The organism is Pasteurella sp. XG20 (assembly GCF_018968665.1).
GTDB classification, from domain to species: Bacteria; Pseudomonadota; Gammaproteobacteria; order Enterobacterales; family Pasteurellaceae; genus Pasteurella; species Pasteurella multocida.
In genome coordinates, this window is sequence record NZ_CP076656.1 from 1,153,429 (window position 1) to 1,384,114 (window position 230,686).

Below are 230,686 nucleotides of genomic sequence, written 5' to 3' on the forward strand. Positions count from 1 at the left end.
ATTACTGTGGGGCATTTTTTCCGCCCTCAGTTATGGCATATTAGCGGTCATCAATCGCAAAAACGTCAGCACAATATCAGGTTCACAATCCAGTTGGTGTCAATATTTAGTGGTCGCCATTATGCTGTTGCCCTTTTCTGCACACCAGTTACCTGATGTGTCTTGGCAAGATTGGTTTTGGATCGCTTGTATTGGCTTACTTTGCACAACCTTGGCTTATACCCTATTTGTTTCTAGCTTAGATACGATCAATGCGCGCACTGCTGCGATGATCATTTCTCTTGAACCGGTATATGCCATTGCGATCGCGTGGATTTGGCTAGACGAAGAACCGAGTCTGCGTATGTTACTCGGTGGAGCATTAATTATTGTCTCCGTCGCGATTGTCAATTTGAAAAAATAGATAACCTTAAAAAAACAGACCGCACTTTTACATGGGATTTATACATCACTTGATAAACACCTCCCTCAACGTGCGGTCATTTTGGAAAACGTTTTCTATTTTGGTTCGAGTACTTCATGTAAACGCTGCGTTAAGCATTGTCGCTGTTCAGCCGTTAAGGCGCGATCTTCACTGTTTGTCAGAATAAAGAAATCCTCTGCCTTTTCGCCGATAGTCGTAATTTTGGCATTCAACAAATTCAGTTTTAACTCACTAAACACCTGACTCACTTTGGCAAGTAAACCAGTCTGATCTAAAGCAAACAATTCCATTTCCGTTTGATCAGTTCGCTGTTCTTTTAAAAAGCGCACCTCTGTTTTGACATGGAAATGTTGTAATTTAGGGTTGTGAGTCGCACGAAATGTTGGCAATTTGCTCGTATTCAGTGCCTGCATTAAGGCTTTTTCTAAGCTACGACGACGATCAAATTTCACTAACTTGCCATCTAATTCAGTAATAATAAAACTATCAAATACATAACCATCATGACTGGTGATGATTTGTGCATCATGAATACTGAACTTCTTCGCGCCAATCGTCGTCACCACTTTATGAAACAAGTTGGGTTGATCTTGGCAATACACAAAAATCTCGGTTCCCCCTTCTGAAAAACGATTACTGATTTTAACCAATAATTCTGTTTGGTTATCTGCCAGTAATTCTGTATGCCAAGCAATTTGTTTCGGGGTATTACGTAAAAAGTACTCTTCAGGACAGCGCTGCCAAATTTCTTCAATTTGTACCGCACTTAACAGGCTATTTTGCGTTAATAATGTCAAGGCTTGCTGACGATGATTTTCAATTTTCTCCACATGATCCAAGAGGCAATCCATACCTTGTGCAAATTGTTGCGTGGTAAATTGATAGAGGGTAGCAATTAATGTACGTTTCCAACTGTTCCATAACGTTTCATTTGTTGCACAAATATCCGCTACCGTTAAACAGGTTAAATAATCTAAACGCACGTTATTTTGTACGGCTTCCGCAAAATGTAATACTACTTCGGGATCATGAATATCGCGCCGTTGCGCAGTAACCGACATGAGCAGATGCTGCTCAACCAACCAAGTCAGTGTGTGAATTTCGCGTTGATCAAAACCATGTTGCTGCGCAAACTGAGCAACATCAACAGCCCCTAATTCGGCATGATCACCGCCACGTCCTTTCGCAATATCATGGAATAAGGCTGCAATATAGAGCAATGTGCGGTCGGTTAAGCGCGAAAAAATCTGACTACAAATCGGATGGGGGACCACACTTTCTGCCTCAAGAAAATATTCTAGTTTCAACAAGGTTCGCACAATATGTTCATCTACGGTATAACAATGAAATAAATCAAATTGCATTAAGCCTTCAATATGGTGCCATTGGGGTAAATAGGCTTTTAATACACCGTATTTATGCATAGGAACCAGTGCTCTCGCGATTGCACCTGGTTGATTGAATAAACGTAAGAAGCGCTCTCTTGCTGCCGGCAATTCAGACAAATAACCGCTGCGCTGTTCAAGGGCAAGATGTAACTGACGTAACGTAGAAGAATGAATATCAAGCTGATGATCTTGCGTTAAATGAAAAAATAAGCTTAGGATTTGTTCGGGTTGTTCTACAAACAAATTTGCTTGGCGTAAACAAATGGCATTATTTACACACTGGAACTCCTTATCTAATAATCTGACTTGTACGGGTTCATTGGTTTGTAAAAAGTGCTCGCGATAATGTTTGACTAGCAAATCACTGAGTAAGGAGATCGTTTGTAGCGCTTGGAAAAATGATTTCATCATTTTTTCCACACCTTGATTACCCGGTCCGACAAATTCAAGTAACTCAGCGACACGAATTTGACGTTCAAATAACAAGCGGTTGTCATAACGTTTTAAAATTAAATGCAATGCAAAGCGCACTTTAAACAAAAATTGCTGACTTTCCAGTAACTGCGCATATTCTTGAGGATATATAAAGCCCGAATTCAAAATATCCGTTAGATTTTTCGCCCCAGTATGACGTAAGGCGATCCAATATAACAAGTGAAGATCACGTAATCCGCCCGGACTGTGTTTAATATCAGGCTCTAAGTTATAGCTGGTATTATGATAACGTTGATAACGTTCAACTCGCTCTTGATATTTGGCTTGGAAAAATGCCTCACGTGGCCAAAAATCGGCTTTTTGCAATACGTTGTCCAACTGCTGAAATTGTGAGAAATTCCCTTCTAAATAACGCGCTTCTAATAAGTTCGTTGCAACCGTAATATTGTCACGTCCAGCTTGTTCACACTCTGATAAGGTCCGCACCGCATGCCCAACATCAAAACCACAATCCCATAAAAATTGCACGAATTGACGAATTTTTTGTTCAGTTTGCGCCTCTACCTGCTCGCTTGTTAAGATCAAGAAATCCAAATCGGACAAAGGAAACATTTCTTCACGACCATATCCCCCCACCGCGATCAAGGTGAGTGTGTTATCTTTGACTAAGCCAAATCGTAGCCAAAGATCCCGCAAGAGATGATCACAAAATTGCGTACGGTTAGTAATCAGATCATAGATTTCATAGTGTGCAAATTGCGTTAACTCGAATTGCTTTAAATTTTCTTTCTGAGTTCGTACTGCACTGACATCAAGCTCACTTAAGGGAAAATAAGGAAAAAGCATTATGCCCTCTCAATATCAATAAAAAAATGGCTGAAAAAATTCAGCCATATTTAATTTGTATTAGACATTCACCATGATTCGTTGAATGCGTCCTGCGGCGACCTCTTCTTCTCGAATAGTCATCACTTCACAACCCGTTTCCGTGACGACTAATTGATGTTCATATTGCGCAGAATGGCTACGATCTTTGGTTTTAACAGTCCAGCCATCTCCCATTAAACGCACTTCTTTTTTCCCCGCATTAATCATCGGTTCAATCGTAAACACCATACCCGGTTGTAAAATGACACCACCATCGTCTGCGTAGTAATGTAGCACTTGTGGCTCACAGTGGAATTCTGAGCCGATGCCATGTCCACAATATTCACGTACTACGCTAAACCCTTGATTTTCGGTGTATGTTTGTATTGTTCGACCAATCTCATTTAAACGGATCCCCGGTTTTACTGTACGTAATCCGACATAGAGAGCTTCTTGTGCTGCTTCGCATAATTTTTGGCTACGCACATTGGTTTCACCTACAATATACATCTTCGAATTATCGCCAAAATAACCGTCTTTAATCACTGTCACATCAATATTGACAATATCGCCATGCTTTAATATTTTGTCGTCACTGGGAATGCCGTGACAAACGACTTCATTAACAGAAATACAGGTCGCTTTTGGAAAGCCATGATAACCTAAACAAGCTGAAATAGTTTTTTGTTCGTTCACCATATACTCATGGCAAATACGATCCAACTCACCTGTACTCACGCCCGCTTTAACATAAGGTTCAATCATCACTAAGACATCTGAGGCTAACTTACATGCCTCACGTAACTTCACAATTTCGTCTTCCGTTCTTAATGGAATTGCCATAAAAAAATTTCTCCAGAAAATGCATTCGTTCGCGAATTATAACATTATCCAACATAAAAATCCTTGATAAATTCTTGAACGAATTAGTCGGTTATTAGATAATACGTCAATTCAGTTGAAATTATAGCGAGATAAATTATGACAGAGATTTCCGTGCCACTGATCTTTACTGATGCGGCTGCCAACAAAGTAAAAGCCTTAATCAGTGAAGAGGAAAACCCGAATTTGAAATTACGCGTCTATATTACCGGCGGTGGGTGTAGTGGTTTCCAATATGGTTTTACTTTCGATGAAAAAGTAAACGACGGTGATTTAACTATTGAGAAATCTGGCGTGCACTTAGTGATCGATCCCATGAGTTTACAATATTTAATTGGGGGAACCGTGGACTATACTGAGGGCTTAGAAGGTTCTCGTTTCGTTGTGAATAATCCAAACGCCTCAACTACCTGTGGTTGTGGTTCATCTTTCAGTATTTAATATGGATTTCCAATTCACATCTCATTTAGGTTCGATAATGGCGAAATGTTCTATGGGACATGAAGCCATTGCAAACTGGTTTAATAGCGAAGTGCGGTCAGATTCTGCCAAAATTCAAACAGTACTTCAGCAACTCCAAACAGGCAAAACACAACAAGACATCACACTCATTGGGACAGAATACAGTGTATTTATCAATCAGGAAGAAGTCATGGTTCGCGCTAATAATCTAATGCTTGAACATGACCAACCGCTTGAAGATGATTTCCACTATTACGATGAAGAAAGTATTGCCTTTTGTGGCACAGATGACTTTATCCATTTCTTACAATCTGCACTAGCTTTCATCCAATCCTAATGAAATTACGCGAGTTTGAGTAGGTCATATGCCAAAATCCAACAAAACCAATGTAAGCCGAAAAAAATCTTCTTGGCTCCTCTTATGTGCCAAAGTGAGTTTTACATTAATCTGTATGTTGGCGTTTTATGGATTGTATTTAGATTGGCAAATACGCTCTAAAATGGATGGGCAGATCTGGCGACTCCCCGCAGAAGTCTATAGCCGTATTGAACGTATCAGTCTTGAAGAACAACTGAGCTTTGAACAAGTCAAACAACGTTTATTAGACAATGATTATCGTCAAACCACCCTAGTAGCAGCCCCTGGCGATTTTAAAGTAGAAGGTGACACCCTCGTTTTGCTACGACGCGCGTTTCCCTTTCCTGTGCAACCAGAAGCACAACGTGTCTTTCGCCTACGTTTTAAACACAATCAATTGGCAGTAATTGAAGATTTAATCAACCAACGTACCATTCCTGAGTTTCGTTTAGCGCCAAAATTAATCGCTATGCTACAGTCAGAGAAAGAAGAGCGTTTAGCGATCCCACTCCATAACTATCCACGTTTATTAATCGATGCATTATTACTTACCGAAGATCGTCGCTTTTACCAACATGAAGGGATCAGTTTACTCGGCATTGCACGTGCGATGATCACCAATATTCAAGCAGGTCATACTGTACAAGGTGGCAGTACCTTAACGCAACAATTAGTCAAAAACCTGTTTTTAAGCAACAAACGAACCCTAAGCCGTAAAGTCAATGAAGCCTTGATGGCCGTGATTTTAGATTGGCGTTACGATAAAAATCGTATTTTAGAAACCTATTTAAATGAAATTTATTTAGGGCAAAATGGCGATACTCAAATTCATGGCTTTGAACTGGCTAGCCACTTTTATTTTGGGCGCTCAACCAACGAAATTAGTTTGGATCAAATCGCCTTATTAGTTGGCATGGTCAAAGGTCCTTCTCTTTATAATCCTTGGCGGAATCCGAACACCGCATTAGAGCGCCGTAATGTGGTACTGCGTTTACTCCTCGATCATCAAGTCATTGGGCATGAACTGTATCAAATGTTAGTCCAGCGTCCATTAGGCGTACAAGAACGTGGTCAAATTACGCGCAAGTACCCTGCCTTCATTCAGACCTTACAAGCTGAATTACGTGAGCAATTAGGCGAAAACAAAGCCACGAATTTATTAGGAGCACGGATTTTTTCAACCTTAGATCCTAAACAACAAACCCATGCAGAAAATGCAGTAGTCAGTGCGACATCTACCTTACAAGCGAAACACAAAAACCCCCATTTACAATCTGCGATGGTAATTGCTGATTATCGTTTAGGCGAAGTGCGGGCCATTGTTGGTGGTTTACAAACACAATATGCGGGCTTTAATCGTGCCTTAAGCGCCAAACGCCAAATTGGCTCTTTAGTAAAACCCGCCATTTATTTGACCGCACTTTCAGTACCTGACAAGTTCCGTCTTAATACAGCGATTCAAAATCAACCGATTACCATTCAAATTAAAGGCAGCCCACCGTGGCAACCGCGTAACTATGATCGCAAATACAGCGGTTCCGTGATGTTAATGGATGCCTTAGCTCGTTCCTTAAACATCCCAACAGTAAATATTGGGATGCAAGTGGGATTAGAGAAAGTGATTGAAACACAAAAGAAAATGGGTTGGGATAAAGTACAAATCCCCAAGGTACCCGCCACCTTATTGGGCGCTTATGCGATTTCCCCTTACGAAGTCACGCATTTATATCAAGTGATCGCCAATCAAGGACAAAAAATCCCGTTGGCGACCATTGACAGCATCACAGACCAACAAGGAAATCTCTTATATCAACGCCGCTTAGAACCTGAGCAAGTGGTACCGGCTGAAGCCAGTTATCAAACACTGTATGCCATGCAACAAACCGTAACGCGAGGCACTGCGCGCAGTTTGCAAAACCAATTTAGTCACTTACATCTTGCCGGAAAAACAGGCACTACCAATGATGCACGTGATACCTGGTTTGTGGGCATTGATGGTGAAAACATCGTGACGGTTTGGTTAGGGCGTGATGATAATGGCGAAACCAAACTAACCGGCGCTTCTGGTGCCTTGCAAATTTATCAAAATTATTTACAGCGTCATCCAGCAACTGTACTTCACTTACCTTCTCTTAACAGTATTCAATGGGTGGGGATTAATGATTATGGTAGTTGGGATTGTTCAAGCGCACGTCAAATTCCCGTTTGGATAAATCATGCTCAGTCTTTTTGCCAAGCACCTGAAATCAGCAAACAAGAAAGCGTATGGGATGTGTTATCGCCGGGTGCTCCATCAAACCAACCGGCACCAGTAGAAGATGCTATTGCTAACTGAGCAAACAGCATAAACAAAAAGTGCGGTCAATTTTTTTGCTTTTTTGACCGCACTTTTCTAAGTGAATATGAAGATTAGAGAGTTTTTAATTTCTCTAATGACGGCGCAAAATAATAGCTCCCAGTTACTGCCTTAGTAAAGCCTAGTAAACGATCGGTTTTACCGTCTTTTTCACCAAACATATTGAGTAACTGTTGCTCAATGTTATACAGGGTTGCACAGTAAGCAACAAAGAATAAACCGTGTTTCTCACTGGCTTTACCATAAGGTAAACTATGACGTAAAATTTTTAATCCCACGCCATTTTCTTTTAGATCAGTTCGCCCTACATGTGAGGTATCCACTTTATTTTCTAACTCAATACTGTCCGGCTTAGTCCGCCCAATTACCATTTCCTGCTTCGCAGTAGTAAGCTTTTCCCATTTGGTTAAATTATGCTCATAGCGTTGTGTAAAGACATAACTTCCATCCGTATCGTCACCTTGTGCAATGAGTGCGACCTCTGCGCGTTTTGTTGCTTGTGGATTTTCTGTACCATCAATAAAACCAGTAAAATCACGTTCTTCTACCCAGCGAAAACCATGAATTTCTTGCTCAACCTGAATCGCTTTACCAAAGCAGTTCATCGCGGCTAAGGCGACAGAAAAATTCACATCAGGACGTAAAGATTGAATATGAATCAACAGATCCCATTGGGTGGCAGGTGCGGAAGCATCACCTTTACCTAATGTCACAAAAGGTTTGAGCTCTTTTGCGCTGTTCTCTCCTGCTAATTGTTTCCACACCTTATCGCCAAAGGCAACAACCGCGCCGAGTCTAGCATCAGGATAGGTTTGTTGTAATTGTGCTAATTTGTCACAGAATTGACGACTTGCTTCAGGAATCACCGTCAGATCCGTGATGTTTGCTTCTAAATAAATTGCAGCTTTGCAATGCTCTAATAATACGCCACTTTGCGCTGTCATTTTGTTCTCTCTCTTATTAATCAAAAAGCAGTACAGATTATAAGTCTTTCTGATCTTTTCACCAAACAAAGTTCACAAAAAGACCAGAAAGCGAGATTAATAATCAAATACGCTATTCACCGGCAAGGTCGCTAATTGCATATTTTCACTGAACAATAACACATCATGTTGACCCAATACACGCGCTTGCTGACCTTGAATATGCAGTGCGGTTCCTTCTGGCAAGGCATAGACGTTGGCAGTTGGGTTGACAATTAAGAATTCCGCTAAGCGTTCTTCGCGACTTTCCCCATTATGCCCAGCAGGTTTACCCGAAATAAAATGCGGATTTAGTTGGTGTGGAAATAAATTTAAAGCGTCAAAAGATGGCGGATAGGTAATCGGCATATCATTGGTGGTCATAATAGAGCGACCGGCCACATTTGCCCCCGCACTCCAACCAAAATACGGTGTACCCGACTGAACTTTTTCGCGAATCAATGGCAATAAATGATGTTCATACATGCCTTTTAATAAACAAAACGTATTACCTCCCCCAATCGCAATAACATCCGCTTTTTCAATGATTTCTGCATGTTTTTCTGCACGGTGAACCGAAAGAATCGCCACATTTAATTCAGCTAATGCTTTTTGGACTTTTAATTCGTACTCATCATAACTTTGACGAACACCAGCATAAGGTACAAAAGCAACGGTTTTCCCTTGATAGTCTGCCAAAAAATCCTGTAGCCAAGGCAGCGTATGCACTAAATAGTCTGTATTTTGATATTTCGAACCGCTCATTAATAACATGTTTTTCATCGTTTTCCTCACTGAACTCATGGTCATATTTCTCTCATTATGCAATGCACCGCCCTAAATAAACAGCTGGCATTGTTGATTTCGTGACTCACATCACAGTATTCCATTACCCCAACGACTTTGAAAAATACCCTGCATATTTGTAATAAAATTTGTGCTTTTTATCACATTTTTATCATCAAAGCAGGATTTCTTGTTGCGAAAAAAAACGATAAGAGGATAATCATACTAACGAATATAATAATCACTATCATTTGGGTGAGTGTATGTTTTACGTTAATCAACTTCGATATTTAGTGCTCATTTTCAGCGTGTTTTTCTGTGCCTTCACACAAGCTAAAGACAATTATGCCGAGTGGATTCAAGACATTGAACACCGTTTAGACAAAACGGCGCATCTATATCAACAAGGCCAAGCTGACGAAGCACGTACGGAAGTGCAAATGGCGTATTTTGAAGTGTTCGAGAACTTAGAAGGTCCGATTCGTATTAATTTCTCAGCACAAAAAAGTTACCAAATGGAAGCGACGTTTGCTGAAATTCGCAAAATGATTGGTGAAGGAGTTTCATTAGAAACAATACAAACAAAAATCAATGGGCTCAAATCCGAACTGCAAGAAGTATTACCTGTATTAGCGGACGGACACCAACTCAATGCCTCTGCCCAACATGACGTGTATAGCAATCAAACTATTGCCCAACACTGGCAACAAAGTTTTAAAATTATTGATGATCTGCTTGCCCAAGCGATCAGTGCTTATGAACAGGGCGAATTTGCTCAAGCGAAAAAATGGGTTCAGCAAGCACAATACGATGGTTTTAAAAATGCGGAAATGGAAATGGCTATTCGTCAAAATCGTTCTGCCTCCATTTCAGCTAGCATTAATCAACAATTTTATGATCTCATTCGTCTTAGCGAAAAACCGGATCAACTCAATAACTTAGGCTACCAAATCACGTTGTTGTTACAAGAGATTGAAGAACAGCTACCAAATCTTCCGACTACGCGTGAAACACAAGTGGTGCAAGCACAAGTCAACTCAACAGACAATACGCCCGATCAAGACTGGCAGAAAGTAACGAATGAGATTAATCAACGCATTCAACAAGCGATGAACTTATATCAACAAGGTGAACAGAAAAAAGCAATGCTTGCTGTACAAGATACCTATTTTGATGTCTTCGAAAGCAGTGGGATGGAAAACAAAATAGGCGCACGGGACAGCAATATGAAAGCTGAACTCGAAGGCTATTTCACCCGTTTAGTAAGTTTGATCAAAGCCAATGCCTCCTCCGATCAACTACAACAACAAGCAAATCAGCTCGCTCAAGGCTTAAGCAAAAGTGTCGAGATGTTACAAGGAGGAAAACAAAGTCATTGGTCAATGTTCCTCTATAGTCTGTTAATTATTCTACGTGAAGGGTTAGAAGCCTTGCTCATTGTTGCTGCGATTGTGACTTATCTGATCAAAAACCAACATCAAGATAAGCTTCCCGTTATTCGCCAATCTGTCTATGTTGCCTTAATCGCTAGCCTGATTACCGCCGTGATTTTTCAATTCGTGTTTGCTAATGCAGGCGCCAGTCGAGAGCTGCTAGAGGGTTTTACAATGATGATCGCTGTAGTGATGTTATTTATGATGAGCTACTGGCTATTATCCAAAGTAGAAGCGCAAAATTGGCAACGTTATTTAGAAGGCAAATTGTCTAGCGCACTCACAACGGGTTCATTGATTGGGCTATGGCTCACCAGTTTTCTCGCTGTCTATCGTGAGGGGGCGGAAACGGTGTTGTTCTACTACGCGTTGGTTGCTGATGCCACAAGTGCGGTCAGTTATCTCTACCTTTTCGCAGGGTTGGTAGTGGGTATAGTCATTCTCACCATCTGTTATTTGATTATGCGCTATACCGTGGTGAAGCTGCCATTAAAACCCTTCTTTATGTTTACTGGCACCTTTATGTATCTGATGGCCTTTGTTTTTGCCGGCAAGAGCGTATTAGAGTTAATTGAAGGTAAACTTTTTGAACCAACTTTAATTGTGGGTGCTCCCGAGATCAGTTGGTTAGGTATTTATCCTTACCTAGAAACCTTGATACCACAAGTGATATTACTTATTGCAGCCCTTTTTGCCCTGTTCTATATGAAATATCAGAACCGCAAAGCAGTTTAGTTTCACAATCTATACTTAAATAGTCAGAGGAGATTAAGTATGAAAAAAGTACTCTTAGCCACCACTTTACTCGCCAGCATTTTAGCTGCACCATCCGCGCTGGCATTTAAAGAATATCCAATTGGTGAGCCTATTGAAATGAACGGTATGGAAATTGCAGCCGTATATTTGCAGCCCGTTGACATGGAACCGCGTGGTATGGGGCTGCCAGCAGCCAAATCTGATATTCACTTAGAAGCAGATATTCATGCGATTAAAGGTAACGTGAATGGCTTTGGTGAAGGAGAATGGATGCCATATCTCACCATTAACTATACTTTAGTCAATACTGATACTGGTGAGAAACAAGAAGGTACCTTTATGCCGATGGTTGCGGCAGATGGTCCACACTATGGCTTAAATATCAAAATGATGGGCGTAGGCAACTATAAATTAACTTACCATATTGAGCCACCACCAAAAGCGGGGATGCACCGTCATACCGATGAAGAAACTGGTGTGGGTCGTTGGTGGAAACCATTTGATGTCAGTTATGAATTCAAATATACCGGTTTGAACTAAGTCGCTTTAAGGTGCGTAAAAACGCACCTTTACACCAATTTTCGATACGCTATTTCCAATCGTGGCTTTTCTGACAAAGTGCGATTGGAAATAGTAGCATTTTAAAGCAAACAAAAGTTATGCCTTATCGTATCTAATCAACTATCACAGCATTGCGGACAACTTATGAATTACTTTTTTACGTCTTTACTGCAAACGCTTCTGCCTTTTGCCCTCTTGCTTGGCTGTGCGTGGTCCTACCATCCGCAAGTGAACATGAAATCACGCCTGTGGCTAGCGCTACTTTGTTTCGTAGCTGGGGCAATTCTGAGCATCTATTTACCAAAAAGTCAGCGCATTAATTTAGTGCTCAGTGCGTGGATTATCACCAGCCTACTTTTATTCTGTCTCAGCCAATATTGGCATAACAAAACATTAACCTCTTTTTGGCACGTCCTGTTAAGCTTTATCGCAGGACTTTTATGGGGTAAAGATCCCAATCTTTCGGCTATCACACACACCGACGTCATCAATACCGATTTTATCTTACACAGCAGTGCGATCATCTTAGCGATTTTACTTGCCATTTTTGTCGCAAGCTGGCTCAGTCTTTTATTACAACAAAGTAAAATTCAACACAAACTGACCGCACTTGCTCCTCTCCTCACTTACCTGATAGTGATTTTATTACTGATACCACAGAGCGCTGAGCTGCTGTTAAGTTTAATGAAACTCCAACTGCTCGACTTAACCAAAGCAAGGCTCAGCTTTGTTGCGAAAGCTGGCAACCTCACCAATTTCTTTAATTATCTCCAAAGTGCTATTTTACTGATTATCATGCTGAGTTTCTGGTTCCGCGTCCATTTAGCTCGTCAACATGCTGTAGAACAAGAAGCACACCCAATTGAAAAACGCAAAAAACGTGCCACGCTACTGACGTCATCCCGTCTCTTACAATGGGGAGGCGTTTGCGTATTGTTCATTTTCACGGCACAACTGTACTGGGATAAAGTGGCCTCTCAACCGCCTCGCTTATCCGAAGCCATCCCTGTACATATGGATGACAAGAACCAAGTTTATATCCCTATCGAACAAGTAAAAGACGGCAAATTACATCGCTTTGTATGGATAGCAGATGACGGAAAAGCAGTACGCTTTTTTTTAATTAACCGCCTGCCTGACCGTTTAAGTTTAGCCGCGGTCTTTGATGCCTGTATTCTTTGTGGCGATCAGGGTTATGTCATGGAAGGCGATCAAGTGATTTGCGTAGGTTGCGGTGTCAGAATGTTTATTCCGTCTATCGGTAAACCCGGTGGTTGTAATCCTGTTCCGATTGAAAATTGGGAACAAACGGACACTCAGGTGATTATTCACAAAAAAAGCTTAGAAGACGGCTTACATTATTTTTCAACTGTCGTTGAGATTGACGTGATCGATCCTGTGGATCACAGTCAACTGAAGAATACCCGTACTGAGCACAAATACAGTTACGAAGGCAAAACGTATTTCTTTGCTACGGAAAAAAATCTTCATTTATTCCGAGATGCCCCAGAAAATTACCTCAATGCAGAAGGAGGCAAGTAATGTTAGCCAGAATGTTATATCAATCTTGGCGCTTTGGTTTAAAACGCAAACTTCTCGCAATCATAACTCTTTTTCTTGCCGCAGGTTTAGTCTCCGCACTCCTCGCGGTTTCCATTGATATTGGTGACAAAATGGCGCGTGAATTAAAATCCTATGGTGCCAATATCTTAATTGAACCCGCTAGCCGTGCGATTTTACCCGAGGATGTGAATGGCGCCAGTTCATTAACTAGCCAAGACTTTCTTGATGAAAAAGAATTACCTAATGTAAAAGACATTTTTTGGCGAAATAACATTGTCGGCTTTGCGCCGTTACTAAGTGCGAACGTACAAGCACAAAAAGCTAATCAGAATACACTACAACCGATTCAGATTTTAGGCACATTTTTTGATCGTCAGATCGCCATTCCTGATGAAGCAGATTACCATACGGGACAAAAGATTATCAGCCCATATTGGAAAGTACAAGGTGAGTGGGTCAATGATTTACAGGATCAATTTAGCACAATCGTGCCTGCCTTAGCCGGAGAACAACTTGCCAAAACCTGGTCGCTCCAGCCTGGTGAACAGATTCATCTCGCTTACCAAGACGAGGAATTTCAACAACAGCTTACAGTAGAAATCAAAGGGATACTTGCCACTGGTGGCAGCGAAGAACAACAACTGGTGCTACCGTTAAGTGCAGTACAACAATTACTTGGACTCGAAGGTAAAATCCAAGCGATTAAAGTGTCCGCTTTAACCGTGCCAGAAAATGAACTTTCGCGCAAAGCACGCGCCAATGTTGAAGGACTAGATGCTGAAGAATATGATCGTTGGTACTGTACGGCTTATGTATCCTCTATTGCTCATCAATTAGAAGAGGCGATTTCAGGCGCAATTGTTCGCCCTATCTGGCAAGTCGCAGCCTCTGAAGGCGTAGTGATTGAAAAAATCCAATTATTACTGGCGGTGGTCACCGTAGCGGCAGTGATTGCTGCGGCAATGGGGATAGCCTCCTTGATGACCAGTACGATTATTGAACGAAGTAAAGAGATCGGTTTGATGAAAGCGTTGGGGGCATACCAATGGCAGATTGTCCTGCTCTTTTACTGTGAAGCCACTATTAGCGCATTATTTGGTGGTATATTAGGATGCTTAGCGGGTTGGGGACTAGCAAAATTTATTGGTATCACACTTTTTGGTCTCCCTTTAGATTTTACCTGGATAGTGGTGCCTTGTGTATTAGTGCTCTCTATCTTGATTGCTTTAATTGGTACTTGGTTCCCGGCACATCGGATTGCCAATCTCTACCCTGTTGAGGTGCTGTATGGTCGCCAATAAACCCAAATCCATGTTCTGGCGTTTAGTTTTTCGTGCCTTACGCTTACGTTTACAACGCGTCTTGATTATTTTTGCCGCACTCACTGTTGGCGCCAGTATTGTCACAGCAATGGCCGCTGTCTATTTTGATATCAATACCAAAATGAGCCAAGAGCTACGTACCTTTGGTGCCAATTTTTATATTGGCTCAAATAGCCGCGGACTGATCCAAGAACAGCAACTGCAACAAATTTTAGCCCAAGCACCATCCGGCTTAGTCACCGCAGCAAGCCCTTATTTGTATGGTGTCACACGCAGTGAATTGGAAAAAATTGTGATTATGGGTGTGTGGTTTGAAGACATGAAAACCCTCTCTCCTTATTGGCAAGTCACAGGATCGCAAATTGGCGTCAATTTTGATGATCGAAATGCGATGATTGGCAAAACCCTAGCAGAACGCTTACAACTCAATGTTGGCGATAGCATTACTTTAAGTAAAAATGCGGTGGAAAAACATCGTTTCCATATCAAAGCCATCATTGAAGCCGGCGATGCCACTGATAATATGTTGATTGTAAATTTAGAATTTGCGCAACATTGGCTAGAAAAAGAAGGGCAAGCCACTAATGCTTTACTCAATGTCAAAAATGATCAAGGACAAGTGGAACAATTTGCCACCTCACTGCAACAAACATATCCCGATTTAGAAATTCGCCCGATTCGTAAGGTGTCAGCTTCAGAAGGGCAAATCTTAGAGAAAATAAAAGGCTTAATGGGCTTAATTTCTGTGGTAATCCTGATCCTAGCAACCCTTTGTGTAAACACCACATTGATCGCCATTGTGGGAGAAAGAGCAAAAGAATTTGCACTACAAAAAGCCTTGGGAGCAAAAAAGCAAGATATTATCCAGCAAATCGGCACAGAAGCCTTCATTATTACGATTTGTGCTATTTTCACGGGTTTAGTGATTGGTTATTTATTGGCACAAGTTCTTGGACTCACTGTATTTAAAGCCTATATTGATATGCGTTTACCCGTTATCCCAATTACGATATTGTTATCCTTACTGGTGGCATTTATTGCCGTGATCATCCCAACACGTCGAGCATTAGCGATCCAAACTGCCAATGTATTAAAAGGCGAATAAGATCAATTCATTAGCTTGTTTGCGGATTTAAAAAAAGGAAATGAAAAAATGCCAAATTATGTGATTGAAACACAACATTTATACAAAAGATTCGGTCAAGTGACCGCACTTGAAGACATCAACATTCAAATTAAAGAAGGCGAATTTGTAGCAATCATGGGCGCCTCAGGTTCAGGTAAAACAACGTTAATGAATATTCTCACTGGTTTAGACACTGCCAGTGAAGGAAAAGTGATCCTAGACGGTGTCGATGCCGCACAACTTGATGAAATCGGCAGACAGCGGTTCCGGGCGGAGAAGATCGGTCTGGTCTTTCAGCAATTCCACTTAATCCCTTATTTAACTGCCTTGGAAAATGTCATGTTAGCACAACATTATCACAGTGTAATTGATGAAGATGCAGCCAAGGCGGTGTTACAACAAGTCGGTCTGGCGCATCGTTTTGACCACAGACCAAGCCAACTGTCTGGCGGAGAACAACAACGTGTGTGTATTGCGCGCGCCTTAGTTAATCAGCCGCCGGTGATTTTTGCCGATGAGCCGACAGGAAACCTAGATGAAAAAAATGAGCAACTGGTGCTCGATTTACTCGTCGCATTAAATCAACAAGGACGTACAGTCGTGATGGTCACCCATAATCCTGAGCTAAGTAAACTGGCCGACCGCACTATTTTCTTACAGCATGGTAAATTCCTACGAGAAGCCTCAAATGAAAACAAGCGTATTGTTAACCGCACTTTTTAAGCCATTGTTTCTTTGCACAATCGTTCTAAGTTGTATTGGATGTAAAGAAGACATCGCGGTCATTGGTAAGCAAGCCCCCGAAATTGCCGTTTTTGATTTAGCGGGCACACAACGTTCTTTAAATGAAGGGAAAGGAAAAACCATTCTCCTCAATTTCTGGTCAGAAACCTGTGGCGTATGTATTGCAGAATTAAAAACCTTTGAACAACTTCTCCAGTCTTACCCACAAAATAATTTACATATTATTGCGATTAACGTTGATGGAGACAAAGCAGATACACAAGCGCTTGTAAAAAAAAGAGAAATTTCCCTTTTGGTGGTGAAAGATCAATTAAAGATCACCGCTGAACGCTACCAATTAGTGGGCACCCCCACCTCTTTCGTTATTGACCCCGAGGGCAAAATCCTTTATAAATTCGAGGGCTTAATTCCTGCTCAGGATTTACACTTATTTTTTAAAGGTTAACGAATGAAAAAATACGACTCTGCTTTATGGATTTTGCTGGCACTTGTTCCAATCGCACAAGCAAATGTCAGCGTTGAACGCGGTCAACAACTTTTTAAACCCTGTTCCTTCTGTCATGGTAACCAAGCGGAAAAATCCGCTTTAAACCAATCACGTCCATTAAAAGATTTACCGGCAAATGAAATTGTCAATGCCCTCAAAGCGCGTAAAGAAGGACAAATTATCGGTGCCGGAAATGCCGCGAAATCTCGCTTATCTGAAGAAGATATGCAGAGTGTGGCAAAATTTATCGAAACACTGAAATAAACCACCCACAGAGAAATGGCATCATTGATGCCATTTTCACAATACAGTCTTGGATTTTCATGACACGGATTAATCTCATCGCCCCTGCTGAACTTTGTGATCAACATCTGTTAGCAGAACACAGAGAACTGACACGTATTCCCAATACTGTGGCAAAAGGGAAATTTAGCCTCCTCGGTCAGCCAGAAGATTATAAATTAGGTACAGGGCATGTACGCTTTTTCTTTAATAAGCTCCAGTTTCTCAAAAAACGTTATGACTTATTGCATCAAGAATGCCGAGCTCGGGGGTTTAATGTGCAATATATTTGGCCCGACAAGTTGCCGGAGGACGATAACCTCTGGTTAGACTACATCCCTACTGAGCATGCCTTAGCCGCCAATAGAGCACGTATTTTAGAAAGAATGCCTGTCAAAGCACGCTTTACACCAAGTAAAGCTACAACTTAAATAGCCAGTCATCCTCTTTTGGCATTTGTAAATAAAAACCTTGTGTTTCAATTTGTTTACGGACTTCGGCTTTCTCCGCATTAACTAATGCTTTCTCGCCAGCGAGATTAAACATCATCACAAAAATAGGGGGACCAAAAGCATTTCTTAATACCTCAGGAACCGCATCAAATTGATCACGTTTTGCCACATAAAGATATGTCCCCATTTTTCTTGTACTTTTATAAATCGCACATAACATTGCTTTAACTTCCAATTCGAACAAAAAAGATTTGCCGATCCTAGCACAATTCTTTATGATTGGAACAAGTAATTTGTTTATTTGGATAGAGTTATGGCACAGGATATTGTAGCGTTTCGTACAGGGCAATTTTCATCAATTTTTCTTACTCTTCATAGCTCTAGCCTCAGCGTGATTAAACGTGCCTTAAGCAAAAAAATCAAATCCTCCCCTTCAATTTTTCAACATATTGCTGTCATTCTCCAATTCACGCCTGAACTTGAAAAAGTCAATCTACAAGCACTAAAAAGTCTCTGTGAAGAATTTAATATTCATATTATTGGAGTTTCAGATTGGACAAATCATCTGCAAAAAGAATTAATCATGACATCAGGCTTAGCCTTGTTGGGTAAGAGCGGTGAATTTACCGAGATTTTGCCAGAACCACGCTGTTTACCCGTCAAAATCATTCATCAACATGTTGCAAGCAAGCAAGTGATTTATGCCAAAAACAGCGATCTGATTATTCATGGTAATGTAGAACCCGGTGCAGAAGTGGCTGCCGACGGTAATGTACATATTTATGGCAAGCTATTAGGACGTGCCATGGCTGGCGTGAATAACAATGTGGGTTCAATTTATACCCAATATCTTGATGCGGAATTCATTGCTGTGAGTAGTCGCTTTTTATATAAAGACAACTTACCTCATGAATACCAACATGAAGCCGTACGTATCTTTGCCGACAAAGACAAATTGCGTTTTCACTTCTTGTTAGAAAAAGAAACTTAAACGATAAAAAATAGCGGAGAATATCTCCGCTATTTCTATCCGTGCATTATTGTGCTTTAGGCACAATCACTTCTTTTACTTCTTCTGTTTTTTCACTCATTGCATCCGCTGCTTTATTCACTTCTGCTTTCATCGCATCTTTCATCTCTGTCGCTTTTTCTGTTACCATTTCTTTGGCTTCTGAGCTAGCAACTTTCGCGTCTTCCACTTTGGCTGCTGCAGCGTCTTTCATTTCAGCACTTTTCTCTGCAACGGCGGCTTTGGCTTCTTCCGCTTTGGCTGCTGCAGCGTCTTTTACTTCCGCTGCTTTTTCTGCAACATCGTTTTTCGCGTCAGCAACTGCCGCTTTCATTTCTTCCATCTTTGTCGCCGTAGCAGCTTTAACTTCTTCCATTTTCGCTGCGCTGGCTTCTTTCATTTCTTCCACTTTAGCCGCGGTAGTTTCTTTCATTTCTTCTACTTTAGCGGCAGTAGCGGCTTTCACTTCTTCCACTTTAGCTGCTGTTGTTTCTTTCACTTCTTCTACTTTCGTGGCAACCGTTTCTTTTGCTTCTTTCGCTGCTTCAACAGCAGAGTTTTTCACTTCATTTGCTGCATTAACAACAGCTTCTTTGGTTTCAACAACACTCGCTTTCGCTTTTTCCACTTCTTGACCAGCTTTGCTCTCTTTATCAAAGCAACCTGTGACGCTTAAACTCGCCCCTAATACTAATGCGGCTAATACTGATTTTTTCATCATTTCTCCTAACTTTTACGAGGTTTTTAAACTCAATACCTACAAAGTATCATACTTTGTTCAATATAGTGTGTATTAAATTCCATGAAAAAGAAATGATTATTTACATTATTTACTAAACATCATGTGTTTTGGGATCATAAAAAACGCCACAGTATGATTCTAACTTATTGAATATAAGCTAAAAATACTTTTACATCAGATGGCGTTTGTGAATTAATGTAAATGATTGAACTTTTCATTTTGATGAAATTTAACACAAATTACTTCCATGTTTATTTACTCTGGATATTTTGCTTGCACGATATTGCCTATTTTTCCATCCCATTGGACATGCGCAATCGTCGAAGGATAAAAGCTAACGGAATTCCGTCCACAAAGTGTTACCACAATTTCTCCTACTAAAGGCAGATGTGAAACAATCAAAACAGACTGGATACCTTGTTTCGCCAAAACATCCAAATACCCTACTACCGTATGTGAATTACCGTAAGGGGTTATCCCATCCCAAGTTTCTACCTTCTCGGCTAATTGATTAGCATAGACACCGTTAATCTGTTCGAATGTTTGTTGAGCGCGTGCATAAGAACTAACTAGCACTTTATCTACCGTCATCGTCGATTTTAACCACTCACCTTGTGAAATTGCTTGCTGAATACCACGACGATTTAAGTGACGTTCTCTGTCTGATTTCGCCATCACTTCGGCTTCGCCATGGCGCATAACAAAAATATCCATAATTGACTCTCAATATTAAAAAAATAAACTGAGCCTTATCGACTCAGCTTACTCAAAAAAACATTAGTTAGCTCGCACAACATCCGCAATCTGTTCTGCACATTGTTGAGCTAATGCACCATCTTCACATTCTACCATGACTCGAATTAAAGGTTCCGTCCCCGACTTACGTAATAAAATACGCCCTTTACCTGCCAAACGTTTTTCAACCTCTGCTGCAACTGCTTTTACCGCAGCGCTTTCGAGTGGATTATCTCCCCCGGCAAAACGCACATTAATTAACACTTGTGGGAACAGTGGCACCGCACTGGCTAACTCATTTAAAGATAAGTTATGCTGTACCATCGCACTTAATACGGCTAAGGAAGCAATAATGCCATCTCCAGTGGTGTTTTTATCTAAAATAATAATATGCCCGGAGTTTTCCCCACCCAATAACCAGCCTTTTTCTTGCATTTTTTCCAACACATAACGGTCACCCACATTGGCACGAACAAACGGAATGCCTAACTGTTTTAACGCAAGTTCAAGACTCATATTGCTCATTAAGGTGCCCACCACACCACCTTTTAAATGACCTGCACGTAAAGCTTCACGCGCAATAATAAATAAAACTTGATCACCATCGACTTTATTGCCTAAATGGTCAACCATAATTAAACGGTCTCCATCACCATCATAGGCAAGTCCCACATCGGCTTTCACTTCAAGCACTTTCTCTTGCAGTGCTTTGATATCGGTGGCACCACATTTCTCATTGATATTCAGCCCATTTGGCTTAGCACCGATTTCTATCACTTCTGCGCCCAGCTCACGCATTACATTCGGTGCAATGTGATAGGTTGCACCATGGGCACAATCTACAACAATTTTATAGTTTTCTAAACTCAGGTGAGCGGGAAACGTTCCTTTACAAAACTCAATATAACGTCCTACCGCATCATTAATCCGACTTGCTCGACCAAGCTCCGCAGATTCGACACAATCCATCGGTTCATCCAGCATAGCTTCAATCGCTTCTTCTACATCATCTGGTAATTTTGTCCCTTGGGCAGAAAAAAACTTAATGCCATTATCATAATAAGGGTTGTGCGATGCCGAGATGACGATCCCCGCTTCTGCACGAAATGTGCGTGTTAAATAAGCAATAGCCGGCGTTGGCATCGGTCCGGTGAACGCTGCTGAAAGCCCTGCCGCCGCTAAACCCGCTTCAAGTGCCGATTCCAACATATACCCCGAAATACGTGTATCTTTACCAATTAATACGGTTCTTGACCCTTGCGTCGCCAAGACTTTTCCAGCAGCCCAACCCAATTTTAAAGCAAAATCAGGGGTAATCGGGAATGTTCCCACTTTGCCACGAACACCATCTGTACCAAAATACTTACGTTCTGCCATATTTATCATCCTTCTTTATTTAAGCATTCATTGTTGCTTGCCAAATTTTGAGCGCATCCGCTGTGTGTTCGACATCATGCACACGTACAATTGCTGCACCATGCATCACTGCAATTAACGCACCAGCAACACTCCCAACAACACGGTCTTTTACCGCTTTATCTAACACATTCCCAATCATAGATTTTCGGGATAAGCCCGCTAATACCGGAAAGCCTGCAGCACAAAAGTGCGCTAAGTTTTGCAATAATTTATAGTTATGTACAACGTTTTTACCAAAGCCAAAACCCATATCCCAAATAATATTTTCTTGCCGAATGCCCGCGCTTATACATTCTGCAGAACGCGTTTGTAAAAAGGCGAAAACTTCAGCTACGACATCCTCATAATACGGATTCTGCTGCATAGTACGGGGTTCTCCTTGCATATGCATAATACATACTGGTAAATCCAGTTCCGCTGCAGTGAGTAATGCATTTGGCTCACGTAGTGCACGAATATCATTGATCAGATCCATTCCTACTTGGGCGGCTTCTTTCATCACTTCGGCTTTCGACGTGTCCACAGAAATCCAGCAATCAAAGTTCTGGCGCACCGCTTCAACCACAGGAATAACACGAGCTAACTCTTGTTCAAGCGTTACTTCTTCTGCCATAGGGCGCGTTGACTCACCACCAATATCGATGATCGTCGCCCCTGAATTTAACATGCTCTCTACATGAAAAAGGGCTTTGTCTAATGCAAAGAATTGACCACTGTCTGAAAAGGAATCCGGCGTGAAATTTAAAATCCCCATGATTTGGGGCATAGATAAGTCTAATACTTTATTGTTTGCGTATAATTTCATTGATGATTACCACGATGAAAGGTATGGCTAATTATAGCGAAAGATTGCCATAGAAAAAATAACTTATTGTCAAAACGCGTCAAGAGGGAAATAAAAAACCCTTTAACATTCGATTAAAGGGTTTTGAGAGGCTTATTTATCCGAAGGCGATTGATGATCGGAATCTTGTTCCGTTTCTACCGCACTTTTCGCTTCTGGAGAAGCTTTTGTCCCCGCTTTAGTTTGCGTAGTCGGTTCGTTTTCGTCCCAGCCCGATGGCGGTGTAACAGGTTGACGTTTCATCAGCTGCTCAATCTGTTCTTCTTCAATGGTTTCATATTTCACTAACGCATCTTTCATGGCATGTAAAATATCCATATTATCAATCAGAATCTGTCTTGCACGTTCATAGTTACGTGTCACAATGGCACGGACTTCCTCATCGATAAGATGTGCGGTTTCATCTGACATATGTTTTGCTTTTGCCATTGAACGTCCTAAGAATACTTCACCATCATCTTCTGAATAAAGAATTGGACCTAATTTTTCTGAGAATCCCCATTGGGTTACCATGTTACGGGCAATATTAGTTGCCACTTTAATATCGTTTGAGGCTCCGGTTGAAATATTCTCTTCACCATAAATCAAATCTTCCGCCAGACGTCCTGCATACAATGTGGAAAGTTTACTTTCTAATTGTTTTTGACTGATACTGACTTGATCGCCTTCAGGTAAGAAGAAGGTCACTCCCAATGCACGACCACGAGGAATAATCGTGACTTTATGTACGGGATCATGTTCTGGCACGATATAACCGACAATGGCGTGTCCCGCTTCATGATAAGCAGTCGATTCTTTCTGCTTCTCCGTCATAATCATAGTACGGCGCTCCGGTCCCATATTGATTTTATCTTTCGCTTTTTCAAACTCAAGCATAGTGACCAAACGTTTATTCGTACGTGCTGCAAATAACGCGGCTTCGTTGACTAAGTTTGCCAAATCCGCACCAGAATAACCTGGTGTACCACGCGCAAGTGTCATCGCATCGACGTCTGGTGCTATCGGAACACGACGCATATGTACTTTTAAGATTTGTTCACGACCACGCACATCAGGTAAACCTACTACTACTTGACGGTCGAAACGTCCTGGACGGGTTAATGCTGGGTCAAGGACATCTGGACGGTTCGTCGCCGCAATCACGATAACGCCTTCATTCCCCTCAAAGCCATCCATTTCCACCAACATTTGGTTTAACGTTTGTTCACGTTCATCGTGTCCACCACCTAAACCTGCACCACGTTGACGACCAACGGCATCAATCTCATCAATGAAAATCAAACAAGGTGCATTTTTCTTCGCTTGTTCAAACATATCACGGACACGCGACGCACCGACACCCACGAACATTTCAACGAAATCTGAACCTGAAATAGTAAAGAAAGGTACTTTAGCTTCACCTGCGATCGCTTTAGCTAATAAGGTTTTACCCGTGCCCGGTGGTCCTACCATTAAAATCCCTTTAGGGATTTTACCGCCAAGTTTTTGGAACTTACCTGGATCACGTAAGAAATCAACAATTTCGCCCACTTCTTCTTTGGCTTCATCACAACCCGCAACATCAGCAAAAGTGGTTTTAATTTGCTCTTGCGTCATCATTCGAGCACGGCTTTTACCAAAGCTCATGGCTTTACTGCCACCGCCTTGCATCTGACGCATAAAGAAGAACCAAACCCCGATGAGTAAAAGCATTGGGAACCAAGAAATTAAGATTTGTGAGAATAAACCCCGTTTTTCTGGTAAGGTTCCTTCTACCTTAACTTTCTTATTGAGCAAATCATTGAGTAATTTATCGTCATTTAACGGCATGACTGTCGTATATTTGCTGCCATCGGTTTTGGTAACAAAAATTTCATTGTAATCAAAACGGGCTTGACGAATTTGATCGTTACCTAAATCTGTAATGAAGGTTGTATAGTCAGTGGTATTTCCTGACGAACTTGAATTAAAGCCTTGGTATGCGGTCATCATTACCACAGCTACCACAATCCAAAGGACTAAATTTTTTACCATATCGTTCAAGGTTTGACCTCTTTTTGTTTAACGTTAATAATTTGTTGCTAAAGATTACTATATCTGTAATGAAATTGGAAATTATCCCATCAATAGTCATTAACGAATAAACTTACTCAACGTAAGTAAGCCTATCCTTTATAACCGGTTGCAACAATATACACCTCACGAGAACGACCTCGAGAAGCCTCAGGTTTCCGCACTTTTACAACACTAAAGAGAGAACGAATTTCTCTCAAGTATTCATCAAAACCTTCACCCTGAAAAACTTTTACGACAAAACTGCCTTTTGTCGCAAGCACTTGTTTACACATATCCAGTGCCAGCTCAACTAAATACATCGCACGTGGAATATCTACCGACGGCATACCACTAAAATTAGGCGCCATATCTGACATCACCACATCCACTTTACCTTCACCAACACGCGCTAATAACGCTGCTAACACCTTTTCATCTCGAAAGTCGCCTTGTAAAAAATCGACGCCTACAATCGGATCCATTTCCAAAATATCACAGGCGATAATGCGTCCCGCACCACCTATTTGGCTAACGACATATTGTGACCAGCCGCCCGGCGCTGCACCTAAATCGACCACGGTCATACCGGGCTTGAATAAACGGTCAGTTTGTTGGATCTCATCTAACTTAAAATAGGCACGTGAACGCAATTTTTGTTTATGTGCTTTCTGGACAAACGGATCTTTAAAATGCTCATTTAGCCAGCGAGAAGAACTCGCTGAACGTTTTTTCTTTCCCATAAACTTCTTCTATTGCTTCGATGTTTTTTCAATATGGGGCATTATACACAAGTTTCAAGGCGAATTTGGTAGAAAAAATGAATTGAATCAATATTGGCTATAAAACAATCTACCCGCCTTGCCTTTTTCAAAAAATCTGTACAAAAACAACCGCACTTTTTGCACTGCAAACTGTCATTCGCCTGTCATCAAACTGTCATATTTGTTCATTACAATCACTTTCACTACCACATGGTAGTGATTGACAAGACACTCAAAGGAGTAACATCTATGACAAAACGTGCAATGCTTTTGGCTATTCTATTCAGTACATTTGCTTTGACGACGCAGGCACAAACCATTACTGGCGCGGGCGCTTCTTTTCCTTATCCAATCTATGCCAAATGGGCATCCATGTATGAAAAACAAACAGGTAACAAAGTCAACTATCAATCAATTGGCTCAGGGGGCGGTCAGCAACAAATTATCGCCAAAACCATTGATTTTGGTGCCTCAGATGATCCGATGAAAGCAGAACTTTTAGCACAACATCAATTATTACAATTTCCAGCCATTATCGGTGGCACAGTGCCTGTCGTGAATTTACCAGAAATCACCGCCGGACAACTTAAACTTTCTGGTGAAGTTCTCGCCGATATTTTCTTAGGCAAAATTAAAAAGTGGAATGATCCCGCTATCGCCAAATTAAACCAAGGGGCTAATTTACCCGATAAAGCCATTATCGTGGTACATCGTTCTGACGGTTCAGGCACCACATTCGGTTGGACTAATTATCTTTCTAAAGTATCGACTGAATGGAAAGAAACAGTCGGTCAAGGTAAATCAGTCAAATGGCCTACGGGACAAGGCGGCAAAGGTAACGAAGGCGTGGCTGCTTATGTCAGCAAAATCAAATATTCGATTGGTTATGTGGAATATGCGTACGCGAAACAAAACCAGCTCGCTTGGGCGTCATTACAAAATAAAGCCGGGCAATTTGTACAGCCTTCAGCAGAAAGTTTTATGGCAGCTGCTGCCAATGCACAATGGGAAAGTGCGGTCGGTATGGGCGTTATTTTAACCAATGAAGAAGGCGATACATCTTGGCCAGTCACCGCAGCAAGTTTCATCTTGTTACATAAGCATGCAGAAAAGCCAGAAATCACCAAAGCTGTCTTTGAGTTCTTTGATTGGGCATTCAAGCAAGGCAAAGTCGCAGCAACGGAGCTTGATTATGTGCCTCTGCCTGAGGAAGTCATTCAGAAAATTCAAGCGCAATGGAAAACCGATGTGAAGTCCAGTGATGGCAAAACACTTTGGCAATAAATAAACGCAGAGGGCAGAAACACCGCTGCCCTCTCTATACAATAATGACAAGAGGGTGACCATGCTACGACGCAAAACCCAAGCGGAAACAAACCGCTTAAATCATCATATTATTGAACTTCTTTTTAGGCAAACTACACGTTTTTTCGCCATATTTGTGTTTTTACTGCTTGCTGCAGTGATGACCTCTTTGGTCTTTGGCAGTTGGGATTCGATCTCAACATTTGGTTTTTCTTTTTTATGGCACAATGATTGGAATCCTGTTCAAGAAAGCTACGGTGCCATTATTCCTATTGTAGGTACCTTAATTACCTCTTTCTTAGCTCTCATTATCGCCGTGCCTATTTCTTTTGGTATTGCGATTTTCTTAACTGAATTAGCACCAGAGTGGTTACGACGTCCTGTGGGTACTGCCATTGAAATGCTCGCCGCAATTCCGTCTATTATTTACGGCATGTGGGGACTTTTCATTTTTGTACCACTTTTCCAAGAACACATCCAACCGTCTTTAATCGAATGGTTTGGCGATCTCCCTGTACTCAGTTATTTATTTTCTGGTGCGCCTTTTGGTATTGGTTTATTCACCGCCGGACTGGTGCTAGCCATTATGATTATTCCCTTCATCGCTGCCGTGATGCGCGATGTATTCACTATCGTTCCCGCCATTTTGAAAGAGTCCGCTTATGGACTGGGCTCAACCACGTGGGAAGTGATGTGGAAAGTGGTGTTACCTTATACTAAAACTGGCGTTGTTGGCGGCATTATGCTCGGTTTAGGTCGTGCACTGGGCGAAACCATGGCGGTCACGTTTGTGATTGGCAATGCCTTCCATTTACCGGAATCCTTATTCTCCCCATCCACTTCGATCGCCTCTGCCATCGCGAATGAGTTTAACGAAGCCAGTGGATTGCAAAAATCCGCTTTAATGGAATTAGGCTTAATTCTCTTCTTCATCACCACTGTCGTACTATCCATTTCACGTTTATTAATTATGCGTATTGAGAAAAAAGAAGGACGGAAATAAATGAGTAACACCCATTTTCACTGTCGTAAACTTAAAAATAAGCTGATGCTCACCCTTTCATTTTTAGCGGTTTTCTTTGGCTTATTTTGGCTATGTTGGATTTTGTTTACCTTAATTACAAAAGGTATTCCCGCGTTATCCTTGGAACTTTTCTTAGAAAAAACACCGGGACCGGGTGAAAAAGGCGGCTTACTGAATGCCATTATTGGTTCAACTCTGATGATTACTGTCAGTACGTTAATTGGTACCCCGATTGGTATTCTCGCCGGCACTTACCTCGCAGAATACGGACGTTATAGCCAATTAACCAAAGTGACGCGGTTTTTGAATGATGTATTACTTTCCGCGCCATCTATCGTGATTGGTTTGTTTATCTACGCCATTTATGTGTCACAAGTGAAACATTATTCTGGCTGGGCAGGTGCCTTTGTTTTAGCCATCATCATTATTCCTGTCGTGGTACGGACAACCGATAATATGCTCAATCTCGTACCAAACAATTTACGGGAAGCCGCCGCCTCCTTAGGCTGCCCACAATGGCGCGTGATTACGATGATTTGTTATCGCTCTGCGCGTGCAGGGATTTTAACCGGAGTATTACTGTCAATTGCCCGTATTTCAGGGGAAACGGCGCCGTTGCTCTTTACCGCGCTATCCAATCAGTTCACTTCCTTTGATATGAATGGACCAATGGCAAATATCCCGATCGTAATCTATCAATTCGCGGCAAGTCCATTCCAAGATTGGAACGAGCTTGCTTGGGCTGGTGCAACCTTAATTACCTTATTTGTTTTACTACTTAATATTTTTGCACGTATTTTCTTTCCACAGAAATCCAAATAAAAATGGGAGAAATCTGAATGAATACTCAAATTATCCAACTTGAAGATACAAAATTAGAAGTGAACAACCTCAATTTTCACTATGGTGATTTTCATGCGTTAAAAAATATCAATATGCGTATTGCGAAACACAAAGTGACGGCATTTATTGGTCCTTCTGGCTGTGGTAAATCGACCTTGCTTCGTTCCTTTAACCGAATTTTTGAGCTGTATCCAAATCAATACGCTACAGGCGAGATTAAATTAGATGGTGAAAATTTATTAACGTCACCGATGGATATTTCACTGATTCGCGCCAAAGTCGGTATGGTATTCCAAAAACCTACCCCTTTCCCGATGTCTATTTATGACAATGTGGCATTTGGGATCCGTTTATTCGAGAAATTAAGCAAAGCTGATCTGAATGATCGCGTGGAATGGGCATTAAGCAAAGCGGCGTTATGGAATGAGGTGAAAGACAAATTAAATCAAAGTGGCGACAGCTTATCGGGCGGTCAACAACAACGCTTATGCATTGCGCGTGGCATTGCGATTAAACCAGAAGTGTTACTGTTAGATGAACCTTGTTCCGCACTCGATCCTATTTCAACAGCCAAAATCGAAGAATTGATCTCAGAACTCAAGCACGATTATACCGTGGTGATGGTTACTCATAATATGCAACAAGCCGCGCGTTGTTCTGATTACACCGCGTTTATGTATTTAGGTGAATTGATTGAGTTTGATGAAACCGCCAAAATCTTTGACAAACCACGTCTGCAACGCACAGAAGACTATATCAAAGGACGCATGGGATAAAAATAAACAAAATCAAATTGCATCCCGTATCATTTTGATTAAAATCAAACGAATTATGGACTTCTCCTCACGCTCTGATGAGGAGAAAGTTCGCTACTCCTATACGGTGTATAAAGTGAGGTACAAATGACCAAAATACTGGTGGTTGAAGATGAAAGTGCGATTCGAGAAATGATCAGCTTATTTTTAACTCAACAAGGTTATGACATTATTGAAGCTGCTGATTATCAAAGTGCGGTCAAAAAATTAGTAGAAAAGCCACAACTCATTTTATTAGACTGGATGTTGCCCGGTCGTTCTGGTATCCAATTTATTCAGTTTTTGAAAAAACACGAAGACACCGAAAACATCCCTGTCATCATGCTGACTGCTCGTAGTGAAGAAGAGGATTGTATTACCGGCTTAAATACAGGCGCGGATGATTACATCACTAAACCTTTCTCACCTAAAATCTTACTTGCCAGAATTGAAGCCATGCTCCGACGTGTTTATGAACAAAGCCAGAATAGCATTGAAATTGACGGACTAATTTTAGATCAAAATGCCTTGCGGGTGAGCTATCAAAAAAATGTGATTAACCTTAGCTCGACTGAATTTAAACTGCTTAAATTTCTCATGACTCACCCTGAAAAAGTCTATACACGCGAACAGCTATTAGATTGTATTTGGGGAAATGATATTTATGTGGAAGATAGAACGGTGGATAGCTATATTCGTCGCTTACGCAAAAGCCTTGAGCAATATGGTTTTGATCGCTATATCCAAACGGTACGTGGGGCGGGCTATCGTTTTTCGCCTCATTTTCAGGACGAGATGAAATGAAAAGAACCTTTTCAATTAAGTATTTTTTTATTGAATTAGCGATAAGCCTACTGATTGCCAGTCTTTTTTCCTATTTTACTCAATCCTTTACATTCTGGTTTATTGCAGTGCTCCTCTGCTTTCTGATTTTTCATCATTACAATGAATTTAAGTTGTTGAAAATGCTCCATCCAGATGCGACTGACACACTGAAAAAAACGCATCTGCTGGATAATATTTCTCAAACCACTGCCTACTATAAAAGTAAAAATCGAAAAGAAAGAATTAAAACGTTACGTTTACTTTCGAAATTAAATAAAAATATTCAATACCTCCCCGATGCCATTATCATTTGTGACAATGAAGGTAATATCTCTTGGTGCAATAACGCCTCGCAAGAAATGTTCATGTTTTATTGGAATAAGAAAATAAACAGTAAAAATCTCTTCAATGTCATTTTCTATAACGAATTTAAGCACTACTTTTATCAATCCATGAGAAAACGCCCTTTGGTGTTACTCACCAATGAAAACCGCTACATTGAGATCAACATTAATCATTATGACAACGAATCACGTGTGATTATTGCACGCGATGTCACTCAAATGATCCGTTTATTACATTCTCGCCAAACCTTTTTATCGAATATCAACCACGAACTACGCACGCCGTTAACAGTATTACAAGGTTACTTAGAGTTGCTAGAAGCAGAAAAAGATCACAGTGCACTGGCACAAAAAGCCATTCACGCCATGCAAGCACAAAGTCAGCGGATGGCAAATTTACTGCAACAACTCAATGTGTTGGCGAAAATTGAAAGCTCGTCTAATCAAGAACACGAACCAGTTAATCTGTCGCACTTGATCTTAAACTTAAAAGAGAATACACACTTTTTAAATCACTATCATCATCAAATCCATTTTGATATCGCACCAGATATTTATGTATTCGGTGATGAAAATCAGCTACAAAGTGCGGTTTCCAATCTCATTTATAATGCGATAAAACATTCTGGTGAGAATTGTCAAATCAACGTCAGTTGGCAACCTTGTGCAGAGGGTGCTAAATTCAGTGTGACCGATAATGGAATAGGTATTGCTGCACACCATTTATATCATTTAACTGAGCGTTTTTACCGTGTGGATGAATCCCGCAGTAACCAAACTGGCGGTCATGGTTTAGGTTTAGCAATCGTTAAACATGCCCTTGAACAGCATCACGCCCAACTGGAGATTGAAAGCAAAGAAGGCGAAGGAAGCTGTTTTTCTTTTATTATTCCGAAGAAGTTATTGTGTGAGAGCGCTTCAGCCTAACAGCACTAACATAAGAAAAACACATCGTTTTTCTAGCAAAATGTCATCATGCCTTACCAAAAAACGCCAAAATATTCTCCCGAATCGCACGTACAGGGAATTTAATAAACAGCTGCCATCTGGCTTCTGAATAAAAAGGCTGATGGAACGGTCTTAATCGTTTATACACCTCAAACGCTTCCTCTCTACGCCCTAGACGATATAACGCCTCCGCCCAAATCAGCTGGGCTTTGGCATACATATGCATATCATCGTCAGCGGAAACCAGCGTACAAGTGCGAATACATTCTTGGTAGCGTTTTAAGTTTTTGAGGATAAGTGCCGCATTAGTTTTTGCCGTAGCAAAAATAGTAGCGCCCTCACGATGTGTTATTGAATCCAACATCTTTAGCGCCTCATCGAGTTTATTGAGGCTAATCAACACAGAACTTAAAAACAATTTATCTTCGCCATCTAATTTTTGTTGTGCTACGAAATCTTGATAAAGTTGTTCAAGCTCATCAACGCGTTTCAAATTAATCAACAGATTAGCTAATTGCATTTGCGCAGAACGATACACTGTTTTATTGTCCATCGGCACAGCACGATACAACATCAAAACCGTATCAAAATTACGCAACATCTTTGCCGGTTTCTCTTTTTCCAATAGCTCCAAGAGTGCCGCTTTTTGAATTTCGACAAGATGATAGAGATCTGGTTCAAGCGCTTGATCGATGTCCACTTTTTCTAAGGTTAATAAAGCTGCTTTGGTCTTTTTCTGTTTGGCTAATTCAATCGCCGGTCCTGCAACTGCCAAAAAACGTTGACTTAATTGTTCATCTAACATAATTAATTTGCTTTATTGCACCTCAAAAAAATGTTCACGTAATTGTTGTAATTGATCCCGCACAGCCGCTGCTTTTTCAAATTCAAGATCCTGTGCATATTTATACATTTGTTGTTCTAATTTCTTAATCTGTTGCTGATATTCTTTCGCCGTTTGTGGTACAACATAAAGTGCGGTCGGTTCTGCCACTTTTTTCGCGTTTCTATTCGCTTTAGCTTTTTGATTCGCCCCTTGACCGATGTCTAATAATTCTCCCACTTTTTTATTCAATGCTTGTGGCACAATACCGCGTGCTTCATTATATTTCATTTGTTTTTCACGACGGCGATTGGTTTCGGTGATGGCTTTTTGCATAGAATTGGTGATGCGATCCGCATATAGAATCGCTTTCCCTTTTAAGTTACGTGCTGCGCGTCCAATTGTCTGAATTAAGGAACGTTCTGAACGTAAGAAGCCTTCTTTATCGGCATCTAAAATCGCCACCAAAGACACTTCTGGAATATCCAATCCTTCACGCAATAAGTTGATCCCAACTAACACATCAAATTCCCCTAAACGCAGATCACGGATAATTTCTACCCGCTCAACCGTATCAATATCTGAATGTAAATAACGGACACGAATACCGTGTTCATCTAAATAATCCGTCAGATCTTCCGCCATTTTTTTGGTTAAGGTAGTGACTAAAACTCGTTCATTTTGATCCGCCCTTTGACGAGCCTCAGACAATAAATCATCCACTTGAATCGCGACAGGACGAATTTCAATTTCTGGATCCAATAAGCCTGTTGGGCGCACCACTTGATCAATAATTTCACCACCCGATTTCTCTAATTCATAAGGACCCGGTGTGGCGGAGACATAAATTGTTTGCGGGGCTAAACGTTCAAACTCCTCAAAACGCAAAGGACGATTATCTAACGCAGAAGGCAAACGAAAACCATATTCCACCAGTGTTTCTTTACGAGAACGATCACCACGATACATACCACCAATTTGCGGCACCGTCACATGAGATTCATCAATAATAAGTAGTGCATCTGAAGGCATATAATCAAATAAGGTTGGCGGTGGCTCGCCTTCGTTACGCCCTGATAAATAGCGTGAATAGTTTTCGATACCTGAGCAATATCCCAATTCATTCATCATTTCAATATCGAATTGGGTGCGTTGTGTAATGCGCTGTTCTTCGAGTAATTTGTTATTTTCCAATAAGAATTGGCGACGCTCCGCCAGTTCTTGTTTGATTTTTTCAATGGCATCTAAAATCCGCTCTCTTGGTGTGACATAGTGCGTTTTCGGATAAATAGTATAACGAGGGACAGGACCAAAACTTGAGCCAGTTAGCGGATCAAATAAACTTAATCGCTCGATTTCATCGTCAAATAATTCGATCCGTATCGCTTTGTCATCAGATTCTGCGGGGAAAATATCAATGATTTCACCGCGCACACGAAAGGTACCACGCTCAAACGCCTGATCATTGCGTGTGTACTGCAATTCAGCCAATTGCGCTAAGATTTGACGTTGATTAATAATCGCACCCGTTTGTAAATGGAGCATCATTTTTAAATAAGAATCTGGATCGCCTAAACCATAAATAGCGGATACCGAGGCAACCACAATAGTATCTCGACGCTCTAAAAACGATTTAGTGGCAGATAAGCGCATTTGTTCGATTTGATCATTAATCGATGCATCTTTCTCAATAAAAGTATCGCTACTTGGCACATAAGCTTCTGGCTGATAGTAATCATAGTAAGATACGAAATATTCAACTGCATTTTCTGGAAAAAATGCTTTCATTTCAGCATAAAGCTGTGCTGCGAGGGTTTTATTCGGGGCAAGTACCATAGCGGGACGATTTAATTTTGCAATCACATTAGCAATCGTAAAGGTCTTACCCGACCCTGTTACCCCTAACAAGGTTTGATGAGCAAGCCCATTTTCAAGCCCCTCAATCAGCTGCGTAATTGCTTGCGGTTGATCACCAGAAGGAGAAAAATCCGAATGCAAAATAAATGATTTAGTATGCATTTTATACGCCATAGTCTTATACTCAATTCTATTCAAAGTGCGGTCAATTTTATCACAATTTTGTAACAGTTTTGGATTTAAAAAATGTAAGTTTTACACAGAGTTATATTTGTCAAGATTCAAACTTCTCAAATTTAAAAAAAATTTCCTATTTTTTTATGGATTTTTATTAACTAATTGAAAAATAAAGAAATGTCATTTTACAACCAATTGTATAACGAAGTCCGATCATACCAGTTATTCTCTAGCTTTAGCGATTTTTTTTAATAAACATTCACAGACTTATCCACAGGCGCTGTGGATATAAAAATAAGTTGTAAAAAAGAAAATTTTTTTGCTTTTTTAAGGTTGACAAGACAGATCAAGCACATTATCATACGCGACCTAAATTCCTTGTGATACAGAATTTTTCCTCCTTAGTTCAGTCGGTAGAACGGCGGACTGTTAATCCGTATGTCGCTGGTTCAAGTCCAGCAGGAGGAGCCAACTTTTTCTTTTGGTGAGCTTTTATTTGTCTCCTTTTATAAAAGTTTCATTTTTTAACCAAAAGATTTTAAGCCCATATCCTCCTTATGGGCTTTTATTTTTTCTTTTGCGCTCTTCTCTTTCCTGATTTTTGCATATATTATACGCGACCATATTCTTTCCTTCTTATTTGTTTATAGGATTTCAGATGTTATTAGAAGCCTCACTCGCGATTCTTGTTGGGTTGATTATTTTGGTATGGAGTGCCGATCGTTTCGTGGATGGTGCTGCGGCATTAGCACGTTATCTTGGTATGTCGCCACTGTTAATTGGTATTTTGATTATCGGTTTTGGTACTTCAATGCCAGAAATGGTGGTTTCAGCCTTATCCGCTTTAAATGGCAGTCCGGGGATTGCTTTAGGCAATGCTTATGGTTCCAATATTACTAATATTGCCCTGATTCTTGGTTTAACCGCATTGATCAAGCCTTTAACAGTACATGGCAGTGTGATCAAAAAAGAATTGCCTATTTTATTGATAGTTACTCTCCTCTCCGCTTATTTCCTATTCGATATGCGCATAGCTCGCTTAGAAGCCATCGTGCTATTAGCTCTTTTTATTGGTTATGTAGTTTGGACAATTTGGTCAAGTAAAAAACAGCGTGCATCTGTTCAAGCAAATTATGAAGAAGATAAGCATGAAACCTGTCTTTCTTTTAAAGCTGCCTTATTTTGGCTCATTGTGGGCTTAGCTTTACTGATGGTCAGTTCGCAGTTACTTATTTGGGGAGCAGTAAAAATTGCTCATTATCTGGGTGTCAGTGATTTAGTGATTGGATTAACCGTAGTGGCTATTGGAACATCTCTGCCCGAAGTTGCTGCCTCAATTGCCGCCGCACGCAAAGGCGAAGTGGATTTAGCGGTCGGCAATATTATTGGCTCAAACTTATACAACACCCTGGCGGTTGTGGGACTGGCTGGTGTAATCATGCCAATTCAAGCCGAACATGAGGTACTCTCACGTGACATGCTAGTTATGCTCTCATTAACGCTCGCCCTCTTTATTTTAGGCTTTATTGCTTACAAAAAACGAAGCCAAATTGGGCGCTTAACAGGATTCTTATTTCTCAGCAGCTACATCGGCTATACGCTATTCTTAATTCAAACTGCGCTCTAACTATCCAAAGAGCGCAGCCCCCCCACGCACAGCGATCGTCGTACCATATAATAAACTCGTTGCAAAAAAGATCAGTAGTATCCCCGCAACGAGTTTCAATAATCTCCCCCAACGTTGTTGTACTGTTGGTGAAAACTGATACCACTTGCCGACCTTCATCGCTGTATTTCGTGCATAAAGGACTATGAGCGCAAACCCCGATAACGTCATTCCTGTCCCCACTGCCATCGCAAAAGTTGCGATAATTCCCCAAAAATACAGATCAAGCATATAGGCTAAAAACAAAATAAAAATTGCCCCAGAGCAAGGGCGCATGCCAATGCTGAAAATCACTAAAAGCTGAGATTTCCAGTCTCGTGCTTGTGTTAACTGTGATGGATTGGGCGCATGCTGATGACCACAACCACAAGCAATTGAATGAGTATGTATTTGTTCAACGCGAGGTTGTCCTATTTTGCTGGGTGAATGATCAAACTGAAGGGTATAAATTTTTAGTGGTGAGTTTTGTCGTGTTTTCACATAATCGAGATATAATTTTCGCCCATTTTGATAACACCATGTAATACCTAAACATAACAATAACAAAAAAGCGATACGTTCTAACCAGAGCTGACTTAACTTAAAATACGCAGAAGACAGGTTCAGTATGACTACAACGAATGACGTCAAACACACCGCAACGCTCCCCTGAACAAGCGAGGACAAAAACGTGAGTTTCATGCTCGTTTTGAGCTGCGTTTGGTGAGTAGATAAGTAGGTCGCAATAATAAACTTACCATGTCCCGGACCGATAGCATGAAACACGCCATACAAAAAACTTATCGCGATTAACCACATGCCCGCATGGGTTTTATCCGTTTGAATTTGATGTAAATAATCAGACATTAACTGATTAATATCACGTTGCCAAAGAGCAATCTTAAAAAATAAATAGGGAAATAAAAAATACGCGCCAATACCAAGTAGTAGCAGAAGAACAACATATTTGACAGGAAACACTATTCGCATATTAACATCACTTTTTGTGCAAAAATAACCCCTAAGGAATCGTCTTCATTACGTTGTGTTTGATCCAACGAACTGGCATATTCACGAATTTTGGCATCGACTTGTGGCTCAATCACACGCCCTTGACAATGTGCTGGAAGCGCTGAAAAATCAAGCGCACTTTGATTTTCTTGATCATAATACATTGCCACATAATAGGTCGGATCGTAGGTCAGCAAAGTCAATTCATCTTTTGCTAAGGTTCTCGGTTGCGATAACAAGAAATCAAAATAATATTGCACCTGATTCTGATTTGATTTCATGCCATAGTTCTGCGGTTTTGAGCGGTATTTTATTTTCTTTCCAGCTTTATCGTAGAGATAACTAAAATAATGTTCATGTACAATGTTGCCCATCACTTCTTCCACTAACGCCTGTAACGCTTGTTTGTCCCCTCGTGTTTGACGCATATCATAAAGCACCGTCGCAGAGCTCGCTTCATCTAACGTCCATTCCATCGAAAACCCAATAAGTTGTTGCTCTTGTACCAGTATTTTGGTTTTCATATCAATAAAGGCATGCGGATGCGTTGACGCTGCGACCGAAAAGAGCAAGCATACTATCCCCAAAACAGAGCGAGAAAACGTTTTCATTTTAATAACCTTAATCTTAAAAATACTTTTGTCCATTTTATAGCAGGCAAGTTCACGTAGATGTGCTTAAATCATAATCAAAGTGAAATAATAGCTCAATTTTCTGACTAAACCGCTTCCAAATAGAGTGAAAAATGTGCATTTTTGTTTTTTTTTGTGATTTACTTCAAAAATAATGTAAAAATTGTTTCTCTTCAATGTAAATTTATGTAAAATAAGCAGCGTCAAGTGATTGCTTGATATTCATAAAGTTCCTAAATAAAATAATCATAAATAGCTAAACTACTTTCCTACCCTCCACTTCGGAGGGTTTTTTTTATCCAGTTTCAATCAGTTATGATTTTACTCTAATTGGAAAGTGGCTGTTTAGTGGCGACGACCGTGCGTGAATATTTAGCCAATCACGACTTGTTAGCTGACAGTCGTCCTAAGAGCCGTCACTTTACGTCAAACTCACTCGGCGTATTTTTTTACTTGTTAGTTAGCTAATCTACCAAATTTCAAGTAAAATAACCGCACTTTTTTATTTATCGCATAACGAGAGAAATTATGTCATCACAATTTGTTTATACGATGCATCGCGTGGGCAAAATCGTACCACCAAAGCGTCATATTCTAAAAGATATTTCCTTGAGCTTTTTCCCGGGTGCAAAAATCGGCGTACTAGGTCTGAATGGTGCGGGTAAATCCACTTTATTACGCATTATGGCAGGCATCGATAAAGAAATCGAAGGGGAAGCGCGTCCACAACCGGGGATCAAAATCGGTTATTTACCACAAGAACCTAAACTCGATCCACAACAAACCGTGCGAGAAGCCATTGAAGAAGCCGTTGGCGAGGTGAAAAATGCGCTCACGCGTTTAGATGAAGTATATGCCCTTTATGCCGATCCTGATGCGGATTTCGACAAACTAGCTGCAGAACAAGCTGAATTAGAAGCGATTATCCAAGCACATGACGGTCATAATCTCGATAACCAACTCGAACGTGCGGCAGATGCCTTACGCTTACCAGAATGGGATGCCAAAATTGAGCACTTATCAGGGGGTGAACGTCGCCGTGTGGCACTGTGTCGTTTATTACTCGAAAAACCGGATATGTTGTTATTAGACGAACCAACCAACCACTTAGATGCAGAATCAGTGGCGTGGTTAGAACGTTTCTTACATGACTATGAAGGCACCGTAGTGGCAATTACTCACGACCGTTACTTCTTAGATAACGTGGCAGGCTGGATCTTAGAACTTGACCGTGGTGAAGGGATTCCTTGGGAAGGTAACTACTCTTCTTGGTTAGAACAAAAAGAAAAACGTTTAGCCCAAGAACAAGCGGCAGAATCTGCTCGCCAAAAATCCATTGAAAAAGAATTAGAATGGGTACGCCAAAATCCAAAAGGTCGCCAAGCGAAAAGTAAAGCACGTATGGCACGTTTTGAAGAATTAAACAATGGCGAATATCAAAAACGTAATGAAACGAACGAACTCTTTATTCCACCGGGTCCACGTTTAGGGGATAAAGTGATCGAGGTACAAAACCTCACTAAAACTTACGGCGATCGCACCTTAATTGACAATCTTTCCTTTAGCATTCCAAAAGGGGCAATCGTGGGGATTATCGGTCCAAACGGTGCGGGTAAATCCACTTTATTCCGTATGCTATCCGGTCAAGAACAACCAGACTCAGGCACGATTACCTTAGGGGAAACCGTGGTATTGGCTTCGGTAGATCAGTTCCGTGATGCGATGGACGATAAAAAAACCGTGTGGGAAGAAGTATCTAACGGACAAGATATTTTACGCATTGGTAATTTTGAAATTCCAAGCCGTGCTTATGTGGGACGCTTTAACTTTAAAGGTGTCGATCAACAAAAACGTGTGGGCGAATTGTCTGGGGGTGAACGCGGTCGTTTACACCTTGCTAAACTGTTACAAGCTGGCGGTAACGTGTTGTTATTAGACGAACCAACTAACGATCTTGACGTAGAAACGTTACGTGCGTTAGAAAATGCGATCTTAGAATTCCCGGGCTGCGCGATGGTCATCTCGCACGACCGTTGGTTCTTAGACCGTATCGCCACACATATTTTAGATTACGGTGATGAAGGGAAAGTCACCTTCTACGAAGGTAACTTCTCTGACTATGAGGAATGGAAGAAGAAAACCTTTGGCGCAGAAGCCACCCAGCCACACCGAATGAAATACAAACGTATTGCAAAATAACAAAAAAAACCGCACTTCAATGTGCGGTTTCTTTTTGAAAAATTTTATTTACTTTTTTGTGTTTTTTAAACGCCATAATTGATAAATATGAATTAAGACTAAAAACGCATTTAATCCAGCCACGGGATAAGCATCAATACGCAACGCGTAAATCACAAATAAAATTGCCCCAATACCGTTAATGACCCGTATAAAAATGATATTTTTAAATAGGAATGATATTGCAACTAGCAATCCCGCTGCATAACCTAACAGTTCATTTACATTAAATTCCATATTGCCTCTTTAAAATAAATTATTGATTTCGTTAGTAGCGCAATAATAAATTATTTTTTATTCCACTCAAAGAGTACAATTAGTAAGCAAACGGTTGCAAAAAAGAAATTTATTTATTTTTTTTCACTAAATAAATTTAAGCGATTTTTTAGAAATTTAAATAAACACAGCCTGTACTAAAAACATATATAATCCTGTTCCAACAGCAATAGAAAGAAACATATTTCTGCGCCAAAAATGCAGCGCTAATACAACAGCACCCGCAATAAAATCAGGTATCCCATGATGTCCACTCAATACATCAACATCTTTATAGCAATATACGACTAACATACCAAACATCGCTGCGGGTAAGACTTTACCTAAATATTGTATATAACTCGGAATAGGGCGATGAGCAGGAAATACCCAAAAAGGTAGCCAACGAAAAAGCTGTACCCCCACAACCCCCATTAAGATCGTAATAATTTGTTCAACGAATGACATGTGCTACTCCACTTTCGCTAACTTAGCGCTCAATTTAACGCGACGTAATGTTAAAGCAAACCAAATCCCAATTAATGTCGGTAATAGAAAATAGGTTTTCCCCACAACTACCAAGGCAGTAAATGCAATACCAAGCCCTAATAATGCACTTTCATGTGAGCGTTCTTTACACCATTGCTCTGCGAAAATCACTAAAAACAACGCCGTCATGGCAAATTCAATCCCGCTTAAATCAAAAGGTAAGATTGAACCAAATAATGCGCCAATTGCTGCCCCTATAACCCAATACAATTGCAAATAGAAACTCACAAAGAAAAAATACCAACCGCGTTCGATCCCTTCCGGCACTTTCGCCATATAATTTAATGAAAAAGCTTCATCCACTAAGGTACTAATCAAATACCAGCGCTTTTTGCCTAAATAAGCGCCGTATTTTTCTAACATGGAAATCCCGTAGAAAATTTGACGACCACTCACCATTAAGGTGATTAACAACACATTCAAGGGGGAAAATGGCGCAACCAAAAGCCCTGCGACAATAAATTCCACAGAGCCTGCATAAATAAATAGTGCCATTAAAATCGGATAGAGCGCTTCAAAGCCTAGCGCCTTCATATAAACACCATACGCGATCCCTAAAAACAGAAAACCAGACAAAATGGGTAAACTATAAGGAAATGCGGCTTTAGCTGCCCTAAAAATAGGGTGCTTATTAACATCTAACATCTTGATTATTCCAGTACGGATAGTGCAGGTAGCGTCGAAAAACTCTGTGCTTTTACGGTTTCATAAAAATCATCGACAAACGCTACATTGGCATCAATTTCACGAATTGCCGCATATAAATTACTGTATAAGCCTTGTTTGGTAATTTTACGCGCCACCAAATAGCCACGATCTAAATAGGGTTTGGCTGCCCAAAATGGCAACGCCGCAATCCCACGTTTGCTTGCCACCAGCTGAATAATCGCAATGGTTAATTCACTGGTACGGCGCAGAGGATTAATCCCATTCGGGTGTAATACTTTGCGTAATAAATCCAACATATCATCAGGGACAGGGTAAGTAATCAAGGTTTGATCAATAAAATCTTCAGGTTCCCAAATCTCTTTCGTTGCTAAAGGGTGATCTTTGGCGCACAATCCCACCATTTCATAAGAAAACAAGGGCTTATGGATAATACCTGCGGTTTCTTCAATCTCAGATACCACCGCCCAATCGGCACGGTGCGTTAATAATAAGCCCACTGGATCAGTATGAAAGCCCGAGACAATATCTAATTCCACTAAAGGCCAATTTTGACGCAAGGAATCCATCGCTGGCATCAGCCAGTCGAAGCAAGTATGACATTCCACCGCAATGCGTAGCTCCCCTGCCTCCCCTTGTTTCACCCGAGCCAGATCGCGCTCCGCTTCTACTACTTTCGGCAAAATTTCATTAGCAAGCTGAATCAACCTTTCCCCCGCGGGAGTAAAATGTAACGGTTGCGTTTTACGTTCAAATAAAGGAAGCCCATATTGTTCTTCCAGTAATTTCAACTGGTGTGACAGCGCAGACTGAGTTAAATACACACGTTTTGCCGCTAAAGACACACTGCCAGTTTCTTTTAACGCCAGTAACGTTTTTAAATGACGGAGTTCTAAAAAAATAGGTTTCATTAAATAGGTTTCATTAAAAAGATTCATCGAAATAAGGGAAAGAATTGAACGTTATCATATACCAAAATCGCTATTGGATCACTAAAAGCAAATAAAAGTGCGCTCAGTTTTATCAAAATTTCTAACGACAACAAGGTGTTAGCCCAATGTACTCTTCTCTCTTGACCTGTCTTTATGTGTATTAAAAATTTTCATGTTTATTGTGAAAATTATGATATTGCATAATGGTCTAAAATCCTTCATTCTATATCCATATAGACGTTTAGCCGTCTATTCAGAGAATAACAACATCAATTTGAGTGAGGTATAACTATGACAACATTTCATGTAGCAGGCTTTCCGCGTGTGGGTGCAAAACGTGAACTAAAATTTGCCCAAGAGCGTTATTGGCGTGGCGAAATTGCCGAACAGGATCTGTTAGAGATTGCACAAAAATTACGTGAAATTAACTGGAAACACCAAGCAGCAGCCAATGCGGACTTCGTGGCAGTCGCCGATTTCACATTCTACGATCATATTTTGGATCTGCAAGTAGCAACAGGCGCTATTCCAGCCCGTTTCGGTTTTGATAGCCAAAACTTAAGTTTAAGTGAATATTTCCAACTTGCACGCGGTAACCAAACCCAATTTGCCATTGAAATGACCAAATGGTTTGATACAAACTACCACTATTTAGTACCAGAATTCACTAAAAATACCGAATTTAAAGCGAACCCAGCACATTACGTACAACAAATCCGTGAAGCGAAAGCCTTAGGTTTCAAATTTAAACCAACAATCGTGGGACCATTAACGTTCCTTTGGTTAGGTAAAGAAAAAGGCGAGGCCTTTAATCGTTTTGAATTACTGGCAAAACTCGTACCTGTGTATGTAGAAATCCTCAATGCCTTAGTAGCAGAAGGCGCAGAGTGGATCCAAATTGATGAACCGGCTTTAGCGGTGGATCTACCAACAGAATGGATTGAAGCTTACAAGGCTGTTTATACGACACTGAAAGAAAAAGTAAAAGCAAAACTCTTATTAGCGACTTATTTCGGCTCTGTCGCAGAACACGCGCCACTGCTTAAAGGTTTACCAGTTGATGGTTTACACATTGATTTAGTGCGTGCACCTGCACAGCTTGCTGCCTTTGAAGATTACAACAAAGTGCTTTCTGTTGGGGTAATTGACGGTCGTAACATTTGGCGTGCAAACCTCAACCAAGTACTCGATGTAGTTGAACCATTGAAAGCAAAATTCGGTGAAAATCTATGGATTGCACCAAGTTGTTCATTGCTTCACACCCCGTATGATTTAGAAGTGGAAACGCAATTAAAAGCGAATAAACCGGAGCTGTACAGCTGGTTAGCCTTCACGTTACAAAAAGTGCAAGAATTGCGTGTCATTAAGACCGCACTTGAGCAAGGTCGTGGCGCAGTACAAGCTGAACTTGATGCAAGCCAAGCAGCTGCTGACGCCCGTGCAAACAGCAAAGAAATTCATCGTCCAGAAGTGGCAGAACGTTTAGCAAACTTGCCGACGGATGCGGACAAACGTAAATCGCCTTTTGCAGAACGTATTGCAAAACAAAATGCGTGGTTAAATTTACCGTTATTACCAACCACGAATATCGGTTCCTTCCCACAAACCGTTGAAATTCGCCAAGCCCGTGCGAAATTCAAGAAAGGCGAACTTAGCGTCGCAGATTATGAAGCGGCAATGAAGAAAGAAATCGAATTTGTGGTACGTCGCCAAGAAGAACTGGATTTAGATGTGTTAGTGCACGGCGAAGCAGAGCGTAACGACATGGTGGAATACTTCGGTGAGTTACTCGACGGTTTCGCTTTCACAAAATTCGGTTGGGTACAAAGCTACGGTTCACGTTGCGTGAAGCCACCAGTGATTTACGGTGATGTCGTACGCCCAGAACCAATGACAGTACGTTGGTCACAATATGCACAAAGCCTCACCAACAAAGTGATGAAAGGCATGCTGACAGGACCGGTTACGATTCTACAATGGTCATTTGTACGTAATGACATTCCACGTTCAACGGTATGTAAACAAATCGGTGTAGCACTGTCCGATGAAGTGTTAGATTTAGAAAAAGCCGGCATCAAAGTGATTCAAATTGATGAACCAGCGATCCGTGAAGGTTTACCACTGAAACGTGCAGACTGGGATGCGTACTTACAATGGGCAGGCGAAGCCTTCCGTTTAAGCTACATGGGTGTACAAGATGATACGCAAATTCACACACACATGTGTTACTCTGAGTTTAACGATATCTTACCTGCGATTGCGGGCTTAGATGCGGACGTGATTACCATTGAAACCTCACGTTCAGATATGGAATTATTAACCGCCTTTGGTGATTTCAAATATCCAAACGATATTGGTCCGGGCGTGTATGATATTCACAGTCCACGTGTGCCAAAAGCAGAAGAAATTGAACGCTTATTACGTAAAGCATTAAATGTAGTGCCAAAAGAGCGTTTATGGGTGAACCCAGACTGTGGTTTAAAAACCCGTGGCTGGCCGGAAACTATCGCTCAATTAGAAGTGATGATGGAAGTCACCAAAAAACTCCGTGCAGAATTAAACTAATTCTCACACCCATTTCTCTTATAACAATAGCAAACCACAACACAACGGCACTTGATTTCAAGTGCCGTTTTTTATGCAAAGTAAATTTCATTGACCTTGACAACATTTCTGCCCAAAATACAGGCTATTTTCGAAGAATGAAAAGGCAAACGCATTATGGATTCAGTTACGCAATTTGTACTTGGTGCCGCCGTGCAAGGGGTTGGCATGGGAAAATATCAAGGAAGAAAGGCCTTGCTCTATGGTGGACTACTCGGCACTTTGCCCGATCTGGATGTTTTTATCCGTTATGCCGATCCCATTTCCTCCATGACTTACCACCGTGGGTTTAGTCATTCTCTTTTTGTCCTCACTGCATTGGCGTTTTTTATCACATGGCTGACCTTTAAACGTCATACGAACTTACCTTTTTCATTTCGAAGGTTATTTATTACCCTGACGCTAGCATTAATTACCCATCCTCTGATTGATGCGATGACAGTTTACGGCACCCAACTCTTTTGGCCTATTCCTTCTCCACCCGTGGTGTGGTCCACGGTTTTTGTGATCGATCCGATTTATACGTTACCGCTGATTTTTACATGCCTTTGGGCATATTGGCGAAAGCTAGATCCTCGTGCAATACGTTATCTTTTTACTGCTTTATTGTTTGGTTGCGTCTATTTTGCAGTCGGTTTTATGAGTCGCGCTTATCATGAACATCGGTTCGAAAGTGTTTTAACACAGCAAGGAATTGAGGTTGATGACGTGTTAGCGACCCCGACGCCTTTTAATATTATTTTGTGGCGTGTGATTGCGAAGGATAAGCAAGGCAACTTATACGATGCGGTCAGTGGTTGGCTAGATAAAAATGTACCTGAATTTATCAGAATTCCATTAAACCAAACACTGAAACAGAATGTCATTGCGGCCTCACCACAACTACAACGTTTTGAATGGTTTACTTCCGATTGGGTACATTATGAACAAATTGGCAATCAATTAGTGGCTAGCGATACCCGAATGGGCTTAGCTGGACAGTTTAATTTCCGTTTTATTGTGGCAGAAAAACATCAAGGCGAATGGCAAGCCGTACTGCCGAAGGCTTATCCAACGATCAAAAGTCATCTAAATAAGAAAGTTCTGCTCACCTTCTGGCAACGGATTTGGTCAGATGATGCCCCTTTACCATTAGCAGAATGGGCAACACGCTAACATTCAACCCGAGGCAATAAACAAGGGCAAAGCCATCGCTTTGCCCTTAACTGAAAGGCATCCTTGCTCATCGTGTCTTCCGTGCCTGTAACGAATAAATGCATGAGGGTTAACAAAACAAGTGTGTATGATAGTCTTCTTGCACTTACTTTCGTCCAAAACAGGGGGGCATGTAAAAAGAATGGGGAAATCAAATTGCGTTTAGCAAATTAATTAAAAGGATGAAATGCGTTGACTATTGGCATGAGCTGATGTTGTGTCAGGTTAATCCATTAAATACAAATCAACCTAAAACATACATTCTTTTATTTTTTCATGCGTTAAACGCAAACATCCTTATCCATGTTTTTACATAAAAAATAAATGTGATATGTCGTTTAAATGCCCTTTGCGAGCGCCAATATTTTTCTGATGAAGTGATTTCTTTTCTATCCAATTTTGAATAAAGAAAGATTCATCATGTTTTATTACAAAAATCTAATAACGTTCTGGCCATATCTCCTGAACAGGTACTCCGATAAAATCAGCGATAATTTTTTCGCCTTTCGGATACTTCCTATCTAATGCATTATTCAATGTTCTGGGGTGTAGTCCCGCTTGAACAGAAAGTTGTGCGAGTGAGCTACCTTTTTCCTTAATGGCAGCAATAATATATGCGCGGTGCATATTCTTTTTACTCTTTTTCATAATGTGATTTCCTTACTACTTGGATTAATACATTTTTTATTAGGTATGTGAGTAACTAAAAGGAACTATACAATTATTTTTAAAGGAACTCAATAGTTCTTTTTAAGAAAATTTACTTTCTATTTATAATTAAATATAAATCAATAAGTTAAACACTCACAAAAGTAAAACACATCGAGTTCCTTAGAAGGTTTTTTATGCAGAACTATCAAGAGTGGTTTTCAATAAAAGAACTCATGGAAAAAAACTTATATTTACCAGGATCAGATAAAGGTATTGTCAAAAAAGCCGCCCGAGAAGGTTGGCAAAAACGCCAAAGACAAGGCGTGAAAGGCAAAACGTTTGAATATCACTATACGTCATTCCCTATTGCGGTCCAGCAACAACTTGGATTATATCAAGCAGAACAGCCTCATTCTCAAGTGAATGAACCTTGTCGTCACTATACGACAGAAGTCAGTTCTATTGAAAATACACAAACAGAAGATCACATTCCGATCCCCTTTTACGCCTGTTTTAGTGCCTTCACGTCTTCTGCAAAAGCAAACCAACACATTACGTTAATGAAAGATTGGTTAACAGGAAGAGGCATAACAGCAGATAAACTCGTTTTTGTCAGCGCTACCGGTGACAGCATGCTACCAACCATTCATCATGGTGATTTACTTCTGATTAATCGTGAGGTGAACAGTACAAAAGAGGAAGGCATTTATGTGATACGTTCAGGTAAACAAATCTGGATTAAGCTTATTCAAGGGCTTCCCAATGGCATTCGCTTAATGAGTGACAATAAGACACTTTATCCGCCGATTGATCTCTCCTTTGAGCAATATCATGCCCTTGAGATTATCGGCAAAGTGATTTTTATTGGTCATCACTTAATTTAGTAAGGCTGTAGAAACCATACGACATGGTGCACTCACACACAAAAAAAGTGCGGTCATTTTGACCGCACTTTTTGTTCTTTCGCTTAACGCCATTGTTTATATTGGTTAATTAAGCCATTAGTTGAACTGTCATGAGTTGTAATCGTTTCGCGGTTTGCTAGCTCTGGCAAAATACGATTCGCAAGTTGTTTGCCCAACTCAACGCCCCATTGGTCAAAGCTATAAATATTAAACATTACCCCTTGTACAAAAATCTTGTGTTCGTACATCGCAATGAGGGCACCTAAAGTAAATGGCGTAATTTTTTGGACCAAAATCGAGTTGGTTGGTTTATTTCCCGTAAACACTTTAAATGGCACAACCTCTTTCACCTCATCTAAAGATTTACCTGCTTTCACGAATTCCGCTTCTACTTCTTCTTTCGTTTTACCAAAAGCCAACGCTTCGGTTTGTGCAAAGAAGTTTGAAAGTAATTTTTCATGATGATCCGCTAATGGATTATGGGTTTGTGCTGGCGCGATGAAATCACAAGGAATCAAGGTAGTGCCTTGGTGAATTAATTGATAGAACGCATGTTGACCATTGGTACCAGGTTCGCCCCAAATAATCGGTCCCGTTTGGTAGTTATCGATCACTTCGCCATTACGATCAACATATTTCCCATTGGATTCCATATTGCCTTGTTGGAAATACGCTGCAAAACGGTGTAAATATTGATCATAAGGTAGAATCGCTTCGGTTTGTGCACCTAAGAAATTGGTATTCCACAAACCAATTAACGCTAATGTGGTCGGAATATTTTGCTCAATTGGAGCGGTACGGAAATGTTTATCCATTTCGTGTGCACCCGCTAAAAGCGCTTCAAAATGCTCAAAACCGATTGAAAGGGCAATAGATAAACCAATCGCTGACCATAATGAATAACGCCCCCCTACCCAATCCCAAAATTCAAACATATTATTGGTATCAATACCAAATTCAGCAACGGCTTTACTGTTTGTGGACAGTGCTGCAAAGTGTTTTGCCACATGACTTTCGTCTTTTGCCGTGGCTAAGAACCAATTACGCGCAGAATGCGCATTGGTCATAGTTTCTTGTGTGGTAAAGGTTTTTGACGCAACCAAAAATAGCGTGGTTTCTGGATTAACTTTCTTTAAGGTCTCCGCAATATGTGTACCATCTACGTTAGACACGAAATGTAGATTCAAATGATTTTTATAAGGACGTAAGGCTTCTGTTACCATATAAGGTCCTAAATCAGACCCACCAATTCCGATGTTCACCACATCTGTAATCGCTTTACCCGTATAACCCTTCCATTCACCAGAAATCACACGATGGCAAAAATCTTTCATTTTGGCTAAAACCGCATTCACTTCTGGCATCACATCTTTCCCATCAACCAACACGGGCGAATTAGAACGATTACGAAGTGCGGTATGTAATACGGCGCGATCTTCCGTTTTATTGATTTTTGCCCCACTAAACATCGCGTCCACTGCCTCAGGCAATGCACATTCTTGCGCTAACTGGCGCAATAATTCTAAGGTTTCTTTTGTCACATTGTTTTTGGAGAAGTCCACTAACACTTCATTGTTAAAAGACAAGGAATAATCCGTAAAACGATCTTTTTCTTGCGCAAAAAGTTGTTGAATTGTCACCGCACTTTGCGTTTGATGATGTTGTTGTAAGGCTTTCCACGCGTTTGTTGTTGTAGGATTGATGTTTTTCATTATTGTTTTCCTTTTTTATAATATCGAATGGGAAAATAATATACTAAATTGGCGTGTAGGTTAAGGGGCAAACTTTGAGGCAGAACAACTTTCGCTTTTATAAATTCATTAATTGCATAATATACAAAATGCATGTAATCATTTTGTTAATAAATCATCGTTTGAGATTCATTTATATTCGCGCATTCTGAATTAAATTTCCCCCTTGTAAGTCAATCCATGTTTATACGACCTAGCCAAAATCTAGCACTTTATCTGGCACAGAGGTACTCCATTCATCTTTATTGACAATAGTTTTTTTTAAATGAAAAAAGGGAAACATATTAATAAGGTGTCGCCCGGTGGGACTCGAACTTCCCCACATATCAATCCCTGCGCAATGCATTCGTTAGCAGTTGTCGAGATTTACTGCGACGGACGACGTTGGTGAACACTATACTCATCATTAAAATAGAAAACAATATAGATGAGATGACATAAATGCTTAGAAAGTAATGAAAGGCTAAATGCGCTCATTGCACGCAAAAAGTGCGGTCAATTCCTGACAGATTTTTTACGCCATTATGCCAACAACAAAACCCCAAATAGCTGTAAGTGGATAATGAAACACAAAATATAAAAATATCGCAACAAGATGTGTCATAAAACCCCAGAAGAAAACTTGACCAATTGTTGCACTATCAAAAATCGCAAAGAACAAACCGATTGCATAAGGTAACAAGACGAGAAACCAATCAAGCCGTGTTGGCTGAACGTTTTTCATCGTGAATTTCTTACTCATTAGCAAATTTATCGCTGAGAACGTCATACTTATAGCGAGAATAAAAGTAAACCATAACAATACGTTGAACAATGCTAAAACACTTAAAAATGAATTATAACGCACGCTGTGTAGGGGAATGACCTACATCGGTGTATTCTTGTTCACTTAAACTCAAAATACGTCAAATAAACTCAAAGAGATATATACATATTTAAAGAATCTGTCTATAGTGAGGTTTATAAAAATAAAAACATAAACTCATTTATTGAAATGAAGGGGAAAAAAAGAGATGACTCAAAAACAAATGACTAAAAATCCACCCCAACATGAAAAAGAAAATGAACTCAACACCTTTAAAAATAAAATTGATAGTCTAAAAACAACTTTAAACAAAGACATTATTTCTCAACAAACTTTATTGGCAAAACAGGACAGTAAACATCCGCTATCCGCATCCCTTGAAAACGAAAATAAACTTTTATTAAAACAACTCCAATTGGTTCTGCAAGAATTTGAAAAAATATATACCTATAATCAAGCATTAGAAGCAAAGCTAGAAAAAGATAAGCAAACAACATCAATAACAGATTTATATAATGAAGTCGCTAAAAGTGATTTAGGGTTAGTCAAAGAAACCAACAGCGCAAATCCATTAGTCAGTATTATCATGACATCTCACAATACAGCGCAATTTATCGAAGCTTCTATTAATTCATTATTGTTACAAACATATAAAAACATAGAAATTATTATTGTAGATGATGATAGCTCGGATAATACATTTGAAATTGCCTCGAGAATAGCGAATACAACAAGCAAAGTCAGAGTATTTAGATTAAATTCAAACCTAGGAACTTACTTTGCGAAAAATACAGGCATATTAAAATCTAAAGGTGACATTATTTTCTTTCAAGATAGTGATGATGTATGTCATCATGAAAGAATAGAAAGATGTGTAAATATATTATTAGCTAATAAAGAAACTATTGCTGTTCGTTGTGCATACTCAAGACTAGCACCAGAAACACAACATATCATTAAAGTCAATAATATGGATTATAGATTAGGTTTTATAACCTTAGGTATGCACAAAAAAGTATTTCAAGAAATTGGTTTCTTCAATTGTACGACTAAAGGCTCAGATGATGAGTTCTTTCATAGAATTGCGAAATATTATGGAAAAGAAAAAATAAAAAATTTACTCTTGCCGTTATACTACAACACAATGAGAGAAAACTCTTTATTTACTGATATGGTTGAATGGATAGACAATCATAACATAATACAGAAAATGTCTGATACCAGACAACATTATGCAACCCTGTTTCAAGCGATGCATAACGAAACTGCCTCACATGATTTCAAAAATCTTTTTCAATTCCCTCGTATTTACGATGCCTTACCAGTACCACAAGAAATGAGTAAGTTGTCCAATCCTAAGATTCCTGTTTATATCAATATTTGTTCTATTCCCTCAAGAATAGCGCAATTACAACGTATTATCGGCATACTAAAAAATCAATGTGATCATTTTCATATTTATCTTGATGGCTATGTAGAAATCCCTGACTTCATAAAAAATTTAGGTAATAAAGCAACCGTTGTTCATTGCAAAGATAAAGATAACTCCATTAGAGATAATGGCAAATTCATTTTACTGGAAGAGTTGATTGAAAAAAATCAAGATGGATATTATATAACCTGTGATGACGACATTATCTATCCGAGCGATTACATCAATACGATGATCAAAAAGCTGAATGAATACGATGATAAAGCGGTTATTGGTTTACACGGCATTCTCTTTCCAAGTAGAATGACCAAATATTTTTCGGCGGATAGACTGGTATATAGCTTCTATAAACCTCTGGAAAAAGACAAAGCGGTCAATGTATTAGGTACAGGAACTGTTAGCTTTAGAGTCAGTCTCTTTAATCAATTTTCTCTTTCTGACTTTACCCATTCAGGCATGGCTGATATCTATTTCTCTCTCTTGTGTAAGAAAAATAATATTCTTCAGATTTGTATTTCAAGACCAGCAAACTGGCTAACGGAAGATAATAGAGACAGCGAAACACTCTATCATCAATATCGAGACAATGATGAGCAACAAACTCAGCTGATCATGGAAAACGGTCCATGGGGATATTCAAGTATTTATCCATTAGTCAAAAATCATCCTAAATTTACTGACCTTATCCCCTGTTTACCTTTTTATTTTTTATAATGATTCGTCAGATTAGCTCTGATTTTATAAATAATACTAAAAAGACAAAAAGTGCGGTAAATTCTACCGCACTTTTTCATCGCTAATTAATTAATCAATATATTCCGTTAAAACACGTGGCGTTAATTTTGTGATCAATTCATAACTAATCACGCCACTAATATCCGCGATTTCTTCAATGGGCAATTCTTTGCCCCAAAGAATGACTTCATCGCCAACTTTGTCTTGTGCTTCTGCACCGAGATCGACTGTCAACATATCCATCGAGACACGTCCCACAATGGGCACACGACGACCATTGAGGTAAACCGGTGTGCCTGTTGGTATGTCACGCGGATAACCATCGCCATAACCAATGGCAACCACACCAATTTTCGTGTCTTTATCACTGACCCAAATCCCGCCATATCCTACTGGCTCCCCTTTTTTATGCTGTTTAATTGCAATAAGAGAGGAGGTTAAGGTCATCACAGGGGTTAAATCATATTCTTGTGCCGGTACATTAATCGGTGAAATCCCATACATAATAATGCCCGGACGAATCCAGTCTAAATGGGAATTTTCCCAAAATAAGATCCCACCTGAGGCAGCAATACTTTTTTCGCCCGCTTTATTTTGCGTAGCATTTAAAAAACGTGTCAATTGTAACTTGGTATAGTCACATTCCAATTCATCCGCGCGACTAAAATGGCTGACAAAACCAATCTGTGGTTCAACATTCTCTGAATCGCGGAGCGCTTGGTAAAAATACTCAACGTCTTCTAGTGCTACCCCTAAACGGTGCATACCAGTATCAATTTTTAGCCAGACTTTAATCGGATTAGGAACTTTAGCTGCTTTTAACGCTTCCAATTGTTCGACGTTATGCACCACAGTTTGAATATTATTTATCGCAATCACCGGTAAATCTTTATCGCAAAAAAAACCTTCTAAGAGCAAAATAGGTTTCGTAATCCCATTTGAGCGTAAACTTAAGGCTTCTTCTAAACGGGCGACGCCAAAACAATCGACCAACTCTTCTACGGCAGCGGACACAAACACAACACCATGACCATAGGCGTTGGCTTTCACAACAGCAATAATTTTACTTTGCGGGGCTTTTTGTTTAATCGTTTGAATGTTGTGTTTTAATGCCACAGAACTGATTTTTGCTGTGGCAGGTTTCATATTCATTAATAATCGTCTCTTATATCTCGTTGTTCGGCTAAGTTATCAAAGCGTGAGAATTGTCCTCTAAACGCCAATCTCACGCGTCCAATCGGACCATTACGCTGTTTGCCAATAATAATTTCTGCCACGCCTTTATCTTCCGAGTTTTCGTTATACACTTCATCACGATAAATAAACATAATTAAGTCCGCATCTTGTTCAATGGAACCAGATTCACGCAAATCAGAATTCACTGGACGTTTATCAGCACGATTTTCAAGGGTACGGTTTAACTGGGATAAGGCAATCACTGGCACTTCTAATTCTTTTGCTAAGGCTTTTAGTGAACGCGAAATTTCAGCAATCTCTAAGGTACGGTTATCGGCAAATCCCGGTGCCCGCATTAATTGCAAATAGTCCACCATAATCAAACTTAAGCCGCCGTTTTCACGATATACTCGTCTTGCACGTGAACGTAATTCCGTTGGGGTTAAGCCGGATGAATCATCAATATATAAGTTGGGCTTATTAGCGAACAGCCCCATTGTACTCCCAATCTTCGACCAGTCACTTTGATCTAACCCTTGTCCAGTACGAATTTTGGTTTGATCCACACGCGATAATGAAGCAAGAGAACGCATCATAATTTGTTCTGCTGGCATCTCTAAACTGAACACTAAAACCGGTTTATCACTTTTGAGTGCTGCATTTTCACATAAATTCATTGCAAAAGTCGTTTTACCCATTGAAGGACGGGCTGCCACAATGATGAGATCGGAAGGCTGTAAACCGGCGGTTTTCTTATCGAGCGCATCAAAACCGGTACTGACACCTGTGATACCATTATGCCCTTCGGTTTTACTCAATAATTCAATACGATCAATGGTTTTTTCTAAAATCGCACAGATATTTTGTGGTCCTTCGTTTGAAGTGGTGCGTTTCTCCGAAATGGCAAAGACTTTTCGTTCTGCCTCATCCAGAATATCTTTCACCTCCATCCCTTTTGTCGTGTAACAGCTTTGCGCCACATCATTACTGACACTAATCAAATCACGCAAAATAGCACGATCACGCACGATAGCGGCATACGAAACAATATTGGATACACTTGGTGTATTTTTGGATAATTCAGCTAAATAGGCAAAGCCACCAACATCTTCACTGAGATTCTTTTCACGTAAAAATTCGTAGAGGTTGATCAGATCAATTGGCTTGCCTTGACGGAGTAAATTTTCCATTTCTTGGAAAATGACACGATGGGCAGCTAAATAGAAATCATCGGCAATGAGCATGTCACTAATGCTATCCCAATGAGCTGGGTGAATCAAAATACCGCCTAAAACAGACTGCTCCGCTTCTAAAGAATGTGGCGGAACAATGCCTTGTTCAAGAGGTTTACTTGGAATTTGGGCGTTCTTTTTTGCCATAAGAATGGGTCTATACGTAAATTCAAAAATTAGCCTATATGATATACCAATTCTTCTTTTAATTTAAGCGCGAATTCTGTCAAAAATAAAGGGATAAAAATCGCCCCATGTAAAAAACGCAGGCTATCTAGCGTACTTCCACACGAGGTTGTACATCCCTTTAACGAATTTTTTCTAATTTGGCTAAATGGGCAATCAGCCATTTAATCCCTTGATTTTGGAATGCAATTTGTAAGCGAGTATTATTCTCCGCCCCTTCCACATTAATGATCGTACCTTGCCCAAATTTGCTATGTAGCACTTTTTGCCCCATTTTCCATTCACTTTCCTGTAAACTCGGTGCAACCGATCCGACTTTCTGCTGATTCATGGCACGTGTCACCGTACCACGTAAGCGAATTTCTTGAATACATTCCGTAGGTAATTCAGCAATAAAACGGGAAGGAAGATGACGTTCTTCTTTGGCATATAGACGGCGACTTTCCGCATAGCAAATCGTCAACTTTTGTTTTGCGCGCGTGATCCCAACATAAGCTAAGCGACGCTCTTCTTCTAAACGCCCCGGTTCTTCAAAAGATCGGAAACTTGGAAATAGCCCTTCTTCAACCCCCACCATAAATACCCGAGGGAATTCCAATCCCTTTGCAGAGTGCAATGTCATCATTTCAACATAGTCTTGATGTGGAGAAGCTTGTTCCTCCCCTGCTTCTAAGGAGGCATGAGTTAAAAAGGCTGTTAAATCAGATAACTGTTCTGCCTCATCTGGCTTAATAAATTCTTTTGTGGCAGTCACTAACTCTTCTAAGTTTTCGATCCGCACTTCGCCTTTTTCCCCCTTTTCCTGTTGATACATGGCATATAAACCAGAATGCTTAATCACAAAATCGGTTTGCGCAAATAAGGGCATTTCACTGGTATCCTGCTGTAAGGAATTAATCAACTCTAAAAAGCGTTGTAGTGCGGTTGCTGCTCTCGCCGTCAGTAAATTTTCATGAATGGCTAATTGGGTGGCTTGCCACAAAGTCACTTCACGTTCGCGGGTCACACTACGTAGCATATCTAACGTTCGTTCACCAATACTACGAGGTGGCGTATTGACCACGCGTTCAAACGCGGCGTCGTCTTGACGATTGGCAATAAGACGTAAATAAGCAAGGGCATCTTTAATCTCTTGACGCTCGAAGAAACGCATACCGCCATAAATACGATAAGGTAATTGAGAACGAATTAACGCCTCTTCAATCACACGGGATTGGCTATTACTGCGGTATAAAATGGCACAATCTTTTAGCTTACCGCCATTTTCTATCCATTGTTTAATTTGTGAGGAAACAAATAAGGCTTCATCTAATTCATTAAAAGCCGCATAGATTCCTACTGGCTCACCTTTTTCTCCGTCCGTCCACAAATTTTTACCAAGGCGATTGCTGTTATTGGAAATAAGCTGGTTGGCACTTGCCAAAATATTCCCCGTGGAACGATAATTTTGTTCAAGACGGATGGTTTGCGCATTGGAAAAATCATCTAAAAAGCGTTGGATATTTTCAATTTTTGCCCCGCGCCAACCATAAATCGATTGATCGTCATCTCCCACGATCATCACCTTGCCTTGTTCCCCCGCAAGCAATTTTACCCAAGCATATTGGATCTTATTAGTATCTTGGAACTCATCGACCAAAATGTGCTGAAAACGTTGTTGATAACGCTGTAAAATCACAGGCTTTTTCAGCCATAATTCGTATGCACGTAATAACAATTCCGCAAAATCCACTAAACCAGCACGATCACAAGTATCTTGATAAATCTGATAAATTTTTATCCATTCCCGCTCATGTCGATCATTATTGTCATCAATTTGGTGCGCTCTTAACCCGTCATCTTTTTTATTATTGATATACCAGCAGACTTGTTTAGGAATAAAAATTTTCTCATCAAAATTATGTAATTTAAGTAAGCGCTTCACCAAACGCAATTGATCGTCAGAATCGAGGATTTGGAAATCTTGTGGCAAGTTCGCATCAAGATGATGGGCGCGCAATAAGCGGTGGGCAATGCTGTGGAACGTGCCCACCCACATACCAAATAAACGTTGAGAAGCATGATTAGCTAAGGTGCTTTCGATACGATGACGCATTTCAGCCGCGGCTTTATTGGTGAAGGTTACTGCCATGATACTCCCTTCCGAAACCTGTTCCACTGCAATTAACCAAGCAATACGATGTGTTAACACACGTGTTTTACCACTCCCTGCCCCCGCCAATACCAAGTAATTGCCGAGTGGCGCGGCAACCGCATCACGTTGTTTATCATTTAACCCATCTAATAATGCTGAAATATCCATTCTGTCATCTGCCTTCTGTTTTCATCTCAGTTCAGGAATGCTATGTTTTTGTCGCTTAGCAGCCGTCATAAAAGCAACAAGGCAGACTATGCCTACCTTGCTTACGCGATTTAGACCCACCAAACTGTTTTTTTATACAGTGGGATTATAGAGAAAATTCTCAAAAAAACAACCGCTCTTTTCCTGTATAGATTGTTGCTCTGCCTTCTCGCGCAAAGCCAACTAAGGTTAATTGGTATTGTTCTGCCATGTTCACTGCGAGTTCAGTCGCTGCAGAAATGGCAATTAGCATTTCAATGCCACAGGCTGCTGTTTTTTGCACCATTTCATAACTAGCTCGACTGGTCACCAATACAAACCCTTTTGTGGCAGGCTGTTTCGCATGCCAACCTAATAATTTATCTAATGCCACATGACGCCCGACATCTTCACGTAGGCACAGCAAATTTCCTGCGAGATCAAAAAAACCCGCGGCATGCGTTGAACCGGTTTGTTGCCCTAATACTTGTGCTTGTTGCAGTTGAATTAAGCAAGCATCTAGGCGCTTTAAATCAAACTGGATAGTGCGTTCTAACGGAGGTAAATTTTTGTGCACCTGCTGTAATTGCTCAGTACCACAAATACCGCAACCAGTCCGCCCCGCTAATGTACGTCGTTGTGCTTTGAGGCGCACAAAACAACGGGTGGCAAGTTCAATTTGAACTTCAATCCCCTGGCAGGCAGGAACCACATCAATACCATAAATATCACTTGGCTTATCAATAATACCTTCTGCCAACGAAAATCCCATGGCAAAATCCGCTAAATTTTCCGGTGAACACATCATCACCGTATGAGAAATCCCATTATAAACAAGGGCAACAGGAACCTCTGTTGCAAGATTTTCTTGTTTTGCTTCATAAGTTATTGTTTTGTTTTTTATTTGTTGCTTTTTTGTTAATTTGCAAAAAAAATCAACTGTGAATTTTGTGATCCAGTTCAAAATATTTTTCCTTATTAATGGTAATTGGTTATAGATTTACCACTAAAAAATCGGTATCCTAAAAGGTGTTTTAATTGCTGGTAATTTACTTCGTAAGACGCATATCAACAATTCAACGCTTGTGGCGATTGTAATACAATTTTAACAAGTGAAAAACAAGTCAAAATATTTAATTATCTATTTAACGTGTTTACGACTATCAAATGCTAACAAAATTTTTGTTACGCTAAGGAGTATTATCTATGCAGGTCAGTAGAAGAAAGTTCTTCAAGATCTGTGCAGGGGGAATGGCGGGGACATCTGCGGCAATGTTAGGCTTTGCGCCAACAGAAGCGTTAGCAGCGCCTCGCAATTACAAATTATTACGCGCCAAAGAAACGCGTAATACCTGTACTTATTGCGCTGTTGGTTGTGGTATGTTGTTGTACAGCTTGGGTGATGGCTCAAAAAACAGCAAAGGCAAACTCTTTCATATCGAGGGCGACCCCGATCATCCAGTTAGTCGCGGTGCCTTATGTCCAAAAGGGGCAGGTGCTTTAGACTATGTCAATAGTGACCGTCGTGTTAAATACCCTGAAGTGCGTGAAGCCGGTTCAAAAGAATGGAAACGGATTTCATGGCACGAAGCCATTGAGCGTATTGCTCGTCACATCAAAGATGACCGTGATGCTAACTTCGTTGAAAAAAATGACGCAGGTGAGCCAGTCAATCGTTGGATGACAGCAGGCTTCTTAGCGGGTTCGGCATGTAGTAACGAAACCGGTATTCTTACACAAAAATTTGTGCGTTCTCTCGGTATTATCTTTACCGACAACCAAGCGAGTATCTGACACGGACCAACGGTAGCAAGTCTTGCTCCATCATTTGGTCGCGGTGCGATGACCAACCACTGGGTTGATATTAAAAACGCAGATTTAGTGATTGTTATGGGCGGTAACGCAGCAGAAGCACACCCTGTTGGATTCCGTTGGGCGATTGAAGCCAAAAAACAAAACGGTGCCAAACTGATGGTGGTCGATCCTCGTTTTAACCGTACTGCAGCTGTCGCTGATATTTATATGCCTCTTCGTCCAGGTACGGATATTGCGTTTCTGTCTGGGGTGATTCGCTATTTGTTGAAAAACGATAAAATCCAACACGAATATGTGAAACACTATACCAATGCCACCTTCCTCGTGAATGAAAACTTCAAATTTGAAGACGGGCTATTCTCTGGTTATGACGAAGCCACACGCAAGTATGACCGCTCCACTTGGGCTTACCAATTTGATGAAAATGGTCAGCCAAAACGTGATATGGATATGCAAGATCCACGCTGTGTGATCAATATGCTACGTGAACATGTGGAACGCTATACACCAGAAATGGTAGAACGTATTACCGGCACACCACAGAAAGACTTCCAAATCTTCTGTGAAGAAATTGCTAAAACCTCTGCGCCAGATAAAGCAGCAACATTCCTTTATGCATTAGGTTGGACTCAACATACCGTTGGTTCACAAAATATTCGAACCATGGCGATGATCCAATTATTGCTCGGTAACATTGGTGTATCGGGTGGTGGTGTGAATGCATTACGTGGTCACTCAAACGTACAAGGGATTACAGATTTAGGCTTATTCCCAAATCGTTTACCTGCATATATTCCATTACCAACAGAAGCTGATAAAAGCTTACAAGCGTTCTTGGATCGTATCACACCAAAAACCATGATGAACGATCAGGTGAACTATTGGAAAAATACACCAAAATTCATGGTCAGTATGCTGAAATCCTTCTATGGTGATAAAGGTACGCAAGATAACGAATTTGGTTATCACTATTTACCAAAATTACCGAAAGGTGGTACCGACCAATTCCGTTACATCGAAGACATGTATAACGGTAAAGTGAATGGTTTCTTCTGCCAAGGGATGAACCCAGTTGCCTCTTACGCTAACTCACAAAAAATCATTAAAGCCTTAAGTAAACTAAAATATTTAGTGATTTTTGACCCATTAATCACCGATACCTCTGAATTCTGGAAAAACTACGGTGAATTTAATGATGTGAAAACCGAAGAGATTCAAACTGAAGTATTCCGTTTACCAACAACCTGCTTCGTCGAAGAAGATGGTTCCATTGCGAACTCTGGTCGTTGGCTACAATGGCACTGGAAAGGTGCGGAGCCACCGGGTGAAGCCAAAACTGACGGTGAAATTCTTTCTGAATTGCGTGCTGAGCTTATCCACCTATATAAAACAGAAGGCGGAAAAGCCCCACTTGAGCCACTAGAAGCAATGAGCTGGGATTATGCAAACCCACTTGAGCCAAAAGCGGAAGAAGTCGCAAAAGAGAATAATGGTTACGCATTAGAAGACATCAAAGATGCAGACGGCAACATTATCTTGAAAAAAGGTCAGTTATTGTCGAGCTTTGCACAAATGCGTGATGATGGTACAACATCAGGGGCTTGCTGGATTTACACGGGACAATGGACCGAAAAAGGTAACCAAATGGCAAACCGTGATAACGCTGATCCATCGAACTTAGGAAATACGCTAGGTTGGGCATTTGCTTGGCCATTAAACCGCCGTATTCTTTATAACCGTGCAGGTGCAGACTTAGCCGGTAATCCATTTAACCCGAAACGTCAGTTGATCAAATGGAACGGTAAAAACTGGAACTATGTGGATGTTGCCGACTACGGTACTGCCCCACCTAATAGCCCGGTTATGCCATTTATCATGCAACCAGAAGGGGTAAGTGGTTTGTTCGTACGTGAACGTATGGCTGATGGTCCATTCCCAGAACACTATGAACCAATGGAAACACCAATTGGTACTAACCCACTTCATCCAAATGTGGTATCAAGTCCAGTTGCACGGATTTTAGCCAGCGATAAAGAAGATCTGGGAACAAGTGCGGATTTCCCATATGTGGGTACGACTTACCGTTTAACCGAACACTTCCATTATTGGACGAAAAACGTATTACTGAACGTGATTGCACAACCAGAACAATTTGTTGAGATTGGTGAAGCCTTGGCGGCTGAAAAAGGCATTAAACATGGCGATATCGTGAAAGTCAGCTCAAAACGCGGTTATATTAAAGCCGTTGCTGTGGTGACCAAACGTATCCGTGCTTTAGTGTCTGACGGCAAGCCAATTCATACCGTCGGAATTCCTATTCACTGGGGCTTTGCCGCAACGACTGGTGCGAAAAAAGGTTTCTTCGCCAACAACTTAACCGTTCGTACTGGTGATGCGAATACACAAACACCAGAATCTAAATGTATGTTAGTCAATATTGAGAAAGTGGGGGCGTAAAATGGGTGTAGTACAATCTCAAAACATTATTAAAGCCTCTGCAACATCAAGCTTAACGCCACCACCACAAGCGCGTGAGCATCAAGTTGAAGTGGCAAAACTGATCGATGTCACCACCTGTATCGGCTGTAAAGCCTGTCAGGTGGGGTGTTCAGAGTGGAACGATATCCGTGCTGAGCCTGAAGCCTGTGTCGGTGTTTACGATAACCCGACCGATTTAAATGCCAAAGCTTGGACGGTGATGAAATTCAACGAAGTGGAAGAAAACGACCGCTTAGAATGGCTAATCCGTAAAGATGGTTGTATGCATTGTGCCGAACCGGGTTGTTTAAAATCCTGTCCAGCACCAGGTGCCATTATCCAGTATGCGAATGGTATTGTGGATTTCCAATCGGATAAATGTATCGGCTGTGGCTATTGCATTGCGGGTTGTCCATTTAACGTACCACGCATGAATCCAGACGATAATCGTGTCTATAAATGTACACTTTGTGTGGACCGTGTCACCGTGGGTCAAGAACCCGCTTGTGTGAAAACCTGCCCAACCGGTGCGATTCGTTTTGGTAGCAAAGAAGAGATGAAAATTTATGCAGAGCAACGCATTGCTGACTTAAAATCTCGTGGCTATGAAAACGCTGGACTTTACGATCCGGAAGGTGTGGGTGGCACACACGTCATGTATGTGTTACATCATGCAGATAAACCAGAACTTTATTCTGGTCTGCCGAAAGATCCATCAATTGATCTCAGCATCAAAGTTTGGAAAGATGTGTTAAAACCAGTGGCAGCGGTTGCAATGGGCGGTATTATCCTCAGTGAAATTGCTCACTACATCACCATCGGTCCAAATACCGAAGAATTCGATGAACACGAGGAGCACGAAGAGCACGAAGAGCATACAGGAGGCAATCATGAGTAAGATTCAGATCAGTAACGATCGTAAAATCGTACGCCATAAATTGCCAGCTCGCCTTAGCCATTGGTTACTGGTTATCTGTTTCTTTATTACTGGTTTATCGGGGCTGGCATTCTTCTTCCCGGATTTTTCCTGGTTAACGGAAATTCTAGGTACACCGCAACTGGCACGTTTTGTACACCCATTTACGGGAATTGTCATGTTTGTCGCGTTCCTGAATCTTTGCCGTATTTACTGGCGTCACAACTTCCCTGAGAAAAACGACTGGGTTTGGCTCAAAAATATTGGTGAAGTATTAAAAGGCAACGAGCATGCGGTTTCTGATAATGGCAAATATAACCTTGGTCAGAAAATGTTGTTCTGGACCTTGATTCTTGCCATGATCACCTTACTTGTAACCGGCATTATTATGTGGCGTCAATATTTCTCCCATAATTTCTCAATCCCGGTTATCCGTATTGCGATCTTGTTACATTCTACCAGTGCCTTCTTGTTATTCACTGGTATTATGGTACACATCTATATGGCATTCTGGGTCAAAGGGTCTATTCGTGGTATGGTCGAAGGCTGGGTGACGGTTCGCTGGGCGAAAAAACACCACCCTCGTTGGTATCGTGAAGAAGTCCTACCTGAACTAGAAAAAGAAGAATTGGCAAAACAACAAAACCAAAGCCAACCATAAACACGACTCTGTGAATAAAAGTGCGGTCAAATTTTCAGAAATTTTTCTAAAAGCGACCGCACTTTATTTATTCAAAAATAAGGAAACATGATGAGTATCCGAATTCTTCCCGACTCTGAAATTAAAGCGGCAGCCAGTTCATTTCATGCACCGGCACTCCTGTTTGCAAACCCGAAAAATCTCTATCAACGTCGTATTGCACGTTTCACTTCGCTTTCAAATGCACATCCATTGGAAGACTATCTTCACTTTGCAAGCCAAGTTGCCGAAGCGCAATTAGCTGTCTTGCAACAACAACCAATTGCGCAAGACCCGCGTTTAAGCGCAGAAAAACTCTCTGCCGAAGATCTTGCTAAACAACCACTTAACACTCAACGCTGGCAGCGCGATCCTGTTTGGCAAACCTTATTAATGGCAATTTTGGCGGAAATGAAACCCAAAGCCAATGAGACGATTCTCAATACGATTGAAACCTTAGAGAAATACTCAAAAGCGGAACGAGATAGCATCGCGGATAAACTCTTAGCTCAAGAATTTGAGCAAATTAGCAGTGATCAAGCTGTTTTCATTTGGGCGGCACTTTCCCTTTACTGGCTTCAATTAGTACAACAAATTCCACATTCAAGTCATAAAGAAAGCGGAGAAAACCTTCATGTTTGCCCAATTTGTGCCTCTGCACCTGTCACTAGCGTGATTCATTTTGGCGCTGAACAAGGCTTACGTTACTTACATTGTGCCTTGTGTGAAACTGAGTGGAATATGGTTCGTTCAAAATGTACAAATTGTGACCAAACGGGTAAATTAGATTATTGGTCTCTTGATTCTGAAATGGCGGCAGTGAAAGCAGAAAGTTGCGGTGATTGTCATAGCTACTTAAAAGCACTATACCAAGAACGTGATCCTAAAGTAGAAGCCGTAGCCGATGATCTTGCTAGTATTTTCCTAGATGTGGAAATGGAAGAAAAAGGCTTACAACGCAGTGGCTTAAATCCTTTCCTCTTCCCAAACTCAGAAGCCTAATCTTAATCTATAAACAAAAGCAAGGTTATCCTTGCTTTTGTTATTTGTCTCATTCAAATTGGCTAAAAAATCTCCTATGTTAAATAGCATATATTATTAGCGACAATAAAAAACTTTATAAATCATATTATTAGATAATACTTATCATCTTACTTCTTCCACTGGCTTTAGTATCACGCTGGCAAAAACTGTCTTTTATAAATCATCCGACATGATACGAATTGGCATCTCATTCAAATCATCTTGCAGGGTGAAATAACGGATAATATATTGTGCTGATTTTGTCACATACCTGCATTATTTAGCTTCCTCTTTTTTCTTCAATTTTGACCCGCTTACCAATATCTTTAATCTGCGAGAATTGCTCTAATAAGCGTGGGATATCGTCCAAACTCATAGCAAACGTCCACAGATAGCTGATGACTGCATAAATATGACCCGCACTGACTTCATGTGTGAAAGTCAAAATCGTCATAGTGACACCAAACAAGATAGCCATCGCAATACCAACTAGCAAATAGCTGAGCGCTTCTCGGTTGGAAATAATGATCCGCAAACGCGAAATAAAATCGTAATGGCGTGTCAAATGCGGTGTATGCGAACGCTCGATCATCTTCACATCGTTTTCCAAGTGGTTATTGAGCTTAAAATAAAGCCGGTCGTTAGTGTGAGTGTAACGTGGTGCCAATAAGGCAAAAAACAACAGAATCACGAGTGCCGTTAAACCTGACCAAAATTCGATAACCAGTAACATCAATACAGCCCCAGCAATAGAAATCACTGAAGTAATTAACACCGGCAAATGTTGCTCGAAGAAATCGACAAACTCACGCGACAATGCTACTCGAGCAGATACGGTTGAGGTAAGCTCGCCTTGTTGTCGCTGTTGTACAATGAGCGGGACTACTATCGCTGCATAAATACGAGTAAAGGTTCGGGTATCCACAGCACGGCGTGCAGACCCGATCAGCCACATCACCAACACCACAGCGGAATACGTCAAGGCTTGGGACAAATTACCCGCCACCACACCATTGATGGCAAACCCCCCGAAAATCGGGTAAGTCATCAGCATTAGATTTTCTAGCAACACAAGGGTAAATGTGCCAATAAGCTGTTTCTTATGTTGTATGCCAATATGTTTTAAATTATGAATTGCACTCATTTAGTAAAATTTCCTTACAATAAAATTATTGCTTTATCTGTTGTAATGCTGTCAAACACCACTCAACATTGGAAGCCAACCCCTATCGTCGTGGGTGCTTTAGACGCTTGAACGTTGATTACTTGTAATACAAAAAACGCGTCCATTTCTATGTGTAAACTTCCTCATCACCATTTTAAACTACAGCATTCATACTCAATGTTAGAGTATGGTGCGCTTGCTAATGATCTGGAATAAAACCTCTGCATTAGGCTGCTCTCCTTAAAATGAAGCGTATTGTAAAAAGAAAATATTGCTATGAAAAATCAATGGCTATCTATTTTTCAGATAGCAAAGATTAAAATCAAACGATAAAATAGATAAAAAGGAGGAGATATGTATAATTTGGAACAACTCAAAGCTTTTGTCGCAGTATGTGAAAATGGCTCGATATCAGCAGCCGCCCGCAAGTTAGGTAAGGCACAATCAGCAGTTAGTAGTGCTGTGGCAAATTTAGAAATCGCGCTCAATCAAACCTTGTTTGATCGTAGCAAAAACGCAGCCCATCTTACGTCTAATGGCGCTGCTTTACTGCCTATGGTAAAACATGTCTTACAGCAAATACACTATTTCGAACAAAAAGCGACCGCTCTTTCTGAACCTCAGGAATATCGGTTGAGTATTGCTTTTGAAGACACTTTGTGGGATGAACAACTCACAAAGATCTTTGTTAAATTGCACCAACGCTTTCCACATACCCAGTTGGATTTACAACTTTCCACCGCGGCTGAAATTCGCTCAAAAATAGAACAAGGTGAACTGAATATCGGTATCCTCTACCAAAATCAAGTACAATCTGATCTTCCTGTGCAGTTGCTCGGTCAACAGCGTTTTGTTGCTGCAGCGGCCCCCTCTCACCCATTATCTCAACTTACTGAGGTAAACAATGCCGATTTAGCACACTTCGTCCAGCTCATCCACCGCAACACTGACATTACACCGATTTCTCCACAATATTGGCAAGTCAATAGTTATTACTTGATGATGGACTTAGTGAATCAAGGGATCGGGTGGGCTATTATGCCAGAGCAGCTCTTAGTAGATGAGTTTCTTGGCTCACAACTTAACAGGTTACCATTAACTGCGTTACTCCACCCCAAACCTCTAGACATTACTGCTATGACTGCATTTAATCATTATCATGGCAAAGTTACGCAATTTGTACTGGCAGAACTTAAAGAGGTATTTCATACGCAAAGAAGTTAAAAATATCCAAACCAAATATAACAATGAGGAGGAGGTTGTGAGGGCAAACAAAGAAGGCGTAGAAAATGTTGTTACTAACGTAAACTCATTACTACCTTGCTAATATACGTATACGCAATCAAGAAAAGCAAGCCAAGCTAAATGCACTGACCTTGATAAAAGCAAAGAACAAAAAAGTCATCGTGTTAGCACCTGATATGATGAATTACATCACTCGTAAACAAGTGAAGATACTCAACGTGGCACCCTACTTATTGTATAAACGCATTAGGCAGTTGGGAGACAAAGGAAATAGTTCAAAAATACACACACTTGAATGCTAAGCATTGATTGAATTACATAAATCAAGTCAACTTTCGTCACACACATTCTTGGATTATGTCAAATGTGGTAGCAAGTAATAATAGTAACAGTGGATTTTTAGCAAATAAAAAACCGTAAGTTACTGATTTTACATATCCTTAACTTACGGCTACGACATTCTATGGCGGAGGAAGTGAGATTCGAACTCACGGAGGGCGTAAACCCTCGCCGGTTTTCAAGACCGCTGCCTTCAACCACTCGACCATTCCTCCGTGATGTAGACCAGTGCACTATAATATAGTTAATGAATTGAGTAAATGAAAAAATACCGACCTAGTTCACAAATGCTGAGATTTCAGTCATATTGCATTTTATTTATTCAATTTTTACAAATTTGTTACGTTTTAACATTGACTTTTCAATGATGAACCAGTACTTTATCGCCATCGTTTTATCTTTATTCCATTGCTAAAGGAGCCTTCATACCATGGAATCTCGCATTGTTCTAGATAGCAGAGAAACATCTCTACTTAACACCCACAAAGTGTTACGCAATACTTATTTCTTATTAGGTTTAACCCTCGCTTTTTCAGCAGTGGTCGCTTACATCTCAATGAGCCTAAACTTACCACGCCCAGGTCTCATTTTGATGCTAGCAGGCTTCTACGGTTTATTATTTTTAACTTATAAATTATCCAACAGTGGTTTAGGGATTCTTTCTACGTTCGCATTTACCGGCTTTTTAGGCTATACATTAGGACCAATTTTAAATGTCTATGTCAGTCACGGTGCAGGTGATATTGTCGTCTTAGCCCTTGCCGGCACAGCGGCAGTGTTCTTTGCTTGTTCAGCTTATGTGTTAACGACAAAGAAAGACATGTCTTTCCTTTCTGGTACCATTTTCGCTTTATTCATTGTCCTTTTACTCGGTATGGTTGCCAGTTTCTTCTTCCAATCACCAATGCTTTACATTGCTATCAGTGGTTTATTCGTCGTGTTCTCTACTTTGGGTATTCTCTACGAAACCAGCAATATTATTCATGGCGGAGAAACCAACTATATTCGTGCAACAGTCAGTATTTTCGTATCACTGTATAACTTATTTATTAGCTTACTCAATATCTTCTCGATTTTATCCAATGAAGATTAATCTAAAATACGAATCCATTTAATAGATAAATTAAGCGCCCCATTTTTGGGGCGTTTTGCTATAATGACGCCGTAAAAATAAGGTCAATTGAGAAAAAGATGATAGAAGTCAATCAACAACAAATTGAAACCGATGCGCATGGTTATTTACTCGACTTAACACAATGGGACGAAGATGTCGCGCGTGCTATCGCCCAACAAGAAAATATCGACTTAACGGATGCCCATTGGGAAGTGATTTATTTTGTCCGTGCATTTTATCAAGAATATAAAACCTCACCAGCCATTCGTATGCTAGTCAAAGCCATGGCTCAGAAGCTGGGGGAAGACAAAGGCAACAGTCGTTATTTACAACGTTTATTTCCAGACGGACCGGCAAAACAAGCGACAAAACTAGCTGGCTTACCTAAACCAGCAAAATGTTTATAAATCAAAAAGTTAAATTTTTAAATTTGAGAATCATTTTTATTTACAAAGTTATTTTTTAAGCATAGAATAGCGAGGCGACTTTATTAACCAACAACATTAAGGAGAAAATGATATGCGTCGCTTAACTGTTATTTTAAGTGCAATTATGTTAGGTATTTTTACATCGCCTGCGTTTGCAAAATTCAAAGTTGTCACTACGTTTACTGTGATTCAAGATATTGCTCAAAATGTTGCTGGTGATGCAGCCATTGTTGAGTCAATTACCAAACCGGGTGCGGAAATTCATGATTATGAACCGACACCAAAAGATATCGTCAAAGCACAACATGCCGATCTCGTCTTATGGAATGGCTTAAATCTTGAGCGTTGGTTTGAAAAATTCTTCGAAAACGTGAAAGATAAACCGGCTGTCGTTGTGACAGAAGGAATCACGCCAATTTCAATTTATGAAGGTCCTTACAAAGATGCACCAAATCCACATGCTTGGATGTCAACATCAAATGCCTTAATTTATATTGAAAATATTAAAAATGCATTGGTGAAATATGATCCGAAAAATGCCGACATCTATGTCAAGAATGCGGAAAATTATGCAAATAAAATCAAACAATTAGACCAACCATTACGTGAAAAACTCGCCAAAATTCCTGAAGGTCAACGTTGGTTAGTAACCAGTGAAGGCGCCTTCAGCTACTTAGCAAAAGATTATGGCTTACAAGAAGCGTATTTATGGCCAATTAATGCGGAAGAACAAGGCACACCACAACAAGTGCGTCATGTAATTGAAACAGTACGCAAAAACAATATTCCTGTGGTGTTCAGTGAAAGTACCATTTCGGATAAACCTGCAAAACAAGTTGCCAAAGAAACGGGAGCAAAATACGGTGGTGTACTTTATGTAGATTCCTTATCTACTGCTAAAGGACCAGTACCAACCTATATCGATTTATTAAACACCACTGTTTCCACTATTGTTAAAGGATTTGAAAAATAATGCCCTCTCCTACCATTGCATCCATTTCAGTCAATGATGTCACTGTTCGTTATAACAATGGACACCTTGCAATTTATGATACGACCTTTAACTTAGAAGGCGGTACAACTTGTGCTTTGGTAGGTGTGAATGGCAGTGGAAAATCCACCATTTTCAAAAGCCTAATGGGATTGGTTAAGCCACAAAAAGGCGAAATTCAACTTTGTGGCTTGCCAATTTCAGCAGCGTTGAAACAAAATCTCGTTGCTTATGTGCCTCAATCAGAAGATGTTGACTGGCAGTTTCCCGTTTCCGTCTATGATGTTGTGATGATGGGACGCTATGGTTATATGAACTTTTTACGTATGCCAAAAGCGATTGACAAACAAAAAGTAAAAGAAGCCATGCAGCGCGTCAATATTGAACATCTTGCTGATCGCCAAATTGGTGAGTTATCTGGTGGTCAAAAAAAACGGGTGTTCTTAGCACGTGCCCTTGCCCAACAAAGTAAAATTATTCTGTTAGATGAACCCTTCACTGGCGTTGATGTAAAAACGGAAAATGCGATTATGGCATTGTTGGATCAACTACGAAGTGAAGGGCATTTAATTTTAATTTCTACCCATAACTTAGGTACTGTACCTGATTTCTGTGATCAAGTGGTGATGATTAACCGCACTGTATTAGCGGCAGGTAAAACGGAAACAACCTTTACACAACGAAATCTCGAATTAGTCTTCGGTGGGGTGTTACGTCATATTAAATTACTTGGAAAAGATATCCACGATGATGAGGATAGCCGCTCCGTTACCGTATTAAGTGATGATGAACTTCCTGCTGTCTTCTATGGTGAAACGAAAAATGATCCGCCCGCACCTATTACTAAACATCCTCAACGAAAAGGCGAACAATAATGTGGGATTTATTGCTTGAACCTTTCCAATATAATTATATGGTAAAGGCAATTCTTCTTTCCGCAGCAGTAGGCGGAATTTGTGCTTTTATGTCTTCCTATTTAATGCTAAAAGGCTGGTCTTTAATTGGTGATGCCCTCTCTCACTCTGTCGTCCCCGGTGTTGCCATTGCCTATGCCCTTTCCTTACCTTACGCACTTGGTGCCTTTTTTTCTGGTATTTTAGCCGCACTTTCGATTTTGTGGATCAAATCAATTACTAAATTACGTGAAGATGCGGTAATTGGTTTTATCTTTACCACATTCTTTGCCTTAGGGTTATTGATTATCTCGCTTAACCCAACATCAGTTAATGTGCAAGATATCATCTTGGGCAACATTTTAGGCATTGCAGATGAAGACGTAACGCAAGTCGCCATCATTATTGTCATTACATTAAGTTTACTGCTGTTATTTTGGAAAGATCTCCTCTTAGTGTTTTTTGATGAAACCCATGCGACTTCTGTTGGGCTTTCCCCCTTGCGCTATAAAGTACTGTTTTTCACTTTACTCAGTGCTTGCGTCGTGGCTGCGTTACAAACTGTCGGTGCCATTTTAGTGATTGCTATGGTGATTACCCCTGGAGCAACCGCTTATTTGCTAACCGACCGATTTGGAAAATTAGCGACGATTGCAGTAATATTAGGAACAACAACTAGCATCGTTGGGGTTTATCTAAGTTATTATCTAGATGGAGCAACAGGCGGTTTAATCGTGTGTCTGCAAACTGCAATTTTCTTGCTCGCCTTTTGTTTTTCACCGAAATATGGTGTCTTACGCCGGCAAAGTGCGGTACAAAATGGGAAAAATCAGGAGGCAAACCATGGCTGATATCATCAATTGGTTTGTTGAACCTTTCTTGTATCCTTTTATGCAAAATGCCCTCTTCACCGCACTGATCGTTGCGATTATATGTGCAGTGCTTTCCTGCTATTTAGTCTTAAAAGGTTGGTCATTAATGGGCGATGCAATTTCACATGCTGTCTTGCCGGGAATTGTCATTGCATTTATGCTTGGTTTACCACTCACTTTTGGCGCATTTGGTGCAGGCTTATTTTGTGCATTAAGCGTCGGTTATCTGAAAGAAAATAGCCGTATTAAAGAAGATACCGTAATGGGGATTGTTTTTTCTGGGATGTTTGCCTTTGGTATCGTTTTATTTACTAAAGTCGAAACAGAACAGCACCTTACCCACATTTTATTTGGTAATCTGTTGGGTGTTAGTCGTGCTGAGTTAGTGCAAACTTTTATTATTGCAACAATCATTTTTGTCATCATGATGCTTAAACGTCGTGACTTCTTGCTTTATTGTTTTGATCAAAGTCATACCCGCGTCGCAGGGCTTTCACCTCGGCTATTACACTATGGCTTACTGGTCTTACTTGCCTTAACCATTATCATGGCGATGCAAGTGGTCGGGGTGATTTTAGTGGTTGCTATGTTAATTTCACCGGGTATCACTGCATTTTTATTAAGTAAGCGTTTCGACATCATGCTCCTCATTGCAATTTGTATGTCTGTCATCACCAGTATTTTTGGGACGATTATTAGTTATCATATTGACGCAGCAACAGGACCTTGCATTATTTTATTACAAGCCATGTTCTTTACGCTCGCATTAGGATATCAAAAATTAAAATGGCACATACAAAAGCCAATTTAAGCTAATATCGCACAGAAAAATCAGTAAATTCGCGAGAATCGGCATACTCTTGTTCAATCACTTGTTCAACCGATGCCGTTCTCGGTCCTTGTGTTAACCATGTATGTAATTGCGCTAATTGTGTCGTAGAACCAACAGCGACGACCTCAACACTACCATCATCACGATTACGCACATAGCCTTTAACCCCTATTTGCATGGCGGTTTTCCAAGTAAAATAACGAAATCCCACGCCTTGTACTAAACCATAAACAATAAACTGTTTTTTCAACATATTCTCACCTCTCATCCCTTCCACTGAAAAGTTTTAAGCTCATCACATTTTTTTCAATTAAAATAAACTTTTCTATTTCCATTTAACTGAATTTAGCATAGCATACAACCTAGCACTTTCATGAATAAAGTGTTTTCGTTCCAAACTTATTTCCTTTACCAAGACAGGAGCAAATATGAAATTTCGTTTCGCTGCATTAGCTAGCGTCGCTCTATTAACAAGCACTGTAAGCGTTGCAGGTGTTGTGACAAGTTCATCAAACATTGATTTTCTTGCCATTGATGGACAAAAGCCAAGTAAATCACTTTTAAAAGAAAAACGCTCTTTTAATGTAAGTGATACTCTTCCTCACCAAGTGGTTGTTCGTGTGGCTGAAATTATCCGTACAGGCTCTGACCGCTCACTTTATGAATCAGATCCTATTGTCGTCACTTTCCAAGGTACAACAGATGACATCATTATTTCCGCTCCTCGCTTAGAAACTGAAAGAGATGCAAACGCTTTTAAAAAATCACCTAAGATCACTGTTAAAACTGTTTCAGGCGTAGAAATTGCGACAAAACAAGAATATCTGAAACAAGAAGGTTTCTTACCGGGCATTAATCTAATTGAAAATCTATCTGAATATAATTCCTCTGGTGCGCCAGCGGCAGTGGCGCGTTTAGCCAGTACTACAATGCCCGTTGCAATGCCTGGATTTGGTAAAGCACAAAAAGGAAAAATTACTGTTCAAGGTGAAAATGTAGCCGAACAAATGTTGCAATACTGGTATCAGCAAGCAGATAAAGAAACACAGCAACGTTTCTTAAGTTGGGCCAAAGGTCAAAAATAAACATAACATAAAGTGAGCATTTTGCTCACTTTTTCTTTAGCATGTTTAAGGAGATATCATGCAGAGTACCGCACGTACCTTGTCTGTTAATAAACATATTGCACTGGTTGCACATGACCACTGTAAACAAGATTTGATAAATTGGTGTAAAACTCACCGCACTTTATTAGCACAACATACCCTTTATGCGACAGGAACAACTGGCAACCTCATTCAAAAAGAAGCAAATTTGCCGATTAAAAGTTTACTCAGTGGTCCAATGGGCGGCGATCAACAATTGGGCGGCTTAATTGCAGAAAAACAAATTGATGTATTGATTTTCTTTTGGGATCCGATGAATGCAGTCCCCCATGATCCTGACGTCAAAGCATTAATGCGAATCGCAACGGTGTGGAATATTCCCGTCGCAATGAATATGGCAACAGCAGATTTTCTCATTACATCACCTAGCTTTGCTCAAGAAACCAAAGTACGAATTCCTGATTATGACGGCTATTTGAAAGAACGTTTAAAATAACATCAGTTGTCGGTTATTTTTGTCAAAAATGCAGAAATCACATTATAATGGTGCTCGATATTGATCTCTTAATATTGAGCTATTTTTTATCTTCACGTTTTGATCATGTACGGAGAATAAATAAACGATGGCATTAATCTTAAATATCCTGAATTTTGTGCTAGGTGGTTTTGCTACCACTTTAGGTTGGTTGCTCGCAACGCTGGTTAGCGCGCTCTTAATTGTCACCTTACCTTATACACGTAGTTGTTGGGAAATTAGCAAAATGTCCCTCATGCCATTTGGTAATGACATTATTCATGTGAAATACCTTGAACCAACGCATGTTATTAGCAATTCCTTAGGCACGGTACTGAATGTACTCTGGTTTATCTTGTTTGGTTGGTGGCTCTGCTTATGCCATATTTTTTCCGGCATTGCACAATGTTTAACCATCATAGGCATTCCGGTCGGACTTGCCAATTTTAAATTAGCGGGCATTGCACTGTTGCCTGTTGGTCAACGCGTTGTCCCCAAAGAAGTGGCTGAAATCGCAAGACAACAAGCAGCACAACAATATTATCAGCGCCGTCATCACTAAATAAAGGACTCAAGGAATGAGAGAAGAACACGCATGAATAATTGGTTTAATGCAAAAATTATCGCAACGATCCCCATTTTTATTGCGATAAATATTGCGGCTTTCGCTATTTGGCTTCTGGATATCTCCGAACAAAGCATGCCACTTATTTTGGGCATTATCGCTGGCGGATTAGTGGACTTAGATAATCGTTTAACTGGGCGATTAAAAAATATCTTCTATACCTTACTTGCCTTCTCTATTTCCTCACTAGTGGTGCAAATTAGCATTGGTCATGGTTTTCAATTTACGCTGTTGATGACGGCCATGACGTTTATGTTTACCATGGTAGGTGCAATAGGACAGCGCTATAGCACCATTGCCTTTGGCACTTTAGTTATCGCCCTTTACACAACGCTTTCTTACTTTCCAGAAACTATTTGGTTTATCAACCCCATTATGATTTTATGTGGGACATTGCTTTACAGCATGATCACTTTAGTTGTGCATTTGTTTTTTCCTAATCGTCCAGTACAAGAAAGTATCGCGAAATCCTTCTTAGCCTTGGGACACTATCTTGACGCGAAATCACAATTTTTTGATCCCGATGAAATTGAACAACTGGCGAATAAAGAAGTGAATTTAGCCATGAAAGACAGTGCGCTTATTGAGGCATTTAATGCCACCAGAATTGCTCTGTTCTATCGTATTCGAGGTCAAAACCGCCATAGCCGCACACAAAAAATGATCCGTTATTATTTTGCGGCACAAGACATTCATGAGCGCGCGAACTCTAGTCTATTTAATTATCATACTATGGCGGAACAGCTCAAAAACACGGATCTCATTTTTCGTATTCAACGCTTATTTGAATTACAAGCCCAAGCCTGTCGCGAAATCGGTTTAAGTTTACAGCAAAATAAAGAGTACCATTACAATAATAAAGTCGAAAAAGCGATTGTAGGGCTAAATCAATCTTTTGAATTGTATGCAAAAACCCATCTAGAAAATGAACAAGTGGTGCTAAATCTTAAGACCTTGATTGAAAACCTGCAAGCTGTTGAATGGCAACTTAGTCATCTTGATCAAGAAACACACCAAGCTGAACGTGCATCTACCGCTAAAATTCATACAGAACAAGTTCGTGGTTTACGTAATATCCTGTATGCAATGAAAAGTCACTGCCATTTTAATTCTCAACTGTTTCGACATGCTGTTCGCTTATCTATCGTCGTTTTTACCGCTTGTTCTATTGTTGAATTTTTTCAATTAGAGCGAGGTTATTGGATTTTATTAACCTCCGTTTTTGTCTGTCAGCCCAATTATTCCGCTACTAAACTGCGCCTTCGTCAACGTATTATTGGGACAATTCTAGGCGTCATTATCGGTTCCTTACTGCCTTATATTAATCCAACACTGGAACTGCAACTTGGTTTGATTGTGGCAACCAGTACTTTATTTTTCTTTTTTAGAACGAATAACTACAGTTTCTCGACTTTCTTTATCACATTACAAGTACTAATCAGCTTTGATGTAATGGGTTTTGATATTCATGAAGCGATGTATTCAAGGGTAATAGATACATTCATTGGCGCCTTTATTGCTTGGTTTGCTGTGTCTTATTTATGGCCAGATTGGCGTTACTTACAACTCGATAAAGTCAGCCGTCAAGCGGTAAAAAGCAATGCCAAATACTTACTTTATGTGATTAGCCAACTGCAATTTGGTAAAGGAGATAACCTGAAATACCGTATTGTACGTCGCCACGCCCATGAAAATGCCACCGCCCTGAGTACCACCATTTCAAATATGAATAATGAACCAAACAAATACCAAGCACATTTGCAAAAAGGTTTTGAGTTACTGAAGATTAATTATTCTTTATTGAGCTATATTTCCGCATTAGGCGCTTATCGTAGTAATATGAAGGCATTACAACAAAATACCGAATTTCTGGCAGGATTTTATCCAATTGCCAAGAAAATTATTTATGTATTGGAGCATATTGAAAAACTCAGACCGGAGGTGTTCCAAAAAATGCAAGAAAGGATTGAGAGTGATTTAAAGCACGCGAACACTGAGCAAGCCGGTCATCTATTTCAACCGCAGTTTAGCGTGCCGATTCAGCAATTGAATATGATTAGTCAGATCTTGCCTTCACTTTACCATACGTTTCAACAAATCAACTTAAACCTCAAACAAAATTAAAATAGCTGCATCACCGCCCCATGCTTTTGGGGCTTGATGTAAGGCGCGTACTTTAGGATGTTGTACTAACCAACGTGGAATTTGGCGCTTTAAAATATACGAACCATAACCGGTCATCACACTCGCGCAATACACATGTTCATTTTCGCAGGCTTGTAATAAACTGGCGAGTTCTATTTTCGCTTGTTCTTTAGTCAACCCATGAAGATCCAAAAAAAGTTCTGGCGAAAAATCACCGCGCCGTAATTGCTTTAAAATATGAGAATCTTCGCCTTCACGTAAATATCTCACCGCACTTTCTTCATTTAACAATGGCTCATATTCATCAGAGAAGTAAAAGAGGGTATCCTCTTTTTCGCGAATATCTCTTAATGTTGATTTCTTTTTAGACATTTTCTGACGAGGGGCAATAAACTTATCCTGCTTAAGCGCTTTCACCCCTTTGACTGCACCGCGGAATAACGCAATATCATCCGGCTCTAACATATTCTTTTGCTCTCCATATTCAAATAGATTCATAATAACATATCTTTATGAGACATGATTTCCAAAATTTGGCGGAATATGATATAACTACGCCAGTTTTCTCTTATGATAAAAGGTACGTTATGACACATAATCAAGAGCTGATTGAAACAATCATTGCTGATCAAGTTCATCAAGAATTGCATTCTATTCAAGACTTTCTCCGCTGGACTTACAGCACCTTTAACCGCTCCGATATTTATTATGGTCATGGCTATAATAATGCCTGGGATGAAGCCTTACAGCTCATTTTAACAACCTTAGCCTTGCCTATTGATTTTCCTAATGAATATTATTCAGCGCATCTGACTCGCTCAGAAAAAGAGGTATTATTACGTCTGATTATTCAACGTTTAGAAAAACGTATCCCCGTTGCTTATCTGACCCATCAAGCGTGGTTCTGTGGCTTAAATTTCTATGTAGATGAGCGCGTCATTGTGCCGCGTTCACCAATCAGCGCCCTCATTCAAGAAGGTTTTGCACCACTATTACCGCAGGAACCTAAACGTATTTTAGACATGTGTACAGGCAGTGGTTGTATTGCTATCGCTTGTGCAGAACGTTTCCCTGAAGCAGAAGTAGATGCCGTCGATCTGTCCTCTGATGCGCTTGATGTCGCGCAAATTAACATTGAGCGCCACAATATGCTCGATCGTGTTTACCCTATCCAATCAGATTTATTTCATGACTTAGCCAAAGATCAGTATGATTTGATTGTAGCAAACCCACCTTATGTTGATCTGGAAGACTTATCTGATATGCCAGCTGAATTTCATCATGAACCAGAAATGGCATTAGGATCTGGCGTCGATGGTCTAGAAATTACCAAAAAAATTCTCTATGCCGCGCCAGATTATTTAACAGAGCAAGGTGTACTAGTCTGTGAAGTGGGTAATAGCATGGTACATTTAATTGAGCAATATCCTGATGTGCCTTTTAATTGGGTTGAACTCAAAAACGGTGGTGTCGGTGTCTTTGCGCTAACTCAGGCAGAACTGATGCAATACCGCCACCTATTTCAATAAAAAACGAATCAAAAGTGCGGTGAGATTTAACAACATTTTCATCGCCTATCACAACAAAAAACCAGTGAAAATTCACTGGTTTTCTATTAGGTATTACTTCATATTAGAAGAACACGCGTAAACCTACACCCAATTTTTTATCTCTCAAAGTTGGATCTAAATCATTGTCATGTTTGTATCTAAATACGCCACCTTCTAAATAAGTGACCACATTTTTATGGAATTTATAGTCCACACCCGCGATATACGCACGTAATCTCACTGTGCGATCATAAGCTGTCACGGCTTTACCCCAGATAAAGTCCGTATAGATTTTTGACTCTGGAATAAATTGATATTTCAAACCTAATTCGACTTCGCGAACTTTGTGGAAACTATCATCTTGATCTGGTTTACCTGGATGTTTTTGTCCACGCCAAGAAATTGTATCCAATTTACCACTTTTCACTTGGGAGTAATCTACTGCCACTGCAAAATCTTGGTAACTTAACTCACCGCCCACTGTCCAAGCTTTCTGATTAACAGATAGCATGGCATCACCGATTTTTTTGCTGCTGTATCCAGCTTCTAAAGCAAAACCCAGATCACCCACAGTTCGGTTATAAAGTACACCTAACACATAAGCCTTGTTATTGATATTCTTTTCATTTACTGCTTCTGTTTTAGACGGATCTTCATCAAATACATAGTCTGCACCAAAACGGAAACCTGCAAAATCTGCTGATTTGAAATGGATGACTTTTTCACCACTGGTGACTAATTTATTGACACCACCTAAGTTGTACGTGTAATCAGATAAACCGATATCATCACCAATCGTTAACTGTTTACCGAACGTTAATTTACCTACTGCTTCGTGATTAAACCCAGCAAATAAACGAGAAATTTTAGTCTGATCACCAATCCCTTTATCGCTAAAACGCACTTCAACTTGTCCTAATGCACTTAATCCCTCACCTAACTGATGAGTGACATCAAAGGTCACACGTGATCCTTTATCTTTTAAGTCGGTACGATGATTGGTTTCACGTTGTAAAAGTAAACGAACAGAACCGCTTACATCCACTTTGGTTCCTTCTTTATCGAAAACGGTTGCTGCACTGACAGAAGTCACTGCAAATGAGCTAATCGCTAATGCAATAAGTGTTTTTTTCATAAGATCCATTCCTTGCAACATATTGATATGTATTATTTTGAGAAAGATGACCGCGTAACGACTTTCAAAATCCTAATTTATTGTAAGTAAAACAAATAAAACCCAATAAAAAGCCAGTGTTTAACACTGGCTTTTTTCAGATTCTAACAAAAATTAGAAGTGTACGCGTAAACCTGTACCTACTACGTTGTTTTTTGTTGTTACACCATCAGAGTCTTTCTCTCTACCCCAAGCTGCTTCAACAAAAGTTTCCACTTGTTTGTGAAGTTTGTAACCAAAACCTACAGCGACAGTACGGTTTCTTGTAACATCACCTTTAGGACCTTCTTTTTCCCAGATGAAGTCTGTGTAAACTTTCGCTCTGTCGTTAAGGTCATAATTTAAACCCACTTCAAGAGCACGTTTTTTACCATCTACGTTAGTCACTTTAGATTGTGCGTAGTCAACACCAAGCGCTAAACCAGCATATGATAACTCAGCACCCACCATGAAAGCTTTCTCTTTTTCATCTTTAAATACTTTTGGTGCTTGTGCTTGTTCTACTTCTTGTTTCACATATTTTTGGCTATAACCGGCTTCGAATGCAAAACCAACATCACCCATTTTTCTGTTGTATAAACCTGCTACAACGAAACCGCGACCATCACGTAATGCTTGTTTGTCAGCATCAGCAGAGAAGACATACGCACCACCAAATGTGAAACCATTGAATTCTGCAGATTTAAAGTTAATTGCTTTTTCACCGCTAGAAAGGAGGTTATTAATACCACTGTTGAAATAGGTATAGTCAGATAGACCAACATCATCACCGATAGTTAATTGGTTACCGAATGTTAATGTACCTAAACCTTCATACGCGAAACCCGCATAAAGACGTTTTACGTGAACATTGTTACCAAGTTTCTCAACCTCATACTCACGTACTACTTCACCTTGTTGGTCTTTTACTTGCACGGGTACATTTTTACTAAAACGAAGTTCTGTATAAGCTAATGCGCTTAAGCCTTCGCCTAAATCATGAGATGCTTTGAATGAAACGCGTGAACCGTTATCCACTAAATCACCGCGCTCATTTTTTTCTTTTTTAAGGATTAAACGTAAAGAACCGTTTACATCAACTTTTGTACCGTCTTGATTGTAAACTGTTGCTGCGTTTGCTGAAGTTGCTGCTACTGCTGCGACTGCTAATGCTACGATTGTCTTTTTCATAGTATCACTACCTTGTTTTTGGAGTTTTATAATTCGATTAAATGATTGTTGCCAATCACTCAATCAACCTAAAATCGACTAACAGACGATAAGTCGTCTGCACATTTTTGCAAATGCAAGATAGCAAAGCTCCGTTTTCTTGTCAAAACAAAATAGGTTTGTCTTTTTTTTACCTTATCCTTTAAAAACAATATGTTATAAAAAATCAGCGGTTTTTTCAGGGTTAAAAAAGTGTTAAAAGGATCACATTTATTAAAAATTTTATTCTCTTTAGAACTTTTCTTTTAAAACATAACACATTGATTTAAAAATAAAAATAGTATAAATCAAAGATAAAAACATCGGGTAAATGCCTCTATTTCTCACTTCACCCAAATTTTATTTATATTTTGTGATCAAGATCACATTATTTTAAACCTCTCTTACTAGATAGACGCTTTTTTAAACAAAATCACGGTCTAATCGTGCATAAAATCGTTCAATTCTCCTTATAAAAAAGCATGGAAAAGTACCTCTATTCCATGCGGTGCTTTCGTATTTTATCCGTGTAGTGTGGCACTTTTTGTTGTATACGCTTTCTATTCCTGCGCCTACCCCAAATTTTCTATTGTTCTTGAAACAATAAATAGCGATAATATGCCACTTAACTTCAGGGCATCCTTTAATCGTCGCCCGAGAACATCATACTTATGACAGAATACATTCTCCTTATTATTAGTACAGCCTTAATTAATAACTTTGTCCTGGTGAAATTTCTAGGGCTTTGTCCTTTTATGGGCGTTTCTAAAAAAATTGAAACCGCAATTGGCATGAGTTTAGCGACCATGTTTGTCCTTACTGTTGCCTCAATCTCTGCTTATTTAATTGATACCTATATTCTTACTCCCTTAAGCGCGACTTTTTTACGTACTCTCGTCTTTATTTTAGTAATTGCTGTGGTGGTACAATTTACTGAAATGGTAATCAATAAAACCAGTCCTACACTGTATCGTTTATTAGGGATTTTTCTCCCACTCATTACGACAAATTGTGCTGTACTTGGCGTCGCACTGTTAAATATTAATCAAGCACACACCCTGACCCAATCAGTGATTTATGGTTTTGGTGCATCATTAGGTTTTGGCTTAGTGCTTGTTCTCTTTGCTGCCTTACGTGAACGCTTAGCCGCGGCAGACGTGCCTCATGTTTTTAAAGGTGCCTCGATTGCTTTAATCACAGCAGGGTTAATGTCACTTGCCTTTATGGGCTTTACAGGATTGGTGAGATGATAATAACAACGGTCTATTTTATCCTCATCGCTATCGCTGTATTAGCGTTGATATTTGGTGCAATCTTAGGCTTTGCTTCCGTTAAACTGAAAGTAGAAGCCGATCCAATTGTGGAAAAAATCGATGCTTTATTACCACAAAGCCAATGTGGTCAATGTGGTTATCCCGGTTGTAAACCCTATGCAGAAGCCATTGCTAATGGTGACGATATCACTAAGTGTATTCCCGGGGGGCAAACCGTAATCGTCAATATTGCCGAATTAATGGGAGTTGAGCCACCCACAACGGATATTGAGGGTGATCCAGCACCTATGGTTGCCTTTATTGATGAAGACATGTGTATAGGTTGCACAAAATGCATTCAAGCCTGTCCTGTCGATGCCATTATTGGCACAAATAAAGCCATGCATACCATTATTCCTGATCTTTGTACGGGCTGTGAACTTTGTGTGCCACCTTGTCCAACAGATTGTATTTCCATGATTAAGGTAGAAAGTACAATTCATAACTGGAATTGGAAATTCGATCCTAAACTGGTTATTCCCATTGTTGATACCACAACAACACAGAAAAAATTGTTCAAAGGGGAATAAAAAAATGGATGTTTTAACGCGTTTTAATTCAGGTAAATTGTGGGATTTTAAAGGTGGTGTCCATCCACCTGAACGGAAATCGCAGTCAAACCAAAAACCGATTCGTCACGCAAAATTAGTTGAGCATTTTTATATTCCCGTTGTGCAACATGCTGGTGAGGCTGGAAATATTTTAGTTAAAGTCGGCGATTATGTATTCAAAGGTCAACCGTTAACACAAGGCGATGGCTTACGTGTATTACCTGTCCATGCCTCTACGTCGGGTTTTATTCGAGCCATTGCACCTTATGCTAGTGCGCACCCTTCCGGCTTGGCGACACTTTGTTTGCATCTTGAAGCGGACGGTAAAGATCAATGGCGTGAACAACAACCCCTTGACGATTTCCTCACTCAAACGCCTGAAAAGCTGATTGAAAAACTCTATCAAGCGGGTGTCGCTGGGTTAGGTGGTGCTGTTTTCCCAACCGCAGCTAAACTGCATTCTGCTGAAAAACAAGTTAAATTATTAATTATTAATGGGGCTGAATGTGAACCTTATATTACCTGTGATGATCGTTTAATGCGCGACTACGCGGATGAAATCATCGAAGGTACTCGCATTTTACGCTATATTTTACGCCCTGAAAAAGTCGTGATCGCGGTCGAGGACAATAAACCAGAAGCCGTTGCGGCTTTACGTCAAGTTTTACAAGGCGCGAATGACATCGAGATCCGTGTCATTCCTACTAAATATCCTTCTGGTGCCGCTAAGCAATTAATTCAAATTCTCACTGGTATGGAAGTCCCCAGCGGTCAACGCTCTTCCAGTATTGGTGTATTGATGCAAAATGTTGCTACGGCCTTTGCTGTTAAACGAGCAATTATGGATGATGAGCCACTGATTGAACGTGTTGTCACATTAACGGGAGACAAAGTACGTCATAAAGGCAATTATTGGGTACGCTTAGGTACTCCAATCTATCAGCTCTTACAGCAAGTGGACTATCATTATGACGATCGTTTTCCTGTGTTTATGGGAGGACCGATGATGGGCTTTATCTTGCCAGATTTGCAGGCTCCCGTCACCAAAATGACCAACTGTTTGTTAGCCCCAGATCATTTTGAATATGCCCCACCTGCACCAGAACAATCTTGTATCCGTTGTTCTGCTTGCTCTGATGCCTGCCCGGTAAGCTTGATGCCACAACAACTGTACTGGTTCGCACGTAGTGAAGATCATGAGAAATCCGAAGAATATGCCCTGAAAGACTGCATTGAATGTGGCTTATGCGCTTATGTCTGCCCAAGCCATATTCCGTTAATCCAGTACTTCCGCCAAGAAAAAGCCAAAATTTGGGAAATTCAACAAAAAGCCAAACAAGCAGAAGAGGCCAAACAGCGTTTTGAAGCACGCCAAGCACGTTTAGCACGTGAAGAACAAGAACGTAAAGCACGAGCACAGAAAGCCATGGAAGCGCGCCGTCAAGAAATGAAAACGGCGCAAGGAATAGACCCTGTTCAAGCCGCGCTTGAACGTTTAAAAGCGAAAAAAGCTGATAATGACAGCAGTGCGAAGGTGGAAATCAAAACAATTGTGACAGAAAAAGGCGACATCTTACCTGATAACAGCGATATTATGGCGCAACGTAAAGCACGTCGCTTAGCACGCCAACAGCAAACACAAAACACCGATGTTTCGCAGATTGAAACAAACGAAGAAAATAAATCAACTGACAGCAAATCGGCTGTTGCCGCTGCCATTGCCCGCGCTAAAGCTAAAAAAGCAGCACAGCAAGGCAGTGCATTAGAAAAAGACGAAATTTCATCAAGTAATACGCTTAGTGTAGGAAATGACACAGAACTGGTAGCGGATGATCCGCGTAAAGCGGCAATTACCGCCGCCATTGCGCGCGCTAAAGCTAAAAAAGCAGCACAGCAAGGCAGTGCGCTAGAACAAGACGAAATTTCATCAAGTGATACGCTTAGTATAGGAAATGAAACAGAACCGGTAGCGGATAATCCGCGTAAAGCGGCGATTGCCGCCGCCATTGCGCGCGCGAAAGCTAAGAAAGCGGCACAGCAAGGAAGTGCGCTAGAACAAGACGCAATTTCATCAAGCGATACGCTTAGCGTAGGAAATGACACAGAGCCGGTAGCTGAAGACCCACGCAAAGTGGCGATTGCCGCTGCCATTGCCCGTGCCAAAGCTAAAAAAGCGGCACAGCAAGGAAGTGCGCTAGAACAAGACGAAATTTCATCAAGTGATACGCTTAGTGTAGGAAATGAAGCCGAACCGGTAGCTGAAGACCCACGCAAAGTGGCGATTGCCGCCGCCATTGCCCGTGCCAAAGCTAAGAAAGCGGCACAGCAAGGAAGTGCGCTAGAAAAAGACGAAATTTCATCAAGTGATACGCTTAGTGTAGGAAATGAAAAAGAATCAGTAGCAGAAGATCCACGCAAAGCGGCGATTGCTGCCGCCATTGCGCGCGCTAAAGCTAAGAAAGCCGCTAAAGCCAATAATCATGACGCATAAGGACGAGAAATTACATGTTTAAAATGGTCAGTTCCCCTCATACTCATTCCGGTAAACTCACAATGCGTATTATGTTGTGGGTCATTTTAGCAATGTTACCGGCAATGGGTGTGCAACTCTACTATTTTGGCTTTGGTGTCTTAATTCAAGCGGCATTAGCCATCAGCTTCGCCTTATGTTTGGAGGGAATTGTCACCGTATTACGCCAAAAACCGACGCTGTTCTATCTGTCAGATTTCAGTGTGATTTTAACTGCGCTGATTCTTGCTATGGCCATTCCCCCTTACGCCCCTTATTGGCTGATTCTGATTGGGACATTTTGCGCGGTGATCTTAGGTAAACATGTTTATGGTGGCTTAGGGCAAAACTTATTCAACCCAGCGATGGTTGGTTATGTGGTGTTACTAATATCGTTCCCATTACAAATGACCACTTGGTTACCTCCAATCCAATTGCTTAATGAACCCCCGACTTTACTGGATGCTTATTCGTTAATTTTTACAGGATTTAGCACAGATGGCTTTAGCCTACATCAATTTACGCAGTCCGTAGATGCGATAACACAAGCAACGCCACTTGATAGTGCCAAAGTGATCTTAAAAGAGGGCGTTAACTATAACACATTGCTTCAATCACCGATTTTTGAGGCGGGATTTGCGATTGGCTGGTGGCAAGTTAATTTGGCATTTTTATTAGGTGGGCTATTTTTAATTTGGAAACGGATCATTCACTGGCAAATCCCCGTCGCCATGTTAGTCAGTTTTATACTTTTGGCGGCAATCACGGAACTCGTGGCAAGTATCCCTTATCTGAAAACTTTACCGCATTTATTCAGTGGTGCCATGATGTTTGGTGCGTTCTTTATAGCTACCGATCCGGTCACTGCCTCGATTACCCCACGAGGTAAACTCGTATTCGGGGCACTGGTTGGCTTTTTGGTGTATATCATTCGTTTCTACGGCAATTATCCGGACGGGGTTGCCTTTTCGGTGCTATTAGGCAATATCTGTGTACCACTCATTGATCACTATACCCGACCACGTGTCAGCGGTCATCGTCAATAAGGAGCAAGCATGAAAACCGTTAAAATTTCTGCTTATTATGCGATTTTACTTGCCCTGATTGCGTTGATTTGTACCGCACTTTCAACGGGCATTTATCTATTAACCAAAAGCAAAATTGAGGATGAAATCAATAAACAGCGGCAAGCACTGCTACTGGAGGTGGTACCACAAGCCTATTTTGATAATCCACTGAGTGAAAACTGCCAGCGTCCAAACAGTGAAAAATTACGTGCTCAGCGTATTGATCGCCTTTGTATTGCCACTAAGAATAATCAAAAAACGGCTTATGCCTTTGAAACGGTGGCGCCTGACGGCTACGCTGGTCGCATTCGCTTGCTAGTAGGCATAACACCGACAGGCACGATCTTAGGAGTTCGGGTGCTTGAACATCAAGAAACACCAGGATTGGGGGATAAAATTGAAACGCGAATTTCCGATTGGATTTTATCTTTTAGCCAACAACAACTACGTTCAGATAACTTAGCGGATTGGGCAGTGAAAAAAGATGGTGGCAAATTTGACCAGTTTGCGGGCGCCACTATCACGCCACGCGCTGTAGTGAATCAAGTAAAACAATCGGCATTAAGCCTGTTAGATGAACTCAATCGAGAGAATTAATCATGAACGACACTTTCGCAAAACAGACCGCACTTTCTGACGCTAAAGACGATGTCATGGACCAGCAATCTACATTAGCGAATACATCCACTCCGTCGGTCTGGAAAACACTTTTCTGGCAAGGGGTATGGAAAAATAATTCAACCCTTGTGCAACTCTTGGGCTTATGTCCATTATTAGCTGTATCCAACAGTGTCACAAATGCGTTGGGGTTAGGCATTGCAACGCTATTCGTGCTGATTTGCAGTAACACAGTAGTCTCTTTATTCCGCAAACAAATTCCGCACGAAATCCGTATTCCAATTTATGTGATGATTATTGCCACGACCGTCACGGTGGTGCAATTACTGATGAATGCCTATACTTATTCACTCTATCAATCCTTGGGTATTTTTATTCCACTGATCGTCACTAACTGTATTGTGATTGGGCGTGCTGAAGCCTTTGCTTCAAAAAATCCGCTTTCCCATGCGATGTTTGATGGCTTTGCCATGGGGTTAGGCATGTGTTTAAGCTTAGTCTTTTTAGGGGCAATCCGCGAAATTCTCGGTAATGGCACCTTGTTTGACGGCATTGAGCATTTACTTGGTGATTGGGCAAAAGGATTGCGTATTGAATTATTTCATCTCGATAGCCATTTCTTGTTGGCGATTTTACCACCGGGCGCCTTTATTGGTTTAGGACTCATTTTAGCTATTAAAAATGTCATTGATCAGCGTAACAAAGCATGAATAAACAAAAACGAATTGAAATTTTAACACGCCTACGTGATCACAATCCGCATCCAACCACCGAACTCAATTACAGTTCGCCTTTCGAGTTGTTAATTGCGGTGATCTTGTCTGCACAAGCCACCGATAAAGGCGTGAATAAAGCCACAGAAAAATTGTTTCCTGTCGCCAATACCCCACAAGCCATTTTAGATTTGGGGTTAGATGGACTAAAGGAATACATCAAAACCATTGGGCTTTATAACAGTAAAGCCGAAAATATCATCAAAACTTGTCGCGATTTGATCGAAAAGCATAATGGTGAAATTCCTGAAAACCGTTCCGCGCTTGAAGCATTAGCTGGTGTGGGGCGGAAAACTGCCAATGTGGTGTTAAATACCGCATTTGGTCACCCGACTATCGCGGTGGATACCCATATTTTCCGCGTTTCTAATCGTACTGGCTTTGCGCCGGGAAAAGATGTGGTCAAAGTGGAAGAAAAATTACTCAAAGTTGTACCTGATGAATTTAAAGTCGATGTGCACCATTGGTTGATTTTACATGGACGTTATACTTGTATTGCTCGCAAGCCCCGTTGTGGCTCTTGTCTCATTGAAGACCTTTGCGAGTTTAAAGAAAAAACAGAATAATTAAAAAATATTGGATGTAATTTTATGACAACAACAAAACAAGAAAGACAAACTTGGTCAAGTCGACTGACTTATATTATGACTGTTGCTGGGGCAACCGTTGGTTTTGGCGCAACTTGGCGCTTTCCTTATTTAGTCGGGGAAAATGGTGGTGGCGCCTATGTGTTTTTATTTTGCATCGCCATGATCTTAATTGGAATTCCAATGATTCTGGTGGAAAATGTGATCGGTCGCCGTTTACGCGTCAATGCAATCGATGCTTTCGGAGATAAATTAGAAAAACGCAATATTTCAAAATATTGGAAAATTGTCGGCTACATGGGCTTACTCGGTGCATTTGGTATCATGGCTTACTACATGGTGCTAGGTGGTTGGGTGATTACTTATATTATCCATTTAGTGACTGGCTCATTGGATATCTCAAGCCCGATTACTAAAGAAGTCACGAAAAACTTCTATGATCTGCATATCAGCAACAGTCCATTAGAAATTAGCTTATATACCCTACTTTTCGTGGCGTTAAACTATTTTATTTTGGCAAAAGGCATCATTGGTGGGATTGAGCGCGCAGTCAAATACTTAATGCCGTTACTGTTTCTATTCTTAATTGGCATGGTGATCCGTAATGTTACTTTGCCTGGTGCAATGGAGGGCATTAGTTTCTATCTTAAACCGGATTTTACCAAAATCACGCCACAGCTCTTTGTGTTTGTATTAGGACAAGTGTTCTTTGCGCTGAGTTTAGGGTTTGGTGTATTAATCACCTTATCCAGTTATTTAAATAAAGAAGAAAACTTAATTCAAACTGCCGTGATTACAGGTTTTACTAATACCATTATCGCGGTTTTAGCGGGTTTTATGATTTTCCCATCGTTATTTACCTTTGGGATTGCACCGAATTCAGGCCCCACTTTAGTCTTCCAAAGTTTACCGATCGTATTTTCTCACTTATGGTTAGGCAAAATTTTTGCGATCATTTTCTTTAGTTTGTTATTGATTGCCGCCTTAACCACCTCTTTAACCATTTATGAAGTGATCATTACCGCATTACAAGAGAAACTCAAAATGCGTCGTAGTAAAGCAATTGTTTTCACCTTAGGTGGAATTTTCTTGCTGGGTAATATTCCGTCGATTTTAGGTGATAACCTATTAAAAGACGTAACCATTTTTGGTAAAAGCCTTTTCGATACTTTTGATTTTGTCAGTGGCAATATTCTGTTTATGCTAACTGCCTTAGGTTGCGCGGTATTCGTAGGCTTTGTGTTAAAAGATGATGCGAAGAAAGAACTCTCGCCACACCCAGACTCCACCTTCACGACAATTTGGTTTAATTATGTGAAATATGTGGTGCCGTTAATTATTTTAGTTATCTTTGTCAGTAATCTGATTTAAACAAAAAGTTCACCAAACAAGGTGGACTTTTTTGTTACATCACGAAAAAAGCAAAAAGCGCTACCGCACTTATTCCGCACGGTAACGATTCTCTTCTGTTTCTGGCTCTAAATCTAATTTCGCCATTAAGAGCTGATCGCCGTCTTCTTCTGGGTTACCAGTCACGAGTAATTTATCGCCATAGAAAATTGAATTCGCGCCAGCCATAAAGCACATGGCTTGCATTTCTTCCGACATGCCTTGACGCCCTGCTGATAAACGTACATAGCTTTTCGGCATGGTAATACGCGCCACCGCAATAGTGCGCACAAATTCTGTCCAGTCTAATTCTGCCGCATCGGCTAAAGGGGTACCTTCCACTTTCACTAATTGATTAATCGGCACCGATTCGGGTTGCGGGTCTAAATTCGCTAAACTGGCAATTAATCCTGCTCTTTCTTTACGGGTTTCATTCATGCCAATAATCCCGCCACAGCACACTTTTAAGCCGGCTTTACGCACTTTACCTAACGTATTAATACGATCATCAAATTGACGGGTACCAATCACATTACCGTAGTGTTCTGGGGCTGTATCGAGATTATGGTTATAATAATCCAAACCCGCTTCTTTTAAATCTTCTGCCATCCCATCTTGTAATAAACCAAAGGTACCACAGGTTTCTAAGCCCAGTTCTTTCACCGCTTTAATGATTGCGGTAACTTTTTCAATGTCTTTCGGTTTCGGTCCACGCCATGCAGCCCCCATACAAAAGCGCCCTGCACCACGTGCTTTGGCAATTTTGGCTTTTTCAACAATTTCTTCCACATCGAGTAATTGCTGCTTTTCTACTCCAGTATGATAACGTGCTGACTGCGGACAGTAGCCACAATCCTCTGGACATCCCCCCGTTTTAATCGACATTAAAGTGGATAATTGAATGGCTTTAGGATTAAAGTTTTCTCGGTGCACTTGCGCAGCCCGATAAACCAAATCTAAAAATGGGGTCTCAAACAGGGCTTCAATTTTACACACAGACCAATATTCTAAGGTCGGGTGAGGAGTAAGTGTACGAATCTCAAATGCCGTTGCCGTTGTCATATTTTTCTCTTTCCTTATCTAATTAATAAGCCGCCTAAAGTGCGGTCTGTTTTTCGTTAAAGTTATCCTTCAAAATGGTGGACTCACTCATCCTACCATGTTCAAAACGAATCATACGATCCATTTTCTGCTGTAATTCGTTCACTTGATGTGTCACGATCAGGAGTGTTAATTTTTTTTCATCACACAACTGTAACAGTAAATGCAACATTTCTGCCCGTAAATCGGGATCTAAGGCAGAAAAAGGTTCATCCAATAACAAAATTGGCTTATCGCGTAATAAACAACGCGCCAACGCCACACGCTGTTTTTGCCCACCCGATAACTGGGTGGGTAATTGATTAATAAAACCCTGCAAGCCCACTGCACTTGCCACTTGTTGTACGCGTTGTTCTTCAAGTGCGGTCAGTTTTAGGCTTGGTTTCAGCCCTAGTGCCATATTCTCTGCCACAGTCAAATGCGTAAACAAGTTGTTTTCTTGAAACAAAATAGATACCGGACGTTCATAAGGTTGAGTTTGGCTATGATTTTCACCATTCAACCAAATTTCCCCTTGTTGTGGCAATGCAAAACCCGCAATCAAATTTAATAAGGTACTCTTCCCTGCGCCACTGGCGCCAATAATAGCAACTTTTTGTTGAGCAGGAATCTGCAAATCCAGCTCAAAAGTAAAGGTATTATAGGAAAACTGAACACCGTTTAAATTAATCATCACGCGGTTCCTGATGTCGTTCAATAATCATAAAAACACTCAAACAAAAAACCAATAAAATAAACGCTGTTACTGCCGCTTCCTGACTACGATAATGCCCCAATTGTTGATACAACAAATGCGGTAACGATGTGAAGTCAGCCTGACCAAATAACGCGATTGCGGTGAAATCGCCTAATGATAACGCACAAGCCAGTGCAAAGGCATATTTCATTGGCGCACGAAGCTTGTGCCATTCAATCAATCGAAAACGTTGCCAACCACGCAGGTTAAGTGATTGGCATAATTTTTCATAATAAATCATGTTGTTATGCATCGGTAAAGCCAAAATACGCAACACAAAAGGCATTGCAGCTAACGCGTTACAGCATACCACAACCCCAAAAAGATGGTATGGAGAAAAATCGATCTCACGTAATAAAATGAATAAACCAATAGCTAACACTAACGTTGGAATGGCTAAAATGGTCGCACCGATATTTAAAATCACATGGGATAAGCTGCGATAATGTCGCCAATGTAATTCTCTAGCAAGCAATAATAAGGCAAAGGACAGTACTAAAGCGAGCAATGCAGAAGTGGGGGCGATGGTGAGCGAGTAACCTAATGCTTTCCATAATTGAGGTTGTAACCACAAGGTAAAAAACTGAGGCGAAAGCAAAGCAGAAACTAGCGTATTGAGTAGCGGTAATAAGATAAATACTGTCGCACACACAATGATCATACGTTGCCATAATTTAACCCAATACGATTGGGGCGCAAACCAAGTAGGTTGACTGTGTAATGTCGTGGCGGGGGCTGGAGAAAAAAAGCTACTCAGCGTGAATAACAGAAAACAAAAAACAAATTGTAATAACGCAAATAAGCCGGCTTTCGGTACATCAAACTCAAATAAAATCGCTTGATAGATAGCCACTTCCAACGTGGTATATTTCGGTCCGCCACCTAAAGTGAGCACAATCGCAAAACTGGTAAAATACAGCATGAAAATCAGAGTAAATGCAGGTAACAATTGCTGGCGTAAATAGGGCCACTCAATCAGACGTATAAAATGCCAACCACGTAAATTGAGTTGTGCCGCGAGCTGACGTTGTTGCACCGGAATTGCTTGCAAAGCTTGTAAAAACAGGCGACAAGCTAATGGGACATTAAAAAAAAGATGCGCCAGTAAAATACCTGTTAGGCCGTAAATATTAGGGGTCCAATCCCAAGCGAAAAACTGGCTTAACATCGCTAACCAGCCAGAAGCGCCATACACGCCTAATAAACCAAAAATCACCACTAAGGCAGGTAACACAAAAGTCAGTGAAAATAATTTGAGGATCAGTTTCTTGCCCACAAACGGTTGATAAAAAAAGGCTCGTGCTACAATGCCACCAAAGAGGACTGCAAGTACCGCCGACAGAAAAGCTTGCCAAAAGCTAAAGATGATCACCTGTTGTAAATACTGATCACTCAACAACGCTGTCCAGCTGCGCGCAAAAGGGAGCGAAAAAACCGCCCCTAAGGCGAACGCATAAAAAGCGATCAGAAAAACAATCACCAACATCCCGCCAAGATAACTGGCGGGACGGTATGTGAATGCACGAAATCGCTTAAACATCAAGACAAACAATTATTGGGTTAGGATCGTTTGCCAAACAGCAATCCATTTTTTGACTTGTTCGGCATTCACTTTTGAGGTATCGAGCACTTTCGTGTTCATTTGGGTGGCTTTAAGGGCATCAAAGTGCGGTTCAATATTGGTATTAATCACCGGTAACATCACATTATTCTTGACTAAATGCCCTTGTGCTTCTGGATGAATTAAAAATGCCAAGAAATGATCCGCACAGTGATTATCATGTTGTGCTACACGTGCAGCCGTTTCAATTTGTAATACGCCCCCTTCCTCGAATTCGGTGGCGAGATACTGATCTTTTTGTTCAAACACCATGTGATATAACGGAGAGGTGTTATAGCTTAAGACGACATCGGCTTCGCCTTTCAAAAACGCGCCATAAGTATCAGACCAACCTTTTCCCACAGTCACCGTATGTTTGGCTAATTTTTGCCAAGCTTGTGCCACTTCATTCTCGGTATAAACATGGTTCATCCAAATGAGTAAGCCACGTCCTACACTGCTGGTACGTGGATCTTGATAAATGACTTTTAAATCATCACGTTCTACCAATTCTTTTAAGCTTTTTGGTGGCTGTTGCACTTTGGTTTTGTCATAAATAAAGGCAAACTGCCCAAAATCATAAGGTAAAAAAGTTTGATTTTTCCACTCAACCGGTAGTGACAGCGGTGTTAAATCGACTTTATGTTGAACAAATAAGCCACTTTTTTCTGCCTCCTCAAGGTTGTAGTTATCTAACCCTACAACCACATCCGCTTTTGTTTTTTTCCCTTCTAAACGTAAGCGATTAAACATAGTGCCAGAATCACCAAACGCAGTAAAATTCACTTGGCATTGTGGGAAATGAGTTTCAAATGCTTTTTTTACTTTCGGACCTGCCCCCCATTCAGAAGTGAAGGAATCATAAGTATACACATTGACCGCTTGCGTTTGAGCAAAGACAGATAGTGACAGTGTGGAAAGTGCGGTGAAAAAAAAGGAAGTTTTTAATCTAGACATTGTGTCCTCTCTTGTAATTACGCAAAAAAGTACACAGCAATATTGACTGCTAGTTTCCTACGTCAGTATTAACTGCATCAGGTTCACGGGTATCATCTCAGCTAACGCAATAGCACCCCGACTAAGAGTCCTAAGTCTATAATATTTTGTAAAAAAAGCACAATCTTATTTCTGTGCAAGCTCGAATTTCCAAAATAAAAGCACAAAACGGATAACAAACACTAAAAATCCTACACCGAAAAAACAGGTTTTATGCTAAAGTTTGTTCAGTTTCGATTTGTTATAAGGATCTCTTATGTCTTTCCCTTTAGCGCACGTTGATGCCACTCTCAATCAACTGGCAAAACAATTGATTGCACACTTTCCTGAACAATATCAAGATCAAATTTTTCAGCACATTGCAACGGATAAAGAAAAGCCAACGAGTAACATTGGGCAACTCCGCTATGCCATTGCCATGTCCGACTTTTTTGCAGAAACATTGCAAAAACAACCGCACTTTTTACACCAATGTTGGCAACAATGTCCTCGCTTGCAAGATTGTGAGCAGTATGCAGAACGCTTAACCCCACTATTAGCGCAAGTAGAAAACGAAGAACAACTGTATAAAGTGTTAAGACAATTCCGTCATTGCGAAATGGCAAAACTGAGTTTCTGCCAAAGTTTAAATTTAGGCAGTGTAGAAGACATTTTTATTCGCTTATCACAATTAGCCGAAAGTGTGATCATTGGTGCAAGAGATTGGCTTTATCAGCGCGCCTGTGCAGAAATGGGGACGCCTGTAGATGAACAAGGCACACCACTACAACTTTATATTTTAGGCATGGGGAAATTGGGCGGTTTTGAGCTCAATTTTTCCTCAGATATTGATTTAATTTTTACTTATGCAAGCAACGGAGAAACTGTAGGTGCACGCCGCAGTATTGATAATGCAAAATTCTTTACTCGCCTAGGACAACGTTTGATCAACGCACTGGATCAATATACGGGCGATGGATTTGTCTATCGTACCGACATGCGCTTACGTCCTTTTGGCGAGAACGGCGCCCTTGCCTTAAGCTTTGCCGCCATGGAATTATATTATCAAGAGCAAGGACGTGATTGGGAACGTTATGCGATGATCAAAGGTCGGATTTTAGGCGCCAATGCCCAAGATCCTCATGTCAACACCTTACAGCAACTCTTGCGCCCGTTTGTTTATCGGCGCTATATTGATTTCAGTGTGATTCAAGCCTTACGTGACATGAAGCACAAAATTGAACGAGAGGTCCGTCGTAGAGGGTTAGTGGATAACATTAAACTTGGCGCGGGTGGTATCCGTGAGATTGAATTTATTGTACAGGTTTTCCAACTGATTCGGGGCGGACGAGAAAGTGCTCTGCAACAACCTGCCTTATTAAAAGTTCTACCAGAAATTAGTGCCCTTGAACTGATTTCTGCACAACAACAAGAAGACCTGCGCCAAGCGTATTTATTTTTACGCCGTACTGAAAATATCTTACAAGCCATACATGATCAACAAACGCAACAATTACCCGAAAATACATTAGACCAGCAACGCTTGGTTCTCGCAACGCAACGTTTTACTCAATGGGACACACAAAATAAGTTGGAAACCGTCACTTATCCAATTCATGATTGGGCGAGCTTTTGTGAGGTCTTACAGCAACATCAACAAAACGTGCGGACAGTGTTTGATCATTTAATTGGTGAAGAAAAAGAAGAACTGAGTGAAACCGAAACGCTGTGGCATGATTTCCTTGAAAACGAAATTGAGGAAAGTGAAATTGAACAAATGCTAATCGAACATCATATTGAAGAGCGTGATTTTCATGAGATCATCGAAAAGTTAATGCAATTTCGCAACGAAGTCACTCGTCGCCCGATTGGTACACGTGGTCGTATCGCTCTCACGCAAGTGATGCCAACCTTATTACCGCAGATTTTTGCGCATACGGCTTATCTCCATTTATTACCACGTATGCTCAATATCGTGGATAAAATTCTCACCCGTACGACCTATCTGGAATTGTTAGTCGAAAATCCACAAGCGTTAACGCAATTAATTGAACTCTGTGCCCAATCGAAAATGATTGCCGAACAAGTCGCCAGACACCCGATTTTATTAGATGAATTATTAGATCGTAATGCCTTATTAAATCCTCCCCCTTATGATCACTATGCCAGTGAATTACGCCAATATTTGTTACGCTTAACGCCCGATGATGAAGAGCAGATGATTGATGGATTACGTCAATTCAAACAAGCAACCCTATTACGTATTGCTGCCGCTGATATTTTAGGTGCGCTCCCTGTGATGAAAGTCAGTGATCACCTCACCTTCTTAGCTGAAGCCATTATTCATGTGGTTGTGGAGCTTGCTTGGCAACAAGTCACAACTCGATTTGGTACACCGGCTCACTTAGCCGAAGGAGAAAAAGGATTTCTCGTGATCGGTTATGGAAAATTAGGGGGAATTGAATTAGGTTATAAATCGGATTTAGATTTGGTTTTCTTATATCAATCAGATGAACAAAGTCAAACCTGTGGGGGAAAACGCAGTATTGAGAGTAACCAGTTTTATCTTCGCCTCGCACAAAAAATTATCAGCATTTTCAGCATCAATACTTTTGCAGGCGTGTTATATGAAGTTGATATGCGGTTACGCCCTTCTGGTGAATCCGGGCTTCTTTGTAGTTCTATTTCTGCATTTAAAGCGTATCAACTTCATGACGCTTGGACTTGGGAAAAACAAGCCTTAGTGCGCAGCCGTGCTATTTATGGAGAAGCAAGATTACAAACGGAATTTAATGCGATCCGTGCCGAAGTGCTTTCAGCGCCACGCGATCTAGCGACGTTACAACAAGATGTTGTCGCCATGCGACAAAAAATGTATGCTCATTTAGCCCATCCCGATAGCGATACCTTTAATATTAAAACGGATCGTGGTGGTATTACCGATATTGAATTTATTGCACAATATTTAGTCTTAGCCCATGCCCCTCAGAACCCTGCGTTAACAAGATGGTCGGATAACGTGCGTATTTTTGAGATCATGGCAGAAAGTGCGGTCATTTCACAAGAAATTTGTGACCAGTTGAAACAATGTTATGTTGATTTGCGCAATCGTATTCATCATTTGAATTTATTAGGTGAACCGTCTATTGTTCCACAAACGGAATTTCAGACAGAACGGCAATTCATTCAAACTATTTGGAAAAGGCTTTTTGAGCACAACGATAAATACGAAGAATAAAAAAAGAGAGCAAATATTGCTCTCTGTTAAAATTATATAATCACGTAGATAACAACGCCCTATTCATTCATTAAATTTGCTTCAACAAAGGCACGTGTATCTTTAATAAAAGCGAGTAAGGTTGCTTTTTGCTCTTGCTCGGTGTGGGCATGATTCATTCTTAAAATACCGGCTTGGATCTTTTCAAACAGTAAATCCGCTAATTCTTCATCAGAATGTTGACCATCAAAGGATAAAATAGCATGGATGTCCCCAGAATTGAGAACAAGTGTATTCCCCACGAAGTTAGACAAACTGATCACGGGTTTTTCCGTATTTAAATAATAGTCCAAATACTTACGGTACACGGTTTTTAACTTAATTTTATCTTGTTTAGTGACGGTAATGTTTCTTGCGTAAAAATCAATATTCTCATTATAAATTTCCAGCAAGACCGAGGTATAACCGTCATTTCGATTATCCGTAAAATAACGCTCAACAAAATCCGAGACTTTCATGGCATTTGGATAATGCGCTTTCAACGATTGGACAACTTTAGAAGAGGATTCCGCATTAAGATTGGTGCGAATATAGATGTTCTTTAAATCATTAATTTGAATATGACGCGAAATATTGCATTTCTCACGATTTTCAAGATGCGTCACAATACTGGTTCTAAATTGACGATTCAGAATGTAATCATAGTATTGTTCTTTCAGCAGATGATTATCACCACATTCGTTATCTAATAACGTTTCAATACGATCATCTTTAAAAATCGGGAAAGTCGCACTCACGCTAGAATCACAAATATGTGCGAGTCCATATTCTTCTAGTAATTCATTGAATTCATATAAATAAAGTGGCTGATTATATTCTTCAAAATATTCATGATAAATATAATGTTCATCTTTATCTTTAATCCCATCCGCCACGTCTTTCATCCGCTTATCGCCTAAGGCAAACTGACTTAAAAAATCCGCCGTTCCCTTACCATACGCCACTTTTTCTCGCATCGATAAATGAATATTTTGTTTAGCTAACAAATCCACACGGAATGTCATCATATCTTTTAGCGCTTCTAAAGACTTCCAACCGGGATAAGTATTATACGAAATCGTTGCCGCCCCGTTTTCACTTAAATGGGATTTGATCACCGTTAGAATCTTGCGACGAACGGATTCAGGTACCCAACTAAATACACCGTGACACACAATATAATCGAACTTGATGCTGGAATTCTCGAAAAATGAAATATCTTGGCAAAGTAACTCCACATTTTTTAAACCAAGCTGATTAACGATTGCTTTACCTCCCTCGATTTGTGTTTCCGATAAATCCACACCAACAAAATGCGCGTTCGGATGAATTAACGCACTGGAAATAATGTTCCCACCAAAACCACAACCGATTTCCAGCACCTTGGCGTGTTCAATATGAGGCGTATGAAAACCTAGCAAAGACAACACTGCACGTTGTCTTTCTGGTAAGGTATGTGAAAAGCCTTTTGAAACATAGGGCAATTCATTATAGCTTTGTTTAAGTAAATCGAGTTTTTCCATTTTTATTACACATTTTAAAAGTTAAAAAAAGTTAGCGATGGGTGGATAATGCCATTCTCACATAAGTATGGCGACGCCCTCGAATGGCGATAGAATACGTCATAATGTTTTCAGGCACTGCAATGCCGTAAAATCCGGCATCACCAATATGATACAAATCGGCACCTGCCATTTTGCTGTTGAGTGCAATTTGTCGGATCGTTGCCTCATCTGCCCCTTCTTGGCTCGTACCAATAGCGAGTAACGCTAATGCCCCTTTCGCGTGGATCAACTGGACATACTTTTCCACTCTTTCGACGGTCATACCCGGGATCGTACCCGGTGCGGCTAATAAGATAATATCCGCGCCCGCCTCAATAAAGCTGACTAAATCCTGTTCGGAAATCAAACCACTTCCCGTTTCGTTTGCCACACCCGCACCATGCATTTTACCAGCAATAATTAATCCGTCCTCACCCAATACTGCTCTTGCTCGTTTTATTGCTTGCACGATTTCCGTATTAGTCACACCGGTTTTAGGGTTACCGGTTAAACAAACAAAATCAAAACCTAATTTTTTCGCTTGCTGTATTGCCTCTGTCGTCGCCAAACGCCCTTTTGCGAGAGTATCTAAGGTTTCGATTTGCACGGCATGCTCATCCACTGGCTCTAAATTAATCCCAATTGGGCGCCCAACTAAACGTTTTAATTGCACAACAGTATGTGCAGGATCTGATTCCAATCCCTGTATTTTTGGTGAAAAAACATCAAATAAATTCAGCAGAATAAGGTCAGCCCCAAATGCAGCGGCTAACTCTGAATTGGTTACATTAGGATAAAGCGGTTGTACCGCCACCATATTTTCAGACAAAATCACGCGTCCTTCGCTCGCACGAATCGCTTGCTTTAATTGCTGTCCATTCATGTGCTGAAAATCAGACGCCGTACAATCCAATAATCTCTTCATCAATTTGATTCCTAAGCTTTTTTACCAAAACGATTTTTTCATTGTAACAAGGCAATTTGATTAAAGAAAGCACCGTTTATCTTTTCTCTATGAAAACAAAAAAGCACGCGTCTGATTACTCAGTTCGTGCTTTCTCTGTTTACTGACGCGAGGAATTAAAAGGCTAATTCACGATCGCCATGTTCATCTTTAATGCGGTTTGGTAAGCCGATTTTATTTAATAAATTCAAGAATGGTTTTGGATCGAGCTGTTCCACATTACGCATTTCACCCACATCCCATTCCCCTGTCGCGATCAACAATGCCGCCGCAACCGCTGGTACACCGGCGGTATAAGAAATGCCTTGGCTACCCACTTCTTCATAGGCTTCTTTATGATCTGCCACATTATAAATAAAGATTTCTTTGTCTTTCCCGTCTTTTTTACCTTTTACCAAGTTACCAATACAGGTTTTGCCGGTGTAATTTGGCGCGAGTGATGCTGGATCAGGTAACACCGCTTTGACCACTTTAATAGGAATGACTTCAACACCCTCAGCAGTTTTGACCGGATGCACAGATAAAAGACCTAAGTTTTTCAAGACATTAAACACATTAATGTAATGATCACCAAATCCCATCCAGAAACGAATATTCGGTACATTTAGGTGGGTGGATAAAGAATGTAATTCTTCATGTCCCGTTAAATAAGAGTTTTGCATGCCCACAATAGGTAAATCATCTGTACGTTTGATTTCAAACATCTTATTTGACACCCATTGGCTATTTTGCCAACTCCATACGGTACCGGTAAACTCACGGAAATTCACTTCTGGATCAAAGTTAGTGGCAAAATAGCGACCATGACTGCCTGCATTAATATCAATAATATCGATACTTTCTACGCTATCAAATTCATCATTGACGGCATAAGCGGCATACGCATTGACAACACCCGGATCAAAGCCCGCACTTAAAATGGCAGTGATGTTATTTTGTTTACATAACTCACGACGTTTCCATTCATAGTTAGCATACCAAGGTGGCGTTTCACACACTTTACTTGGATCTTCGTGCATTGCCGTATCAATATAGGCTGCTCCAGTTTCGATACAAGCTTGTAACACTGACATATTCACAAATGATGGACCGACGTTAATCACGATTTGTGATTCTGTTTTTTGAATTAACGCTTTTGTGGCCTCAATATCAAAGACATCGATTTCAAAACAATCTATCGTTGCGGGTACTTTAAAATTCCCCTTTTCTGCTACCGAGTCCGCAATCGCTCGACACTTCTCAATTTTACGTGACGCAATTGAGATTTTACCGAGCACATCATTGTGTTGTGCGCATTTATGTACCACAACTTGTGATACACCACCAGCACCAATAACCAAAACATTTTTTTTCATTTAGCATTTTCCTCCCAGGTGCCGAGCTTGCTAAAGGATCGGCATAGGCGTTAATAAAAACCTGATACATTTTGAAAACCTAAAAAGTCAATATCAGGCAAGGTGTTTGCCCTATCATATGGCATAATAAGACAAAAAAACGGCATGACAACCTAATGTCATTTCAATATTTTGATAAAACGTCCCGCACTTTTCTTGCTTAAGACAAACTCTCAACATAATCTTGATAGCCAAATGTTTTCACAACGCGAATACGCCCATCGAGCTCTTTAATCGCAATGGCAGGCATATTCACGCCATTAAACCAATTTTTCTTCACCATAGTATAACCAGCCGCATCACAAAATGAGATACGATCACCAATTTGTAATGGTTTCTCAAAGCGGTATTCGCCAAAAATATCACCCGCTAAGCAAGATTTACCACAAACCATATATTGATAGTCGCCTTTGCCTTGAAACGCATCTGGTAATAATTTAGCTTCAGAACGATAAATTAAAAGATCTAACATGTGCGCTTCTGTTGCGGCATCCACAATCGCCAATTCTTTACCATTATTGAGAATATCTAAGACAGTGACTTCTAAACTTGTACTTAAAGTAATCGAGGCTTCACCGGGTTCTAAATACACTTGCACGCCAAATTTTGCAGAAAATTGTTTTAACCGTTCTGCAAATGCCTCTAAAGGATAGTTTTCACCCGTAAAGTGAATACCACCACCGAGACTGACCCAATCGACCTGATGCAATAATTCACCAAATTCCTGTTCAATGCGATCTAACATCTCACAAAACTTACCAAAATCTTCATTTTCACAGTTATTATGAAACATAAACCCATTGATTAATGGCATCACATCACGGATTTTGGCGACATCCCACTCCCCTAAACGACTGTGTGGACGCGCAGGATCAGCTAATAAAAAACTCGATGTACTGACTCGCGGATTTACACGTAAACCACGTGGTAAATGCGTGGTGTGATCACAAAAACGCTGTAATTGACTAATGGAGTTAAAAATAATTTTATCTGCGTTTGCCACCACTTCGCCAATTTCTTCAGGCGAATATGCCACGCTATACGCATGGGTTTCGCCACCAAACTTCTCACGACCTAATTTAACTTCATAAAGTGAGGAAGAGGTCGTGCCATCCATGTATTGACGCATAAAATCAAACACCCCCCAAGTTGCAAAACATTTTAGCGCCAACAATGCTTTTGCCCCCGATTTTTCACGTAAATAGGCAATTTTTTCCATGTTGCGTAATAACTTGCTTTTATCAATCAGATAATAAGGTGTTTGTAATGTGGTCATTTTCAGTTACCTCTTTCGTTCGTTACGTCATCTCAATCTTTGTCAAAGCGCCGTATTATAGCGTAGGAATTAGAATGCGCAATCGTTTTCAATCGATTCTAAAATGAATGATTGCCCCCTTGAGTATAGTGCAAAAATACACATTTTTTGCTACACTCGTTGGAACTTTTGACACAAAAAATAAAATAATGAACAACGCATGATGACAAGCAATTATTCCGCACAAGAAATTACTGTTTTAAAAGATTTAGAGCCAGTGCAACTTCGCCCCGGTATGTATACCGATACCACCCGCCCCAACCATTTAGGTCAAGAAGTCATTGACAACAGTGTTGATGAGGCATTAGCTGGCTATGCAAATAAAATTGAAGTGGTCCTACACAAAGATCAATCTTTAGAAGTCATTGATAATGGGCGGGGCATGCCTGTGGATATCCATCCCGTAGAAAAGCTATCGGGTGTTGAAGTGATTTTGACCAAATTACATGCCGGTGGAAAATTCTCAAATAAAAACTATGAATTCTCCGGTGGTTTGCATGGTGTAGGGATTTCCGTGGTCAATGCGCTTTCTGAACGGGTTGACGTGACAGTAAAACGCAATGGTGAGGTCTATAAAATCGCTTTTGAAAACGGTCGAAAAGTCGAAGAATTAGAGGTTATTGGTACTTGTGGCAGACGTAACACCGGGACAACGGTACATTTCAAACCCAATCCGAAGTATTTTGACAGCGATAAATTTTCGGTTTCGCGTTTACGCCATTTATTACGTGCTAAAGCAGTCCTCTGCTCCGGCTTAGAAATTAAGTTCATTGACAAAATCAATCAAACCGAAGACTGTTGGTGCTACGAAGATGGGCTCGCGGACTATTTAAGTGAAGCAGTGAATGGTCTTGAAACCCTACCGGAAACGCCATTTATTGGTGATTTTAAAGGCGATACAGAAGCGGTCAGTTGGGCATTATTATGGCTTCCGGAAGGTGGTGAACTATTGAGCGAAAGCTATGTCAACTTAATCCCAACGATCCAAGGCGGTATCCACGTCAATGGACTACGTCAAGGCTTACTAGACGCCATGCGTGAGTTCTGTGAATTTCGTAATCTACTACCAAGAGGCGTTAAACTCAGCGCCGACGATATCTGGGAGCGTTGTGCCTATGTCCTTTCGCTGAAAATGCAAGATCCGCAATTTGCTGGACAAACCAAAGAGCGCCTATCTTCGCGCCAAAGTGCGGTATTTGTTGCTGGCGTTGTTAAAGATGCTTTCAGCTTATGGTTGAATCAACATGTACAACAAGCCGAACTTTTGGCTGAAATGGCAATTAGCTCTGCACAACGTCGTTTACGCGCTGCCAAAAAAGTCGTACGTAAAAAATTAGTGAGTGGTCCTGCCTTACCCGGGAAATTAGCGGATTGTAGCCAACAAGATTTAGACAAAACCGAATTATTTTTAGTGGAAGGGGATTCTGCCGGCGGTTCTGCTAAACAAGCACGTGATCGCGAATACCAAGCGATTTTGCCGTTACGAGGGAAAATTCTCAATACTTGGGAAGTCTCTTCTGAGCAAGTTCTTTCTTCAAGTGAAATCCATGATATTGCAGTGGCACTTGGGATTGATCCTGACAACGAAGACTTATCTCAACTGCGCTATGGTAAAGTATGCATTCTTGCCGATGCCGACTCCGATGGGCTACATATTGCGACCCTACTCTGTGCCTTATTTTTACGCCACTTCCCGAAATTGGTACAAAAGGGGCATGTTTATGTTGCGATGCCACCGCTTTACCGTATTGACTTAGGTAAAGACGTCTTTTACGCCCTTGATGAAAGCGAAAAAGACGCCATTTTAGATCGCTTAAAAGGCAAAAAAGGTAAACCGAACGTACAACGTTTTAAAGGGTTAGGTGAAATGAACCCACTACAATTACGCGAAACTACGATGGATCCCAATACGCGCCGGTTAGTGCAATTGACCTATGATCTTGAACAAGAAGAACAAGCCGCAACCCTTGAACTGATGGATATGCTCCTCGCTAAAAAGCGCGCAGAAGATCGTAAAAATTGGTTGCAAACAAAAGGGGATCAGGTGGATTTAGCCGTATAAAGATGATGGCGACTTGCTTTTCTTATGCAAATAAAGTCGCCACACACCGATTAAGTGGCTTCCTGATATCAAGAACATTTTTTAACGGAAACTACCTTGTCTCCGCGCTATTTCGCAAGGTTATTTTCCTAAAAATTATCGTTCCGTTTAGGCAACTTACAAGGCGATTTGATAAAGATATAGAACAATAAAAGTGCGGTGCTTTTTTAAAAAGTTTCTCCGCTATTAGTAAAATCTGATTTAAAAGTAAAAATAAAACATCATTATGAATATAATCAACTACGAAGGCATTGAACAAACCCCATTACGCGAGTTTACTGAAAAAGCCTATCTCAACTACTCCATGTACGTCATTATGGATCGCGCATTGCCTTTTATTGGCGACGGCTTAAAACCGGTACAACGTCGTATTATTTATGCCATGTCTGAACTTGGCTTAAATGCTGCGGCAAAATATAAAAAATCGGCGCGGACTGTCGGTGATGTGCTCGGTAAATTTCACCCACATGGTGATTCAGCTTGTTATGAAGCCATGGTCTTGATGGCACAACCCTTTTCTTATCGTTACCCATTAGTGGATGGACAAGGTAACTGGGGCGCACCTGATGATCCGAAATCCTTTGCTGCGATGCGTTATACTGAATCGCGGCTCGCCAAAATTGCTGATATTTTATTATCTGAGTTAGGGCAAGGGACAGTGGACTATCAACCGAATTTTGATGGTACATTAGAAGAACCCCAATATTTACCAGCTCGACTGCCACATATTTTATTGAATGGTACAACCGGTATTGCTGTGGGTATGGCGACCGATATTCCACCTCATAATATCAATGAGCTTGCTGAAGCCGCTGTGATGCTAATTGATAACCCAAAAGCGAGCTTGGATGATCTGTTAACTGTGGTACAAGGTCCAGACTACCCAACAGAAGCGGAAGTCATCTCATCGAAAGAGGATATTCGTAAACTCTATGAACAAGGTCGTGGATCGGTAAGAATGCGCGCAGTGTGGAAAAAAGAAGACGGCGAAATCATTATTACTGCTCTACCACACCAAGCTTCACCATCAAAAGTCATTGCACAAATTGCTGAGCAAATGAGTGCTAAAAAATTGCCGATGGTTGAAGATATTCGCGATGAGGCGGATCACGAAAACCCAATTCGGATTGTGTTGATACCCCGTTCTAACCGTGTGGATGTGGATGCTTTAATGGCACACTTATTTGCTACCACCGATCTTGAAAAAAGTTATCGTGTCAACATGAACATGATTGGTTTAGATAATAGACCTGCGGTGAAAAATCTGGTGCAAATTCTGACGGAATGGCTACAGTTCCGTCGTACCACTGTAACGCGTCGTTTGCAATATCGTCTCAATAAAGTATTAGATCGTCTGCATATTTTACAAGGTTTACTGATTGCTTACCTGAATATTGACGAAGTAATCCACGTTATTCGTCATGAAGATGAGCCTAAAGCCGCGTTAATCGATCGTTTCGGATTAAGTGAAACACAAGCAGAAGCGATTTTGAATTTACGCTTACGCCACTTAGCCAAATTAGAAGAAAACGAATTACAAGCGGAAAAAGATCGTCTAGAAGAAGAACGTGACAGTTTACAGCTGATCTTAGGGTCTGAACGCCGTTTAAATACGCTAATCAAAAAAGAAATTCAGCAAGACGCTCAAACTTATGCGAGTCCGCGTTTGTCGCCATTAGTCCAACGTGCAGAAGCCAAAGCAATCTCCGAAAGCGACATGACGCCTGCTGAGCCTGTCACCGTTATTCTGTCTGAAATGGGTTGGGTACGTTGTGCCAAAGGGCATGATATCGATGTACAAAATCTCAGCTATAAAGCCGGTGATAAATACTTATCCCATGCTTATGGTAAGAGTAATCAAGCCGCCGTGTTTATCGACAGCACAGGACGAAGTTACGCTTTAGATCCGTTAAGTTTACCTTCTGCTCGCTCACAAGGCGAACCGCTCACAGGCAAACTCAGCTTGCCTGCAGGTGCTAGTGTTGAGCATGTGTTAATGGAACAAGACAAGCAAGCACTCCTGATGGCATCTGATGCTGGCTATGGATTTATTTGTCAATTTGATGATCTGATTGCGCGGAATAAAGCCGGTAAAGCCCTGATTTCATTACCTGAAAATGCCAAAGTCTTAGCGCCTCTGCGAATAGATAATGAAAATGCCCGTTTGGTTGCCTTAACCTCGGCAGGCAGAATGTTGATTTTCCCAGTGAAAGATTTGCCTTCTTTAGCGAAGGGGAAAGGCAATAAAATTGTGACGATTCCTGCTGCACATGCGAAGGCACGAACGGAGCTATTAGTTCGGTTATTTTTAATTAACGAACAAACCAGCCTCGTTTTCCATGCTGGCAAACGGAAAATCACGTTAAAGCCTGAAGATTGGCAGAAATTTAGTGCAGAGCGTGGACGCAAAGGCACGCAATTACCACGTGGTTTGCACAGTCATGCAGATATTGAATTGCTCACACCAGACAGTGAGTAGAAAAAAGAGGGATGGTCACATCCCTCTTAATTATTGTAGGCGAGATAAACGCTCTTGGGCTAATGCCGCTAATTCATTTTGCTGAACGGACACCTTCTGATACCAATAAACAGCTTGTTTTTTATTTTTCTTGGTTCCCTCACCATTCTCATACATCACGGCTAAACGAAATTGCGCATCGTGATTACCCGCTTCTGCCGCTTTTTTATACCATTTGAAAGCTTGGGTCATTTGATTTAATTCGTTTTCATAGATTTGCCCTAGCACCAGCATCGCATCCAATGAGCCTGAATTGGCAGTTTTTTCAAATAACGTAATGCTGTGGCGAATATCTTGCTTGACACCATGACCTTGTAAGTAAAAAACGGCCAAATTATTGATGGCTTTAATGCTGCCCTTTTCGGCTGCTTCGCTAAACCACCAATAGGCTTTTTCGAAATCTTGTGGAACACCTTGACCACGTGCATACAAAATACCAAGATTGGCTTGTGCCTGGTAATCCCCTTTTAAAGCAAGTGGTAAAATCAGCTCAAACGCCCGTGTCCACTCTTTTTTATCGGCTGCCTCGCGAATTAAGTCGCGACGAGCTTCATCACTCAGTTCAGATGCATTCAGTGCCGAAACGTGCTGCTCTGCTCCCGTTGCAGTTGGTGCTGTCTGTGGCAAGACAGCTGACAGTTCAGGAGAAACCGGTGCAGACTGTGCGTGCACCACACCGGATAAAAACACACTGAATATGAACAGAATCGTTTTCTTCATACCAATACCTTATAACGTCGCAAGCAAGAGTAAAACAAAAAAGAGCAATGACACAACCATTTCCGCTAACCCCACTTGTTTCACACTCAGTTTCATTCGAGGTAGCCAAATCGCACGGAGCAGTGCGGGGAAATAAGCTAATGCGAGCCCATATTGTTGGAAAGGTAAAAATATCACAACACAAAGAAAATGAAAAATAATAGACGCTTTTAAATAAAATGGATTTTTCCGTTCACGTAATACTGACTTCACATAAAGTGTGGTGGCGATAAAAAATAAGCTTGGATAAAGTGCAACAAGCCAAATTTGCCGATCAAATGCACGTTCCGCAAAATAATACGAGGCCATTCCAGCAAGCGCAAAAATAGCGATGCCCGCAAAGTCATTTAACAACGCACGTTCATTTTTCTGCTTCACATAATAAATATTGACCGCAACCAAAGGCAGCATAGCCAGTAAAAAATATAAAATGTGCCAGTTATAATACAGTGCAGGTAAAGCAAACAGCAAACTTGTTCCGCCGTAAATCAAGCTCCATTTTATATTCATTGCCATATTGCGCCCTTTAAACAAATTTAAGAACGGGTATGTCATGAGATAAAGTGCCGCCCAGGCGAAAAATAAAAAGAGATGTTGCCAAACAGGCTGAGAGGAAAACAGTCCATATAAGAATGGCAATAATGCCATCACGATGGCACCATGTTGATTAGAAATAAGTAACTTCATTATTAAGAACCATGCCAAAATTAAGTTGCTTAATTTTAACGAGTTTGATACAAAATAGATATAATCTTTATTTGTTATGTCATGAATAAGAGGAGAAAAAGATGGGAAAAGTGCATCGCTTTCACTCAAACGGTCGTTTATCTGAAATTGCCATTTATAATGGGATTATCCATTTAGCTGGACAAGTACCTGAAAAAACTACCACGGAAACCGCTTACGAGCAAACCAAAGAGGTGTTAGGTTTAATTGATCAACTTTTATCAGAAGCCGGCTCAAAAAAAGCACAAATTATTCATGCTCAGATTTATCTTGCCGATATGGATTATTATGACGAAATGAATAAAGCGTGGGATGAATGGGTCGATAAAGAAAATCCACCAACACGTGCCACTGTCGAAGCAAGACTGGCACACCCAGACTGGAAAGTAGAGATCGTACTCACGGCTGCCGCGTAATTTTTAAACGCAGTCATGTCACAAAACAATTTTCCATTCTAAATGCACCTATTTTGTCTTATACTTAACGGGCTGATTTTCACGAAAAATCAGCCTTTTTTCTTTTACTCTCTGGAAAGCAACCTATGAATATTTATACCTATATTTGTTTTTTATCCGCGATCTCCATTTTTATTGGGTTTGTCACCCGGAAACTCAGCGATAAAATCCAATACACCATCGCCATCACCGCCACCTCCATTATCGTTTCTGTTCTCTTCCTCATTTTCGGTCACCTTTCTTGGTTTAAATTAGATATCATTGCCACACAAGTCATGGAACAACTCGATTTCAAAAGTTTTCTGCTCAATGGTATCCTCGGTTTCTTATTATTTGCCGGTGCATTAGGTATAAAATTACCCGTTTTAAAAAACCAAAAATGGGAAATCACGGTGTTTGCGCTCTTTTCCACACTTGCCTCTACCTTTATTATCGGCGTCTTGCTTTACAGTGTTGCTTATCTCATTGGTCTACCAATTGACCTGATCTATTGCATTTTATTTGGCGCTTTAATTTCGCCAACAGACCCTATCGCGGTACTGGCAATTATTAAAAATTTAAAAGCACCAAAACGCCTTTCCATGCAAGTCGAAGGCGAGTCCTTGTTTAATGACGGGGTTGGTTTAGTAATTTTTACCACGATTTTTGCTGTCGCGTTTGGCGGGCACGCCCCAACATTAGCAGGCATTACGGAATTATTCTTACAAGAAGCTGTTGGCGGAATTTTGTTTGGTCTCGTGATTGGCTTCGTAGCACATTTATTGATTTCATCCACAGACGATGGAAGTTTGGAAATTCTATTGACTCTGACGATTCCTACTGCTGGTTTTATGCTCGCGAATATGTTGCATGTTTCTGGCGCTCTCGCCATGGTCGTAGCAGGTATTTTAATCGGCAACTGGACACGACACACGGGGTTTTCCAAACAAAGCCAACTCTACCTTGATCATTTTTGGGAAATGATTGATCACTTCTTAAATTCCCTCCTGTTCTTATTGATCGGCTTAGCACTGCTTTTAGTCGATTTCGGTGCTCAAGGCTTTATTTTATTGATACTCGCGATTCCAATTTGTTTAATCGGACGCTATATCAGCGTGTGGATGCCTTTCAAAGTGATGCAACGTTTTCGCTCGTATAATCCTTATACACTACGTATTCTAACATGGGGTGGACTACGTGGTGGTTTGTCACTTGCTATGTCATTATCGATTCCGAAAGGCATGTTATATCTTGAGCATATTGGGATGGATGTCCGAGATTTATTACTGGTAATGACTTATGCGGTAGTCACCTTCTCAATTCTAGTACAGGGTTCTACGATTGAAACAATGATCAAAAAATCCAAAGAAAGTATTCTACATCAACGAGGTTATATCGGATTGCACCCGAACAAGACAAGTTCTGAAGACTAAAAATACGCCCTCAAGATTGAGGGCGTGGAAATTCTCGTAAAATCGACCGCACTTAAATGGGTTTTACTGTCGAAAGCTCGATTTCTGCACTAAATTCATGTAAAAAAAGCTGCAATTTCTCATCTTGCTGTAACGCTTGTTGCGCTTTTTCACGCAACGCTTTATAGGTTTGCCGATACCATTCTGTTGGTGTCAAGTTGTCAGAGTCCGTCGGCGAGATCAGCACATTCATAGCTTGCTGTTGTAATTGGCTCAATGCTTGCTGTAACTGCTGTTGTGCATTCGTGGTGTGTAAGTGCGCTTTGTTGTCACGCACGCCAAGATGAAACGCCGCCCCATCATGTGAAAGTAAAATACAGTTTAAGGCTAATTCTTTGGTTAAATTCTGGATATCAAGTGACTCTACACAATCTGTCCAAAAATCTTGTTTACGTGCGATATCAATCACTTTCGCGCGCAATTCAGGCGTAATTTCTTGTTCTAAACGCTGTTTTAAAGCAGAAGGCTTAATCCCTTCTTGTGTTTTAGCCAATTCTGGATTACGCCATTCCCAACGATAAGTTTCCGCCAAAAGCGTATCATCGATGATGTCATCTTCGTCTTCTCCTTCAGGTTCAGTATGCTGTGTTGCTTGTAATACAGGCGTATTTAAAGGAGAGGTTGAGGATAGCGCCGTTTCTGGCGCAGATAGTGTTGATAAAGCGGAAGCCTTATTTTTTATGAAACTTGTATCACGCGGTTTACTTTCAATCACCGGTAATGATGTTAACGTAGAAGAGGAGGTATCACTTGATAAGGAAACCCGTGGTGCTAACGCTTCTGTTGATGAACTATACTTTTTTTTTTCTTTCTGTGGCGTGATAGTTAAATGATCTAATTTATCAATCTGAGCTAAAGCATCAAATGCAGGCGAATACGTTTCCGTTTCTTCTGTGTGTGTGTGCACCTTTTCCTCAACAGGAGGGCTAACCTGTGCCGGTGCTGCGACTGTTGATTTCACTTGGCTTTTATATTGCGATTTTATATTTTGTGAAACGATTGGGACTTCAATATGACGCGTTGATGAACCGCCTGTATCTTGCTCAGAGATGGGCGTTGCATGCGTTGGTGCCACAGCAACGAATTTAGGATGAAAGGCTAATGCCCGCAATAACGTCATTTCAACCCCAATACGACGATTTGGCGCATACGGCAGTTCTTTACGTCCCGTGAGCATAACTTGATAGAAAAACTGCACATCTTCTGGTGAAATATGACTGGCTAGAAAACCGATTCGACTCGTGTCATCCAGCTGTGAACTAGGCAATAACTGTTGCATGGCAATTTTATGCAAATTCTCGCCGATATCACGCAATAATTCGTCCCAATCTCCCCCTTTTTCCGCAACGGCTTGTACCCCTTTCATCACTGACTCACCCTGCCCTTGTTGCAAAGCATGGATAATGTCTAAAGCTTGATCATCATCGAGCAAGCCTAACATCTCATGCACCACATTTAAGGTAATGTTGCCATTACTCATTGCAATCGCTTGATCCGTTAAACTTAAGCTATCACGAATACTGCCCTGTGCAGCTTTGGCTAATTTTTCTAACCCAAGAAACTCAAAGGGGATTTTCTCTTGGGTAAGAATAAATTCAAGATGCTGTGCGATTTGTTGCTGTTCCAACGCCTTTAAATGAAACTGCATACAACGGGATAAAATCGTAATAGGCAGTTTTTGTGGATCAGTGGTCGCCAGTAAGAATTTGACATACTCCGGTGGTTCTTCTAAGGTTTTCAGTAAAGCGTTAAACGAATGACGGGAAAGCATATGGACTTCGTCGATTAGATAAACCTTATAGCGTCCTTGTACTGGTTTGTATTGTACATTATCCAATAACTCACGCGTATCTTCGACTTTCGTACGTGATGCTGCGTCAATTTCAATCAGATCAATAAAGTTTCCCTGTTCAATTGCTTTACAATGTTCACATTCACCACAAGGTTCAGCTGTCACACCATGAACGCAATTTAAGCCTTTCGCAAATAAACGAGCTATCGACGTTTTCCCTACACCACGCGTTCCAGAAAAGAGATAGGCATGATGCAGGCGATTTTCTTTCAACCCATTAGAAAGCGCGGTTAAAATATGGGTTTGCCCAACCACGTCACTAAAGGTTTTTGGTCGCCATTTTCGTGCCAAGACTTGATAACTCATTTATTTTCCTTTCTTCAATACTCAGAGATGCGGATTAATGCCCAGCAAAGTCCACTAAGGTATAAGCATCAATACCTAATGCATTTAAACGTGCTTCCCCACCTAAATCAGGCAAGTTAATCACAAAAGCAGCGTCTTGCACATCACCGCCTAAACGTTGAACTAATTTCACCGTGGCTTCTACGGTACCACCTGTGGCGAGCAAATCATCAATAATCAAAACTTTATCTTGTGCATGAATTGCATCAGTATGGATTTCAAGCGTATCTTGTCCATACTCTAACTGATAGGTTTGTGAAATAGTTTCACGTGGTAATTTGCCCGGTTTTCTCACCAGTACAAAAGGCACATTTAATGCTAAAGCCACAGGTGCACCAAAAATAAAACCACGTGATTCTGTTCCTAACACTTTGGTGATCCCTTTTTCTTTATAACGTGTCACAAAAAGATCAACCACGGTCTGAAAAGCTGCAGGAACTTCTAACAAACTGGTAATGTCGCGAAAAATAATCCCTTCTTTGGGATGATTTGGAATAGACTTAATGGAAGATTTAATCAAAGCAAGTTTATCGTTCATTTTTTTGCCTAATAAGTGCGGTTAAAATAAAAATTATTTTGTGATTTCAAATGGATAACACCAGCCATTTACACAAAAATACAATCAAAATGTTGCTCGTCATTTTCGCAAAAAATGCCTAGCAACTCAACTCTTTCTACGAGGCTTACTCCTTTTCTATCAGCCCGTTCAGCGCTGTCATATCATGATAAAAAGAGACGATCATCACGTTGACAAGCAGACATGCCCACTGACTTAAGCATAAATGTCAGTGCCGTCTTTACGGGTTTTTAGCAACCGTAAAATCCAAACATATTGTGCCGGTGTAGCCGTCACAAAACTTTCAATTTCTTGATTCATCGCGCGAGCTGCTTGTTCAGGATCATCACTCAATGTCATAGCAGGATGAATCTCTATTTCATATTTTCCCGATAAGGCATTATAGCGAGGAAACATCGGGATCACCGCTGCCTTCGCTAAGCGTGCAATTTTATTAATGCCCGGTAAAGTGGCTTTGTATGTGGCAAAAAAATCCACAAAGACACTTAACTCTGCCCCATAATCTTCATCTGGTAAATAATAGCCCATATCACCTTGCTTCACATGATTTAAAAACGGTTTAATCCCATTTTGACGGGCATGCATTTTGCCACCAAAACGTTGACGGGCAAAAGTCCATAACCAATCAACCAAAGGATTACGGTGTGGATTATACATAGAAGTCATTGGCATACCATGGGTATGTAAAATAATCCCTGAGGCATCGATTGCCCAAGCATGAGGCACTAATAAAATAATATTTTTGCCCTGCTCACGAGCGCGATGAATATGTTCTAGCCCGGTGAAACAACTACGGCGTTGTAAATGTCGTTTCGAGCGTATCGCAATTTCCCCAATTCCTAACATGACTTGCGTCACAATCACAAACATTTCTTCGATTGTCTGTTCACGTTGCGCTTCTGTCCAGTGAGGAAAACAATATTGTAAATTAATCTTGGCACGGTGACGTTGCTTTTTGGCTTTCCTTGCCACAATTTTCCCAATGTAACTGGCCAACTTATCACGTAAACGAAACGGCACAAAGGCAAGTAAAATCAAGCCGAAAATGCCTAACCAAATTAACCAATATTTTGGCTGTAAATAGGACCATGAAAACTGTGGTTGATAACCACTGCGAGCCGTTAAACGTGTATCTTCTTCTGACATTGCCATTCCTATTAGCTAAACCAACCTTGATCATAGGCCATTTTCATTGTCATGATAAATGACATCACCACGACCATTGGGCGAATTAATGTTTTCCCTTTACTGAGTACCATTTTAGCGCCTAAGTTTGCCCCAATAAATTGCCCTGCCATCATCGCAAATCCCACACTCCACATAATCTGTCCTCCAATTAAAAAGAAGATCAACGAGGCGACATTTGAGGTGAAATTTAACACTTTTGCATGCGCGGTGGCTTTTGTCAGATTAAATCCTAATAACATCACAAAGGCTAAACTCAGTAAGGATCCGGTTCCCGGACCAAAAAAACCGTCATAAAAACCAATACCTAGACCGGCAGTAAAGGCAAAGGCTAGATAGGAAATGCGTTTTTGGCGATCCTCATTGCCCAAAGTAGGACTAAATAAAAAATACAAACCAATGGCTAAAATTAAAAAAGGCAAGACTTTCTTAATGATGGCGCTATCGACAAGTTGAATTAAAACAGTCCCTAATGAGGCACCAATAAACGTCATCAATAAAATAAGCCAAACTTCCGCTAAATTGACCGCTCTTTGACGCAAAAAATATAAGCTCGCGGAAAAAGACCCCCCGCAAGCTTGTAATTTATTGGTTCCCAATGCAAGTGCTGGTGGCATCCCAGTCATTAATAAAGCCGGGATTGTAATTAATCCGCCGCCACCCGCAATCGCATCAATAAACCCCGCGACCAATGCTACGGCAAAGAGAAGTACAAGCACATTGATTCCAATTTCCATTTATTTTCCTTATTCCAACCATTCACTCCGATTGGGTGCATTTAAGATCTGTTGACACAAAGGGGGAGCTTGTGGAACCCCTTTAGGTTCACTTGGTGTTTTTGTCGGTTTCGGTGGCTCGAACCAAGAATATAATTCACTTCCACAGCCATCCCCTGCAGGCACTGGTGCTTGATTTTCACAGTAACTTGCCCCCTTTGGACAAGTCAAACGAACATGAAAGTGAGAATCATGTCCGAACCAAGGACGCACTTTATGCAACCATGCTCGCTGATTTCCCGCGCTCTGACATAATTTGAGTTTAATCGCTGGATTGACAAAAATACGCGTCACTTTTGGATCTTCTGCTGCCAGCTTAATTAATAAGGCATGATTGTTGTTCCAAACTCGCTCATCTACACGCTGTGCTTTACGATCGACCACCAACAAGCCTTTGCCATCAGAATTCAATGCATCTTGATCAGACATAGTGCCCATACGCAACCAAATATCCGCATCTAAGCCCATTTGGTGACTGGCATGCCCCGTCAAAAAACGTCCACCACCGGGCATAGCAATATCGCCAATCAGCATTGTAGGTAACCCTGCGGCTTTGACTTTTTTGCCCAAACGTTGCAAATAGTCAATCATATCGGGGTGACCATAATAACGATTGCGATTTTTACGAATCACTTGATAACCATCACCTTTATAGGGTAAGGCTTGCGCGCCAATAATACAGCCATTGGAATAACTACCAATCGGCTCAGGACTGCCTGGAATCGGGCGTTTGATTTTCTGCCATTCTTGTGGCGACGCATAAGCAAGGCTACACAACAGGCTGAAAAGTGCGGTCAACATCACCGCGATATTAACGCTTTTTTTCATCATATTCGTGGATGTCATCCTCAATTAAACCTCGTGTTGGTGCCATCCTTTGCACGTGACTTCATCATTATCTATTTTGCGCTTTATGTCTTAATAAGTGATCGAGTAAAACAATCGCAACCATCGCTTCAGCAATCGGTACGGCACGAATCCCCACACAAGGATCATGACGTCCTTTCGTAATCACCTCGACAGGCTCATTGGCAAGATTGACTGAACGCCCCGGAATTGTGATGCTTGAAGTTGGTTTTAAAGCAATTGTCGCGACAATCGGTTGACCTGAGCTAATACCGCCCAGAATACCACCCGCATGATTAGACAAAAAACCTTCCGGTGTCATTTCATCGCGATGTGCTGAACCACGCTGATTAACCACCGCAAAGCCATCACCAATTTCCACTGCTTTCACCGCATTAATGCCCATCAAGGCGTGAGCCAGATCCGCATCTAAACGATCAAACACGGGTTCACCCAAGCCAACTGGCACATTTTCTGCCACTACCGTTAATTTTGCCCCAATCGAATCACCCTCTTTTTTCAGCTGACGAATTAATTCATCAAATTTTTCCACCGCACTCGGATCCGGACAAAAGAACGGATTACTGTTGACTTGTTGCCAATCAATTTGCTCAATCACTTGCGGGGCAATCGCCACATCACCAATTTGAGCCAAAAAGCCTCTCACCTCTACGCCAAAATGCTCACGCAAATATTTTTTCGCGATGGCACCTGCGGCAACTCGCATGGCTGTTTCTCGTGCGGAAGAACGCCCACCACCACGATAATCGCGTATCCCGTATTTTTGTTGGTAGGTAAAATCAGCGTGTCCAGGACGAAAACGATCTTTAATGTCACCATAATCTTGCGAACGTTGATCCGCATTTTTGATGATCATCCCGATACTCGTCCCCGTGGTTTTACCTTCAAACACACCCGATAAAATCTGCACTTCGTCATCTTCACGACGCGGTGTGGTATAACGCGATGTACCAGGTTTACGGCGATCTAAATCAGGTTGAATGTCTGCTTCAGATAAACTCAGCCCGGGTGGCACACCATCCACAATACAGCCGAGCGCAATCCCATGTGATTCACCAAATGTTGTTACCTGAAAAAGTTGCCCAATTGTATTTCCTGCCATCTTTTATCCTTCCTGTTTTTGCGTTGGAAAACATTGTTGATTCAGTTTAATTTCTTCGTTGGTTACCTGATTTTTAATGAAGACATCCAACTGGTTAAATGAAATTTCAATATTATTTTCTTCAAATAAGCTGTTAATACGACGGTTTAAGCAATCGACTGTCGGATTCCGATCCGCCAATTTGCCTACGTATAAACGTAGCTCATGATCCAATGAGCTTGCCCCAAAGTTTAAGAAGTACACTACCGGTTCTGGATCTTTCAACACACGATCACATTCTGTCGCCGCTTGCAGTAATAAACGTTTGGTTAACTCCAGATCTGAACCATAGCCTACCCCAACACGAATCACCACACGCGTAACCGAATCATTAAGTGCCCAGTTGACCAAACGTTCTGTTACAAACGCTTTATTTGGCACAATCACTTCTTTACGGTCAAAATCAATTAACGTAGTCGAACGAATACGAATACGTGATACGGTACCGGAATATTCACCAATCGTAATCACATCACCAATGCGCACTGGACGCTCAAATAAAATGATCAAACCTGACACAAAGTTAGCAAAGATTTCTTGCAAACCAAAACCTAGACCCACAGACAAGGCAGCAAATAACCATTGTAATTTCGACCATGACATCCCTAAAGTCGAAAAGGCGACGCCCGCGCCAATCGCAATAATGAAATAAGTGGCTAAGGTCGTAATGGTATAAGGCGTGCCTTGGGAAAAGCTCACCCGTGAAAACACTAATACTTCAAGCAAACCGCCAATATTACGCACTAACGCATACATGGCAATTAAAATCACTACTGCCAACAACAGATTCAATAAAGTAATGGACTCCATCACTGTTCCCGCTGCGGTAGTGACACTTTGTTGCCATAATGTGACACCCTGTAAGTAATAGGCGACAGTAACCAAATCAGACCAAACCCAATATAACATGCCTAATAAAATGACCGTTAACAGCAAATCAGTGACACGTAATACTTGATCTTTGACTTGGGCGATACCTAAACTTTCGTTTTGCTGTAACTCCAGCCCAATACTCAATTCTTCTTCCGTATTGACTTTTGGCTGCGCCTGTTGCTCGATTTTTTCTTTCAAACGATTGTAAGATAAACGACGCGAGGATACCGTTAAACCACGGTGAATCACATTTTTTAACACTAACCAAGTGACAACCACAAAATAAGAGGACATTAAATGTTCCATCAAATTCAGTGCCGTATAGTAGTAGCCCATCACAACAAGCACAATCAGGATAATCGGTGCCGCAACAAGGAAAAAACGCCCTATTTTTAACACCATATGAATTGATTTAGTGTTATCCTCCGATGAATTTTCATACGATTTCACGGCATCTTGAATACGTGGACCAATAATCAATAAAGAAATAAACAACACCGAAATTGTCATCACTTGCCCAATCACATCGTTAGTAATCCCCGTTTCTAAATGTGTAAAGAGCGAGGCATTAATCCATAACGCGGAAATCCAAACAGAGCGACCAAAAACACGATAAAAGCGATCGACACTTTCTTTTGGCATACTAAAATGGCGATAAGCAATCCCATTTGGACGTAACAGCGATAACATAAAGGCGAAGAAACACCAATAGCCGCCCATGCTGACAACCCAACTTGCTAAATTCAATGGTTCTGCAAAACACAAATACACCATAAACACTAGCAATGCAGTAAAAATGAAAGTGCTAGGTAAACATAACACCAACGTCCATAAAATGGCTTCGGGAGTGTGCCATTGGCTATCCGAAGTGAGTGTATTAATTTTTTGATTAATATTGGTTAAACGTTGTTTAATTTTTGCTTTCTGTAATTGAATCAAGAAAGTGAATACCAGTAATAGCGCAATGATTAATGCCGCAGGTACCAAATTCTCACGCCAATTGGAAAAATCAATTTGCTTAATAATCTCCGTTACTTGCACTTGAACCGCAGGTAAAAATTGTTTGACCCAATCTACATCCATCGGAGCATTACTTTTTACCCAGAAGCTTTGTTGCTGCAATTTACTTTGTAGTTGATCACTAATTAACGCAACTTGCTTTTGGTTAAGCTCAATATTAATCACCAAATTGAGCTGGTTATTAAGCAAACTAATGATGTCAGATAATAACTTACGGCGCTCTTGTAAAATCGAATCTAAGCTGGCTTTTTCTTGCGCACTAAACGCGACTTGTTGTTTCTTTTCAAGCGCTGAAATATAGCTCTGCGGATCATAAAGATTATCCCGCATCTCAGTCAGATCAAAGATACGGACACGCAGATCCGTGATGCGTTTCGATAACCCAGCAATCATTTCATCTTGTGGTAACAACTCTTTTTGTTTATTAATAATGCGTGACAACACCAGTGAACCTTGCAAGGCACTAATTTGATCTTCAATATTGCGTTGTGTCTGTTGTAAGTTATTCAGCACATTTTTAATACGTAAATTATCTTGCGATAACGTATTCATTTCGGTGGTTTGTTGCACTAGCGCCTGGCTTAATCGCACATTCTGCTCTAACTGACTTGCTACTTCAGGATGTGTAGTGCCTTTATTTTCCAATTGCGATTTGGTCAGTTGCTCCACTTGCTGTTGCGATTCTTTTAAATATTTCTGGTTAATCGCATCCTGTAAATTCTTAATCTGTTCTTGCAACTGCGCAACTTCTAAGTTCTTATCTTCTAGCTCGAGCGTATATAATGTGGTTAAGACATTATTGCCTTGCAATAACAATTTATTAAAACTGTTTTGCAATTCTAATAAGGCTAATTCCGTTTCTAGCTTCACTTTTCCACTTGGTATGGTGTCCGCATTCGCTAATAACTTATTAATTTCTTGTACACGGGTTAAATTCGCATTGAGTGTCACTTGGGCACGTTCTGGCGCAGTGCGAAGCGTGACCAATTCAGTATTCAGTCCTGTTGCATCTGCTTGAATTTGTTGTAATGCTTGTTGCGTACTCAATAACTTGGCTTGTAAATCAGCCAAAGACAATTTCTCAAATTGTGTTGCGGAAGGTGCTGGCGTACTTTTCAGCGTTTCTAAACGTTTTTGCGCTTTTGTCGTTTGCTCTGCAGCCCCATCAATACGCGCCTCTAAGTCTTTAATATCCGCTTTCTGCTTGTCAATTTTTGCCAACAATGCCAAGGTTTCTTCTAAATTCTGTACCACAGTTTTACTATTGGTATCATTTTGCTCTGCACTTTTGGCAACTTTTAATTGGGCTTGAATATCATTTGGTGTAGGAAGTTGAGCGAATGTGTATGCGTTGAACATAAAACATAAGCTCAGGGCAAAAAAGGCCTTTTTAACTAAATGTGTTTTTTTCATTCGTGAGTTCCTAGTAAATCCTGTAAGGCTAATTTTAATCTTGTTCGAGAAATTTTAATTGCACCTTGTTGTAATTGTTGTGTATTCAAAGGGAAATAAGCCACGGGGTGTTTAAATTTTTCCAATTTATCCGCAAGCCAAAGCGTCAATGCCTCAACAAGTGCGTCAGAAAAAGGCACAGAAAATTCGATGAACGCCACGGGGCGTTGTCCAAACTCAATATCCGCTTTCGGCAACACAAACACTTGTTTGACATATTGCCATTGCTGAATTATCCGTTCGATTTCTTCGGGCTGTATGTTTTCACCACCGGAAATGAACATATTATCAATTCGTCCTAAAATTACCAACTCATTATCACGCCATATCCCTTTATCTTTTGTGGCAAACCAACCTTGTGTATTGGTGAGCGGTAAAATCGTTCCCTGTTGCCAATAACCAAGCGCTAATCCCGCACCTTTCAGCCAGATTTCGCCCTCAACGAGTCGATATTCACGTCCACATAACGGTTGACCAACGCCCATTTTATCATCACTTCGTTTCGCAAATACGGTCGACGCCATTTCCGTCATGCCATATCCCGAATAACTTTGCACGCCCCATTTTGCTAATTGTGCAGTTAATGACGTCGGAATCTGCGCCCCACCGAGCAAAATATGCTGGGTTTTTAACGAGCTGTCTAAAATCGTATTCTCCTGCCAATAAGATAATAAACGTTGTAATTGAGTCGGGACTAAAGAAACATGTGTCGCTTGCCTGACAGACGCATAAAAGTCCGCTTGTGGAAAATGTAAGACTGCGCCTGCACGTAACCAACGCCAAAGGATCCCCTGCCCTGAAACATGATATAAAGGCAAAGAAAGTAACCATGACGCATTTGCGTCAAACTGCATGAGTTCACAAACGCCTTTGGCATTATCTAAATGCGCTTGTAGGTGATGAACAACCGCTTTAGGAACACCACTAGACCCAGAGGTTAAAGTCATGGTAGCGGGAATAAAAAAGTTTTCACAATCTGACCGCACTTCTGGTTCAACTTGTTCCACTTGAACATTCACAGTTAACGAAATCGCTTGGCAGTCACGCAAGAGTAAGGCATGTGGCGCATAATAAAACTCAATATCTGCCGCACGGCAATATTGCTGAATTTTTTCGACAGGAAAAGCAGGATTAAGCGGAAAGACTCGTGCGCCAATCTGAATAGTGGCTAAGTAGAGTAATAACAAGTCCAGTTCATTCTTACCACATAAAGCGACACCGGAATTAGGTTGAACGCCATGGTATTGCAAAAGCTTAGCATACTGGCTGATTTGCTCAAAAAGCTGTCGCCATGTAAAAACCTCGCCTTGCGGATCTCGCAAGGCGATTTGGTTTTGTTTAATGGGATCAGATGCGAATCGCTGCCAAGGAAACATAACTAATTGGCAACAAAATAGCTACGCACTTCTTCAATTAAGTCCGCCGGTAAATGCATCGATTGCATTGCGCCTTCTAGCATCAACATTTTGCGACCACTATTGGTATTGGTGATCACCCAATATGGCGTATCGGGAATTTGCTTTGGCTTCGTTTGATTTCCCGCCATTAATAACGTGCCTTCATCACGCGCAAAATAAACACGGGTACGCCCTTGCAATGATTCAGTTGCTTGCGCAAAACTTTCTGGGTTCGTACGATAAAGCACTTTCAAAATATTTAAAAAACGTACAACCGCTTTACTTTCTTGTTGAAATGCATCAGAACGGAGTAAGTCACGAACTTTGGTGACCACTTGCTGAATAGACTCATCAGATTGTTTTTTAGGTAAGATTTTTGGATTTTCAAAAACCGCTTCTGTTTCTGCTTGGACGGCAGGTTGTGGCGCTGTTGGTGCAGGCTCTGTCGTTTTAACCGCCACGGGAGGCACTTCTGTTTTTTCAACAGCTTTATTAGAAAAATTAAGCAAACGGCGCAAAATATCCGATGCGCTTTCGCCAATAGACTGCGTTTGACTCGCAATATATTGATAAAGCTCTTCATCAACTTCAATAATTTTCATTTTTTCCTCCACTTGCTTGATCTCTTTCAGATTTTGCAACATTATAACGACTTCTTTACAAATACTCTATATACAAATTATGTCTGAGAACAATTTACTTCACTTTCAATTTCATCAGTTAAAACAAGAAATTAATGCACCGACTTTCGTTTTTATTCATGGTTTATTTGGTGATATGAATAATTTAGGCATTATCGCCAGAGCCTTTAGTGAAAAATATCCCATTTTACGTGTCGATTTACGCAACCACGGACAAAGCTTTCACCACGAAGAGATAAATTATACGCTCATGGCAGAAGATCTCGCCAATGTCATTCATACCCTTCAGCTCAAAAAAGTCATTTTAATTGGGCATTCCATGGGAGGAAAAACTGCCATGAAAATGACCGCACTTTATCCCCATCTCGTCGAAAAATTGATTGTCATTGATATTGCGCCAGTCAAGTATGGTCACCATGGACATGACGCTGTTTTTGCGGGGCTATTTGCCACCAAACAAGCAAAACCGAAAACACGACAAGAAGCAAAACACTATTTAGCACAATATATTCCTGAGGAAGCGATCCAACAATTCATGCTGAAATCCTTTGATGCCAATGCCAAAGAATATTTCCGTTTTAACCTCAGCGCGTTACATGCCAATTATCCTCACATCATGGATTGGCAACCTTGTCACTGTACCATACCTACCCTCTTTATCCGTGGCGGACAATCAAACTATATCAAAACAGAAGACACACAACCTATTCTCGCGCAATTTCCACAAGCCACCGCCTTTACTATAAATGGTTGTGGACACTGGGTTCACGCGGAAAAACCTGAGTTTGTCATACGCGCAATTGAAAGATTTTTAATATCAAACAAATAGCCAAAGCGCGCAGAAATTCGTGTTTTAATCCCACATAAATTGTGTTATAGTTCAGCATTAATTTAGTTGTGGCTTATCATTCTCACTTAGCCACAGATTTTCAGTGATTTGATAGATGGCAAAACAAGACGCAGATTGTATTACATTGGATCTGTTTGCTAATACTCGCAAAGTTGGACGCCCAAAAACAAATCCACTGAGTCGTGAACAACAAATTCGTATCAATAAACGTAATCAGTTAAAACGGGATAAATCCATCGGGTTAAAACGGGTCGAACTTAAATTACACACGGATTTAGTTGAGCAACTAGAAGATTTAGCGGCAAATTTGCATGTTAGTCGATCAGAATTGATTGTAACGATTTTACAAGATTATTTTAATATTCAAGAAGATAGGTAGCAAAAATGGCTGTTGTTGGTTTATTTTATGGCAGTGATACAGGCAATACCGAAAATATTGCCAAAATGATTCAAAAACAACTCGGTAGTGACTTAGTTGATGTACGCGATATTGCAAAAAGTACAAAAGAAGATATTGAAGCTTATGATTTTCTCATGATTGGGATTCCAACCTGGTATTACGGTGAAGCCCAATGTGACTGGGATGATTTTTTCCCAACCTTAGAAGAAATTGATTTTACCGATAAATTGGTTGCTATTTTTGGCTGTGGAGATCAAGAAGATTACGCAGAATATTTCTGTGATGCTATGGGAACCGTGCGTAACATTATTGAACCTAAAGGCGCCATCATTGTTGGTCACTGGCCAACAGAAGGCTATCACTTTGAAGTTTCGCAAGCATTAGTCGATGAAAATACTTTTGTAGGATTATGTATTGATGAAGATCGTCAACCTGAATTAACTGCTGAACGTGTTGAAAAATGGGTGAAGCAAGTGTTTGACGAAATGTGTTTAGCAGAACTTGCTTAATAGCAAAATAATTAAGGGGCTATTATGTCTGAAGAAAATATCAAACTTTTGAAAAAAGCGGGGTTGAAAATCACCGAACCTCGTTTAACGATTTTGGCATTAATGCAAGAACATCAAGAAGAACACTTCTCTGCAGAAGATGTGTATAAAATGCTCCTTGAAAGAGGCGAAGAAATTGGTTTAGCCACAGTTTACCGTGTATTAAACCAATTTGATGAAGCAAAAATTTTGATTCGTCATAATTTTGAAGGCAATAAATCCGTCTTTGAACTTGCCCCAACTGAACACCACGATCACATTATTTGCGTGGACTGCGGTAAAGTGTTTGAATTTAATGATGACATTATTGAAAAACGTCAACGTGAAATTACTAAACAACATGGTATTGAATTAGCCACACACAGTCTGTATCTTTATGGCAAATGTAGTAATGTCAAGAAATGCGATGAGAATGGCAAAAAATAAAAACAAGGCAAATTAAATAAAAAGTGCGGTATAAATTTTCAACGTTTATACCGCACTTTTTTAGTAGCCTGTCAATTGTCAACTTTACGGCTTGTAAATGGTTTCTACCCCTTCTTCGTCTTCTTCTGACCAATCATCCCAATCCTCGTCTTCATCCTCGAACTGATGATCCGCTAATTGTGCTTGGTGGTAATCATCCCATTTAAATTTCACTTCTGCCTCGTCCGCCGTTTGCTCAACTTCGTGACGTGGATTTGCTTCAATAAAGTCCATAATATCACGACAAAGTGGCTGTACATTTTTGCCTGTTACTGCAGAAATGAGGTAATAGCCGTCATCCCAGCCTAAGCGTTCAGTAATCGCTTGCGCACGCTCGTGTGCCTCTTCATCACTCATGGTGTCAATTTTATTAAACACTAACCAACGTGGCTTATCCGCCAGGGCTTCACTGTATTGAAATAATTCTGATTCAATGATTGAGATATTCTCTGCAGGATCACTCTCATCAATAGGTGCAATATCAACTAAATGAATTAAGACGCGACAGCGCTCTAAATGTTTTAAGAAACGCACACCTAAACCAGCGCCTTCAGCCGCTCCCTCAATTAATCCCGGGATATCTGCCACCACAAAACTGTGGTTTTCATCAACACGCACGACGCCTAAACTCGGTACTAATGTCGTAAAAGGATAATCCGCTACTTTGGGTTTCGCCGCTGAAACGGCTCGAATAAATGTAGATTTTCCAGCATTCGGTAAACCTAGCATACCGACATCGGCTAACAACATTAACTCTAATTGCAAATCACGCTTTTCTCCAGGCGTGCCATTGGTTTTTTGTCTAGGTGCACGGTTAACGGAGGATTTAAAACGTGTGTTGCCTAAGCCATGGTAACCGCCTTTCGCCACAAGCATTTTGGCACCATGTTTGGTTAAGTCACCTAAGACTTCTTTCGTATCGTTATCAATCGCACGAGTCCCCACAGGCACTCTTAAAGTAATATCATTGCCACGGTGTCCAGTACAACCAGCACTGCGTCCGTTTTCGCCACGTCCCGCAGCAAAGCGTTTTTCAAAGCGATAGTCAATTAAGGTATTGAGGTTTTCATCGGCAACTAAATACACGTCACCCCCATCCCCTCCATCGCCACCATCTGGTCCGCCTTTAGGGATATATTTTTCACGTCGGAAGCTCACACAGCCGTTACCACCATCACCCGCTTCAACACGAATTAGTGCTTCATCAATAAATTTCATTCTTTCTCCTAACGCTTAATAAATTTGTGCCCAATAGCGGATGTAATTGCCCCTAAAACCACTATCAGCGCACCAATATAACTGATTGAATTTAAATCTGGTTCTGCAAAGTATTGTGGGTAAAACAAATATAATAAATACGAAAATAAAATCGTAAAAAGTGGCATTAACGTAATCACGACACTCACTTTAGAAATATCCCAACGATTGAGTGCTTCTGCATACGCCCCATACCCCACAAGTGTATTTAAACAGCAATAAATAAAACAAAATAGTGTCCAACCACTGAGTGCGCTCACTTGCTTAACCTCAGCAAAGGGGGTAAAAACTAAAGCACAGCCAATATAAATAACAAATAAAATCTGTTGCGAATTAAATTCACGTAACATTAATTTTTGCGCAATACCATAAATACTCCAAATCAACGCGGCAGAGGCAGCCAAAAAGATCCCCGTTGAATAGGCATTCACGCTCAAGAATAAACCAAAACGATCATTAAAAAATAAAATTAACCCAACTACTAATAACGCTAACCCGATTTTCTGATTTAAACGTAATTTCTCTTTAAAGAAAACCACACCAAAAATCATCATGGTAAACGAAGAAAGCTGGCTAAATATTTGTGCAAATGACGGTTCAATATATTTTAATGAGGTATTAAACAAGACAAAGTTTGCTGCTAATCCCACTACCCCGATTAACGCTAAAAGGCGATAACGTGGTAAAAACTGTGAAATCTTAGGTAATTTTTTACTGCAGCCTAAAATGATCCATAACCCAATTGCCGCCACTAAAAAACGGTACCAGACGATTGTTTCTGGGTTCATTACCGCGACGACGCGCTGCAGTGCAATCGGCAAGGAACCCCATGCCATTGCCGTAATCAGGGCAAATAAAAATCCCATTAAAGGTTGCTGTTGCTTCATCTTATGGTTTCCTATTTGTGATTTTAACTAAAATTCGATGTCCTGTGGCGGAAAATAATGCACCTGAAACGACAAAACACACACCGATATAACTGATCCAATTTAACTCCTCAGTCATCACATAATCAGGTGCAATGAACAGTAATACTTCCGAGAAAATCAAGGTCAATATGGGAATTTGTGTCACAATCGCGCTCACTTTCGTCACATCCCAATGATTCAGCGCTTCCGCATAAGCACCGTAAGCAATTAATGTATTCAAACAACAATAAATCAAGCAGCCTATTTGCATCGCATTCAAATGCGTCACTTGTGAAATGGTTGCCGTAGGCAGAAAAAGTATCGTACATCCTATATAAATGGGCAATAATACTTGCTGTGCTGTCAAACGATGTAACATCAGTTTTTGTGCACTCCCATAGGCGACCCAAACTAAACTTGCACTAATACAAATAATAATCCCTTTTACATAAGTGCCAAACTGTAAAAAGTCTTCCACGCGCTGATTAAAAAAGAGGATCAAGCCAAGAATGAGTAAACCTAAACCGACTTTTTGATAAACTGCAAAGGTTTCTTTAAATAACAATACCCCCACTAATAACATACCAAATGAGCTGAGTGGACTAAAAACTTGGCTAGTGGTTGGGGGAATATATTGTAATGCAACATTGTATAAGAAAAAGTTTGCGGATAATCCAACAATGCCTAATAAGATGAGAAGCCAATGTCGCAACCGAAGTACTGTCCAATTGGGTAATCTTTTTGTCAGTTTGAGGATAAAAAATAATCCAATGGCAGCCACAGCAAAACGGAACCACACAACTGTTTGTGCATCCATAATGTTTAATAATTGCTGTAACGCAATCGGTAAAGATCCCCACATACATGCGGCAGTAAACGCAAAAAGGAATCCTAGCAGAGGCTGCTGTTTCATAAGAGACTTCTACGAAAACGCCCCGCAACTTGTGCGAGGCGTTTTTCTATTTCTAAATTTGAAATTATTCAGCGATGATGCTGACATATTTGCGATTTTTTTCGCCTTTAACTTCAAATTTGACTTTACCGTCAGCTGTCGCAAATAAAGTATGGTCACGTCCCATACCTACGTTTGAACCCGCGTGGAACTTCGTACCACGTTGACGAACGATAATGCTACCCGCTAATACAGATTCTCCGCCGAAACGTTTAACACCAAGGCGTTTAGCTTCAGAATCACGACCGTTACGAGTTGAACCACCAGCTTTTTTAGTTGCCATCTACTTGATCTCCTCTGAAATTATGCTTGAATCCCAGTGATTTTCACTTCTGTGAACCACTGACGATGACCTTGTTGTTTACGGCTATGTTTACGACGACGGAACTTAACGATTTTTACTTTATCGCCACGACCGTGTGCAACAACTTCTGCCACCACTTTACCACCAGCAACAACTGGGGCACCAATTTTAACATCTTCACCGTTAACGATCATTAACACTGAGTCAAACTCAACTGTCTCACCAGTTGCAACTTCAAGTTTTTCTAAACGAACTACTTGTCCTTCGCTTACTCGGTGTTGTTTACCGCCACTTTGAAAAACTGCGTACATATATACTCCGCTATACTAGTGCTTTCATGTTTTTGTTCATTTAGCACTTCAAAAATTCATATAAATAGGTCGCAAATTCTACGCAAAAAATAACTTAAGAGCAAGAGCTTATTTACAATAAAGTAAAAAAATTATGATTTTGTGTGATTTAATTTCAGAAATCGCAGAAAATTGGGTACAATCCCTTTCACATTCAGTCTAAAAATCCATTATTACAAATGACAAAGCAACATAATTTAATGAGTATTGATGACATCCAAAAACTCATTCATCGTGATATGCAAAAAACCAATGAAACAATTCTCGCTCAGCTTAACTCTGATGTCACGTTAATTAATCAATTGGGTTATTATATCATCCAAAGTGGTGGAAAACGTATCCGTCCGATGATTGCGATTTTGGCTGCACGTGCACTGGGATTTCATGGTGAACAACCGATTACTTGTGCCACTTTTATTGAATTTATTCATACCGCGACTTTATTACATGATGATGTAGTAGATGAATCTGCATTACGACGAGGTAATCCCACTGCTAACGCGGAATTTGGTAATGCGGCAAGTGTGTTAGTGGGGGATTTTATTTATACTCGCGCTTTCCAATTAATGACGCAATTGGACTCTTTACGTATTCTCAAAGTGATGTCAGATGCAACCAATGTTATTGCAGAAGGTGAAGTGCAACAATTAATGAATGTCAACGATCCGAATACGACGGAAGAAAACTATATGCAAGTCATTTATGGCAAGACTGCGCGTCTATTCGAAGCTGCGACGCATTGCGCCGCGATACTTGCTCATGCGACGGAAGCCCAAGAAAATGCTTTACGCGAATATGGTTGTTATCTAGGCACAGCTTTTCAATTAGTCGATGATATTTTAGATTATAGTGCAGATGCAAAAGCACTCGGCAAAAATATTGGTGATGATTTAGCGGAAGGTAAACCAACATTACCGTTATTACACGCCATGCATCACGGCAATCCAGCACAAGCAAAATTGATTCGCGAAGCGATTGAGCAAGGGGGTAAGCGTGATATTTTAGAGGATGTACTGATAATTATGACAGAACATAAATCCCTCGACTATGCGATGATGCGCGCTAAACAAGAGGCACAAAAAGCCGTTGATGCGATTGCATTATTGCCTGAAAATGAATATAAACAAGCGTTAATTTCATTAGCTTACTTATCCGTCGATCGCGCTTATTAACCACTTAATAAGGCGAGACATGTTAGCGTAACGACCGCCTAAAGTGCGGTCATTTATTTAGTAATTTTAAACACGACAATGACAGAACAAAACATCCCTACGAAAAAAACACGCAAAGGCAAAGATCCTCACGCGCCTTTTGTACGCGAAAAATTATCCCTACCAAATGGGCATAACAAATTGTTATTGCATTCTTGTTGTGCGCCTTGCTCGGGAGAAGTAATGGAGGCAATTCATGCTTCAGGTATTGAATTTACTATTTACTTCTACAACCCAAACATTCACCCATTAAAAGAATATCTCATTCGTAAAGAAGAAAATATTCGTTTTGCGGAAAAATGGGGCATTCCGTTTATTGATGCCGATTATGATCGTCAAGAATGGTTTGACCGTGCCAAAGGCATGGAAGATGAGCCAGAGCGTGGTATTCGTTGCACTATGTGCTTTGATATGCGTTTTGAAAAAGCTGCAGAATATGCACACAACAATGGTTTCCCCGTATTTACTAGCTGCTTAGGTATTTCGCGTTGGAAAGACATGAACCAAATCAATGGTTGTGGACACCGTGCCGCCGAAAAATATGATGATGTAGTGTATTGGGATTATAACTGGCGTAAAGGTGGTGGCTCACAACGTATGATTGAAATCAGTAAGCGTGAACGTTTTTACCAGCAAGAATATTGCGGTTGTGTGTATTCTTTGCGTGACACGAATAAATGGCGTGAAGCAAACGGACGCCAAAAAATTGAAATTGGCAAATTGTATTATTCCGCTGATTAAAACAACCAAGTAAACCATCGTGCCGTCATATAACATGACGGCACTTTTTTAGGCTTTATATATGCAACGTTTTCGCCAATCTTTCGAAACCCAATGCTAACGCCTCTTCACTAATATTTAATGCTGGGGCAAAACGCAACACATTAGGACCCGCCACTAAAATCATTAAGCCATTATCTGCTGCTTTTTTGACAAATTCGCTCGCTCTTCCGTGATATTGCTCGATAAGCTCTGCACCAATTAACAAACCTTCGCCACGGATTTCTTTAAATAAGCCACATTGCTGATTAATTTCTTGCAACTTTTGCATAAATTTTTCAGAAGTGCGCTGAATTTTTTGCAAGAATGGTGGTGCTGAAATGATATCAATCACTTTTTCTGCCACGGCACAAGCGAGAGGATTGCCACCAAAGGTGGTGCCATGCACGCCAGGTGCAAAACTTTTGGCGATCTCATGCGTTGTCAACATGGCACCAATCGGAAACCCATTACCCAGTGCTTTGGCAGAAGTCAAAATATCGGGCACCACTTCATATTTCATATAAGCATATAAATAGCCAGTTCGTCCCACGCCAGTTTGGACTTCATCGAAAATCAGCAACGCATTATGTTGGTCACACAATTCACGCAAACCTTGCAGAAAATCTTGACTCGCCGGCAGAATCCCACTTTCGCCCTGAATTGGCTCAACAATCACCGCACAAGTATTTTCATCCATCACCGCTTGCACCGCTGCTAAATCATTAAACGGCACATGCACAATATCCGCAGGCTTTGGACCAAAGCCGTCAGAATACTTGGCTTGCCCCCCCACGCTCACGGTAAACAGCGTACGTCCATGAAAACTTTGTTTAAAGGCAATGATTTTACTTTTTTGATAACCAAAATGATCTACCGCATAACGACGCGCCAATTTGAGAGCTGCTTCATTTGCTTCTGCGCCAGAGTTAACAAACATCACCCGTTCGGCAAACGTTTTTTCGACTAATTTTGTGGCTAATGCCAAAGTAGGTTCACTCGTAAACCAGTTACTCGAATGCCATAACTTTTCACTTTGTTGTTTTAATACGTCAACGATTTCATCGGCGCAATGCCCCAAACTGTTAACAGCAATGCCACTGGTAAAATCGATATAGTCTTTGCCTTGTTGATCCCAGACATGACTCCCCTTGCCTCGCACAGGAATAAATTGTGCGGGAACATAGTTTTGGATCATGACTTGGTCAAAAATTTCTCTGTTATATTGTGTCATTGCCTTATCCTTTTTTGCATTATTATCGTCATCAGCATAATTAGATAAAAATATTTAGTCAATATAAATGAATAAATATTCATTCATACACCTAAAAAATCCAGACCGTTTGATCTGGATTTTTTTGATTAATTTGTGCCACCCACCGTAATTTTATCGATCTTCAACGCCGGTTGTCCTACACCGACAGGCACACTTTGTCCCTCTTTCCCGCAAACGCCCACACCATGATCAATTTCGACCTTATCCGCCACCATGGAAATGTTTTGCATGACTTCAATCCCGCTTCCAATCAACGTTGCCCCTTTTACTGGCTTGGTAATTTTGCCATTTTCAATTAAATAGGCTTCAGAGGTGGAGAACACAAATTTGCCGGAGGTAATATCCACTTGTCCACCGCCAAAGTGCGGTGCAAAAATCCCACGATCCACGGAGGCAATCAGATCATCAAATTGGCTTTGCCCAGCTAGCATATAGGTGTTGGTCATTCGCGGCATCGGCAAATGAGCATAGGATTCACGACGCCCGTTACCTGTTGGTGCAACGCCCATTAAGCGCGCATTCATTTTATCTTGCATATAGCCTTGTAAAATGCCGTCTTTAATTAGCACGTTATATTGACCCGGTACCCCTTCATCGTCCACCGTAATTGAACCTCGGCGATCTTGTAGCGTGCCATCGTCCACAATAGTACACAGTGGCGAAGTCACAAGCTCACCAATTTTACCACTAAATAACGAACTTTCTTTACGGTTAAAATCCCCTTCTAAACCATGTCCAACCGCTTCATGCAATAACACGCCAGGCCAACCAGCGCCTAACACTACTGGCATCATGCCCGCTGGTGCAGCAATCGCACTTAAATTCACCAACGCTTGGCGCACCGCTTCTTTCGCGAAATATACTGCACGCACTTCACCACTTTCAGTCGCTAAGAACCAATCTAAGCCAAAACGACCACCTGCGCCAGCACTGCCTCTTTCGCGTTTACCGTCTTGTTCCACCAGCACAGAAATCGATAAACGTACTAAAGGACGAATATCTGCCGCTAAGGTACCGTCAGTAGCCACTATCAGCACTTCTTCATACACCGCGCTTAAACTGGCAGAAACACGCATCACTCGGGGATCTTCCGCGCGTGCGATTTTATCCACCAAATACAACAACGCAATTTTCTTTTCTTTACTTAAACTGTTTAATGGATTAATTGCCTGATAACGCAAAATAGGATCAACTTGATGAAAGCCTTGTGGCACAATGCGGTTACCTTGTTTGCTCTGCGCAATCCCTTTCACTGCATCAGCACATTGTTGGATACTCACTAAATCAATTTGGTCAGAATAGGCAAATCCTGTTTTTTCGCCACTCACCGCCCGCACACCAACACCACGATCAATATGGAATCCACCTTCTTTGATAATCCCATCTTCTAACACCCAGTTTTCATCTTGGCTTAATTGAAAATAGAGATCCGCATAATCAATCTGACGGTGCGAAAGCAAATCAAAGGTATTTTGCAAGTCATTGAGGGTTAAATTGCTTGGCGTGAGCAAGGTATTACTAACAGTATTAATCATAAATTATGCATTCAAATAAACAAAAAGTGGCGGGTATTTTATGTTATTTTTGACCAGGAGGAAAGCAAGGAAATGTACAAGCGGTGTGCAAAGCGAAAGGAAAGACAAAAGTGCTTGGCTTAGCGAAACTTTTTTAAAAATGACCGCACTTTTATACCCAAAAGCAAAAGGAGCAAGTCTACCCTTGCTCCTTTTTCATTACATCACCACTACGTCAAACTGCTCTTGGTTATAATACACTTCTGTTTTGATTTGAACTTGCTTGCCGATAAAGACTTCTAACTCAGCTAATAACCCATGCGATTCTTCATTGATGAGATAATCTGCCACAGCCCTTGAGGCATAGACCACAAATTGCTCACTGGCAAATAAATGGTGTACACGAATAATCTCACGCATAATTTCGTAGCAGACGGTTTCCACTGTTTTGATACGTCCACGTCCCTCACAAGCAGGGCAATCGCCACATAACACATGTTCTAAACTTTCACGTGTTCGTTTACGCGTCATTTCTACCAAACCTAATTGTGTAAAGCCATTTACGCTCGTTTTGACACGGTCTTTAGAGAGTGCTTCTTGCAGGGATTCTAATACACGAACACGGTGATCATCGGTTTGCATATCAATAAAATCAATAATGATAATCCCACCGAGATTACGTAATTGAAGCTGCTGAGCAATGGCTTTTGTCGCTTCAATATTGGTATTAAAAATGGTTTCCTCGAGGTTACGATGCCCTACAAATGCCCCCGTATTAATATCAATAGTGGTCATGGCTTCGGTTTGCTCAATGATTAAATAGCCACCAGATTTCAAATTAACCCGTTTATTTAACGCGGTTTGAATCGCCGCCTCCACGCCATACACATCAAACAAAGGCTGATTCCCCGAATACAACACCAACTTATCCACCAACGTCGGCATAAATTCCTCAGTAAATTGCTTCACTTCCGTAAAACATAATTTTGAGTCAATACGAATTTTTTCTAATCCCGCCCCGATAAAATCACGTAAAATGCGTTGGGTTAATGCAAGCTCACCATATAACATGGATTTTGTTGGGTATTTTGCCCGACGTTCTAAGACCTTACGCCATAAACGTTTTAAAAAATCTGCATCTTGTTTAAGTTCTTCTTCTGTTGCACCATCGGCTGCAGTACGGATAATAAAACCACCAAGTTCATCACAAAGCGGCAGGACTAACTCTTTTAATCTGGCGCGCTCTTCTTCACTTTCAATCCGTTGTGATACCCCTACATGGCTATTTTCAGGCATAAACACTAAGTAACGTGAAGGCAAAGTGATATCTGTGGTTAACCGTGCCCCTTTGGTTCCTAAAGGATCTTTCACCACTTGCACCACAATATCTTGTCCTTCGCGTACCAGTTCCGCAATGTCTTTCACCACAAACTGCTTTTGCTCGCTTTCTTCTACACATTCGGTGTGCGAAACAATATCTGAAGCATGCAAAAAAGCGGCTTTTTCTAAACCAATATCCACAAATGCCGATTGCATACCCGGCAATACTCTTGTAACACGCCCTTTATAAATATTACCCACAATACCACGTTTCGCCTGACGCTCAATATGTACCTCTTTTAAGATCCCCATATCGACTAAGGCAATCCGTGTTTCACTCGGTGTGACATTCACTAACAGCTCAACAGAATCCATACTTCTACCTAACATCATCATTTTTCAAGACATTCAATTGCCAGTTAGTCTAACGAAAAGGGAAATAGAATAATAGTGCTAAATAAGGTAAAATGTGAGCTTTCTCAAATTTTGGCTGAGAAAAATCATACTTTTAGATGTTTGAGAGGTCATCATGTTTGGATTGGATCCAACACTTATTACATTTACGATTTATATTTTTGGCATGTTGCTGATTGGCTTATTCGCCTATCGTTATACTAATAATTTATCAGATTACATTTTAGGGGGACGTCGTTTAGGCAGTTTTGTAACCGCCATGTCAGCCGGTGCCTCCGATATGTCAGGCTGGCTGTTAATGGGTTTACCCGGTGCGATTTACCTGTCTGGCTTAATTGAAGGTTGGATAGCCATTGGCTTAACTATCGGAGCTTATCTGAATTGGCTATTTGTGGCAGGACGTTTACGTATTTACACTGAATTTAACCAAAATGCGCTGACTTTACCTGAATATTTTCACCACCGTTTCGGTACGTCACATAATCTCCTAAAAATTGTGTCCGCCAGTATCATTTTGGTCTTCTTTACTATTTACTGTGCCTCAGGCGTCGTCGCAGGGGCAAAACTGTTCCAAAATCTCTTTTCTGTAGATTATGCGACTGCACTTTGGTACGGTGCTTTAGCCACCATTGCTTACACCTTTATTGGTGGCTTTTTAGCCGTGAGTTGGACAGACACTATTCAAGCCACATTAATGATTTTCGCCTTGATTCTAACACCCGTGTTTGTGTTAATTAGCCTAGAAGGATTAAGTCAATTTAACGTGGTGCTCGCACAAGCGGAAAGCCAAGCTCATAAAGACTTTACCGATATTTTCACAGGTACTACTCCGCTAGGTTTACTCAGTTTAGCGGCTTGGGGGTTAGGTTATTTTGGTCAACCGCACATTCTAGCGCGCTTTATGGCAGCGGATTCGGTAAAATCCTTAAACAAAGCACGTAGAATCAGCATGACTTGGATGATTCTCTGTTTAGTCGGAGCAATGGGCATTGGCTTTTTTGGTATTGCCTATTTCTATGCTAATCCCACCGTGGCAGGTTTAGTCAATAAAGAATCAGAACAAGTATTTATTGAATTAGCCAAATTACTCTTTAATCCGTGGATCGCGGGGATTTTACTGTCCGCCATTCTCGCGGCGGTGATGAGCACGCTAAGTTGTCAATTATTGATTTCTTCCAGTGCGATTACCGAAGATTTTTATAAAGGTTTTATCCGTCCAACGGCGTCTGAAAAAGAATTAGTCTGGTTAGGGCGTGCCATGGTGTTAGCAATTGCTGCGATTGCGATTTGGATTGCGCAAGATGAACACAGCAAAGTACTCAAACTGGTGGAATTTGCGTGGGCGGGTTTTGGCAGTGCATTTGGTCCTGTTGTATTATTTTCTTTATTCTGGAAACGCATGACTTCTTCGGCAGCATTGCTCGGCATGCTAACTGGAGCTATCGTGGTCTTTGGTTGGAAAAGCTGGACACCAATCGGTTCTGAATTACACCAGTTGTATGAAATGATCCCCGGCTTTACTTTAGCAAGTTTGGTGATTATCACCACTTCATTGCTCTCTGCCAAACCAGAAGCACAAATTGTTGACACTTTTGAACAAGCACAAAAGGCTTATAAAAACGCACTATGATTGACTTTCGTCCTTTTTATCAACACATTGCCACCACTCATTTATCCGCGTGGCTTGAAACCCTTCCCCTGCAATTAAAACAGTGGGAAAAACAAACCCACGGTGATTATGCGAAATGGGCAAAAATTGTGGATTTTTTACCGCACTTAGATGCAGATCATATTGATCTGAAAAGTGCGGTCAAATCTGAGAGTGTTTCGCCATTGTCTGCTGGTGAGCAACAACGTTTGGTATATCACCTCAAACAGCTGATGCCTTGGCGTAAGGGACCTTATCATTTGCACGGGATTCACATCGATTGTGAGTGGCGTTCCGATTTCAAATGGGATCGTGTACTGCCCCACCTCGCCCCCCTGAAAGATCGCACGATTTTAGATGTGGGCTGTGGTAGCGGTTATCATATGTGGCGCATGGTCGGTGAAGGGGCAAAAATGGTGGTTGGGATCGATCCAACAGAATTATTTTTATGTCAATTTGAAGCCGTACGTAAACTGTTAAACAATGATCGCCGTGCTAATTTGATTCCCTTAGGCATTGAACAAATGCAACCGTTAGCAGCCTTTGATACGGTTTTCTCTATGGGCGTGCTTTATCATCGTAAATCACCATTAGATCATTTAAGCCAATTAAAAAACCAGCTGATAAGAGGCGGGGAATTGGTACTAGAAACTTTAGTGGTGGACGGTGATATCAACACGGTTTTAGTACCCGCAGATCGCTATGCCAAAATGAAAAACGTGTATTTTATCCCGTCTGTACCCGCCTTGATTAACTGGTTGGAAAAAGTCGGCTTTAAAAACGTGCGTTGTGTAGATGTCGCCCCAACGAGTTTGGCAGAACAGCGTAAAACCGACTGGTTAGAGAACGAATCCTTGATTGATTTCCTAGATCCTTGCGATCATACAAAAACGATTGAGGGTTACCAAGCCCCGACCAGAGCCGTAATATTAGCAAACAAATAAAGCAAAAAACGCTTTTCACGGACATTGTTTGATTTAATACAGAACAATGTCCATCATCTACTAACCTAAAAAAAAGCGGTGACGCTATAAAAGACTCACCGCTTTCCTTTAAATCTCAAGTCATTTTACGCCATTATGCTTGATACTTTTTGAAAATTAACGCTGCGTTTGTTCCACCGAAACCAAAGCTATTTGACATCACAGTTTTCAAGCCGGCATTTTCAACAGTTTCGGTCACAATGTTACAGCCTTTCGCATTCTCATCGAGAGTTTCGATATTGATACTTGGCGCAATAAAATCATTGTCTAACATTAATAACGTGTAAATCGCTTCGTGCGCACCCGCTGCACCTAAAGAGTGACCGGTCATCGATTTCGTTGATGAGATAGCTGGCACTTTATCACCAAAAACATTTTTAATCGCACCTAACTCTTTCACATCTCCTACTGGTGTAGAAGTACCATGGACGTTAATGTAATCAATTGGTGTATCAACCGTCGCCATGGCTTGTCTCATACAACGCTCCGCGCCTTCACCACTTGGCGCCACCATGTCATAACCGTCTGATGTAGCGCCATAGCCGACGATTTCAGCATAAATTTTCGCACCACGTGCAAGAGCATGCTCTAATTCTTCAACGACAACCACTGCACCACCACCTGCGATGACGAAACCATCGCGGTTCGCATCATAAGCGCGTGACGCTTTTTCTGGGGTATCGTTGTATTTTGTCGATACCGCACCCATCGCATCAAACTCAGTTGCACATTCCCAAGACAATTCTTCTGCACCACCCGCAAACACAATATCTTGTTTACCTAATTGAATTAACTCAAGCGCATGACCAATACAATGGGCTGATGTTGCACAAGCTGAACTAATACTGTAGTTCACACCACGAATTTTGTAAGGTGTTGCTAAACAAGCTGAAACACTGGATGCCATCGTTTTGGTGACCGCATAAGGTCCTACCGCTTTCACACCACGAGGACCACGCACCGCATCACAGGCGATTAATTGGTTATGGGCTGAACCAGTTCCCGCACCAATCACCAAGCCAGTACGATCGTTCGATACTTGATCTTCTGTCAAACCTGCATCTTCAATCGCCTCTTTCATCGAAAGATAAGCATAAGCTGCCGCATCCCCCATAAAACGATATATTTTACGATCAATCAGCTCACTTGGATTTAATTTAACCGTGCCGGCCACATGACTACGCATGCCAATCTCAACAAACTCGGGCATCACTTCGATACCTGATTTGCCAGCTTTTAACGATGCTAATACTTCGTCTTTATTGTTGCCAATACTCGAAATAATACCAAACCCAGTAATAACCGCTCTTTTCATGGAGTATTCCTTATCAATTATTCAAAATTGTGAAAAATATGGTCGATAAAATAACGAGCAAACGTTAACATTTCAAGTGCTAATTTGATCGTTCGACCAGTATATAAATTTTCGCTATTATATTACGATTCAGGTTGTCTATAAAGGAATAAAAAAATCATGCATAAAGTTCAGTTTGCTGATGTCCATTTTAATGCTGAAAACACGCCGGTTTCTGCCCAATTTGACGATGTTTATTTTTCCAATCAAGACGGTCTTGCGGAAAGTCACTATGTTTTTCAGGAAGGCAATCAATTATGGCAACGCTGGCAACAAACAAGTGAAGCGCATTTTGTGATTGCGGAAACTGGCTTTGGCACAGGGCTGAATTTTTTTGCAGTCACTCAGCGTTTTCGTGAATTTCGCCTTACTTATCCTGACGCACCGCTAAAACGGCTCTTTTTTATTTCCTTTGAAAAATACCCTTTACCCTTAGCACAACTCAAGCGGGCACATCAAGCCTACCCTGAGTTTCAATCTCTTGCACAACAATTACAACAATCTTGGTTAGAACCGATTGTTGGTTGCTACCGTTTTCACTTTGCTGAAACCACACTTGATCTCTGGTTTGGTGATATGGCGGAAAACCTGCCTCAGTTAGGCGATTATATGTGCAATAAAATTGATGCGTGGTTTTTAGACGGTTTTGCCCCGAGTAAAAATCCACAAATGTGGCAAGATACCCTTTACCAACACATGTATCGTTACACCAAAACACAAGGCACTTTTTCTACTTTTACCGCAGCAAGTGCCGTAAGAAAAGGTCTAATACATGCGGGTTTTACAGTCACTAAACGCAAAGGTTATGGCAAAAAACGAGAATGTTTACAGGGCGTAAAAGCACAACAACAGCCCACTGACATCCATGCCCCTTGGGCTCTTGTTCAACCGGCTGAACTGACAGAAAATGCAGATATTGCCCTGATTGGTGGAGGGATTGCCTCCGTATTTAGCGCGCTTTCCTTATTAGAGCGAGGAGCAAAAGTAACTGTATATTGCGAAGACAACTCACTTGCCGCCAATGCGTCAGGCAATAAACAAGGGGCATTTTATCCCCAATTAAGCGATGATGATTTACGCTATATTCGCTTCTACATCCATGCCTTTGCCTATGGTAAACAACGCTTCAACTGGGCAATTGAACAGGGTATTACATTTGAGCATGATTTTTGTGGTGTCGCACTCTGTGCCTATGATGCCAAAAGTGCGGTCAAATTAGCGAAAATTTCCGCGCTCCAATTGCCCCCTAGCCTGTATCAGCCCTTATCACAACAAGCACTTAGCGAACAAGTCGGGCTACCACTACCATGTGATGGTGGCTTTATCGCACAAGGCGCTTGGTTATCACCACAACAATTTGTTCAAAATACTTTCGATTTTTTAGCAACACGTGGGGTCATCATTAAAACACAGCAAAAAATCACCGCACTTGAACGACAAACCACGCATTGGCTCTTAACAACAGAACAAGGCGACAGTTTCAAACATCAAGTTGTTGTACTGGCAAATGGTCACAAACTCACACAATTTCGTCAAACAGAACATTTACCTGTTTATCCTGTACGTGGACAAGTGAGTGAAATTGCCACTTCTACTGAATTAAGCAAACTCAAGGCAGTCATTTGCTATGATGGTTATCTAACCCCAAAAGCAGCGAGTCAAACCCATTGCTTGGGTGCCAGCCATTTGCGTGATAATGCTGAGCGGACATTTAGCTTAAAAGAACAGCAAGAAAACCAACAAAAAATCCAAACGAATCTTGCCTCGGTGGATTGGGTCAATGAAGTTGATACTCGCAATAATCAAGCCAGAATTGGCATCCGTTGCTCCGTTCGTGATCGTATCCCAATGCTAGGGAATGTGCCTGATTTTGAACAACAGTTGAGTGATTATCACAATCTATACAACTTACGCCGTCGCAAACACGCCATAAAACACGCCGCACTGCATCCGAATCTCTTTCTAATTGGTGCTCTCGGTTCTAGAGGACTGACCTCCGCACCACTGTTAGCAGAAACCCTGGCTTCGCTGATTTATCACGAGCCCTTGCCTCTCAGTGAAGATATTCTCCATCAACTGAATGCAAACCGCAGCTGGATACGAAAATTATTAAAAGGAAGTCAAGTAAAACAGGGCTAAAATGCCCTCTTGCTTTTGCGCCTGCTCCTGTTCTTATTACAATAAAAACGCTTACAAAAATACGCATTTTTTTGTATATATCACCCCCATTCTTAGCAATTCATATTCATATCTGATCGCTATTCAACTTTCATCATCTTATTCAAAAATGGGACTTTCTATTTAATAAACAAATAACTATAATGAGAACGATTTTTATTCATAAAATATTTTTGAGGTCCACATGAGTCTAACTAAACATGCTTTATTAATGTTAACCGCTCTCACTTTGGCTCAAACAGCACTGGCAGAAGAGGTAAAATCCACAGAGGCTGTCGAAGAGCTAGACACGATCGTTGTTTCGGGTGCATCGGCTGGCGAAATCAACATACAAGAAAAGAAAGTCGGTGAAACACAGATTACAACTCAAACTCTCACCAAACAACAGGTCTCAGATAGCCGTGATTTAGTTCGTTACGAAACGGGGATTACTGTTGTTGAAACAGGACGCATGGGTGCGAGTGGTTATGCGGTTCGTGGTGTTGATGAAAACCGCGTTGGAATTATGATTGATGGCTTACGTCAATCTGAAACCCTAAGCTCACAAGGGTTTAAAGAACTCTTTGAGGGATATGGAAATTTCAATAACACCCGAAATGGCGTGGAAATTGAAAATGTGAAAGTCGCCACCATCACAAAAGGGGCAGACTCCATTAAATCAGGCAGTGGCGCGCTGGGTGGCTCGGTGATGTTTGAAACCAAAGATGCGCGTGATTACTTAATTGACAAAGATTATCACATCGGTGTCAAACGGGGTTATCAGAGTATGGATAATCAGGATCTTACGTCAGTAACACTCGCCGGACGCTATAAATGGTTTGATGCACTCTTTATCCATACACGCCGCGAAGGGCGCGAAATAGAAAACTATTTCTATGATATTTATAAAAATAAAGAACAAGATTATGCCGCAATAGGTAAAACCCGTGAAAAAGCGGATCCTTATCACATCACAAGAGAAAGCAATCTCCTTAAATTGGCTTTCCAACCGCATGAAGAACACCGTTTCAGCGTGGCATTGGATGATTCTAAATTACATTCAAATGGTGAAGATCTCTCTTATACGCTCCGCTCAAGCACACGTGTCGATCATGAAATCTATGGTCAGCGTAAAACAAACGACAAATCACACCGCAAAAATACACAATTTACCTACGAAAACTTCACGCAAACACCGTTTTGGGATCACGTCAAAATCAGCTATTCCACACAAAAAATCACTAATAACGCAAGAACCGATGAATACTGTAGTGGACCTAAATGTCAAGCTGTACTCAATGAACAAGGTCTGAAATTAGACAACAGTTCTGGTGTCAATAAAATTGTTGATCAGTATGGAGGTGATATTCGTGCCGAAAAAGAAAAAAAAGGTTGGCGGACAATCATCAAATATTACAATTCTAAAGGTGAGGAAATGCCGGGCACACACTATCGTGAGCATACTCCTCAAAGCACACTCATTGATTGTTCTAAGATTGACTGTACAAAGCCATTCAAAGTGTATGTCAAAAAAGATGAAAACTGGCGAGAGGTTTATGAATTCCAAAATAGACCAATTACAATCAAAAAAACCCCTAGTGGAAAAACCTATGGTGAAATTGAGCTAAGAAATAAACCGGGATTATTTGGTCCTCAGTATGAGGAAGTTAGCTTTTTACTCCCTTTCTCAGCGGGTTATAGCCGTAATGATTATAATGATCGGGATTTAAACACCAACACCAAACAGCTTGATCTTGATTTTGGGAAAGAATTCTCCTTTTGGGGTATTGAGCATAAACTCAAGTATGGAGGCTTATACAGTAAAACGGAAAAAAGCATGGTCAATAAAGATGGCTATCAAGGTGGCAATGTGCAATGGTGGGCAGATGCCTTTTTCTGTAATAAACCGATTGATGGAACGTTTCCTAGAGAGTATGAACCCAGACCTGACTACTGGCCACTCGTAGGCTGTAGTGGTGCATTAAGAGAAAATGTTAACGGTCGCTATAGTTATCTTATCCCAGTCAAGACGAAAAATTCTGCGCTTTACATTGGCGATAAGATCACATTAACCAATTGGCTAAACGTCGATCTTAACTATCGCTATGATAAAGTTACACATATGCCTCGCTACGATAACAATGTACCGGTACCAAAAGGCATGATCGCGGGTATTTTCATTCCGATTCCGGGTAACTCTTACGGAATAAATGCCACTTGCGGCTATAATACTAAGTGTCTGAACGATAATGTGGCTCAAAATTTAGCCATTATGTTGCAGAATAAAACCTACAAACATCACTCTTACAATCTTGGTGTGAATTTAGATCCGCTGTCTTTTATGCGTTTGCAGTTGAAATATTCCAATGGATTTAGAGCCCCAACCTCAGATGAAATGTTTATGACCTTTAAACATCCAAGTTTTTCGATTGCACCGAATGTCCATTTAAAATCGGAGCTCGCTAAAACAAAAGAAGCCGCGTTAACATTTTATCGTAACAACAGTTTCATCACATTGAGTGCTTTCCAAACAGACTATAAAGATTTTATCGATTTAGTCTTTGTAGGCGAACGCGCGGTTGATGTAGGAAGTGTTCTCACTTACCCATTCTACCAAAACCAAAACAGAGATAAGGCAAAAGTCACTGGTTTTGAAGTAAACTCTCGTCTTGAATTATCTGAATTACATGATCGTTTAAAAGGCTTTAGAGTAGGACTTAAATTAACACAACAAAAAGGCAAGATTGATGGCAAAATTCCGATGAATGCGATCCAACCGAGAACGACGGTCTATAACCTTGGCTATTCAACGGAAGAGGATAAATACGGTATCGACTTCTACATCACCGATGTGGCTGCGAAAAAACGTCATGAAACCTATAATATGTATTGGGAAGGACAAGCCAAAAACGGAACCCTTGTTCAAGGTAAAGCGGTGAAAGACAGTACACTTGCATGGCGTAATAATCATTACACCACTCTTGATGCTATCGCTTATGCAAGACCATTAAAAAATTTATTACTCACGGCTGGGGTATATAATATCACGGATAAAAAATACATTACCTGGGATTCCGCGCGTTCCATTCGCGCAATCGGAACACTCAATCTGATTGACCAAAATACAGGTGCAGGAATAAAACGTTTCTATGCGCCGGGACGTAATTTCCGCTTAAATGCTGAATTCACATTCTAGCTCGTCACAAAGAGGTAGGCTTCCCTACCTCTTTTCCTTTTCTCTTTCTTGCCAGGTTTACAAAAATAAATCTGTTTTGTTTTTATGTTTAAAAAACAACTCATTTTTGTATAACTAAACTACACTCCTAATAAAAGCGTAAATTTATAATAAAAATAGTCACTTAAACATCTTCATATTACTTTTTATTTCATTTATTTGCCCCTATAATTGAGAACGATTTCTATAATCAATATCAATCTAGTTATTTAGTTTAAATTATGAGGTATCTATGAAACTAAAAAAGCCGTCTATATTGATGCTCACTACACTCACTTGTAGCCTATCATCTGCACAACCTACCGAAACATTAGAAACTATTGTTGTTTCTAGCCAAAATGATGAAATCGCTATTCAAGACCAAAAAGTCGGAGAAACCCGAATCGGTACTGAGCGCATTCGTCGCCAACAAATGTCTGATAGCCGAGATTTAGTCCGTTATGAAACGGGGGTGACCGTTGTGGAAACAGGACGTTTTGGTGCGAGCGGTTATGCCGTTCGTGGTGTCGATGAAAACCGTGTTGGAATTATGATTGATGGCTTACGTCAATCTGAAACCCTAAGCTCACAAGGGTTTAAAGAACTCTTTGAGGGATATGGAAATTTCAATAACACCCGAAATGGCGTGGAAATTGAAAATGTGAAAGTCGCTACCATCACAAAAGGGGCAGACTCCATTAAATCAGGCAGTGGTGCACTGGGTGGCTCGGTGATGTTTGAAACCAAAGATGCGCGTGATTACTTAATTGATAAAAATTACCATATCAGCGTGAAACGTGGTTATCAAACGATGAATAATCAAGACCTCACCTCGGTAACACTCGCCGGACGCTATAAATGGTTTGATGCACTCTTTATCCATACTCGTCGTGAAGGACATGAAATAGAAAATTATTTCTACGATATCTACAAAACTCAACGCGAAGACCGTGAAGCGATTGGGAAAACCCGTGAAAAAGCTGATCCCTATGACATTGTTCGTGAAAGCAATTTAATTAAATTGTCTTTTCAGCCTCATGAAGAGCACCGTTTCACTTTTGCTTTGGATAAATCCAACATTCATTCTCAAGGCGAAGACTTATCTTATACACTTCGCTCAAGTTTCTACATTAATACTGAAGTGTATGGTCAACGCAAAACGAATGATAAATCTAAACGAGAAAACATTCAGTTTAGTTATGATAACTTTACACAAACTCCTTTTTGGGATCATGTCAAACTTACTTATTCCAATCAAAAAATCACTAATAACGCGAGAACTGATGAATACTGTAGTGGACCAAAATGTCTGTCAGTATTAAATGAACAAGGTCTGAAATTAGACAGTAAGTCGGGCGTCAATAAAATTGTTGATCAGCATGGAGGTGATATTACCGCTCAGAAAGAAAAAGGAGATTGGTGGACGGTCATCAAATACCACAACTCTAAAGGTGAAGAAATGTCAAGTACACACTATCGTGAGCATTCCCCTCAACACACGCTAATTGATTGTTCTAAAATTGACTGTAAAAAGCCATTCAAAGTGTATGTCAAAAAAGATGAGAATTGGAAAGAGGTTTATGACTTTCAAGAGCGCCAAATTGACATAAAAACATTACCAAATGGCAAAAAATATGGACAAATTCAGCAAAAATTCATTGAAAAAGAGCAATGGGGAAACAAAGTAAAACAATATGAAGAGAGTTTCTTCTTACTTCCTTTCTCTACTGGTTACAGTCGAAATAACTATAATGACCGTGATTTAAACACCAATACCAAACAAATTAGTTTAGATTTTGATAAAGAATTTTCACTTTGGACGATCGGACACCAACTTAAATATGGTGGCTTATATAGTAAAACCGAAAAAAGTATGGTCAATAAAGATGGTTATAAAGGTGGCAATGTACAATGGTGGGCAAACGCCTTCTTCTGTAATCAATACATTGAAGGGACTTACCCTCCGCAATATACTCCTCGCCCTGATTATTGGCCGGGAGGTAGTTGTACAGGTAATTTAAGAGAGAATGTCAACGGTCGCTATAGTTACTTAATTCCAGTCAAAACTAAAAATCAAGCCTTATATTTTGGTGACAAGATTACTCTCAGTAACTGGTTAAACGTAGATTTGAACTACCGCTACGATAAAGTAGAACACATTCCTCGTTATGATTTTAACGTCCCAGTACCAAAAGGCTTAATTGCAGGTATCTTTATTCCGTTGCCAGATAATGCTTATGGTATTGGTGCGAAATGTGGTTATAACACGGACTGTATGAATACAAACTTAGCGCAAAATTTAGCGATTATGTTGAAAAATAAAAGCTATAAGCATCACTCCTACAATCTTGGTGTGAATTTAGATCCACTATCTTTTATGCGTTTACAATTAAAATATTCCAATGGATTTAGAGCGCCAACTTCAGACGAAATGTTTATGACTTTTAAACATCCAAGTTTTTCCATTACGCCAAATGTGAATTTAAAAGCCGAAATTGCAAAAACGAAAGAGCTTGCCTTAACCTTTTATAAAAATAATAGTTTTATCACATTCAGTGCCTTCCAAACTGACTATAAAAACTTTATTGATTTAGTCTTTGTAGGCGAACGTGCTGTTGATATTGGTAGTGTCATCCGTTATCCGTTCTATCAAAATCAAAACCGTGATCACGCTAAAGTCACAGGGTTTGAAATTAACTCACGCCTTGAGTTAGCTGAACTGTATTCTGGATTTAATGGCTTTCGAATTGGCTATAAACTCACACAGCAAAAAGGAAAAATGGACGGACATATCCCAATGAACGCGATTCAACCGCGAACCATGGTATATAACTTAGGGTATTCCACAAAACATGATCAATACGGTATTGATGTCTATATTACTAATGTTGCAGAGAAAAAACGCCATGAAACTTACAATATGTATTGGGAAGGACAAGCCAAGAGTGATAAGTTAGTACAAGGCAAAAAAGTCACTGATAGCACAGTAGCATGGCGGAATAAACGTTATACCACTATTGATGCTATTGCTTATGCACGACCAAATCCGCATTTATTGCTTAGCTTTGGTGTATATAACTTAACAAATGAAAAATACATGACATGGGATTCTGCTCGTTCTATTCGTTCATTTGGCACATTAAATCTCATAGACCAAAATACTGGCGCTGGAATTAAACGTTTCTACGCACCAGGACGTAACTTCCGTTTAAATGCAGAGCTGACTTTCTAGTCCATAAAAAAGAGGTAGTCATTTTTTACCACCTCTTTTTTCTTTCTGTTTTATACCTTTTCTGTCTTTTTATCTAACAGTTGATTCGTGATCGTACCCGCCACCATCGAACCATTCACGTTTAAAGCAGTTCGTCCCATATCAATCAATGGCTCAATCGAAATTAATAAACCCACTAAGGCAAGAGGTAAATTTAAGGTCGATAACACCACAATGGCGGCAAAAGTGGCACCACCGCCAACACCGGCAATCCCTAACGAAGAAATCGTGACGACTAAAATTAAGGTGGCTAAATAACCTAGACTAAAAGGGTCAATCCCCACTGTCGGTGCCACCATTACCGCTAGCATGGCAGGGTAAATCCCCGCACACCCATTTTGTCCGATGGTCGCACCAAAAGTCGCGGCAAAATTTGCAATCACATTGTTATTACCTAGTTTATTGGTTTGCGTTTCAATATTTAGCGGTAAAGTTGCCGCACTTGAACGCGAAGTAAATGCGAAACTCAAGGTTGGCATTACTTTCTTAAAATAGGTAAAAGGATTCACACGGAATACGGCTAATAACAGACCGTGTACGACAAACATTAAGAAAATCGCCGCATACGAAGCAACAATAAAGGTGCCTAGATTTACAATATCTGCCCATTTTGAGGTGGTCGCCATTTTCAACATGAGTGCAAACACACCATAAGGTGTTAAACGGATCACCATACGCACTAAACGCATGATCAATTTATTTAAGGTATCTACACCTTGCGCAATACGTTCGCCAAGTGCATGATCTTCTTTTGCTAAACTTAACGACGCTATTCCCAATAACGCAGCAAAAATCACGACACTGATAATCGAGGTTGGATTTGCCCCTGTGAGCTCTAAAAACGGATTTTTCGGAATAAAAGAAAGCAACATAGAAGGAATCGTTAGCTCACTAACTTTTTCAACCCGTCCTGCTACATGCGTTTGTGCAGCAAGCTCTCTCTCCCCTGCAATCAAGCCTTCTGCCGTTAAATCAAATGCATAAGTCATTGCAATCCCGATTGCTGCAGCAATCGCGGTGGTGATCAATAACACCGAAATGACACTTAAGCTGATTTTTCCTAAAGCACTAGCCTGATTTAAACGCGTTATCGCAGACAGAATAGACACAAAAACCAATGGCATCACGATCATTTGTAATAAACGAACATAGCCATTGCCAACCAGATTAATCCATTCTAATGTTGGTTTAATCACTATTGGGGCTGCAAACTGTTGTAATAACACCCCACAAATGACCCCAAGTAAAAGACCAATCAAAACTGTTATGCCCAGTTTTTGGGTGCGGGTATAAATCACACGCAGTAAGACTAAAAGTAAACTGAAAATAATAAGATTGCTAATAACCATAAAGTACTCTAATCAAAAAATAAAATAGATGGATATGAATTAAATGAGAATTCTTTATAAATAACAACCCTTTTTTAGTGATTATTTATACCTTTTCGCTATATAAAATAGAAAAAATGGATAAAAAAAGCCCACTGATGAACAATATTCATCAGTGGGCATACGATGAGGGATAAAAACTTAAGCGGCAACCATCACCATAGCAGGGCGGATCACTCGTCCATTTAATAAATACCCTTTTTGTAAAACAACTGTAATTTGGTTGGTTTCAAAACCTTCCATTGGTTGCATCGAAATCGCTTGATGAACTTCTGGGTTGAAGGTTTCACCAACTACACCAACCGCCTCTACCCCAAAGCGAGAAACCGTGGCGAGTAATTCTTTTAAAGTCAATTCGACGCCATCGAACAATGACTTAATACTTTCATCTTCTAAGTTTGCTGGCGTCGCTAAAGCACGCTCTAAATTATCAATGGTATTTAAAATATCTTTTGAGAATTTCTCTAATCCAAACTTATGGGCTTTCTCCACATCTTGCTCAGCACGACGGCGGATATTATCCATTTCAGCACGACTACGCAGTAAGAAATCCTGTTCTTTTTTGACCATTTCTGTCAGCTGTGCTTCTAATTCTTGTACCCGCAAAATGGCTTCTTCAAGAGGATCAACCCCATTCACAGCTTCAACTTCTGTTTCTTCGGTTTTTTGTTGTTCCTCATGTTTTTCTTCTTGAAGTTGCTCTTCTTTTTCAATGTGTTGCTCTTTGTTTGACATCTCGTTCTCCATTCATGTAAACCTGTTGGCTCATTCTAACAAAAATATAAAAGTCAGCCTATCTATAGATACTTGCTGACAAATAAAAGGATTTGTGTGTAATATAATGACTAATTTTTTGAATTCAAGTGCGGTTATCTTTTTTAGCCGATGGAATAAGACATGAAACACCCGAATACCATTGATATTAAAGCGCTACAATCTTCTTTTCAGATCATAGGGTTACTTGGTAAACCTCGCCATGATGTGACCTTACAAATGCATAAAAATCTTTTTCAATGGTTACTTGAGAAAGGCTATCAGGTGCTCGTTGAGCGACCAATTGGTGAACAACTTGGTTTGAGTGAAAATTATTTAGCCTCTGTGGATGAGATTGGACAACGTGCTCAACTGGCTATTGTGATTGGTGGCGATGGTAATGTATTAGGTCGTGCTCGAACCCTTGCTAAATATGACATTGCGTTAATTGGTATCAATAGAGGCAACTTAGGCTTTCTCACGGATATCGACCCGAAAAATGCCTATTCACAACTGCAAGCCTGTTTAGAAGACGGGGATTGTTTTGTAGAAGAACGCTTCATTTTAGAAGCCAGTGTCGAACGGAATGGAAAAATCATTGCGCGCGGAAATGCAGTCAATGAAGCGGTAGTTCACCCAGCTAAAATTGCCCACATGATCGATTTTCATGTTTATATCAATGATAAATTCGCCTTCTCACAACGTTCAGACGGTTTAATTATTTCTACACCAACAGGCTCGACTGCCTACTCACTCTCTGCTGGGGGACCTATTTTAACGCCACAGCTCAATGCTATTGCACTGGTGCCGATGTTCCCTCACACCCTATCTTCTCGCCCACTGGTGATTGATGGCGACAGCAAAATTTCCATTCGTTTCGCGGAATATAATACCTCACAATTAGAAGTCGGTTGTGATAGTCAAGTGGCGTTAGAATTCTCGCCAGATGACATTGTACATATTCAAAAAAGTCCTGATAAACTGCGTCTGCTACATTTGAAAAATTACAATTACTATAAAGTATTGAGTTCCAAATTAGGCTGGCTACGCAATTCCGTTTAAAAATGCTTAAAATTTAGCAAAAGCACTTTACTGTATATAAAAACAGTTATAAACTGATAAATATACAGTAAGGGAGATTTTGCAATGCTTATTCAACTCACTATTAATCATTTTGCGATCGTTCGTCATTTGAATATTGAATTTACGCAAGGTATGTCCGTCATTACAGGTGAAACTGGTGCAGGAAAATCCATTGCGCTTGATGCATTAGGGGTTTGTCTTGGTCAGCGTACCGATATCAGTATGCTACGCGAAGGGCAAGAACGTGCGGATATTAGCGCGACGTTTGCTCTTGAGAAAAATGCCCCTGCGCGTCAATGGTTAATACAACAGGAATTACACGACACGGAAAATCCTGAAGAATGTATTTTGCGTCGTCTTATTAACCATGACGGTCGCTCTAAAGCCTTTATTAACGGGATTCCCGTTTCAGTAGCTCAGCTGAAAGAATTTGGTCAATATCTTGTCCATATTAATGGACAACATGCCTCCCAATTGTTACTCAAACCAGAATACCAGCTACAGTTGTTAGATCGATTCTGTGGACACACTACCCTTATGAACCAAATGCAAACAGATTATCAAGCTTGGAAAGCCTTACAATATCAAGTACAAACTTTTAAACAACAAGTGGCAGAAAATGAAGCGAAGAAGCAGTTACTGCAATATCAAGTTGAAGAACTGGATGCGTTTAATTTGCGTGACAATGAATATGTAGAATTAGAAGAAGAACATAAACGTCTTTCCAACACGGAACAATTAACTACGCTTTCACAATCTACACTGCAACTATTAAGTGAAAATGAGACAGTCAATATTGATTCTCTGCTTTATCGAGCAACACAACACCTTGCAGATCTCTGTGAGTTAGATCAACGCTATAGCAATGTCGCACATCTATTGCAAGACGCCTTGATCCAAATTCAAGAAGCAAGTCATGAAATGCAGCAGCTCGCAAGCGATATAGAACAAGATCCGGCTTTACTGCACGATATCGAGCAACGCATGGGACAAGCCTTACAGCTTGCGCGTAAGCATCATGTCAAACCTGAAAATTTAGTTGAATTACACCGCACTTTACAGCAAGAATTGACTCAATTAGTCGATTTTTCTGAAAGTGAACAGCGTTTAATTGCACAAGAACAAATCGCCTATGCGAAAGCCCAAGCGAGTGCATTGGCGTTACATCAGAGTCGCCAACAAGGCGCCAATCAATTAGCGCAACAAGTTAGTAAATCCATTAAACAATTAGCCATGGAAAATGCCGAGTTTTTTATTGAACTCAATCCTGAACATGACAAAATAACAAGCCATGGCATTAACAGCATACAATTTAACTTACGCAGTAACTTAGGGCAAAGTGCGCAACCGCTGAATAAAATCGCCTCAGGTGGAGAACTCTCCCGTATTTCACTGGCGATCCAAGTGCTTACCTCAGATAAATCCGCTATTCCAACTTTAATTTTTGATGAAGTAGATGTGGGCATTAGTGGTGCCACCGCCAGTGTCGTCGGAAAATTACTGCGTAAACTCGGACAACGTTGCCAAGTATTATGTATCACTCATTTACCACAAGTCGCCTGCCAAGGTCATCAACACTTTAGTGTAGAAAAACACATTATTGACGAAAAAACAGAAACTAAAATGACCGCACTTTCGCCGGCACAGCGCGTAAAAGCATTAGCTAAATTGTTGGGTGGTAGTAAAATTACTGACAGTGCGTTGGCAAATGCACAAGAGATGTTGGATCTCGTTTCCTAACAAACTTCACCACAAAAAAATGGGCAAATCATATTGCCCATTATTTTTTATATCATTTTCAGGTTTAAAAACGATAACCTAAGCCAACAAAGAACACCGTTGGATCTAATTTCACATTGACTTTATGCTCTTCACCGCCAACTTTAAATGTGGCTTTACTTTTGATTTTTGCATACCAAATAGCTGTATTTAAAAATAAGTTATCTGCGACTTGGATATCTACCCCAGCATTGAACGCAGGTCCCCAAGAATCTTTTAATTTCAGATCAGTCACGCCATTTAATACCGCTTTTTCACTAAAGAATGTGGTGTAGTTAACACCCGCCCCCACATAAGGACGAGCTTTCGCATCTTTGTCTAAGAAATAATATTGTGCATATAAACTTGGCGGTAAATGCTTCGTTTTACCAACTAAGGTATTGCCTAACGTAATCTCATGGCTGAATGGTGTCGCCGCTAATAACTCAACACCAAGATTATCTGTTGCCATATAAGTGGCGGTTAATCCTAATTGTGCGTTGGAATTGACATCAAACTTAAACACATCATGATTCGTCGACGCGTTTGGCACTACTAAAATTGGACCACCTCGCACAATCACACTACCTGCTTGATGTGCCACTGCCGAACCTGCAACTAATGCTGCCATCACACCTAATGCTAATACTGTCTTTTTCATTGCAAAACCTCATCTGTCTATAAATTGTCAAAAATCCGCTAAAAATTACGTCTTTTTAGCTTATTTAACATACCATGTCACAAACTGCGATTTACTGATCTTTATCAAGTTTTTAAATTTTTGTTAAAAAATAGTATTTATTGTTTCTTTTTTCATCCAAGCTAAACAAAAAGAATCCGTAATAAAAAAACGCACATTTGGTATGAATTTTGGAGTAAAAAACGGTATAATGCGCCAATCTGTTGTCCTAAAATGAGTGTTTATAAATGTCCATTAATTTTACAAAAATTTTTCAAGATAGCTGGAATTTTGTGCGCAATCAGCGCCAAACGACTTTCACATTTGTATTTGCTTTTTTTCTCAGTAATTTTCTAATTAGTTTATTGATAAGTAGCTTTTCATCAACTGAAGTGATGTCACTAAGCAATAGTAGTGACGATTTAGCCCAAGTTTTAGGCATCTCCACGCCTGCCCCCAATGACATATCCTTATATTTTTTTCACCAAATCCTTGATTTTATCATTGCGGCATGGTGCTTGATTTCTATCCATCACATTAGTCAAAGTAACCCTTCTCTCAATGCCAGTTTTAGCTTAGCATTGCAGCGTTTCTTCGGCGCCCTTATCATTAATATCCTATTAATCACCCCAATTATTATTGGTTTATCTGAAATCTTTTTCTCATTAACTGTGAAGAAATCACAACCCTCGATGTTTTCCTTACTGTCTGTGGGATTCGGTTTTTATCTGTGCATCCGTTTTTGTTTAACATCGACACATTACTTAATCACTCGTGAGGGTCTAATCCAATCATTCCAAACAACATGGAAAGCGGGGATCAAACGAGTTATCCCATTATTTTCATATTCCATGATTGTGTATTTCTTATTACCCGTAGTGATCCGCCAATTCGCAGCAATCGCAACCAATTTAATCGTAGAAATCGCCGTTGCCTTGTTAATTGCATTTTTAACCGTCTTCTCATTGGTTTTCACTTACCGTTTCTATACTATTTTTATGCAAAAGGCGTAAACCAACATGAAACAATTATTAGAATTTATTCCACTTATTTTGTTCTTTGCGGTGTACAAGCTCGTGGGTATCCGAGAAGCCGCAATTACCTTGATCATCGCGACCCTCATTCAATTACTGATTCTAAAAATCAAATATGGCAAAGTTGAAAAACAACAACTGTTTATGGGGATCGCTGTGGTATTTTTTGGTACATTAACGGCGTATTTTAATCAACTTGAATACTTAAAATGGAAAGTGACCATTGTCTATGCCATTTTTGCCTTGGTTTTACTCGTTAGCCAATATGGCTTTAATAAAAATCTGATAAAACTAATGTTAGGCAAAGAAGAGGCGCTTGAGTTACCGGAACAGGTATGGAATCGACTCAATCTCGGTTGGGCACTTTTCTTCTTACTCTGCATGTTAATTAATCTTTATATTAGCCAATATTTATCGGACGATTTGTGGGTGGATTTTAAGACGTTCGGTATTCTCGGTATGACTCTCATTGCCACAATAATCACCGGCATCTATATTTACCGCTATCTTCCGCAAACCAAAAGCAACAATAAGGAATGATCATGACAACTCATGTTGATACTTCAAAAAGCTGTGATACTCGAGGCACATTATTACTGCGTACTCTCGCAATGCCTTCTGATACGAATGCCAATGGTGATATTTTTGGTGGCTGGATTATGTCACAAATGGATATGGGCGGTGCGATTTTAGCGAAAGAAATCGCACATGGTCGCGTCGTCACTATTGCAGTCGACAGCATGACCTTTATCCGTCCTATTGCGGTAGGCGATGTGGTTTGCTGTTACGGTAAATGTTTAAGTGTGGGACGTTCATCTATTAAAATTAAAGTAGAAGTGTGGGTGAAAAAAGTCGCCAGTGAACCGATTGGGGAACGCTATTGCGTGACTGAGGCAGTCTTTACGTTTGTTGCTGTCGATAAAGAAGGACGACCTCGCGCGGTACCACGAGAAAATAACCCGGAATTAACTCAAGCACTCTCTTAAGCCACAAAGAAGGAAAGAAATGATGATGTACTATGTTATTTTTGCACAGGATAACCCTAACACCTTAGCACAACGTTTAGCCGTGCGTGAAAAACACCTCGCCCGCTTAACTCAGCTCCAAGCAGAAGATCGTCTATTGGTCGCGGGTCCTAATCCCGCCATTGACAGTGAAAATCCGGGTGAGGCTGGGTTTACTGGTTCAACCGTGATTGCTCAATTTGCCAGCTTAGCGGATGCACAACAATGGGCGAGTGAAGATCCCTATGTGGAAGCAGGCGTATATGCGGATGTCATCATCAAGCCCTTTAAACGCGTTTTTTAATCCCTTTATATGTCATTTATCTTAGGGCGAAAAAGCTTTCGCCCTTTTTCTTGTTCAAAATAAATTAAAAACACACCGCACTTTTCCTGTCAAATCAGGTCTAAATTTGTATCATTTTTATCCTTAATCTGTTCGAGAAATGAATGAAACTAACAAAAATTGCGCTCACTTATTTACTGACCTTGATGTCGATGTCACTTGCTGCCGCGTCTGTTAGCGTACCAGAAGATAAGACTCAACCTACTGAGGTATCGCTTACCACGACCAATTTAGTGCAAGCACGCCAGATTTATCAAAAAATACATCAATTACTGCAGCGTTCACAATCCGAAAACACGCAACGGATTGTGCAAGCCCTATTAGCAAAAATTGAGGATTATCCTCTTTATCCTTACGCTCAATACGCTTACTTAAAAGCACTCAAAGACCAATTATCCTTAGCACAGATTGAGGCATTCCAAACCGATTTTCCGTCTTTTCCCTTAACAACGGAATTGCAAAAACAATGGTTACAACAGGCTCAAGACAAGGCTGAATGGCAAGCGATTATTCACTCCCCTTTCCGCCCTAAAGATATGGCTTCACGTTGCATACAGTTACAAGCGGAATATGAAACGCAGCCTAATTCTCCAGCGTTTTCCCTCAAACAATGGCAACAACAAGTCGCCCAAATATGGCGCAATGGTGCTTCTTTACCCAAAGCCTGTGATACGCTTTTCGCACGTTGGAAAGAAAAAGGTTATCCTGAGGAAACTGAATTAAAAGAACGTGCCGTCCTCGCCTTTGAGCAAGGCAATCAAGCGCTACTTGCTTCCTTATCACAACAAGCTGACCAAGCAGACACGAAACGCTGGCTAAATGAGCTCCACCAGCTCAGTAAAAATCCGTTACGCTTACAGCACCCTCAATCTGCTTTTTTTATTGATACCCTTTCTGCGGATGATCCGTTTGCACAGCGAATCCTGTTAAGTCATTTTTCTGCGTTGATAAAACGGCTGAAAGAAACAGACATCAAAAACCAGCATGATCCTTTTGAACCCTATGCACAATGGGCAAATAAGCTAAGGTTATCTGAAGCACAACAACGTCAATGGAAAAAGCACTTAATTAGCCATCTCTTTGATAGTGAAAACCTCAACTTGCAAAAATGGCGAGATGCACAGTTATTTGAGCTGAAAGAAGATACGCTCACAGAACGCCGTTTACGTACCGCGCTGCGTGAAAAAACCGAGCTCACACCTTGGCTAGACTTGTTGTCCAATAGCGCCAAACAGAAAGAAGAATGGCGTTATTGGCAAGCAAAAGTCTTCGCACAAAATAAAAAAACCACTGAACAAGCCCAACAAATCTTTCAACAATTAGCAAAACAACGCGGGTTTTACCCTTTGTTAGCCAGTGCGGAACTGAATATCGACTACGCGCCCGCAATGGACGCTTTTAGCTCGACTTCTGCCACGGATATACAAGAGAAATTCTCCGTTGAATTAAGTAGGATCGCGGAACTGCGCGAACACAACGCCACTCAATATATGAATCTTGAGTGGAAAGCCCTATTAGAGAAAGCGAACTTTGAACAAAAACTCGCCTTGTCACACTTTGCCACGGAACAAGCTTGGTTTGATTTAGGCGTAGAAGCGACAATTCAGGCCAAAGCATGGGGCTATCTTGCCCTGCGCTTACCCAATGCCTATTTAGATTGGTTCGATTTACATCTCAATAATAAAAATGTTTCGCGCACTTTTGCGATGGCTATCGCGCGCCAAGAAAGTGCTTGGAAACCCTATGTTTCCTCTCATGCCAATGCACAAGGGCTGATGCAACTCTTACCGAGTACCGCAAAACAAACAGCCCAAGAAGCAGGTTTGCCTTATACGCATCAAAAGCAACTGTTTGATCCCTTTGAGAACATTATGCTAGGCACCGCTCATTTGCAGCAACTGTATGATAAATATGGTAATAACCGTATTTTAATTGCGGCGGCTTATAATGCGGGGGCAAGCCGAGTGGATCGTTGGTTAGCGAAAGCGGACGGTAAATTAAGTATGGCAGAGTTCATTGCCTCGATACCTTTTTATGAAACAAGAGGTTATGTACAAAATGTGTTGACTTATGATGTGTATTATCAGTGGCTACAACAGCAACCACAGCAAAAATTTAGCCAAGATGAATATAATCGATTATACTAGTGCGATAGTCAAAGGGAGGAAATACTATGTACTTAAGTCGCAATCTTGAACAATGGCATGCTTTCGTCGAAATGTTACGCACCGCATTCGCCCAAGGCAAAGAGCAGGAAATCTTAACTCTCTTGCTCACCCCTGACGAACGAGACTCCGTCGGACTACGCTTACAAATTGTCGCTCAATTATTAGATAAAAGCGTACCCCAACGCGAAATTCAGCAAAATCTCAATACCAGCGCAGCCACCATTACTCGTGGCTCAAATATGATTAAAACCATGCCACCTGAATTTATGGCGTGGGTAAAAGAACAATTAGATGAGCAAGCTAAAAAAGACTAAGCATCCTTTTCCTTGTTTCAGTATTTGGCAACAATTTAAACGCAAACTTTACCGCACTTTTGCACTATTTCTCGTGCTGTTTCTTTCAAGTGTGGTACTGTTTCGTTTCGTACCCGTTCCTTTTTCTGCCTATATGCTACAGCAAAAAATAGGCTATCTGTTTGAAGGGAATTTGAGTAGCACGATCCATTATCAATGGGTCCCTCTTGAGCAAATAAGTCAATCCATGCAGTTAGCCGTCATTGCTAGCGAAGATCAACGCTTTACGACCCATTATGGCTTTGATTGGGACGCCATTCAATCTGCTTTACAACACAATCAACGCGGAAAAAGAATCCGCGGAGGCTCAACCATCAGCCAGCAAACAGCTAAAAATCTATACTTGTGGCATGGGCAAAGTTGGTTGCGCAAAGCCATTGAAATGCCTACCACACTCGTGCTTGAAACCCTTTGGTCTAAAAAACGCATTCTGGAAGTCTATCTTAATATTGCTGAATTTGGACCGAATATTTTTGGTGTAGAAGCCGCCAGTCAGCATTATTTTCACAAACCGGCTAAACAGTTAAGCAATGCTGAAGCCGCATTACTCGCGGCAGTACTTCCAAACCCGATTATCTTCAAAGTGGACAAACCCAGTGCTTATGTGAAAAAAAGACAACAGCATATTCAGCGTCAAATGGGGTTGTTAGGAAAGCAGCATTTAAGTCAGTTAGATTAGCGCTATGCTGAAAGTGCGGTCGATTTTAGGTCAGTTTTCTTAAAGAGAAAGGCTCAACTTTGTTGAGCCTTTTGTTTATTCTTCACGCGCGTGGTTTAAACTGTATTTTGGAATTTCAACCACTAAATCTTCTTTCCCCACCAAACATTGGCAGCTCAAACGACTATCCACTTCGAGCCCCCACGCTTTATCAAGCATGTCATCTTCCATATCCGTGCTTTCATTTAAACTATCAAAGCCCTCGCGAATAATCACATGACAGGTGGTACACGCACAAGATTTATCACAGGCGTGCTCGATGTCGATGCCGGCATCTAGTGCTGCATCTAATAAGTTTTCTCCCTCTGCTACCTCTAAAGCTAAACCTTCAGGGCAAAGTTCTTCGTGGGGTAAAAATACAACTTTTGGCATTTTAATCCTATCTCTTAAGGTTATTTTGCGTTTTTCATTACATCATCAATCGCTTTGCCAGCAAGGGCTTGACGAATTGACTTATCCATTCGACGCGATGCAAACTCTTGTGTTGCAAGATCAAGCTGTTTAATACCTTGCTTAATTTCTTGCGTATCACCTTCTTTTTGCAGGCGTTGCAAAGAAATAATGGCGTTTTTCACCGCACTTAATTCTTCGTCATTTAATAAATCTTGATCAGCACTTAATGCTGAACCTACACTTTCTAATACACGTTGCGCTTCTACACGTTGTTCTGCCAATAAACGCGCTTGGATATCTTCTTTGGCATTTAGCATGGAGGCTTTTAGCATATTAGTAATTTCATCATCACTTAACCCATAAGAAGGTTTAACCTGAATGGATGACTGCACCCCCGTGGATTTTTCCATCGCAGTGACACTTAACAAACCATCCGCATCCACTTGATAGGTGACACGAACATGTGCCGCCCCTGCTGCCATCGCTGGAATACCTCTTAAGCTAAAACGCGCTAACGAACGACAATCTGCGACCATTTCACGTTCACCTTGTACCACGTGAACAGACATCGCGGTTTGTCCATCTTTAAAGGTGGTAAACTCCTGTGCACGCGCGACTGGAATAGTGGTATTACGTGGAATAATTTTTTCCACTAATCCCCCCATTGTTTCAATGCCAAGTGAGAGTGGAATCACATCTAACAATAACATGTCCGCATCGGGTTTATTCCCCACTAAAATATCCGCTTGAATCCCCGCACCTAATGCCACAACTTTATCTGGATCAATCGAGGTTAACGGCTCTTTTTGGAAAAATGCCGCCACTTGTTCACGCACAAACGGCACACGAGTTGAACCACCGACCATCACCACTTCGCATACTTCATCAGCACTTACGTCAGCATCTTTTAAGGCACGACGACAAGCCAATAATGAGCGTTTTACTAACCCTTGAATCAGCTGATTGAATTGCTCACGACTGATATTGCCTTGCCAGCCTTGATAAGAGATCGATGTTTCAAGCTTATCCGTTAAGGCAATTTTGATTTGCGTGGCAAGTTCTGTAAGTTGACGTTGTTGCTGTGCATTTTGTGGTGCAATACCAGATTGCGCTACGATCCAGTCCATTAATTGGTGATCAAAATCATCACCACCCAACGCGGTATCTCCACCAGTTGCAAGTACTTCAAACACCCCTTTAGATAAACGTAAGATCGAAATATCAAAGGTTCCGCCACCTAAATCATAAACAGCAATCACCCCTTCTTGTCCACTGTCTAAGCCATAAGCAATCGCTGCAGCGGTGGGTTCATTTAATAAGCGTAACACATTGATGCCCGCTAATTTTGCAGCATCTTTAGTACTTTGGCGCTGTGCATCATCAAAATACGCAGGCACAGTAATGACCGCGCCAGATAACTCTCCTGCTAGGCGTTTTTCCGCCAGTGCGGTCAATTTTTTCAAAATTTCTGCCGAAATTTCAACTGGGCTTAATGTGCCCTTGCTGGTGCGGATTAAAGGTAATCCATTTTCACTTGCCTCAAATTGATACGGCAAACTTGGATAACGTTGTTGCACATCAGCAAGACTGCGCCCAATTAAACGCTTAACTGAAACAATCGTATTTTGTGGACTCTGACTGGCTAATTCAGCAGCCTCATAACCGACAATGACGTTATCTTGTTCAAAATGCACCACGGAAGGGACTAAAGGGCGTTCTTTTTCGTCTAATAAAATATCCACTTGACCACTACGCACAGTCGCGATTAACGAGTTAGTGGTGCCCAAATCAATCCCTACCGCTAATTTATGTTGATGAGGACTTGCACTTTGACCGGGTTCTGCAATTTGAAGTAATGCCATTGTTTATCTCTATTCTCTTATTATTTCCTATTGACTTTATATTATAGCAGTTTTATTTTGTCGTTGTTTTAATCTACTTAAAAGTCTAATAGCTTTTCTTCGACACGTTCTACTTCAAGCAATAATTTTTTAATAAAACGTAATTTGTCGTTAATGACTTTTGCTTGTTGCCACTGTTGGCTTGACAATGCATCGGCTAATTCACTTAACAAAGCCTGTTGCGTTTGTTCAATATCTGCACTGAACGCCACGAGTTGATCACTGTCTTTCTGCGCTTCAATATTTTCTAGCTGTTCCCGCCATTGCATTTGTTGCATCAAAAATGCCATATCACGGGTGCTATTTTCTTCAATATTTTGTTGTTCACCGGTATAAATCGCAATGATAGTCTCCGCACGCAAAATCGGATCTTTTAAAATTTGTAGCGCATCATTGACTTCTGCTGACCGTTGCATCGCTAAACGCTGCTCTTGTGCAGAATGCGTAGTGAAATTATCAGGATGCAAGGATTTCTGTAAGGCAAGATAACGTGCCGATAATGTCGCTTGATCAACATGAAAATCAACTGGTAAATCAAAAATATTAAATGGGTTCATCTTTCACTCAAATATCAGATAAAAAAACAGCTAAACGTGGAAACTTTCTCCGCAACCACATTGATCTTTCACATTCGGATTATTGAACTTAAAGCCTTCATTTAATCCTTCTTTGGCGAAATCTAATTCAGTGCCGTCTAAATAGACCAAACTTTTGGCATCCACAATGATTTTGACACCATGTTGTTCAAACACCTGATCCTCAGGATTTAACTCATCTACAAATTCAAGGACATAGGCTAAGCCAGAACAACCTGAAGTTTTGATCCCTAAACGTAATCCAATGCCTTTACCACGATTCGCGAGGAAGGTTCGTACCCGATCTGCTGCCGTTTCAGTTAAGGAAATACCCATGAAATTCTCTACTCCATTGCGTCTTATAATGTGAAAGGGGCAAAATTGCCCCAACTGAATTTTAGATGATTATTTTGCTTCTTTTTTTGCTTTGTAGTCTGCAATCGCAGCTTTGATTGCATCTTCAGCTAAAATTGAACAGTGAACTTTCACAGGTGGTAATTCTAATTCTTCTGCGATTTGGCTGTTTTTAATCGCCTGTGCTTCATCAAGTGATTTGCCTTTCACCCATTCTGTAATTAAAGAACTTGAGGCGATCGCTGAACCACAACCGTAAGTTTTGAATTTTGCATCTTCAATAATGCCTTCTTCACTGACTTTAATTTGAAGTTGCATCACATCACCACAAGCAGGTGCACCTACCATGCCAGTCCCCACGTTTGCATCTTTTTTATCTAAAGATCCAACGTTACGTGGATTTTCATAATGATCAATTACTTTATTACTGTATGCCATATTGTATTCCTTCCAGTTTAATAAAAGTCCGATTCTTCATGTTGCTAAAACTCACTGAAAAACAACCGCACTTTCTCTTTAAATCATATGTTATTGAACGCAAATATCGCGTCCGACGACTAAACCGCTTAATATTAAACCTAAAAACATTGCCTCTATTACCTTTCTAGACGGCGTAAATCACATCAATAAACCGAACAATCGGCAAAGATTGTGGCAATGTTTCTCCGATTAGTGGTGCGTCCACTCGATCGTATTCAGATCGATCCCTTCTTTAAACATATCCCAAAGTGGTGAAAGCTCACGCAATTTGGCGACTGCATTTTTCACTAATTCGATAGTGTAATCAATTTCTTCTTCCGTAGTATAACGACCTAACGTGAAACGAATTGAGCTGTGTGCTAATTCATCGTTTAAGCCTAACGCACGTAAGACGTAAGATGGCTCAAGACTCGCAGAAGTACAAGCAGAACCTGAAGAAACGGCGATATCACGTAAAGCCATCATTAATGATTCACCTTCAACATAGTTAAAGCTGATATTTAAGTTGCTGTCTAAACGGTGTTCCATCGAACCGTTTACGTAAGTTTCTTCAATATCTTTTAAGCCATTGTATAAGCGATCGCGTAATGCTTTTAAACGTGGCATTTCGCTTGCCATTTCTTCTTTACAGATACGATATGCTTCACCCATACCAACGATTTGGTGTACCGGTAAGGTACCTGAACGCATACCACGCTCATGACCACCACCGTGAATGATCGCTTCTAAACGCACACGTGGCTTACGGCTAACATAAAGTGCACCGATCCCTTTTGGTCCGTAAAGTTTGTGACTAGACATTGACATTAAATCCACTTTTAATTCAGCTAAATTAATCGGCAATTTACCAACACTTTGTGTGGCATCAACGTGGAATAAGATTTTACGCGCACGGCATAATTCACCGATAGCCGCAATGTCTTGAATCACACCAATTTCATTATTAACGTGCATAATAGAAACTAAAATAGTGTCATCACGCATCGCATTTTTTAATTCCTCTAAATCAATTAAACCATCTGATTTTGGGTTTAAATAGGTCACTTCGAAGCCTTCACGCTCAAGCTGACGACAAGTATCTAATACGGCTTTATGCTCAGTTTTACAGGTAATAATATGTTTACCTTTGCTTTGATAAAAGTGCGCAGCCCCTTTAATGGCTAAATTGTCTGATTCGGTTGCACCAGAAGTAAACACGATCTCACGTGAATCTGCCCCGATCAAATCCGCAATATGGTTACGTGCAACATCAACAGCTTCTTCTGCCTGCCAGCCAAATTTATGTGAACGGGAGGCTGGGTTACCAAAGTTGCCCTCTACCGTTAAATATTCCATCATTTTTTTGGCAACACGCTCATCAACGGGACAAGTCGCTGCGTAATCAAGATAAATAGGTAATTTCATTTCTTTCCTCACTCCTAACAATTCATTTTTACCGCACAGCTGTCGGCTTAATTATCTAAAATAATCAGATTATCAAAGTCACCCCGGAACTCAATGGTTGCACGTTTTTGACGATTTTTCTCAACCAGTTCCTCAAGGGTAATTTCATTTAAAAACGCTTCAATACGAAGGCTCAACTCTTTCCACAGCGAATGGGTTAAACATTCAGTGCCTTCTTGACAATCACCGCGTCCTAAACAACGTGTGACATCAATATTTTCATTTACGGCATTGATGACCATACCGACAGAAATTCGATTTGCGGGAAAACCTAACTGATATCCACCACCCGGTCCTCGGACACTTTTTACTAGCCCATGACGACGCAACTTAGCAAATAACTGTTCTAAGTAGGAAAGCGAGATATGTTGTCGCTCAGAAATATCAGATAAACTAACTGGGCCTCTGTTTGAATTTAATGCAATATCAAGAATAGCTGTTACCGCATAGCGTCCTTTAGAAGTTAATTTCATCTTTATCTTCCTTTAATTTAATCCAACAATTGGCGAATATTTACATATCATACTAAATTAGTCAACTATTCCTCCGCGCTATTTCAAACGCTTTTCCACAGCGGTCAACATCCCACGTAAAATATTGAGCTCGTTTTTTTCTAACTGAACACGCTGATATAAACGCCTTAATTTCGGCATAACACCTTGATTTTGAATAAATCCTAATGCCGTATAAAGTCGCTCTGTATGCTGAAAAAAGTGTTCTATTTCAGTGTGTGTTGGATAGGTATTATCTATCGTTGAAAGTGATTCTGTCATTGCTTGTTGTGACAAAAATGCCAAACGTAGTTCATAACAAATCAATTGTACTGCCATCGCCAGATTCAAAGATGAATAGTCAGGATTAGCGGGTATCGTTAAATGATAACGGCACTTAAGCAATTCTTCATTGGTCAACCCAATACGTTCGCGCCCGAATACAATCGCTACTGGCGCTTGTTTTGCATACGCTATTGCGTGAGTACCACACTCACGCGGTTCAATTAAGCTATTTTGTAAGTGGCGTAATCTTGCACTGGTGCCAACCACTAACGCACAATCTGCCACTGCCTCATCAAAACTTGCTACAATTTTCGCCTGTTTCAACACATCTTCAGCCCCTGCAGATAACGCAATGGCATGTTCATCAAGAGGTTGTTTAGGTGCCACAAGATATAACTGATTTAAGCCCATGGTTTTCATCGCCCTAGCAGCAGAGCCAATATTGCCACTGTGCGAAGTTTCAACTAATACAATTCGGATATTTTCCAACATAACCTGATATCTTTGTATAAAATAGGCGCTATTCTAGCATAATAACCCTGAATTTTAGTCAACAACTTATCATTTTTCTGAGAAATCTCGTCAGTCTACTCATTCCCCCTTATCACGATAAGAACAAAAGAGGTGAAAATTTCTCTCGCCATTTTTAATGAAATTCCCTATAATACCCGCCACTTTTCTGTTCTTTAAAATCTGGTGGAAACAATGAATCCAATGTTAAATATCGCGATTCGTGCGGCACGAAAAGCGGGCAATGTAATTGCTAAAGGTTATGAGCGCCGTGATGATCTTCAAACAACGCTAAAAAGCACAAACGATTATGTGACAAATATTGATAAAGCTTCTGAAGAAGCCATTATTGAGGTGATTAGAAAATCGTACCCGGATCACACAATTATTACGGAAGAAAGTGGTGCGTTAGAAGGTAAAGATAGCGATATTCAATGGGTGATTGATCCACTAGATGGCACCACAAACTTTGTTAAAGGTTTACCGCATTTTTCTGTTTCTATTGCTATTCGTGTCAAAGGTCGCACCGAAGTGGGTGTGGTTTACGATCCTATCCGTAACGAATTATTCACCGCAGTACGTGGTGAAGGCGCTAAAATTAATGACATGCGTTTACGCGTTGAAAATAAACGCGACTTAGCTGGTACCGTGTTAACAACAGGTTTTCCTTTTAAACAAACGCGCTTAATGCCAATGCAATTTGCGATGATGAATAACTTAATTCAAGATTGTGCTGATTTCCGTCGCATGGGCTCTGCAGCATTAGACTTATGCTATGTTGCTGCGGGACGCGTTGATGGTTATTTTGAAGTCGGTGTTAAAGCTTGGGATATTGCTGCAGGCGACTTGATCGTACGTGAAGCTGGCGGGTTAGTTTGTGATTTTAATGGTGGGCATAGCTATTTAACATCAGGTCATCTTGTTGCTGCCGCACCTCGTATTGTGAAAGAAATCTTAAATAAAATTCAACCTTGTCTGTCTGACGAATTTAAAAAATAAGTTTAATACATTTAAGTGATCAAAAAATCCCTCAATAATGCGTTATTGAGGGATTTTTTTAGTTTATAAATCGCGTAGCAATGTACGACGTTGCGGTCTGTCCTCTAATTTTTTCTCTAAAAGCAATAGCTCTGGCGCAGAATAAATGATTTCTGCAGGCTGAGGAATGCCATTATAAGTCAACAACGTTAAAGAAACGGTTCCTTTCGCAAACTGATAAGTATCTAACAATGCACTCTCATTTTTTCTACGTTTTCTTATTTTTCCTTGCAGAATATCTTCTTCGATCAAATCTCGTTGCTCAACTTCTATGGTTTTACCATATTTTTCTTCTAAAACATGTAATAACAATTCTGCTGGATATTTCGGGTATTCTGGCATTTTTAATTCAATCGATTTGAGCTGCCCACCAATAAAACGCAGTCTTGCCACCGCATAGCCATCATCAAAACGGAATTTGTCACAGACCCAATAACCTCTCACAACACGTCGCCAATCATCATCCGCGGGTAAATGCCATTGGTCCTCACATAGTTTCGTTTCTTTGGCCTGTTCAATAGTCATACCAAAACGCAGATCCTTATAACCATTGACCGTCGTATTTGGGACAACGAATGGCATTAAAAAGGCAGATAATACTGCAAATATTTTCATAGGGAATCCTTAAATACAATGCTCCAGTTAAAAATAGAATAACATTTATTTCTTATGAGTTTAAATAATTAATATTCTATTTTACACCAATTTATTTTTATTCAATTTAATAACACACAACACAATTAAAATCGTTTTATTTATACCGATTTATTTAAATAACGTTCTAGCGCTTCAACATCCAATAACCAATATTGTGCTAATTGTTGTACCCAATCGTGAATGTTCTCTGTCCATTCACCTTGCTCTGGATCCTGCGCTTGTGCTGCAATTTGCTGTATTCGTTTTAAGCCAACCGAAGCCGCTGCACCTTTTATTTTATGCGCACAAGACAAGACATCGGCTTTTTGACTTTCATCTTGTTGATAAACAGAATATGCAGTCATTAATGCTTGCATATATTCCGGCATCGTTTCTTTAAATAAAGCTAAATTCTTTAATACAAAATCTGTGCCTAGCATCTCAACTAATTCGCTCAACATTTTCACATCAAAATGAGTGGCGTCTTGCGTAATCTGATGTGTTGTTGGTGTTTCTAAGCACAGAGAAACATCATGACCAAAATACTCGACTAAACAAGCAGTTAACTCCTCGATCGATAAAGGTTTGCGTAATACATCGTCCATACCTTGCGCTTGATATTCTTTTTTGTCGTGCATTACATTGGCAGTTAATGCAATTAAAGGTGGTAAAAAATCATACTGCCCATTCTCATAACCTTCCCGTAAATATTTCGCCACCGCAAAACCTGACATATCGGGCAATTGAATATCAAGTAATAGCAAATCATAATACTGCTGTTCAAATTTCTCAATGGCTTGCTGTCCTGTCATCGCAACATCAACCACATAGCCTAGTTTTTCAAGTACGGATTTTGCTACCACCACATTTACCTCAATATCTTCAACTAAGAGAATATTTAAGGTACTTGGCATTTGATTTTGTACGCGGACTGGCTTTTCAACTTCTTTAACTGGCAACATCAGTGTAAAACAAGATCCTTTCCCCATTTCGCTCGTTGCATATAAATCACCTCCCATTAATTGGGCAATGGTTTGAGAAATTGCTAATCCAATGCCACTACCAAGTGGTTTGTGCCCACTCGATTGTACTTGATAATACATTTCAAACACACGAGGTAATTCATTCGCCGGAATGCCAATCCCAGTATCACTGACACTAAAGGAAATTTGATATTCCGACACACGTTTCACATTCAGCGTGATACGCCCTTCTTGAGTAAATTTCACCGCATTTCCAATCAAATTCCATAAAATTTGACTTAAGCGAGCATAATCAACCATAAACCAAGTTGGTAAATTTTTGTCTGTCACAAGTTGAAAAGCGAGTTTTTTTTGCTGTGCTAATAAACGAGCAACATTACTAATATCATTGAGAAAACTATTTAACTCTACGGCTTTCGCATTCAGCTCAATACGGCGGGCATCAATTTTTTCTAAATCAATGATGTCACTAAAAATATGCCCTAATGAAATAGCACTCACATGAATCGTTTTCAAATAATTTTGTTGCGTTTCCGTCAGTTTTTCATCGAGTAAAATACGGCTTAAGCCAATAATACCATTTAATGGTGTGCGTAATTCATGACTGATCGTTGCCATTAAGCGCGTTTTATCCCGACTGGTTTTCTCAATATTATCTAACGCAATAGAGAGTTTTTTCTCAGCTAAAACCCGTTCCGACACTTCTTTGCGTAAATTCTCAACCATTTTGGCAAGCCCTAAACGCGAACGTTCTAATTTTTCCACCAGCACCGTGAAAAAATAAATGACAAAGGGAGCCGAAATCAGACCAAATACAACAGATCGGATCATATCAACCCAATACACTTCACCAATAATAAACAAACTTAATAAGGCTTGTGTACAGAGTGCTAAAATCGCCAACACGATCACGCCTAAAATCGAAAAGCGTAAGCGTCCCAAACGAATCACCCAATCAACATATTTTTGAGTAAAGTATTTAATATTTTTCATCTGATTTCTGCCTTTATTTTTCTAAACAACTGCGCTTATTGTACCACTATGTCTTCTTCACCAAAATCCATAGACTTCGTTATAGTGCCAATCCAATTGTCCATCATATTGTGGTAAAGATGCACAAAGATAAGTGGGGGCAATCCATTCTGGCGATACCACATTTAACTGTTCAGCCAAGTCGCTCAACACTGTATCCAATGATGCCACGAGCCAAGGTTGCACGACGGCGTGTTTATCTTGCTGTATTGGCTCATATTGAATCTCTGGCAATGCGCTCAATGTCTCCTCATCACGTTTTTGCGCACGATAGAAACCAAAGCCCCAATGAGAATCATCATCAGGTACACAAACCACTTCCAGTTCTGCCATGCTTTTACGAAATTCACTCATCAAAGGTAAATTCGCCAGTAAGTAGTTACAGTATCGAGGATCCCAATAGAGATTAACCAGATTATCACTGAGGTGATTTAACAGGCTAGCAATAGCATGATGCTCTAAATCCGCCAATTGAGTACTTGCCTGTAACACCTCGGGTTTTACAATGCGAGGCGTAGCTTGTATATGAGCTAAATCACGCTGCGAAATTAATTGTTCCAGTTTATGCGTTGCTAATTTATGCTGATGACTCTCAAACCCTGGACGGTGATAGATCACATCTTTCTGTTGATAACGTACCTTCAACCCTCGCCAATTTATCGGCAGTAGCGCAATATTGGGCTGTTCTGCCACTTTCTCTGCACGGTGTCGCCAGACTCGTCCCGCAAGCTGAATAATGGAACGCATAGAGGAAGGATCCACAATCGCCCAATCATAATCATGATCTCGCCCCACTTCAGTCACAGGGCTACCCAACACAATAAAGAGGTGATTTTTCGCTTTATATTGACTCATCGGCAAGGCAATTTCTTCGTGTTGAAATAATTGCTCGGGCGTGTGGCGGTCCAAAATTTTATCCAGTTTTTCTTCTAAATAAGAACGCAATAACAACAATTGCCTTGAATGATAGCAACATAAATGCACCTGATAATCGGCAAATTTTTCACTGGCTTGTAACCCAAACAACGCTTTTGCCAACGGAATCATAGGTTCGATATTCGAAAAGCGGATCAAGCCTACGCTGACTTTTTTCTGACTATGAGGATCGGTTTGCCCATGTAAATCATGTAGCGCTATTGCCTTTTGTAACAATGTGTCTGCCAGCAAGCCATAATGCAATTCTTCCCCTTCTCTTGGTTTGAGTGAAGGTATACTCAGAATTTCTGCCTGACGTCGCACGGGACTTTTCGCCAAGTTTTCCGCCCGTTTTCGCACAAATTCATCATGTTGTTGGATAAATTGCTCGTCTTGCCCACAATTAGCTTGCACTTGTTGGAATTCATCCACCCATGCACAACATATTGGCAAGGCTGCCACAATCCCTTTTTGCTGATTATAGATTTTTCGTCCTGCTTGATATGCTTTAAACAATCCCGTAATAAAATCAGGCGTTAGCGTAGCAGAAGAAAGCAACACTCGACTACCAAATAAGCCCGCTAAATACACTAAACGGCTTAATGCTGGCAAATCTTCCTGGGCAAAATCATCTGGTTCATCCAGAATTAAATCAGAAGTCAATAAACGTAATATGGGCACAATATGATGCCCACCTCGCCCACTTTCGGAGGCAGAAATTAAATGCTCTAAAGTGCAACTCACAATTGGTGCATAAAGGAGCTTTTTGGTTTTGTCATCTTTGCTTAAAAAAGACAAAATGGCTTCATTTTCGACCGCACTTTCAATATAAGTTGCGCCCTCAACTTGCATGTCCTCTAACCAATCTTCAGCACTTTCACTGCCCTGATGAGCAAGCTGGTTTTGCTTCTCTTGTTGTAGTGCGTATAGCTTTTTCACTGCGCTACCGCCTACCAACACAGCCAAATCCTGATCCGATAAATGTAAACGCTTTTTCAAAGCACTACCGGTTTGCAAAGTCAACACGCGTAAGCCTAATGCGATAGTAAATCTTGCCCCTTGTTTACTGTCATTCAGAGCATACATCATCTTGGCATTCGCAAGGGTTTTGCCACAGCCCGTACTCGCCATATTCACGCCAAAAAAGCCCTGTGACTCACTTGTTTGTTGCAACAAGCGAGCCACATTGACGGCTTTGTTTTGCCAAGCAAACCGATCTTTTGCCAACTGCACAAAGGGTTTATGTTGTTTAATACGCGGTAATTCTCGCGGAAACTTAGGTAATAGACGGGCGAAACGTACCGCGGTTTGACACACGCCAATCAAGTGTTCATCCAAACGCTGTTTGGGTTGATGGTTTTCTCGGTAAGTATTGGCTAATAAAGGAAAATTCAGCTCCCCCAGTTTTTCATTTTGATCTTGGGCGGAATAATAATGATCCCCCGTCATCAAACATAAACGAGCAAGCAACAATAAAAAAGGATCCGCGTTTTCGCTAACACTAAATAAAGCAGGGTGATTCAAGGCTTTTTTGGCCCATCTTACCATGTGTTTTTGCCATGCTTGGCTTTGCGTAGCAACCCGTTGGAATTGCCAAAATGCTTGTGGAGTCGGATGTTCAGCGCCATTCGAAACCCAGCCTACTGCGGGTTTATAAGCTTTAAATAAACTCTCAAAAGTCAACTTCGCGTATTTGCGTAAATTTTTTATACAGTCTTGCGAGCGACTAATATCATGAGTAAAAGGTAAACGATGATGCGAAGTAATCAGCCAAATCACCCTACGCGCTAAAGGAGGCAAATAGGCAAAATCAGAAAAATGGTTTTCATTAGGTCTATCTTGAATAATCTTGCTAAACCAAGTAGGATTTGTTTCTTCAAAAACCTGCCAGTTAGCAAGACGCTCAAGCCAAGCTTGGTCAGTTTGACACCCCTCGATCATCGCTTCAAATAAACGCGCAGAAATCCATTCATGTCGATAACTGTCTGCGACTCTTGGTGCATTTTTCGTTTTATCTAATTTCGCTTGAAAGCCCACGCTCGACTTGCCGACATCATGTAACAAGGCAGAAAGTGCGGTCAAAATTTGCAACGAATATGCATCTTGCCAAGCCATTTCCTCTTCCGCTCGCAAAATATTGCGCTGTGTGCGGTTAGTGGGCACTCGTCCTTGATCATTAAACTGACGTCGATCGCCCACAATCCATAATAACTCCGCTGAATTTTTGCGGTGTGTCCAATAACACGCCACCGCCGTATTTTTACGCGCAGTTTGACGTAACATTTTATACAGCGTTTCCAACCCTGCTTGAGTGATTGCTGTTTGCCAGACCCGATCACCACAACGTTCAGCAAATTGATCTAAAATGCGACGCGTTTCTGTTAACGCATTTTTTTGACATTGACTAACCAGCAAAATATTCATCTGACGCTCCTTGTAAAGCCAGTTGTTGCAATCTCTCAATGATGATATCTAAGGCACCAAAACGCAGTAAATTTTGAATACAGGCTTGGCGAAATTCTTTTTCTGAATCGCCATTTTGAGCAGAAATAAACGCTTGTGGCAAAATCATGCTGTCTTTGATGATATCTGCGGCATCAAAAACCAGCCCTCCTCGGCGCGTTTTGCCATGTAACACTGCCAAACCATGAGGTAAACCCAGCACCCAACATGCGGTTGCCCCTAAGCCGTAGGCTAAATAATTGCCATGATCTAAAAACTGATTAACTAAATCAATACTTTTTCCTCGCTCACTGCGTTTAAAATCAGGTTCATTCATCGTTGCTTGATTAGCTAATGCATACAGTTTAGTGGTTAATCGCCCTTCTGCCGCCAGTAATGCTTGACTATGCGACGCCTGTGCGAATTCGTGTTGATACTGTGTCACAAGTGCGGTCAGTTTTTCACAAGAATACACCCATTCTAATTTTGACCAAATCGGCTCAAGTAGCGCTAAACGCTGTTGTTGTAGCGCTTTTGCTACCGCTAAACGTTTTTCGTCATCAAACCAAAATTTGCACCATTGTTGCAAATACATTACAGGTCGATATTCACTTTGTGGGCTAAAAAACTCACAGCCAATTTCGGCTTCTGTGCCATTAAACAATGGTGTACCACCTCCGCTACAAAACCCCACCATGACGCCCGCTTTGGATAATTCTCGCATCGCAGCTTGCGTAATCGACGTACCACTGCCTAACAAAAGACAACTCGTATTGGCGATGGGAATATTCCAATAAAGCGATTCTCGCCCTTCATCGGTGACATATTCCACTCGTCCACCATTTAGTAATACGCGACAATGTTCTAAATAGTAAATATTCGCCCGCTTAGAATGCATAATGGTTTTCAAATCCGAAGACGGAATATAAGGGGTTTTGCGCATAATCTCTCCTTTTATCTAGCCCATTCTCTGATAAGCATAATGGGCTTTTTCTGTTCTTTAAATGAGGTTGCTTAACGGCATTGGATACACCGGTCTTAAAAACCGGCGAGGGTTTACACTATCTAGTCTATAATGAACGATTCGAACTCGCTCTCTTCCGATTATGAGTTTTTTAAGCCATCTACACGATGGTGAACACGTTTTGCTTTGAGTAACTCAAGCTCTTTTTTTTTCTAAGCCATCTACACGATGGTGAACTTGTATTAATTACATCAAAGTGGTTGACTGCATTTCTAAGCCATCTACACGATGGTGAACATAATTATTTGTTTCCAGCAGTAAAAATGAATTTTCTAAGCCATCTACACGATGGTGAACTTCTGTGCCGTTTTGTTGGTAGCCTTCCGCTTTTTCTAAGCCATCTACACGATGGTGAACAATCTAATTCAATCAGTTAGATTCAGTTATTATTTCTAAGCCATCTACACGATGGTGAACTCGCCGAGTTTCAAAAAGCGGGCAATGTGAAATTTCTAAGCCATCTACACGATGGTGAACTAAATGAATTTTGTTATATCTTCGGATATTTCAATTTGTTAAAGAACATCTGAAAAGAAAACCCTTTTTTAGGGTAGAACAATAACCCTTTGATCTTATTCGGAAACTTTCCAAATAAGAAAAAAGGGTTAACAATGAGATTAAAAGTGAGGCACGGTTGCGCTATTGCTTAATCCATAAGCATTAAAGACACCAACACAAGATTGCGACATTCTGTTCTCTTTCACTGCCAAAATAAAACGTTGACCAGTGCTCGCACTTTTTAAATGACAATGTGGGAAAAATGCCACATTTTGCTGACGTTGTTGCATGTCTGCACGGATGGACTCATCCCATCTTCCCTGACTTTTCAAGCGTTTTTCGGTACGGCGGATGGCACTTTGCCCTTTACGATGTACTCGACTATAACTGCGGTGCTCGGTAGGCAACGGCGTTTTACTCACTTTGCTAATTAAAGCATAATCTGATAAGCCAGATCGCAATAATTGTTGGTGTAATTGATTGCAATCTTCCTGATTAGCAAAAAGTCGCACAATGCCACCGAGAGTCCGCCCTAAGCCGTAAGCGGGAAATGCCACCCCAACTCGTCCTTCAAAGTGCGGTAAGAATTGATGCAAAATCTGCATACAATGCCCAATCACCTCACTTTGTAGCATATCCATTTGGGGGATAGCTTTCAGTTCAATGTAATGGGTTGTCATAATTATTCCTTACCACTTGCACCAAATACACCACCACGAATTAAAACACTCATCACATAATGCTGTTGCTCCACGGGTGGGACTTCGCCTTTTAAAAGCCAATTATCAAACAAGGTATAGAAGTCATTCTTTTTGGTTTTCGGTTGACGGAAAGCCGTACCTAATGTCGTCACGGCACCATAAGGTTCTGCAGCGATTGGGAACGCCACTTCTTCGGCATACCAGGTATCAATCGTGCGAATTGCATTGCCCACTTTTTGTGAATGCATCCCCGCTTTTTGGTTGATTTCATACAAAATTTTGCTTTTACGATTATTGGTTGAGTTATCCAACACTAATTCTTGTGATGGATATACTTCTTGTCCATACCCCATGTTGGCATACGCCGTGACATACAAAATCACGAATTTTTCACCTAATAAACCTTGTTTTATTTCTTTAGCGATCTGATGAATCTTGTCATCTTGATGATCAAAATGATTTAAAGAAAACAGTTTTGCATCGTCAAAATGGAGGGTGTTTTCACCGCATGTGACTTCTATTTTAATTTTTTCTGCGCCCATACGATTACGCCATAACCAACGTGCATTGGCGATATTGGTCGCATAACGCTTAGCCAATTCATCCATACCTTGTTCAGATAAATATTGCGCGACAGTTGTCATAACTTGGTGTTGATAGTCTTGATCATTACACACATTTGGGCGCCCCGTAAAAGGTAGCACTTTGACACTAAATGTCGCCACTAAGGTATCTTTGTCATCATCTAGGGTCGCCACATCCACACGTTGTAAATTGGCTTTTTCCGTTTCTGCATCAAGTTTTGCAGGATCATTAGTAATCGTATTTTTTAAGCGATTAGAGATCGTGCCTCGCACGGATTTTTCTCGAATACGCAAAGGCACAGGCGTATCTTTGTCATTTTTACTGTCTTTTTGCGCAAAAATCGCATCAGAAATATCCAAATTACGCTCAAAGGCTAAAACGCTTGGGGTTGATAATTTGCTCATTCTTATTCTCCTTGTGAAATCAGATAAAGGTTATTTTGTAGGGCGGTATAACGCCAAAAACATTGGGACAGATTCTCGGGTAAGCTTAGTGGAAAGACCCATTTCCCTAAGCTGTAAAGGGTTTCGACATATTGGCTTGGATATTGCTGGGTTCGGCAATGCTGCAATTGTCCAGGCGCAAACAGTGGGGAAATCGCTTGATAACCCACAGGAAGCGGCACAAGCCAACCACGCCCTTTCTTCACGCTATATGTCTGCCACGCTGAGGCTGTCGCATTTGCGTGTTCAGGAATATGATGCACCGTTGCCATTTCTAACAGGGCATCCAGTGCGGTCGCTTCAGGGCAACTTGGAAGACAGGATTTTTGCACATTGCCTTCTTCGTCAAGTTGACCAATACGCAAGCCCGTCTTGAGTTCTTCAGTAATGTTGGCTAATTCTTGTTTTGCATCCATCAACACAAAAGCGGGCATTAATGCCAGTGGAATATCTTGATCTTCTTCCAAGTTAAATAACTGGACATTGCCAATCTCTAGTACAGAGCCACCTGCAATGCGTTGTTGCCAAAGTAAATTTTTACAGGTCTGTAAAAAATCTTGACTGGCTTGACTGGTTTTATCGGTCAATGCCTCAAATACACGGTCATCTTGTACATGTACTTCCACCACCAAAGACAGATCTAAATGGATTTTTCCTTCTTCAATAATCGACGCTGTCTCACCATTGCGCTTTATCGGATTGCGTGTTTGTTTAAAAGTGCGGTCCGAAAATGCCGAGTTTTGATAGGTTTGTAATTCATAATCATGACACGCCACCATCACACCACCAAACTGCACGGGGTGGTGTGTTAATTTTCGATTGAGTGCGTGCATCGCTCCCGTCAACCCTGTTAGTGCGGGGAAACCATAGCTCAATGGACCTGAAATCGCATTGGCACTTTGTACCTTGATATGATCAAATAAAATATAGAAATCGGTTTGAAACATCTTTCCCTCCTATGGATGGCGTAAACGATAACGTAAGGTGCGACGAATATTACGACGCCATTCATGATACTCTGCATCGTCAAAATCCTTGGCAATGTGAGGAAAACGTTTTTGTAAGCGTTTATTCAGCCACAAGGCAAAACGACGCTCAACTTCCGCCACCCACTCGCCTTTTTCATACTCTGCACGAAATGCCTCTTCGTCTGGCAAGTGTACACGCTTTGGATCAAGCCAATATTTCTCGCACATTTCCAATTGATAGTCTTTCGACCAACCGGCGGGTTGTTTTTGTAATAAATTGACGTGAAATAAAAACGTACGCAAAATATTATTTAAGGCATCAATACGGCTATCTCGCACTTGATAGCCATTTTTACGTGCCTCAACCACATCAAATAATTGACGTAAGCCATAACGGCAAGCATAAGCAAGATGACCATTGAAAATTGTGCTTTGCGAAGGGGAAAGTCTAAAATAACGACTTGATGGTATAATCGGTGGCAAAGAAGGAAGAAGGTAATTACGACCGCCTTGGGCAGACATTAACTGGGAGATATTCTGGGGCTTACTTCCCCCTAATACTACAGTGGCGAGCTGATTAATGGAAAGATAATGTGCTTGCTCTACTGTTTTTTTCTGTCGGTTTTCTCTGGCTTGTTTATTTTGTTCAGAATAGCGATTGTTATTCACTTTTTGGTAAAACGCATGAGTCAAAGAGGAAGGATAAAGCGGAATTAAACAGGTGTAATCATCATCTTCTATCGGATTTTCCCCATTTGCCCAAAACACTTGTTTGTTTCTTTCATGGGTTTCAGGTTGAGTTAAATCCCCCGTTAATGCTTGCTGAAATTGCTTTTTATAGACGTCAGACAACGCTAAATCATCAGAAAAACAGCCTGCTAATCTTGGATCATCGACAAGTAATAAATCCCTTAATTTAAGCTGTTTTTCTTCATCCACAATAAAATTGAAAAAGGAAGCAAGAGGCAAAGCTGCCGCATTCCCATTCGCATCGAGCACTAAATGACTGACACTTTGCGAACCCACATACTCAGGAAGTAACGAATCACTTGGTTGGAAATTCACATTATCACCTTTTGTATCAGGATGAATACCCTTCGCAATATGGGTACCAAACTTGAGCTGTTTCGCCATTACGTTAGCCGCATTGGCTATCCATGTATCAAATTGGTATTTCTGGTCAAATTCTTGAATAAGTTGAGTGAGTTGTTCAATTTCAGTAGGATCAGTGGCTTTAGCGAGCTTTTTACGGTCACTTTCAGATTTTTTGAGGTTTTGTTCTTGAAGGAACAAATCAATTCGTTTTCTAAACGTATGTGACATTATCTTATACCTCCTTTGTATTATTATGATTAATAAACATACAAGATTTGTCAGTAATGTCAACAAATGTAAAGAAATGGAAATAAAAAAGATGGAAGTGATGATAAAAATCTAAAATTGATGATGATATATTGAAAATAAATAAAAAAACGTCTAAATAGCGTTAAAAAATCAGCGGTACAACCAGTGTACCGCTAATTTTACAAAAGGCAAGTTATCTGTTCGCTGACTTACAGATCGGCTTTCAACCTCACCACCCAACAATTATGAATTTGCTTATTGCGTTCAAAATCCAATGGCAAGGTTTTTGCTGTAATATCTACCGCACTTAAGCCAAGCGTTTCCAAGCCTTCAACATCCATTTTAAAACCTCGTTTGTTGTTGGAAAACACGATGGTGCCATTTGGACGTAAAATGCGTTTTAACTGGGTCATTAACTTAATGTGATCACGTTGTACATCCCAGCTATCTTCCATCCGTTTTGAATTAGAAAATGTCGGTGGGTCGACGAAGATCAGATCAAACTGACGATCACAACGGGCTAACCATTGTAAGCAATCTGCTTGGATTAACTTATGCTGTTTACCTTCCAACTCATTTAATAACAGATTTTGTTCCGCCCAGTTTAAATAGGTGTTTGACATATCCACCGTAGTGGTGGATTTTGCACCACCTAACGCCATATGCACCGTCGCCGATCCCGTATAGGCAAATAAATTTAGGACATCTTTGCCTTTCGCCATTTCCCCCAACATTTTGCGGGTTAAACGATGATCGAGGAAAAGTCCCGTATCCAAATAATCCGTTAGGTTTACCCACAATTTGGCGCCATATTCATTCACATAGAAATAGTCACCTTTGTTGGCGAGTTTTTCATACTGATTGGTGCCTTTTTGTTTTTGGCGCACTTTTAAAATCAGTTTGTTAGTTTCTACACCTGTTACCTGTAAGGTGGCAGTTACTGCATCCAATAAGCGCTGACGTGCTTTGTTTTCATCGATATTTTTGGGTGCAGCATATTCTTGTACCACAATATGATCATCATAGCGATCCACCGCCAAGTTATATTCTGGCAAATCCGCATCATATAAGCGATAAGCATTAATGCCTTGTTGTTTCGCCCATTTTTCAATTTTTTTGCTATTTTTTTGTAAGCGATTGGCAAAATCCACTGCCACTTGAGCAGAAGTTAAAGTGCGGTCAATTTCTGGCAAGTTTTGTGTATTCTCGTCACTCGCTGTTGTACGGGCACTAATATGATAATTTTTTTGCACGCAGTCGAGTGGACCATTTTTGGCTTTAAATTGGCGATGTGAACGTAAACGCAAGCAGTCTAATAACGCCGGCTCGCCACTGAAAATCGATACATTCCAATCGGCGAACTGTTGTTTTAAACGTTGTCCAAACACGGAATATAACGCAATTAACGCAGGTGTCGTGCCTAAACGCTCTCCGTAAGGTGGATTACAAATTACCGTACCTTTTTCTTCAACAAATGGATTTTTTAATGCTGCCACATCACCTTGTTGCCATTGGATGAGATGTGCCACACCCGCATTTTGGGCATTGCGTTTGGCTTTTTGCAGTACTCGATGATCAAGATCGCAGCCATAAAAATTCGCTTTTTGATTTTGGTTAAACGTTTGCTCCGCTAATTCAATCGCCTCGCCTTTCACCTTATCCCACGCCTGTTGATTGTGTCCTTTCCAAAAATCAAAGCCCCAATGCAGACGGTGTAATTGCGGGGCAATGTTGGCTTGCATTTGTGCTGCTTCAATCAGCAAGGTGCCCGAACCGCACATTGGATCCACTAAGGGTGTGCCCAGCTGCCAGCCTGAACGTAAGACGATCGCTGCCGCTAAAGTTTCACGTAACGGGGCTTTGCCCGTATCTTCACGATAACCGCGCATATGTAAGGCATCACCACTTAAATCTAAGGAGATCACTAATTCTTCGCGATTTAAATAGGCATGAATACGGATATCGGGCTGTGATTTATCTACATTTGGACGCGGTTTACCTACACGCTCAAAATAATCCACAATCCCATCTTTGACGCGCATGGCACCAAATTGGGTGTGACGAATTTCTCGGTTTGTGCCATTAAAATCCACCATAAAATGGGCTTTTTCATCAAAATAATCCAACCAATTTTGCCCCACCACCGCAGAATACAAATCTAAATCGCTATACACTTTGCAAGTCACAATGGGTAATAAAATCCGCGAGGCTAAACGTGTCCATAACAACACGCGATATTGCGTTTCCTCATCGGCATGAAAGTGCACACCACCTTGTGTGATTTGGCAATCCATCGCACCAAGGTCGATTAGTTCGACTTTCAGTAATTCTTCAAAACCACGGGCAGTGGTGGCAAACAGTTGTTTCATAAATGTTCTCTGGTTATTCAAGCTGGGCGGAATTATAACAGGTTTTCACCTGCAAAAACGGAGGAAAGGAAAAGTGCGGTAAAAAATTCAAAAATTTTACCGCACTTTATTGCATGAAAGAACTAACTCAAGGTTATTTTACCTGCATACCGGGTTTAACACCTTGATCGGCATTCAATAAGAACAAGTCAGCTCCACCTGTCCCCGCACTTAAAATCATCCCTTCTGATACGCCAAAACGCATTTTACGTGGCGCAAGGTTGGCAATCACCACGACAAAACGCCCTTCTAATTCCGTAGGATTGTTATATGCTTCTTTAATCCCAGAGAACACTTGACGCGTATGATCACCTAAGTCTAACTCAAAACGTAAGAGTTTGTTTGATTCTGGTACCGCTTCACATTTCATCACTTTCGCCACACGTAAATCTAATTTCGCGAAATCCTCAATGCTGATCGTCTCTGCGATTGGTTCCACTTGGCTAGCGGGTTCTGCTTTTGCTGAATTTTTTTGCTCTAATGCCTGCTGGGCTACAAATTGTTCTTTGGTTTCGTTCACAATTGCCTCAATCTGTTTTGGGTCTAAACGCTGTGCTAGCGCTTTAAACGGTAAAATTGCGTGATTTAACAGCGGGCGATTTAAGCTTTCCCACGTTAACTCATCCTGTAAGAAGGCTTCCGCACGCGCAATAATTTGTGGAATCACTGGTTTTAAATAAATGGCTAAGACGCGGAATAATTGCAATGCCATTGAACAAACAGCTTGTAATTCCGCCTCACGTCCCTCTTCTTTCGCCATTACCCATGGCGCTTTGTCATCAATGTATTTATTCGCTTTATCCGCTAATTGCATCACTTCACGCACGACTTTACCGAATTCGCGTTCTTCATAATAAGTCGCAATTTGCGCGGCTTTTTCTACAAATTCTGCCAATAATTCAGGTTCAGCAATCTCAGCTGATAATTTGCTATCAAAACGCTTCGTGATAAAACCGGCACTGCGTGAAGCCAGATTGACAAATTTATTCACCACATCCGCATTTAAACGTTGTACAAAGTCTTCCAAATTTAAGTCTAAATCTTCAATACGGTTATTCAATTTTGCCGCATAGTAATAACGTAAATATTCTGGCGCTAAATGACGTAAGTAGGTGGACGCTTGAATAAAAGTGCCACGAGATTTTGACATTTTCACCCCATTTACAGTCACATAACCATGGGCAAACACGTTAGTTGGTTTGCGTAAATCGCAACCGTCTAACATCGCCGGCCAAAATAAACTGTGGAAATACACGATATCTTTACCGATGAAGTGATAAAGCTCTGCCGAGCTGTCTTTTTTCCAGAAATCGTCAAAATTTAAGCCTGTTTTATCACACAAATTTTTAAACGATGCCATATATCCAATTGGAGCATCTAACCAGACATAGAAATATTTATCTTCTGTATCCGGAATTTTAAAGCCGAAATACGGCGCATCACGGGAAATATCCCATTGTTGTAAACCCGACTCAAACCATTCTTGCATTTTGTTGGCAATTTCAGGTTGTAATGAACCGGATTTGATCCACGCTTTTAACATGCCTTCAAACGCAGGTAAATCAAAGAAGAAATGCTCCGATTCTTTTAATACGGGAGTAGCACCAGAAACTACAGAACGCGGATTAATTAATTCCGTTGGGCTATAAGTAGATGAACAGACCTCACAGTTATCACCATATTGATCTTCTGCTTTACATTTTGGGCAAGTGCCTTTAACAAAACGATCAGGTAAAAACATGCCTTTTTCTGGATCGAATAATTGTGAAATCGTACGACTTTTAATAAAGCCATTAGCACGTAATTTTTTATACATTTCTGCTGTTAAGGCTTCATTTTCTGGGCTGTGAGTGGAATGATAATTATCATAGCTAATATTAAAGCCTTCAAAATCCGCCACATGATCTGCTTTCGAGCGAGCAATTAATGCTTCAGGTGTAATACCTAATTTATCCGCATTTAACATGATTGGTGTGCCATGCGCATCATCTGCACAAATAAAATGCACTTTATGCCCACGCATACGTTGGAAACGCACCCAAATATCTGCTTGAATATGTTCTAATAAATGCCCTAAATGAATTGCACCATTTGCATAAGGTAAGGCGCAAGTGACCAAAATATCGCGTGCCGAATTTGCCATGTTATCATTCCTATTTTTCATCAAAAAATTGGCGCTTATGTTACCTTATTCGCAGTATTTTTTCTACTTTAACCGCGCTTTTCCACATTTCTGCTTAACAGTTCTACAGCTTCGTGGTTAAATATAGTTGAGTGATTAACTAGGGCTTTAATTAGCCACCAAAAATAACGGGATAAAATCAATGGGAATTTTATTTTCTGACAGTTTAACGGACAGTCAAAAACAAGCTATCCAAAACGCATTTCAACAATTTCAACATCCTAGCTTACAAAAAGATCTCGTCAGCCTAAATGCTATCAAAAAAATTGAAAAAGGCGGTGAGACGTTACGCATTGAAATCAGCATGCCGTTTGCTTGGAATACTGCATTCGAACAACTCAAGAGCACTCTCTCAGCAGAACTTCTCACATTAGCAGAATGCAAAGACATCAAATGGCAATTAAATTATCAAATCGCGACATTAAAACGCGCTAATAGCCACCCAGCCGTAAAAGGGGTAAAAAATATTATTGCCGTGACATCGGGTAAAGGTGGCGTAGGAAAATCCACTATTTCCGTCAATCTTGCTCTTGCCTTACAAAAACAAGGTGCTCGTGTTGGAATTTTAGATGCCGATATTTATGGTCCATCTATTCCACACATGTTAGGGGTTGCTGATCAACGCCCAACTTCGCCAGATAACCAGCACATTACCCCCATTCAAGCTCATCATATCTTTGCCAATTCCATTGGTTTCTTAATGGAACCGGACAATGCTACGATTTGGCGCGGTCCAATGGCAAGCAGTGCCTTAAGTCAGCTTTTGCAAGAAACCTTATGGCCAGATTTAGATTATTTAGTCATTGATATGCCACCGGGTACAGGGGATATCCAGCTAACCCTTTCTCAACAAATTCCAGTGACGGGGGCGGTCGTGGTGACAACACCACAAGATATTGCTTTACTGGATGCGATTAAAGGTGTGGCGATGTTTGAACGTGTTTCTGTACCCGTTTTAGGCATTATCGAAAATATGTCGATGCATATTTGTAGCAATTGTGGTCATCAAGAAACGATTTTCGGAACAGGCGGCGCTGAGCGCATTGCACAAAAATACAATGTCAAAGTTTTAGGACAACAGGCATTACATATTCGCTTACGTGAAGATTTAGACAAAGGTATCCCAACCGTTGTCGCTGTACCTGAAAGCGACATTGCCCAATCGTTTATGCAATTAGCTGAAAAAGTCGCTACTGAGCTTTACTGGCAAGGTTCGGTGATCCCAAGTGAGATCATGTTTAAAGAAGTAAAATAAATAAAAAAAAAATGACCGCACTTTTCCACGAAATGTGCGGTGTGTTTTGCGATAATTTAAACATGCCTAGTATGCAGAAAAAAGAAAACCCTTGATAAAGTTATCAAGGGTTTTTGTTTGGAATAAATCCTAATACAAATTAGCGACGTAAACCTAAACGAGCGATAGTTGAAGTGTAAAGCTCAAGATTAGTACGTTTTAAGTAATCTAAAAGTTTACGACGACGAGAAACCATACGCAATAAACCACGACGACCGTGGTGGTCTTTTTTGTGCGTTGCAAAGTGAGATTGTAAGTGGTTGATTTGTGCAGTTAATAATGCGATTTGCACTTCTGAAGAACCAGTATCTTTTGCATCACGACCAAATTCAGCAACGATCGCTGCTTTTTTTTCTGTACTTAGAGACATTTGATAACTCCTAAAAGTTAAGTTAAAAATACATCGCTAGCCGATCTCTAATCCAGCTACGACAAAGAAGTGTGAATTTTAGCATTGATTTACAGAAAAGCAATAAATCTTTGTCAAATCCACCGCACTTTCCCTAAAAAGAAAGCCTGCATACGCAGGCTTAGGATTAGAAGGTGATTTCGGCACTGAGTTTAAAGTTACGACCTGGTGAGTAAAAACGATTAATTCCTGCGCCTGTTTTCTGATTAATTAAATTACTTGTACCAAATGGTTTAATCGAACGAGCAGATTCCCATGTCAAGTATTTACGGTCTGTCAAATTATAAACGCCAAACTGTAACGTTAAATTCTTAATCGGTTTAATATAACCAACCGCATCAACTAGCGTATAATCATCACTTCTCCAACGAACAGCACTATCTTTATATCCCTGTTCTTTATAGAACATATTATAAGTATCTTTCGCTTTTTTCTCACTCACACGTGTAATATATAAATCAGCGCCAAATTTATTTTCTTTATGATCGTAGCCTAAACCAAAAACAGAAGCTTTAGGCTGAATCGCATTCATTGGACGATCACCATCCAAACGACCACGTTGGTAAGTGAATTTATAGCTCGTATTAAATCCATCCAACACATGCCAGAAATATCCCAAATTCAAACGTGCATTAATTTCAAGTCCTTTAACCTTGGCATTATCGACATTGACATTTTGATAAACTTGGAAATCTCTTGCTTGTGCCTGCCCTCCCACGGAATTCGATAAATTTCTTGAACCTAAATACGCTAAATCAATAAAATGACGATACTTTGTTTGGAAAACACTTGTGCTAACAAATCCCCAATTATCGTGCACTGTTAATGCAATCTCTTGATTTTTTGCTTCCTCTGGTTTCAACACGGGGTTCGGTAAAATCGTAAAATCTGGATGCTTAAAGGTAAAATAAAGTTCATCCGAAGTCGGGGCTCTAAACCCTTTTGAATATTTTACTTGTACTCGTAAAAAATTCAGAGGATCGAAAGTTGCACCAAGAGAATAAGAATGTTTCTTAAAGCGTTTTTCTTGTGCAATATAAGCAATATTTTCCTCCGCATTCTTACGAATTTGTTCAGGAGTCAGTGGTTTTGTAAATACCACGGTCCCTACAGTTACTTTTTCACCTTCAGGTAATGGAATAAATAACCCTTTTACCATATCATCTGCAATTTTAGGTGTCACACCAGGAATATATTCTGGCTGATATTTAATATCATCATAACGATAGCCTAAATCTACACTTAACATATTGTGCAACTTGATATTGTCTGCAAAATATAAAGACTTAGTTGTTGCTTCTACCGGAATCAAGAAGGAGGTTAATGGTTCATGACGAGGACATAGCATCCCATTATATGAAGAACTTGTCTTACACTCTCTCAATGTACCATTCCATGATTGCCCTAACGTTCTCTCCGCCCACCAAGTAGGATTACGCCCATAATATCCTGCTTTATTCACCATTTCCTTGGTCGTTTTCGCGTAAACACCACCATAGGAAAGTTCATTTTCAATCTCAAAGAGAGTAAATGCTTTTGTTAAATCTAAATTAATTTGTTTCGTCTTTGTATTTAAATCACGCTCTTTATAATCCAAAGGCAAGTAACCTTGAGAATTTGGTAAAATGATATATCTTCGTTCTCTTCCCATATCATAAGTTGCAAAGGTCTTCCCATTCACTTCCATGGTTTTATTTAATTGAATATCTTCTTTCACTGGGGTCTCTGTACTATAACGATACTTATATGTTGTTACAGGTTTAGAACAATCAAAAACAGTACAATCTAACCAAAAATAAGAAGGTCCCAACTGTTTACCAGAAAAAGCAGCATAATTAGTTCCAGAAGTTACATCAAACGGCTTACCAGCTTTATCTACAACTTGATGTTTCCCATCAACGAGCTGTAAATTTACAGGATCACCATTCCGATCAACGATTTTTCCCTCTTTCAATTGAAGCCCTAAAGGATTCTTATAAGAGTCACATTTTTCATTACCATCACAATAATCTTCTGTTCTTGCTCTTGTTGTAATTCTTTGTTGTGAATAGCTTAACTTGAGCGTATCCCAAAATGGCGTAACAGTATAATTTTCATAAGTAAAGGAAACATTTTTACGTTTTGTCAAATCATTTGCATGACGAGATTCTTTCTCATCTAACTGAATATGTGTTGTTGCAACAAGATTATATGAAAGATCATGTCCGCGGGAATGCTGAAGATAAGTATCAGAAGCGACTGTAAAACGATGATTTTCTGTTGGCGAAAAAGAGAATTTCACTAATGTACTTTCTTTCGTAATTGTATAAGGATCCGCTTTTTCTCTTTCTTTCCCTTGAATATCTCTGCCATTTTTATAGTCATAATTTTCTAATTCATGTCCATGTCGCTTAGAATGCATAATCAATGCATCAAACATTTGATAGCGACCTGCAAGAGTCACAGCATTTAATCCCTGATTATCTGCCGTTGAGTAGCCCGCTTTATAGCCGATATGCCAATCTTTTTCAGTCAGGAAATCTCTGGCATCTTTTGTTTCAAAAAGTACAGCGCCTCCCAAAGAACCACTACCCACTTTTACAGAATCAGCACCTTTCGCGATTTTAGCGACTTTCAACGTCTCAATTTCCACACTATTTCGGGTATTGTTAAAATTGCCGTAACCTTCGAATAATTCTTTAAAGCCTTGAGAAGAAAGGGTTTCTGCTTGATGTAAGCCATCTACTGTAATTGCCACTCGGTTCTCATCCACACCACGAATGGCATAACCGCTCGAACCAAAACGTCCAGCTTCTACCACAGTCACACCGGTTTCATAGCGCACAAGATCACGACTATCCTGTACTTGCTGGCGTTTCAATTGACTCGCCGTTTTCACAGTTTCACCGACTTTTTTCTCTTTAATATTCATCTCATCTTGTTGAGAAGAAACGGTAATCGTATCAAGTTCAGTCGCCTCTTGATGACTATCCGCCAAAATGGCCCCACAATAACTCAATAATGCCAATGTAATTGCAGAAAATTTTATTGTTGTTGTACGCATTTTCCTAACCTCAAGTAAATACCCTAAAAAGTTGACAAAATTTATTCTTGGTGTCCTTCAACCAAGTGAACAAAGCTCACTAAATCATCATTACTCACTTGGAAAGCTTGACCAAAACCTTTTACAAATAACCCTTGTGAGGGCTTAAAACTAAACAAATGAAAATCTTTCATCCGAGACAATTCATCCATTAATGCACCATGTCTTGCTTTGAGTGCCTCAACGCCAGAATGCCATTCTTCACTTTCTCTCTCGACAACACGCGCAACCGCATCAAAAGATAAACGACGACGAGCAAAAATCTGACGACTTTGACTTTCATCTTCGATCAACATTAAAGAAACTTTTGGTACTTCTTGTAGATTACGTGCATGACGTGCAATAGTAGAAATAAAGACTTGGTATTCCCCATTATTAATTGCAAATGGCGCATAACTCACATTGGGATTACCATCTTCACCGACAGTAGCGAGCATGACTGTTTTACATTGTGCCTTTAACTCTTGAATTTCTGGACCTAAACGATTTTGTAATACTTCTTGACGATTTGTTGTCATTACTTTTTTAACCTTCTAAATAAATGCTTTAAATTTTTGAACTTGTTCTGGAAATAGTTGACGCTCAGCATCGCGCCCCAAATAAACTTTAAAAATAGTTTGCCCATTATTCGCAATAAATGCGATGTTATAACTTTCTTTACCGCGAAACGGTAAACTCACAAAGGCAATTTTGCTGATGTTATCTAATTTAAGGTGGCCATGAAGTGTGCCTTCTTCATCTTTCATATTCAAATTATAATAACCACGCCCAACCATCCCGGTCGGAAAACGGTCTTTAATTTCAAAAATCGATCCTTCTTTTTCAATAATGGTCGTGAAAATCCCCCAACTACTGATCTCAGCAAGCACTTCCTCCGCACGTTCCCCAGGAAACACTCGAACAAACTCATCAGGTAAAGCACATAAAATTTCACCTTCAGGTTTGCCAAAGTGCAAAGCCATATCCAAAGTAATTGCCAGTGGATTTTGTGTAATATAATCTGCAATTTGTGCTTTTAGCATCATCTTGACTTTATCCTTATAAATGTCATGGTTAAAACCCCATCATTATCAATATTGATAATAGTTTTTAATTATATTTGTAATCGGTCTTTTTTTCAAAAGAAACTACGATCTTTTTACAAAAAAGTTATTTAAAATTTAAACAAAAAACCTTTATTTTTATAAGGTTACTTCACTGCACCTGAATAAAGTAAGAGAGAACAGCCACACTGATGAAAATAAAGACAATTGAATATCTAAAATCATTTTTTGCTTGTAACCTATCAATGAAAAGGTATAATACAGACCTAATTTGATGCTCTTTATCAATATTAGCCTGGGTGGCGAAATTGGTAGACGCAGTTGATTCAAAATCAACCGCCTTCGGGTGTGCCGGTTCGAGTCCGGCCCTAGGCACCATTGATAAATAGCATTACAAAAAAGCCGACGTTAAGTCGGCTTTTTCTTTATGTTCAATATTCCAAATATAAAATCCCCTACTTTCATAAAAACACACTGTTTTTGGATTCATCTCGGCATCGTTTATCGTGTTAGAGCTATTGCTTTTCTCATTACCAACTGACAACGGAAGAATGCTTTACCGTAAAAACAATATGTAGTAAATTTGGAATCAGGTATAACTTAATTCAGAGCCTAGGATCTTAGTAAGGAGTGCTAAAATGAAAAAAACGCTTGTACTTTCTTGTTGCATCGTTGCGTTATGTGCATGTAAAGCAGAAATAGAAAAAGATATCTCATTAAAAGCCTTATTGAATGAGCCAATTAAAGTAGAAAGTGGTATCTTAAATGTTGAGATTGCAACATGTTCTAGCCATGAAGACTCTAGAAAGCCCTCCGATGCCCTTATTCAAATTCAACAAAAAATTCCTAATGTTTTTGATAATGCTGTTTATAAAGAATGCTATCAAAAAAACTTTAATTCTTTTGCAAGTTTTGAAATCCCTATTGCTGTGGGGAAATTGGATGATAGCTCAGAGATAAAACATAACGTAAATATTTATAGTTATAAAAATCACTATTTAAATGTTCAAACAAGCGATAAATTAGCAAAAAATATCCGTGACTTTATGGATAGAGAATATCTCTCTGACCTCGCATTAAGCCTAACACTCAAGATAAATAATGATACAAATCAAGCTCTGGATGTCACCTTCATTTCCGCCTATGTGAATGATTCCCCTGTTGATTTCTTACCCCTCACCTTTAAACAAGGGGAAAGTATTGAAGTGAAATTGTCTAATGCTTCATGAGATATGCTTTGGCAATATGAAGCATCACCAAGTGTAAGTGTGATGACAAAAGGCTTTGAGCTTGATGACATTCTAAAATAAATCTAGCAGCACTCAATGGGTCATCGTGCATGTAATCACAGCATAGCGCCCCTGAGGTTTCCTCATTTCCATGCTTTTTATACGAATGACACTCTCCCCATATCCTCACTCTCCCCAAACACAAAAAAACCTCAAGTATCTCTACTTGAGGTTTCTTCTCATTCAGACCTGGCGGTGTCCTACTCTCACATGGGGAAGCCCCACACTACCATCGGCGTTACAGCGTTTCACTTCTAAGTTCGGCATGGAGTTAGGTGGGTCCACTGCACTATCGCCGCCAAGATATTCGGTTGATGTCTTCTCTTGTCTTCTCTATTCTTCTGTTCTTCCTTCGTGCTTTCTTCACTCTCGCACTTTAATCAAAAACAAGCTGTCTAAAGTAATTTTCTCTTCTTCGTCTTTTCGTCTAACGTCTCACTCAACACCCAAAAACACTTGAGCGTTGTATAGTTAAGCCTCTCGGGCAATTAGTATTGGTTAGCTCAATGTATCACTACACTTACACACCCAACCTATCTACGTCGTAGTCTACAACAACCCTTACTGACTTAAAGTCAGGGATGACTCATCTCTTGGCAAGTTTCGTGCTTAGATGCTTTCAGCACTTATCTCTTCCGCATTTAGCTACCCAGCATGCCTCTGGCGAGACAACTGGAACACCAGTGATGCGTCCACTCCGGTCCTCTCGTACTAGGAGCAGCCCCAATCAATCATCCAACGCCCACGGCAGATAGGGACCGAACTGTCTCACGACGTTCTAAACCCAGCTCGCGTACCACTTTAAATGGCGAACAGCCATACCCTTGGGACCTACTTCAGCCCCAGGATGTGATGAGCCGACATCGAGGTGCCAAACACCGCCGTCGATATGAACTCTTGGGCGGTATCAGCCTGTTATCCCCGGAGTACCTTTTATCCGTTGAGCGATGGCCCTTCCATTCAGAACCACCGGATCACTATGACCTGCTTTCGCACCTGCTCGACTTGTCTGTCTCGCAGTTAAGCTTGCTTATACCATTGCACTAACCTGACGATGTCCGACCGTCATTAGCAAACCTTCGTGCTCCTCCGTTACGCTTTGGGAGGAGACCGCCCCAGTCAAACTACCCACCAGACACTGTCCGAGTACCCGTTTCAGGCACTTCGTTAGAACATCAAACGTTAAAGGGTGGTATTTCAAGGTCGCCTCCACAATGACTGGCGTCACTGCTTCAAAGGCTCCCACCTATCCTACACATCAAAATTCAATGTTCAGTGTCAAGCTATAGTAAAGGTTCACGGGGTCTTTCCGTCTAGCCGCGGGTACACCGCATCTTCACGGCGATTTCAATTTCACTGAGTCTCGGGTGGAGACAGCCTGGCCATCATTATGCCATTCGTGCAGGTCGGAACTTACCCGACAAGGAATTTCGCTACCTTAGGACCGTTATAGTTACGGCCGCCGTTTACTGGGGCTTCGATCAGGAGCTTCTCTTTCGATAACACCATCAATTAACCTTCCAGCACCGGGCAGGCATCACACCCTATACGTCCACTTTCGTGTTTGCAGAGTGCTGTGTTTTTAATAAACAGTTGCAGCCAGCTGGTATCTTCGACTTACTTCACCTTCATCCGCAAGGGACTACAATTACTGTAAGCGCACCTTCTCCCGAAGTTACGGTGCTATTTTGCCTAGTTCCTTCACCCGAGTTCTCTCAAGCGCCTGAGTATTCTCTACCTGACCACCTGTGTCGGTTTTCAGTACGGTTTAGATAAACCTGAAGCTTAGTGGCTTTTCCTGGAAGCAGGGTATCAGTTACTTCAGTCCCTTAAGACCTCGTCATCAGCTCTCAGTGTTTATAAAGACCCGGATTTGCCTAAGTCTTCCACCTACCACCTTAAACAGACATCCAACAGTCTGCTAACCTAACCTTCTCCGTCCCCACATCGCAGTTTATCCAAGTACGGGAATATTAACCCGTTTCCCATCGACTACGCTTTTCAGCCTCGCCTTAGGGGCCGACTCACCCTGCCCCGATTAACGTTGGACAGGAACCCTTGGTCTTCCGGCGAACGAGTTTTTCACTCGTTTTATCGTTACTTATGTCAGCATTCGCACTTGTGATACGTCCAGCAACCCTCTCGAGCCACCTTCATCCGCTTACACAACGCTCCCCTACCCAACAGAATAAATTCTGATGCCGCAGCTTCGGTGCTATATTTGAGCCCCGTTACATCTTCCGCGCAGGCCGACTCGACTAGTGAGCTATTACGCTTTCTTTAAATGATGGCTGCTTCTAAGCCAACATCCTAGCTGTCTAAGCCTTCCCACTTCGTTTCCCACTTAATATAGACTTTGGGACCTTAGCTGGCGGTCTGGGTTGTTTCCCTCTCCACGACGAACGTTAGCACCCGCCGTGTGTCTCCTGAGTATCACTCTTCGGTATTCGCAGTTTGCATCGGGTTGGTAATCCGGGATGGACCCCTAGCCGAAACAGTGCTCTACCCCCGAAGGTGTCCGCTCAAGGCTCTACCTAAATAGATTTCGGGGAGAACCAGCTATCTCCCGGTTTGATTGGCCTTTCACCCCCAGCCACAAGTCATCCGCTAATTTTTCAACATTAGTCGGTTCGGTCCTCCAGTTAGTGTTACCCAACCTTCAACCTGCCCATGGCTAGATCACCGGGTTTCGGGTCTATACCTTGCAACTCAACGCCCAGTTAAGACTCGGTTTCCCTTCGGCTCCCTTATTCAGTTAACCTCGCTACAAAATATAAGTCGCTGACCCATTATACAAAAGGTACGCAGTCACAAGGTTGCCCTCGCTCCTACTGCTTGTACGTACAGGGTTTCAGGTTCTATTTCACTCCCCTCACCGGGGTTCTTTTCGCCTTTCCTTCACAGTACTGGTTCACTATCGGTCAATCAGGAGTATTTAGCCTTGGAGGATGGTCCCCCCATCTTCAAACAGGATTTCTCGTGTCCCGCCTTACTTATCGTAAGCTTAGTTCCACTAACATACTTTCGAGTACGGGATTATCACCCTCTTTGATTTGGCTTCCCAGCCAATTCCTCTAATATGCTAGCTAAAACTTACTGGCTCTTCCGCTTTCGCTCGCCGCTACTCACAGAATCTCGGTTGATTTCTTTTCCTCGGGGTACTTAGATGTTTCAGTTCTCCCGGTTCGCCTCAATAAACTATGTATTCATTTATTGATAGTAGATTCTTCATCTACTGGGTTTCCCCATTCGGATATCTTGGATTAAACGCCTCTTATCGACTCATCCAAGCTTTTCGCAGATTAGCACGTCCTTCATCGCCTCTGATTGCCAAGGCATCCGCCCTGTACGCTTAGTCACTTAACCATACAACCTCAAGTATTCTTACTTAATCTCAATTAATCCATTAACCTTTGCTAATGCATTAATCAAGTTTCATCACCTTGATGTTGTGTTTAAACGCTAAACACTTGCATGCCTTTTTTCATGCAAGATTTTTCTACTCAGACTTTCTTTCGAAAATCTCTTCAGTTTTTCAGCTTGTTTCCAATTTTTTAAAGAACAGTAAAGACAAGTCAAAATGGCTTCGCCATTTTTCGCTCATCATTGCTAAATATTCTTAATGTAAGAACCATTAATCTATCCAGACTAATGCCATTTACACAAAACACTTAGCAATGATGATTTGGTGGAGATAAGCGGGATCGAACCGCTGACCTCCTGCGTGCAAGGCAGGCGCTCTCCCAGCTGAGCTATATCCCCATTCACATCATTACAATGCGCCGTCATCCCTTTTCGCTTCACTCTTTTGCTTTCGCTTGAGTGGTGGGTCTGAGTGGACTTGAACCACCGACCTCACCCTTATCAGGGGTGCGCTCTAACCACCTGAGCTACAGACCCAAAAGGATTTCGGTTTTTTGTCTCTTCATTGACACAATCTACCAAACAATCTGTGTGAACACTTGCAGTCGCTTCATTTTAGGTAAGGAGGTGATCCAACCGCAGGTTCCCCTACGGTTACCTTGTTACGACTTCACCCCAGTCATGAATCATACCGTGGTAAACGCCCCCCCAGAAGGTTAAGCTATCTACTTCTGGTACAACCCACTCCCATGGTGTGACGGGCGGTGTGTACAAGGCCCGGGAACGTATTCACCGCAACATTCTGATTTGCGATTACTAGCGATTCCGACTTCATGGAGTCGAGTTGCAGACTCCAATCCGGACTTAGATGCACTTTCTGAGATTCGCTCAAGCTCGCACTCTCGCTGCCCTCTGTATGCACCATTGTAGCACGTGTGTAGCCCTACTCGTAAGGGCCATGATGACTTGACGTCATCCCCACCTTCCTCCAGTTTGTCACTGGCAGTCTCCTTTGAGTTCCCGACCGAATCGCTGGCAACAAAGGATAAGGGTTGCGCTCGTTGCGGGACTTAACCCAACATTTCACAACACGAGCTGACGACAGCCATGCAGCACCTGTCTCTAAGTTCCCGAAGGCACAAGCTCATCTCTGAGCTCTTCTTAGGATGTCAAGAGTAGGTAAGGTTCTTCGCGTTGCATCGAATTAAACCACATGCTCCACCGCTTGTGCGGGCCCCCGTCAATTCATTTGAGTTTTAACCTTGCGGCCGTACTCCCCAGGCGGTCGATTTATCACGACGTTAGCTTCGGGCACCAAGCATATAGCCCAATCCCCAAATCGACAGCGTTTACAGCGTGGACTACCAGGGTATCTAATCCTGTTTGCTCCCCACGCTTTCGCACATGAGCGTCAGTACATTCCCAAGGGGCTGCCTTCGCCTTCGGTATTCCTCCACATCTCTACGCATTTCACCGCTACACGTGGAATTCTACCCCTCCCTAAAGTACTCTAGACTCCCAGTCTGAAATGCAGTTCCCAAGTTAAGCTCGGGGATTTCACATCTCACTTAAAAGTCCGCCTGCGTGCCCTTTACGCCCAGTTATTCCGATTAACGCTCGCACCCTCCGTATTACCGCGGCTGCTGGCACGGAGTTAGCCGGTGCTTCTTCTGTAATTAACGTCAATGATGCTATCTATTTAACAACATCCCTTCCTCATTACCGAAAGAACTTTACAACCCGAAGGCCTTCTTCATTCACGCGGCATGGCTGCGTCAGGGTTCCCCCCATTGCGCAATATTCCCCACTGCTGCCTCCGTAGGAGTCTGGACCGTGTCTCAGTTCCAGTGTGGCTGGTCATCCTCTCAGACCAGCTAGAGATCGCAGGCTTGGTAGGCCTTTACCCCACCAACTACCTAATCCCACTTGGGCTCATCTTATGGCAGGTGGCCCTAAGGTCCCACCCTTTCCTCCTCAGAGAATACGCGGTATTAGCTGCAGTTTCCCACAGTTATCCCCCTCCATAAGCCAGATTCCCAAGCATTACTCACCCGTCCGCCACTCGTCAGCAAAGAAAGCAAGCTTTCTTCCTGCTACCGTTCGACTTGCATGTGTTAAGCCTGCCGCCAGCGTTCAATCTGAGCCATGATCAAACTCTTCAATTCAAAGTTCAATCGCTCAATAAACTGCTTAGCTAAAAGTTTACATTTACTTCAAAAGTATCATGAATTTTCAGTATTAAGCACCTATTAAGACTTCAATTTTAAAATTTTTTAAATGAAATCAATCAACAAGTGCCCACACAGATTGTCTGTTAGATTGTTAAAGAACAAAAAACAACGACGCGAGGTGTATCTACTATCTCGTACAACGTCGCGTCGTTGTGTGGGGCGTATTATAGGCATTTTAAAACCCTTTGCAACCCCTTTTGACAAAAAAAGTTAAAATTCTCTGTATTCGATATTTTTTTATACAAAATGATAAAAAACATCACGCATCTAGTACATCTAGTACATCTAGTACAAAGTATGATTACATTTGTTCTAATTTATCAATCATCTCCAACCTGCGCTGATGTCTTCCCGCATCATAGGGAGTATTTATCCATAAAGTCACTAATGCTAACGCCTTTTCAGGAGTGATAATATTGGCGCCAAAAGAAATGATATTTGTATCATTATGCTCCCTACACATTAATGCTGTAAATTCGTCACTACATAATGCACATCGAATCCCTTTAATTTTATTTGCAGCAATGGATATCCCAACACCAGTACCACAAATTAAAATTCCAAATTCAGACTCTTCAATGATAACTGAATCAGCAACAGCCTTAGCATAAATAGGATAATCTGTACGTTTATCCGTAAAAGTCCCTTTATCAAAGAGTATATGCCCTTGTTTTTTCAACTTATCAATTAAGAAATTTTTATGTTTTAAACCAATATGGTCTGAACCTATTGAAATTTTTTTCATTTTTATTTCCTTAATTTTTGTAAAGCATAAATTGCTGCTCCAATAGCACCGTTAGTAGCTGATGAACTAGCTTTTAATATAATTATTCTTTGATATGGAAGAGGTTTTCTTACATATTGACCAATCATCAATTTCAGTTGTTCTAATGGAAAATATGGCATATCAATAATACCACCACCTAAAACTAGATAATTTGGATCAAAAAGATTAACCGTCGTACTGATGGCTTTAGCAATATTATTTAAATAATCTTGAATAAATGCATTTTGACATTCATATTTAAAAATATGCTCAATTGGGAAATCAAAATGATTATCTTCAAACCAATTTTTTAAGATGATTCCGGAACAACAAGTTTCTAGACAACCATAATTTCCACAACTGCATTGTATCTGACTATCCCCATAAGGAATATGTCCCAATTCACCAGCAACTCCGTTAGCACCAATAAATAATTTCCCATTACACCAAATAGAAAAACCGATTCCTGTTCCAAGATAAGTTCCCAAGACCAATTTATCTTGAAGTTGAAAATGATGGACATCAAATGTCATTTGTAAATTAACATCACGCTCCAGTAAAACTGAGCAATTAAATTTTTTGCTCAGTTTACTTGTCAACAAATCAAGTTCTGTTCCCAAGATAGGTAAATTAGGAATAGATAATACTTTCTTTCTATCTAGAGAAATCGTTGCTGGCAAGCCAATTACAATATGCTTAATACGTTTACTTTGTGTAAATTTTTGACAGAATTGTGCTATACCATCAATAAAATTGTCAGTAATCACTTGTTTGGTTTTATCTTTTTTAATAAGTAAAATCTGATGATTGAGATCCATAACACAAATTCTGATATGTGTTGCCCCCATATCAACTCCTACCACAACATCGATAAAGCTCATCTTTTACTCCTAGTATTGAGAAATTTCTTTTTCCATCATATTCCAAGCATCAATGATATTATCGGCATTGTTAAATAACCCTGAAGTTCCCACAATTAAAACATCAGCACCAGCTTCAATTAATGCTTGATAAGTTTTAGGATTACAAGAACCATCAACCTCAATTTGGTAAGTTAATTGGTTTTTTTCCCTAAAGACTTTAAGCTCTTCAATTTTATCTAACATTTCCGGTATAAAAGTTTGTCCAGCAAACCCAGGATCCACAGTCAAAACAGTGACTTTATTAGCTTTATGTAAATAATATTTCGCATTTTCTATCGCACTTTCAGGATTAAAAATAATACCTACCTTCATACCTAATCTCTGAATTTTATCAATAATACGGAACGCTTGACCTGAAATTGTTTCTACATGTAATGTCACCATATCACAACCGGCTCTAGCAAGCTCATCAATATAATTTTCAGGATGAACTACCATTAAATGGCAATCTAAGGGTTTGCTAGTCAATTTACGTACTTGACTAACAAAAAAAGGAGATAAAGTTAAGTTAGGTACAAAATGTCCATCCATAATATCTATATGAAAATAGCCTACTTTTTTATCTAGAAACTCAAGTTGTTCATTAAATTTGGTTAAGTCCATACACATTAATGATGGTGCTATTAAAACTTTCATCATATATTCCTCAATTAACGGCTAATTAAACGATCCAGAGCAACTGCCACAATAATTAAACTCCCCATAACAACAAGTTGATAATAGGTTTGTACTTGTAAAATATTCAGACCATTGTTAATAGTGCCGATAATTAGCCCTCCAATCACGACAGAAAATACTCGCCCTTTTCCACCAAAAAAGCTGGTTCCACCAATTATCGCACTTGCAATAGCATAAGTTTCAAAACCTACTCCAGCTAAAGGTTCTGCGGCACCTAAGCGAGCTGTAGAAACTACGCCAGCCAATCCAGCACAAATCCCTGAAATAACAAAAACCGCCATCGTATGAAATTTGACATCAATGCCAGAATAATAGGCTGACTCTTTGTTACCCCCTAATGCATAAATATTACGTCCAAGTCGAGTTTTATTAGTTAAAAACCAAAGAAATAGTGCAACAAGCAAAGCAAATATCACTGGAATGGGAATCCATAAAATATCCTGTGAAAAGAAATCCACAAATTCAAAAGAAAAACCGTAAACAGAATTGGCATCAGAAATAACTAACGTTGCTCCTCGAAAAATTGCATTAGTTCCTAGAGTAATAATAAATGGATGTAGCCCAGTATAATTTACTAAAGCACCATTAATAGCTCCTAATCCTCCACCAACGCAAATACTACCAATCAGTGAAGCTAAAATAGGATCAATACCAACAATCATCAATTTGGCCGTAACCATTCCTGATAACGCTAAAATAGAACCTACAGACAAATCAATACCTGCAATTAAAATTGCAAAAAATTCTCCCATTCCGATCAACACAGTTACAGAGCTTTGAACAAAAATTTGTCGTATATTATTGGTTGTTAAAAAATATTGGCTAGAAATCGATCCAAAAATTACTAAGATAATAGTAAGAATAAAGAAAGTTCCGTATCTATCCCAGAATTGAGGAAAATTAAATTGATTCACTTGCATAAATGGCTCCTATATTGCTAGTCCTGTGGCAATGCCCATCGCATAATTTCTTCTTCTGTAAGTGCTGTATTATTTTCAAGAATTCGTGTAATTTTCCCTTCTCTGAATACAGCGATCCGATCACATACTGCCATGATCTCGGGTAATTCTGATGAAACCATTAAAATTGCTTTACCTTGTTGAGCTAACTGACGCATGATTTTGTAAATTTCAGTTTTTGCTCCAATATCAATTCCTCTAGTTGGCTCATCAAAAATAATCACGTTCGGCTCACAAACCATCCATTTTCCAATAATCACTTTTTGCTGATTCCCACCTGATAATTGCATAATATTCTGTTCAATTGAGGCACATTTAATATTCAGAATAGACTTTTGCTGCTCCGCACATTCTTGTTCATACTTGTGATTAAACAAACCAATAGCCCCTTTATAGCCACCGTCCTTTAGACTCTTTGATAAAACAATATTTTGTTTAATCGAAAAATTATGAAAGAAACCATTGCCACGACGATTTTCTGTAATATACGCCATACCTTTTTTAATCGCATCTAAAGGAGATTTAGGACTAATTTCTTTCCCATCTAAATAAATTTTACCCGTGACACATCTATCAACACCAAATAAACAATTCATTAACTCTGTACGGCCAGAACCAACCAAACCAGAAAATCCTAGGATTTCTCCTCGATATAAAGAAAAAGAAACATCATTAACTTGTTTTAAATTTTTACTTGTAACACCTTTTACTTCAAAAATAATATCGTCTAACTTTACCTTTCCAGTATTAATAAATTTAGACTCAATTTCTCGTCCAACCATTAATTTAATTATCTGATCATTAGTAATATCCTGAATATTTCCTGAAGCAACTGATTTTCCATCTTTTAAAATAGTATAACGTTCACAGATCTGCCGAATCTCATTCATTTTATGAGAAATATAAACAATTGCTTTTCCATCTTTTTTAAGTTGTTTCATAATAAAAAAAAGATATTCAATTTCAGCATTTGTTAAAGAAGATGTGGGCTCATCCATAATAATAATTTTCACATCTGAAATTAAAACTTTAGCAATCTCTATCATTTGTTTATAAGAAATTGACAAATTACTCACTTTCTCATCTAAATCGATTTTTAAACCTAAACGCAGTAAGGTGATTACTGCTTGAGATCGCATTCTATCCCAATCAATTATTGAGATTCCTAAGACCTTTTTAGTCAATAAACGTCCAATAAAAAGGTTTTCTAAAACACTAAGTTCATCAATCAAACTTAATTCTTGATAGATAATGCCAATTCCTAGCTCAGCTGCAACTTTATGATCGAGAAATTCGTATTGTCTCTCATTAATGGCAATACTTCCCGAAGTAGGTCGATGTAATCCAGATAATAATTTCATTAATGTTGATTTTCCCGCACCATTCTCACCTAATAATGCATGTATTTCATGGCTATAGATATCCATGTTGACTTTATCTAATGCCTTGACAACACCAAAATGCTTAGAAATATTCCTCATTTGAACGAGTATTTGGCTCATATTCTTCTCCTACTTTAATAAGGGAAATTAGAGACTTACCTAATTTCCCAAAGTGCGGTAGAATTTATTCTTTTATAACAAGAATAGAATCTACTGTTGCTAATATAGGATCGTTATCTACTGAGTTTTGTTTACCTAATTTTTGAGCCTCAACTAATAAACGTAATCCTTTTGCTCCAATTTCAGCAGGATCTTGCGCAACTGTTGCAGTTAATTTTCCTTCAGAAACCATTTTTCTAGCTTCAGGTACACCATCTGTACCAACTACGAGTACTTTACCTTGCTTGCCTGCATTTGCTACCGCTTGAGCTACTCCCATTGCCATAGTGTCATTTGCTGCATAAAAAGCTTTAATATTTGGGTTACGTGAAAGTACATTAGTCGCGACATCAAGAGCCTTAATTCGATCCCAATCTGCCGGTTGACTTGCTACTAACTTAATTTGCGTATTTTTCTCAAAAATTTCTGTTGCACCACGTTTTCTAGCCTCTCCCGAAGCATTACCTGCTTTTCCCTCAATAATAGCAACGTCACCACCATTTTTACCTAATTGTTCAACAATAAATTGAGCGGCTTTGCCGCCAACAGCTACATTATCTGTAGTAATAAAAGCCTCTACATTTCCTCCAGCTTTACGTAAATTATCAAGATCTACTTTCTCATCTAAGTTAACAAGGTAAATTCCCTTTTTATAAGCTTTAGCGGCCGGCATAACTAAATTAGCTGGTGACAGTGGAGCAAATGCAATGCCCTTATAGCCCTTATTCATTAGATCCTCAAAAAGTTGTAGCTGAGATTGATAATCTCCTTCTGATGGTGAAGCAAAAATATCGACAGAAACATTGAGAGTCTTAGCTTCCTTTTCTACACCAGATTTCATCTCAACCCAGAATGGATTGGATAAAGTTTTTAAAATAACAGCATAATCTGCTGAATAAGCAGAAATAGAACATGCTAATCCCATAACAGCTAAACAAGATTTAAAGATTTTTAGGCTTTTCATAATAATCTCCTAGCATAAAGTGAAAATAGACTGTTGAATAAACAACATTAAGAAACAAACATAAAACTTCACTGAAGATTATCTTATGTTTTGTTTTACCTTACTTATATCAAAAAAATACGACAAAAAAAGCGATCAACTTCACAAATTTAATATTTTTGTAAAGTTAAAGGTTAAAACAAGGACGAGTAGGATAAATTGGAACAGATTATTTTTGACGAAACATTTCTGTAGAATTGAACGTTTTTTGTAGGTTTTCCTCGGCTCTTTGCATATCTAACTTAGCAACAGCCATAAAAAAAGCGTCTACTAAAATTAATTGTAAAATACGAGCTGATGCATTTTTACCTAGTAGCTGAGTGTCTGGGGCAGGAGTACATATCACAAAATCAGATAATGCAACAATAGGAGAAATATCACTATGGGTAATACAAATAATTTTCGCGCCATTTTCACGCGCTTCTTTAACAACTTTTAATAAATCTGCTGTTTTACCTGAATGAGAAACGACTAAAACTACATCTTGTTCAGATAACAAAGAAGCAGACATCATCATTAAATGAATGTCACGGAAAGTATTACAACGAATGCCAATGCGCAAAAATTTATGTGCTATATCATCACAAATTGAATTAGAGCCACCCGCTGCATAAAGATCACGCTGTTTAGCTGCAAAAAAACAGAGTGCTGCTCGCTCCAATACTTTGGTCTCTAAAATAGATTTGCCTTCCAAAATTGTTTGTAGCGATACATTAAATACTTTATTAATCAAGTCCTGTACACTGTCTTGCTTGGAAAGCTCAATAGTATCCGTATTAGTTGTTTCAAAAGATGACACTATTTTTTGTCTTAATTCACGAAAACCCGAAAAACCTAAAATTTTAGCAACTTTAACAACTAATGCTTCAGAAACAGATAAAGATTCAGCTACAAAATTCAACGAAGTTTGCTTATTGAACTTAGTTGAATCTAACAACCAATCAACCACTTTCTTCTCTGTTTCTGTCATTCCTTCTCGTTTCATTCGAATATTAGGAAGTAAAGAGTTTAATTCATTTGGCATAGTGTTTTCTCATTGAATTTTTGAATGCGTTATAACACACTACTTTCGAAAAAAATTTGATCCATTTCAAAAGATAATCTTTATAAATGAATTCCATTTATCTTTAACAACACCAATCTCTCAAATCCCCAAAAATGGATAACCTTTTGAAACTGTGCTTCATCCTCAAAAAATTGAGTACAAAAAATAAGATTTTTCTCGTTAGTTTTAGACTGAATGTCTATCTTAGACAATAACGTTTTAACCCGTAAAGCAATCGCTTTACCAGAATCAACAAAAAAACGCACTTGTGGTAAACACCATTTAATTTCTTCTTTAATTAAAGGAAAGTGCGTACAACCTAATACGACGGTATCAAGATCCTGAATTGACTGCCAAGGCGCTAGCTCTTGCTTTAAAGCATGTAAATCAACCGCTTTGCCATGTAACTTTTGTTCAGCAATTTCGACTAATTTTGTACTGCCCAATTTCTCAACTGTGCAATCGCGAGCATACTGTGCAATTAAATCCGCGACATAGGCTCTTTTCACGGTGCCTTTTGTAGCTAATAAGCCAATATGTTTTGTTTCTGAACATTCTGCTGCGGGTTTAATTGCAGGCACAGTTCCCACGACAGGAATCGCAAAATGCGCTCTTAGTGCGGGTAATACCACCGTGCTTGCCGTATTACACGCAATCACAATTAAGTCTAAAGGGAAAGTGCGGTCAATTTTTTGACAAATTTTGAGCGTACGCTGAATAATTTCCTCTTCACTTTTTTCCGAATAAGGAAAAAACGCATTATCGAAACAATAAAGATAGTGACAATCGGGTAAAAGTTGCTTTGTTTCTTTATAAACACTAAAGCCGCCCATACCGGAATCAAAAAATAGGATAGTAGGTTGATAAGGGCTATTCATTTGACTACTCTCGTAAAAATTTGTGGTGTTAGAAATAATTCAGCAACCATCATATTCTCAGCGCCAATACTCATTAAGGCACGGCGGGCATAAAGTGCAGTGTTTTTATCTTGCGTTAATTCTAATTTTTGCCTTATACGATCAGATTGCATAAACAGCCACTCACCTAACGCACGATTGCCCAATTGTTGTAATTCTCTATGCTGCGTCAATAAAGAAGCCGGAATTAAAGTACGCGCAAAAATTAATGGTATATCTTGGCTTTTTAAGATCACTTCTCGACACCAACACGGGCATGCTTGTTTTGGAAAAAATTGACGTTCATTCTCGTTAAGCGTCGTTATCCATGACTCGGCTAAGACACATACATTCACTTCGCCAAAAGCTTGTTTTAGCTGTGTAGTTAAAGATGTGGATAGCTCTAGCCAAGAAGAAATCGACGGAAGTAATTGCATATCCGTTGAAGGCTGCCAAGTGGCATTTTGTAACAATTGGGAATAATCAGACATGCGTATAAATCTCCCGTTGATTAATCCAACGTTGGATTAATTTGGTGGCCACTTCTGGTTGCTCAACAATCAAACGACGCGCATAATACTGCACCGTAGGAATCATTTTGCGATCGCGCATTAAATTTGCCACCTTAAATTCGGCCACCCCGGTTTGTTTTGTACCAAGCACTTCGCCAGGCCCTCTGATTTCTAAATCTTTTTCCGAAATAACAAAACCATCTTGCGTATCTCTGAGGACTTGTAAACGTTTCTGGGAAATTTTTCCTAGTGGGGGCTTATACATCAGTACACAAAAAGAAGCGGTTGTCCCTCGCCCTACTCGACCGCGTAACTGATGTAATTGTGATAAACCTAAACGTTCTGCATTTTCAATGATCATTAAGCTGGCATTCGGCACATCAACACCGACCTCAATCACCGTTGTTGCGACTAACAAATCAATTTCTGCCTGTTTAAATGCTTGCATGATGTCTTGTTTTTCAGCCGGTTTCATACGACCATGCACTAAGCCAATGCGTAAGTGCGGTAGAATTTTACGAAGATCTTCAGCAATAGCCTCAGCCGCTTGTGCCTCTAGTACTTCTGATTCATCAATCAATGTACAGACCCAATATGCCTGACGTTTTTCATTCACACAGGCATGATTCACTCTAGCAATGACTTCAGCTCGTCTTTCTTCAGAAATTGCCACGGTCGTAATCGGTGTTCGTCCTGGCGGTAGTTCATCAATAATCGAGGTATCTAAATCCGCATACACCGTCATGGCTAAAGTGCGAGGAATCGGTGTCGCCGTCATAATGAGTTGGTGCGGATAATGATCAGCCTGTTTACCTTTTTCTCGTAGCATTAAACGCTGATGCACACCAAACCGATGCTGTTCATCAACGATCACCAATGCCAAATCTGAAAATTCCACCTCGTCTTGAAATAAGGCATGGGTTCCCACGACCATTTGTACTTGCCCCGTTCGAATCTTTTCCAATTCTATTTGACGCGCCTTTCCTTTGACTTTACCTGCAAGCCAACCCACTTCAATGCCTAGGGACTCAAACCAACGGCGAAAATTTGTAGCATGTTGTTCCGCTAAAATTTCGGTAGGTGCCATAAGCACGACTTGTTTGCCATTATCTATTGCAAGCAAGGCAGCTAACGCAGCCACTAAGGTTTTACCTGAGCCAACATCACCTTGAACTAAACGCATCATCGGGAAAGGATGAGTAAGATCTTGCTCTATCTCTTGGGTAACACGAACTTGTGCATCTGTTGGTGCAAAAGGTAATTGTGCCAAAAAACGCTGTTTTAAATCAGTCTGATAAGATAAAGGGTAAGCGAAAAATTGCTGTGTACCGATCCGCACTTTTTGCATCGCCAAATTATGCGCCAATAATTCCTCAAAAATCAGGCGTTGCTGAGCGGGGTGGGTTCCTTTTTCTAAGGCTTCTAAGGATACATCAGGCGGTGGGCGATGCAAAAAACGAATCGCCTCTTTTAAGCTAAAAGGATGCGGATTAAATTCATTAGGTAAGATTTCTGCAATTTGGATATTCTCAAGCACAGCCAAAGCTTGATCAGTCAGCTTACGTAATGAATTTTGTTTTAATCCCTCTGTTGTAGAATAAATTGGCGTCAAGGTTTCTTCTAAAATTAAAGGGGCATTATCGCGAATAATTTGATATTCCGGGTGATGAATTTCTGCCATGAAACGCCCACGTTTAACCTCACCAAAGGCTTTTACTCTTGCACCCGGTTGAAGACTATTTTTCATGCCCGCATTGAAGTTAAAAAAACGTAGCATAATTTTTGATGTGCCATCCGAAAGAGAAACATTTAAAATTGGGCGTTTACCAAACTGCACTTCACACGTTTGTACAACACCCTCAATGGTAGCATAAGCATCAGGACGAAGATCATGAATTGGCGTAATTCGAGTACGATCTTCATAACGAATCGGTAAATGAAATAACAAATCTTGGAGATTGTGAATACCAATCCGCCCAAGCTTGTCAGAAATGGCAGCCCCAACACCAGAAAGTGTCGTTAAAGGGACTGCATCGAGGAATTGTATGGTCATTGATTGATATTACGTTCAATATTAATAAAACCCGGAATTGCTTTGATTTTACGAATAATATTCGCTAAATGCTTAGTGTCTTTTACGGTCAACAACACGACGATTTGATATAAACGCCCTTCTTGTTCTTCCGTCCAAATACTTTGAATATTACTGCCTAAAGACGAAATCAGTGTCGTTAAATTTGGTAAAGCGCCTTGCTGATTGATAAGTTCAATACGCAATTCCGCTTCAAAATCGATCATATTATCGCTTTGCTCCCATTCCACTGGCATATAGTGTTCAGGATTGTCTTTACGATGTTTTAAATTCGCGCAAGCTTCATGATGAATCACTAAGCCCTTGCCGGAGCTCGTATAAGCAACAATAGGATCGCCTGGAATTGGGTGACAACATTGGGCAAACGTGGTAAGTAATCCACCAGCACTTTTAATTTCAAAATTCGCTTTATTGTTTGTAAGATCACCATCCGTATCAATTTCAATGGCTTCTCCTAGCAAGCGATAAGCGATTACCGCACTCATTTGATTACCTAGACCAATTTCCATTAATAAATCATCGAATGTGGCTAATTTCAGCTCAGTTAATAAATTTTGTACTCTATTTTTATCAAGATCTTCTAACTTCGTCGGTGCCAACGCACGTGTCAACTGACGTTTACCTAATGTTATCGCCTCACCACCACGTAAATTTTTAAGGAAATTACGAATATTGGTTCGTGCTTTCGCTGTCACCACAAAATTTAACCATCCCGCGCTCGGTTGAGAATTTGGTAAAGTAATGATGTCAACCGTTTGTCCTGAAGTTAAGGCTTGTGATAAAGGGTAAGATTTACGATCAACATTAGCCGCAATACAGCTATGACCGATATCCGTGTGTACCGCATAAGCAAAATCGACAGGCGTTGCTCCAACTGGCAATTCCACAATACGTCCTTTCGGTGTGAAAACATAAATCTCTTTTGGGAAAAATTCAGATTTGACACTCTCGATAAACTCAAAAGAATTTCCTACACTTTGTTGCAATTCAATTAAGCTTTGTAACCAACGTTGAGCTCGAATTTGTACTGTCGTGCTGTCATTTTTGCCACCTTCTTTATATGCCCAATGAGCTGCCACCCCCATTTCCGCCATTTGATCCATTTCTTCAGTACGAATTTGTACTTCAACGGGAACACCATGTGGACCGATCATTGAGGTATGTAATGACTGGTAGCCATTTGCTTTTGGCACCGCGATGTAATCTTTAACACGACCAGGACGAGGTTTATATAGCCCATGCATTTGCCCAAGCACACGATAGCAAGTATCAATATCTTTAACGACAGAACGGAATGCATAGATATCCATAATAGAATGAAACTGTTGATCTTTCAGTTTCATTTTTTGATAAATGGCATAAAGATGTTTTTCCCGCCCAAAAACACGAGCTTTAATGCCCACATCTTCTAATCGTCCTTTAATTTCATTGGTAATACGCTGAATCATGTCTTTACGATTACCACGCGCCACCTGAATCACTTTTTGCAACACCGCATAACGTTGTGGGTGCATGGCTTCAAAGCCTAAGTCTTCCAACTCATTTTTGATATGTTCAATACCTAAACGATGAGCCAAAGGGCTATAAATTTCAAGCGTTTCTTTTGCAATACGGCGACGTTTATCTGGACGTAGCGAGCCGAGTGTACGCATATTGTGCGTTCTATCAGCAAGCTTAATTAACACCACACGAATATCTCGTGTCATGGCTAAAATCATTTTGCGAAAGTTTTCAGCTGCCGCCTCTTTACGTGTCCGGAATTTCAACTTATCGAGTTTTGATACGCCTTCTACAATTTCTGCCACACTGGCACCAAACTCTGTTTTCAATTGCTCTTCTGTATAAGGGGTGTCTTCAATCACATCATGCAATAATGCCGCCATCACAGCTTCATGATCTAAACGCATTTCAGCAATAATCGATGCGACTGCGACAGGATGAGTGATATAAGGTTCACCACTAGAACGCGATTGTCCCTCATGCGCATCACGAGCAATAATATACGCACGTTTAACAAGTTCGATCTGTTCTGGCGGTAAATACGCCTCAATAATGCGATTTAGACTTTCAAAAAGATACAAGGGACACCTAACTTAGTTCAATGTGATTTTCTGAAAACGTTGTGCAAAATGACCGCACTTTTACTGATTAGATAATAAAGAAACAGCGTGTAATTCCGAGTTTTCTTTTTCCAACGCATCATAACGCTCTTGGGCATTCATAATCTCGTTATTAATCAACCCTTTCTCAATTTCACGTAGGGCAATCACGGTTGGTTTATCGTTATCTTCTGGTACTAGAGGTTCACGAATATGTAACTGTAATTGTCTTGCGCGACGTGCTGCGGTTAAAATTAAATCAAAACGGTTACCAATTTTTTCTACCGCACCTTGTACTGTGACACGAGCCATATATTACTCCATCTCTTATTAGTCAAAAAAATGTTAAAAAGGGGTCATATGATACTAAAGTGAGGTCTATTTTGCTAGCAATTGTTCAATCAACGCCTGATTTTGTTTTTGCTGATGCGTTAACGTTAAACGTTCGGCACGTAGAATCGCTTGAAAATCAGCTAATGCTTGTTCAAAGACATCATTTACAATCACATAATCGTATTCATTATAATGAGAAATTTCATCGATTGCTTTCGACATACGTGCGGCAATCACTTCCGTACTATCTTGCCCACGTCCAATTAAACGACGTTCTAATTCAGCTAAAGACGGGGGTAAAATAAAAATACTTTTGACATTCGGCACTTTTTGACGAATTTGCTGCGCACCCTGCCAATCAATATCTAAAAAAACATCAATACCTTTGGCTAAATTTTCTTCAATAGCAGGTAATGAAGTGCCGTAATAATTTCCGCCAAAAACCTTGGCATACTCAAGAAATAAATCTTGCTCAATCAATGATTCAAAGGCTTCAACTGATACAAAATAATAATGCACTCCCTCTTGCTCACCGGGACGAGGTTGTCTTGTTGTATGTGAAACAGAAACCATCATTTTATTGTCTTGTTGCTGATTTAATAATGCGGAAATTAATGAGGATTTCCCCGCGCCACTGGGTGCCGAAAGAATATATAAATTACCTTGTGCCATAACGTCTTCCTTTATAATGAATGATAATGACTATTATGCCGATAAATCCACGGAAAATCAGCTAAAAATAAAAAAGTGCGGTAGATTTTAAAAAAATTTAGCCTTCAATGAGCTCGCCCGTTTCGCTATCTTCAAATGCCATGGACACTGAATTAACACAATAACGTAATCCTGTCGGCGGGGGACCGTCTTCAAATACATGTCCCAAATGAGCATCACATTGACCACAACGAATTTCAGTGCGAGGGCGTGATAATGTGTAGTCATCTAAATAACGTATTGCTTCAGGTGAAATCGCTTGAAAAAAGCTAGGCCACCCGCAGCCCGCATCAAATTTTGTATCAGACACAAATAACGGTGAATGGCACACTACACAACGGTACAATCCTTTCTTTTGTTGATCTAATAATTTCCCCGTAAACGGATATTCCGTACCTTGATTTAAACAAACATGCACTTGCATTTCCGTCATATCTTCTCTTTTTTTCATGTCATTTCCTCATAAAAAACGAGCGCATCTTCTGTTTTAAAAAATAGAAAAAGATTAAACAAGCCCGACATTTTATTATTTTGACATAGATCACAAAAAGTTTATCTGCTATTGTTTTCCCCATTGTGTGGTTTCACAACTAAAAAAAAACCGTGCTATAATCCTCCGCGACAAAAACAAAAATGAAACACACCATTTTTGTTCTCTGTAACCGTTTTGTTTAACTTTAAATATAGGTGAAAATCTTATGGCAATTAAAATTGGTATCAACGGCTTTGGCCGTATCGGTCGTATCGTATTTCGTGCTGCACAACATCGTGATGACATCGAAGTAGTCGGTATCAACGACTTAATCGATGTTGAATATATGGCTTATATGCTTAAATACGATTCAACTCATGGTCGTTTCGATGGTACTGTTGAAGTAAAAGATGGCAACTTAGTGGTAAATGGTAAAACTATCCGTGTCACTGCTGAGCGTGATCCAGCTAACTTAAAATGGAACGAAATCGGTGTGGAAATTGCCGTTGAAGCGACTGGTTTATTCTTAGATGATGCAACTGCACGTAAACACATCACTGCCGGTGCGAAAAAAGTCGTATTAACTGGTCCATCTAAAGATGCTACTCCAATGTTTGTCAGCGGTGTAAACTTTGACACTTATGCAGGTCAAGATATCGTATCTAACGCCTCTTGTACAACAAACTGCTTAGCACCATTAGCGAAAGTGATCAACGACAAATTTGGTATTAAAGACGGTTTAATGACAACAGTTCACGCAACGACTGCAACGCAAAAAACTGTTGATGGTCCATCTGCAAAAGACTGGCGTGGTGGTCGTGGTGCGGCACAAAACATCATCCCATCATCAACAGGTGCAGCGAAAGCAGTAGGTAAAGTTATCCCTGCATTAAATGGTAAATTAACGGGTATGGCGTTCCGTGTTCCTACTCCAAACGTATCTGTTGTTGACTTAACTGTTAACTTAGAAAAACCAGCAACTTATGCTGAAATCTGTGCAGAAATCAAACGCGCATCTGAAAACGAAATGAAAGGTGTGTTAGGTTACACTGAAGATGCTGTTGTTTCTACAGACTTCAATGGTTGTGCATTAACATCTGTATTTGATGCAGCAGCAGGTATTGCATTAACCGATACATTCGTGAAATTAGTTTCTTGGTATGATAACGAAACCGGCTACTCAAACAAAGTATTAGACTTAGTCGCACACGTTTATAACTACAAAGGTTAATTACTAACCTAAATAAACACGAAGCCTCTTGTCAGAACAAGGGGCTTCTTTTTTGCTGTCAACAAAAACGAAAAGCTGGATTTTATAAGAAAACCCAGCTTTTTTAATCGTTATTATCACACTAAATGCGATTTTTGAACATTTAGCTTGTGATCGTTTCAGCCTACACGGCTAGGCACTATTTACTTACAGCCTGCTCTAATTTTTCACCCGCGTTTTGAATATCTTTACCGACACCTTTCGTGGTTTCACAAGCAGTTAAAGCGAAAGCAAATGTCGCAGATAAGAAAATAGCAATGATTTTTTTCATTGTAAGCTCCTATTTTTTCTATAGCATCAAATAAGTCCTCAACATAAGAACTCCTCTTCATCCTATACCATGCTTTACAAAAATGCAAAAGCTTAAATTTTTCGTCAACTCACATATCGACTTAACATACCGTTTCATGTCACTGCCATTTTCGGTATTTTTAATCAAATTTCGAGAAAAATAACTAGTTTATTTTAGCTAACAAGTGTAAGCTAAAGCGGTTAAATTCCATTCTAATTAATTAAGGACACCATGACTAATTTGAACTTACACTTTGTTAATCGCATCCGCGAACAAGCCAAGCTCTTATTAAATGAAACTGCCCTACGTTACCACACGCCTTCAGGTTGGGAAAATATCTCTTGGCACCAATTTCAACAGGATCTCGACACCTTTTCTTATGCGCTCTTAGCCAATCATATTGGGGTACAAGATAAAATTGCCATTTTTGCACATAATATGCCACGTTGGACTATCGCTGACATAGGGACAATGCAAGTACGCGCTGTTGTTGTGCCAATCTATGCGACAAGTGCCGCCAAACAAGTCGAATATATCCTTAACAACGCAGATGTCAAAATCCTCTTTGTTGGTGATCAAGAAGAGTACAACTGTACGCTAGAAATCATCGATGCTTGTCCACAAATACAAAAAATTGTCGCCATGAAAGACAATTTGGACTTAAAAAATCATCCTAAAGCTTGTGATTGGCAAACTTTTTTGCTCGAGGGAAGCCCACTCCAACAAACAGCTCTGCAAGAGCGTCTTGAACAAAAACAACTGACAGACTTATTTACTTTAATCTATACCTCGGGCACGACGGGAGAACCGAAGGGCGTGATGTTGGATTACGCTAATCTTGCTCACCAATTAAAAGCGCATGACGAAGCATTTACTACACTCAATGTCAGCCAATATGATAGCTCGCTTTCTTTCTTACCGTTATCCCATATCTTTGAACGAGCCTGGGTTGCTTATGTTTTACACCGTGGTGCAGTCAATTGTTATCTTGAAGATACTAACAGAGTACGTGAAGCTCTTAGCGAAATTCGCCCAACCCTGATGTGTGCTGTGCCACGTTTTTATGAAAAAATTTACACCGCCGTTTGGGATAAAGTACAAAAAGCACCTCTCTTCCGTCGTATGATCTTCAATTGGGCAATTGCAGTTGGACAAAAACGTTTTCAGTTTATTTCACAAAAGAAACCTATCCCTTTTGTACTACGGCAACAATATGCGCTAGCCGATAAGTTAGTGTTATCTAAATTACGTCAATTACTCGGTGGTCGCATCCGCATGATGCCTTGTGGCGGTGCAAAATTAGAGCCTAACATTGGTCTGTTTTTCCACAGTATTGGTATTAATGTCAAGCTCGGCTACGGTATGACAGAAACCACGGCTACCGTATCTTGCTGGGAAGAAGGGCATTTTGAACCAAATTCTATTGGTACATTGATGCCTGGTGCAGAAGTCAAAATTGGGGAAAATAATGAAATCTTAGTGCGTGGCGGGATGGTCATGCGTGGTTATTATAAAAAACCACAAGAAACTGCTGACAGTTTTACAGAAGACGGATTCTTAAAAACTGGTGATGCTGGGGAATTTGATCCACAAGGTAATTTATATATTACAGATCGTATCAAAGAGTTAATGAAAACCTCCAATGGAAAATATATTGCTCCACAATATATTGAAACCAAAGTGGGTAAAGATAAATTTATTGAACAAATTGCAGTCATTGCGGATGCCAAAAAATATGTCTCAGCGCTTATTGTACCTTGCTTCAATAGTCTTGAAGAATACGCCAAACAATTAAATATAAAATATCACGATCGTTTAGAACTCATTAAACATTCTGATATTCTTCAAATGTTTGAACAGCGTATTAATGATTTACAAAAAGAATTGCCTAGCTTTGAGCAAATTAAAAAATTCACTTTATTACCTCAGGCATTTACCACAAAAATGGAAGAAATTACTCCGACATTGAAACTCCGTCGTAAAGTGATTTTGGAACGCTATAAAGCACAAATTGAAGCGATGTATAAAGAATACACTCATAAAAAAGACTAACTTGCAATACACAAAGGGCTTCCAAACAGAAGCCCTTTATTTTTGCTAAAAATGACCGCACTTTTTACTTGCTTAAGCAAGCAAAGTAGCTGTCCGCCGTATATTGTAAGAAGTTGGCATAAGAATTAACGCCTAACTTGACCGCATCGCCCATCGGATCTAAACGACCTACATGTACACCGGTACCTTTACTTAAACTTTCAATTACTTTTGGTGTGAATTGTGGCTCCGCAAATAAGCAATTCACTTTATGTTCTTTAATTTCCTGCTTAATTTTCGCTAACGTCTTAGCCCCCGGCGCCACCAACGGATTAATTGTGAAATAACCGGTTTGTTTTAAGCCATAAGCATTATTGAAATAACTATACGCATCATGGAAAACATAAAACCCTTTTTCTTTAACTGGTGCGAGTTGCTGTTTAATTTTCTCGCTTTGTTCAGCTAAAGTGCGGTTAAATTCTGCCAAATTTTGCGCAATTTTCTCTTTTTTCTCTGGATAAGCTTCCGTTAAACGTGTTGCTAAGCGTGTCGCGACAATTTTGCTAATCTCTGGCGAATACCACACATGCCAGTTAGTACTGTGATCATGATCGTGTCCATGTGCGTGGTCATGTTTATGCTCATGGTCGTGTTTGTGATCGTGGTCATGTTTATGAGCATGGTCGTGTTTATGAGCATGGTCGTGTTTATGAGCGTGGTCGTGTTTGTGATCGTGCTCATGTTTGTGCTCGTGGTCATGCTTATGATCGTGGTCATGCTTATGATCGTGGTCATGCTCATGTTTATGATCATGTGCTTCACCTTCAAGCAAACCACCAATTTCCGCAAAATCAGCAATACTTAACACCTTTTTAAAAGGCATTGGACGTAATGTTTTATCAAGGAAAGCATCAATATCTTCCCCGACCCACAGGATTAATTCCGCCCCCTGTAATTTTTGTATATCTGAGGGTTTTAAGCTGTAATCATGTGGTGAAGCACCCGCAGGAACTAATACTTCAGTGTCTGTTACCCCATCGGCAATCGATGAAGCAATAAAACCTAATGGTTTAATCGAAGTCACAATCGTCGCATTTGCCACAGTTGCTAAAGAAGCAATACTTGCCGCTAATGCGGTTTTTTTCAATGTCTTAATGAAACCTGCCATTTTTCTTCCTTCTTTTGTAAGATTGACAACAAAAATTTCGGATTAGCCTACTCTTTTTTCATGATAATTGCCATCTTTTTTTTAACTAAAAAATAAGTTGAAATAAAAAAAGGTGAAACGTCATTCACCTATTTCGGTTTTCTGCTTAACGTAACAGTTTATTAATAACACGAGAAACCGCAAAGAATCCAAAAGTTGCAGTCACCATAGTGGCAGCACCAAAGCCATTGGCACAGTTCATACTTGCTGATACTTCACAATTGCCATCCACGTTGGGAAAAATTAAGGGTTGTGTGGAAAACACACAATCAATACCAAATTTTCGTTTTGGATTTTGGCTAAAATGGTATTCCTTACGTAATAAGGAACGTACTTTTGCTAAGAGCGGATCTTGAATCGTCCTACTTAAATCGGTAATTTGGATCTGAGTCGGATCGGTTTGACCTCCTGCTCCACCAACGGTAATCATGTTAATTTTATGACGTTTACAATAAGCAATGAGTGCGGCTTTCGTTTTGACATGATCGATCGCATCAATGACATAATCATAGCCTTTCGATAAATAATCCGCTAAGTTTTCGCTGGAAATAAAATCATCAATAATCGCTACTTCACATTCAGGATTAATTAACGCAACCCGCGCTTTCATCACTTCTGTCTTTAATTGCCCAATGTTGCCAGAAAGCGCATGGATTTGGCGGTTAATGTTGGTCACGCAAATATCATCCATATCAATTAACGTCAATTTGCCCACACCTGAGCGCGCTAATGCCTCCACACACCATGAACCGACGCCACCAATACCGATGACGCACACATGAGACTGTTTTAAACGAGTAAGCCCTTCAGTACTGTATAAACGTGCGATCCCACCAAAACGTTGTTCATAATTATCCACTCTCTCCATTATTGTAATACCCACACACGTCCATAATGTTTTGATAATCCTGCAATATGACCCGCGTCATCGCCAATCCCACGATATAAATCAAAGTGATGCCCTTTCACTGCCCCACCCACATCAAGCGCGACCATCAAATACATTTGATGCTCACCTGTCCAATTACCGTGTTTATCCATTTGAGGCACTTCCACCAAAAGCAAGCTCCCTAAAGGCACAACATTTCGATCTGCCGCAAGTGACGCCATCGGTACTAAAGGCACACCGGCTGCACCTTTGACTTTACCGTAAGGATCATTTTTAAAATAAACATAAGATTCATTGCGTTCTAATAAGGCTTGTAAGCGAGAAGGATTCGCTTTTGCCCAATCACGAATCGCTTGAATCGACATTTTCTCTTTAGCAATTTCGCCATCTTCTACTAATAAACGTCCGACACTGGTATAAGGAAAACCATTTTGTCCAGCATAAGCAAAATAATTTAGCTTACCGTCCCCAAAATCCACATAGCCACTTCCTTGAACGCCTAATAAAAAGTTATCTAACATAGAATCACTGTAAGCCAGCTCCAACCCTTTTCGTGCTAAAGCACCTGCATACACTTGGGCTCGGGTTACACGTTTTTGTTTAGGCAACGCGTAAATAGGTTGATTATACTTCCCTTGTTGACTACGGCGAGCATGAATAACCGGAGAATAATACCCCGTCATTAAAACATTTTGATACCCATCAAAACCTTTCATTAATTGCAGCTGAATACCAAATTGTGCTAAATCATGCATATTACCACCTGCTAAGATCCAATTGGTCACTTTGACATAGCTGTGATCGAATTGATTGGCGAGCTTATTCGAATAGCTACGCACATGTGATAATTGGGTCAAAAAATCACCTTGATTAATCACCGCACTTTGATTTTCTACTTTCGCGACCGGAGTAAACACTGAGTGTTGATATTGACGCCCCTCGTATTTTGCACCAAATTTTTGCGGATCAGCCTGATTGTTTCCTGCACTTCCTCTAGGCTGCGAGCTACAAGCAACCAACAATGCTGCCGAACAAAGTGCGGTAAGTTTGACTAAATTTTTTGTCTGAAATAGCATATTCTTTCCCAAATAATAATGAGGCATTAAAGTTGCATACGCTATCAGAAAACTGGCTAAAAATATAGCCTAGCGCAGTGCTTTTTCTTCTCTCTGACTGAACGCAAATTACAGTACCAAACGATAAATAAGAATAAAAAACATACATATCGTTTATTTTTATAACAAACGAAACTCTTTATTTAATTTTTTTGTTGCAATAATTTTTTAAGCGCGTATATTGCACCTCCACAGACGCGGGGTGGAGCAGCTTGGTAGCTCGTCGGGCTCATAACCCGAAGGTCGTCGGTTCAAATCCGGCCCCCGCAACCAGATTCAAGAAAAGCCGTTAGTTCAATACTAACGGCTTTTTTCTGCTTTGTTTCTATCAAAAAAAACAGACTCACAAATCACAAGCATGAAAGTCTCTCTCAAACAAATAAAGGCAAACTCACGTTTGCCTTTTATACTTTCATTTAAGCAAGTACTTTATTCTGTTTTTAAAGCTAACTTGTCTAACAGTTTTTGATGGATCCCCCCGAAACTGCCATTTGACATCACCAAAATATGATCTGTTGGTTTCGCTTCATCAGCAATCATCTCCACCAACTTATCAAGATTCATATTCCAAACTGCTGGCTGGACACACTGACTCACAATATCTACCACATCCCAACCAATATTTTCAGGCTGAAATAAGAATACGTTATCCGCTCTACCTAAAGCAGGCGCAATCTCGTCTTTATGCACGCCCATTTTCATAGTATTTGAACGTGGCTCAAGTACTGCCAAAATACGCACGCCCCCTCCAACTTTGTCACGAAGTGCGGTCAATGTTGCCAGAATTTCTGTCGGATGATGAGCAAAATCATCATAAACCGTAATGCCATTAACTTGCCCTTTCACTTCTAAACGGCGTTTCGGGCTAATAAACGTGGCAAGTGCCTGACATGCCTCAGCAATCGAAATCCCGACATGATGTGCCGCAGCAATCGCCATTAATGCATTGTGCATATTATGTTGACCGACGACATTCCAATGCACCTCTGCCATTTTCTCGCCTTGGTAGAAAACACCAAATTGCGTGCAATCATGGCTGATCCGTTCAGCATACCAGTCTTGATCCTGACCTAAAAACTGTTGTTGCGACCAACACCCCATGTCTAAGGTTGCTTTCACATTCGGCTCATTCGCCACAGAAAGAATGCGTCCACTGGTTGGCATCGTACGAATCATATGATGAAATTGGCGCTGAATGGCTTTCAAGTCATCAAAAATATCCGCATGATCAAATCCGATATTATTAATAATCAAGGTTTTAGGATTATAATGGACAAATTTAGAACGTTTATCAAAAAATGCCGTATCATACTCATCGGCTTCAATCACGAAATAATCACTTTCCCCAAGTCGAGCGGATATACCAAAATTGCCCGAGATCCCCCCAATTAAAAAACCAGGTTTAAGACCACACTTATCTAAAATCCAACTTAACATGCCAGTTGTTGTAGTTTTTCCATGGGTACCCGATACAGCCAATACCCAACGATCACGCAACAAATGATCATGTAACCATTGTGGACCTGAGGTATAGGGTAAATGATGTTCCAATACATATTCTACGCAAGGATTACCGCGTTTCATTGCGTTACCAATGATCACCATATCCGGCGCTGGCTGTAATTGTGTCGGATCAAAATGTGGAATAATCTCAATTCCATTTTCCATCAAAAATGTGCTCATTGGCGGATAAACATGGGTATCGGAGCCTGTCACTTTATAACCAAGTTGTTTCGCAATCATGGCGACACCGCCCATAAACGTGCCACAAATACCTAAGATGTGGATATGCTTTACTGTCATTTTTTTATCTCTATGTCATCTATTGTCATAAAAAATGTGTCGAAGATCACATTGTTAACATTCGACTTTTCTATGATAAACCTAAGGTTGCTATAATAAATCAACTCATCAAATGAGTAAATTTATTAATAACAAGGATTAACATATGAAAACGTTGGGGCAATTTATTGTTGAAAAACAAGCAGAATATCCAAATGCAAAAGGGGAACTTAGTGGGATTTTATCCTCCATTCGATTGGTCGCAAAAGTGATCCATCGAGATATCAATAAAGCAGGGTTAACAAATAACATTATTGGTACATCAGGGGCTGAAAATGTGCAGGGCGAAACCCAAATGAAATTGGATCTGTTCGCACATAACACCATGAAACAAGCCTTAATCAGCCGTGAAGAAGTCGCCGGTTTTGCCTCTGAAGAAGAAGAAAATTTTGTTGCTTTCGATACAGAACGTGGACGCAATGCCAAATATGTGATTTTAACCGATCCCCTCGATGGCTCTTCCAACATTGATGTTAACGTTGCAGTCGGTACAATCTTCTCTATCTACCGCCGTGTTTCACCTATCGGCACCCCTGTGACTTTAGAAGATTTTATGCAACCTGGTCATCGACAAGTTGCCGCCGGTTACATCGTTTATGGTTCTTCAACCATGTTAGTGTATACCACAGGTAATGGGGTTAACGGGTTCACTTATGATCCGTCATTAGGGGTATTCTGTTTATCCCATGAAAATATTCAAATTCCTGCGAATGGAAAAATTTACTCAATCAATGAAGGTCAATATTTGAAATTCCCGCAGGGAGTAAAAAAATACATTAAATATTGCCAAGAAGAAGATAAAGCGACACATCGCCCTTATACTTCTCGCTATATCGGCTCACTCGTATCCGATTTTCATCGTAACATGCTGAAAGGTGGGATCTATATTTACCCAAGTGCAACGAACTACCCGAACGGCAAACTTCGTTTATTATATGAAGGTAATCCAATGGCATTTTTAGCGGAACAAGCAGGCGGTATGGCGAGTGACGGTTATCAGCGTATTTTAGATATTCAACCGACGGAATTACATCAACGTGTGCCACTTTTCCTCGGTTCTAAAGAGATGGTGGAAAAAGCACAAGACTTTATGAAAACATTTGGCTAACGCCGAATGTAAAGAAATTAAAAGAGCCCTCAATTCATTTGACGGGCTTTTTTTGATTGCCTATTATATCGCCACATCAGAATAGAGGCGATTTACTTTTGTTTTATTTTTTTGCTTTATTTAGGAAAGTTAATTATGTATTTAAAAAAAATACTGATGTTAGGGGGACTGATTCTGCCACCGCTCTTACTGTGGAGCTGTGATCAAAATGTTTCACCTTTAACTATCATCAAACACCAAGAAGAAACACAATCACTGAAGTTATTTAATAATACGGTCAAAATTATGCCGGCAGAACGTTATATTACACAAGATGCGAATAACAATGATCTTGCAGCAATGACTTACCATATTCAAAATTTAAGTAACAAAGCCATCAAAACGATTCTTTGGAATAGTGTGTATATTTTGGACTCAAATTCACTCTATACGCATGACTTACCTATTACATTTGACTCACCATTGGTTCCACATGGTGAACAAACTATTGCTGAAACGGTGCCCGTCAATAATATTCCTAAAAACAACCGACCGTTAGTGCTAAACCCTAAAAGCCCAATCAAAGTGATTATTATTGCAAGAGAAATTATTTTTGATGACGGCAGTAAAATCATTGTATCAAGATAAGAAAAAACAGCGTTTTATATAAAATATTATTTCAATAAAAACACAACATCTCATTTAATTCTTTGTTTTTTCATGCTCATCTCTCCGACCTAACACAAACCGTATCACCTTGTTCAGCTTCCTCTACACATTTCTGTGATCACACTCTCAAATATCAGTCTTTTTTCACAGATTACATTGCTATTTTCTGACCGAATATGTCACTATGCCTATTGAGTAATATTGTGCTGTTTGCTTTTTAATTTGATTTTACATAAGTCATAAATAAGAAGGAAAAGTCTATGATATTAAATGCCTTTCTGAAAGATCTAGAATCTCTCGTCAATATTGATAGCTATAGCTATGATCCTGTTGGTAAAGCACGTGTTGTCCAATTTTTTAAAGAAAAATTCCAGTCCATTGGTTGGCTTGTAGAAGAACGTTTTCTTGATGAAAAAGTGGGCTCTGCGCTGATTTGTAAAAATACACCTTCTGATACATTTGATGTGGTTTTATCAGGACATATGGATACCGTGTTTAAAACTGGAACAGTCAATGAACGCCCATTTAGAATTGAGCAAGATAAAGCTTTTGGACCGGGAATTGCTGATATGAAAGCCGGTCTCTTAGCTGGATTTTACGCTTGTAAACAGTTAACCGAAGAAAATGCGCTACAAAATGCAAAAGTTTGCGTGCTTTTCAATCCCGATGAAGAAATTAGTTCTATCTTCTCTCGCCCATTGTTAGAGGACTATGCGAAAAAAACACGCTATGCCATTATTCTAGAAGCCGCCAGAATTAACGGTAACCTAGTCAACGAAAGAAAAGGGATTGGGAAGTATGTAATTGAATTTTTTGGCAAATCTGCTCACGCGGCAGTCGATCCACAAAACGGAGCAAATGCCATCAATGCGTTTATTCGTATCGCGCAAGATTTACTAAAAAGTACCGCGCCCGACAAAGGTACCACGATGAACATTGGTACTGTGGAAGGAGGGACCACGCCAAATACTGTACCTGACTATGTCAAAACACAAATTGATTGTCGCTTTACTTGTCTTGAGGAAAGTCAACGACTCAATCAACTTATTTACGCCCTAAATGACACGGTGACCGAAGAACGCGTCAAAATCAAAGTGACAGGGGGTATTACTCGTCCACCTTGGCGACGTACTGAAGCCGGTCTTCAATTCTGCGCCGCCGTCGATAAAATCAAAGAAAAACTCGGCATACAAGCTGAATGGGAATCTACTGCCGGTGGTTCTGATGGGAATTTCTTTGCAGCACTCGGTGTCACTGTCATTGATGGTATGGGACCAAGCGGTGGAAAATGGCACAGTCCTGATGAATACTTAAATATCGACTCCATCGAACCGAGAGTCAAACTCGTATCTGAAGTCATAAAATATTGTACTCAACATAAAGGAGACACGTCATGCTAGGACTACTGCTTGGATTAGCGGTAACCATTCTTGTTGGTTATCTCATTGTCAAAAAGTACAAAGCACAATTTGTGTTACTGTGTGGTGGTATTATCTTGATGTGCTTTGCGGTGCTATTTGGACTGGGTGAAATTCTGCCTGCCAATAAGTCAACTGGTTGGGTCGGTTTCGATATTTTTGAATTTATCAAAAACCTATTTAGTACACGTGCTGCCGATTTAGGTTTAATGATTATGGCTGTCGGCGGATTTGCCCGTTATATGGATAAAATCGGTGCCAGTGAAGCGTTAGTGAATATTGCAGTCAAGCCACTCAACGCCATTAAAGCGCCTTATTTAGTCTTGGCTTTAGCCTATATTGTTGGACAAATCCTCAATATTTTTATTCCAAGTGCATCAGGACTCGGTCTTCTTTTAATGCTCACTATCTTCCCAATTTTAGTCAATTTAGGAGTAAGTCGAGAAGGTGCAGCTGCGCTTATCGCGACTACGGCCTGTTTGGATTTAGGTCCCGCATCTGGTAATGCGGTATTAGCTGCCAAAACTGCCAATATTGACATTGCGGAATACTTTGTCGGTTATCAATTAAAATTAGCCATTATCACGATGTTAGTGATTTCAACCTCGCATTTCTTCGTGCAAAAATGGTTTGATAAAAGACAAGCCCTCACGGGTGGTGGTTCTGAATATGACGCAAGTCTAGAAGTTAACCTTGACAAAAAAGACAAGCAAGCCTCGCCGGTACCTGCTGTTTATGTCCTGCTCCCCCTCCTACCTTTAGTTCTCATCTTAACCTTTAGTAAATTATTGGTTAGTAGCATTAAAATGAATGTTGCCACCGCAATGATCATCAGCTTATTTATTGCTATGCTATTTGAGTTTGTGCGCAAAAAAGATGTCAAACAGGTATTTGCCGAAATGCAAGTGTTCTTTGATGGTATGGGAAAACAATTTGCAGCGGTAGTCACCCTAATTGTGGCGGGTGAAACCTTCGCTAAAGGGTTAACAGCTGTCGGCGCGATTGATACCATTATTTCAGGTGCACAAACCTTTGGCTTTGGTGTTTTCTTAATGACATTAGTGATGGTCTTAATTATTGCCCTTTCTGCTATTGTTATGGGTTCAGGGAATGCGCCTTTCTTCGCCTTTGCCGCTTTAGCCCCTAAAGTCGCTGGTGGATTAGGTATTTCCCCTGTCTTGATGGTTCTCCCAATGCAACTGGTAGCGGGTATTGCAAGAAGTATGTCGCCAATTACGGCAGTCATTGTCGCGGTATCAGGTGTGGCGAATGTGTCACCGTTTGATTTGATTAAGCGTACCGCATTGCCAATGGCCTTTGCCTTGATTACGGTATTCTTGGGTACTTTCCTACTCTACCACTAATTATCTCTTATCATTCGGGCGTACAATGTACGCCCGTTATTTTTGTGACCGCGCTCTACTTTATCTAAACACGGCTATTTCTCTTATTGAATAAAAGCAAAGCTAGCCCAAAGTGGCAATGAAGCGGACATAAATAATAAAATGCTCAGCGTTGTATAAGAAAATGCCCATTTTTTAAAGATATGCACCGCGATAAACATAGCGATCACTAAATGCAATACAAAATACAACACGAATGCTAGCTGATTGACAAAATCCACGACACTTGAAAAATACAGTAGCAAGCTCAACACACTTATCGCATTCAGTAACAACGCAATCAGCATCAAGAAAGGCAATAATCCAATAAACCCTTGTAAACGATTACGTGAAATCACTAAAGCAAGGTTCGCCAAAATAATCCCGACTAATACTTGCGCAAACAGACTATATTGTCCCCAATAACGTGGCGGAATCTCAATAAACATCAAGCAATAGCAAAGACAGCCAACGCCACCTATTAAGCTCGCGATAAAAAGCATGGAACGACGTAACTTCGCTTCCTCAGGCTGTTGCCAAATCGCGATAGCAACGGCAATACCACATAAGCTCAACATATCAGTCAAAATAAAATGGTAGTTAGAAAAAAGACTTAATAAAAGCCAAATACCCCAAAAAATGACAAAATAAAGATTCACTTGGCTTAAACGCCCCCGTTGTCCGGGACAAATTTGCCCTTTTGTGAAGACCAAAATGCAACACAGTTGTGCAATTAAGACAGCAAAAGCGAGATGCGAAATTGCCTTGGCTTGTGAAGACAGAAACAGTGTAAAAATATCGGTACTGAGCAATAACAGTATCGGAAAAAGCGAGAAAAGTGCGGTCAAAATCGACGATGTTTTTTCTTCTGACATAATCATAGTTTGCCTTAATAAAATGAATTCGCTCATTATGCAAGAATTTGAAAGTACGGTCAAAATTTCCTATTCTTTTCCGCTATTCCCCTCTAAAATAAGCTCACTTTAAACCGCACTTTTTTGAGAGAAAATTTATGCTGTTAAGCGTCCTTTACATTATTGGTATCACCGCAGAGGCCATTACAGGTGCACTGGCTGCTGGACGTGAAAAAATGGATATTTTTGGCGTAATTATTATTGCTGCAATGACGGCGATTGGCGGTGGCTCAGTCAGAGATGTCTTACTCGGTCACTACCCTATCGGCTGGGTGAAAAATCCCCATTACTTTCTGATTGTGGCAGGTGCAGCGGTATTAACCGTCTTTATTGTGCCCCTAATTCGTCGCTTTATGCACTATTTTCATACCGTCTTCTTGGTCTTAGATGCCCTTGGTTTGATCGTGTTTTCCATTATCGGCGCACAAGTTGCACTGGACATGGGCTATGGCTTTACTATCGCTGTGATTGCCGCCATCATTACTGGTGCGTTTGGAGGGGTACTCCGTGATTTATTATGTAACCGTATTCCACTGGTTTTCCAAAAAGAGCTGTATGCCAGTATTGCATTGATTGCGACTGCCATTTATATTGGCTTACAGCAACTCAATATCGATCACAATCTTGTTATTATTATCACCTTGATCAGTGGCTTTATTGCTCGTCTTTTAGCAATTTATTTCGAGTGGGGGCTGCCTGTTTTTGACTATCAAGAGCAAGAAATGGCAAAGAAGAATAATGATGACAAATTACCCAAAAAAGTAACATGGAAAAAATAATCAGGAAAAAACAATGACCACAAATTTACAAGAAATGGGAAAACAGGCTAAACAAGCTGCCTTGGTACTCGCACAGCTCTCACAACAACAAAAAAATCAAGCACTCGAACACATTGCACAGCAACTTGAAGCACAAAGCGATAAGATTTTAGCCGAAAACCAAAAAGACATCACATTGGCAAAACAAAATGGATTATCCGATGCAATCATTGATCGTCTTTTACTCACGCAATCACGATTAAATGACATCGCTAATGATGTTCGCCATGTCATCTCTTTAGCTGATCCTGTTGGTCAACTCATTGATGGCGGCATACTTGATAGCGGTTTAAAAATTGAGCGAGTCCGTGTTCCTCTTGGTGTCATTGGTACTATTTATGAGGCCCGCCCGAATGTCACGATCGATGTGGCAAGTTTGTGCTTAAAAACAGGTAATGCGGTTATCTTACGCGGTGGCAAAGAAACACAATATTCTAATAAAATTTTAGTCGACGTCGTGCAACATGCTTTAGTCCAAGCCGGACTACCGAAATATGCTATCCAAGCAATTACCGATCCTGATCGTCACTTAGTGATGGAATTGCTGAAATTAGATCGTTATGTCGATATGATCATTCCTCGTGGTGGAGCAGGGTTACACGAACTTTGCAAACAGCACTCGGCTATTCCTGTCATTGTAGGAGGGATTGGGGTATGTCATCTATTTGTAGAACAAAGTGCAGATCTTGATAAAGCCCTGCCTTTAATTGAAAACGCCAAAACACAACGTCCAAGTACCTGTAATACGTTGGAAACACTGCTTGTCCAACGAACTATTGCTACGCAATTCTTACCCAAGTTGGCACAACACCTCTCCGCTAAGCGCGTCAAATTCCACGCGGATCCAACCGCACTTGCAATCTTACAATCGGTACAAGCTGATGTTGAGCCTATTCAAGCACATCAGTTACGCCAAGAATGGCTTTCTTATGATTTAAACGTGGTGATTGTTGACGATATTGAACAAGCTATTGCACATATTCGTGAATATGGTAGCCAACATTCCGACGGTATTCTGACCGGCTCACAGCAGTTGGCTCAACAATTTGTTGCACAGGTGGATTCGGCTGCGGTTTATGTTAATGCTAGCACACGTTTTACAGACGGGGGACAATTCGGACTCGGTACAGAAGTCGCTGTCAGTACACAAAAACTGCATGCACGAGGTCCAATGGGACTAGAAGCATTGACGACCTATAAATGGGTTTGTGTTGGCGACTATTGCGTCAGAAGCTAAAAACGCGCCTTTTGTGACAACTTGTCAACCCCATGTTCACAAAATATGTTTGACAAGTTTTTTATAAATCGTTATTTGTTTTACCTCAAACACAACATACTGAAAATTAAAATAACTTAAACAGGAGCCAATCTATGTCTCATCTTTCGATTGCCAAATTTGGAGGCACCAGTGTCGCTAATTATGCTGCCATGTCTGCCTCGGCAAAAATTGTCGTGAATGATCCCAATACACGGGTTGTCGTACTTTCCGCTTCGGCAGGCGTCACTAACTTACTTGTTGCGTTGGCAAATGGCTGTGACAACGAAGAACGCACTAAATTAATCAATGAAGTTCGCCAAATTCAAGAAAATATCCTTTCGGAATTAAAAGATGATAGCTTAGTACGTAATAAAGTGGAAAAGTTACTGGCGAATATAGAATCGCTTGCTGAAGCAGCAAGCCTAGCGACCTCCCCTGCCCTCACAGATGAGCTGATTAGTCACGGGGAAATGATGTCTTCTCTGATCTTTGTTGAAATCTTACGCGAATTCAACACACCATCCACTTGGATTGATGTACGTAATATTATCGCGACCGACAGCCATTTTGGCAAAGCAGCACCAAACGATCACAAAACGCAAGAAAACAGTACACATATTTTAAAACCCTTAATTGATCGCGGTGAATTGATCATTACACAAGGATTTATTGGTCGTGATGAACAAGGCAAAACCACCACATTAGGTCGAGGTGGGAGTGATTATTCTGCGGCATTATTAGCCGAAGTACTCAACGCGAAAGATGTCTTGATTTGGACTGATGTCGCGGGTATTTATACCACTGATCCTCGTATCGTGCCGAATGCGAAGCGTATTGATACCATGAGTTTTTCTGAAGCGGCCGAAATGGCAACCTTTGGTGCCAAAGTCTTACATCCCGCTACATTATTGCCTGCAGTTCGCAGTAATATTCCTGTTTATGTTGGCTCCAGTAAAGCGCCTGAAGCAGGGGGCACTTGGGTAACCCGAGATCCTCAACACCGACCGATATTCCGAGCCATTGCTCTCCGTCGGGATCAAACTCTACTCACCCTCTCTAGCTTAAATATGTTGCATGCGCAAGGCTTTCTCGCTAACGTTTTTACGATCTTAGCCAAACATAAAATTTCTGTGGACGTGGTCACAACCTCAGAAGTCAGTATTGCACTCACATTAGATAAAACTGGTTCCGCATCTTCTGGTCTCAGTTTACTTTCAAGCGCACTGATTGACGAATTGAGCCAACTTTGTAGTGTCAAAGTGGACAGCGATCTCGCTTTGGTCGCTTTAATCGGTAATGATTTGCATATTACCTCAGGTATTGCCAAACGTATTTTTGATACATTAGCCCCTTATAATATCCGCTCAATCAGTTATGGTGCGAGTACGAATAATGTTTGTCTTCTAGTCACTAATGCACATGCTGATGCTGTTGTTTCCGCATTACATAAAAATCTCTTTGAGTAACGCCTTGATAAAAAAGCGGTTAAGTCAAAAGATAAAGGTGCTTAACCGTTTTTTACCTTCTACAATTCATATAAATCCTCAAATAAAAACGTAAATTACATTGAGATTAATGTAAGAAAATAGTAAAGTAATCCGTTGTTCATTTTATTTATATACAAAGCTTAAAGGCGGAAAATACTATGGGAAAAAGTGTTGTTATCTTAGGTGCTCAATGGGGCGACGAAGGTAAAGGAAAAATTGTTGACTTATTAACTGACCGAGTGAAATATGTGGTGCGCTATCAAGGTGGTCATAATGCAGGTCACACCCTTATTATTAACGGTGAAAAAACCGTACTTCGTTTAATTCCATCTGGTATTTTACGTGAAAATGTAACCTGTTTGATCGGTAACGGCGTCGTGCTTTCTCCTGCGGCATTAATGCAAGAAATGGGCGAACTTGAAAGCCGTGGTATTAATGTACGTGAACGTTTATTAATCTCAGAAGCCTGCCCTTTAATCCTACCTTATCATGTTGCGATGGATCATGCGCGTGAAGCCGCTTTAGGTAAAAACAAAATTGGAACAACCGGACGTGGTATCGGTCCTGCTTATGAAGATAAAGTCGCACGCCGTGGTTTACGTGTAGGTGACTTATTTAATCGTGAAGCCTTTGCTGAAAAACTCAAAACGATCTTAGATTACTATAACTTCCAATTAGTCAATTACTATAAAGCCGAAGCTGTTGACTTCCAAAAAACGTTAGATGACGTTATGGCGGTCGCTGATATCATCACCGGTATGGTCGCTGATGTCACGACAATGCTAGATAAAGCTCGCAAAAATGGTGACAATATCTTATTTGAAGGTGCGCAAGGCACGATGTTAGACATTGACCATGGTACTTATCCGTTTGTGACCAGTTCAAATACTACTGCAGGTGGCGTAGCAACCGGTGCCGGTTTTGGTCCTCGCAACTTAGATTATGTCTTAGGTATTATCAAAGCGTACTGTACACGTGTTGGTGGTGGACCATTCACTACAGAATTATTTGATGAAGTTGGTACAGAAATTGCGCGGAAAGGAAATGAATTTGGTGCCGTCACTGGTCGTCCACGTCGTTGTGGCTGGTTTGATGCGGTTGCAATTCGTCGCGCCATTCAACTTAATTCAATTTCCGGTTTTTGTATGACCAAACTAGACGTTTTAGACGGTTTTGATGAAGTCAAAATCTGTGTCGCTTATAAAATGCCAAATGGTGATATTCTTGACTATGCACCATTAGCAGCAAAAGACTGGGAAGGTGTCGAGCCAATTTATGAAACAATGCCGGGGTGGAAAGAAAATACCTTTGGTGTAACGGATGTCAACCAATTACCAGAAGCCTGCCGTAATTATGTCAAACGTATTGAAGAAGTTACAGGTGTGCCAGTAGACATTCTTTCAACCGGTCCAGACCGTGTTGAAACCATGATCTTACGTGATCCTTTTGCTGCCTAATTGACACCCTATTATCATATCAAAATGGAAAGCGAAATCAGCTTTCCATTTTCATCTCCCCTCCAAATCAATAGATTTAAACTATTAATTAAATAGATTTAACGAATTAAATTTATTATCCTAGATCAAAAATCCTTATTGTTTGTAGTGTTAATATGCTGATGCCTAACCAATAAGGAGTGATGATCTATGAGAGTTAAAAATCTATTCTTTTCCGTTGTTGCCATTGCAGTCGCCAGCTTTTTAGGCACAGTTGGTTATGTTCATATCTTTGATAAAGAACAATCCGCTAAACTGCTATCGCAAACGCCACTAAGTGGGCAAGCACAGCAAGTGGCAAAAATCTTGTATGACAATGGCTGTCAATATTGTCATAGTACTAATGCAGAATTGCCTTTCTATGCTAAGTTTCCAGTGGCAGAAAGCATTATGCAAGAAGATATTAAAAAAGGCACACGTGTCTTTTTGTTAAATGAGATTCTTGATGGGCTAAAAGATCCTACTAAATTGTCTGAAGTCAGCCTCGCTAAATTAGAACAAGTTCTGATTAATGATGAGATGCCTGTCGCAAAATTTGTGCATTTACACTGGGGATCACGTCCTGATTTAGAGGAAAAAACAACGCTATTAAATTGGATACGTGAGCAACGCCAGAATCATTTTCTACCCGCAAATACACAAGGTACGGACCCAACGCGTTTAGTCCAACCGATTCCTGATAGTGTAGCAACGGATCCACTGAAAGTCGCATTGGGTGACATGCTATACCACGATGGACGTCTTTCAGGTGATGGTACAATCCAATGTCATACTTGCCATCAGTTGAAAAATGGTGGTGTAGATGGTCTAGATGTTTCTGTCGGTATTGATGGTCTCAAGGGAGGAATTAATGCCCCAACAGTGTATAACTCCGTTTTCAATATTTTACAATTCTGGGATGGACGAGCAAAAGATCTCGCTGAACAAGCCGGCGGCCCTCCTCTCAACCCAGTTGAAATGGGCTCTAAGAATTGGGAAGAAATTATCGCTAAATTCGAACAAGATGAAGCATTTAAAGCCAAGTTCTTAGCCGTTTATCCTGCGATTAATGAAGCCACAATTACACACGCCATTGCGGAATTTGAAAAAACATTGATCACACCAAACAGCGCATTTGACCGTTATTTGAAAGGCGAACAAAATGCACTCACAGCCGCACAAATACGTGGTTATGAGCTCTTCAAACAGCACAAATGCGATACTTGCCATGTTGGCGTCGCAATGGGTGGGCAATCCTTTGAGTACATGGGCTTATTTGATGATTACTTTGCCGCCAGAGGCACACCGATAACAGAAGCTGATCAAGGACGCTTTGCACATACCCAAGATCCTGCTGATATGCATAAATTTAAGGTACCGACTCTACGTAATATTGCTCTGACTGCACCATATATGCACGATGCTCGCACATCGGATCTCAAAGAAGCCGTGCGTATTATGTTACATTATCAAAGTGGTAAAACGTTACCGACCAAAGATGTAGAAGATATCAGTGCATTCTTAGAATCACTCACCGGTGAATATCAAGGCAAGTTATTAACCAAAGAAAATCAGTAAAGGTTTACGCTGTACTTATCAAACCAAAGACCTGGCACGTGCTAGGTCTTTTTTCTTGTCCAACAGGGACTTTATTCCAACCTTTATTGATCTAGATCACATTTTTACAAAAAATTATTGAGAATAACACTCAATATGAAATAAAAATTTTCTTAATAAAACCAATCAGTAAGGGAGAATATCGTCGCCTTTTCATCCTTAAACGAACATAAAAAACACTATATCTTGTGGTTGAAAATAAAAATTTAACTATATATAGTATCCTCGTTCTTTGGGTCATATAGATAAAATAGGGTGAAAAAATGGCAACTTTCTTTGTAATTAAACGCGATGGTTCACGAACAGGGTTTGAAATCCAACGTATTATTAATGCAATTAAAAAAGCGGCACAAGCAGTGAATATTGAAGATGAACGCTATTGTCATACAATGGGACAGCAGGTATGTAATGACATCTTTACCCGTTACCAACAAGAAATTGATATCAGCCACATTCAAAAAATCGTAGAAAATACCTTAATGGCGGGAAAATACCCTGAAATAGCGCGAGCTTATATCGAATACCGCCATGATCGGGATCTTGCGCGAGAAAAACGCAGTCAACTCACAAAAGAAATCGAAGGGTTAATTCAGCAAAGTAATGTTGAACTCCTCAATGAAAATGCCAATAAAGATGCGAAAGTTATCCCAACTCAACGCGATCTCTTAGCGGGTATTGTGGCAAAACATTACGCTAAACGTTATATTCTGCCACGCGATGTCGTGGATGCACATGAAAAAGGGGAAATTCATTATCACGATTTAGACTATGCCCCATTTTTCCCAATGTTTAACTGTATGCTTGTCGATCTCAAAGGTATGCTAAGTAATGGTTTCAAAATGGGTAATGCCGAAATTGAACCACCAAAATCGATCACAACAGCAACCGCAGTCAGTGCACAGATTATCGCACAAGTCGCGAGCCATATTTACGGTGGTACCACGATTAACCGTATAGATGAAATCCTTGCCCCCTATGTGCAATTAAGTTATGAAAAACATTTAAAAACTGCAGCGGAGTGGAAAGTTCCCGAACCAGAAGCCTATGCAAAAGCACTCATTGAAAAAGAATGTTTCGACGCTTTTCAATCCTTAGAATATGAAGTCAATACGCTACATACTTCAAATGGGCAAACCCC

Annotated in this window: 193 protein-coding genes, 6 tRNA genes, 3 rRNA genes, 1 pseudogene, 1 CRISPR repeat array and 1 riboswitch (2 of these 205 running past the window's edge); of the genes and pseudogenes, 93 read left to right on the forward strand and 110 right to left on the reverse strand. The window is 40.4% G+C overall.

Annotated elements, in window-relative coordinates:
* Window positions 1-403: the 3' end of a DMT family transporter gene (locus KPF51_RS05295; protein ID WP_005726183.1), read on the forward strand. It extends 458 nt beyond the left edge of the window; 403 of the gene's 861 nt are visible here — the last part of the coding sequence; its start codon lies off the left edge, out of view; it ends in the stop codon at window positions 401-403.
* 95 nt (window positions 404-498) lie between these two features.
* On the opposite strand, the gene glnD is transcribed toward KPF51_RS05295, so the two are convergent.
* Both glnD and map read right to left on the reverse strand, forming a co-directional pair.
* Complete coding sequence (gene glnD / locus KPF51_RS05300; protein ID WP_005726181.1) at window positions 499-3,093, reverse strand: bifunctional uridylyltransferase/uridylyl-removing protein GlnD; 2,595 nt, start codon at window positions 3,091-3,093, stop codon at window positions 499-501.
* A 60-nt stretch (window positions 3,094-3,153) separates the two neighbouring features.
* Window positions 3,154-3,957 (reverse strand): type I methionyl aminopeptidase, encoded by an 804-nt coding sequence (map, locus tag KPF51_RS05305; protein ID WP_005726179.1) that lies wholly within the window; start codon window positions 3,955-3,957, stop codon window positions 3,154-3,156.
* Between the two features lie 138 nt (window positions 3,958-4,095).
* On the opposite strand from map, the gene erpA reads away from it, so the two are divergent.
* Genes erpA through mrcB form a run of 3 tightly spaced genes read left to right on the forward strand, consistent with a single transcriptional unit; the run spans window position 4,096 to window position 7,151 of the window.
* Window positions 4,096-4,437 carry an iron-sulfur cluster insertion protein ErpA gene (erpA, locus tag KPF51_RS05310; RefSeq protein ID WP_005721778.1) on the forward strand — a complete coding sequence of 114 codons (342 nt, stop codon included), beginning with the start codon at window positions 4,096-4,098 and terminating at the stop codon, window positions 4,435-4,437.
* Window position 4,438: 1 nt separating this feature from the next.
* The gene (locus KPF51_RS05315) at window positions 4,439-4,795 is read left to right on the forward strand and encodes a YacL family protein (RefSeq protein WP_010906656.1); all 357 of its coding nucleotides are present in this window, start codon (window positions 4,439-4,441) and stop codon (window positions 4,793-4,795) included.
* A 28-nt stretch (window positions 4,796-4,823) separates the two neighbouring features.
* Window positions 4,824-7,151 carry a penicillin-binding protein 1B gene (mrcB, locus tag KPF51_RS05320; RefSeq protein ID WP_061405975.1) on the forward strand — a complete coding sequence of 776 codons (2,328 nt, stop codon included), beginning with the start codon at window positions 4,824-4,826 and terminating at the stop codon, window positions 7,149-7,151.
* A 74-nt stretch (window positions 7,152-7,225) separates the two neighbouring features.
* On the opposite strand, the gene KPF51_RS05325 is transcribed toward mrcB, so the two are convergent.
* Both KPF51_RS05325 and pepE read right to left on the reverse strand, forming a co-directional pair.
* The gene (locus KPF51_RS05325; protein ID WP_005726175.1) at window positions 7,226-8,116 is read right to left on the reverse strand and encodes a Dyp-type peroxidase; all 891 of its coding nucleotides are present in this window, start codon (window positions 8,114-8,116) and stop codon (window positions 7,226-7,228) included.
* 96 nt (window positions 8,117-8,212) lie between these two features.
* Window positions 8,213-8,917, reverse strand: a complete 705-nt coding sequence (gene pepE / locus KPF51_RS05330; RefSeq protein ID WP_005721773.1) for a dipeptidase PepE — start codon at window positions 8,915-8,917, stop codon at window positions 8,213-8,215.
* 266 nt (window positions 8,918-9,183) lie between these two features.
* Between pepE and KPF51_RS05335 the strand changes: the two genes are divergently transcribed.
* The 9 genes from KPF51_RS05335 (at window position 9,184) to KPF51_RS05375 (ending at window position 17,625) form a co-directional block, all read left to right on the forward strand.
* The gene (locus KPF51_RS05335) at window positions 9,184-11,088 is read left to right on the forward strand and encodes an FTR1 family protein (protein WP_005726173.1); all 1,905 of its coding nucleotides are present in this window, start codon (window positions 9,184-9,186) and stop codon (window positions 11,086-11,088) included.
* Window positions 11,089-11,127: 39 nt separating this feature from the next.
* Window positions 11,128-11,649: an iron transporter gene (locus KPF51_RS05340; RefSeq protein WP_005726172.1), complete on the forward strand. Its 522-nt coding sequence runs from the start codon at window positions 11,128-11,130 to the stop codon at window positions 11,647-11,649.
* A gap of 165 nt (window positions 11,650-11,814) precedes the next feature.
* Complete coding sequence (locus tag KPF51_RS05345) at window positions 11,815-13,212, forward strand: Fe-S-containing protein (RefSeq protein ID WP_064972577.1); 1,398 nt, start codon at window positions 11,815-11,817, stop codon at window positions 13,210-13,212.
* Window positions 13,212-14,534, forward strand: a complete 1,323-nt coding sequence (locus KPF51_RS05350) for an ABC transporter permease (protein WP_005753818.1) — start codon at window positions 13,212-13,214, stop codon at window positions 14,532-14,534. Before KPF51_RS05345 ends, KPF51_RS05350 begins: the two co-directional genes overlap by 1 nt.
* Window positions 14,521-15,660, forward strand: coding sequence for an FtsX-like permease family protein (locus KPF51_RS05355; protein ID WP_061405973.1), 1,140 nt, complete (start codon window positions 14,521-14,523; stop codon window positions 15,658-15,660). The genes KPF51_RS05350 and KPF51_RS05355 overlap by 14 nt, the downstream gene beginning before the upstream one ends.
* 48 nt (window positions 15,661-15,708) lie before the next feature.
* Window positions 15,709-16,404 (forward strand): ABC transporter ATP-binding protein, encoded by a 696-nt coding sequence (locus tag KPF51_RS05360; RefSeq protein ID WP_005751340.1) that lies wholly within the window; start codon window positions 15,709-15,711, stop codon window positions 16,402-16,404.
* Complete coding sequence (locus KPF51_RS05365; protein ID WP_061405972.1) at window positions 16,370-16,870, forward strand: TlpA disulfide reductase family protein; 501 nt, start codon at window positions 16,370-16,372, stop codon at window positions 16,868-16,870. The genes KPF51_RS05360 and KPF51_RS05365 overlap by 35 nt, the downstream gene beginning before the upstream one ends.
* A 3-nt stretch (window positions 16,871-16,873) precedes the next feature.
* Window positions 16,874-17,176 (forward strand): cytochrome c, encoded by a 303-nt coding sequence (locus KPF51_RS05370; protein WP_005753809.1) that lies wholly within the window; start codon window positions 16,874-16,876, stop codon window positions 17,174-17,176.
* Window positions 17,177-17,235: 59 nt separating this feature from the next.
* Window positions 17,236-17,625 (forward strand): pyrimidine dimer DNA glycosylase/endonuclease V, encoded by a 390-nt coding sequence (locus KPF51_RS05375; protein WP_061405971.1) that lies wholly within the window; start codon window positions 17,236-17,238, stop codon window positions 17,623-17,625.
* Here the strand turns inward: KPF51_RS05375 and KPF51_RS05380 are convergent.
* A complete protein-coding gene (locus KPF51_RS05380) occupies window positions 17,615-17,866 on the reverse strand; it encodes a YcgL domain-containing protein (protein ID WP_005751337.1) in 252 nt (83 codons plus the stop codon). The two genes, KPF51_RS05375 and KPF51_RS05380, sit on opposite strands and share 11 nt — an antisense overlap.
* 93 nt (window positions 17,867-17,959) lie before the next feature.
* Between KPF51_RS05380 and minC the strand changes: the two genes are divergently transcribed.
* Window positions 17,960-18,637, forward strand: coding sequence for a septum site-determining protein MinC (gene minC / locus KPF51_RS05385; RefSeq protein ID WP_005726163.1), 678 nt, complete (start codon window positions 17,960-17,962; stop codon window positions 18,635-18,637).
* A gap of 46 nt (window positions 18,638-18,683) precedes the next feature.
* On the opposite strand, the gene KPF51_RS05390 is transcribed toward minC, so the two are convergent.
* From KPF51_RS05390 to rlmE, 6 genes are all read right to left on the reverse strand, one after another.
* A complete protein-coding gene (locus tag KPF51_RS05390; RefSeq protein ID WP_005726162.1) occupies window positions 18,684-19,373 on the reverse strand; it encodes a hypothetical protein in 690 nt (229 codons plus the stop codon).
* 279 nt (window positions 19,374-19,652) lie between these two features.
* Window positions 19,653-20,111 carry a phosphohistidine phosphatase SixA gene (gene sixA, locus KPF51_RS05395; RefSeq protein ID WP_005726161.1) on the reverse strand — a complete coding sequence of 153 codons (459 nt, stop codon included), beginning with the start codon at window positions 20,109-20,111 and terminating at the stop codon, window positions 19,653-19,655.
* A gap of 63 nt (window positions 20,112-20,174) precedes the next feature.
* A complete protein-coding gene (gene glmM / locus KPF51_RS05400; RefSeq protein ID WP_005726160.1) occupies window positions 20,175-21,509 on the reverse strand; it encodes a phosphoglucosamine mutase in 1,335 nt (444 codons plus the stop codon).
* A gap of 19 nt (window positions 21,510-21,528) precedes the next feature.
* On the reverse strand, window positions 21,529-22,356 hold the full coding sequence (gene folP / locus KPF51_RS05405) for a dihydropteroate synthase (RefSeq protein ID WP_005726159.1): 828 nt from the start codon (window positions 22,354-22,356) through the stop codon (window positions 21,529-21,531).
* Window positions 22,357-22,488: 132 nt separating this feature from the next.
* Window positions 22,489-24,408 carry an ATP-dependent zinc metalloprotease FtsH gene (ftsH, locus tag KPF51_RS05410; protein ID WP_061405969.1) on the reverse strand — a complete coding sequence of 640 codons (1,920 nt, stop codon included), beginning with the start codon at window positions 24,406-24,408 and terminating at the stop codon, window positions 22,489-22,491.
* 131 nt (window positions 24,409-24,539) lie between these two features.
* Window positions 24,540-25,169, reverse strand: a complete 630-nt coding sequence (rlmE, locus tag KPF51_RS05415; protein WP_005721753.1) for a 23S rRNA (uridine(2552)-2'-O)-methyltransferase RlmE — start codon at window positions 25,167-25,169, stop codon at window positions 24,540-24,542.
* 270 nt (window positions 25,170-25,439) lie between these two features.
* On the opposite strand from rlmE, the gene pstS reads away from it, so the two are divergent.
* The 6 genes from pstS (at window position 25,440) to phoR (ending at window position 31,252) form a co-directional block, all read left to right on the forward strand.
* A complete protein-coding gene (gene pstS, locus KPF51_RS05420) occupies window positions 25,440-26,474 on the forward strand; it encodes a phosphate ABC transporter substrate-binding protein PstS (protein ID WP_005726158.1) in 1,035 nt (344 codons plus the stop codon).
* Between the two features lie 61 nt (window positions 26,475-26,535).
* Window positions 26,536-27,498: a phosphate ABC transporter permease subunit PstC gene (pstC, locus tag KPF51_RS05425; RefSeq protein WP_005726156.1), complete on the forward strand. Its 963-nt coding sequence runs from the start codon at window positions 26,536-26,538 to the stop codon at window positions 27,496-27,498.
* The gene (pstA, locus tag KPF51_RS05430) at window positions 27,499-28,341 is read left to right on the forward strand and encodes a phosphate ABC transporter permease PstA (protein ID WP_005726155.1); all 843 of its coding nucleotides are present in this window, start codon (window positions 27,499-27,501) and stop codon (window positions 28,339-28,341) included.
* 17 nt (window positions 28,342-28,358) lie between these two features.
* Window positions 28,359-29,138: a phosphate ABC transporter ATP-binding protein PstB gene (gene pstB, locus KPF51_RS05435; RefSeq protein WP_005726154.1), complete on the forward strand. Its 780-nt coding sequence runs from the start codon at window positions 28,359-28,361 to the stop codon at window positions 29,136-29,138.
* Between the two features lie 126 nt (window positions 29,139-29,264).
* Complete coding sequence (phoB, locus tag KPF51_RS05440) at window positions 29,265-29,960, forward strand: phosphate regulon transcriptional regulator PhoB (RefSeq protein WP_005726153.1); 696 nt, start codon at window positions 29,265-29,267, stop codon at window positions 29,958-29,960.
* Window positions 29,957-31,252: a phosphate regulon sensor histidine kinase PhoR gene (phoR, locus tag KPF51_RS05445; protein WP_005726152.1), complete on the forward strand. Its 1,296-nt coding sequence runs from the start codon at window positions 29,957-29,959 to the stop codon at window positions 31,250-31,252. Before phoB ends, phoR begins: the two co-directional genes overlap by 4 nt.
* Before the next feature lie 46 nt (window positions 31,253-31,298).
* Here the strand turns inward: phoR and KPF51_RS05450 are convergent, their stop codons facing one another.
* Complete coding sequence (locus KPF51_RS05450; protein WP_005726151.1) at window positions 31,299-32,078, reverse strand: tetratricopeptide repeat protein; 780 nt, start codon at window positions 32,076-32,078, stop codon at window positions 31,299-31,301.
* 12 nt (window positions 32,079-32,090) lie between these two features.
* Window positions 32,091-34,127 carry an excinuclease ABC subunit UvrB gene (gene uvrB, locus KPF51_RS05455; protein WP_016534289.1) on the reverse strand — a complete coding sequence of 679 codons (2,037 nt, stop codon included), beginning with the start codon at window positions 34,125-34,127 and terminating at the stop codon, window positions 32,091-32,093.
* 398 nt (window positions 34,128-34,525) lie between these two features.
* Here uvrB and KPF51_RS05460 point away from each other — a divergent pair.
* A tRNA-Asn gene (locus KPF51_RS05460) sits at window positions 34,526-34,601 on the forward strand.
* 187 nt (window positions 34,602-34,788) lie between these two features.
* Window positions 34,789-35,757, forward strand: a complete 969-nt coding sequence (locus KPF51_RS05465) for a calcium/sodium antiporter (RefSeq protein ID WP_005726147.1) — start codon at window positions 34,789-34,791, stop codon at window positions 35,755-35,757.
* Here KPF51_RS05465 and zevB read toward each other — a convergent pair whose 3' ends face one another.
* Together zevB and zevA are read right to left on the reverse strand one after the other, a co-directional pair.
* Window positions 35,758-36,765, reverse strand: coding sequence for a zinc transporter permease subunit ZevB (gene zevB / locus KPF51_RS05470; protein ID WP_061405968.1), 1,008 nt, complete (start codon window positions 36,763-36,765; stop codon window positions 35,758-35,760).
* The gene (gene zevA / locus KPF51_RS05475; protein ID WP_005726145.1) at window positions 36,756-37,397 is read right to left on the reverse strand and encodes a zinc transporter binding subunit ZevA; all 642 of its coding nucleotides are present in this window, start codon (window positions 37,395-37,397) and stop codon (window positions 36,756-36,758) included. Before zevA ends, zevB begins: the two co-directional genes overlap by 10 nt.
* Before the next feature lie 549 nt (window positions 37,398-37,946).
* On the opposite strand from zevA, the gene ettA reads away from it, so the two are divergent.
* Window positions 37,947-39,617, forward strand: coding sequence for an energy-dependent translational throttle protein EttA (gene ettA / locus KPF51_RS05480; RefSeq protein ID WP_005726143.1), 1,671 nt, complete (start codon window positions 37,947-37,949; stop codon window positions 39,615-39,617).
* Between the two features lie 48 nt (window positions 39,618-39,665).
* Here the strand turns inward: ettA and KPF51_RS05485 are convergent, their stop codons facing one another.
* The 4 genes from KPF51_RS05485 to KPF51_RS05500 form a co-directional block, all read right to left on the reverse strand.
* Window positions 39,666-39,893, reverse strand: coding sequence for a YgjV family protein (locus KPF51_RS05485; protein WP_005721739.1), 228 nt, complete (start codon window positions 39,891-39,893; stop codon window positions 39,666-39,668).
* 156 nt (window positions 39,894-40,049) lie between these two features.
* The gene (locus tag KPF51_RS05490) at window positions 40,050-40,379 is read right to left on the reverse strand and encodes a branched-chain amino acid transporter permease (protein WP_010906636.1); all 330 of its coding nucleotides are present in this window, start codon (window positions 40,377-40,379) and stop codon (window positions 40,050-40,052) included.
* Window positions 40,380-40,382: 3 nt separating this feature from the next.
* Entirely contained in the window at window positions 40,383-41,105 is a 723-nt protein-coding gene (gene azlC / locus KPF51_RS05495; protein WP_005726140.1) for an azaleucine resistance protein AzlC, read from the reverse strand.
* 5 nt (window positions 41,106-41,110) lie between these two features.
* Window positions 41,111-42,037, reverse strand: coding sequence for a LysR family transcriptional regulator (locus KPF51_RS05500; protein WP_005726139.1), 927 nt, complete (start codon window positions 42,035-42,037; stop codon window positions 41,111-41,113).
* 312 nt (window positions 42,038-42,349) lie between these two features.
* Here KPF51_RS05500 and metE point away from each other — a divergent pair, with 312 nt between their 5' ends.
* Both metE and KPF51_RS05510 read left to right on the forward strand, forming a co-directional pair.
* Window positions 42,350-44,623 carry a 5-methyltetrahydropteroyltriglutamate--homocysteine S-methyltransferase gene (metE, locus tag KPF51_RS05505; RefSeq protein WP_005726138.1) on the forward strand — a complete coding sequence of 758 codons (2,274 nt, stop codon included), beginning with the start codon at window positions 42,350-42,352 and terminating at the stop codon, window positions 44,621-44,623.
* Window positions 44,624-44,779: 156 nt separating this feature from the next.
* Window positions 44,780-45,817, forward strand: coding sequence for a metal-dependent hydrolase (locus tag KPF51_RS05510; RefSeq protein ID WP_005726137.1), 1,038 nt, complete (start codon window positions 44,780-44,782; stop codon window positions 45,815-45,817).
* A gap of 477 nt (window positions 45,818-46,294) precedes the next feature.
* Here KPF51_RS05510 and KPF51_RS05515 read toward each other — a convergent pair whose 3' ends face one another.
* Window positions 46,295-46,504 carry a transcriptional regulator gene (locus tag KPF51_RS05515; RefSeq protein ID WP_005721729.1) on the reverse strand — a complete coding sequence of 70 codons (210 nt, stop codon included), beginning with the start codon at window positions 46,502-46,504 and terminating at the stop codon, window positions 46,295-46,297.
* A gap of 197 nt (window positions 46,505-46,701) precedes the next feature.
* Between KPF51_RS05515 and KPF51_RS05520 the strand changes: the two genes are divergently transcribed.
* Window positions 46,702-47,391, forward strand: coding sequence for a S24 family peptidase (locus KPF51_RS05520; protein ID WP_211599584.1), 690 nt, complete (start codon window positions 46,702-46,704; stop codon window positions 47,389-47,391).
* Between the two features lie 83 nt (window positions 47,392-47,474).
* Here the strand turns inward: KPF51_RS05520 and pgi are convergent, their stop codons facing one another.
* Window positions 47,475-49,124: a glucose-6-phosphate isomerase gene (pgi, locus tag KPF51_RS05525; protein WP_061405965.1), complete on the reverse strand. Its 1,650-nt coding sequence runs from the start codon at window positions 49,122-49,124 to the stop codon at window positions 47,475-47,477.
* A 553-nt stretch (window positions 49,125-49,677) separates the two neighbouring features.
* A complete protein-coding gene (locus tag KPF51_RS05530) occupies window positions 49,678-49,887 on the reverse strand; it encodes a hypothetical protein (RefSeq protein WP_061405964.1) in 210 nt (69 codons plus the stop codon).
* A 289-nt stretch (window positions 49,888-50,176) separates the two neighbouring features.
* Here KPF51_RS05530 and KPF51_RS05535 point away from each other — a divergent pair, with 289 nt between their 5' ends.
* Complete coding sequence (locus KPF51_RS05535) at window positions 50,177-52,114, forward strand: glycosyltransferase family A protein (RefSeq protein ID WP_061405963.1); 1,938 nt, start codon at window positions 50,177-50,179, stop codon at window positions 52,112-52,114.
* A gap of 90 nt (window positions 52,115-52,204) precedes the next feature.
* Here KPF51_RS05535 and alr read toward each other — a convergent pair whose 3' ends face one another.
* The 4 genes from alr to fdhD form a co-directional block, all read right to left on the reverse strand.
* Complete coding sequence (alr, locus tag KPF51_RS05540) at window positions 52,205-53,281, reverse strand: alanine racemase (protein ID WP_061406427.1); 1,077 nt, start codon at window positions 53,279-53,281, stop codon at window positions 52,205-52,207.
* A gap of 5 nt (window positions 53,282-53,286) precedes the next feature.
* Window positions 53,287-54,690: a replicative DNA helicase gene (locus KPF51_RS05545; protein ID WP_005726119.1), complete on the reverse strand. Its 1,404-nt coding sequence runs from the start codon at window positions 54,688-54,690 to the stop codon at window positions 53,287-53,289.
* Between the two features lie 160 nt (window positions 54,691-54,850).
* Complete coding sequence (gene uvrD / locus KPF51_RS05550) at window positions 54,851-57,031, reverse strand: DNA helicase II (RefSeq protein WP_064661111.1); 2,181 nt, start codon at window positions 57,029-57,031, stop codon at window positions 54,851-54,853.
* Window positions 57,032-57,191: 160 nt separating this feature from the next.
* Window positions 57,192-58,013, reverse strand: coding sequence for a formate dehydrogenase accessory sulfurtransferase FdhD (fdhD, locus tag KPF51_RS05555; RefSeq protein ID WP_061405962.1), 822 nt, complete (start codon window positions 58,011-58,013; stop codon window positions 57,192-57,194).
* 242 nt (window positions 58,014-58,255) lie between these two features.
* On the opposite strand from fdhD, the gene fdnG reads away from it, so the two are divergent.
* From fdnG to fdhE, 4 genes are all read left to right on the forward strand, one after another.
* The gene (gene fdnG, locus KPF51_RS05560; protein ID WP_135938192.1) at window positions 58,256-61,321 is read left to right on the forward strand and encodes a formate dehydrogenase-N subunit alpha; all 3,066 of its coding nucleotides are present in this window, start codon (window positions 58,256-58,258) and stop codon (window positions 61,319-61,321) included.
* A gap of 1 nt (window position 61,322) precedes the next feature.
* Window positions 61,323-62,240, forward strand: coding sequence for a formate dehydrogenase subunit beta (gene fdxH, locus KPF51_RS05565; RefSeq protein WP_005726107.1), 918 nt, complete (start codon window positions 61,323-61,325; stop codon window positions 62,238-62,240).
* A complete protein-coding gene (locus KPF51_RS05570; protein WP_005721669.1) occupies window positions 62,233-62,919 on the forward strand; it encodes a formate dehydrogenase subunit gamma in 687 nt (228 codons plus the stop codon). Before fdxH ends, KPF51_RS05570 begins: the two co-directional genes overlap by 8 nt.
* Before the next feature lie 90 nt (window positions 62,920-63,009).
* Complete coding sequence (gene fdhE, locus KPF51_RS05575) at window positions 63,010-63,939, forward strand: formate dehydrogenase accessory protein FdhE (protein WP_064661109.1); 930 nt, start codon at window positions 63,010-63,012, stop codon at window positions 63,937-63,939.
* Window positions 63,940-64,240: 301 nt separating this feature from the next.
* Here the strand turns inward: fdhE and KPF51_RS05580 are convergent, their stop codons facing one another.
* On the reverse strand, window positions 64,241-65,104 hold the full coding sequence (locus tag KPF51_RS05580; protein WP_061405960.1) for an ABC transporter six-transmembrane domain-containing protein: 864 nt from the start codon (window positions 65,102-65,104) through the stop codon (window positions 64,241-64,243).
* A gap of 375 nt (window positions 65,105-65,479) precedes the next feature.
* On the opposite strand from KPF51_RS05580, the gene KPF51_RS05585 reads away from it, so the two are divergent.
* Complete coding sequence (locus tag KPF51_RS05585) at window positions 65,480-66,349, forward strand: LysR family transcriptional regulator (RefSeq protein WP_061405959.1); 870 nt, start codon at window positions 65,480-65,482, stop codon at window positions 66,347-66,349.
* Between the two features lie 485 nt (window positions 66,350-66,834).
* Here the strand turns inward: KPF51_RS05585 and KPF51_RS05590 are convergent.
* Window positions 66,835-66,924, reverse strand: a tRNA-Ser gene (locus KPF51_RS05590).
* 215 nt (window positions 66,925-67,139) lie between these two features.
* On the opposite strand from KPF51_RS05590, the gene KPF51_RS05595 reads away from it, so the two are divergent.
* From KPF51_RS05595 to KPF51_RS05620, 6 genes are all read left to right on the forward strand, one after another.
* On the forward strand, window positions 67,140-67,802 hold the full coding sequence (locus KPF51_RS05595; RefSeq protein WP_005726097.1) for a Bax inhibitor-1 family protein: 663 nt from the start codon (window positions 67,140-67,142) through the stop codon (window positions 67,800-67,802).
* Between the two features lie 98 nt (window positions 67,803-67,900).
* Window positions 67,901-68,230, forward strand: a complete 330-nt coding sequence (locus KPF51_RS05600) for a TusE/DsrC/DsvC family sulfur relay protein (protein WP_005721637.1) — start codon at window positions 67,901-67,903, stop codon at window positions 68,228-68,230.
* Between the two features lie 112 nt (window positions 68,231-68,342).
* Window positions 68,343-69,224 (forward strand): metal ABC transporter substrate-binding protein, encoded by an 882-nt coding sequence (locus KPF51_RS05605; RefSeq protein ID WP_005726096.1) that lies wholly within the window; start codon window positions 68,343-68,345, stop codon window positions 69,222-69,224.
* On the forward strand, window positions 69,224-70,117 hold the full coding sequence (locus KPF51_RS05610) for an ATP-binding cassette domain-containing protein (RefSeq protein ID WP_010906625.1): 894 nt from the start codon (window positions 69,224-69,226) through the stop codon (window positions 70,115-70,117). Before KPF51_RS05605 ends, KPF51_RS05610 begins: the two co-directional genes overlap by 1 nt.
* Window positions 70,117-70,986: a metal ABC transporter permease gene (locus KPF51_RS05615; RefSeq protein WP_005721634.1), complete on the forward strand. Its 870-nt coding sequence runs from the start codon at window positions 70,117-70,119 to the stop codon at window positions 70,984-70,986. The genes KPF51_RS05610 and KPF51_RS05615 overlap by 1 nt, the downstream gene beginning before the upstream one ends.
* On the forward strand, window positions 70,979-71,818 hold the full coding sequence (locus KPF51_RS05620; RefSeq protein WP_005726094.1) for a metal ABC transporter permease: 840 nt from the start codon (window positions 70,979-70,981) through the stop codon (window positions 71,816-71,818). Before KPF51_RS05615 ends, KPF51_RS05620 begins: the two co-directional genes overlap by 8 nt.
* Window position 71,819: 1 nt before the next feature.
* On the opposite strand, the gene KPF51_RS05625 is transcribed toward KPF51_RS05620, so the two are convergent.
* Window positions 71,820-72,092 carry an acylphosphatase gene (locus KPF51_RS05625; protein WP_005726093.1) on the reverse strand — a complete coding sequence of 91 codons (273 nt, stop codon included), beginning with the start codon at window positions 72,090-72,092 and terminating at the stop codon, window positions 71,820-71,822.
* A 175-nt stretch (window positions 72,093-72,267) separates the two neighbouring features.
* Here KPF51_RS05625 and KPF51_RS05630 point away from each other — a divergent pair, with 175 nt between their 5' ends.
* The 4 genes from KPF51_RS05630 to yccS all read left to right on the forward strand — a co-directional run bounded on the left by KPF51_RS05630 (window position 72,268) and on the right by yccS (window position 76,208).
* Window positions 72,268-72,924 (forward strand): DUF2057 domain-containing protein, encoded by a 657-nt coding sequence (locus KPF51_RS05630; RefSeq protein WP_005726092.1) that lies wholly within the window; start codon window positions 72,268-72,270, stop codon window positions 72,922-72,924.
* Window positions 72,925-72,982: 58 nt separating this feature from the next.
* A complete protein-coding gene (locus tag KPF51_RS05635) occupies window positions 72,983-73,441 on the forward strand; it encodes a methylglyoxal synthase (protein ID WP_064661108.1) in 459 nt (152 codons plus the stop codon).
* A gap of 127 nt (window positions 73,442-73,568) precedes the next feature.
* Complete coding sequence (locus KPF51_RS05640; protein ID WP_005726091.1) at window positions 73,569-74,021, forward strand: YccF domain-containing protein; 453 nt, start codon at window positions 73,569-73,571, stop codon at window positions 74,019-74,021.
* A gap of 33 nt (window positions 74,022-74,054) precedes the next feature.
* Window positions 74,055-76,208: a YccS family putative transporter gene (yccS, locus tag KPF51_RS05645; RefSeq protein WP_061405958.1), complete on the forward strand. Its 2,154-nt coding sequence runs from the start codon at window positions 74,055-74,057 to the stop codon at window positions 76,206-76,208.
* Here the strand turns inward: yccS and smrB are convergent.
* Window positions 76,188-76,694, reverse strand: coding sequence for an endonuclease SmrB (smrB, locus tag KPF51_RS05650; RefSeq protein WP_005721623.1), 507 nt, complete (start codon window positions 76,692-76,694; stop codon window positions 76,188-76,190). The genes yccS and smrB overlap by 21 nt on opposite strands.
* 122 nt (window positions 76,695-76,816) lie before the next feature.
* On the opposite strand from smrB, the gene prmB reads away from it, so the two are divergent.
* Window positions 76,817-77,758 carry a 50S ribosomal protein L3 N(5)-glutamine methyltransferase gene (prmB, locus tag KPF51_RS05655; protein WP_005726087.1) on the forward strand — a complete coding sequence of 314 codons (942 nt, stop codon included), beginning with the start codon at window positions 76,817-76,819 and terminating at the stop codon, window positions 77,756-77,758.
* Window positions 77,759-77,861: 103 nt separating this feature from the next.
* Here the strand turns inward: prmB and KPF51_RS05660 are convergent, their stop codons facing one another.
* Both KPF51_RS05660 and KPF51_RS05665 read right to left on the reverse strand, forming a co-directional pair.
* A complete protein-coding gene (locus KPF51_RS05660; protein WP_005726086.1) occupies window positions 77,862-78,914 on the reverse strand; it encodes a porin in 1,053 nt (350 codons plus the stop codon).
* Between the two features lie 153 nt (window positions 78,915-79,067).
* Window positions 79,068-80,123: a porin gene (locus KPF51_RS05665; RefSeq protein WP_064661107.1), complete on the reverse strand. Its 1,056-nt coding sequence runs from the start codon at window positions 80,121-80,123 to the stop codon at window positions 79,068-79,070.
* Window positions 80,124-80,812: 689 nt separating this feature from the next.
* Here KPF51_RS05665 and rsxA point away from each other — a divergent pair.
* From rsxA to KPF51_RS05705, 8 genes are read left to right on the forward strand one after another with little or no spacing between them, the layout of a single operon-like run.
* The gene (gene rsxA / locus KPF51_RS05670; RefSeq protein WP_005721600.1) at window positions 80,813-81,391 is read left to right on the forward strand and encodes an electron transport complex subunit RsxA; all 579 of its coding nucleotides are present in this window, start codon (window positions 80,813-80,815) and stop codon (window positions 81,389-81,391) included.
* A complete protein-coding gene (gene rsxB / locus KPF51_RS05675; RefSeq protein WP_005726076.1) occupies window positions 81,388-81,984 on the forward strand; it encodes an electron transport complex subunit RsxB in 597 nt (198 codons plus the stop codon). Before rsxA ends, rsxB begins: the two co-directional genes overlap by 4 nt.
* Before the next feature lie 4 nt (window positions 81,985-81,988).
* Window positions 81,989-84,496, forward strand: a complete 2,508-nt coding sequence (rsxC, locus tag KPF51_RS05680) for an electron transport complex subunit RsxC (RefSeq protein WP_061405956.1) — start codon at window positions 81,989-81,991, stop codon at window positions 84,494-84,496.
* 14 nt (window positions 84,497-84,510) lie between these two features.
* Window positions 84,511-85,560, forward strand: coding sequence for an electron transport complex subunit RsxD (gene rsxD, locus KPF51_RS05685; RefSeq protein WP_061405955.1), 1,050 nt, complete (start codon window positions 84,511-84,513; stop codon window positions 85,558-85,560).
* 9 nt (window positions 85,561-85,569) lie between these two features.
* Complete coding sequence (gene rsxG / locus KPF51_RS05690; protein WP_005721592.1) at window positions 85,570-86,178, forward strand: electron transport complex subunit RsxG; 609 nt, start codon at window positions 85,570-85,572, stop codon at window positions 86,176-86,178.
* Between the two features lie 2 nt (window positions 86,179-86,180).
* Entirely contained in the window at window positions 86,181-86,909 is a 729-nt protein-coding gene (locus tag KPF51_RS05695) for an electron transport complex subunit E (protein ID WP_005726063.1), read from the forward strand.
* A complete protein-coding gene (gene nth / locus KPF51_RS05700; protein ID WP_005721589.1) occupies window positions 86,906-87,538 on the forward strand; it encodes an endonuclease III in 633 nt (210 codons plus the stop codon). Before KPF51_RS05695 ends, nth begins: the two co-directional genes overlap by 4 nt.
* 24 nt (window positions 87,539-87,562) lie before the next feature.
* Window positions 87,563-88,930, forward strand: coding sequence for a sodium-dependent transporter (locus KPF51_RS05705; RefSeq protein ID WP_005751293.1), 1,368 nt, complete (start codon window positions 87,563-87,565; stop codon window positions 88,928-88,930).
* A gap of 69 nt (window positions 88,931-88,999) precedes the next feature.
* Here the strand turns inward: KPF51_RS05705 and bioB are convergent, their stop codons facing one another.
* Genes bioB through thiB form a run of 4 tightly spaced genes read right to left on the reverse strand, consistent with a single transcriptional unit; the run spans window position 89,000 to window position 93,342 of the window.
* Window positions 89,000-90,010 carry a biotin synthase BioB gene (gene bioB, locus KPF51_RS05710; RefSeq protein WP_005751292.1) on the reverse strand — a complete coding sequence of 337 codons (1,011 nt, stop codon included), beginning with the start codon at window positions 90,008-90,010 and terminating at the stop codon, window positions 89,000-89,002.
* A gap of 34 nt (window positions 90,011-90,044) precedes the next feature.
* Window positions 90,045-90,722 carry a thiamine ABC transporter ATP-binding protein gene (gene thiQ, locus KPF51_RS05715; RefSeq protein ID WP_061405954.1) on the reverse strand — a complete coding sequence of 226 codons (678 nt, stop codon included), beginning with the start codon at window positions 90,720-90,722 and terminating at the stop codon, window positions 90,045-90,047.
* Window positions 90,715-92,325, reverse strand: a complete 1,611-nt coding sequence (gene thiP / locus KPF51_RS05720; protein ID WP_061406426.1) for a thiamine/thiamine pyrophosphate ABC transporter permease ThiP — start codon at window positions 92,323-92,325, stop codon at window positions 90,715-90,717. Before thiP ends, thiQ begins: the two co-directional genes overlap by 8 nt.
* A gap of 12 nt (window positions 92,326-92,337) precedes the next feature.
* The gene (gene thiB, locus KPF51_RS05725) at window positions 92,338-93,342 is read right to left on the reverse strand and encodes a thiamine ABC transporter substrate binding subunit (RefSeq protein ID WP_061405953.1); all 1,005 of its coding nucleotides are present in this window, start codon (window positions 93,340-93,342) and stop codon (window positions 92,338-92,340) included.
* Between the two features lie 37 nt (window positions 93,343-93,379).
* A riboswitch (TPP riboswitch) is annotated at window positions 93,380-93,472 on the reverse strand.
* A 165-nt stretch (window positions 93,473-93,637) separates the two neighbouring features.
* On the opposite strand from thiB, the gene glnE reads away from it, so the two are divergent.
* Window positions 93,638-96,598, forward strand: a complete 2,961-nt coding sequence (gene glnE / locus KPF51_RS05730) for a bifunctional [glutamate--ammonia ligase]-adenylyl-L-tyrosine phosphorylase/[glutamate--ammonia-ligase] adenylyltransferase (RefSeq protein ID WP_064661106.1) — start codon at window positions 93,638-93,640, stop codon at window positions 96,596-96,598.
* 59 nt (window positions 96,599-96,657) lie between these two features.
* Here the strand turns inward: glnE and KPF51_RS05735 are convergent, their stop codons facing one another.
* From KPF51_RS05735 to nspC, 4 genes are all read right to left on the reverse strand, one after another.
* Window positions 96,658-98,139 carry a class I SAM-dependent methyltransferase gene (locus KPF51_RS05735; protein WP_061405952.1) on the reverse strand — a complete coding sequence of 494 codons (1,482 nt, stop codon included), beginning with the start codon at window positions 98,137-98,139 and terminating at the stop codon, window positions 96,658-96,660.
* 31 nt (window positions 98,140-98,170) lie between these two features.
* Window positions 98,171-99,085: a hypothetical protein gene (locus tag KPF51_RS05740; protein WP_061405951.1), complete on the reverse strand. Its 915-nt coding sequence runs from the start codon at window positions 99,083-99,085 to the stop codon at window positions 98,171-98,173.
* Between the two features lie 155 nt (window positions 99,086-99,240).
* On the reverse strand, window positions 99,241-100,479 hold the full coding sequence (locus KPF51_RS05745; RefSeq protein ID WP_005751285.1) for a saccharopine dehydrogenase family protein: 1,239 nt from the start codon (window positions 100,477-100,479) through the stop codon (window positions 99,241-99,243).
* A gap of 199 nt (window positions 100,480-100,678) precedes the next feature.
* Window positions 100,679-101,794, reverse strand: coding sequence for a carboxynorspermidine decarboxylase (gene nspC, locus KPF51_RS05750; RefSeq protein ID WP_014325874.1), 1,116 nt, complete (start codon window positions 101,792-101,794; stop codon window positions 100,679-100,681).
* A 202-nt stretch (window positions 101,795-101,996) separates the two neighbouring features.
* Between nspC and parE the strand changes: the two genes are divergently transcribed.
* Together parE and parC are read left to right on the forward strand one after the other, a co-directional pair.
* Window positions 101,997-103,895, forward strand: a complete 1,899-nt coding sequence (parE, locus tag KPF51_RS05755; RefSeq protein WP_061406425.1) for a DNA topoisomerase IV subunit B — start codon at window positions 101,997-101,999, stop codon at window positions 103,893-103,895.
* A gap of 265 nt (window positions 103,896-104,160) precedes the next feature.
* Window positions 104,161-106,413: a DNA topoisomerase IV subunit A gene (gene parC, locus KPF51_RS05760; RefSeq protein WP_061405950.1), complete on the forward strand. Its 2,253-nt coding sequence runs from the start codon at window positions 104,161-104,163 to the stop codon at window positions 106,411-106,413.
* 30 nt (window positions 106,414-106,443) lie between these two features.
* Here the strand turns inward: parC and KPF51_RS05765 are convergent, their stop codons facing one another.
* Entirely contained in the window at window positions 106,444-107,172 is a 729-nt protein-coding gene (locus tag KPF51_RS05765) for a tetratricopeptide repeat protein (protein WP_064661105.1), read from the reverse strand.
* 9 nt (window positions 107,173-107,181) lie between these two features.
* Window positions 107,182-107,898, reverse strand: coding sequence for a YwiC-like family protein (locus KPF51_RS05770; protein ID WP_005726040.1), 717 nt, complete (start codon window positions 107,896-107,898; stop codon window positions 107,182-107,184).
* A gap of 101 nt (window positions 107,899-107,999) precedes the next feature.
* Here KPF51_RS05770 and KPF51_RS05775 point away from each other — a divergent pair, with 101 nt between their 5' ends.
* Window positions 108,000-108,353 carry a RidA family protein gene (locus KPF51_RS05775; protein ID WP_005721544.1) on the forward strand — a complete coding sequence of 118 codons (354 nt, stop codon included), beginning with the start codon at window positions 108,000-108,002 and terminating at the stop codon, window positions 108,351-108,353.
* Window positions 108,354-108,478: 125 nt separating this feature from the next.
* Window positions 108,479-109,804, forward strand: a complete 1,326-nt coding sequence (locus KPF51_RS05780; protein ID WP_211599585.1) for a sodium:proton antiporter — start codon at window positions 108,479-108,481, stop codon at window positions 109,802-109,804.
* A gap of 52 nt (window positions 109,805-109,856) precedes the next feature.
* On the opposite strand, the gene dnaX is transcribed toward KPF51_RS05780, so the two are convergent.
* The 9 genes from dnaX to seqA form a co-directional block, all read right to left on the reverse strand.
* Window positions 109,857-112,001, reverse strand: a complete 2,145-nt coding sequence (gene dnaX, locus KPF51_RS05785) for a DNA polymerase III subunit gamma/tau (protein ID WP_061405947.1) — start codon at window positions 111,999-112,001, stop codon at window positions 109,857-109,859.
* Window positions 112,002-112,035: 34 nt separating this feature from the next.
* Window positions 112,036-112,578, reverse strand: coding sequence for an adenine phosphoribosyltransferase (apt, locus tag KPF51_RS05790; RefSeq protein ID WP_005721540.1), 543 nt, complete (start codon window positions 112,576-112,578; stop codon window positions 112,036-112,038).
* Window positions 112,579-112,812: 234 nt separating this feature from the next.
* Complete coding sequence (lpxM, locus tag KPF51_RS05795; RefSeq protein WP_005721539.1) at window positions 112,813-113,763, reverse strand: lauroyl-Kdo(2)-lipid IV(A) myristoyltransferase; 951 nt, start codon at window positions 113,761-113,763, stop codon at window positions 112,813-112,815.
* A gap of 11 nt (window positions 113,764-113,774) precedes the next feature.
* Window positions 113,775-114,539: a TSUP family transporter gene (locus KPF51_RS05800; RefSeq protein ID WP_005726029.1), complete on the reverse strand. Its 765-nt coding sequence runs from the start codon at window positions 114,537-114,539 to the stop codon at window positions 113,775-113,777.
* Between the two features lie 9 nt (window positions 114,540-114,548).
* Window positions 114,549-115,409, reverse strand: a complete 861-nt coding sequence (mepA, locus tag KPF51_RS05805) for a penicillin-insensitive murein endopeptidase (protein ID WP_005726028.1) — start codon at window positions 115,407-115,409, stop codon at window positions 114,549-114,551.
* Between the two features lie 64 nt (window positions 115,410-115,473).
* On the reverse strand, window positions 115,474-116,547 hold the full coding sequence (aroC, locus tag KPF51_RS05810; protein ID WP_005721535.1) for a chorismate synthase: 1,074 nt from the start codon (window positions 116,545-116,547) through the stop codon (window positions 115,474-115,476).
* Between the two features lie 3 nt (window positions 116,548-116,550).
* Window positions 116,551-119,892, reverse strand: coding sequence for a mechanosensitive channel MscK (gene mscK / locus KPF51_RS05815; protein WP_005726027.1), 3,342 nt, complete (start codon window positions 119,890-119,892; stop codon window positions 116,551-116,553).
* A complete protein-coding gene (gene menE / locus KPF51_RS05820; protein WP_061405946.1) occupies window positions 119,889-121,307 on the reverse strand; it encodes an o-succinylbenzoate--CoA ligase in 1,419 nt (472 codons plus the stop codon). Before menE ends, mscK begins: the two co-directional genes overlap by 4 nt.
* A 2-nt stretch (window positions 121,308-121,309) precedes the next feature.
* Complete coding sequence (seqA, locus tag KPF51_RS05825; protein ID WP_010906604.1) at window positions 121,310-121,930, reverse strand: replication initiation negative regulator SeqA; 621 nt, start codon at window positions 121,928-121,930, stop codon at window positions 121,310-121,312.
* 79 nt (window positions 121,931-122,009) lie between these two features.
* Here seqA and KPF51_RS05830 point away from each other — a divergent pair, with 79 nt between their 5' ends.
* The 4 genes from KPF51_RS05830 to fur all read left to right on the forward strand — a co-directional run bounded on the left by KPF51_RS05830 (window position 122,010) and on the right by fur (window position 124,193).
* A complete protein-coding gene (locus tag KPF51_RS05830; protein ID WP_211599586.1) occupies window positions 122,010-122,798 on the forward strand; it encodes an alpha/beta fold hydrolase in 789 nt (262 codons plus the stop codon).
* Window positions 122,799-122,913: 115 nt separating this feature from the next.
* Window positions 122,914-123,198: a LexA regulated protein gene (ybfE, locus tag KPF51_RS05835; RefSeq protein WP_005726023.1), complete on the forward strand. Its 285-nt coding sequence runs from the start codon at window positions 122,914-122,916 to the stop codon at window positions 123,196-123,198.
* A gap of 5 nt (window positions 123,199-123,203) precedes the next feature.
* Window positions 123,204-123,728, forward strand: coding sequence for a flavodoxin FldA (fldA, locus tag KPF51_RS05840; RefSeq protein ID WP_005721513.1), 525 nt, complete (start codon window positions 123,204-123,206; stop codon window positions 123,726-123,728).
* Between the two features lie 24 nt (window positions 123,729-123,752).
* Entirely contained in the window at window positions 123,753-124,193 is a 441-nt protein-coding gene (fur, locus tag KPF51_RS05845; RefSeq protein WP_005721511.1) for a ferric iron uptake transcriptional regulator, read from the forward strand.
* Between the two features lie 84 nt (window positions 124,194-124,277).
* Here fur and cgtA read toward each other — a convergent pair whose 3' ends face one another.
* The 5 genes from cgtA to rplU form a co-directional block, all read right to left on the reverse strand.
* Window positions 124,278-125,450, reverse strand: coding sequence for an Obg family GTPase CgtA (gene cgtA / locus KPF51_RS05850; RefSeq protein WP_005726018.1), 1,173 nt, complete (start codon window positions 125,448-125,450; stop codon window positions 124,278-124,280).
* 8 nt (window positions 125,451-125,458) lie between these two features.
* Window positions 125,459-126,376 (reverse strand): DMT family transporter, encoded by a 918-nt coding sequence (locus KPF51_RS05855; RefSeq protein WP_061405945.1) that lies wholly within the window; start codon window positions 126,374-126,376, stop codon window positions 125,459-125,461.
* Between the two features lies 1 nt (window position 126,377).
* The gene (locus KPF51_RS05860; RefSeq protein ID WP_005726017.1) at window positions 126,378-127,310 is read right to left on the reverse strand and encodes a DMT family transporter; all 933 of its coding nucleotides are present in this window, start codon (window positions 127,308-127,310) and stop codon (window positions 126,378-126,380) included.
* 64 nt (window positions 127,311-127,374) lie between these two features.
* Window positions 127,375-127,632, reverse strand: a complete 258-nt coding sequence (gene rpmA, locus KPF51_RS05865; protein ID WP_005721506.1) for a 50S ribosomal protein L27 — start codon at window positions 127,630-127,632, stop codon at window positions 127,375-127,377.
* 20 nt (window positions 127,633-127,652) lie between these two features.
* Entirely contained in the window at window positions 127,653-127,964 is a 312-nt protein-coding gene (gene rplU / locus KPF51_RS05870; RefSeq protein ID WP_005721505.1) for a 50S ribosomal protein L21, read from the reverse strand.
* A 239-nt stretch (window positions 127,965-128,203) separates the two neighbouring features.
* Between rplU and ispB the strand changes: the two genes are divergently transcribed.
* A complete protein-coding gene (gene ispB, locus KPF51_RS05875) occupies window positions 128,204-129,175 on the forward strand; it encodes an octaprenyl diphosphate synthase (RefSeq protein ID WP_005726015.1) in 972 nt (323 codons plus the stop codon).
* Between the two features lie 114 nt (window positions 129,176-129,289).
* Window positions 129,290-129,955 (forward strand): annotated as a pseudogene (locus KPF51_RS05880) (epoxyqueuosine reductase QueH); the annotation flags it as partial.
* Between the two features lie 55 nt (window positions 129,956-130,010).
* On the opposite strand, the gene KPF51_RS05885 reads toward KPF51_RS05880, so the two are convergent.
* The 3 genes from KPF51_RS05885 to rng form a co-directional block, all read right to left on the reverse strand.
* Window positions 130,011-131,207, reverse strand: coding sequence for an aspartate aminotransferase family protein (locus KPF51_RS05885; protein ID WP_005751263.1), 1,197 nt, complete (start codon window positions 131,205-131,207; stop codon window positions 130,011-130,013).
* Between the two features lie 128 nt (window positions 131,208-131,335).
* The gene (gene tldD, locus KPF51_RS05890) at window positions 131,336-132,784 is read right to left on the reverse strand and encodes a metalloprotease TldD (RefSeq protein ID WP_064972574.1); all 1,449 of its coding nucleotides are present in this window, start codon (window positions 132,782-132,784) and stop codon (window positions 131,336-131,338) included.
* A 198-nt stretch (window positions 132,785-132,982) separates the two neighbouring features.
* Entirely contained in the window at window positions 132,983-134,458 is a 1,476-nt protein-coding gene (gene rng / locus KPF51_RS05895; protein WP_005721495.1) for a ribonuclease G, read from the reverse strand.
* Between the two features lie 154 nt (window positions 134,459-134,612).
* Between rng and putP the strand changes: the two genes are divergently transcribed.
* Together putP and cmoB are read left to right on the forward strand one after the other, a co-directional pair.
* A complete protein-coding gene (gene putP, locus KPF51_RS05900) occupies window positions 134,613-136,127 on the forward strand; it encodes a sodium/proline symporter PutP (RefSeq protein ID WP_005756177.1) in 1,515 nt (504 codons plus the stop codon).
* Window positions 136,124-137,089 carry a tRNA 5-methoxyuridine(34)/uridine 5-oxyacetic acid(34) synthase CmoB gene (gene cmoB / locus KPF51_RS05905; protein ID WP_059246159.1) on the forward strand — a complete coding sequence of 322 codons (966 nt, stop codon included), beginning with the start codon at window positions 136,124-136,126 and terminating at the stop codon, window positions 137,087-137,089. Before putP ends, cmoB begins: the two co-directional genes overlap by 4 nt.
* Window positions 137,090-137,222: 133 nt before the next feature.
* Here the strand turns inward: cmoB and fabB are convergent, their stop codons facing one another.
* On the reverse strand, window positions 137,223-138,443 hold the full coding sequence (gene fabB / locus KPF51_RS05910) for a beta-ketoacyl-ACP synthase I (protein ID WP_005726003.1): 1,221 nt from the start codon (window positions 138,441-138,443) through the stop codon (window positions 137,223-137,225).
* 159 nt (window positions 138,444-138,602) lie between these two features.
* Between fabB and mnmC the strand changes: the two genes are divergently transcribed.
* The 3 genes from mnmC (at window position 138,603) to KPF51_RS05925 (ending at window position 147,085) form a co-directional block, all read left to right on the forward strand.
* On the forward strand, window positions 138,603-140,621 hold the full coding sequence (mnmC, locus tag KPF51_RS05915; RefSeq protein ID WP_061405944.1) for a bifunctional tRNA (5-methylaminomethyl-2-thiouridine)(34)-methyltransferase MnmD/FAD-dependent 5-carboxymethylaminomethyl-2-thiouridine(34) oxidoreductase MnmC: 2,019 nt from the start codon (window positions 138,603-138,605) through the stop codon (window positions 140,619-140,621).
* A gap of 223 nt (window positions 140,622-140,844) precedes the next feature.
* Entirely contained in the window at window positions 140,845-143,835 is a 2,991-nt protein-coding gene (locus tag KPF51_RS05920) for a TonB-dependent receptor domain-containing protein (protein ID WP_061405943.1), read from the forward strand.
* 271 nt (window positions 143,836-144,106) lie between these two features.
* Entirely contained in the window at window positions 144,107-147,085 is a 2,979-nt protein-coding gene (locus tag KPF51_RS05925) for a TonB-dependent receptor domain-containing protein (RefSeq protein ID WP_061405942.1), read from the forward strand.
* Between the two features lie 50 nt (window positions 147,086-147,135).
* Here KPF51_RS05925 and KPF51_RS05930 read toward each other — a convergent pair whose 3' ends face one another.
* Both KPF51_RS05930 and grpE read right to left on the reverse strand, forming a co-directional pair.
* Window positions 147,136-148,473 (reverse strand): L-cystine transporter, encoded by a 1,338-nt coding sequence (locus tag KPF51_RS05930; RefSeq protein ID WP_061405941.1) that lies wholly within the window; start codon window positions 148,471-148,473, stop codon window positions 147,136-147,138.
* Between the two features lie 180 nt (window positions 148,474-148,653).
* On the reverse strand, window positions 148,654-149,247 hold the full coding sequence (grpE, locus tag KPF51_RS05935; protein ID WP_005721422.1) for a nucleotide exchange factor GrpE: 594 nt from the start codon (window positions 149,245-149,247) through the stop codon (window positions 148,654-148,656).
* 162 nt (window positions 149,248-149,409) lie between these two features.
* Between grpE and KPF51_RS05940 the strand changes: the two genes are divergently transcribed.
* Both KPF51_RS05940 and recN read left to right on the forward strand, forming a co-directional pair.
* On the forward strand, window positions 149,410-150,327 hold the full coding sequence (locus KPF51_RS05940; RefSeq protein ID WP_005725925.1) for an NAD(+) kinase: 918 nt from the start codon (window positions 149,410-149,412) through the stop codon (window positions 150,325-150,327).
* A gap of 84 nt (window positions 150,328-150,411) precedes the next feature.
* The gene (gene recN / locus KPF51_RS05945) at window positions 150,412-152,088 is read left to right on the forward strand and encodes a DNA repair protein RecN (protein WP_061405940.1); all 1,677 of its coding nucleotides are present in this window, start codon (window positions 150,412-150,414) and stop codon (window positions 152,086-152,088) included.
* Window positions 152,089-152,152: 64 nt separating this feature from the next.
* Here recN and KPF51_RS05950 read toward each other — a convergent pair whose 3' ends face one another.
* Complete coding sequence (locus KPF51_RS05950; protein ID WP_005725923.1) at window positions 152,153-152,767, reverse strand: OmpW family outer membrane protein; 615 nt, start codon at window positions 152,765-152,767, stop codon at window positions 152,153-152,155.
* 266 nt (window positions 152,768-153,033) lie between these two features.
* Between KPF51_RS05950 and KPF51_RS05955 the strand changes: the two genes are divergently transcribed.
* From KPF51_RS05955 to mtgA, 7 genes are all read left to right on the forward strand, one after another.
* A complete protein-coding gene (locus tag KPF51_RS05955; RefSeq protein ID WP_061405939.1) occupies window positions 153,034-153,798 on the forward strand; it encodes a hypothetical protein in 765 nt (254 codons plus the stop codon).
* 6 nt (window positions 153,799-153,804) lie between these two features.
* Window positions 153,805-154,359, forward strand: coding sequence for a septation protein A (locus KPF51_RS05960; RefSeq protein ID WP_005725920.1), 555 nt, complete (start codon window positions 153,805-153,807; stop codon window positions 154,357-154,359).
* A 2-nt stretch (window positions 154,360-154,361) separates the two neighbouring features.
* Window positions 154,362-154,805 carry an acyl-CoA thioester hydrolase YciA gene (gene yciA / locus KPF51_RS05965; protein ID WP_005721408.1) on the forward strand — a complete coding sequence of 148 codons (444 nt, stop codon included), beginning with the start codon at window positions 154,362-154,364 and terminating at the stop codon, window positions 154,803-154,805.
* Between the two features lie 25 nt (window positions 154,806-154,830).
* Complete coding sequence (locus KPF51_RS05970) at window positions 154,831-155,127, forward strand: YciI family protein (RefSeq protein WP_005721405.1); 297 nt, start codon at window positions 154,831-154,833, stop codon at window positions 155,125-155,127.
* Between the two features lie 143 nt (window positions 155,128-155,270).
* Entirely contained in the window at window positions 155,271-157,313 is a 2,043-nt protein-coding gene (locus KPF51_RS05975; RefSeq protein ID WP_005725918.1) for a transglycosylase SLT domain-containing protein, read from the forward strand.
* Window positions 157,314-157,339: 26 nt separating this feature from the next.
* Complete coding sequence (gene trpR, locus KPF51_RS05980) at window positions 157,340-157,648, forward strand: trp operon repressor (RefSeq protein ID WP_005751246.1); 309 nt, start codon at window positions 157,340-157,342, stop codon at window positions 157,646-157,648.
* Window positions 157,626-158,366 (forward strand): monofunctional biosynthetic peptidoglycan transglycosylase, encoded by a 741-nt coding sequence (gene mtgA / locus KPF51_RS05985; RefSeq protein ID WP_005753675.1) that lies wholly within the window; start codon window positions 157,626-157,628, stop codon window positions 158,364-158,366. The genes trpR and mtgA overlap by 23 nt, the downstream gene beginning before the upstream one ends.
* A gap of 75 nt (window positions 158,367-158,441) precedes the next feature.
* Here mtgA and fdx read toward each other — a convergent pair whose 3' ends face one another.
* The 8 genes from fdx to trmJ form a co-directional block, all read right to left on the reverse strand.
* Window positions 158,442-158,777: an ISC system 2Fe-2S type ferredoxin gene (gene fdx, locus KPF51_RS05990; protein WP_005721393.1), complete on the reverse strand. Its 336-nt coding sequence runs from the start codon at window positions 158,775-158,777 to the stop codon at window positions 158,442-158,444.
* 20 nt (window positions 158,778-158,797) lie between these two features.
* The gene (gene hscA / locus KPF51_RS05995; RefSeq protein WP_005756156.1) at window positions 158,798-160,660 is read right to left on the reverse strand and encodes a Fe-S protein assembly chaperone HscA; all 1,863 of its coding nucleotides are present in this window, start codon (window positions 160,658-160,660) and stop codon (window positions 158,798-158,800) included.
* A gap of 77 nt (window positions 160,661-160,737) precedes the next feature.
* Window positions 160,738-161,256 carry a Fe-S protein assembly co-chaperone HscB gene (hscB, locus tag KPF51_RS06000; protein ID WP_061405938.1) on the reverse strand — a complete coding sequence of 173 codons (519 nt, stop codon included), beginning with the start codon at window positions 161,254-161,256 and terminating at the stop codon, window positions 160,738-160,740.
* A 30-nt stretch (window positions 161,257-161,286) separates the two neighbouring features.
* The gene (gene iscA, locus KPF51_RS06005) at window positions 161,287-161,610 is read right to left on the reverse strand and encodes an iron-sulfur cluster assembly protein IscA (RefSeq protein WP_005721379.1); all 324 of its coding nucleotides are present in this window, start codon (window positions 161,608-161,610) and stop codon (window positions 161,287-161,289) included.
* A gap of 69 nt (window positions 161,611-161,679) precedes the next feature.
* Complete coding sequence (gene iscU / locus KPF51_RS06010; protein WP_005721377.1) at window positions 161,680-162,066, reverse strand: Fe-S cluster assembly scaffold IscU; 387 nt, start codon at window positions 162,064-162,066, stop codon at window positions 161,680-161,682.
* Window positions 162,067-162,297: 231 nt separating this feature from the next.
* The gene (locus KPF51_RS06015) at window positions 162,298-163,512 is read right to left on the reverse strand and encodes an IscS subfamily cysteine desulfurase (RefSeq protein WP_005721328.1); all 1,215 of its coding nucleotides are present in this window, start codon (window positions 163,510-163,512) and stop codon (window positions 162,298-162,300) included.
* A 47-nt stretch (window positions 163,513-163,559) separates the two neighbouring features.
* Window positions 163,560-164,024 (reverse strand): Fe-S cluster assembly transcriptional regulator IscR, encoded by a 465-nt coding sequence (gene iscR / locus KPF51_RS06020; RefSeq protein ID WP_211599587.1) that lies wholly within the window; start codon window positions 164,022-164,024, stop codon window positions 163,560-163,562.
* A gap of 78 nt (window positions 164,025-164,102) precedes the next feature.
* The gene (gene trmJ / locus KPF51_RS06025) at window positions 164,103-164,819 is read right to left on the reverse strand and encodes a tRNA (cytosine(32)/uridine(32)-2'-O)-methyltransferase TrmJ (protein WP_005751243.1); all 717 of its coding nucleotides are present in this window, start codon (window positions 164,817-164,819) and stop codon (window positions 164,103-164,105) included.
* A gap of 213 nt (window positions 164,820-165,032) precedes the next feature.
* Here trmJ and suhB point away from each other — a divergent pair, with 213 nt between their 5' ends.
* Complete coding sequence (gene suhB, locus KPF51_RS06030; protein ID WP_005725868.1) at window positions 165,033-165,836, forward strand: inositol-1-monophosphatase; 804 nt, start codon at window positions 165,033-165,035, stop codon at window positions 165,834-165,836.
* 63 nt (window positions 165,837-165,899) lie between these two features.
* Here suhB and KPF51_RS06035 read toward each other — a convergent pair whose 3' ends face one another.
* From KPF51_RS06035 to metG, 10 genes are all read right to left on the reverse strand, one after another.
* Window positions 165,900-166,490 (reverse strand): hypothetical protein, encoded by a 591-nt coding sequence (locus tag KPF51_RS06035; RefSeq protein ID WP_005725867.1) that lies wholly within the window; start codon window positions 166,488-166,490, stop codon window positions 165,900-165,902.
* Between the two features lie 140 nt (window positions 166,491-166,630).
* A complete protein-coding gene (locus KPF51_RS06040; protein WP_005753664.1) occupies window positions 166,631-168,487 on the reverse strand; it encodes an ATP-binding protein in 1,857 nt (618 codons plus the stop codon).
* A gap of 57 nt (window positions 168,488-168,544) precedes the next feature.
* A complete protein-coding gene (cas3f, locus tag KPF51_RS06045; protein ID WP_064661102.1) occupies window positions 168,545-171,865 on the reverse strand; it encodes a type I-F CRISPR-associated helicase Cas3f in 3,321 nt (1,106 codons plus the stop codon).
* The gene (gene cas1f / locus KPF51_RS06050) at window positions 171,846-172,826 is read right to left on the reverse strand and encodes a type I-F CRISPR-associated endonuclease Cas1f (RefSeq protein ID WP_061405936.1); all 981 of its coding nucleotides are present in this window, start codon (window positions 172,824-172,826) and stop codon (window positions 171,846-171,848) included. The genes cas3f and cas1f overlap by 20 nt, the downstream gene beginning before the upstream one ends.
* 169 nt (window positions 172,827-172,995) lie before the next feature.
* Window positions 172,996-173,384: direct repeats of the CRISPR family, unit length 28 nt; unit sequence TTTCTAAGCCATCTACACGATGGTGAAC.
* Between the two features lie 140 nt (window positions 173,385-173,524).
* Complete coding sequence (gene cas6f, locus KPF51_RS06055; RefSeq protein WP_061405935.1) at window positions 173,525-174,085, reverse strand: type I-F CRISPR-associated endoribonuclease Cas6/Csy4; 561 nt, start codon at window positions 174,083-174,085, stop codon at window positions 173,525-173,527.
* Between the two features lie 2 nt (window positions 174,086-174,087).
* On the reverse strand, window positions 174,088-175,095 hold the full coding sequence (csy3, locus tag KPF51_RS06060; RefSeq protein WP_061405934.1) for a type I-F CRISPR-associated protein Csy3: 1,008 nt from the start codon (window positions 175,093-175,095) through the stop codon (window positions 174,088-174,090).
* A gap of 2 nt (window positions 175,096-175,097) precedes the next feature.
* Entirely contained in the window at window positions 175,098-176,081 is a 984-nt protein-coding gene (gene csy2 / locus KPF51_RS06065) for a type I-F CRISPR-associated protein Csy2 (protein ID WP_061405933.1), read from the reverse strand.
* A 9-nt stretch (window positions 176,082-176,090) separates the two neighbouring features.
* Complete coding sequence (csy1, locus tag KPF51_RS06070; RefSeq protein WP_061405932.1) at window positions 176,091-177,425, reverse strand: type I-F CRISPR-associated protein Csy1; 1,335 nt, start codon at window positions 177,423-177,425, stop codon at window positions 176,091-176,093.
* A gap of 230 nt (window positions 177,426-177,655) precedes the next feature.
* The gene (gene rlmKL, locus KPF51_RS06075) at window positions 177,656-179,815 is read right to left on the reverse strand and encodes a bifunctional 23S rRNA (guanine(2069)-N(7))-methyltransferase RlmK/23S rRNA (guanine(2445)-N(2))-methyltransferase RlmL (RefSeq protein ID WP_061405931.1); all 2,160 of its coding nucleotides are present in this window, start codon (window positions 179,813-179,815) and stop codon (window positions 177,656-177,658) included.
* Between the two features lie 133 nt (window positions 179,816-179,948).
* Window positions 179,949-181,997, reverse strand: coding sequence for a methionine--tRNA ligase (gene metG / locus KPF51_RS06080; RefSeq protein WP_061405930.1), 2,049 nt, complete (start codon window positions 181,995-181,997; stop codon window positions 179,949-179,951).
* Window positions 181,998-182,178: 181 nt separating this feature from the next.
* On the opposite strand from metG, the gene apbC reads away from it, so the two are divergent.
* A complete protein-coding gene (apbC, locus tag KPF51_RS06085; RefSeq protein ID WP_061405929.1) occupies window positions 182,179-183,291 on the forward strand; it encodes an iron-sulfur cluster carrier protein ApbC in 1,113 nt (370 codons plus the stop codon).
* Between the two features lie 139 nt (window positions 183,292-183,430).
* Here apbC and rpsO read toward each other — a convergent pair whose 3' ends face one another.
* The 4 genes from rpsO to hutX all read right to left on the reverse strand — a co-directional run bounded on the left by rpsO (window position 183,431) and on the right by hutX (window position 187,846).
* Window positions 183,431-183,700: a 30S ribosomal protein S15 gene (gene rpsO, locus KPF51_RS06090; protein ID WP_005721273.1), complete on the reverse strand. Its 270-nt coding sequence runs from the start codon at window positions 183,698-183,700 to the stop codon at window positions 183,431-183,433.
* 166 nt (window positions 183,701-183,866) lie between these two features.
* Window positions 183,867-186,782, reverse strand: coding sequence for a TonB-dependent hemoglobin/transferrin/lactoferrin family receptor (locus tag KPF51_RS06095; protein WP_061405928.1), 2,916 nt, complete (start codon window positions 186,780-186,782; stop codon window positions 183,867-183,869).
* Between the two features lie 41 nt (window positions 186,783-186,823).
* On the reverse strand, window positions 186,824-187,339 hold the full coding sequence (gene hutZ / locus KPF51_RS06100; RefSeq protein WP_005751227.1) for a heme utilization protein HutZ: 516 nt from the start codon (window positions 187,337-187,339) through the stop codon (window positions 186,824-186,826).
* Window positions 187,340-187,354: 15 nt separating this feature from the next.
* Window positions 187,355-187,846 carry a heme utilization cystosolic carrier protein HutX gene (gene hutX, locus KPF51_RS06105; RefSeq protein ID WP_005725592.1) on the reverse strand — a complete coding sequence of 164 codons (492 nt, stop codon included), beginning with the start codon at window positions 187,844-187,846 and terminating at the stop codon, window positions 187,355-187,357.
* Between the two features lie 311 nt (window positions 187,847-188,157).
* On the opposite strand from hutX, the gene KPF51_RS06110 reads away from it, so the two are divergent.
* Together KPF51_RS06110 and KPF51_RS06115 are read left to right on the forward strand one after the other, a co-directional pair.
* Window positions 188,158-188,242 (forward strand) — tRNA-Leu (locus KPF51_RS06110).
* A 260-nt stretch (window positions 188,243-188,502) separates the two neighbouring features.
* The gene (locus tag KPF51_RS06115; RefSeq protein ID WP_231113979.1) at window positions 188,503-189,093 is read left to right on the forward strand and encodes a hypothetical protein; all 591 of its coding nucleotides are present in this window, start codon (window positions 188,503-188,505) and stop codon (window positions 189,091-189,093) included.
* Between the two features lie 247 nt (window positions 189,094-189,340).
* Here the strand turns inward: KPF51_RS06115 and rrf are convergent.
* From rrf to msrB, 19 genes are all read right to left on the reverse strand, one after another.
* Window positions 189,341-189,456 (reverse strand): 5S ribosomal RNA (gene rrf / locus KPF51_RS06120).
* Between the two features lie 164 nt (window positions 189,457-189,620).
* Window positions 189,621-192,519, reverse strand: a 23S ribosomal RNA gene (locus tag KPF51_RS06125).
* Between the two features lie 320 nt (window positions 192,520-192,839).
* Window positions 192,840-192,915 (reverse strand) — tRNA-Ala (locus KPF51_RS06130).
* Window positions 192,916-192,976: 61 nt separating this feature from the next.
* A tRNA-Ile gene (locus KPF51_RS06135) sits at window positions 192,977-193,053 on the reverse strand.
* 83 nt (window positions 193,054-193,136) lie between these two features.
* A 16S ribosomal RNA gene (locus KPF51_RS06140) occupies window positions 193,137-194,681 on the reverse strand.
* Together the 16S, 23S and 5S rRNA genes with 2 tRNA genes alongside form the textbook arrangement of a ribosomal RNA operon.
* A gap of 367 nt (window positions 194,682-195,048) precedes the next feature.
* The gene (gene rpiB, locus KPF51_RS06145; RefSeq protein WP_005754359.1) at window positions 195,049-195,492 is read right to left on the reverse strand and encodes a ribose 5-phosphate isomerase B; all 444 of its coding nucleotides are present in this window, start codon (window positions 195,490-195,492) and stop codon (window positions 195,049-195,051) included.
* Window positions 195,493-195,494: 2 nt separating this feature from the next.
* Complete coding sequence (alsK, locus tag KPF51_RS06150; RefSeq protein ID WP_059246141.1) at window positions 195,495-196,394, reverse strand: allose kinase; 900 nt, start codon at window positions 196,392-196,394, stop codon at window positions 195,495-195,497.
* A 9-nt stretch (window positions 196,395-196,403) separates the two neighbouring features.
* Window positions 196,404-197,075 carry a D-allulose 6-phosphate 3-epimerase gene (alsE, locus tag KPF51_RS06155; protein ID WP_269199292.1) on the reverse strand — a complete coding sequence of 224 codons (672 nt, stop codon included), beginning with the start codon at window positions 197,073-197,075 and terminating at the stop codon, window positions 196,404-196,406.
* Window positions 197,076-197,086: 11 nt separating this feature from the next.
* Window positions 197,087-198,034 (reverse strand): D-allose ABC transporter permease, encoded by a 948-nt coding sequence (alsC, locus tag KPF51_RS06160; RefSeq protein WP_059246140.1) that lies wholly within the window; start codon window positions 198,032-198,034, stop codon window positions 197,087-197,089.
* A 17-nt stretch (window positions 198,035-198,051) separates the two neighbouring features.
* Complete coding sequence (gene alsA, locus KPF51_RS06165) at window positions 198,052-199,575, reverse strand: D-allose ABC transporter ATP-binding protein AlsA (protein WP_061405927.1); 1,524 nt, start codon at window positions 199,573-199,575, stop codon at window positions 198,052-198,054.
* A gap of 64 nt (window positions 199,576-199,639) precedes the next feature.
* The gene (gene alsB / locus KPF51_RS06170; protein ID WP_005725574.1) at window positions 199,640-200,578 is read right to left on the reverse strand and encodes a D-allose transporter substrate-binding protein; all 939 of its coding nucleotides are present in this window, start codon (window positions 200,576-200,578) and stop codon (window positions 199,640-199,642) included.
* A 208-nt stretch (window positions 200,579-200,786) separates the two neighbouring features.
* A complete protein-coding gene (locus KPF51_RS06175) occupies window positions 200,787-201,641 on the reverse strand; it encodes a MurR/RpiR family transcriptional regulator (RefSeq protein ID WP_061405926.1) in 855 nt (284 codons plus the stop codon).
* Window positions 201,642-201,721: 80 nt separating this feature from the next.
* Window positions 201,722-202,540: a glutamate racemase gene (gene murI / locus KPF51_RS06180; RefSeq protein WP_059246138.1), complete on the reverse strand. Its 819-nt coding sequence runs from the start codon at window positions 202,538-202,540 to the stop codon at window positions 201,722-201,724.
* The gene (locus KPF51_RS06185) at window positions 202,537-203,049 is read right to left on the reverse strand and encodes a chorismate lyase (RefSeq protein ID WP_005722818.1); all 513 of its coding nucleotides are present in this window, start codon (window positions 203,047-203,049) and stop codon (window positions 202,537-202,539) included. The genes murI and KPF51_RS06185 overlap by 4 nt, the downstream gene beginning before the upstream one ends.
* The gene (gene recG, locus KPF51_RS06190) at window positions 203,042-205,123 is read right to left on the reverse strand and encodes an ATP-dependent DNA helicase RecG (protein ID WP_064661085.1); all 2,082 of its coding nucleotides are present in this window, start codon (window positions 205,121-205,123) and stop codon (window positions 203,042-203,044) included. Before recG ends, KPF51_RS06185 begins: the two co-directional genes overlap by 8 nt.
* Window positions 205,120-207,243: a bifunctional GTP diphosphokinase/guanosine-3',5'-bis pyrophosphate 3'-pyrophosphohydrolase gene (gene spoT / locus KPF51_RS06195; RefSeq protein WP_064661086.1), complete on the reverse strand. Its 2,124-nt coding sequence runs from the start codon at window positions 207,241-207,243 to the stop codon at window positions 205,120-205,122. Before spoT ends, recG begins: the two co-directional genes overlap by 4 nt.
* Window positions 207,244-207,303: 60 nt before the next feature.
* On the reverse strand, window positions 207,304-207,573 hold the full coding sequence (gene rpoZ, locus KPF51_RS06200; protein ID WP_005717016.1) for a DNA-directed RNA polymerase subunit omega: 270 nt from the start codon (window positions 207,571-207,573) through the stop codon (window positions 207,304-207,306).
* Between the two features lie 66 nt (window positions 207,574-207,639).
* A complete protein-coding gene (gmk, locus tag KPF51_RS06205; protein ID WP_005722822.1) occupies window positions 207,640-208,266 on the reverse strand; it encodes a guanylate kinase in 627 nt (208 codons plus the stop codon).
* Window positions 208,267-208,363: 97 nt separating this feature from the next.
* Window positions 208,364-208,756, reverse strand: a complete 393-nt coding sequence (msrB, locus tag KPF51_RS06210; RefSeq protein ID WP_005717033.1) for a peptide-methionine (R)-S-oxide reductase MsrB — start codon at window positions 208,754-208,756, stop codon at window positions 208,364-208,366.
* A 247-nt stretch (window positions 208,757-209,003) separates the two neighbouring features.
* On the opposite strand from msrB, the gene gap reads away from it, so the two are divergent.
* Window positions 209,004-210,008: a type I glyceraldehyde-3-phosphate dehydrogenase gene (gene gap / locus KPF51_RS06215; RefSeq protein ID WP_005717035.1), complete on the forward strand. Its 1,005-nt coding sequence runs from the start codon at window positions 209,004-209,006 to the stop codon at window positions 210,006-210,008.
* Window positions 210,009-210,186: 178 nt separating this feature from the next.
* Here gap and KPF51_RS06220 read toward each other — a convergent pair whose 3' ends face one another.
* The gene (locus KPF51_RS06220) at window positions 210,187-210,318 is read right to left on the reverse strand and encodes an entericidin A/B family lipoprotein (RefSeq protein ID WP_005717037.1); all 132 of its coding nucleotides are present in this window, start codon (window positions 210,316-210,318) and stop codon (window positions 210,187-210,189) included.
* A 252-nt stretch (window positions 210,319-210,570) separates the two neighbouring features.
* On the opposite strand from KPF51_RS06220, the gene KPF51_RS06225 reads away from it, so the two are divergent.
* The gene (locus KPF51_RS06225) at window positions 210,571-212,391 is read left to right on the forward strand and encodes a long-chain fatty acid--CoA ligase (RefSeq protein WP_010906919.1); all 1,821 of its coding nucleotides are present in this window, start codon (window positions 210,571-210,573) and stop codon (window positions 212,389-212,391) included.
* Between the two features lie 64 nt (window positions 212,392-212,455).
* On the opposite strand, the gene znuA is transcribed toward KPF51_RS06225, so the two are convergent.
* The 3 genes from znuA to mltA form a co-directional block, all read right to left on the reverse strand.
* A complete protein-coding gene (znuA, locus tag KPF51_RS06230) occupies window positions 212,456-213,538 on the reverse strand; it encodes a zinc ABC transporter substrate-binding protein ZnuA (RefSeq protein ID WP_211599571.1) in 1,083 nt (360 codons plus the stop codon).
* A 145-nt stretch (window positions 213,539-213,683) separates the two neighbouring features.
* Window positions 213,684-214,445 carry a tRNA cyclic N6-threonylcarbamoyladenosine(37) synthase TcdA gene (gene tcdA / locus KPF51_RS06235; RefSeq protein ID WP_005722849.1) on the reverse strand — a complete coding sequence of 254 codons (762 nt, stop codon included), beginning with the start codon at window positions 214,443-214,445 and terminating at the stop codon, window positions 213,684-213,686.
* Window positions 214,445-215,542, reverse strand: coding sequence for a murein transglycosylase A (gene mltA, locus KPF51_RS06240; protein ID WP_005722850.1), 1,098 nt, complete (start codon window positions 215,540-215,542; stop codon window positions 214,445-214,447). The genes tcdA and mltA overlap by 1 nt, the downstream gene beginning before the upstream one ends.
* Before the next feature lie 235 nt (window positions 215,543-215,777).
* Between mltA and KPF51_RS06245 the strand changes: the two genes are divergently transcribed.
* Window positions 215,778-215,854 (forward strand) — tRNA-Met (locus tag KPF51_RS06245).
* A 156-nt stretch (window positions 215,855-216,010) separates the two neighbouring features.
* Here the strand turns inward: KPF51_RS06245 and mpl are convergent.
* A complete protein-coding gene (gene mpl, locus KPF51_RS06250) occupies window positions 216,011-217,384 on the reverse strand; it encodes a UDP-N-acetylmuramate:L-alanyl-gamma-D-glutamyl-meso-diaminopimelate ligase (protein WP_005722852.1) in 1,374 nt (457 codons plus the stop codon).
* Window positions 217,385-217,529: 145 nt separating this feature from the next.
* Between mpl and fbp the strand changes: the two genes are divergently transcribed.
* The 4 genes from fbp to dcuC all read left to right on the forward strand — a co-directional run bounded on the left by fbp (window position 217,530) and on the right by dcuC (window position 221,961).
* A complete protein-coding gene (gene fbp / locus KPF51_RS06255) occupies window positions 217,530-218,531 on the forward strand; it encodes a class 1 fructose-bisphosphatase (protein ID WP_064661087.1) in 1,002 nt (333 codons plus the stop codon).
* Window positions 218,532-218,666: 135 nt separating this feature from the next.
* The gene (locus tag KPF51_RS06260) at window positions 218,667-219,158 is read left to right on the forward strand and encodes a hypothetical protein (protein ID WP_005722854.1); all 492 of its coding nucleotides are present in this window, start codon (window positions 218,667-218,669) and stop codon (window positions 219,156-219,158) included.
* 281 nt (window positions 219,159-219,439) lie between these two features.
* Window positions 219,440-220,579: a M20 family metallopeptidase gene (locus KPF51_RS06265; RefSeq protein WP_005722856.1), complete on the forward strand. Its 1,140-nt coding sequence runs from the start codon at window positions 219,440-219,442 to the stop codon at window positions 220,577-220,579.
* Window positions 220,573-221,961: a C4-dicarboxylate transporter DcuC gene (dcuC, locus tag KPF51_RS06270; protein WP_005722857.1), complete on the forward strand. Its 1,389-nt coding sequence runs from the start codon at window positions 220,573-220,575 to the stop codon at window positions 221,959-221,961. Before KPF51_RS06265 ends, dcuC begins: the two co-directional genes overlap by 7 nt.
* Before the next feature lie 83 nt (window positions 221,962-222,044).
* On the opposite strand, the gene KPF51_RS06275 is transcribed toward dcuC, so the two are convergent.
* A complete protein-coding gene (locus KPF51_RS06275; protein ID WP_005722859.1) occupies window positions 222,045-222,860 on the reverse strand; it encodes a hypothetical protein in 816 nt (271 codons plus the stop codon).
* Between the two features lie 131 nt (window positions 222,861-222,991).
* On the opposite strand from KPF51_RS06275, the gene KPF51_RS06280 reads away from it, so the two are divergent.
* The 6 genes from KPF51_RS06280 to nrdD all read left to right on the forward strand — a co-directional run.
* Window positions 222,992-223,672 carry a trimeric intracellular cation channel family protein gene (locus KPF51_RS06280; RefSeq protein WP_005717062.1) on the forward strand — a complete coding sequence of 227 codons (681 nt, stop codon included), beginning with the start codon at window positions 222,992-222,994 and terminating at the stop codon, window positions 223,670-223,672.
* Between the two features lie 13 nt (window positions 223,673-223,685).
* A complete protein-coding gene (proA, locus tag KPF51_RS06285; RefSeq protein ID WP_005722861.1) occupies window positions 223,686-224,948 on the forward strand; it encodes a glutamate-5-semialdehyde dehydrogenase in 1,263 nt (420 codons plus the stop codon).
* A gap of 134 nt (window positions 224,949-225,082) precedes the next feature.
* Window positions 225,083-226,435, forward strand: coding sequence for a lysine-sensitive aspartokinase 3 (gene lysC / locus KPF51_RS06290; RefSeq protein WP_005751694.1), 1,353 nt, complete (start codon window positions 225,083-225,085; stop codon window positions 226,433-226,435).
* Between the two features lie 179 nt (window positions 226,436-226,614).
* Window positions 226,615-227,913 carry an adenylosuccinate synthase gene (purA, locus tag KPF51_RS06295; RefSeq protein WP_005722864.1) on the forward strand — a complete coding sequence of 433 codons (1,299 nt, stop codon included), beginning with the start codon at window positions 226,615-226,617 and terminating at the stop codon, window positions 227,911-227,913.
* A gap of 189 nt (window positions 227,914-228,102) precedes the next feature.
* Window positions 228,103-229,509: a cytochrome-c peroxidase gene (locus tag KPF51_RS06300; RefSeq protein WP_005722865.1), complete on the forward strand. Its 1,407-nt coding sequence runs from the start codon at window positions 228,103-228,105 to the stop codon at window positions 229,507-229,509.
* 302 nt (window positions 229,510-229,811) lie between these two features.
* Window positions 229,812-230,686 carry the beginning of an anaerobic ribonucleoside-triphosphate reductase gene (gene nrdD, locus KPF51_RS06305; protein WP_005722867.1) on the forward strand. The gene runs 1,267 nt beyond the window's last position, so 875 of the gene's 2,142 nt are visible here — the first part of the coding sequence; it begins with the start codon at window positions 229,812-229,814; the stop codon falls past the right edge of the window.

Excerpts from the sequence above, each read along its gene's own strand:
- gap (WP_005717035.1), top strand. The coding sequence starts at position 209,004 with ATGGCAATTAAAATTGGTATCAACGGCTTTGGCCGTATCGGTCGTATC.
- mepA (WP_005726028.1), bottom strand. The coding sequence starts at position 115,409 with ATGATGAAAAAAAGCGTTAATATCGCGGTGATGTTGACCGCACTTTTC.
- metE (WP_005726138.1), top strand. The coding sequence starts at position 42,350 with ATGACAACATTTCATGTAGCAGGCTTTCCGCGTGTGGGTGCAAAACGT.
- glnD (WP_005726181.1), bottom strand. The coding sequence starts at position 3,093 with ATGCTTTTTCCTTATTTTCCCTTAAGTGAGCTTGATGTCAGTGCAGTA.
- mscK (WP_005726027.1), bottom strand. The coding sequence starts at position 119,892 with ATGAAAAAAACACATTTAGTTAAAAAGGCCTTTTTTGCCCTGAGCTTA.
- recG (WP_064661085.1), bottom strand. The coding sequence starts at position 205,123 with ATGACCATACAATTCCTCGATGCAGTCCCTTTAACGACACTTTCTGGT.
- KPF51_RS05615 (WP_005721634.1), top strand. The coding sequence starts at position 70,117 with ATGTGGGATTTATTGCTTGAACCTTTCCAATATAATTATATGGTAAAG.
- KPF51_RS05500 (WP_005726139.1), bottom strand. The coding sequence starts at position 42,037 with ATGAAACCTATTTTTTTAGAACTCCGTCATTTAAAAACGTTACTGGCG.
- apbC (WP_061405929.1), top strand. The coding sequence starts at position 182,179 with ATGGGAATTTTATTTTCTGACAGTTTAACGGACAGTCAAAAACAAGCT.
- KPF51_RS06185 (WP_005722818.1), bottom strand. The coding sequence starts at position 203,049 with ATGTCTGATTATTCCCAATTGTTACAAAATGCCACTTGGCAGCCTTCA.
- pstB (WP_005726154.1), top strand. The coding sequence starts at position 28,359 with ATGAATACTCAAATTATCCAACTTGAAGATACAAAATTAGAAGTGAAC.
- KPF51_RS06115 (WP_231113979.1), top strand. The coding sequence starts at position 188,503 with ATGAAAAAAACGCTTGTACTTTCTTGTTGCATCGTTGCGTTATGTGCA.
- rsxB (WP_005726076.1), top strand. The coding sequence starts at position 81,388 with ATGATAATAACAACGGTCTATTTTATCCTCATCGCTATCGCTGTATTA.
- rplU (WP_005721505.1), bottom strand. The coding sequence starts at position 127,964 with ATGTACGCAGTTTTTCAAAGTGGCGGTAAACAACACCGAGTAAGCGAA.
- hutX (WP_005725592.1), bottom strand. The coding sequence starts at position 187,846 with ATGATGCTAAAAGCACAAATTGCAGATTATATTACACAAAATCCACTG.
- fdx (WP_005721393.1), bottom strand. The coding sequence starts at position 158,777 with ATGCCAAAAGTTGTATTTTTACCCCACGAAGAACTTTGCCCTGAAGGT.
- uvrD (WP_064661111.1), bottom strand. The coding sequence starts at position 57,031 with ATGGATATTTCAGCATTATTAGATGGGTTAAATGATAAACAACGTGAT.
- KPF51_RS06265 (WP_005722856.1), top strand. The coding sequence starts at position 219,440 with ATGATATTAAATGCCTTTCTGAAAGATCTAGAATCTCTCGTCAATATT.
- mrcB (WP_061405975.1), top strand. The coding sequence starts at position 4,824 with ATGCCAAAATCCAACAAAACCAATGTAAGCCGAAAAAAATCTTCTTGG.
- folP (WP_005726159.1), bottom strand. The coding sequence starts at position 22,356 with ATGAAATTATACGCAAACAATAAAGTATTAGACTTATCTATGCCCCAA.
- KPF51_RS05695 (WP_005726063.1), top strand. The coding sequence starts at position 86,181 with ATGAACGACACTTTCGCAAAACAGACCGCACTTTCTGACGCTAAAGAC.
- cas6f (WP_061405935.1), bottom strand. The coding sequence starts at position 174,085 with ATGACAACCCATTACATTGAACTGAAAGCTATCCCCCAAATGGATATG.
- dnaX (WP_061405947.1), bottom strand. The coding sequence starts at position 112,001 with ATGAGTTATCAAGTCTTGGCACGAAAATGGCGACCAAAAACCTTTAGT.
- yciA (WP_005721408.1), top strand. The coding sequence starts at position 154,362 with ATGACAACTCATGTTGATACTTCAAAAAGCTGTGATACTCGAGGCACA.
- azlC (WP_005726140.1), bottom strand. The coding sequence starts at position 41,105 with ATGTTAGATGTTAATAAGCACCCTATTTTTAGGGCAGCTAAAGCCGCA.
- KPF51_RS05450 (WP_005726151.1), bottom strand. The coding sequence starts at position 32,078 with ATGTTAGATGAACAATTAAGTCAACGTTTTTTGGCAGTTGCAGGACCG.
- rpmA (WP_005721506.1), bottom strand. The coding sequence starts at position 127,632 with ATGGCAACTAAAAAAGCTGGTGGTTCAACTCGTAACGGTCGTGATTCT.
- KPF51_RS05930 (WP_061405941.1), bottom strand. The coding sequence starts at position 148,473 with ATGGTTATTAGCAATCTTATTATTTTCAGTTTACTTTTAGTCTTACTG.
- lysC (WP_005751694.1), top strand. The coding sequence starts at position 225,083 with ATGTCTCATCTTTCGATTGCCAAATTTGGAGGCACCAGTGTCGCTAAT.
- KPF51_RS05960 (WP_005725920.1), top strand. The coding sequence starts at position 153,805 with ATGAAACAATTATTAGAATTTATTCCACTTATTTTGTTCTTTGCGGTG.
- KPF51_RS05860 (WP_005726017.1), bottom strand. The coding sequence starts at position 127,310 with ATGAAACAGCAGCCTCTGCTAGGATTCCTTTTTGCGTTTACTGCCGCA.
- cmoB (WP_059246159.1), top strand. The coding sequence starts at position 136,124 with ATGATTGACTTTCGTCCTTTTTATCAACACATTGCCACCACTCATTTA.
- cas3f (WP_064661102.1), bottom strand. The coding sequence starts at position 171,865 with ATGAATATTTTGCTGGTTAGTCAATGTCAAAAAAATGCGTTAACAGAA.
- hscB (WP_061405938.1), bottom strand. The coding sequence starts at position 161,256 with ATGAACCCATTTAATATTTTTGATTTACCAGTTGATTTTCATGTTGAT.
- hutZ (WP_005751227.1), bottom strand. The coding sequence starts at position 187,339 with ATGACAACAAATCGTCAAGAAGTATTACAAAATCGTTTAGGTCCAGAA.
- rsxA (WP_005721600.1), top strand. The coding sequence starts at position 80,813 with ATGACAGAATACATTCTCCTTATTATTAGTACAGCCTTAATTAATAAC.
- KPF51_RS05335 (WP_005726173.1), top strand. The coding sequence starts at position 9,184 with ATGTTTTACGTTAATCAACTTCGATATTTAGTGCTCATTTTCAGCGTG.
- KPF51_RS05660 (WP_005726086.1), bottom strand. The coding sequence starts at position 78,914 with ATGAAAAAAACACTTATTGCATTAGCGATTAGCTCATTTGCAGTGACT.
- thiQ (WP_061405954.1), bottom strand. The coding sequence starts at position 90,722 with ATGATTAATTTAAACGGTGTTCAGTTTTCCTATAATACCTTTACTTTT.
- erpA (WP_005721778.1), top strand. The coding sequence starts at position 4,096 with ATGACAGAGATTTCCGTGCCACTGATCTTTACTGATGCGGCTGCCAAC.
- KPF51_RS06040 (WP_005753664.1), bottom strand. The coding sequence starts at position 168,487 with ATGAAAAATATTAAATACTTTACTCAAAAATATGTTGATTGGGTGATT.
- KPF51_RS05535 (WP_061405963.1), top strand. The coding sequence starts at position 50,177 with ATGACTCAAAAACAAATGACTAAAAATCCACCCCAACATGAAAAAGAA.
- KPF51_RS06225 (WP_010906919.1), top strand. The coding sequence starts at position 210,571 with ATGACTAATTTGAACTTACACTTTGTTAATCGCATCCGCGAACAAGCC.
- rlmKL (WP_061405931.1), bottom strand. The coding sequence starts at position 179,815 with ATGAAACAACTGTTTGCCACCACTGCCCGTGGTTTTGAAGAATTACTG.
- fdhE (WP_064661109.1), top strand. The coding sequence starts at position 63,010 with ATGAGTATCCGAATTCTTCCCGACTCTGAAATTAAAGCGGCAGCCAGT.
- znuA (WP_211599571.1), bottom strand. The coding sequence starts at position 213,538 with ATGGCAGGTTTCATTAAGACATTGAAAAAAACCGCATTAGCGGCAAGT.
- KPF51_RS05605 (WP_005726096.1), top strand. The coding sequence starts at position 68,343 with ATGCGTCGCTTAACTGTTATTTTAAGTGCAATTATGTTAGGTATTTTT.
- mltA (WP_005722850.1), bottom strand. The coding sequence starts at position 215,542 with ATGCTATTTCAGACAAAAAATTTAGTCAAACTTACCGCACTTTGTTCG.
- bioB (WP_005751292.1), bottom strand. The coding sequence starts at position 90,010 with ATGACAACGGCAACGGCATTTGAGATTCGTACACTTACTCCTCACCCG.
- KPF51_RS05740 (WP_061405951.1), bottom strand. The coding sequence starts at position 99,085 with ATGAAGAGATTATTGGATTGTACGGCGTCTGATTTTCAGCACATGAAT.
- zevB (WP_061405968.1), bottom strand. The coding sequence starts at position 36,765 with ATGCGAATAGTGTTTCCTGTCAAATATGTTGTTCTTCTGCTACTACTT.
- alsB (WP_005725574.1), bottom strand. The coding sequence starts at position 200,578 with ATGAAAAGCCTAAAAATCTTTAAATCTTGTTTAGCTGTTATGGGATTA.
- pepE (WP_005721773.1), bottom strand. The coding sequence starts at position 8,917 with ATGAAAAACATGTTATTAATGAGCGGTTCGAAATATCAAAATACAGAC.
- nth (WP_005721589.1), top strand. The coding sequence starts at position 86,906 with ATGAATAAACAAAAACGAATTGAAATTTTAACACGCCTACGTGATCAC.
- map (WP_005726179.1), bottom strand. The coding sequence starts at position 3,957 with ATGGCAATTCCATTAAGAACGGAAGACGAAATTGTGAAGTTACGTGAG.
- rlmE (WP_005721753.1), bottom strand. The coding sequence starts at position 25,169 with ATGGGAAAGAAAAAACGTTCAGCGAGTTCTTCTCGCTGGCTAAATGAG.
- KPF51_RS05325 (WP_005726175.1), bottom strand. The coding sequence starts at position 8,116 with ATGACAGCGCAAAGTGGCGTATTATTAGAGCATTGCAAAGCTGCAATT.
- fabB (WP_005726003.1), bottom strand. The coding sequence starts at position 138,443 with ATGAAAAGAGCGGTTATTACTGGGTTTGGTATTATTTCGAGTATTGGC.
- KPF51_RS05940 (WP_005725925.1), top strand. The coding sequence starts at position 149,410 with ATGAAACACCCGAATACCATTGATATTAAAGCGCTACAATCTTCTTTT.
- iscU (WP_005721377.1), bottom strand. The coding sequence starts at position 162,066 with ATGGCATACAGTAATAAAGTAATTGATCATTATGAAAATCCACGTAAC.
- KPF51_RS05600 (WP_005721637.1), top strand. The coding sequence starts at position 67,901 with ATGATAGAAGTCAATCAACAACAAATTGAAACCGATGCGCATGGTTAT.
- mpl (WP_005722852.1), bottom strand. The coding sequence starts at position 217,384 with ATGACAGTAAAGCATATCCACATCTTAGGTATTTGTGGCACGTTTATG.
- parC (WP_061405950.1), top strand. The coding sequence starts at position 104,161 with ATGAATATAATCAACTACGAAGGCATTGAACAAACCCCATTACGCGAG.
- tldD (WP_064972574.1), bottom strand. The coding sequence starts at position 132,784 with ATGATTAATACTGTTAGTAATACCTTGCTCACGCCAAGCAATTTAACC.
- KPF51_RS05315 (WP_010906656.1), top strand. The coding sequence starts at position 4,439 with ATGGATTTCCAATTCACATCTCATTTAGGTTCGATAATGGCGAAATGT.
- KPF51_RS05355 (WP_061405973.1), top strand. The coding sequence starts at position 14,521 with ATGGTCGCCAATAAACCCAAATCCATGTTCTGGCGTTTAGTTTTTCGT.
- apt (WP_005721540.1), bottom strand. The coding sequence starts at position 112,578 with ATGAACGATAAACTTGCTTTGATTAAATCTTCCATTAAGTCTATTCCA.
- alsC (WP_059246140.1), bottom strand. The coding sequence starts at position 198,034 with ATGCAAGTGAATCAATTTAATTTTCCTCAATTCTGGGATAGATACGGA.
- smrB (WP_005721623.1), bottom strand. The coding sequence starts at position 76,694 with ATGTTAGAGCCGGATGATATTGCGTTATTCCGCGGTGCAGTCAAAGGG.
- grpE (WP_005721422.1), bottom strand. The coding sequence starts at position 149,247 with ATGTCAAACAAAGAGCAACACATTGAAAAAGAAGAGCAACTTCAAGAA.
- KPF51_RS05350 (WP_005753818.1), top strand. The coding sequence starts at position 13,212 with ATGTTAGCCAGAATGTTATATCAATCTTGGCGCTTTGGTTTAAAACGC.
- csy1 (WP_061405932.1), bottom strand. The coding sequence starts at position 177,425 with ATGTCACATACGTTTAGAAAACGAATTGATTTGTTCCTTCAAGAACAA.
- alr (WP_061406427.1), bottom strand. The coding sequence starts at position 53,281 with ATGAAACCTGCCACAGCAAAAATCAGTTCTGTGGCATTAAAACACAAC.
- csy2 (WP_061405933.1), bottom strand. The coding sequence starts at position 176,081 with ATGTTTCAAACCGATTTCTATATTTTATTTGATCATATCAAGGTACAA.
- ettA (WP_005726143.1), top strand. The coding sequence starts at position 37,947 with ATGTCATCACAATTTGTTTATACGATGCATCGCGTGGGCAAAATCGTA.
- fldA (WP_005721513.1), top strand. The coding sequence starts at position 123,204 with ATGGCTGTTGTTGGTTTATTTTATGGCAGTGATACAGGCAATACCGAA.
- sixA (WP_005726161.1), bottom strand. The coding sequence starts at position 20,111 with ATGGATATTTTTGTTATGCGCCATGGCGAAGCCGAAGTGATGGCGAAA.
- KPF51_RS06280 (WP_005717062.1), top strand. The coding sequence starts at position 222,992 with ATGCTGTTAAGCGTCCTTTACATTATTGGTATCACCGCAGAGGCCATT.
- hscA (WP_005756156.1), bottom strand. The coding sequence starts at position 160,660 with ATGGCATTACTTCAAATTGCAGAACCCGGTCAAAGTGCAAGTCCTCAT.
- rng (WP_005721495.1), bottom strand. The coding sequence starts at position 134,458 with ATGGATTCTGTTGAGCTGTTAGTGAATGTCACACCGAGTGAAACACGG.
- murI (WP_059246138.1), bottom strand. The coding sequence starts at position 202,540 with ATGAATAGCCCTTATCAACCTACTATCCTATTTTTTGATTCCGGTATG.
- thiB (WP_061405953.1), bottom strand. The coding sequence starts at position 93,342 with ATGTCTAGATTAAAAACTTCCTTTTTTTTCACCGCACTTTCCACACTG.
- alsK (WP_059246141.1), bottom strand. The coding sequence starts at position 196,394 with ATGAGCTTTATCGATGTTGTGGTAGGAGTTGATATGGGGGCAACACAT.
- metG (WP_061405930.1), bottom strand. The coding sequence starts at position 181,997 with ATGGCAAATTCGGCACGCGATATTTTGGTCACTTGCGCCTTACCTTAT.
- lpxM (WP_005721539.1), bottom strand. The coding sequence starts at position 113,763 with ATGTCAGAAGAAGATACACGTTTAACGGCTCGCAGTGGTTATCAACCA.
- pgi (WP_061405965.1), bottom strand. The coding sequence starts at position 49,124 with ATGAAAAACATCAATCCTACAACAACAAACGCGTGGAAAGCCTTACAA.
- KPF51_RS05640 (WP_005726091.1), top strand. The coding sequence starts at position 73,569 with ATGGCATTAATCTTAAATATCCTGAATTTTGTGCTAGGTGGTTTTGCT.
- trmJ (WP_005751243.1), bottom strand. The coding sequence starts at position 164,819 with ATGTTGGAAAATATCCGAATTGTATTAGTTGAAACTTCGCACAGTGGC.
- purA (WP_005722864.1), top strand. The coding sequence starts at position 226,615 with ATGGGAAAAAGTGTTGTTATCTTAGGTGCTCAATGGGGCGACGAAGGT.
- cas1f (WP_061405936.1), bottom strand. The coding sequence starts at position 172,826 with ATGCGCAAAACCCCTTATATTCCGTCTTCGGATTTGAAAACCATTATG.
- KPF51_RS05465 (WP_005726147.1), top strand. The coding sequence starts at position 34,789 with ATGTTATTAGAAGCCTCACTCGCGATTCTTGTTGGGTTGATTATTTTG.
- msrB (WP_005717033.1), bottom strand. The coding sequence starts at position 208,756 with ATGAAAAAAAGAGAAGATATGACGGAAATGCAAGTGCATGTTTGTTTA.
- parE (WP_061406425.1), top strand. The coding sequence starts at position 101,997 with ATGACAAGCAATTATTCCGCACAAGAAATTACTGTTTTAAAAGATTTA.
- seqA (WP_010906604.1), bottom strand. The coding sequence starts at position 121,930 with ATGAAAATTATTGAAGTTGATGAAGAGCTTTATCAATATATTGCGAGT.
- pstS (WP_005726158.1), top strand. The coding sequence starts at position 25,440 with ATGACAAAACGTGCAATGCTTTTGGCTATTCTATTCAGTACATTTGCT.
- KPF51_RS05780 (WP_211599585.1), top strand. The coding sequence starts at position 108,479 with ATGAATATTTATACCTATATTTGTTTTTTATCCGCGATCTCCATTTTT.
- phoR (WP_005726152.1), top strand. The coding sequence starts at position 29,957 with ATGAAAAGAACCTTTTCAATTAAGTATTTTTTTATTGAATTAGCGATA.
- nspC (WP_014325874.1), bottom strand. The coding sequence starts at position 101,794 with ATGACCACATTACAAACACCTTATTATCTGATTGATAAAAGCAAGTTA.
- KPF51_RS05515 (WP_005721729.1), bottom strand. The coding sequence starts at position 46,504 with ATGAAAAAGAGTAAAAAGAATATGCACCGCGCATATATTATTGCTGCC.
- gmk (WP_005722822.1), bottom strand. The coding sequence starts at position 208,266 with ATGGCACAAGGTAATTTATATATTCTTTCGGCACCCAGTGGCGCGGGG.
- rpsO (WP_005721273.1), bottom strand. The coding sequence starts at position 183,700 with ATGTCTCTAAGTACAGAAAAAAAAGCAGCGATCGTTGCTGAATTTGGT.
- KPF51_RS05585 (WP_061405959.1), top strand. The coding sequence starts at position 65,480 with ATGTATAATTTGGAACAACTCAAAGCTTTTGTCGCAGTATGTGAAAAT.
- KPF51_RS05635 (WP_064661108.1), top strand. The coding sequence starts at position 72,983 with ATGCAGAGTACCGCACGTACCTTGTCTGTTAATAAACATATTGCACTG.
- trpR (WP_005751246.1), top strand. The coding sequence starts at position 157,340 with ATGTACTTAAGTCGCAATCTTGAACAATGGCATGCTTTCGTCGAAATG.
- rsxG (WP_005721592.1), top strand. The coding sequence starts at position 85,570 with ATGAAAACCGTTAAAATTTCTGCTTATTATGCGATTTTACTTGCCCTG.
- KPF51_RS05855 (WP_061405945.1), bottom strand. The coding sequence starts at position 126,376 with ATGAAGCAACAGCAACCTTTAATGGGATTTTTATTTGCCCTGATTACG.
- KPF51_RS06260 (WP_005722854.1), top strand. The coding sequence starts at position 218,667 with ATGTATTTAAAAAAAATACTGATGTTAGGGGGACTGATTCTGCCACCG.
- prmB (WP_005726087.1), top strand. The coding sequence starts at position 76,817 with ATGACACATAATCAAGAGCTGATTGAAACAATCATTGCTGATCAAGTT.
- KPF51_RS05610 (WP_010906625.1), top strand. The coding sequence starts at position 69,224 with ATGCCCTCTCCTACCATTGCATCCATTTCAGTCAATGATGTCACTGTT.
- minC (WP_005726163.1), top strand. The coding sequence starts at position 17,960 with ATGGCACAGGATATTGTAGCGTTTCGTACAGGGCAATTTTCATCAATT.
- KPF51_RS05745 (WP_005751285.1), bottom strand. The coding sequence starts at position 100,479 with ATGAAAAAAAATGTTTTGGTTATTGGTGCTGGTGGTGTATCACAAGTT.
- glmM (WP_005726160.1), bottom strand. The coding sequence starts at position 21,509 with ATGGCAGAACGTAAGTATTTTGGTACAGATGGTGTTCGTGGCAAAGTG.
- KPF51_RS05390 (WP_005726162.1), bottom strand. The coding sequence starts at position 19,373 with ATGAAAAAATCAGTATTAGCCGCATTAGTATTAGGGGCGAGTTTAAGC.
- phoB (WP_005726153.1), top strand. The coding sequence starts at position 29,265 with ATGACCAAAATACTGGTGGTTGAAGATGAAAGTGCGATTCGAGAAATG.
- KPF51_RS05705 (WP_005751293.1), top strand. The coding sequence starts at position 87,563 with ATGACAACAACAAAACAAGAAAGACAAACTTGGTCAAGTCGACTGACT.
- aroC (WP_005721535.1), bottom strand. The coding sequence starts at position 116,547 with ATGGCAGGAAATACAATTGGGCAACTTTTTCAGGTAACAACATTTGGT.
- KPF51_RS05830 (WP_211599586.1), top strand. The coding sequence starts at position 122,010 with ATGTCTGAGAACAATTTACTTCACTTTCAATTTCATCAGTTAAAACAA.
- iscA (WP_005721379.1), bottom strand. The coding sequence starts at position 161,610 with ATGGGTATTTCCTTAACTGAAACGGCAGCAGATCGGGTACGAACCTTC.
- KPF51_RS05580 (WP_061405960.1), bottom strand. The coding sequence starts at position 65,104 with ATGAGTGCAATTCATAATTTAAAACATATTGGCATACAACATAAGAAA.
- KPF51_RS05800 (WP_005726029.1), bottom strand. The coding sequence starts at position 114,539 with ATGGAAATTGGAATCAATGTGCTTGTACTTCTCTTTGCCGTAGCATTG.
- proA (WP_005722861.1), top strand. The coding sequence starts at position 223,686 with ATGACCACAAATTTACAAGAAATGGGAAAACAGGCTAAACAAGCTGCC.
- KPF51_RS05625 (WP_005726093.1), bottom strand. The coding sequence starts at position 72,092 with ATGTTGAAAAAACAGTTTATTGTTTATGGTTTAGTACAAGGCGTGGGA.
- KPF51_RS05570 (WP_005721669.1), top strand. The coding sequence starts at position 62,233 with ATGAGTAAGATTCAGATCAGTAACGATCGTAAAATCGTACGCCATAAA.
- fur (WP_005721511.1), top strand. The coding sequence starts at position 123,753 with ATGTCTGAAGAAAATATCAAACTTTTGAAAAAAGCGGGGTTGAAAATC.
- rsxC (WP_061405956.1), top strand. The coding sequence starts at position 81,989 with ATGGATGTTTTAACGCGTTTTAATTCAGGTAAATTGTGGGATTTTAAA.
- rpiB (WP_005754359.1), bottom strand. The coding sequence starts at position 195,492 with ATGAAAAAAATTTCAATAGGTTCAGACCATATTGGTTTAAAACATAAA.
- KPF51_RS05370 (WP_005753809.1), top strand. The coding sequence starts at position 16,874 with ATGAAAAAATACGACTCTGCTTTATGGATTTTGCTGGCACTTGTTCCA.
- KPF51_RS05620 (WP_005726094.1), top strand. The coding sequence starts at position 70,979 with ATGGCTGATATCATCAATTGGTTTGTTGAACCTTTCTTGTATCCTTTT.
- KPF51_RS05520 (WP_211599584.1), top strand. The coding sequence starts at position 46,702 with ATGCAGAACTATCAAGAGTGGTTTTCAATAAAAGAACTCATGGAAAAA.
- tcdA (WP_005722849.1), bottom strand. The coding sequence starts at position 214,445 with ATGGAGAGAGTGGATAATTATGAACAACGTTTTGGTGGGATCGCACGT.
- KPF51_RS06035 (WP_005725867.1), bottom strand. The coding sequence starts at position 166,490 with ATGAAAATATTTGCAGTATTATCTGCCTTTTTAATGCCATTCGTTGTC.
- KPF51_RS05735 (WP_061405952.1), bottom strand. The coding sequence starts at position 98,139 with ATGGAAAAACTCGATTTACTTAAACAAAGCTATAATGAATTGCCCTAT.
- KPF51_RS06175 (WP_061405926.1), bottom strand. The coding sequence starts at position 201,641 with ATGCCAAATGAATTAAACTCTTTACTTCCTAATATTCGAATGAAACGA.
- dcuC (WP_005722857.1), top strand. The coding sequence starts at position 220,573 with ATGCTAGGACTACTGCTTGGATTAGCGGTAACCATTCTTGTTGGTTAT.
- alsE (WP_269199292.1), bottom strand. The coding sequence starts at position 197,075 with ATGATGAAAGTTTTAATAGCACCATCATTAATGTGTATGGACTTAACC.
- KPF51_RS05920 (WP_061405943.1), top strand. The coding sequence starts at position 140,845 with ATGAGTCTAACTAAACATGCTTTATTAATGTTAACCGCTCTCACTTTG.
- KPF51_RS05345 (WP_064972577.1), top strand. The coding sequence starts at position 11,815 with ATGAATTACTTTTTTACGTCTTTACTGCAAACGCTTCTGCCTTTTGCC.
- csy3 (WP_061405934.1), bottom strand. The coding sequence starts at position 175,095 with ATGAGCAAATTATCAACCCCAAGCGTTTTAGCCTTTGAGCGTAATTTG.
- mtgA (WP_005753675.1), top strand. The coding sequence starts at position 157,626 with ATGAGCAAGCTAAAAAAGACTAAGCATCCTTTTCCTTGTTTCAGTATT.
- rpoZ (WP_005717016.1), bottom strand. The coding sequence starts at position 207,573 with ATGGCTCGTGTCACAGTACAAGGTGCGGTAGAAAAAATTGGTAACCGT.
- pstC (WP_005726156.1), top strand. The coding sequence starts at position 26,536 with ATGCTACGACGCAAAACCCAAGCGGAAACAAACCGCTTAAATCATCAT.
- cgtA (WP_005726018.1), bottom strand. The coding sequence starts at position 125,450 with ATGAAATTTATTGATGAAGCACTAATTCGTGTTGAAGCGGGTGATGGT.
- ftsH (WP_061405969.1), bottom strand. The coding sequence starts at position 24,408 with ATGGTAAAAAATTTAGTCCTTTGGATTGTGGTAGCTGTGGTAATGATG.
- suhB (WP_005725868.1), top strand. The coding sequence starts at position 165,033 with ATGAATCCAATGTTAAATATCGCGATTCGTGCGGCACGAAAAGCGGGC.
- KPF51_RS05775 (WP_005721544.1), top strand. The coding sequence starts at position 108,000 with ATGGGAAAAGTGCATCGCTTTCACTCAAACGGTCGTTTATCTGAAATT.
- KPF51_RS05970 (WP_005721405.1), top strand. The coding sequence starts at position 154,831 with ATGTACTATGTTATTTTTGCACAGGATAACCCTAACACCTTAGCACAA.
- recN (WP_061405940.1), top strand. The coding sequence starts at position 150,412 with ATGCTTATTCAACTCACTATTAATCATTTTGCGATCGTTCGTCATTTG.
- KPF51_RS05545 (WP_005726119.1), bottom strand. The coding sequence starts at position 54,690 with ATGGCAAAAAAGAACGCCCAAATTCCAAGTAAACCTCTTGAACAAGGC.
- KPF51_RS05485 (WP_005721739.1), bottom strand. The coding sequence starts at position 39,893 with ATGGAATTTAATGTAAATGAACTGTTAGGTTATGCAGCGGGATTGCTA.
- fdxH (WP_005726107.1), top strand. The coding sequence starts at position 61,323 with ATGGGTGTAGTACAATCTCAAAACATTATTAAAGCCTCTGCAACATCA.
- KPF51_RS06220 (WP_005717037.1), bottom strand. The coding sequence starts at position 210,318 with ATGAAAAAAATCATTGCTATTTTCTTATCTGCGACATTTGCTTTCGCT.
- KPF51_RS06275 (WP_005722859.1), bottom strand. The coding sequence starts at position 222,860 with ATGATTATGTCAGAAGAAAAAACATCGTCGATTTTGACCGCACTTTTC.
- KPF51_RS05975 (WP_005725918.1), top strand. The coding sequence starts at position 155,271 with ATGAAACTAACAAAAATTGCGCTCACTTATTTACTGACCTTGATGTCG.
- KPF51_RS05630 (WP_005726092.1), top strand. The coding sequence starts at position 72,268 with ATGAAATTTCGTTTCGCTGCATTAGCTAGCGTCGCTCTATTAACAAGC.
- zevA (WP_005726145.1), bottom strand. The coding sequence starts at position 37,397 with ATGAAAACGTTTTCTCGCTCTGTTTTGGGGATAGTATGCTTGCTCTTT.
- fbp (WP_064661087.1), top strand. The coding sequence starts at position 217,530 with ATGAAAACGTTGGGGCAATTTATTGTTGAAAAACAAGCAGAATATCCA.
- ybfE (WP_005726023.1), top strand. The coding sequence starts at position 122,914 with ATGGCAAAACAAGACGCAGATTGTATTACATTGGATCTGTTTGCTAAT.
- KPF51_RS05510 (WP_005726137.1), top strand. The coding sequence starts at position 44,780 with ATGGATTCAGTTACGCAATTTGTACTTGGTGCCGCCGTGCAAGGGGTT.
- KPF51_RS05925 (WP_061405942.1), top strand. The coding sequence starts at position 144,107 with ATGAAACTAAAAAAGCCGTCTATATTGATGCTCACTACACTCACTTGT.
- menE (WP_061405946.1), bottom strand. The coding sequence starts at position 121,307 with ATGTTTCCTTGGCAGCGATTCGCATCTGATCCCATTAAACAAAACCAA.
- KPF51_RS05770 (WP_005726040.1), bottom strand. The coding sequence starts at position 107,898 with ATGAAGTTACTTATTTCTAATCAACATGGTGCCATCGTGATGGCATTA.
- KPF51_RS05360 (WP_005751340.1), top strand. The coding sequence starts at position 15,709 with ATGCCAAATTATGTGATTGAAACACAACATTTATACAAAAGATTCGGT.
- glnE (WP_064661106.1), top strand. The coding sequence starts at position 93,638 with ATGTCTTTCCCTTTAGCGCACGTTGATGCCACTCTCAATCAACTGGCA.
- alsA (WP_061405927.1), bottom strand. The coding sequence starts at position 199,575 with ATGAGCCAAATACTCGTTCAAATGAGGAATATTTCTAAGCATTTTGGT.
- KPF51_RS05665 (WP_064661107.1), bottom strand. The coding sequence starts at position 80,123 with ATGAAAAAGACAATCGTAGCATTAGCAGTCGCAGCAGTAGCAGCAACT.
- KPF51_RS05380 (WP_005751337.1), bottom strand. The coding sequence starts at position 17,866 with ATGTTATGTGCGATTTATAAAAGTACAAGAAAAATGGGGACATATCTT.
- yccS (WP_061405958.1), top strand. The coding sequence starts at position 74,055 with ATGAATAATTGGTTTAATGCAAAAATTATCGCAACGATCCCCATTTTT.
- KPF51_RS05375 (WP_061405971.1), top strand. The coding sequence starts at position 17,236 with ATGACACGGATTAATCTCATCGCCCCTGCTGAACTTTGTGATCAACAT.
- uvrB (WP_016534289.1), bottom strand. The coding sequence starts at position 34,127 with ATGGCGTATAAAATGCATACTAAATCATTTATTTTGCATTCGGATTTT.
- KPF51_RS05950 (WP_005725923.1), bottom strand. The coding sequence starts at position 152,767 with ATGAAAAAGACAGTATTAGCATTAGGTGTGATGGCAGCATTAGTTGCA.
- thiP (WP_061406426.1), bottom strand. The coding sequence starts at position 92,325 with ATGTTTAAGCGATTTCGTGCATTCACATACCGTCCCGCCAGTTATCTT.
- ispB (WP_005726015.1), top strand. The coding sequence starts at position 128,204 with ATGAGTATTGATGACATCCAAAAACTCATTCATCGTGATATGCAAAAA.
- KPF51_RS05765 (WP_064661105.1), bottom strand. The coding sequence starts at position 107,172 with ATGAAGAAAACGATTCTGTTCATATTCAGTGTGTTTTTATCCGGTGTG.
- iscR (WP_211599587.1), bottom strand. The coding sequence starts at position 164,024 with ATGAAATTAACTTCTAAAGGACGCTATGCGGTAACAGCTATTCTTGAT.
- putP (WP_005756177.1), top strand. The coding sequence starts at position 134,613 with ATGTTTGGATTGGATCCAACACTTATTACATTTACGATTTATATTTTT.
- pstA (WP_005726155.1), top strand. The coding sequence starts at position 27,499 with ATGAGTAACACCCATTTTCACTGTCGTAAACTTAAAAATAAGCTGATG.
- KPF51_RS06300 (WP_005722865.1), top strand. The coding sequence starts at position 228,103 with ATGAGAGTTAAAAATCTATTCTTTTCCGTTGTTGCCATTGCAGTCGCC.
- KPF51_RS05595 (WP_005726097.1), top strand. The coding sequence starts at position 67,140 with ATGGAATCTCGCATTGTTCTAGATAGCAGAGAAACATCTCTACTTAAC.
- KPF51_RS05885 (WP_005751263.1), bottom strand. The coding sequence starts at position 131,207 with ATGACACAATATAACAGAGAAATTTTTGACCAAGTCATGATCCAAAAC.
- KPF51_RS06095 (WP_061405928.1), bottom strand. The coding sequence starts at position 186,782 with ATGCGTACAACAACAATAAAATTTTCTGCAATTACATTGGCATTATTG.
- rsxD (WP_061405955.1), top strand. The coding sequence starts at position 84,511 with ATGTTTAAAATGGTCAGTTCCCCTCATACTCATTCCGGTAAACTCACA.
- KPF51_RS06015 (WP_005721328.1), bottom strand. The coding sequence starts at position 163,512 with ATGAAATTACCTATTTATCTTGATTACGCAGCGACTTGTCCCGTTGAT.
- KPF51_RS05365 (WP_061405972.1), top strand. The coding sequence starts at position 16,370 with ATGAAAACAAGCGTATTGTTAACCGCACTTTTTAAGCCATTGTTTCTT.
- KPF51_RS05340 (WP_005726172.1), top strand. The coding sequence starts at position 11,128 with ATGAAAAAAGTACTCTTAGCCACCACTTTACTCGCCAGCATTTTAGCT.
- KPF51_RS05530 (WP_061405964.1), bottom strand. The coding sequence starts at position 49,887 with ATGAAAAACGTTCAGCCAACACGGCTTGATTGGTTTCTCGTCTTGTTA.
- KPF51_RS05955 (WP_061405939.1), top strand. The coding sequence starts at position 153,034 with ATGTCCATTAATTTTACAAAAATTTTTCAAGATAGCTGGAATTTTGTG.
- mnmC (WP_061405944.1), top strand. The coding sequence starts at position 138,603 with ATGCATAAAGTTCAGTTTGCTGATGTCCATTTTAATGCTGAAAACACG.
- KPF51_RS05490 (WP_010906636.1), bottom strand. The coding sequence starts at position 40,379 with ATGTCATTCGTTGAACAAATTATTACGATCTTAATGGGGGTTGTGGGG.